This is a genomic window from Clostridium sp. CMCC3677, assembly GCF_023845585.1.
Lineage (GTDB): Bacteria > Bacillota > Clostridia > Clostridiales > Clostridiaceae > Clostridium > Clostridium aquiflavi.
The window spans coordinates 57,672-240,260 of record NZ_JAMQHS010000008.1 but is presented as its reverse complement, the minus strand read 5'-3'; the positions used below and the strand labels follow the sequence as shown (position 1 = coordinate 240,260).

At 27.4% G+C, this 182,589-nt stretch carries 162 protein-coding genes, 1 other RNA gene, 4 pseudogenes, 2 riboswitches and 1 other annotated feature; of the genes and pseudogenes, 19 read left to right on the top strand and 148 right to left on the bottom strand.

Going from position 1 to position 182,589, the window contains the following annotated elements; all coding sequences use genetic code 11:
- Positions 1–70 precede the first annotated feature (70 nt).
- The 14 genes from NG901_RS11915 to deoC all read right to left on the bottom strand — a co-directional run bounded on the left by NG901_RS11915 (position 71) and on the right by deoC (position 15,172).
- Complete coding sequence (locus NG901_RS11915; protein WP_252214874.1) at positions 71–1,006, bottom strand: ribonuclease H1 domain-containing protein; 936 nt, start codon at positions 1,004–1,006, stop codon at positions 71–73.
- A gap of 34 nt (positions 1,007–1,040) precedes the next feature.
- The gene (locus NG901_RS11910; protein ID WP_252214872.1) at positions 1,041–2,003 is read right to left on the bottom strand and encodes a YkvA family protein; all 963 of its coding nucleotides are present in this window, start codon (positions 2,001–2,003) and stop codon (positions 1,041–1,043) included.
- A gap of 491 nt (positions 2,004–2,494) precedes the next feature.
- Entirely contained in the window at positions 2,495–3,325 is an 831-nt protein-coding gene (locus NG901_RS11905; RefSeq protein ID WP_252214870.1) for a MetQ/NlpA family ABC transporter substrate-binding protein, read from the bottom strand.
- A 49-nt stretch (positions 3,326–3,374) separates the two neighbouring features.
- On the bottom strand, positions 3,375–4,013 hold the full coding sequence (locus NG901_RS11900) for a methionine ABC transporter permease (RefSeq protein ID WP_252214867.1): 639 nt from the start codon (positions 4,011–4,013) through the stop codon (positions 3,375–3,377).
- A complete protein-coding gene (locus NG901_RS11895; RefSeq protein ID WP_252214864.1) occupies positions 4,013–4,978 on the bottom strand; it encodes a methionine ABC transporter ATP-binding protein in 966 nt (321 codons plus the stop codon). The genes NG901_RS11900 and NG901_RS11895 overlap by 1 nt, the downstream gene beginning before the upstream one ends.
- Before the next feature lie 193 nt (positions 4,979–5,171).
- A riboswitch (SAM riboswitch) is annotated at positions 5,172–5,280 on the bottom strand.
- 162 nt (positions 5,281–5,442) lie between these two features.
- Entirely contained in the window at positions 5,443–6,672 is a 1,230-nt protein-coding gene (locus NG901_RS11890) for an ATP-binding protein (protein ID WP_252214861.1), read from the bottom strand.
- Positions 6,673–6,771: 99 nt separating this feature from the next.
- Positions 6,772–8,025, bottom strand: a complete 1,254-nt coding sequence (locus NG901_RS11885) for an ATP-binding protein (protein ID WP_252214886.1) — start codon at positions 8,023–8,025, stop codon at positions 6,772–6,774.
- A gap of 31 nt (positions 8,026–8,056) precedes the next feature.
- Positions 8,057–8,179: a hypothetical protein gene (locus NG901_RS17190; RefSeq protein WP_286675201.1), complete on the bottom strand. Its 123-nt coding sequence runs from the start codon at positions 8,177–8,179 to the stop codon at positions 8,057–8,059.
- Between the two features lie 40 nt (positions 8,180–8,219).
- Entirely contained in the window at positions 8,220–8,780 is a 561-nt protein-coding gene (locus NG901_RS11880) for an accessory gene regulator B family protein (protein WP_252214852.1), read from the bottom strand.
- Between the two features lie 254 nt (positions 8,781–9,034).
- Positions 9,035–9,706 carry a YczE/YyaS/YitT family protein gene (locus tag NG901_RS11875; protein WP_252214849.1) on the bottom strand — a complete coding sequence of 224 codons (672 nt, stop codon included), beginning with the start codon at positions 9,704–9,706 and terminating at the stop codon, positions 9,035–9,037.
- Positions 9,707–9,909: 203 nt separating this feature from the next.
- A complete protein-coding gene (locus NG901_RS11870) occupies positions 9,910–10,668 on the bottom strand; it encodes a viral A-type inclusion protein (protein ID WP_252214847.1) in 759 nt (252 codons plus the stop codon).
- Positions 10,669–10,807: 139 nt separating this feature from the next.
- Positions 10,808–12,451, bottom strand: a complete 1,644-nt coding sequence (hcp, locus tag NG901_RS11865; RefSeq protein ID WP_252214843.1) for a hydroxylamine reductase — start codon at positions 12,449–12,451, stop codon at positions 10,808–10,810.
- 393 nt (positions 12,452–12,844) lie between these two features.
- Positions 12,845–14,152, bottom strand: a complete 1,308-nt coding sequence (locus tag NG901_RS11860) for a pyrimidine-nucleoside phosphorylase (RefSeq protein WP_252214840.1) — start codon at positions 14,150–14,152, stop codon at positions 12,845–12,847.
- A 354-nt stretch (positions 14,153–14,506) separates the two neighbouring features.
- The gene (deoC, locus tag NG901_RS11855; protein WP_252214838.1) at positions 14,507–15,172 is read right to left on the bottom strand and encodes a deoxyribose-phosphate aldolase; all 666 of its coding nucleotides are present in this window, start codon (positions 15,170–15,172) and stop codon (positions 14,507–14,509) included.
- Positions 15,173–15,466: 294 nt separating this feature from the next.
- Here deoC and NG901_RS11850 point away from each other — a divergent pair, with 294 nt between their 5' ends.
- On the top strand, positions 15,467–16,246 hold the full coding sequence (locus tag NG901_RS11850) for a DeoR/GlpR family DNA-binding transcription regulator (protein WP_252214835.1): 780 nt from the start codon (positions 15,467–15,469) through the stop codon (positions 16,244–16,246).
- Between the two features lie 155 nt (positions 16,247–16,401).
- On the opposite strand, the gene NG901_RS11845 is transcribed toward NG901_RS11850, so the two are convergent.
- From NG901_RS11845 to NG901_RS11825, 5 genes are all read right to left on the bottom strand, one after another.
- Positions 16,402–17,082, bottom strand: coding sequence for a Crp/Fnr family transcriptional regulator (locus tag NG901_RS11845; protein ID WP_252214832.1), 681 nt, complete (start codon positions 17,080–17,082; stop codon positions 16,402–16,404).
- Between the two features lie 92 nt (positions 17,083–17,174).
- Positions 17,175–18,515: a branched-chain amino acid transport system II carrier protein gene (gene brnQ, locus NG901_RS11840; protein ID WP_252214829.1), complete on the bottom strand. Its 1,341-nt coding sequence runs from the start codon at positions 18,513–18,515 to the stop codon at positions 17,175–17,177.
- A gap of 110 nt (positions 18,516–18,625) precedes the next feature.
- Positions 18,626–18,897, bottom strand: a binding site (T-box leader).
- Positions 18,898–19,050: 153 nt separating this feature from the next.
- Positions 19,051–20,751 (bottom strand): FUSC family protein, encoded by a 1,701-nt coding sequence (locus NG901_RS11835; protein ID WP_252214826.1) that lies wholly within the window; start codon positions 20,749–20,751, stop codon positions 19,051–19,053.
- Positions 20,752–21,207: 456 nt separating this feature from the next.
- Complete coding sequence (locus NG901_RS11830) at positions 21,208–21,363, bottom strand: zinc-ribbon domain-containing protein (RefSeq protein ID WP_003372054.1); 156 nt, start codon at positions 21,361–21,363, stop codon at positions 21,208–21,210.
- A 200-nt stretch (positions 21,364–21,563) separates the two neighbouring features.
- Positions 21,564–22,055: a CarD family transcriptional regulator gene (locus NG901_RS11825; protein WP_252214823.1), complete on the bottom strand. Its 492-nt coding sequence runs from the start codon at positions 22,053–22,055 to the stop codon at positions 21,564–21,566.
- A 556-nt stretch (positions 22,056–22,611) separates the two neighbouring features.
- Between NG901_RS11825 and ilvB the strand changes: the two genes are divergently transcribed.
- Positions 22,612–24,291 carry a biosynthetic-type acetolactate synthase large subunit gene (gene ilvB, locus NG901_RS11820; RefSeq protein WP_252214820.1) on the top strand — a complete coding sequence of 560 codons (1,680 nt, stop codon included), beginning with the start codon at positions 22,612–22,614 and terminating at the stop codon, positions 24,289–24,291.
- On the top strand, positions 24,284–24,577 hold the full coding sequence (gene ilvN / locus NG901_RS11815; protein ID WP_003374451.1) for an acetolactate synthase small subunit: 294 nt from the start codon (positions 24,284–24,286) through the stop codon (positions 24,575–24,577). The genes ilvB and ilvN overlap by 8 nt, the downstream gene beginning before the upstream one ends.
- A gap of 206 nt (positions 24,578–24,783) precedes the next feature.
- On the opposite strand, the gene NG901_RS11810 is transcribed toward ilvN, so the two are convergent.
- Genes NG901_RS11810 through NG901_RS11800 form a run of 3 tightly spaced genes read right to left on the bottom strand, consistent with a single transcriptional unit; the run spans position 24,784 to position 29,289 of the window.
- Positions 24,784–25,752: a Gfo/Idh/MocA family protein gene (locus NG901_RS11810; RefSeq protein WP_252214817.1), complete on the bottom strand. Its 969-nt coding sequence runs from the start codon at positions 25,750–25,752 to the stop codon at positions 24,784–24,786.
- Positions 25,753–25,780: 28 nt separating this feature from the next.
- Complete coding sequence (locus tag NG901_RS11805) at positions 25,781–27,562, bottom strand: ABC transporter ATP-binding protein (RefSeq protein WP_252214815.1); 1,782 nt, start codon at positions 27,560–27,562, stop codon at positions 25,781–25,783.
- On the bottom strand, positions 27,562–29,289 hold the full coding sequence (locus NG901_RS11800) for an ABC transporter ATP-binding protein (RefSeq protein ID WP_252214806.1): 1,728 nt from the start codon (positions 29,287–29,289) through the stop codon (positions 27,562–27,564). Before NG901_RS11800 ends, NG901_RS11805 begins: the two co-directional genes overlap by 1 nt.
- Positions 29,290–29,661: 372 nt before the next feature.
- Between NG901_RS11800 and NG901_RS11795 the strand changes: the two genes are divergently transcribed.
- Positions 29,662–30,489: a MerR family transcriptional regulator gene (locus tag NG901_RS11795; RefSeq protein WP_252214803.1), complete on the top strand. Its 828-nt coding sequence runs from the start codon at positions 29,662–29,664 to the stop codon at positions 30,487–30,489.
- Between the two features lie 190 nt (positions 30,490–30,679).
- On the opposite strand, the gene bioD is transcribed toward NG901_RS11795, so the two are convergent.
- The 15 genes from bioD to NG901_RS11720 all read right to left on the bottom strand — a co-directional run bounded on the left by bioD (position 30,680) and on the right by NG901_RS11720 (position 45,579).
- Positions 30,680–31,363 (bottom strand): dethiobiotin synthase, encoded by a 684-nt coding sequence (gene bioD, locus NG901_RS11790; protein ID WP_252214800.1) that lies wholly within the window; start codon positions 31,361–31,363, stop codon positions 30,680–30,682.
- Positions 31,364–31,365: 2 nt separating this feature from the next.
- On the bottom strand, positions 31,366–32,322 hold the full coding sequence (gene bioB / locus NG901_RS11785; protein ID WP_252214797.1) for a biotin synthase BioB: 957 nt from the start codon (positions 32,320–32,322) through the stop codon (positions 31,366–31,368).
- Positions 32,306–32,875: a biotin transporter BioY gene (locus tag NG901_RS11780; protein WP_252214794.1), complete on the bottom strand. Its 570-nt coding sequence runs from the start codon at positions 32,873–32,875 to the stop codon at positions 32,306–32,308. The genes bioB and NG901_RS11780 overlap by 17 nt, the downstream gene beginning before the upstream one ends.
- 281 nt (positions 32,876–33,156) lie before the next feature.
- Complete coding sequence (locus tag NG901_RS11775; RefSeq protein WP_252214792.1) at positions 33,157–33,831, bottom strand: copper homeostasis protein CutC; 675 nt, start codon at positions 33,829–33,831, stop codon at positions 33,157–33,159.
- 83 nt (positions 33,832–33,914) lie between these two features.
- Positions 33,915–35,342 (bottom strand): N-acetylglucosamine-specific PTS transporter subunit IIBC, encoded by a 1,428-nt coding sequence (nagE, locus tag NG901_RS11770; RefSeq protein WP_252214790.1) that lies wholly within the window; start codon positions 35,340–35,342, stop codon positions 33,915–33,917.
- 135 nt (positions 35,343–35,477) lie between these two features.
- The gene (gene nagB, locus NG901_RS11765) at positions 35,478–36,227 is read right to left on the bottom strand and encodes a glucosamine-6-phosphate deaminase (protein WP_252214788.1); all 750 of its coding nucleotides are present in this window, start codon (positions 36,225–36,227) and stop codon (positions 35,478–35,480) included.
- A 15-nt stretch (positions 36,228–36,242) separates the two neighbouring features.
- On the bottom strand, positions 36,243–37,379 hold the full coding sequence (gene nagA / locus NG901_RS11760; protein ID WP_252214786.1) for an N-acetylglucosamine-6-phosphate deacetylase: 1,137 nt from the start codon (positions 37,377–37,379) through the stop codon (positions 36,243–36,245).
- A gap of 25 nt (positions 37,380–37,404) precedes the next feature.
- A complete protein-coding gene (locus NG901_RS11755) occupies positions 37,405–38,142 on the bottom strand; it encodes a GntR family transcriptional regulator (protein WP_252214785.1) in 738 nt (245 codons plus the stop codon).
- A 189-nt stretch (positions 38,143–38,331) separates the two neighbouring features.
- A complete protein-coding gene (locus tag NG901_RS11750; RefSeq protein ID WP_252214783.1) occupies positions 38,332–39,570 on the bottom strand; it encodes a L,D-transpeptidase family protein in 1,239 nt (412 codons plus the stop codon).
- A gap of 367 nt (positions 39,571–39,937) precedes the next feature.
- Complete coding sequence (locus NG901_RS11745; RefSeq protein WP_252214781.1) at positions 39,938–40,771, bottom strand: deoxyribonuclease IV; 834 nt, start codon at positions 40,769–40,771, stop codon at positions 39,938–39,940.
- 150 nt (positions 40,772–40,921) lie between these two features.
- Positions 40,922–41,824, bottom strand: coding sequence for a 3'-5' exoribonuclease YhaM family protein (locus tag NG901_RS11740; RefSeq protein ID WP_252214779.1), 903 nt, complete (start codon positions 41,822–41,824; stop codon positions 40,922–40,924).
- 340 nt (positions 41,825–42,164) lie between these two features.
- Positions 42,165–42,878, bottom strand: a complete 714-nt coding sequence (locus tag NG901_RS11735; RefSeq protein ID WP_252214777.1) for a DUF554 domain-containing protein — start codon at positions 42,876–42,878, stop codon at positions 42,165–42,167.
- Positions 42,879–43,104: 226 nt separating this feature from the next.
- Positions 43,105–43,755 carry a DUF3793 family protein gene (locus NG901_RS11730; protein ID WP_252214775.1) on the bottom strand — a complete coding sequence of 217 codons (651 nt, stop codon included), beginning with the start codon at positions 43,753–43,755 and terminating at the stop codon, positions 43,105–43,107.
- A 17-nt stretch (positions 43,756–43,772) separates the two neighbouring features.
- Complete coding sequence (locus tag NG901_RS11725; RefSeq protein WP_252214773.1) at positions 43,773–44,198, bottom strand: flavodoxin; 426 nt, start codon at positions 44,196–44,198, stop codon at positions 43,773–43,775.
- A gap of 169 nt (positions 44,199–44,367) precedes the next feature.
- Positions 44,368–45,579: an MFS transporter gene (locus NG901_RS11720; RefSeq protein WP_252214771.1), complete on the bottom strand. Its 1,212-nt coding sequence runs from the start codon at positions 45,577–45,579 to the stop codon at positions 44,368–44,370.
- Positions 45,580–45,695: 116 nt separating this feature from the next.
- Between NG901_RS11720 and NG901_RS11715 the strand changes: the two genes are divergently transcribed.
- Positions 45,696–46,373 carry a Crp/Fnr family transcriptional regulator gene (locus NG901_RS11715; RefSeq protein WP_252214883.1) on the top strand — a complete coding sequence of 226 codons (678 nt, stop codon included), beginning with the start codon at positions 45,696–45,698 and terminating at the stop codon, positions 46,371–46,373.
- A gap of 278 nt (positions 46,374–46,651) precedes the next feature.
- Here NG901_RS11715 and NG901_RS11710 read toward each other — a convergent pair whose 3' ends face one another.
- The 15 genes from NG901_RS11710 to NG901_RS11640 form a co-directional block, all read right to left on the bottom strand.
- Positions 46,652–46,759: a MetS family NSS transporter small subunit gene (locus tag NG901_RS11710; RefSeq protein WP_252214770.1), complete on the bottom strand. Its 108-nt coding sequence runs from the start codon at positions 46,757–46,759 to the stop codon at positions 46,652–46,654.
- Positions 46,760–48,265, bottom strand: a complete 1,506-nt coding sequence (locus NG901_RS11705) for a sodium-dependent transporter (protein WP_252214767.1) — start codon at positions 48,263–48,265, stop codon at positions 46,760–46,762.
- Between the two features lie 841 nt (positions 48,266–49,106).
- Complete coding sequence (locus tag NG901_RS11700; protein ID WP_252214765.1) at positions 49,107–49,592, bottom strand: PTS sugar transporter subunit IIA; 486 nt, start codon at positions 49,590–49,592, stop codon at positions 49,107–49,109.
- A gap of 8 nt (positions 49,593–49,600) precedes the next feature.
- Entirely contained in the window at positions 49,601–50,926 is a 1,326-nt protein-coding gene (locus NG901_RS11695; RefSeq protein WP_252214764.1) for a 6-phospho-alpha-glucosidase, read from the bottom strand.
- Between the two features lie 57 nt (positions 50,927–50,983).
- Complete coding sequence (locus NG901_RS11690; RefSeq protein WP_252214762.1) at positions 50,984–52,573, bottom strand: PTS transporter subunit EIIC; 1,590 nt, start codon at positions 52,571–52,573, stop codon at positions 50,984–50,986.
- Positions 52,574–52,702: 129 nt separating this feature from the next.
- Positions 52,703–53,461: a MurR/RpiR family transcriptional regulator gene (locus NG901_RS11685; RefSeq protein ID WP_252214760.1), complete on the bottom strand. Its 759-nt coding sequence runs from the start codon at positions 53,459–53,461 to the stop codon at positions 52,703–52,705.
- A 455-nt stretch (positions 53,462–53,916) separates the two neighbouring features.
- Positions 53,917–54,516, bottom strand: coding sequence for a nitroreductase family protein (locus NG901_RS11680; RefSeq protein WP_252214758.1), 600 nt, complete (start codon positions 54,514–54,516; stop codon positions 53,917–53,919).
- A 78-nt stretch (positions 54,517–54,594) separates the two neighbouring features.
- On the bottom strand, positions 54,595–55,293 hold the full coding sequence (locus NG901_RS11675; protein ID WP_252214755.1) for a pirin family protein: 699 nt from the start codon (positions 55,291–55,293) through the stop codon (positions 54,595–54,597).
- A 290-nt stretch (positions 55,294–55,583) separates the two neighbouring features.
- Positions 55,584–55,892, bottom strand: coding sequence for a winged helix-turn-helix transcriptional regulator (locus NG901_RS11670; protein WP_252214749.1), 309 nt, complete (start codon positions 55,890–55,892; stop codon positions 55,584–55,586).
- Positions 55,893–56,028: 136 nt separating this feature from the next.
- Positions 56,029–57,240, bottom strand: coding sequence for a flagellin lysine-N-methylase (gene fliB, locus NG901_RS11665; RefSeq protein ID WP_252214747.1), 1,212 nt, complete (start codon positions 57,238–57,240; stop codon positions 56,029–56,031).
- Between the two features lie 128 nt (positions 57,241–57,368).
- The gene (locus NG901_RS11660; protein WP_252214745.1) at positions 57,369–58,796 is read right to left on the bottom strand and encodes a 6-phospho-beta-glucosidase; all 1,428 of its coding nucleotides are present in this window, start codon (positions 58,794–58,796) and stop codon (positions 57,369–57,371) included.
- A gap of 58 nt (positions 58,797–58,854) precedes the next feature.
- Positions 58,855–60,762 carry a beta-glucoside-specific PTS transporter subunit IIABC gene (locus tag NG901_RS11655; protein WP_252214743.1) on the bottom strand — a complete coding sequence of 636 codons (1,908 nt, stop codon included), beginning with the start codon at positions 60,760–60,762 and terminating at the stop codon, positions 58,855–58,857.
- A gap of 131 nt (positions 60,763–60,893) precedes the next feature.
- Complete coding sequence (gene licT / locus NG901_RS11650; protein ID WP_252214741.1) at positions 60,894–61,742, bottom strand: BglG family transcription antiterminator LicT; 849 nt, start codon at positions 61,740–61,742, stop codon at positions 60,894–60,896.
- A 385-nt stretch (positions 61,743–62,127) separates the two neighbouring features.
- The gene (locus tag NG901_RS11645; protein ID WP_252214739.1) at positions 62,128–63,099 is read right to left on the bottom strand and encodes a 2-keto-3-deoxygluconate permease; all 972 of its coding nucleotides are present in this window, start codon (positions 63,097–63,099) and stop codon (positions 62,128–62,130) included.
- 144 nt (positions 63,100–63,243) lie between these two features.
- Positions 63,244–64,416 carry an NAD(P)-dependent malic enzyme gene (locus NG901_RS11640; protein WP_252214737.1) on the bottom strand — a complete coding sequence of 391 codons (1,173 nt, stop codon included), beginning with the start codon at positions 64,414–64,416 and terminating at the stop codon, positions 63,244–63,246.
- 244 nt (positions 64,417–64,660) lie between these two features.
- Between NG901_RS11640 and NG901_RS11635 the strand changes: the two genes are divergently transcribed.
- Together NG901_RS11635 and NG901_RS11630 are read left to right on the top strand one after the other, a co-directional pair.
- Positions 64,661–66,274: an ATP-binding protein gene (locus tag NG901_RS11635; protein ID WP_252214735.1), complete on the top strand. Its 1,614-nt coding sequence runs from the start codon at positions 64,661–64,663 to the stop codon at positions 66,272–66,274.
- Between the two features lie 9 nt (positions 66,275–66,283).
- The gene (locus NG901_RS11630; RefSeq protein ID WP_286673940.1) at positions 66,284–66,970 is read left to right on the top strand and encodes a response regulator; all 687 of its coding nucleotides are present in this window, start codon (positions 66,284–66,286) and stop codon (positions 66,968–66,970) included.
- A 175-nt stretch (positions 66,971–67,145) separates the two neighbouring features.
- On the opposite strand, the gene NG901_RS11625 is transcribed toward NG901_RS11630, so the two are convergent.
- Positions 67,146–67,901, bottom strand: a complete 756-nt coding sequence (locus NG901_RS11625) for a DUF1266 domain-containing protein (protein ID WP_252214730.1) — start codon at positions 67,899–67,901, stop codon at positions 67,146–67,148.
- Positions 67,902–68,046: 145 nt separating this feature from the next.
- On the opposite strand from NG901_RS11625, the pseudogene NG901_RS11620 reads away from it, so the two are divergent.
- Positions 68,047–68,271, top strand: a pseudogene (locus tag NG901_RS11620) (transposase); the annotation flags it as partial.
- Between the two features lie 76 nt (positions 68,272–68,347).
- On the opposite strand, the gene NG901_RS11615 reads toward NG901_RS11620, so the two are convergent.
- The 10 genes from NG901_RS11615 to NG901_RS11570 all read right to left on the bottom strand — a co-directional run bounded on the left by NG901_RS11615 (position 68,348) and on the right by NG901_RS11570 (position 80,052).
- Complete coding sequence (locus tag NG901_RS11615) at positions 68,348–69,001, bottom strand: 3-oxoacid CoA-transferase subunit B (RefSeq protein ID WP_286675204.1); 654 nt, start codon at positions 68,999–69,001, stop codon at positions 68,348–68,350.
- Between the two features lie 12 nt (positions 69,002–69,013).
- The gene (locus tag NG901_RS11610) at positions 69,014–69,730 is read right to left on the bottom strand and encodes a CoA transferase subunit A (RefSeq protein WP_252214726.1); all 717 of its coding nucleotides are present in this window, start codon (positions 69,728–69,730) and stop codon (positions 69,014–69,016) included.
- A gap of 326 nt (positions 69,731–70,056) precedes the next feature.
- Entirely contained in the window at positions 70,057–71,496 is a 1,440-nt protein-coding gene (locus NG901_RS11605; RefSeq protein ID WP_252214724.1) for a 6-phospho-beta-glucosidase, read from the bottom strand.
- Between the two features lie 20 nt (positions 71,497–71,516).
- Positions 71,517–73,379 (bottom strand): beta-glucoside-specific PTS transporter subunit IIABC, encoded by a 1,863-nt coding sequence (locus NG901_RS11600; protein ID WP_252214722.1) that lies wholly within the window; start codon positions 73,377–73,379, stop codon positions 71,517–71,519.
- Between the two features lie 198 nt (positions 73,380–73,577).
- Entirely contained in the window at positions 73,578–74,414 is an 837-nt protein-coding gene (gene licT, locus NG901_RS11595) for a BglG family transcription antiterminator LicT (RefSeq protein WP_252214720.1), read from the bottom strand.
- Between the two features lie 868 nt (positions 74,415–75,282).
- Complete coding sequence (locus tag NG901_RS11590; protein WP_252214718.1) at positions 75,283–76,068, bottom strand: ABC transporter ATP-binding protein; 786 nt, start codon at positions 76,066–76,068, stop codon at positions 75,283–75,285.
- A 10-nt stretch (positions 76,069–76,078) separates the two neighbouring features.
- Positions 76,079–77,101 (bottom strand): FecCD family ABC transporter permease, encoded by a 1,023-nt coding sequence (locus NG901_RS11585; protein ID WP_252214716.1) that lies wholly within the window; start codon positions 77,099–77,101, stop codon positions 76,079–76,081.
- Entirely contained in the window at positions 77,094–78,101 is a 1,008-nt protein-coding gene (locus NG901_RS11580) for a FecCD family ABC transporter permease (RefSeq protein WP_252214713.1), read from the bottom strand. The genes NG901_RS11585 and NG901_RS11580 overlap by 8 nt, the downstream gene beginning before the upstream one ends.
- A 47-nt stretch (positions 78,102–78,148) precedes the next feature.
- Positions 78,149–79,093: an ABC transporter substrate-binding protein gene (locus tag NG901_RS11575; protein ID WP_252214711.1), complete on the bottom strand. Its 945-nt coding sequence runs from the start codon at positions 79,091–79,093 to the stop codon at positions 78,149–78,151.
- A 110-nt stretch (positions 79,094–79,203) separates the two neighbouring features.
- Complete coding sequence (locus NG901_RS11570) at positions 79,204–80,052, bottom strand: helix-turn-helix domain-containing protein (RefSeq protein ID WP_252214709.1); 849 nt, start codon at positions 80,050–80,052, stop codon at positions 79,204–79,206.
- Between the two features lie 65 nt (positions 80,053–80,117).
- Between NG901_RS11570 and NG901_RS11565 the strand changes: the two genes are divergently transcribed.
- Complete coding sequence (locus NG901_RS11565) at positions 80,118–80,852, top strand: alpha/beta hydrolase (RefSeq protein WP_252214707.1); 735 nt, start codon at positions 80,118–80,120, stop codon at positions 80,850–80,852.
- A 463-nt stretch (positions 80,853–81,315) separates the two neighbouring features.
- Positions 81,316–81,483 carry a hypothetical protein gene (locus NG901_RS11560; protein WP_252214705.1) on the top strand — a complete coding sequence of 56 codons (168 nt, stop codon included), beginning with the start codon at positions 81,316–81,318 and terminating at the stop codon, positions 81,481–81,483.
- A gap of 146 nt (positions 81,484–81,629) precedes the next feature.
- Here the strand turns inward: NG901_RS11560 and NG901_RS11555 are convergent.
- The 10 genes and pseudogenes from NG901_RS11555 to dltD all read right to left on the bottom strand — a co-directional run bounded on the left by NG901_RS11555 (position 81,630) and on the right by dltD (position 91,108).
- Positions 81,630–82,066 (bottom strand): annotated as a pseudogene (locus tag NG901_RS11555) (N-acetyltransferase).
- Between the two features lie 126 nt (positions 82,067–82,192).
- Positions 82,193–82,475, bottom strand: a pseudogene (locus tag NG901_RS11550) (CD3324 family protein).
- Positions 82,476–82,903: 428 nt separating this feature from the next.
- The gene (ccsA, locus tag NG901_RS11545) at positions 82,904–84,439 is read right to left on the bottom strand and encodes a cytochrome c biogenesis protein CcsA (RefSeq protein WP_252214703.1); all 1,536 of its coding nucleotides are present in this window, start codon (positions 84,437–84,439) and stop codon (positions 82,904–82,906) included.
- Between the two features lie 6 nt (positions 84,440–84,445).
- Positions 84,446–84,772, bottom strand: a complete 327-nt coding sequence (locus NG901_RS11540; RefSeq protein ID WP_252214701.1) for a cytochrome c3 family protein — start codon at positions 84,770–84,772, stop codon at positions 84,446–84,448.
- A 9-nt stretch (positions 84,773–84,781) separates the two neighbouring features.
- Entirely contained in the window at positions 84,782–85,693 is a 912-nt protein-coding gene (locus NG901_RS11535; protein ID WP_252214700.1) for a hypothetical protein, read from the bottom strand.
- Between the two features lie 480 nt (positions 85,694–86,173).
- Positions 86,174–86,527: a transfer-messenger RNA gene (gene ssrA / locus NG901_RS11530) on the bottom strand.
- 237 nt (positions 86,528–86,764) lie between these two features.
- Positions 86,765–86,992, bottom strand: coding sequence for a D-alanine--poly(phosphoribitol) ligase subunit DltC (dltC, locus tag NG901_RS11525; RefSeq protein ID WP_003374498.1), 228 nt, complete (start codon positions 86,990–86,992; stop codon positions 86,765–86,767).
- A 133-nt stretch (positions 86,993–87,125) separates the two neighbouring features.
- A complete protein-coding gene (gene dltB, locus NG901_RS11520; protein WP_252214698.1) occupies positions 87,126–88,280 on the bottom strand; it encodes a D-alanyl-lipoteichoic acid biosynthesis protein DltB in 1,155 nt (384 codons plus the stop codon).
- A complete protein-coding gene (gene dltA / locus NG901_RS11515; protein ID WP_252214696.1) occupies positions 88,280–89,794 on the bottom strand; it encodes a D-alanine--poly(phosphoribitol) ligase subunit DltA in 1,515 nt (504 codons plus the stop codon). Before dltA ends, dltB begins: the two co-directional genes overlap by 1 nt.
- 126 nt (positions 89,795–89,920) lie before the next feature.
- The gene (gene dltD / locus NG901_RS11510) at positions 89,921–91,108 is read right to left on the bottom strand and encodes a D-alanyl-lipoteichoic acid biosynthesis protein DltD (protein ID WP_252214695.1); all 1,188 of its coding nucleotides are present in this window, start codon (positions 91,106–91,108) and stop codon (positions 89,921–89,923) included.
- Positions 91,109–91,689: 581 nt separating this feature from the next.
- Between dltD and NG901_RS11505 the strand changes: the two genes are divergently transcribed.
- Positions 91,690–92,418, top strand: coding sequence for an ATP-binding protein (locus NG901_RS11505; RefSeq protein WP_252214693.1), 729 nt, complete (start codon positions 91,690–91,692; stop codon positions 92,416–92,418).
- Positions 92,419–92,519: 101 nt separating this feature from the next.
- Here the strand turns inward: NG901_RS11505 and NG901_RS11500 are convergent, their stop codons facing one another.
- Positions 92,520–93,980, bottom strand: a complete 1,461-nt coding sequence (locus NG901_RS11500) for a methyl-accepting chemotaxis protein (protein WP_252214691.1) — start codon at positions 93,978–93,980, stop codon at positions 92,520–92,522.
- Positions 93,981–94,255: 275 nt separating this feature from the next.
- Between NG901_RS11500 and NG901_RS11495 the strand changes: the two genes are divergently transcribed.
- The 3 genes from NG901_RS11495 to NG901_RS11485 are packed head-to-tail and all read left to right on the top strand — an operon-like array spanning position 94,256 to position 96,134.
- A complete protein-coding gene (locus NG901_RS11495; protein WP_252214689.1) occupies positions 94,256–94,624 on the top strand; it encodes a GntR family transcriptional regulator in 369 nt (122 codons plus the stop codon).
- Positions 94,624–95,328 (top strand): ABC transporter ATP-binding protein, encoded by a 705-nt coding sequence (locus tag NG901_RS11490; RefSeq protein ID WP_252214686.1) that lies wholly within the window; start codon positions 94,624–94,626, stop codon positions 95,326–95,328. Before NG901_RS11495 ends, NG901_RS11490 begins: the two co-directional genes overlap by 1 nt.
- On the top strand, positions 95,322–96,134 hold the full coding sequence (locus NG901_RS11485) for an ABC transporter permease (RefSeq protein WP_252214683.1): 813 nt from the start codon (positions 95,322–95,324) through the stop codon (positions 96,132–96,134). Before NG901_RS11490 ends, NG901_RS11485 begins: the two co-directional genes overlap by 7 nt.
- 79 nt (positions 96,135–96,213) lie before the next feature.
- On the opposite strand, the gene NG901_RS11480 is transcribed toward NG901_RS11485, so the two are convergent.
- A complete protein-coding gene (locus tag NG901_RS11480; protein ID WP_252214680.1) occupies positions 96,214–96,513 on the bottom strand; it encodes a DUF3892 domain-containing protein in 300 nt (99 codons plus the stop codon).
- A gap of 309 nt (positions 96,514–96,822) precedes the next feature.
- Here NG901_RS11480 and NG901_RS11475 point away from each other — a divergent pair, with 309 nt between their 5' ends.
- The gene (locus NG901_RS11475; RefSeq protein ID WP_252214677.1) at positions 96,823–97,263 is read left to right on the top strand and encodes a hypothetical protein; all 441 of its coding nucleotides are present in this window, start codon (positions 96,823–96,825) and stop codon (positions 97,261–97,263) included.
- Positions 97,264–97,527: 264 nt separating this feature from the next.
- Here the strand turns inward: NG901_RS11475 and NG901_RS11470 are convergent, their stop codons facing one another.
- The gene (locus NG901_RS11470) at positions 97,528–97,902 is read right to left on the bottom strand and encodes a RidA family protein (protein WP_252214675.1); all 375 of its coding nucleotides are present in this window, start codon (positions 97,900–97,902) and stop codon (positions 97,528–97,530) included.
- A gap of 275 nt (positions 97,903–98,177) precedes the next feature.
- On the opposite strand from NG901_RS11470, the gene NG901_RS11465 reads away from it, so the two are divergent.
- Both NG901_RS11465 and NG901_RS11460 read left to right on the top strand, forming a co-directional pair.
- Positions 98,178–98,720, top strand: coding sequence for a DUF6512 family protein (locus tag NG901_RS11465; RefSeq protein ID WP_252214672.1), 543 nt, complete (start codon positions 98,178–98,180; stop codon positions 98,718–98,720).
- 41 nt (positions 98,721–98,761) lie between these two features.
- A pseudogene (locus NG901_RS11460) lies at positions 98,762–98,914 on the top strand (transcriptional regulator).
- Between the two features lie 40 nt (positions 98,915–98,954).
- Here the strand turns inward: NG901_RS11460 and NG901_RS11455 are convergent.
- The 35 genes from NG901_RS11455 to xdhA all read right to left on the bottom strand — a co-directional run bounded on the left by NG901_RS11455 (position 98,955) and on the right by xdhA (position 137,485).
- Positions 98,955–99,743, bottom strand: a complete 789-nt coding sequence (locus NG901_RS11455; protein WP_252214669.1) for a nucleotidyltransferase domain-containing protein — start codon at positions 99,741–99,743, stop codon at positions 98,955–98,957.
- A 214-nt stretch (positions 99,744–99,957) separates the two neighbouring features.
- On the bottom strand, positions 99,958–100,944 hold the full coding sequence (locus tag NG901_RS11450; protein ID WP_252214666.1) for a ketoacyl-ACP synthase III: 987 nt from the start codon (positions 100,942–100,944) through the stop codon (positions 99,958–99,960).
- Positions 100,945–101,338: 394 nt separating this feature from the next.
- Positions 101,339–102,205, bottom strand: coding sequence for an SDR family oxidoreductase (locus NG901_RS11445; RefSeq protein WP_252214663.1), 867 nt, complete (start codon positions 102,203–102,205; stop codon positions 101,339–101,341).
- 150 nt (positions 102,206–102,355) lie between these two features.
- Positions 102,356–102,871 carry a GNAT family N-acetyltransferase gene (locus tag NG901_RS11440; RefSeq protein ID WP_252214660.1) on the bottom strand — a complete coding sequence of 172 codons (516 nt, stop codon included), beginning with the start codon at positions 102,869–102,871 and terminating at the stop codon, positions 102,356–102,358.
- 213 nt (positions 102,872–103,084) lie between these two features.
- Positions 103,085–103,798: a YoaK family protein gene (locus tag NG901_RS11435; protein WP_252214659.1), complete on the bottom strand. Its 714-nt coding sequence runs from the start codon at positions 103,796–103,798 to the stop codon at positions 103,085–103,087.
- 273 nt (positions 103,799–104,071) lie between these two features.
- Positions 104,072–104,758, bottom strand: a complete 687-nt coding sequence (locus NG901_RS11430; protein ID WP_252214657.1) for a peptidylprolyl isomerase — start codon at positions 104,756–104,758, stop codon at positions 104,072–104,074.
- A 61-nt stretch (positions 104,759–104,819) separates the two neighbouring features.
- The gene (locus NG901_RS11425) at positions 104,820–105,908 is read right to left on the bottom strand and encodes a sensor domain-containing diguanylate cyclase (RefSeq protein WP_252214655.1); all 1,089 of its coding nucleotides are present in this window, start codon (positions 105,906–105,908) and stop codon (positions 104,820–104,822) included.
- A gap of 151 nt (positions 105,909–106,059) precedes the next feature.
- Complete coding sequence (locus NG901_RS11420) at positions 106,060–106,662, bottom strand: HD-GYP domain-containing protein (RefSeq protein WP_252214653.1); 603 nt, start codon at positions 106,660–106,662, stop codon at positions 106,060–106,062.
- Between the two features lie 384 nt (positions 106,663–107,046).
- A complete protein-coding gene (locus NG901_RS11415; RefSeq protein ID WP_252214651.1) occupies positions 107,047–108,756 on the bottom strand; it encodes a methyl-accepting chemotaxis protein in 1,710 nt (569 codons plus the stop codon).
- A 565-nt stretch (positions 108,757–109,321) separates the two neighbouring features.
- Positions 109,322–111,031, bottom strand: coding sequence for a methyl-accepting chemotaxis protein (locus tag NG901_RS11410; RefSeq protein WP_252214649.1), 1,710 nt, complete (start codon positions 111,029–111,031; stop codon positions 109,322–109,324).
- Positions 111,032–111,408: 377 nt separating this feature from the next.
- Positions 111,409–112,800 carry an NADPH-dependent glutamate synthase gene (gene gltA, locus NG901_RS11405; protein WP_252214647.1) on the bottom strand — a complete coding sequence of 464 codons (1,392 nt, stop codon included), beginning with the start codon at positions 112,798–112,800 and terminating at the stop codon, positions 111,409–111,411.
- Between the two features lie 2 nt (positions 112,801–112,802).
- Positions 112,803–113,690: a sulfide/dihydroorotate dehydrogenase-like FAD/NAD-binding protein gene (locus tag NG901_RS11400; protein WP_252214645.1), complete on the bottom strand. Its 888-nt coding sequence runs from the start codon at positions 113,688–113,690 to the stop codon at positions 112,803–112,805.
- A gap of 20 nt (positions 113,691–113,710) precedes the next feature.
- Positions 113,711–114,784, bottom strand: a complete 1,074-nt coding sequence (locus tag NG901_RS11395; protein WP_017826274.1) for a 2,3-butanediol dehydrogenase — start codon at positions 114,782–114,784, stop codon at positions 113,711–113,713.
- 254 nt (positions 114,785–115,038) lie between these two features.
- Complete coding sequence (locus tag NG901_RS11390; protein ID WP_252214642.1) at positions 115,039–116,979, bottom strand: sigma-54-dependent Fis family transcriptional regulator; 1,941 nt, start codon at positions 116,977–116,979, stop codon at positions 115,039–115,041.
- Positions 116,980–117,279: 300 nt separating this feature from the next.
- On the bottom strand, positions 117,280–117,414 hold the full coding sequence (locus tag NG901_RS17185) for a hypothetical protein (RefSeq protein ID WP_012422723.1): 135 nt from the start codon (positions 117,412–117,414) through the stop codon (positions 117,280–117,282).
- A gap of 71 nt (positions 117,415–117,485) precedes the next feature.
- Positions 117,486–117,647, bottom strand: coding sequence for a hypothetical protein (locus NG901_RS11385; protein WP_252214889.1), 162 nt, complete (start codon positions 117,645–117,647; stop codon positions 117,486–117,488).
- A gap of 617 nt (positions 117,648–118,264) precedes the next feature.
- On the bottom strand, positions 118,265–118,585 hold the full coding sequence (locus NG901_RS11380; RefSeq protein WP_252214639.1) for an energy-coupling factor ABC transporter substrate-binding protein: 321 nt from the start codon (positions 118,583–118,585) through the stop codon (positions 118,265–118,267).
- Positions 118,586–118,587: 2 nt separating this feature from the next.
- Complete coding sequence (locus NG901_RS11375) at positions 118,588–119,334, bottom strand: energy-coupling factor ABC transporter permease (RefSeq protein ID WP_252214636.1); 747 nt, start codon at positions 119,332–119,334, stop codon at positions 118,588–118,590.
- 144 nt (positions 119,335–119,478) lie between these two features.
- Positions 119,479–119,663: riboswitch (cobalamin riboswitch) on the bottom strand.
- Positions 119,664–119,774: 111 nt separating this feature from the next.
- Positions 119,775–120,608, bottom strand: coding sequence for an energy-coupling factor ABC transporter ATP-binding protein (locus tag NG901_RS11370; RefSeq protein WP_252214634.1), 834 nt, complete (start codon positions 120,606–120,608; stop codon positions 119,775–119,777).
- An 11-nt stretch (positions 120,609–120,619) separates the two neighbouring features.
- Positions 120,620–121,432: a cobalt ECF transporter T component CbiQ gene (gene cbiQ, locus NG901_RS11365; RefSeq protein ID WP_252214631.1), complete on the bottom strand. Its 813-nt coding sequence runs from the start codon at positions 121,430–121,432 to the stop codon at positions 120,620–120,622.
- 263 nt (positions 121,433–121,695) lie between these two features.
- Positions 121,696–122,748: an XdhC family protein gene (locus NG901_RS11360; protein WP_252214628.1), complete on the bottom strand. Its 1,053-nt coding sequence runs from the start codon at positions 122,746–122,748 to the stop codon at positions 121,696–121,698.
- Positions 122,748–123,347 carry a nucleotidyltransferase family protein gene (locus NG901_RS11355; protein WP_252214625.1) on the bottom strand — a complete coding sequence of 200 codons (600 nt, stop codon included), beginning with the start codon at positions 123,345–123,347 and terminating at the stop codon, positions 122,748–122,750. The genes NG901_RS11360 and NG901_RS11355 overlap by 1 nt, the downstream gene beginning before the upstream one ends.
- 51 nt (positions 123,348–123,398) lie before the next feature.
- Positions 123,399–124,163, bottom strand: a complete 765-nt coding sequence (locus NG901_RS11350) for an acyl-CoA dehydratase activase (RefSeq protein WP_252214622.1) — start codon at positions 124,161–124,163, stop codon at positions 123,399–123,401.
- A 45-nt stretch (positions 124,164–124,208) separates the two neighbouring features.
- Complete coding sequence (locus tag NG901_RS11345; RefSeq protein ID WP_252214620.1) at positions 124,209–125,360, bottom strand: double-cubane-cluster-containing anaerobic reductase; 1,152 nt, start codon at positions 125,358–125,360, stop codon at positions 124,209–124,211.
- Positions 125,361–125,501: 141 nt separating this feature from the next.
- Entirely contained in the window at positions 125,502–126,539 is a 1,038-nt protein-coding gene (gene selD / locus NG901_RS11340) for a selenide, water dikinase SelD (protein ID WP_252214618.1), read from the bottom strand.
- Positions 126,540–126,678: 139 nt separating this feature from the next.
- A complete protein-coding gene (gene yedF, locus NG901_RS11335; RefSeq protein WP_252214616.1) occupies positions 126,679–127,299 on the bottom strand; it encodes a sulfurtransferase-like selenium metabolism protein YedF in 621 nt (206 codons plus the stop codon).
- A gap of 96 nt (positions 127,300–127,395) precedes the next feature.
- Positions 127,396–128,184: a selenium-dependent molybdenum cofactor biosynthesis protein YqeB gene (gene yqeB, locus NG901_RS11330; RefSeq protein ID WP_252214614.1), complete on the bottom strand. Its 789-nt coding sequence runs from the start codon at positions 128,182–128,184 to the stop codon at positions 127,396–127,398.
- A gap of 118 nt (positions 128,185–128,302) precedes the next feature.
- The gene (gene yqeC, locus NG901_RS11325; protein WP_252214612.1) at positions 128,303–129,118 is read right to left on the bottom strand and encodes a selenium cofactor biosynthesis protein YqeC; all 816 of its coding nucleotides are present in this window, start codon (positions 129,116–129,118) and stop codon (positions 128,303–128,305) included.
- Positions 129,119–129,191: 73 nt separating this feature from the next.
- Positions 129,192–129,971: an ABC transporter ATP-binding protein gene (locus NG901_RS11320; RefSeq protein ID WP_252214610.1), complete on the bottom strand. Its 780-nt coding sequence runs from the start codon at positions 129,969–129,971 to the stop codon at positions 129,192–129,194.
- Positions 129,968–130,957: a FecCD family ABC transporter permease gene (locus tag NG901_RS11315; protein ID WP_252214608.1), complete on the bottom strand. Its 990-nt coding sequence runs from the start codon at positions 130,955–130,957 to the stop codon at positions 129,968–129,970. Before NG901_RS11315 ends, NG901_RS11320 begins: the two co-directional genes overlap by 4 nt.
- Positions 130,954–131,985: an ABC transporter substrate-binding protein gene (locus NG901_RS11310; RefSeq protein ID WP_252214607.1), complete on the bottom strand. Its 1,032-nt coding sequence runs from the start codon at positions 131,983–131,985 to the stop codon at positions 130,954–130,956. The genes NG901_RS11315 and NG901_RS11310 overlap by 4 nt, the downstream gene beginning before the upstream one ends.
- Positions 131,986–132,219: 234 nt before the next feature.
- Positions 132,220–133,608 (bottom strand): nucleobase:cation symporter-2 family protein, encoded by a 1,389-nt coding sequence (locus NG901_RS11305; RefSeq protein WP_252214605.1) that lies wholly within the window; start codon positions 133,606–133,608, stop codon positions 132,220–132,222.
- Between the two features lie 220 nt (positions 133,609–133,828).
- Entirely contained in the window at positions 133,829–134,302 is a 474-nt protein-coding gene (gene xdhC / locus NG901_RS11300) for a xanthine dehydrogenase subunit XdhC (RefSeq protein ID WP_252214603.1), read from the bottom strand.
- Positions 134,295–135,176: a xanthine dehydrogenase FAD-binding subunit XdhB gene (gene xdhB, locus NG901_RS11295; protein WP_252214601.1), complete on the bottom strand. Its 882-nt coding sequence runs from the start codon at positions 135,174–135,176 to the stop codon at positions 134,295–134,297. Before xdhB ends, xdhC begins: the two co-directional genes overlap by 8 nt.
- A 17-nt stretch (positions 135,177–135,193) precedes the next feature.
- On the bottom strand, positions 135,194–137,485 hold the full coding sequence (gene xdhA / locus NG901_RS11290; RefSeq protein WP_252214599.1) for a xanthine dehydrogenase molybdenum-binding subunit XdhA: 2,292 nt from the start codon (positions 137,483–137,485) through the stop codon (positions 135,194–135,196).
- 645 nt (positions 137,486–138,130) lie between these two features.
- On the opposite strand from xdhA, the gene NG901_RS11285 reads away from it, so the two are divergent.
- Entirely contained in the window at positions 138,131–138,604 is a 474-nt protein-coding gene (locus NG901_RS11285; protein ID WP_286673938.1) for a nucleoside deaminase, read from the top strand.
- Between the two features lie 165 nt (positions 138,605–138,769).
- On the opposite strand, the gene hydA is transcribed toward NG901_RS11285, so the two are convergent.
- The 23 genes from hydA to NG901_RS11170 form a co-directional block, all read right to left on the bottom strand.
- A complete protein-coding gene (hydA, locus tag NG901_RS11280) occupies positions 138,770–140,161 on the bottom strand; it encodes a dihydropyrimidinase (RefSeq protein WP_252214596.1) in 1,392 nt (463 codons plus the stop codon).
- Positions 140,162–140,306: 145 nt separating this feature from the next.
- Positions 140,307–142,868, bottom strand: coding sequence for a selenium-dependent xanthine dehydrogenase (xdh, locus tag NG901_RS11275; protein WP_252214594.1), 2,562 nt, complete (start codon positions 142,866–142,868; stop codon positions 140,307–140,309).
- 105 nt (positions 142,869–142,973) lie between these two features.
- Positions 142,974–144,371 carry a nucleobase:cation symporter-2 family protein gene (locus NG901_RS11270; RefSeq protein ID WP_252214592.1) on the bottom strand — a complete coding sequence of 466 codons (1,398 nt, stop codon included), beginning with the start codon at positions 144,369–144,371 and terminating at the stop codon, positions 142,974–142,976.
- An 823-nt stretch (positions 144,372–145,194) separates the two neighbouring features.
- Positions 145,195–145,569, bottom strand: coding sequence for a RidA family protein (locus tag NG901_RS11265; protein WP_252214591.1), 375 nt, complete (start codon positions 145,567–145,569; stop codon positions 145,195–145,197).
- A gap of 20 nt (positions 145,570–145,589) precedes the next feature.
- Complete coding sequence (locus NG901_RS11260) at positions 145,590–146,678, bottom strand: 4Fe-4S binding protein (RefSeq protein WP_252214590.1); 1,089 nt, start codon at positions 146,676–146,678, stop codon at positions 145,590–145,592.
- Positions 146,679–146,718: 40 nt separating this feature from the next.
- Positions 146,719–148,050, bottom strand: a complete 1,332-nt coding sequence (gene ssnA, locus NG901_RS11255) for a putative aminohydrolase SsnA (protein WP_252214589.1) — start codon at positions 148,048–148,050, stop codon at positions 146,719–146,721.
- Between the two features lie 26 nt (positions 148,051–148,076).
- Positions 148,077–149,285 (bottom strand): diaminopropionate ammonia-lyase, encoded by a 1,209-nt coding sequence (dpaL, locus tag NG901_RS11250; RefSeq protein WP_252214588.1) that lies wholly within the window; start codon positions 149,283–149,285, stop codon positions 148,077–148,079.
- 36 nt (positions 149,286–149,321) lie between these two features.
- Positions 149,322–150,254, bottom strand: a complete 933-nt coding sequence (gene arcC, locus NG901_RS11245) for a carbamate kinase (protein WP_252214587.1) — start codon at positions 150,252–150,254, stop codon at positions 149,322–149,324.
- A 193-nt stretch (positions 150,255–150,447) separates the two neighbouring features.
- Positions 150,448–151,641 carry a knotted carbamoyltransferase YgeW gene (ygeW, locus tag NG901_RS11240; protein ID WP_252214585.1) on the bottom strand — a complete coding sequence of 398 codons (1,194 nt, stop codon included), beginning with the start codon at positions 151,639–151,641 and terminating at the stop codon, positions 150,448–150,450.
- A 101-nt stretch (positions 151,642–151,742) separates the two neighbouring features.
- Positions 151,743–152,942, bottom strand: a complete 1,200-nt coding sequence (locus NG901_RS11235) for a YgeY family selenium metabolism-linked hydrolase (RefSeq protein ID WP_252214582.1) — start codon at positions 152,940–152,942, stop codon at positions 151,743–151,745.
- Between the two features lie 376 nt (positions 152,943–153,318).
- Entirely contained in the window at positions 153,319–155,061 is a 1,743-nt protein-coding gene (locus NG901_RS11230) for a sigma-54-dependent Fis family transcriptional regulator (protein WP_252214579.1), read from the bottom strand.
- A gap of 366 nt (positions 155,062–155,427) precedes the next feature.
- A complete protein-coding gene (locus NG901_RS11225; protein WP_252214576.1) occupies positions 155,428–157,071 on the bottom strand; it encodes a tetratricopeptide repeat-containing diguanylate cyclase in 1,644 nt (547 codons plus the stop codon).
- Positions 157,072–157,336: 265 nt separating this feature from the next.
- On the bottom strand, positions 157,337–159,373 hold the full coding sequence (locus tag NG901_RS11220) for a penicillin-binding transpeptidase domain-containing protein (protein WP_252214573.1): 2,037 nt from the start codon (positions 159,371–159,373) through the stop codon (positions 157,337–157,339).
- 215 nt (positions 159,374–159,588) lie between these two features.
- Complete coding sequence (locus NG901_RS11215; protein ID WP_252214570.1) at positions 159,589–159,747, bottom strand: cupin domain-containing protein; 159 nt, start codon at positions 159,745–159,747, stop codon at positions 159,589–159,591.
- Between the two features lie 45 nt (positions 159,748–159,792).
- On the bottom strand, positions 159,793–161,535 hold the full coding sequence (locus NG901_RS11210; RefSeq protein WP_252214567.1) for an ABC transporter ATP-binding protein: 1,743 nt from the start codon (positions 161,533–161,535) through the stop codon (positions 159,793–159,795).
- The gene (locus NG901_RS11205) at positions 161,528–163,288 is read right to left on the bottom strand and encodes an ABC transporter ATP-binding protein (protein ID WP_252214563.1); all 1,761 of its coding nucleotides are present in this window, start codon (positions 163,286–163,288) and stop codon (positions 161,528–161,530) included. The genes NG901_RS11210 and NG901_RS11205 overlap by 8 nt, the downstream gene beginning before the upstream one ends.
- A gap of 27 nt (positions 163,289–163,315) precedes the next feature.
- Positions 163,316–163,930: a TetR/AcrR family transcriptional regulator gene (locus tag NG901_RS11200; RefSeq protein WP_252214561.1), complete on the bottom strand. Its 615-nt coding sequence runs from the start codon at positions 163,928–163,930 to the stop codon at positions 163,316–163,318.
- A 295-nt stretch (positions 163,931–164,225) separates the two neighbouring features.
- Positions 164,226–164,540: a nucleotidyltransferase domain-containing protein gene (locus NG901_RS11195; RefSeq protein ID WP_252214558.1), complete on the bottom strand. Its 315-nt coding sequence runs from the start codon at positions 164,538–164,540 to the stop codon at positions 164,226–164,228.
- Between the two features lie 2 nt (positions 164,541–164,542).
- Positions 164,543–164,647 (bottom strand): nucleotidyltransferase substrate binding protein, encoded by a 105-nt coding sequence (locus NG901_RS11190; protein ID WP_252214555.1) that lies wholly within the window; start codon positions 164,645–164,647, stop codon positions 164,543–164,545.
- A gap of 146 nt (positions 164,648–164,793) precedes the next feature.
- Positions 164,794–166,152 carry a 23S rRNA (uracil(1939)-C(5))-methyltransferase RlmD gene (rlmD, locus tag NG901_RS11185; RefSeq protein WP_252214552.1) on the bottom strand — a complete coding sequence of 453 codons (1,359 nt, stop codon included), beginning with the start codon at positions 166,150–166,152 and terminating at the stop codon, positions 164,794–164,796.
- Between the two features lie 16 nt (positions 166,153–166,168).
- On the bottom strand, positions 166,169–166,549 hold the full coding sequence (locus NG901_RS11180) for an RDD family protein (RefSeq protein WP_252214548.1): 381 nt from the start codon (positions 166,547–166,549) through the stop codon (positions 166,169–166,171).
- A gap of 25 nt (positions 166,550–166,574) precedes the next feature.
- Positions 166,575–167,279 carry a hypothetical protein gene (locus NG901_RS11175; protein WP_252214545.1) on the bottom strand — a complete coding sequence of 235 codons (705 nt, stop codon included), beginning with the start codon at positions 167,277–167,279 and terminating at the stop codon, positions 166,575–166,577.
- A 168-nt stretch (positions 167,280–167,447) separates the two neighbouring features.
- Complete coding sequence (locus tag NG901_RS11170; RefSeq protein ID WP_252214542.1) at positions 167,448–168,068, bottom strand: helix-hairpin-helix domain-containing protein; 621 nt, start codon at positions 168,066–168,068, stop codon at positions 167,448–167,450.
- Between the two features lie 227 nt (positions 168,069–168,295).
- Between NG901_RS11170 and NG901_RS11165 the strand changes: the two genes are divergently transcribed.
- Positions 168,296–169,618 (top strand): D-alanyl-D-alanine carboxypeptidase family protein, encoded by a 1,323-nt coding sequence (locus NG901_RS11165; RefSeq protein ID WP_252214539.1) that lies wholly within the window; start codon positions 168,296–168,298, stop codon positions 169,616–169,618.
- 13 nt (positions 169,619–169,631) lie between these two features.
- On the opposite strand, the gene NG901_RS11160 is transcribed toward NG901_RS11165, so the two are convergent.
- The 14 genes from NG901_RS11160 to NG901_RS11095 all read right to left on the bottom strand — a co-directional run bounded on the left by NG901_RS11160 (position 169,632) and on the right by NG901_RS11095 (position 182,470).
- A complete protein-coding gene (locus NG901_RS11160; protein WP_252214536.1) occupies positions 169,632–170,528 on the bottom strand; it encodes an RluA family pseudouridine synthase in 897 nt (298 codons plus the stop codon).
- Positions 170,529–170,551: 23 nt separating this feature from the next.
- The gene (locus tag NG901_RS11155; RefSeq protein ID WP_286675200.1) at positions 170,552–171,847 is read right to left on the bottom strand and encodes an LCP family protein; all 1,296 of its coding nucleotides are present in this window, start codon (positions 171,845–171,847) and stop codon (positions 170,552–170,554) included.
- 71 nt (positions 171,848–171,918) lie between these two features.
- Entirely contained in the window at positions 171,919–172,485 is a 567-nt protein-coding gene (gene yqeK / locus NG901_RS11150) for a bis(5'-nucleosyl)-tetraphosphatase (symmetrical) YqeK (protein WP_252214530.1), read from the bottom strand.
- Positions 172,486–172,489: 4 nt separating this feature from the next.
- On the bottom strand, positions 172,490–173,092 hold the full coding sequence (gene nadD / locus NG901_RS11145) for a nicotinate-nucleotide adenylyltransferase (protein ID WP_252214527.1): 603 nt from the start codon (positions 173,090–173,092) through the stop codon (positions 172,490–172,492).
- A 253-nt stretch (positions 173,093–173,345) separates the two neighbouring features.
- On the bottom strand, positions 173,346–173,642 hold the full coding sequence (gene yhbY / locus NG901_RS11140) for a ribosome assembly RNA-binding protein YhbY (protein ID WP_252214524.1): 297 nt from the start codon (positions 173,640–173,642) through the stop codon (positions 173,346–173,348).
- Between the two features lie 21 nt (positions 173,643–173,663).
- Entirely contained in the window at positions 173,664–174,950 is a 1,287-nt protein-coding gene (gene obgE / locus NG901_RS11135; protein WP_252214522.1) for a GTPase ObgE, read from the bottom strand.
- Positions 174,951–175,287: 337 nt separating this feature from the next.
- Positions 175,288–175,587: a 50S ribosomal protein L27 gene (gene rpmA, locus NG901_RS11130; protein WP_003372402.1), complete on the bottom strand. Its 300-nt coding sequence runs from the start codon at positions 175,585–175,587 to the stop codon at positions 175,288–175,290.
- A gap of 4 nt (positions 175,588–175,591) precedes the next feature.
- On the bottom strand, positions 175,592–175,978 hold the full coding sequence (locus NG901_RS11125) for a ribosomal-processing cysteine protease Prp (RefSeq protein WP_252214520.1): 387 nt from the start codon (positions 175,976–175,978) through the stop codon (positions 175,592–175,594).
- Between the two features lie 4 nt (positions 175,979–175,982).
- Positions 175,983–176,294, bottom strand: coding sequence for a 50S ribosomal protein L21 (gene rplU, locus NG901_RS11120; RefSeq protein ID WP_252214518.1), 312 nt, complete (start codon positions 176,292–176,294; stop codon positions 175,983–175,985).
- Between the two features lie 194 nt (positions 176,295–176,488).
- Positions 176,489–177,937 (bottom strand): Rne/Rng family ribonuclease, encoded by a 1,449-nt coding sequence (locus NG901_RS11115; protein WP_252214516.1) that lies wholly within the window; start codon positions 177,935–177,937, stop codon positions 176,489–176,491.
- Positions 177,938–178,009: 72 nt separating this feature from the next.
- Complete coding sequence (locus NG901_RS11110) at positions 178,010–178,723, bottom strand: TIGR03936 family radical SAM-associated protein (protein WP_252214514.1); 714 nt, start codon at positions 178,721–178,723, stop codon at positions 178,010–178,012.
- Entirely contained in the window at positions 178,707–180,560 is a 1,854-nt protein-coding gene (locus NG901_RS11105; RefSeq protein ID WP_252214511.1) for a TIGR03960 family B12-binding radical SAM protein, read from the bottom strand. Before NG901_RS11105 ends, NG901_RS11110 begins: the two co-directional genes overlap by 17 nt.
- A 208-nt stretch (positions 180,561–180,768) precedes the next feature.
- Complete coding sequence (locus NG901_RS11100) at positions 180,769–181,644, bottom strand: site-2 protease family protein (protein WP_252214508.1); 876 nt, start codon at positions 181,642–181,644, stop codon at positions 180,769–180,771.
- A 28-nt stretch (positions 181,645–181,672) separates the two neighbouring features.
- Entirely contained in the window at positions 181,673–182,470 is a 798-nt protein-coding gene (locus NG901_RS11095; protein ID WP_252214505.1) for a M23 family metallopeptidase, read from the bottom strand.
- Between the last annotated feature and the right edge of the window lie 119 nt (positions 182,471–182,589).

Genomic DNA, 182,589 nt, shown 5'->3' with positions numbered 1-182,589 from the left:
TAGCATTCCTAAGTTCAATTACTCAGTCCACTTTGCTTATGCATATATCAACACTCTACTAAAACATAGCCTATAATTTACATTTATTTTCTAACAAGTATAAAATCATTTCTTCTTTTTGTTTACTTAACAATTTAGAAATTAGTTTTTTCCCTTTAATATTATTAATTTTATATTCATTAAAAATATTCTCAAATCTGTCTTCTATAACATTAACTTCACTTTTGTAATTATTAATACTACTCTTATCATTAATAACTACTACATTTTCAAAATAGTTTGATATTAATCCTTCTATACTTGATTTCAATTCTCTATTTATAACTTTTACCACATTATTTTTAATCCACTTTTCAACAACGTTATCAGACTTTATAGCTAAAGCTTCTTTACATTTTTCATCAGCAAGTTCATTGAAAAAATCTCCAGTATGGCTATCTACTTTAACAAATATAACTTCTATACCACTATTCATTAATTCCTGCATTCTTTTGTAATATTCCTTAGATGATGCTTCTTTTCTTTCCCATGCACCTGTTGCATGATAACAAATTCCTGCATAATCATGAAAAATAACCACCTTATTTTCTCCACAACTTAAAGCATACTCTACCCCTTTTATAGCACCCTTTAATTCACCTGCTATCTGTCTTATATTATTAGTAGGATCACTTTCTCCAATTCCACTATCAATATACTCTACAATATTATCTTTAACTGCAACTACCCCATAAGAATATTGTGATGTGCAAATATTATAGCTACCATCAACATATATATGTAAGCAATCATCAGGGTACTTTCCATCTAACTTACTTATTAAATTGTTTCTATTATTTAAAAATTCTTTTGCTTCAGATATATCTGTAAAACTTTTATATTTAGCATTTTTTACACCTTTAACATATCTTAAGCATTCCGCCCAAGTATCAACTATTTTATCTTCTACTTTTTGATTGTTTTTAAAATCAAAGCCCTCTTTTATAGCATAAACTTTTTTTCCCACTGTTCTATTCCTTTCACAAATTAAACTTTTAATATTATAATGTTGTTAATTCAGTTATTACTAAACATAATTTTTCAACATTTTTAGCACCTGTAAAGTTTATCAAATATTCTAAACCGCTTTTTAGAACTTTAATTATCTCATTATTGCCTTCCCAATTTTCTATAATCACATTCATAGGGACATCATTTATAATATTATTTAGTGCAAAGAATGCTACTCCAATATCATCTATCGCTCCTATAAATGGTATATTGTTTGGTATTATATCCGTTGGTAATGCAATATATGCAATAGCAGATGATAATATTAATTTAGTTTTTATTGAAACTCTATCATCTTTTAATAATCTATATATTAAAGATATAATATCTGGTAAAAGGAATATATATTCTTTAAACTTTTTAGTTTTTTCTGGTAACTTATCTTCTATTATTTCTCTCCCTAAGGAATAATTGTCTTTAATCTTATTAACAATAATCAATTCATCAGAATTTTCTAAATCATTTTCTTCAATTTCTTCTGTGATTTTTTCTTTAATTAAGTTCCCTTTTAAAGAAATATTAATTTCCTCTAAATTAACCCAAAGTTCTTTATCCTTTACAAATACTTCATTTAAAGCAAAGTCAACAAATGGAATATCATATAATATCTTTTTTATATCTATTGATATTTTATCCTTTTCTGTACTTATTCCTTTATCATTGAAATCTTTAATTAATTTTTTCAAAATAAAGCTTCTAAACATTCTAAAAAGACCTAAATTCATTACCTTTAAGTTAGCCAATTTACATATAACTCTTCCATCTATTAATTCAAGTATTTCAACTTTTAAAGAAAATTCTACATTAATTCCCTTTTTAAAATTTCCTTCTACTATGATTCCATTAGATATATTAATTTTATTTATATACAATCCTTCGATCTTTACAAAGTCATTTATAATACTAAGTAAATCCTCACCTAGTAATTTTACTTTAATATTAGATATCTTCATAATATATTCTCCTTTTAAGAATATTCTTTTAAACTTACATATACAATTTTATTTTCATGTATTATTAGAATTATACTATATTTAGACAATAAGTTAAATAATATCTTATTTATCTATATGGTAATAATAATTTATATAAATTATATTTTTCACTTAATATATTTATTAATTTTATTATATTAAACACTATTTCTAAAATAAAAAAGTTAATGTAAATAAAATATTAAATACATTAACCTTCCACTTTCTTATTAAATTTTAATAATTGGCTATGTTTTAGCAGAGTGTTGATATATGCAATAGGCAAAGTGGCATTGTAATTGGACTTTGAGAATAGTTAATGAGTATTGTCTCATTTACTGCTTGTCTCAATTTTATATTAGGAGCAAGCTAAAATGGGACTATACTCATTTTTAGTATTCCTAAGTTCAATTACTCAGTCTACTTTGCTTATGCATATATAAACACTTATTTTAAACATATCCTAATAATTAGAATACTGGTATAACTGCACCATTATATTCTTTTTCTATAAATTCCCTTACTTCTGGTGAAGTGAATGCTGAAGTTAATGCTTTGATTTTTTCTTTTTCTTCATCACCTTTTTTAACAACAATTATATTTGCATAAGGTTTCGCTGCTTCAGAATTCTTATCTTCACTTATTATTGCATCTGATAATGGATCAAATCCTGCTGATATTGCATAGTTTCCATTTATTACAGATGCTTCAGAATCATCTAATACCCTTGGTATGCTTGCTGCTTCTAATTCATTAAACTTTAAGTTTTTATTATTTTCTGTTATATCCTTTGGTGTAATTAATTCACCATCTGATACTTTTATAATTCCTTTTGAAGCTAATAATTTTAATGCTCTTGCTTCATTTGATGGATCATTAGGTATTGCTATTGTAGCTCCATTAGCTAATTCATCTAAACTCTTTATCTTATTTGAATATAGCCCCATTGGTTCTAAATGAATTGCTGCTGTATAAACTAAATTTAATCCTTTTGATTTATTTTGTTCATTTAAATACGGAATATGCTGAAAATAATTAGCATCTAAATCCCCTTCCGCTAATGCTGTATTAGGCTGAACATAATCAGTAAACTCAACTATTTCAAGCTTATATCCTTCCTTTTCAAGTATAGGCTTTGCTATTTCTGCTATTTCCTTGTGTGGTATAGGTGTAACACCTATTTTTATTGTTTTATCATCTTTATTGTAACTCTCTACCCCATTATTTGTACTTCCACATCCTGATAAACTAAATATAAGTACTCCCGCTAATATTGTTGATAATATAGATTTCTTTTTCATATATTTTTCCCCCTTAAATTATTGCTTATTTTATAACTAATCTAAAAATTTAATTTGATAATTTTCCATAAAAATAATTCCCTAAAAATTGGAGAAGCTGTACGAATATAATTAATATTATACAAGTTATTATCATAAAGTCTGTTTCAAATCTTTGATATCCATATCTTATTGCTACATCTCCAAGTCCGCCTGCCCCAAGTGTTCCTGCCATAGCAGAATAACCTACAATACTTATTAAAGCTAATGTTATTCCAGATACAATTGATGGTATCGCTTCTTTTAACATAACTTTAAATATTATTTGAAAATTTGAAGCCCCGAAAGACTTTGCTGCTTCTATTACTCCTTTGTCAACTTCTCTTAATGCAGATTCTATAATTCTTGAAACCAAAGGTGCTGCCGCAATTGTAAGTGGTACTATAGCAGCTAGTGTACCAGTAGATTTACCAACTAATAACTTGGTTAAGGGCATAATTATCACCATTAATATCACAAATGGAAAACTTCTCAATGTATTTACTATAAAGTCTAAAATAGAATACATAAATTTATTTGGTTTTAAGCCATCATCTGAAGTAATAATAAGAAGTATTGCTGGAACAAAACCTAATATAACTGAAAATATTGTAGATGCTAAGACCATTATTAATGTTTGTTTTAAAGCTATTATTATAATTTCTTGCATTATTTAATCACCTCCAGCAAAACTTTCTTATTCTCTAAGTATTCAATTACTTTATCTTTGTCACACTCATTTATATTTATAACGAGTCCTCCTAGAATCATATCTCTAAATTTTTCTAATTTTCCAGATATTATAGAAAAATCTATATTAAGTTCTCTTGCCATCTTTGTTATAACAGCATTCTCTGAAGAGTCATTAGAGAAAAATATTTTTATATTCACTCCAGTTGTTGATAATATGTTTTCATCATCTTCTCCAAGAAACTTCTTTAAAGATGGTTTAGGTTTTAAAAATAATTCCTCACATTTACCTTGAGATTTTATATTTCCGCCTTCAAGCAATGTAACTCTTTCACAAACTTCTTTTACCACTTCCATTTGATGAGTAACAATAACTATTGTTATACCAAGTTCCTGATTTATTTTTAAAAGTAATGATAATATATCTTTAGTAGTCTTAGGATCTAATGCTGAAGTTGCTTCATCACATAATAATACTTTAGGATCTAGTGCTAATGCTCTTGCAATAGCTACTCTTTGTTTTTGCCCTCCACTTAATTCAGGTGGCTTATTCTTTGTTTTTTCTTCCAAACCTACTAATTTAAGAAGTTCCATAACTTTAGTTTGAATGTCATTTTTATCATATCCCCATATTTCTAATGGAAAAGCTACATTATCAAAAACATTTTTTCTTTGCATAAGATTAAAGTTTTGAAAAATCATCCCCAAGTTTCTTCTAAAACTTCTTAAATCCTTGTCTTTTAAATCAGAGACATCATTTCCCATTATTTTTAAAGAACCTTTATTATATGATTCAAGACCATTTATACACCTAAGTAATGTAGATTTTCCTGCCCCACTATGTCCAATTATTCCATAAATCTCTCCTTCTTTTATGTTTATTGAAATATTGCTTAATACGCTTATTTCCCCAAATTTTTTTTCTAAATTCCTAACTTCTATCATTTAGAGCCCCCCTTTACACATTTTATTGCTAAATTAAAATGTATTTTTTGCTTTTTACTTATTGATCATTGTTTGCAAACTAAATTATAAATTAAATTATGCATAAATTTTAACTTTGTTATAAATTTTATAGATAATAACAAAAGCGCCAGAGAATAAATCTCTAGCGCTTAATATACTAAATAAATTTACCCTCTCATCTATCAACTCTATAAGTTGCAGGATTTAGCACCATAAATGATAATTAATCATTTGGTTGCCGGGTTTCATAGGGCCAGTCCCTCCACCACTCTTGATAAGATATAACAAATATTAATTTTTAATTTATGTTTTAAATTATAATTTCCTAATTTTAATTTGTCAATATTATTTTATATTAATTAACAAAAATATTTTATCCCTTCTTAAGTAAACTATTACAGTAAATAAGTGCCTATTGTATTTTTATATAATTAACATTTTCATTAAGCCAATGGTAATGTTATTTCAAATTCACTTGAATAAAACATATTACTTACATAAAGTGTTCCTTCATGTTTTTCTAATAATTCTTCGGCTAAATCTAACTTCTTATTGTCTATTTTAATATCATTATTTAATAATCTAAGCCTTCTTTTTTTAGATAAATTTTTTACATTACACTCTATGTTAATTATTAATTTATCTAGAATATTATAAGTTTGTATTCTTATAAAGCCTCTGTTTCCATCCACACACTCAATTATATTAGTTAAAATTACATATAAATCTTTCTCAGAAATCTCCAACATGTTTCTGTCTGCATTATCCTCTATAATAATACACGTTTCTTCCTCTATAATTGGTTTTAATATCTTTGAAATAAATCTATTTTCATTTCCATTTATTTGTATAGATGATTTTACCTTATTATTATTTTCTATTATATTTTCTAAAGCTTGACCTAGTTTTTCTTCTTTACTCATAAGATACAAACCATATAAATAAGAAATTTCTGCACCTTGATCATGTTTAATTTTTCTTAGATCATTATTTTTCTTTTCTAATTCACTATTTAATTTATTTATTTGTTCACTTTCTTTTCTTATGCTACTAAAATATATAGAGGTTACAATAAAAAATATAAATAAATTTATAATCATTATATTCTTTAATAATGGATTAGCAAAATCTATAATTCCGTTTTTGAATATTATACTATAGTAGACAATAACACTTATAGCCATTGTTAAAGATATAAATATTTTATCTTTAACCATAAATCTATAAAATCTAATTATGTATTTTTTATATTTAAACAATATATACATAAAAATATAATTTAGCATAAATACTATAGAATACATTATTTTAATTAAATATGCTTTTTCTAAATTTAATAATTTTATATATGGATAAAATACTCCAATAATTATTAGCGATAATATTACCATTAATATATAAATGCTATTACATATAATTTGTGCTGTTTTAAAATCATTTCTATATAAAACTCCTACTATAATAATGTATAAAACACTATTATAAACGATACCAATATTATTATTTATATATAAATTATTAATTATTACTGATATAATTAATAACAAAAATATTACTATTCCTAATTCTTTTTTGCTTTTTTGGCAATCTTTTTTTACGCAAGAATTTATAACGTTTAGTATAACTAAAGATTCTAAAAAAAGATTTATCACACTTCCTAACATTATAATCATTATTTTTCCCCTTTGTATGTAATAATTTAAAGTATTTTAGCTAATAATAAAGTGTTGATATTATATCAACACTTTAATTTTAATATGTATTATTTACAATTAATCATTTAAAGGTAACCTGATTTCAAATTTTGTAGAAATATCATTACTTTTTAAATTTATATTTCCACCACATTTCTCTATTAATTCCTTTACAATACTTAAGCCATACCCATGATTATTTTCAGTATTATTTTTTGTAGTAAAGCCTGGTTCAAATATCTTGCATATATTCTCTTCCTCAATTTTAGGTCCATTATTTTCTATAATAATAACTACATAATCTTTTATATCATAAGTTTTTATTATTAGAATTCCAGTCTTACCCATAGCCTTCACCGCATTATTTACTATGTTAGAGATTATTCTATAAAGTTCTATTTCTGTTATTTTTGCATTATTAATGCTGCCTTCATCTTCTATTATTATATTAATATCTTCATATTTTATCTTTTTAACTATATTATTAATTAAAGTATTATTCTCGTTTAATTTAAAATCAGCTTCTACATTATTTTTATTAATTATATCTTTTAGTTTTTCTCCAATTTTATCAATTCTTTTCATACAATAAAGATCATGCATATATGTAATTTCTTTTGCATAACCACCTTGAATTGTTGTAAGCTCAGTATTTTTTTCATATAGATTTTTATTTAACTCTAATATTTTATGTGATTTAATATCTATATTAATGAAATAAAGAATTATTATTCCTAAAAATAACGTAAGTGTCATACTAACCAAATTCCTCAATAATTCTGATTCATTTTTATAAAAAATCAAATAAAAAGCTGCTATAAAATCCATAGAACAATTTATTATAATTAAAGTTGTAATAGATGGTTTCATTAATAAAATTTGATCGTGTATACTTTTTATTTTTTCCTTATATTTTAAAATAAAAATCCCCATTATAAATTGAGGAATGTATATTACGCAAACCATTAAAATATCTCTTTTTTTTAAAGCTATTAAATTTTTTAAAAATCCAAAAAATAAATTTCCAAATATATTAACGTTAAACGCTATAAAAAAATACATTATTGTATATGCGATTAAAGAACTATAAAATTTTTTATTGTACAATAAACATCCAATAACAATTATCTCCAAAAAATGTATGATAAAAATACAAATAGATAAATTTCCAAACATGCAATTTAAAATATACATTACTAAAAATACAATTATAATTGCACTTATCTTTTCAATTGTATTTTTCTTATAATTATCTTCAATACAATAATCTATTACATATATAAAAAGAATAGATTGCAAAATAGAATTTAAAGTATCTACTAAATTTATCACCAAAATACGCGCCTCCTAATTCTTAGAGATTTTATCTCATTTTTTTCATTGATTCAGGCATATCCTCTATTCCAACTGTCAATGTTGAAGCTGGTGTCGCAATTATGAATTTTTCTGTTAATTTCATTAACATTTTTCCTATTAATCTTTTCATTATTATCATCCTCCTAAAATATATAATAATTTAATACCCTTTACTTCTTTTGTCTTTTGTTAAACATTAATATAGATTGAAATAAGATTGTCCATGTTATAAGCTCATAAATATTGCTATATCTATATAGCAATATAGAGCTTATACTCAAGACAATTGAAATAGAAATTCCTAGAATTCTATTTTTATTTATAAGTTCGAGGCGCGTAATTGGCATTTTATCATTTAAAACTGGTGCTGTATTATATATTGAAAATAAACTAATCAATATTAAAATACAGTTGCTTATAAAATTGAGTTTACAATTTAAACTCAATAATATAACACTACTAGTTATAAGCATTGTTGCTATAAAACATCTTACTTGAGTATTTTCATGATATCCTCCTATAAAAGGCTTTGTTATACTCATTATTCCTATTATTATAATACTTTCTTTACAATATCCAATTAATGAAAATATAATTATTATTGACATTAACTTTATAAATTCAAAAAATAAGACTGTTGTTGTATATTGAATTTGTTCACATTGTTCTTCACTATATTCATTATAATTACAAATACCTTGTACAAAATTTCCTATAAAATTTCTAATCATTTCTTTTACATCTCTTATACTTCATATTTTATTACATTATACTATTAATTTACAATTTTTACAATAAAAATCGTGATTTTTAGTATTTACACAAGTTTTTTATTTTTTATTACAAATGCTTTAAATAATTATACGAATATATAAAGTTCAAATTTTACATAATTTCATATTGAATCAAGTAATAGACAAGAAAAAGGTGAATTTATATAAATAAATTCACCTTTTTTGTAAAACAAACTCAAATAAAATTTTAATTATTGAATTTCTACTTCTTCTATATTTTCTTGCTTAACGATATCATTCTTGCTATCAATTAAAGTTTCAACAATCTTTTTACCATATGGAAGACATAATTGAATAAATGGTCCTATCGTTAACATTGCTATTATAGTTCCAAGCCATACTTTACCACCTAATAAATATCCTACTACTAAGTATATTCCATCTAAAGTCATTCTAATCCATCTATACTGAAATTTTGTTTTATCCTGTATAATAAATGGTACTATGTCATTAGGTGCAACTCCTAAGTCACTTGCTGAAAGTATTGAAAAACCTACTGCAATGATAAAGTTTACTAAAACTATCATAAGTGCTTTTACAAACATACTACAATCTTGTATGTTAAATCTTGAAAATATGCTTATAGATAAATCTATAACAGGTCCTACGCCAACAAGACAAATGAAAGTTCCAATGTTTATCTTTTTTCTATCAATTAAAATTATTATTATAGTTAATACAAAAAGTATACACATATTAGCTATTCCTGGTGTGGTGTTAAGCAATATTGATAAGCCTTGGGTAAATACAGTGAATGAATCTGATCCTATATTTGTTACTAGTGATAATCCTACTCCAAATTGTATTATTGCCATTCCTAAAAAAAACAAAATTAATCTCATTAATAATTTTTTTTGGTTCATGTTTTTCATCCTTTTCTTTAATTTTTATTAAATTTATTACTACATATAATTCTCAAACGTTCACATTAATACCATAAATAAAAAATTCTTTAAATAAAAAAGTATTTTTATTTTACATTATCGTATCAAGTTTGTCAAAAACATTCAAAAAAAATCATTTTAATTCATGAAATAAATCTTATTAAATTACTAAATATTTCTTGTTAATGAACTATAATTTTAAAATCTTCAAGATTTATTCTGTATTCGTTTAACATCTCTATAACAGTATTTCTTAATGTATTTTCATTAGATTTTTTATTGGCAATTTTTATATCATTTTGTATAGGTTTTAATTTTTTATTTTCTTTATATTTTTTATTTAATATTTCTGCTGTTTTTACAAGTAAATCATCCCAATCTTCTACTTTGATAATATTATCATGTAATTTAAATGTATTAGGATTTTTTGAAGAGAAGTCTCTATATATTTCCATTCCTTCATCTTTTATAAAAACATCATCTTTCTTTTCTTTTTTATCTTCTATTTTATCCATAGCAGCTTCAATATTAGATGATTTTTTATTATTCACTAAATTTTCTTCTTCTATCCAATTAGAATAATTTTGTATATTCTTAACCATATCATATACTTCTACAGAAATTTTTCTATAAGATTTGCTTAAAGTGAAATTTCTTTCTTCCTTTACTATTTTACTAGATTCATCTTCTATATAATCTATTGTATTTTCTAAAGTATCTATTAAATTAATTAAACTATCTTTTATTTTTAGTGACATATCTGGAAAGTTTTCAATTATATATTTTACAGTATTTTCATTTAATATAGATAAATCATTATTTTGATTATTAATTTCTTCTAATTCACAATTAATACTCTTTTCTTTTTGAATTTCTTCAGCAAACATTTTATTAGTTTGTAATTCTGCATTATTTTTTCTACCAAAGCTAGGTTTTATCATAACTACACTCCCTTAAATATCATTTTAATTTATATTTATTTTTATTTTACCATATTTTACCTTTTATGGGAATGGTAATTTGATAAAAAGAGTAGTTATTATAGAAATATATCTATATAACTACTCTTAATAAATTATATTAGTCTAAAAATATTTTTAAATCATCATCAACATTTGTAATTCCACAAATTCCAAAGTTATCTACTAATACCTTTGCTACATTTTCTGATAAAAACGCCGGTAAAGTTGGTCCTAAATGAATGTTTTTAATTCCTAAATGTAATAATGATAATAATACTATTACTGCCTTTTGTTCATACCATGCTATATTAAAAGCTATAGGTAATTCATTTATATCTTCTAATTCAAATACTTCTTTTAGTTTTAAAGCAATTACAGCTAATGAGTATGAGTCATTACATTGACCTGCATCTAATACTCTAGGAATTCCTCCAATATCACCAAGCTCTAATTTATTATATTTATATTTTGCACATCCTGCTGTTAAGATTACAGTATCTTTTGGAAGAGCTTTTGCAAAATCTGTATAATATTCTCTTGATTTATGTCTTCCATCACACCCTGCCATAACAAAGAACTTCTTTATAGCTCCAGTTTTAACTGCTTCAACAATTTTATCAGCTAATGCTAATACTTGAGCATGTGCAAAACCTCCAACGATTTCTCCATTTTCTATTTCAGTTGGTGCTTCACATTTCTTTGCTTGTTCTATTATAGCTGAAAAATCTTTCTTTCCATTTTCATTTGCTGTAATATGAACACATCCATCAAATCCTGCTGCACCAGTTGTATACATCTTATCTTTATATACATCCTTGTCAGTTGGAGGTACTATGCAATTTGTAGTCATAAGAATTGGACCATTAAAGCTTGTAAATTCTTCTCTTTGCTTCCACCATGCATTTCCATAGTTACCTACTAAATGATCATATTTCTTTAAATGTGGATAATAATGAGCTGGTAACATTTCAGAATGAGTATATACATCTACACCTGTACCTTCTGTTTGAATTAATAATTGTTCTAAATCTTTTAAATCATGGCCTGACACTAATATTCCTGGATTTTTTCCTACTCCAATGTTAACTTTAGTTATTTCAGGATTTCCATAGCTTTCTGTATTAGCTTTATCTAAAAGAGCCATTCCATCTACGCCTACTTTTCCAGTTTCTAAAGTTAAAGCTATATATTCATCTAAACTTACATTATCATTATTCACTGCTGCTAAAGCTTTTTGCATAAACTCAGAAATTTTTTCATCATCATATCCTAATGCATTAGCATGTTTCATATATGCTGATAATCCCTTTAATCCATAAATTATAAGTTCTCTTAAACTTCTTATATCTTCATTCTCAGTAGCTAATACTCCTATCTTAGGTGCCTTTGCTTCCATTTCTTCTTTTGTTTTGCATACAAATGAAGCTGCTTCACTTAGATTTGATTTATCATTTAATTTAAATAATAGTTCTTCTTTTAAATCAATAGTTTCTTTTACTCTTAAATAAAAAATTTCATTATCAAAATTGGCATTTGTTATAGTTGTAAAAAGATTCATTGTTACCATATGATTTATATTGCTTGATACTTTTATTTTTTCTTCTCTAGCTCTAGTTGCTACTTCTGCTAACCCTTTAGTTGTATATATTAATAAATCTTGAAGTTTTGCAAGTTCAGGTGTTTTTCCACACACTCCCTTTATAGTACAGCCTGTACATCCCGCTGCTTCTTGACATTGAAAACAGAACATTTTATTTTCCATAATAAATTCTCCTTTTATCTTTAGCTATGTTTTAGTAGAATATTGATATATGCATATATCAATACATATTTAAAACAGAGCCATATTTTTTATTTGGTATGATTAGATTTTATCTTGAATTATGAAAATGCTCCGTAACAATTGTTACAATTATTTTTATATTTAAATAAAACTCACAAAATTTAACTAGCAAATACTATTCTTTATTTCATCATTAAATTCTACTTTATATTTCTATTTTATATTTCTATTTTATAAAACTGATCAAACAAATAAGAGACTTTAACTATTAAACATAATTAAAGTCTCTTATATTTATTTATATATAGGAGTGGTCGATATTTAAAATATATTTTCTATTATAGTATTAACCAAAAATTAAAACATAACATACTATTTTAATATTTTTTCAATAAGTGGAGAAGCTTCTATATGATTATCACTTATTAAAAATGCTTCATGTAATTCTTCTATCCATTCTTTCTTTAATTCATTGTCATGATGCACATAGCAAATTGTATCTCCTACACTTACCTTATCACCTTTTTTACAATTAAGTATAAGACCAACACCATGATTAATTTCATCTTCTTTAGTAGCTCTGCCAGCACCTAAATGCATAGCTAAAATTCCTAATTGTTCAGAATGAAGAGTTTCAACATATCCATTCTTTTCACATTTTATTTCTGTAATGAATTTAGATTTTGGAAGTAATGTTGTATCTTCTATCATTTTTACATTACCACCTTGGGCTTTAACCATATCTTTAAATTTTTCAAAAGCTCTTCCTGATTCAATACCTTCCTTTAGCATTGCTCTTGCTTCATCTTTATCTTTATCTTTAGCAAGCTTTCCTTGCATTAACATGATTTCTCCTGCTTGCATACAAAGTTCAGTAAAGTCTTTTGGACCAGTTCCTTTTAAAGTTTCAATAGCTTCTATTATTTCTAATGAATTACCTATTGTATTACCTAAAGGTTGGTTCATATCTGTAATCATAGCCATAGTATTTCTTCCAAGACTATTACCTATTGAAATCATAGCCTTAGCTAATTTTGTAGCATCTTCAATAGTATGCATAAATGCCCCTTCTCCATACTTTACATCTAAAAGTATAGTATCAGATCCAGATGCTAATTTTTTAGACATTATAGAAGAAGCTATTAAAGGAATTGCATTTACAGTTCCAGTAACATCTCTTAATGCATATAATTTTTTATCTGCAGGAACTAAATCTCCTGTTTGCCCTATTATGGCTACACCAATATCTTTTACTTGATTTATAAAATCTTCTTCTGTTAAGAAACAATTAAATCCTTCAATAGATTCTAACTTATCTAATGTTCCACCTGTATGTCCAAGACCTCTTCCTGACATCTTAGCTACTTTAAGTCCACAAGCAGCCACCATTGGCCCAAGTGCCATAGATGTTTTATCCCCAACACCACCTGTTGAATGTTTATCCGCTTTAATTCCCTTTATAGAAGTTAAATCTATTACATCTCCACTATGCATCATAGATTTTGCTAAATAAGATGTTTCTCTTTCGTTCATTCCATTTAATACTATAGCCATTAATAAAGAGCTTGTTTGATAATCTGGGATAGATCCATCTACTACACCATCTATCCAAAATTGAATTTCTTCATTAGTCAGTTCTTTTTTTTCTCTTTTCTTATTGATAATATCTACAAAACGCATATTTGCATCCTCCCTTTATTTCAGTTAACAACTCATAATAGATAATTACAAAAATCTGCTTAATTAAATAATTATATTTACTATAACCACTTGGCTATTTTTTGCTTTATTTTCTATTATCAATGGTCAATCTTATATTTTATAATTCTTCTTTGTTCTTTTTTCCCATTCATTTTAGCAAACGTTTTCTAAAATAAGATTATATGTCATTAGTTTATTTGAAAATAATAGTAGACAAGGACAATTAAATATTACATAGTAACCATCTAGTTCTTAAACATCATATATTTATAAAAACATATACTCTATTTTTTATATTAATTGTCCATTGTCAATTTTCAATTATTAATTGAATTAATATCCTTGTGTTTCTTCACCTTTTAAAAGACCTACTGCTCTACTTGTTCCAAGTCTATCACAGCCTTCATTTATAAACATATTAAGATCTTCTACTGTGCTTACTCCACCAGCAGCTTTAATCTTAACATTTGGTCCAATATGTTTTTTGAACAATTTTATATCTTCAAGTGTTGCTCCACCTGTTCCAAAGCCAGTAGATGTCTTTATATAATCAGCTCCTGCTTCTGTTACAGCTTTGCACATAGCTATTTTTTCTTCTTCTGTTAAATAGCAAGTTTCAATTATAACTTTTAATATTTTATCTCCAACAACTTCTTTTAAAGCTCTTATTTCTGCTGTAACTTTATCGTATTCTTTGTTTTTAACATCTGAAATGTTAATTACCATATCTATTTCATTTGCTCCATCAGCTAAAGCTTGTTTTGTTTCTGCTATTTTACCTTCTGTTGAAGAATATCCTAAAGGGAAACCTACTACTGTACATATATTAACCTTGTCCCCATATGTTTCATGTATACGAGATATATAACAAGCTGGAATACATATTGATGCTGTATTATATTCTATTGATTCATCACATATTTTTTTTATATCATCCCAAGTTGCTACTGGCTTTAATAAAGTATGGTCAACATGTTTTAAAATTTCTGAATTATTCATAAATTACATCCTCATTTCTTTGTTTCTTTTAATATAAACTTTTATTCTATAGCTTTATTTTATTCCTCAAATGTTATATTGTCAACATAAAATGTTAAAGTTAGAACATTTTTAACTTTAAGTAATTGATTATATAATTATTATAAGTACTTTCAATGAAATTTATTTATTTTTTTGTATTATTTTTTAAATAATGTTAGAATATAAACAATAAGCGTTTAATTATATAAACTGTTTTTAAGCAGTATTGAAATATAAAATTGTTCACTAAAAAATAGAATAAGGTGATTAATAATGAATAAAAAACTACAGCGTGCTAATAGAATTATAGAAATTTTAAAAGAAAAAAATGGTGCTTCAATTAAAGATTTAGCATCTACTTTAGGAGTTTCTGAAATGACAATTCGACGAGACTTAAATCTTTTAAAATCAAATAATATCGTTAGTAATGTGTATGGGGCAACAATATATAATCCTTTAAATAGTATTGAAAAACTAAATAATAATTATGATATTACAGATGAGACCATAAAAAGGGAAAATGAGAAAATTAAAATTGGTAAAGCTGCTGCAAAGTTAATTCAAGATGATGATATTATCATAATAGATGCTGGTACAACTACAGAAAAATTAGCACAAAATATTAGTGATGATATAAAACTAACAGCATTATTTTATAGTATAAATATTTTAAGTGCTTTGAAAAATAAAAAAAACATTGAATTAATATTTTCAGGTGGATATTTTCACGAAAACACTCAAATGTTTGAAAGTCCTGAGGGAATTTCTCTTATTGAAAATATGAGAGCTACTAAAGTTTTTGTATCTGCTGCTGGAGTTCACGAAAGCTTAGGGGTTACATGTTCTAACAACTATGAAGTGGCAACTAAAAGAGCTATTATAAGTTCATCTGTGGAAAAAATATTATTAGTTGATTCTGATAAATTTGAATCTGTTAAATCTTCTTATTTTTCAGATCTTCAAGAATTTGATATTGTAATTACAGATCAAGGTATTTCTGATAAATGGCGTACTCTCCTTGAAGATCTAGAAATACAAGTGATTATTGCGTAATTATCTTAAAGTTAATTAATAATTTAAAATATAAAAATGAGTTGTTAAAAAAATATAATTCTTTTAATAACTCATTTTAGCATTCCTAAGTTCAATTACTCAGTCCACTTTGCTTATGCATATATCAACACTCTGTTAAAACATAGCCTTATATTTTAATTAAATAATTCTTCTTCTAATTTTTCTAAATCTAATATTTTAATTATATTTTTATCAAATTCTATGTACTCCATATCTCTTAAATTCATAAGTTCTCGTGATAATGATGGCCTAGGTATTCCAAGATTAGAGGCAATTTCCTTTTTGCTTTCCTTTAAAGTTATATATATACTATTTTGTTTTTTAGACAATTCAAGTATGAAATTTATAACCTTATGCTTAATACTTTTAAATGATATATTCTTTATTTTAGCATTAAGCATCAAAATTTTATTACTTAATATAGACATAAAATTTTCTAGTAATTTTTCATTTGCTAAACATAAACTTATAATAGTTTTTCGTTTCATATATAAAACACTACAATCCTCAAATGCAACTATTGTAGATGGATAAGTATTTTTTTTTGAAAAAATAAGTGCTTCTCCAAATACTTGATTATTAGATAACCTCTTTAAAACAATGTATTTTCCACTTAAATATATTTTTTGTATTTCTACCATACCATCTAATATAATTCCCAAACTACTACATTCATCATCTTCTGAAGCAATAATTTCGCCCTTTTTATATGACTTAATAAAATAATTTTTATCAGATATAACACAACTTATTTCTTCTTCACTAAGTCCTCGAAACAAATTATTTTTATTTAATTTATTTATTAAATCTTTCATATAAATTACACCTTTCTAAAAAGAAAAACACACATTATATTAAATGTATGTTTTTCTGAATTTTAATTTATATTATATCATTAATATAATATTTAAACATCTTCTAATAATAAATCTCTTTTATTAAATTTGCTTTTCAATAATTTACATACTAATCCTAAGCCCATTCCACAGATTGCTGGTAGAATCCATCCTAATCCTTCAGAATAAAGTGGCAACTTAGAAAATATATTTATTAAAATATCTATTCTTATTCCAGCTTGGCAAGCAGCATCAACAATACTTACTATTCCTGTAAATAAAAGTGTTAAAGTATACACTATTGAACTTCCTCCAAAAATATCATTTAATATTCCTAGTAATATAAGCATTATAGAAATTGGATAAATTGCATTTAAAACAGGTACTGATATTGCAAGTATTTTACTTAATCCCATATTAGCAAGTATCATACTTGAAAGTGTAAGTATTCTAACCCACATTTTATAATTTACTTTTGAATTTAATGTTGTGAAATATTCACTACAAGATGTTATAAGACCAACACAAGTTGTTAAACATGCTACTGTAAAAATTGCGGCTAATAATATAACTCCTGGTTTTCCAAATAAATATGTCATTACATTAGTAAGTGTTTGTGCACCTGTTTCTGTTGCTCCAAATATTCCAACTGAAGTAGCTCCTAAATGTGCTAACATACAATAAATAACTATTAACATTAACCCTGCAATAAATCCTGATTTTATTGATGTTGAAATTATTCCATTTTCATCATCAACTCCCTTAGACTTTATAGCAAATGCTATTACTATACCAAAATTTAAAGCAGCTATTGTATCCATGGTCATATATCCCTCTAAAAATCCTTTTGCTAAAGGTGATGATAAATATTCTCCACTTGCTAATCCATATCCCCCTAATGGCTTAAATAAACTTCCTATAAATACAATTGAAATAAGAAATAATAGTGTAGGAGTTAAAAATTTACCTACACGATCAACTAATTTTCCTGGTGATAAACATAACCAATATGCAATAGCAAAAAATGCAAAAGTATAAACTAATCGTGATAATGTGATAGAGAATTCCTTTGGTAAAAATGGAGCTACTGCCATTTCAAATGGTAAGCTTCCTGCTCTAGGAATTCCTAGACATGGTCCAATTGATAAATATATTAATATTGTGAATACAATAGCAAAACTTGGATTGACTCTACTTGCCAAATTTTTTAATCCTCCACATTTAGCAACTGCAATTACTCCTAAAATAGGAAACCCAACTGCTGTTATAAAAAATCCCATTAATGCTATCCATGTTTGATTTCCTGCTGATTGACCTAAAAATGGTGGAAATATTAAATTCCCTGCTCCAAAAAACATTGAAAAAAGCATAAAACTTACAAGTACTAAATTTTTCTTTGATAAATTTTTCATTTTAAAATCCCCCTAGATTGTTATTTTTTATTATTAACTCAATGCTTAATGTCACCTTCAATATCCATTTAAATTCCCCCTTTTTACATATAAAAATACCCCGTCCCTAATAAAGGGACGAGGTTAAATCGCGATACCACCCTAATTCTATAAAATGATATATAAAAATATGCAACTCATTTTATAGCACTCCATTACGTACTAAATAATACGCTTTTCTGTTAACGGTGAAACTCCGTTGAAACTTACTCAATTTTCATTAAAATTTCAGCTTCACTTCTCTGAGATGATCTTCAGTTATACATTGTACATTAGCTTTCATCACCCACTAACTTTCTGTAGAACAAAAATATTACTTACTCTTTCTCTTCTTAGAATTTTTATTTTATTAAATCTATATTTAGAATATACCCCTCTACTTATATTGTCAATATTTCACCTATTTATTTATCAAATTATCATTTTTCTCATTTATTTAAAATATTTTTAATAAAATATTTTGAAAATTTTATATTTAATTACTAATATATCAAAATCACTTAAGAACTCTATAACCTACTTGAATCACAAATTCATTATTAGTATTTACAATTCTCCTTATATTTTCATCATTAAAATTTAAATTTCTTATTTCTAATTTTTCACATAGTAAAGTAGAATGTATTATTATATTTCTAACTTTATTAGGATTTTCAGTACCATTTAAAATTGCTATACTATAGTTTATTAACATAGTATTTAATTTATCAATCTTAATTATAAGCTCATCTATTCCCTCTTTTAATCTATATGGAAATATTTTTTTATTTACTATTATAACTATCACTACTCCTATTATTACATAAATTATTCTATAAATAAGAAGAACATTTATATTTTCTGCTAATGATGCTATACATATAGAGGCAATTGAAGCAAATAGTGAGATTTTATAATATTCTTTAAATCCATATAATAAATATAATGATAATATTAAAATTAATATAGTTATCCATTTTAAATTTACTAAATTTATAAATATTCCTGTAAACAATATTCCTATAACATTTCCAATTATTCTTTCTTTAGTTTTATTTAAAGTATATTCATAATATGGTTGAATTACAGACATTATTGTTATAATAGCCCATATTATTTTATAGTACCCTAAAATTTCACCAATAAACAAAACTATTGTTAAGGTTATTGCCATTCTCATTGCAAAATTAAATCTCATACCTTTATGAAACGATTCTCTAAAATTTTCTATATTTTCCTTTTCCCACTCACTATAAATTTTATTTATTTCTTTATTTCCTAATTCCTTTAATTCCTTTATACTAATTTTTAAAGAATTCATTATATTACATATCTCACTTAAAGTTTTAGATTCATTATTATATAAATCTTTAAATAGATTTATTTTATTTTCTAATTCTTCTACAGTTACACTATAATTAGAATAATCTAATATATCATCTATTACATTTATTATATCTTCAATTTCATTCTTTTTAATATCATTATTATTATATTCAGAATATACATTTCTTAAATAAAGATTAAAATATTCCATATTTATGTATATATTAAACTGTATTCTTCCTAAATTAGTTGTTAAATATTTTTTATGTCTTGTGATATAAACTTTATATACTAGTTCTCTCATAATTTTAGAGCACTTTTTTACTATATTTTCTTCAAATTTACCATTAATAATATTCTTAAGCTGACTTTTCATCAATAATAAAGATGAAGTTATACTATTTCCTAATTTAGATTTCTCATTAACTTTTGTTATTATATTGCTACAAACTATAACTAATACACCAAAAATAACTGCTAATATTCTAAGAGGTAATTCTTCTAAAGATATACGTGCGTACTGAGTAAATATATATAACATAATAAACGGTTTGTAAAAAGCCATATCATAAGGTGAAATTATATTATACATTATTAAAAATATAGATATAAAATTTATTATAATCCCCCAATAAATATTTTGCGATGAAATAAATGCTGCTACTACAATTGCTAAATCAATAAGAATTATATTTAAAATTTTACTGATAATTTTAACCTGTAGATTTTGTCTACTTAAAACTGTTGATGTTAAAGCTATTGGAAATGCTAGCATTATATTTTTTATTCCAAACAATAATCCAACACCGAACATAGTTATTACAGCTACAGTACCATGCTTTAACATTGAATAAACATTAATATGATATTTATTTATTATTTTATCAATCATAAATAGTAACCCTGTATATTTATGGTTAGTTTCTTATATTTCAACATAAGATTTTTTAATAAATTATACTTATTGTTTTCTTGGTAAATATCCATAAGTGTTTATCTCCTATATAAATAAATTTAATATTACTTATAATTTGTTTATAATTCTTTAAATTATTCATGAAATAAAACATCTGTATTCAGTTATTATCAATTTTCTAAATATTAAATTTTATACAATAAAAATAGACCCATACTCTTAAATAATTTCTTATTTAGAGATAGATCTATTTTATTTCATACTTTACTTATGCATATATCAACACACATTTAAGATTTTTATAATTTCCTAAATAAGAACAAATTGGCTGTGAACCCTTCACTCTTCAAAAATTCTATAATTTCCTATACATAAAAAAAGGAGTGCTTTTAGTAAATTACTTTACTAAAAGCACTCCTATATTAAACAAAACTATCTTCTGTTGTTTTGTTGTTTTCTAGCTCTTCTACAGTCAATACATCTTGTAGGTTCGTTAGTGAATCCTTTTTCTTTGTAGAATTCTTGTTCTCCTACTGTGAAAACAAATTCCTTACCACAATCTCTACATACTAAAGTCTTATCTTCCATTTTAAAATTCCTCCTTGTTAATTAAAAGATTAATATATTGATTAATATCATTCTCTAAAAGGAGAAATTTATACATCTATATTAAAAACCTTTTTATCTTTATCGATATTTTTATAATTTACTTATATATATTACCGATATTCTTATAATAACACTTTTTTGATAAATAGCAAGCCTTTTTTATCTTATAAATGTTATTATTAAAAATTAATTGCTAAATTTAATAAATTACTAGCATCATCATTAGATAAATTCTTAGATTGACTTATTTCTTCAACTAGTGTTTTCACTGTTTTGCGTAAAGTATCCTTTTCGCTTGAATTTAAAGAATGTTGTTCTTTTACTTTAGTAAGATTACACACAACTTCTAAATAATCCGTTAATGTTCCTGATTTTATTTTTTGATTATTAATGGATGCTCTTTCTTTAAAATCAGATTTATTTAACTCTTCTACGTTATTTGTAAATTCTTTTACATTTTCTAGAGCATTATCTAAAGTTTCCGAATCACTTACTAATCTTATGTTTAAATCATTTACTCTATTAATTGGTAATGTTAATGTCATATTATTATTAAATATATGTATTTTATAATAATTCTGAACTTCCCCTTTAAATAACATTTCACCTATTAATTCAATTATACCTACCCCTTGGCTAGGGTATACAATTTTATCTCCTATATTAAACAAAAAATAACCTCCTTTGGTTTTACTATTATAGTATACCACATTTAGTTACTTTTATAAAACTTTTATTTTATCATAAAACCTAATCAGTATCAACATAAAATTTCCATTAATTTATTATTTAATGATTCATAATGAATTTAAACGTACACATATAAATTATCGGCTTAAATATTTAATATATAATTCTATTTCATTTAAATTTTTGCAATAATTTTATTGATAATTTGAAAAAATCACTTGATAAAATATAACATTTAATCATATAATTATATAAAATATTATATAATTAACAATTTAAACATATAAATAAGTAGATATGATAAAAATCATAGTTTCTTTTAATTTTTATCATACCTATATAACTAGCCTTTAAGTTTTTAGCCTAAACATTTAAACCAGTACCTACTGTTATAATGACAATATTATATAGAATATCTTATATTAAATAATACAAATTTCAGATGGTGTCTCGATGAGTTTCTCTTCGTCCTATTTTATTTGGATAAAGAGTTTTTTATATCTCTATAGGATAATTTTTCAAAGAGGAGTGATTTATATGAAATACAATTGTGCGGAAATAGTTGTTAAATTATTAGAAAATGAAGGAATAAAATATATTGCTGGCATTCCTGGTGGATTTAATCTTCCAATATATGATGCTTTATATAAAAGTAATATAACTCATATCTTAGCTAGGCATGAACAAGGTGCTGCTTTTATAGCTCAAGGTATTTCAAGAAGTACAGGTAAACCTGGTGTATGTTTTGCAACATCTGGTCCTGGTGCTACAAATTTGCTTACTGCTATTGCTGATGCTAAATTAGATTCTATTCCACTAATTGCAATAACTGGACAGGTACCTCTTTCCGCTATTGGTACAGATGCTTTTCAAGAAGTTGATGCCTATGGGCTAACTATTCCTATTACTAAGCATAATTTTTTAGTTAGAAATTCTAAAGACCTTTTTACTATCATACCAGAAGCTTTTAAAATATCAATGGAAGGGCGTCCCGGTCCTGTACTAATAGATATTCCAAAAAACATTCAAATTGAAATTATAGAAGTAGATGAAAACATCTTTAAACAAAATAAAGAAGGTGCTTCTATTAAAAAATCCCCCAAAAGTTATAAACTTGAATGTATTGCTGAATTAATTAATACAGCCAAAAAGCCTATTATTTATGCTGGAGGAGGTATCATTAGTGCTAATGCCTCTAATGATCTATATACATTAGCTAAAAAGAGTAATATTCCTGTCACATTAAGTTTAATGGGATTAGGTGCATTTCCAGTTAATGATGATTTAAACTTAGGAATGCTTGGAATGCATGGAGCTCCTTACACAAATTATCTACTTAACGAAGCAGATTTAATATTAGCATTCGGGGTTAGATTTGATGATAGAGCTACTGGAGATATAAATAAATTTTGTCCTAAAGCTACAATAATCCATATAGATATTGATCCTGCAGAAATTAATAAAGTTAAAATTAGCAGCTTATCGATGAATGAACATATTAAATATTTCCTAGAAGATATTTTACCTCTTGTTAATAAAAAAGAAAGAACATCGTGGATAGAACGAGTTAAGTGCTTTAAAAAAGATTATCCACTTCCTCAATTTGATAATCTTCTACATCCAACTAATATAATTTCTTTTGTTGGTAATAATGTTTCTGACGATACGATAATAGTTACTGATGTAGGTGAACATCAAATGTGGACAGCTCAAAGATATCCTTTTAAGTATCCTAGAACCTTCTTGACTTCTGGCGGCTTAGGAACAATGGGATTTGGACTTCCTACAGCAATTGGTGCTGCATTAGCAAATAAAGAAAGACAAATTATTTGCTTTTCTGGTGATGGATCAATTTTAATGAATATTCAAGAACTTTCAACACTTAAGGATCTAGATTTAAATATAAAAATAATAATATTAAATAATCATCATTTAGGATTAGTTCGCCAACAACAAGAATTATTTTATGATAAACACTTTATTGCATCAAAGTTTATATCAAATCCTGATTTTAAAATAATCGCTAATGGTTTTGGAATAAATAGTTGTAATTTGTCACAAGAAAATGATTCATTAGATAAATTAAAAGAAATATTATCAAAACCTGGTCCTTATTTAATTAATATACCAATTAATGAGACTGAAAATGTATTACCTATGGTTTATCCTGGTGATGCAAATATAAAAATGATTGGTGGTGAAAAATTATATGATTAATACTGATTTTTATCTCGTTGAATTGCTTGTAAGAAATCATCCTGGAGTGATGAGTCATATAACAGGACTGTTTGCTAGAAGAGCTTTTAATTTAGAAGGGATACTTTGTACCCAAATTGGAGATGGAAGTACAAGTAAAATGTTCTTACTTGTAAAAAACGACTTTGCATTAGAACAAATTATAAAACAATTAGAAAAACTTTATGATGTTCTTGAAGTATCGCTTCACCAAGATTATGATTATTCAATTTTTCAAAATCTAGATAAAGTATTAAAAATAAAGTAGTTATTTCTAATACTTTGGAAATATTATAACTATTTGATATTTTAGTAGAAAGTGGGGATGTACTAATTTAAAATTATAATTTAAAAAGTATATTTAAAAATTTCAAAATAAATTTATTTATTACCTCTCCCACTTTCCTCTTTTAATCTTTATTTCTATTTTTATATAAAAATTAAAATTTTATAATATTTCTAATCTATATATTATTATTCAAATGAATATTTTAATCCCCATTGATTTCTAACTTCATCCATTATATTCATAACGTCAATTGATAGATTTAATGTATTGCATTTACCCTTATTTAATATATATTTATTCATATCTTCAACTTCATATATCAATGCTTTATTACTCTCTCCTGCTTCTATAATCTCAACCTCTCCATCTGGATAAGTTATTGTTGCTTTATCTCCTCTTGGGAAATTCTCAACAGTTATATAACCCTTTTCACAAGCTACAACACCTCTTTTAGGTTGTTTTGCTCTCATTGTTAATGAAATTACAGCCATTTCATCATTTGAATTTTTAAGTATTATTCCAGATTGTTCATCTACTCCAGTTTCAAATTTTTTAGCTGTTGTTAAAATTTCATTTGGCTGACTTGAAAGAAAATATCTAGTAAATGATAATGCATACGTTCCAATATCTAATAAAGCCCCACCTGCTAAGTCTGGACTAAAAAATCTGTTATTAATGTCATATTCTTTTAAACTTCCAAAAGAAACTTGAATCATCTTTACTTTTCCTAATTTTTCACTGCTTATAAGTCCACTTAACTTTTTATATAATGGCATATGATATATAGTCATAGCTTCAGCAACAATTAGATTTTTTTTATTTGCTAAATCAGCTATTTCTTTTAATTGCTCACCATTAACTGTTATTGCCTTTTCACAAAATACATTTTTATTATTCTTAAGACTTTTTATTATATATTCATAATGATTACAATGTGGTGTAGATATATAAACCACATCAATATTTTCATCATTTAACATCTCTTCATAGTTTCCATATATCTTCTTAACATTATACTTACATGCAAATTCCTTTGCCTTTTCTATATTTCTTGATCCTACACCATAAATACTTCCATTCACCTCTTCTATAGCCTGTGCAAAATCATTTGCTATGGTTCCTGGTCCTAATATAGCCCAATTTATATTTTTCATAATTTCACCTCTAATTTACATTATATATTTAAATTGTATCTTTATTAGAAAATTGGCTATTATATAATTTCTCATAAAATCCACCTTTTTTCATTAATTCCTCATGGTTTCCTTGTTCAATAATATTACCATCATTTATTACTAAAATTAAATCTGCATTACGAATGGTTGAAAGTCTGTGTGCAATAACAAAACTTGTTCTACCCTTCATTATATTTCTCATTGCTTTTTGAAGCATTAACTCAATTCTTGTGTCTACTGAACTAGTAGCCTCATCTAATATTAAGATTGCCGGATCAGATATTATTGCTCTAGCTATAGTTAACAGCTGCTTTTCTCCTTGAGATATATTAGACCCCTCTTCATTAATAAACATATCATAACCATCTGGTAAAGTTTTAATAAAGTGATGTACATTGGCTATCTTAGCAGCTTCTATAATTTCATCTTTAGTTGCCTCAAATCTACCATACTCTATATTTTCATAAATACTTCCGTTAAATAACCAAGTATCTTGAAGAACCATTCCAAAAATAGATCTTAAGTCCTCACGTTTCATATCTCTAGTATCTACACCATCTATTTTTATAGATCCGCCTTGAATTTCATAAAATCTCATTAATAAATTAATTAATGTAGTTTTTCCAGCTCCTGTTGGACCTACTATAGCAACCATTTGGCCACTTTTTATTTCTGCATTTAAGTCAGTAATTAAAGGTTTATCATCAAAGTATCCAAACTTAACATGTTCAAAAGAAACATTTCCTTTAGGATCACTTATCTTTTTGAAATTTTTCTTATCAGGAATTTGCTCTTCTTCATCTAATATTTCAAATACACGCTCTATAGCTGCAAATGCTGCTTGAATTGCAGAAGATAATTGTGTTACTTGTGAAAGTGGTTGATTTATTTGCCATATATAACGTATAAATGCTTGTAGATTACCTACAGTTAATGTTCCAGCTACAGAATAAAATGCTCCTAAAACTCCTATGACAGCAATTCCAAGGTAAGTTATTAATGAAATAAACGGAGACATAGTACTTGATATAAATTGCGCCTTAAATCCTGTTTTATAAAGTTCTTCATTTATATCTGAAAATTCTTTAATAGCATCTTCTTGTTTTCCATATAACTTTATTTCGTTAAATCCAGTATACATTTCTTGAACATTACCATTTAATTTTCCTAATGCATTTTGTTGATGATAAAATAGTTGTTGCGATTTTGATACTACTATCTTTGAAACTAAATAACTTGCAGGAATAATTAATATTGCAAGTAATGCTAATTTAATATTAATTGTAAACATCATTATCACTGCTAATGTTAATGATAATATAGCATTAATTACTTGACTAAAACTTTGTTGAAGAGCATTAGATATTGTATCTATATCATTAGTAATTCTACTTAATACATCCCCTTGACTATTTTTATCAAAATAGCTTATTGGTAATTTTCTTATTTTATTTTGAACTGCATTTCTTAAATCTCTCATTGTATTTTGTATAGAATTAGTTAATAAAAAGCTAGCTGCATAAGTTGATAAAGCACTAAATACATAAACTATTCCTAATATTATAAGTACCTTTATAATATAACTAAAATTTACTGCTGCACCGTCAATTCCTTTAACTATATTAATTGAATCACTTGTAAGTTGTGTTATTATAAGCCCTTCTACAACAGGAGCAATAGCTGTAAATACTGCAGCTATTATTATTAATAAAATTGCTCCTATAAATGATTTTTTATATTGTTTTACAAAAGGGAATATCTTATTTACTGTATATTTAAATTTTTTCATTATGCTAATTCCTCCTTTGTAAGCTGAGATGAGGCAATTTCATTATATATATTGCAATTACTCAACAGTTCTTTGTGTTTACCCATTCCAACAATTTTTCCCTCATTTAAAACTATAATTTTATCTGCATCCATTATTGAACTTACTCTCTGTGCTACTATTAAAACTACTGATTCTTTTGTTTCTTCTTTTAATTTTTCTCTAAGTAATGAATCTGTTTTAAAATCTAACGCTGAAAAACTGTCATCAAAAACATATATTTCTGGTTTTCTAACTATAGCTCTTGCTATAGACAATCTTTGTTTTTGTCCACCAGATACATTTGCTCCACCTTCAGTTATCATTTCATCAAACATCTTAGGTTTATGTGAAATAAAATCATAAGCTTGTGATACTTTAGCTGAATATTCAACTTCACCGGTACTTGCATTTTTCTTACCAAATTTAATATTATTAGATATACTGCCTGTAAATAATAATGTTTTTTGTGGTATAAATCCAATCTTTTTACGAAGATAATTCAAATCATAATCTCTAACATCAATACCATCTATCTTTATATTACCTTCCGTAACATCATAAAATCTTGGAATCAAATTAATTAAAGTAGATTTTCCACTACCAGTACTCCCTATAAAAGCTACTGTTTCACCTTTTTTAGCACTAAAAGATATATCCTTTAATACGGCTTCTTCTCCACCTGGATAAGTAAATGTAACATCATTAAATTCTATTAGGCCTCTAATTTCTGTACTCTTAATACCATTTTTAGGATTTTCTATTATTGGCTCTTCTTTTAGTATTTCTTCAATTCTATTTGCAGATACTTGTGCCTTTGGATACATAATAAATATCATTGAAAATAACATCATTGAAAACATAGCATGAAATAAATATTCTATAAATGCTACTAGTTGTCCGACTTGAAGTGTTCCTATATTTATCATATTACTTGATAACCAAAAGATAGTGATTATAGCTACATTAAGTAATAAGAAAAATGCCGGTTGCGATACAGCCATTAGCTTGAATAAATTTTTTGATATTTTAGCATATTCATTATTAGTTTCATAAAATCTTTCTCTCTCATGATCATCATTTCCAAAGGCTCTAATAACTCTTATACCAGTTAAATTTTCTCTAGATATTCTATTTAACTTGTCTAATTTATTTTGTTGCTTTTCTGATATAGGATGAGATAATTTTGCAATTATAACAACTCCAACTATTATAAATGGTAATGATATTAATAATACTGATGATAGTTTTAAATTAGTCTTTAATATCATCACCAAACTTACTCCAAACATAACAGGAGTAAGTAACGCCATTCTAAGCAATGTATTAGTAAATTGCATAACTTGATACGCATCATTTGTAGTTCTTGTAATCATGGAAGAAACCCCAAATTTATTGTACTCACTATGTGAAAATCCCTGTACTTTTTTAAATATGTCATTTCTCATATCTCTAGTTATACTTGTAGATATCTTTGCTGAGCAGTATCCAAGCATTATTGTTCCTATCACTCCTAAAATAGAAATTAAAACAATAACTAATCCCATATTTTTTATGTACTGTACATCACTATTAGTTATTCCATTATCAATAATTTTAGCCATAACAGTTGGAATTCCTAATTCAACTAAAGCAAATCCAAAAACGGATATTACATTTAAAATTATTAGAAATTTATAATTTTTTAAATATTTTAAAATTAATTTCATTATATAATTTTCTCCCATCTATTTTTATTGATTATAGTGTTTCAAAAATATTAAAACTATTATTGCATCTTAAATTATTCTTAATTAGTTTGTACTAACTCTTCCTTATATTTAATTAAACATTTATATTGTTAGTTAGTTTTATTTTAATTTATTTATACTAAAATATGAGAACTATTTTAAAATATCATTAACTTTAATATATAATATTTGAGTTCAAGTTATTAATATTAATTTTACAACTACTATATTATTTTATATATTTCTTAATTTTACCATATAAAATTTACATTATTGAAAAATCTTTATAGAAATATTATTATATAATAATAAAGTATACAGTAACCGTATAGTCAATAGGAGAATTAAAAAATGAGTGAAAAATTAAAAAAATATTTTAACACTGGAGAATTTGCAAAACTATGTAATATTAAAAAGCAAACCCTTTTTCACTATGATGATATAGGCATTTTTTCGCCTGAGATAAAAGATAAAAATGGCTATAGATATTATTCACATCATCAATTTGAAATCTTTAATGTTATTATGATTTTAAAAGGAATTAATATGCCATTAAAAGATATTAAATCTTATCTTGATAATAGAACACCTGATTCATTAATAAATCTATTTAAAAATAAAATGTTAGAAATAGATAATGAAATTGAAAATTTAAATAGAATAAAAAAACTTATGCAAACTAAAATTGATGTGACACAAAAAGCATGTGAAATTAACCCATTAAAGATAAGCTTAGAATTTAAAGAAGAGGAGCATTTAATTATTAGTAAATCTATAGAGAACGTAAGTTGTAAAGAATACTTAAGATCAGTATCCGAACATATGAAATATTGTACTTCTAATAAATTGAATACTAGTTATTCCCTTGGTGCTATGATTAATAGTAAAAATATATTACAAGGAGTAAAAGAAAACTATTCTTATCTTTATACAAAAATAGACTTACAGACAAATTGCCCTTCATCTTTTATTAAACCAAAAGGAATATATGCAGTAGCATATCATAAAGGTAATTATGAAAACATTGATTCTACATATAAGAAAATACTATCATTCTTAGATAGATTTAATCTTAATATTGGTGGTTATGCTTATGAAGAATTTATTTTAGATGAGGCCTCTGTAAAAGGCTATAATAATTATTTAACCGAAATTTCAGTTGAAGTTAATACTAAATAGAGCTCTAAGTTATATCAAAGTATTGATATATGAATAATCAAAGCTGGCGAAAATTCTAAAAGCCAACTACAATGCCACTTAGCCTATTGCATATATCAATACATATTTAAAACAGAATCAAAACTTTAATCTATATATAATTATTGATTTGTATAAATAAGCATGATTCTATAATATACTTAATTTAACTCTATATACATCCATAAAAATTTTTAATATCTTTCAAAGAAATATCTATATCATTTGAAGAATTCTTACACGTATAAATGGGTAACTTAGTCATTTCTTCTAGAATTCTTTTATTTTCTATGTGAATAATATTAGATTTATCATAATTATTTAATATTATTGAATTTACAGTAAGATTATGTTTTTTTATATATTCCAAGGTCAAAATAGTGCCATTTATACTACCTAAACCTGAAGCCGATACTAATATAATAGGAATTTTAAATTTTTTTATAATATCTGTTAACATTATTTTCTTTTTACCATCATAAATCGGACAAACTATTCCCCCACTACCTTCCACTGTAATATAATCAACCTTATTACATTTACAATTAAAATCATAAATTATTTTGTTCATGCTAATTTCTACATTATTAAGTTTAGCTGCCAAATGTGGAGATACAGCTTGTTCAAAAATATAACTTACACATTCATTAGGATTACCCTTAATATTTGCTACATCATAAACATACTTAGCATCTCCAGCTATAATATTGTTGTTTATAATTTCTGCACCGCTAAGTGCCGCCTTATAATAACCACAATTAATTTTTGCTTCTCTTAATTTTTTTATAATTAAAGCAGCTATATAAGTCTTTCCTATATCAGTGTTAGTAGCTGTTATGAAAACTCCTTTTGCCATAGCTATACCTGAAATCCTAACTCTTTTATGATTTTTATATCATCAGAAGTTTTTATTCCACATGTTGTTAACATATCTCCTGAAATTGCCGCATTCACTCCACATTTCATAAGTCTTTCCCCCTTATCGTTAAGCAACGCTCTACCTCCTGCAATACGAATTTGCCTTGTTGGCAGAATAAATCTAAATAATGCAAATGTTTTAATTATTTCATCATAAGATAAAATCTCTTGATTTTCTAGAGCTGTTCCCCTTATTGGATTTAAAATGTTAATCGGAATACTACTTACATCAAGTTCTTTTAATGTAAATGCCATATCAATCCTATCTTCCATAGTTTCTCCAAGGCCTATAATCCCACCACTACAAACTTCAAGACCAGCCTTTAATGCGTTTTTTATAGTAATTATTTTTTCTTCAAAAGTATGTGTAGTACAAATATTTTTAAAAAAACTTTTGGATGTCTCTATATTATTGTGATAGCGAATTACTCCAGATTCTTTTAACTTTAATAATTCCTCATAATTTAATAATCCATGAGATGCACAAATATTAATAGAACACTTTTCTTTTAACTTAACATATGTATCACATATTTTATTAATATTATTTTCACTTAATTTTTTTCCTGAAGTTACAACTGAAAAGCGGTGAACTCCACTATTATAATTAGATATTGCACTTTTTATTATTGATTCACTATCTAAAATATCATATTCCTCAATATTAGTTTTAAAATATGCAGATTGAGCACAATATTTACAGTTTTCTCCACACCTTCCGCTCTTTCCATTTATAATTGTGCATAAGTTAAAATTGTTTCCACATAATTTTTTTCTTATTTCATCTGCTGAATACGCTAATTCATATGTATTTTCTTCTGAAAGTATTAAAGCTTCTTCTTTAGAAATTAATTCTCCATTTAAAACTTTTTCTTTATATTTATTTACTATATTCAATGTACCTACCCCTTAAAATTGGATTTATCTTACTTGCTAATGTAGCTCCCATTATACATAATACAATATCACCTGGTATATCTAACGGAAAGCATGATAATATGATAATACTTAATGATGTTGGTGTTTTTAAATATAAATTTAAAATTATAAATTTATATAATATGCCAATAAAATAGGTTGTTAAAAAGCCTGTTAAAGCTGAAATTAAATATTTCTTAAAACTCTTTGCTTGTATCTTTTTTACTACACATCCAACTAAAAATGATGCTGCAATAAATCCTATCAAATATCCAAAGCTTGGCCTAAAAACATATTGAATTCCTCCTCCAGCTGCAAACACTGGAACTCCTAATAAACCTAACATTACATATGTTCCCACAGACGTTGCCCCTAACTTAGGTCCTAAAATCATTCCAGATAAAATAACAAAAAGAAATTGCAATGTAAAATAGTCCATAAACGGTACAGGAATTTGAATAAATGCTCCTGCTATAATTAATGTTGTAAATAATGCACAATAACTCATATTCCTAATTTTTGATTTTTTCATAACTATAATTCTCCTATTTTCATAAATATGTGAATAATTATAGTTGTATATCACTATATTGTCAACCTATCTTCTTTTTATAGTTTACAATATAAAATATTATTTAAATATTTTATAAATATCCATCAAGTAGCATAAAATAATAACGAAATATTCTATAATGAGTACTTTAAAATAATATGATATTTAAATAAGCCCATTTAAAAACCTTAATATATAAAAAGAACTAGAACAAATACTTTATTAGTTGTTCTAGTTCTTTTCAATAATATAACTTCAAATTATTTTTTTAAGATTTTTACTAAACATTTTAATTTTTCTTCACTAATCTCTTCAAATGGACTATTATTAATTCTTACAGAAGTTCCAAAATGAAAATCTGTAAATTCTGTATTTTCCTTAAGCATTTCTATATTATTAAAGTTTAATCCTCCACCTAAAAGTATATTAATATGCTCTGAATTTCCTATCATCTCTTTTATTATAGGTATATTATTCACTATATTACCATTTCCACCAGAAGTCAGTACATTCGTTATCTCTTTATATCTTTTAAGTATTTTTATACTTTCTATTGGATTTGTTTCATCTATAGCTTTATGAAATGTCACATCTATTCCATTACAATTTTTAAGAATTCTTCTAAGTTGCACTTCTGATATATTTTTATCTCTATCTAACATTCCGAGCACAACACCATTAGCACCTAATTTTTTTACTATATCAATATCCCTTAACATTATATCTACTTCTTCATCACTATAAATAAACCCCTTTGCGTGATGTCGTATCATTACATTTACAGGTATTTTAACATTTTTTATTACACTTTCTATAATTCCAAAGCTTGGAGTAAGTCCACCTTCTGTTAAAGCACTTACAAGTTCTATTCTATCAGCTCCACAATCTTCTATAATTTTTGCATCATTCACTGTCATTCCTATTATCTCTAACATTATATATCACCTCAAGTAATTTAAAGGAGTCGTGTATCTTACGACTCCTTATTATATATTTTAAATTATATTTTTAATTTTAATTAAACTCTCATTATGTTTTTAATTCCATCTGCAACAAATTCTACATTAGTTCCTACTATAACTTGAGCACTATTTTTATCTAATCTAACGACACCTCTAGCACCAATAGATTTTAATTTTTTCTCATCAATTAAACTTGAATCTTTTACTTCTAATCTTAAACGAGTTGCGCAATTATCAACTTTTAATATATTTTCTTTTCCACCTAAATATTCTATATATCTTCCATAAACGTTTTCATCAGATGTATTTAAATTTATATTTTCTGTAAATTCACCATCCTCTTCTTCTCTACCTGGAGTTGGTAAATTTAATTTCTTTATTAACACAAAGAATATTAAGAAATAAAGAATCCCTATTCCAAGTCCTATTGGTATTATTAATATTGGATTGGTTGCTAAATTAAAGTTTAATGCATAGTCAATGAATCCTGCTGAAAATGTAAATCCATGTAATACTCCCATAAAATCTACTATAAAACAAGATAAAGCAGTTAATAAAGCATGTGCCACTAATAAAACTGGTGATAAGAATATAAATAAGAATTCTAATGGTTCAGTAACACCTGTTAAGAAAGCTGTAAGCGCTAATGATACTAACATTCCTGATACTGCTTTTCTTTTTTCTTTTTTAGCTGCAAAGTAGATTGCAAGTCCTATTGCTGGCATACCAAACATCATTACTGGGAAAAATCCTGCCATAAAATGTCCTGCAGTAGGATCTCCTTGGAAAAATCTATTTAAATCTCCTGAAACACCATTATAATCTCCTAATTGGAACCAGAAAAATGAATTTAAAACATGATGAAGCCCCATAGGTATTAGTAAACGATTAAAGAAACCAAATAATGCTACACCAACTGCACCTAAAGCTGATATTCCAACCGATGCATTTCCTAATCCATTTTGAATTGATGGCCAAATCATTCCAAGAGGTATTGCTACTACAAATGCAATTAATCCTGACATGATTGGAACAAGCCTTCTTCCTCCAAAAAATGCTAAGAACTCTGGTAGCTTTACAGTTCTAAACTTATTATAGGATAATCCTCCTATAACTCCTGCAAGTATACCTCCCAAAAATGATATTTTTAAAGTTGCAGCAACTTCTGGTGCATAATTCATACTCCAATATTGCTTAGTTACATTAGTTAATGTTAAATAAGTAATAACTCCAGCTAATCCTGATGCACCATTTTGGTCATCAGATAATCCTACAGCAACACCCACTGCAAATAACAACGGTAAATTATCAAATAATGCACTTCCTGCTGAAGCAAAGAAAGGTAATATTGTTTTAAAAAATGGTATGAAACTTAACGCATTAATTACATCTGGTTGACCGATTCTAAGCATTAATCCACCAATTGGTAGACATGCTATTGGAAGCATAAGTGATTTCCCAATACGTTGTAAAAATTTAATCATAAGTTGTTCCTCCTTATAAAAATAAGTTTTATCTAAATATCTCCCAATAATTTTAGTATCATTATTAATTCTACTAATTACTCAGTTACCATATTGGAATTATATTTTTAGTACTATATTGTGCTAATAAATTTTTTAAACTATATTATAATCCACTGGATTTAACAAGTTTGCTGCTTCTTTATCTAATATAATCACCACATCATCATGAAATTGAAGTATTGAAGCTGGAACTTCTGGAGTCACTTTTCCATAAACAGTATCATATATAGCCTTTGCTTTATTTCCTCCAGTAGCTAAAAGCATAATTTTTTTACTTTCAAATATTGAGCCTATTCCCATTGTTATTGCCTTACTAGGTACCTCATCTAAACTATTAAAAAATCTTGCATTTGCAATTCTAGTAGATTCTTCTAATTCAACTACATAAGTTTTCTTTTCAAAACTTACTGTTGGTTCATTAAATCCTATATGAGCATTATTTCCTATGCCTAATACTTGTATATCTATTCCACCAGTATTCTTTATTAAATCATCATATTCTATACATTCTTTTTCAATATCAATAGCCATTCCATTAGGTATATGAATATTTTCTCTTTTAACATTTATATAATTGAATAAATTTTCATCCATAAAATAATGATAACTTTGATTATTATCTATAGGTAAATTTTGATATTCATCTAAATTAAATGTTTTTACCTCTGAAAAATCTATCATTTTATTTTCATACATTTCAATTAATTTTCTATACATTCCTATTGGAGTGCTTCCTGTTGCAAGACCTAATATTGAATTAGACTTTAAAGTTATTTGGCTCATTATTATTTGAGCTGCTTTTTCACTTAACTTATCATAATTTTCACAAACTAATATTTTCATAAACTTATCCCACCTCTAATTTAATTTATTAAAAATAATCCTTCCTTCCGATATGGAAAGATGGCAATTCATCTCATCATCAAAAATACATATATCTGCATCTTTTCCTATCTCCAAACTTCCTTTTTTATCATCTATACCTATAGATTTAGCTGGATTTAACGAAGCCATATTTATAACTTCATTAAGCTCCAAATTAGTATTTTCAAAGAAATTGTAAACTGCCTTATTTAAAGTTAAAATACTACCTGCTAAAGTTCCATTAATTAACCTAGCTGCACCACCTTTAACATATACGTCTTGTCCACCAAGGTCGTATTTACCATCTTTCATACATCCTGCTCTCATACTATCAGTTATAAGAATTACTTTTTCTTTTCCTTTATTATTTAATATAAATTGAAATAAATTCTTATCTACATGTATCTTATCTGCTATTATTTCACAATAAGTATTGCTCATAAGAGCAGCACCAACTACCCCTGGTTCTCTGTGATTTAACGGAGTCATAGCATTAAATAAATGAGTTATATTAGAAGCTCCTAAATTTACTGCTTCCATGGTTTGTTTGTATGAAGCATTACTATGGCAAATTGATAAAATAATCTTAGTATTTTCTTTAACTTTCTTTGTAAATTCATAATCATCATCTAGTTCAGGTGAATATGAAACTAATTTTATAACATCAGTGTAGTTTTTTATAAATTGAAAATTTGGTTTTAATATATATTTAGCATCTTGTGCTCCTTTATAAATTGGATTTATAAAAGGCCCTTCCATATGAGCTCCAATGACTTTTGCCCCAGCAGTACCATTTGCCATACATTCTTTTATTGTATTTAAAGAATTATAAATGTGTTCCTTACTCATCGTCATTGTTGTTGGTAAAAATGAAGTAACACCATTTTTACAAATTCCATTACTTATCGCTTCTATTGCTTCTATTGAATTATCCATGGTATCAAAATTACAACTACCATGTACATGTATATCTATAAGACCCGGCGTCACTATTTTTTGCTTTGCATCAATTAGTTCACAATTTTCTGGTATTTCATCACACATACTAATTATTTTTTTATCAAATAAAAGAACCTTATTTTCTAAAACTCCATTCTTAGTTACAATTATTCCGTTTATTATTGCTTTCATATTCAACCCTTCCTATCAAATTTTTTTAGTTTTCATGTAATACTATTTCATATTCATGCTTATCTGTTATGAATATTGAACTCGTATATTCCATTATTTCTTCTTTATCTGTATATACTAATCTATCTATTTTAAGTGCTAATGTATCACTCTCTTGATTTAATAAATTAGATGTAAATTCATCTATAATTATTGGACTTATTACTTGCTCTGCTCTCTTTGTTTTGTGATGATATCTTTCTCTATATAATGTATATAAAGAATTTTCTTTTATTAAATCCTCATTCAAATCTTCACACATATCTTTTAATATATAAACAATTTCTAATGCGAAAGGATCATCATCTATATATCTTATTCTTTCAATTTTATATATTAATGTGTCCTTATCTTTAACATTTAGTTTCTCTCTTATACTTTTATTTTGAAAGTCTAAGTGAAAATTTAATAATTTACTTTTTACTGTAAACCCTTTTTCATTCATTACTTCCGTAAATCCTTGTAACTTTTGGAATTTATGTTTTTTCTTTTTATAAGCAACAAACGTTCCTTTTCCTTGTTTCCTATCTAATAATCCTTCAGATACAAGATTTAATATTGCCTTGTTAACTGTCATTCTGCTAACATTTTGAATCTTACAAATTTCTCTTTCTGGCATTAAATAATTGCCTTCTTTTAATTCACCACTTTCTATCATCTCTCTAATTATCAAAGATAATTGAGTATGTAATGGTATGTTTAAATTTTTGTCTACTATTTTCAATCTTATCTCCCCCATCTTGGTATATTATATTGGTATATACCAATTGGTCTATACCAATATAATATACTATATCGTTTTCAATGTCAATTATTTTTTTTATAAAGATTATATTTTAATAGAATGTTTATATATGTAAACAAAAAAAAGCCTAATGTAGTTTTATTCTACATTAGACTTTTTATCCTATATTTAATAATAACAAATAATTGTAGTTTTAGGTGTTATATTATCATAAATAGATTTTGCTGTACTATACGGTAAGTTTATGCATCCATGTGAACCACCATTTTTATAAATTTCTCCACCAAATTCCGATCTCCAATTCGCATCATGAAGTCCTATTCCACCGTTAAACGGCATCCAGAAGCTTACTGGAGCAGCATATCCTGGACCTCTTAGTACTGTATCTTTTTGTTTATAATATAATTTATAAATTCCACTTGGTGTTGCATAACCTGCACTCATATTTCCTGTAACTATAGAACTGTCAGTAACCAAATATCCATTTTTATAAAACCATAAATGTTGATTAGTCATATCTATTTCAACAAAAGTATCTGATAAATTATCAAAATATCCCGCTACTGATGTTTGATAATATGATGGATAAGTAGTTAGAGTTTGTCCACTTTTTATAAGACTTATTAATCTTTTAGTTTCTTCATCTACATTAATTGCCCATCCATGGTTATTTCCAGAATATCCTCCACCAACTTTTATTGAAGTTCCTAATGAATTTCTATAAGAACTAGCTAGTTCTTCTACGAAACTTCTAACTTTAGATTCATTTAATACTATTGATAAATTAGAATCTATTGAAATCCAATCTATTATTTTATATTTATCTACAGCTTGTACCATTCCACCATAACTATAAGTTATATTAGTTGATAAATACTTGTTAATAGTATCTGCTGCATAAATTACCTCGGGTGAACTAGATGTATATTGTGGATGCTCATAACAGTCCAATGTTTCTAAATTCAATTCAATCTCTTGGTTCTTTATAGCCATAACTACATTAGTATATAATTTTTCTTTATTTAATTTACTTCCTATAACTTCCGATGTAATTATATAAGAATAATTTCTATATTCTAATTTTGAACTTTTGGGTTCAGTTACATTAGTTGGATTTAAACAAGATAATTTATCTATACATTGTCTCAATAATTGTTCATCGTAAGAAATTGATATTGGATCTGTAGAATTGAATTTTAAATTTATATCTTTTCCTTTAATTTCTTCAGTAGTTCCACCTCTTTTTATTAATTTTAATACATATTCATCACTTGATGTAGAACTTAAAGTTTTTGCATAAACATTTGTAGTATTAATAAATATTATACTTAATGCTAAAACCATACTCAAAAAAGTGGCTAAGCATTTACTTATGAACTTATTATAATTATTAATTTCTTTCTCCATAAAAATAATCCCCCTAAAATTTTTATATTAGATTAAACAAAGCTACAACTTATTTAAAAATTATAATTTTATATTTATTATTATACATTTTTTTCCATTTGTAAAGTGCTATGTTAATAGTTATTAAAAAAAAGTTAACATTATCACATTACATAAAATAATTCTTCTAAATAAAACTTCTTCTTTACATATTATATCCAATTATAACATATAAATATAAAAATCATCAATAATATACATTGTACATCTCTTATTTAAGATGCAATTATTATTAAATTATAATAAGCTATATATATTTGATTCAGATGAAATTTATCCTAGCTTAATAATAAAGAAAAAAGGATTCTTAATAGAACCCTTCTAAAAATTATTCTTTATATACACTTTTTAATAACTCTATTTCATTCTTATATCCATCAAGTTCATTCGGTGTCTCAAGGAAAAATGGTAAATTACATAATTGGGGATGATTAATAATATTTGTTACAGCTTTTAATCCTATATACCCATTTCCTATAGTTTCATGTCTATCTTTATGACTTTCAAATGGATTTTTACTGTCATTTAAATGAATTGCATATAATTTGTCTAATCCTATTATATTATCAAATTTATCTAAAACTTTATCTAAATCATTTACTATATCATATCCTGCATCATGAATATGACATGTATCAAGGCATACCCCTATATGTTCTTTTAATTCAACGCGTTTTATAATTTCAGCTATTTCTTCAAAATTTCTGCCTACTTCAGTTCCCTTTCCTGACATAGTTTCTAAAAGAACTTTAGTTGTTTGATCCTTTTTTAAAATAGAATTTAAAGCACTTGAAATATACTCTATACCAACTTCTGTTCCTTGCTTAACATGACTGCCTGGATGAAAATTATATAAATTATTAGGCAGATACTCCATTCTTTTTAAGTCATCTGCCATTATTTCTATTGCAAATTCTCTATTTCTTTCATCAGCTGAACATGCATTTAATGTATATGGTGCATGAGCTAATATCTTACAAAAATTATTTTCCTTTGCTAATTCTAAAAATTCTTTAACATCATTTTCATCTATATCTTTTGCCTTGCTTCCCCTTGGATTACGAGTAAAAAACTGAAATGTATTTGCTCCAATTTTTAAAGCATTTTCACCCATATTTTTAAAGCCCTTTGATGAAGATAAATGACATCCTATATTTAACATATTATATCCTCCATATTTAACTAGCAGTTTATTTATTATTTATTTTATTATATTATACTGCTAATAAATTATTATTGCTACATAATAATTATTCTCCCTTAGTGTATCATCTAAAGTTTCATTTATTATTTCATAAACTTTATTATATATCTATAAATAAAGCTTCGTCTCAATTCTTCTATCATATTCTGACCATGTTCCACTTTTAGTCTTATCTTTTAATTGATTAATTTTATTCATTGTAGCATCTATAGAATCAGCATAATTTACTATAAAGGATTCTTCCATCTTCATATCTCTAGGAGATCCATATTCAAGTTTACCATGATGTTGAGTAATGCATCCTTTTATTCTACTTATAAAATCATCACTATAAGAAAAAGAATTTTCACGAGCAGCCTGATCTATCATTTGAACACCAATTACAATATGTCCCTCCATCTCACCTTGTAGTGTATATCTAAAAGGACCCTCATAGTAAAGTTCATATATCTTTCCAATATCATGAAGTTTGGCAGAAAGTACTGCTATTTCAGGTCTTCTACAATCATATCTTTCGCATAGCATAGCAGTTAAATACATAACATTTAACGTATGCTCAGCAAGTCCCCCTATGTAATTATGATGCATAGATACACCGCCAATTCCACGTTTAAACTTATTTAAGAACTTTTCATCTTTAAAAAAATAATCATTTAATGCTTTTCCTTCTCTAGATATTATATATTTATTTGTGTATTCTTCAATTTCATTCATTATATCTTCAATTGGTCTCTTCACTGTTGGAAGATAGTCTTCTAAATTGTACTCTGAAATAAATTCATATTTTCTAATATCTAAATTTACGCCCTTTGTTCCATGTACTTTTAGCACCATACCTTCCTTAATATCTTGTTTTTTACTAGCTATATTTGATTTGCTTTCTCCTGTCTTATCTGCAAGTATACATACTGTCTTATTAGGATCTTTAAAAATTATCCTCATAACCATTAAATTTATTTCTATAGTTTCTTCATCTTTTAAATCGCATAAAAACTTATCTTTATCACTCATAAAATCCTCCATTTTAAATTTATTTATAAAAATATTATGTGTAAAAATATACAAATTATAATTATTTCCTGTAAATTAAATAATTAATATATTGTACCACAATTATATTGAAAATTTATAAATAATAATAAGTATTCCTCAAAACACCTTTTAATTTGTTTTTAATATTATGCAATTTTTATAGTTAATCTATAGTTTTATCTGAAAATGAATTGACTCTAGTCATGAATCTCAATTTACCTTTATTGAATAAACACATTCACCTTTTTTCTTCTGAAGCTTGTACATTTAGCCTTCCGTATCTCCCATAAATCACTAAAAAATATGTTGATAAAAATATTTAAAATATGTTTTCTAACATTAACTGAAACAAAAATGATATAGGAAATACAATTACCAATGCTGGAAGTAAATTAACTACTTTTATTTTTTTAATTTCTGCAATAGATAAACCAATTATAAAAGTCAATATTCCTCCAATAGCTGTAAAATCTCCTAACATATTAGCATTTATTAATGGCATAATAAACTTTGCAAGATAGAAGAATGCACCTAAAATTAAAAATTGAGGAACAACAATTAAATTCATTGCATATCCAAGAATGCATGCAAAAATAGCTCCAGCAAAAATATCCATAATAGCCTTTGATAATAATATTGTAATGTCCCCAGTCATAGCTTCATTCATTGCACCAAAAATGTTTGTTCCACTTAAGCAAAAAGTTGCAGCTACAATTACATAAAAATTCATATATGCTTCTTGATCTCCCTCTATTTCAAAGTGAAACTTATAAATAACCTTCTTAAATATGTTCTTTACTTTTGTATCTAAATCCATTAATTCTCCCATTAGTGTTCCCAAAATCAATGATAATATCACTGCTGGTAAAGACTTCAATTTAATAAATGATACCACTCCAATTACAATTGCCGAAATCCCAAAAATAATTGTAAGTGGATAATTAATACGATGAGGAATTTTATGCTTAAATCTTGCTCCAAGAACTCCCCCTATTAAAACTGCTAAAGAATCTAAAAAAATACCAATAGGCATAATAAATACCTTCTTTCTACTAATTTTCTTTTGCAAAAGATATGAAATGTTAACATATTACATTTTAAAAGTCAACATTAAAAAATTGAAATATTATCTTTACAGAACAAAATCGCAAGGCGACTTTAAAGCGTCGATTTTTTTAGCCATGCACCCTTTCCAAATGCAATGTAGGAATAATTTGGGCATAAAAAAAACGTGGCTTCATGCCACGCTTTATTATTATTTAATCAAATATTATTTTATGATTTTTTTGGAAGTTATCTTTTAATGTAAGGGATAAATTATTTGCTCTATTTCCTTCTATTATATTAGTTACTGTGAACTCTTTTACTTTATCAAACAATGTAAAAATTGTTTTTGCCTTATGTTCACTATTATATACTTTCCAATATCCACAAGTTAAGCATTTTTTATTTGAGCATTCCATAAAATCTTTAACATCATCTAAAGGATATCCTAAAAATATTCCTAATTCATGAGGACAGTTATATACTTCATATCTATCTTTTAATGTGTTCAATGCATCTTCTACTGATAGCTCCCTATCATATCCTACACAATTAAGAAATTTCAAATTATCCTTCTTATTGATATATTTTTCTAATAAATCTTTATCATAAATTAATACTATTAAAGACTTATCACTATCTCTTAATGAGATATATCCTAAATTTAATTTTCTCAAATAATCTTTTCCATATATATTCCACAAATAAAATATATCTTTATTATCATATTTACTTAAATTCAGTGTAATGGATGGTTTCAATCTAGCACTTATTAATGCAACATTATAAGATATAAAAGTTTCAATATATTCTTTTCCCTCCATACCATTTAATAAGTTATAAAAAGTACTAATTTTTTCTCCCATCATTACTCCTCCATTAATTAATTACTTAATTTAGCTATTTCTCTTCCATATTCAATACATTGTTCTTCACTTTCACCTTCAGGTGTATAATTTACAATTAATGGTTCTAAAGCCACATTAACTCCTGAATCTGTCATTTTTTCTTCCCAGCTTCTCATCCATTGTCCATCACCCCATCCATAAGATCCAAACAATATAACTTTTTTATTTTTTAAGTCTTCTTGTACACTCTCTAAAAATGGTTCAAATTCTCCAGATTCAAGTTCTTCATCTCCCATAGATGGACATCCTAGTACTACTATATTTTCATCTTTTAAACTATCAATTTTTGCACTAGAAATATTTATCATTTCAGTCTTAGTACCAGACTCCTCTATACCTTTCGCTACTAAATTTGCCATAGCTTCTGTATTACCTGTACCACTCCAATAAATTATCTTCATAAATCCTCCTCTTGGTTCTCCTGTTGAGAACAATTATCAATTTCATTATATTATTATAATATTCTACTTAAATAATGTTGTCAATAGGATTTTTACTAAAAATAAAAAAGATCCTAGCAATTTATTTTAAAATTACCAAGACCTTTAAAAAATAATTATAGATTACTTTTTATATTTTATTTAACACTAATTTTCTACTTTTCATTAAATGAACTGCGAATATTACAAATCCTATCATTAAAGTAAATCCAGCATATGCATAAATATTTCTATAACCATATCCCATAACTACTTTTCCCCAAATTATTGAACCAACTCCATATCCACCATCTAATAGTGCATAATAAATAGCATTAGCCATTCCTTTTTTATTTTCACTTACTGAATCTAAAATCATCAGATTGATTATTGGTAATAATGATCCCATCATAACCCCGCATAAAAATCCAAATATTATTAGTTGTGGCATTGTCTTAACTATTGACATCCCAAATATAGATGCAGAAAAAATTATTAATCCATATAATAAAACTGTATTTGTTCCAAATTTACTTACTATTTGATTTATAAATAACCTTGATGCTAATATACCTAAAGCATTTATTGTAAAAAATAATCCAATATTACTAAAGCCTAATTCTATTCCATACAAAGCTGTAAATGCTAAAATAGTACTTTCTGCAACTGCTGCTAAAAATAATATTATTGCAGGTATAATCATATTTTTTTCATTACTTTTTTCTTCAATATTAACTTGATTAACATTATTAACTTGATTAACATTTTGTTGTAATGAATTTTTTTCAACATTTTCATTGTATGATAGTTTTAAAGATATCAAAATTGTTATAATTGCTACAAAAGTTGTTGTGATAAATAATAATTTGAAATTTTCATATTCTTTACCAACTAACGCTAATGCAATTGATGGCCCTACTGCTGTAGTTATAGTTATTCCTACTCCAGAATATCCTATTCCTTCAAGCATTCTTGATTTTGGTGTAACATCGGTAACAATTGTTGCTATAGCAGTAGAAGATATTCCAAATCCAAATCCCTGAAATATCCTTAAAAGTATAATCATTTGTATATTATTTATAGCTAAATATGCTATTGTTGATAATGCAGTTATTGCTACACCTAATATCAAGATTTTTCTTCTTCCAACCTTATCTAAAAGTTTTCCTGCAAGCAATCTGATAAATAATGCAGCTAATGTAAATGCACCAGTCATTATTCCTGCATAAGTATCAACATGTGTAATTTGTTTTGTATAAATTGATATTGTTGATAGTAATAAATTACAAGCTAGGTTTACCCCTATTGTAATAAACAATGCTAATATAAAATGACTTGTCCATAGTTTTTCTTTTTTATCCATTACGTTATCCCCATCCTATATTGGTTTTTCCTTACAATATTTTAACTAGATACTTGAAAATAGATTGTAGTCTATACTACAATCTATATAGTAAATTTTTTATGAATGGTGATTATATGGATAATAAATTTAAAACCTTACCCAGTTCTACTATAAGTATAACTTCTGAATTTTATAAAGTATTTGAAGAAGCAGGTACACTAAAGAAATATCGCAAAGACGAAATTATTTATTTTCAAGATGATATAGCTGAAAATTTTTATTTAATTAAATCTGGAAGAGTTAGAGTTTTTCTAATCTCCCCTCAAGGCACAGAACTTACAATTGAAATTTTAAGAAAAGGAAATCTTTTTGGTGAATCATCTTATTTTAGCTATGGTGCTAGATTAACATCAGGTAGTGCTGCTACTGATGTTGAATTAATCGCTGTTAGCTTAGAAAATTTATATCCTTATTTAACTAAATACCCTGAACTAATGATTCAAATGTTCCACCTTATGTCTTTATCAATTCAAAATTTATCAATACAAGTTAATAGTATGGCATTTTTAGAAGCCGATAAAAAAACTGCTGAATTATTAGTACGTTTAGGAGTACATTTTAAGAAAAATAAATATGATGATTTCTATATAATAGATTATTCACATGAGGAAATAGCTCAATTAATTGGTTGTTGCAGAGTTACTGTAACCAAAATATTAAATAAATTTCAAAAGGATGGCTTAGTATCCTTAGGGTATAAAGAAGTGAAAATTATAGATGAAAAAAGATTAAAGTCATTTGCTTTTTCTTAACGTTCTATTTTAAATATACGTTTATATATGCAATAGGTACAGTAGCTACTCCACGCTTTTTTAGTTAAAATTAGAGAGATGAGAATTGAAAGTTTTGTTTGAAAGTCTTAAAAATTTTCCTATAATATATTTTCATAAATTCAATTACCAAATTTTTTGTTGACTTTTAATTTTTCACTCTCAATTCTCAACTAATATTTACTTAACCCTAAATTTTATTAACTTTTTAAGCTTCAATATAAGCTGCCATGTATCACTTATTAATATTAAATATTGAATTAATACGTTGTACTTTCCTTTTTTCTAGTTATTAGTAATGTAATTATTAATCCTCCCCAAAGTATTGTTGCTCCCAATATTAAAAATAGTATAGCTTGGCTTGTCATCTACATAACCTCCTTACTATTTATATTTTTTAATTCATATTTCCAAGGTTTCTTACTAATTAATATTCCACCTATAATTCCTATTACTATAATTGACCATCCATATAATAATAATGATATTGAATCATATCCTCCATAAGGAGTTGTTATCTCTGTTATAATACTTTTAACTAGTGTTAATGATAATAATATAGGTGTAACATATTTTATTATCACATCCCACCATATTCCTATATTAAAGTAAGAAATAGAATTTGTGTAATCTCTTATAACCTTAGGTTTAACTATCCATCCAATTACAACAGATTCTAATAATCCAACTGTTACTATTCCATAATTGTTTATAAAGTTATCCATAATATCTAATAGATATAACCCACCATTAGTTGCAAAAACTGTGCTTATTAAAAATCCCATTACGCACATAACACTAACAACTTTTTTACGTTTCAACTGAAATTTATCAATTATAGCTGCTGCTATTGCCTCAACCAATGAAACTGATGAGGTAAGTCCTGCAAATACTAAACATATAAAAAATAAAACTCCTAATATATTTCCCCATATTCCCATAAGTGAAAATACTTTAGGAAATGCTATAAATGCTAGTCCAATCCCACTTGTTACCACGTCTTCAATTCTTACACCTTGGCTTGTCGCCATTACTCCAAGAATTGAAAATACTCCAATAGAACATAAAAATTCAAATCCACAATTTGCAAATGCAGTCATAAACGCACTATTATTTATGTCTGTTTTTTGTGGAAGATAACTTGAATATGTCATCATAATTCCTGTGGCTATACTTAAAGAGAAAAATACTTGTCCATATGCTGAAATCCAAATTTGAGGATCTTTTATTTTATCCCAATCTGGTGTAAATAATTTATTTAATCCAACAACAGCTCCATCTAATGTAACACCTCTTATAACTATTATTATCATTATTACTAATAAACAAGGTAATAATATCTTGCTGGCCTTTTCAATTCCTGATTTTACTCCTTTATAACATATATACCAATTTACAATCCAAATTAATGCTATTCCAATTAATACAGGCCAAATTATTCCACCTAATTCTAAAGGAGACTCAGATAATTTTAAAAAATAATTATAAAAATATGAGTTTGAATCCTCGCCCCAACCCTTTCTAAAACTAAGAGTTACGTATTTAATAGCCCAACTTAATACCATTGAATAATAGCATAATATAATTGATGAACTAATTATTGGCCACCATCCAATCCATTCAAATCTTTTATTAATTTTTGATAATGAAAGTGGTGTAGAACCTCTAAATTTATGACCTACTCCATACTCTAATATTAAAAGAGGAATTCCTGCAGTAAATATAGCAAAGAAATAAGGTATTAAAAATGCGCCTCCCCCACTTGAATACACTACATATGGAAATCTCCATATATTCCCCAAGCCTATTGCTGAACCAATTGCAGCTAGTATAAAACCTATCTTAGATCCCCATTGTTCTCGATTTTCTTCCATGTATAAATCCTCCTAAGTTAATTTTAAATATTTATAAAATAAAAAAGTCCCATAGTTATCTATGGAACTTTTTAACCTAGGATACAAAAAGTTCCATATTAATCTATGAGACTTATTTTTATCTATAAAAACACAAAATAGCCTCATATAAAATCTATGAGGCATTCTTATCTATAAAATATAAATTAGCCATCATAGACACAGTTGCTTAAAATGAGCAATTGTATCTATGACAGTAATAAATTTATCAAATCATAAACACAATTGCTAAAGTAATTCGGCTAATAATAAGAGTACTCTATTAAATTGTAATTCTATTGTAAATTGTGATTTTCTTATTTGCATAATATTTCCTCTCCTTTGTAATTTTAATCATATTAACATTATATTTTGCTTTTTGTCAATATTCTTATTAAGAATAACTCCAATAAATACTATGATTTAATAATAAATTATTAAAAAATCAATGTTTATTATTATATTTTTTTATAAATTAACTATATTTTTTAATAAAATTAATTAGATGTTAAATTTGTTAAATATTTAAAAAGTTTAAAATATGTTCTATAAATTTACATTTTAAATGTAATTTTTAGATTTAAAAAATAAAAAAATATATGAATATCCATGCTGTCATTGTTAAAATAAAACTTTTATTATTATCCTATGAATATTAAAAATAAAATCCACGACATTTCTGTCGTGGATTCGTCAATATAGATTAAGCTTTATTCTCTTAGTTTACTTCTTAATAGGAATCCAAATCTCACATTTATAATCTTTTCACAAAATATAATATCTTGTGCTGTCATTGTAAGTCTTCTTCTGCGTACATATTCAGCTAATTATACTCTAATAAAATTCCTTCTTTAGCTTTCATGCTCATGCCAATATTTAGGTTTACAATCTTATGGTTATTAGCTTCTGAAATTACAAGGATAGTAATATCATCTAATCCTTTTTCTTTAATAAAGTTTCTATCAAAGCTTAAAAGAAGCTCACCTTTTTTTACTGTTTTTCCTTCCTCACAGTATAATTTAAAGCCTTTTCCATTTAAAGCTATAGTATCAATCCCTACATGGATAAGAAATTCTACACCATCTTTTGTTCTAATACCAACTGCATGCTTACTTTCTTTCATGACTGCAGCAATAGTTCCATCACATGGCGAGTATATTTCACCTTCACTTGGTTTAATTGCAATTCCTTCCCCCATCATCTTTTGTGAGAATACTTCATCATTAACATCGCTTAAATCAACACTTATGCCATCAGCAAAAGCATAAAACATTTTGTTCTTGTTTTTATTAAATAAATTCTTAAACATATACACCTCTACTTTAATTCCGGCCAATAGCCTTTATTAGCTTCTATAAGATCATCTAATAACAATTTAGCAATTCCAGCACTTGGTAAAGTTTTAGACAAAGTAAGCGCTTGCCACAATTTTTGATAGCTATTTTCAATCCAAGCTTCAACTACTAACTTTTCTACTGATACCTGTTGTTCCATTAATCCCTTTTGGAATTGTGGAATTTCTCCTTGTGCTAAAGGTTCTAGTCCATCACTTCCAACTATGCATGGAACTTCAACCATAGCAGTTGGATCAAAATTAGAAATAGCACCTTTATTCTCTACTATACATAGCATTCTTTCATGGGTATTATAAGCAATTGCTCTAGCTAGATCTACTATAAAAGTAGCATGAGCATCTATATGGAATTGTCCACCTTTTGCTGTTCCAGCTTTTATAATAGCTCGTGCTGCATTAAATACATCCTTTTCTCTTCCATCCATTACTTCGTTTGCTCTAGAATATTCAGCATTAGAGTGCTCTACAACATAATCAGGATATAGATAATACTTCAAATAAGTATTAGGTAAAAATCTTGGATCTACTGCTAATAAATCTTTTGCTTTTTTATGAGTTTCTTGCCAGCTTGGATCTGTATGTTGTGTCTCTACTTCTTTTACTGTTAAGTATCCATTTTCTGCGACATATGCTTTAATTCTATCTGTCAAATCATTTCCTTGTTTATCCTTAACGCTAGTCCACCATCCAAAGTGATTTAATCCAAAGTATTTAACTTCTAAATCACTTGGTTCTAAATCCACAATTCCTGCCATACGACGAAGAGTTCCTACTGGCATATCACAAATATTTAGTACCTTTGAATTTGGCTTTAATCTACGGCAAGCCTCAGCAACAATTGATGCTGGGTTAGAATAGTTTAACATCCAACAATCTGGTGAATACCTTTCCATTAAATCTATTAATTCCAGCATGCCTCCTATGCTTCTCATTCCATAGGCAATTCCTCCTGGTCCGCAAGTTTCTTGCCCAAGTACTCCGTATTTCAAAGGAATTTTTTCGTCCTTTTCACGCATCTCATATTTTCCTACACGTATATGAGCCATACAGAAATCAACATCTGTAAATGCTTCTTTTGGATCTGTTGTATAAGAAAACTCAATATCTGCTGCATTTTCTTTTAATAAAATATCTAAAGCTTCACCAATAACGCTTTGACGTTCACCGTCATTATCATATAATTTTAATTTTCTAATTGGAAAACGGTGTAGATTATCTAATAGCATCATAACTATTCCTGGAGTGAATGTGCTTCCGCCTCCTGCAATAACAATAGAATGTTTTTTCATATATATTCCCTCTTTCCTTTAATTAATATTATTCTTCTACTATTTCTGTAAATTATGTTATTCTCCTACGATTCCTAATGCTTCATCTACTATAGATCTAATTCTAGTAACATGTAGTCCGTAAATTACTTGAACATTTTCTCCTTTTTTAACTACTCCTGTAGCTCCTGTTCCTTTTAATGTAACTTCATCAACCTTTGATGTATCTTCAAGGATTAATCTTAATCTTGTAAAGCAGTTATCTACTTTTTTAATATTTTCTTTTCCACCTAATGCTTCTATTATTACAATAGCTTCATTTCCTGAAGCTTTATCTCCAACACCTTGTTCTCCTGATACCTTGCCCTTATAATCTTGTTTAGTGTAAAGTTTAACTTCTTCAATACTGTCTTCTCTTCCAGTGGTCTTTAAGTTAAGTTTAACTATTAAGAATCTAAATATTATGTAGTAAACTGCAAATTGTGCAATACCTACTAAAATAAACATTGGCCAACCTGTTTTTTCTATACCAAGTGGTAAGTTATATAGTAAGAAATCTATAAATCCATTAGGTGCTATTGCTCGTACACCTAATATATTTAAGGCTACCATTCCAAGTCCACTTAATACTGCATGTACTCCAAATAGTATTGGTGCTGTAAATAAGAATGAAAATTCAATAGGTTCTGTTACACCTGCTATTATTGATGTTATTGCTGCTGGTATAAGTATTGCTTTAGCTTTCTTTTTTTTATCAGCATCTGCTGTATGATACAGTGCTAAGCATGCTCCTATTAAACCAAACATTTTTGATAATCCTCTAGCATCCCATATAACTGTACTTGATAAAACTTTAATTGAAGGGTCTGCAATTTGTGCAAAGTAAATATTTCTTGAGCCTTCTAACACTTTACCTGCTATAGTTTCTATTCCTCCAAGCTGACTATATAAGAATGGAGTGTAAACTAAATGATGTAAGCCTGTTGGAATTAGAAGTCTTTCTAACATTCCATATATAAATATTCCGAAGTTACCGCTTTTTTGTATATAATATCCTAAACTTGATATTCCCCATTGTACTGATGGCCAAACATAAGAAAGTATAACTGCTAATATAACTACTATTGGAATCAGTATTAAGAATACTAATCTTGATCCACCATATATTTGAAGGGCCCCATTAAACTCTTTTTTGCAATACTTATTATGAACATAAGCTACAACTATACCTAAAATTATTCCTAAAAAAACTCCCATGTCTAAAACTTGAGTTCCAAGTACAACTGCTTGACCTGAGCCTCTTAACTGATCAGCTGGGACTAGTTTTCCTGATAAATTAAGAAATATGTTCATGGCATTATTAAATATTAGATAAACTAAAACTGATGTAAAACCCGATTCTGCTTTTTTCTCTTTTGCAAGTCCTACTGCTAACCCAACACAGAATATTATTCCAAGATTTGATAGTATAGGTACTAAAGAACCGGATAGTATTTTACCAAATCCAAATATTATGCTATTTTTGAGAAATGGCGCATATTCTGCTAATTTGGCATTTGTAAAGATATTTCCAAAAGCTATTAATATACCTACAATGGGAAGTATTAATACTGGAATAAACATAGCTTTTGAAAACCTTTGCATGGCATTCATGATTTTATCCTTCATAATTTCCACCTCTTATTAAATTATTATGTTCTTCATAGACTCATTATATATACGTTTTCATTTATTTGAAATAGATTTTAAGCATTAAGAAACCTGTTAGCATAAAAGATAACAGGTTTCTCAAAATGACTATTTATTTTCTTTTTTTGTTTCTTTATAATATCTGTAAATTAAGTACTCCATAAACATTAGCATATTAGCAAAAAATGAGTTAGGCAGTACATTGCTATCATCTAATTTATGCATATCAAATATTTTAAAAGAAATATCAGAAAGAGCTGAAATACTGTTTTCAACTTCTTTTGTAAATGAAACAATTAATTTATTCTTATTTTTTGCTACTTGAACCTTATCTAATACTTCTTTAGTTTCCCCAGATTTTGATATTACTATTAGTGTTTCCATATCTTCTAGATTATTTTCAAAGCTACCTTTAGAATCTATCAATATGCTCTTTATCCCTATGCCTAGCAGTTTTTTATTAAAGTATTCTCCAGCTATTTCAGAATAGCCTCTTGCATAAATAAAAATATACTTCCTCGTTCCACTTGATAATATTTCTATAAATCTTTTTACTGATTCCTCATCTATATACTTCAATAAAAAGTTAATATCCGTACCTATTAATGATTCTGATTTTTCTATAATTCTAGTATTACCACTATCTATTAGGGGAGTTATATTATAAATCATATCAATAAATCCCGTAAAACCTAATTTTTTTGAAAGCCTCATGATTGTAGATGTGGATGTATAATTTTCAGCTGCAACTCCCCTAACCCCAATATCCATCACACTATCAATATTATTAATTATATATTCAAGTACCTGCTCTTCTATAGGTGTAATTTTTTTATTATTAACTATCTTAGTTAAGTCAACTTTCATCGTTCAATCATCCTCTCAATAATAAAAGAATTTCCAATTTATTTTGCGGTATTTAATAAATTGTTATGTCTGTCCGCTTTAAAACTCTTATCTCACCTAAAGGAGAAAATGATTCACATAAAATCAAAGATTTTGATTCTCTATTTTTCTATTGGATGAGAGATAACCGTGGCATGACCCTAGATGAGATAGCTATTCTAGAGTATAAGCTTAACTAATCTTCAGTGTGAAATAAAAAATTCCCTCTGAAGCTAAGTTTGACTTTATACTATATTATATATAAGAATTGAAGTAAGTTAAAGATTTATATTTACATTAAGTAAATATAAATCTTTAACTCCTAGAAATGGAATATATTCAGATATACAAAATCCTTTATTCATAAAAGCCAGTATGTTATTACACACTGGCTTTTATCTATAAAGTATTAATCTTAGTATCTATTTAAGAACAGTTTACTTAAATATCTTGACACGTTCTTCTAACGGTTGGTACTCCTTTTCTTTTGGCTCTGCTGTTGGTTTTCCAAATGGCATTTGCCCAATAAGCTTCCAGTTATCAGATATGTTCCATTCTTTCTTTACATCATTTTCAATAATTTCATTATAATGTTGTAATGATACTCCAAATCCTTCAATTTCTAATGCAGTCCAAATAACAAATTGATGCATTCCATTTGTTTGTTGAGCCCAGATTGGGAAATTATCTTTATAAAGAGCAAATTTTTGTTGCAAATCTTCTACTATACTATTATCGTCGTAGAACAATACTGTACCATATCCATTTTTAAATGAATTTATTTTATCTTCAGTAGTACTAAATTGATCAACTGGTACAACTTTTCTCAAAGCTTCTTTTGTAATATCCCATAATTTATCATGGTGAGTTCCTAATACTAACACGACTCTTGTACTTTGTGAATTAAATGCTGATGGAGTATGTTTCACAGCATGGTCTATAATCTCTTTAATTCTATCGTCTGAAACCACAGTCTCCTTGCTAATTCCATAAAATGAACGTCTATCTGCTACTGCAGTAAAAAAATCTTTTGACATTAATAACTCCTCCTAATTCATATAAAATCTTATTTTTTATTATTTTTAATATAATTATTATATACATACTTAATATTATTATTCTTTTTTCATTTCTAAAATCAAAATATGGGAAGTTTCTTTTCCTTGGATTAAAATATCTTCCTCAATTATTTTCATTCCATCTCTATCATTTAACTCAATATCATTTATTATAGAAGTTCCCTCTATCTGAACTAGATACGCCTGTCTTCCCTCATTAACTGTGAAATTAATCTCTTTTTCTTTTCCAAGTTCTAAAGAATAAACATTCATATCTTGATTTATTTTTATTGGTGCATTTCCATCTTTTCTTGAAACCATATGAAGCCATTTGTTTTGTCTAACATTCCAATTAAACCTATAGTCTCCATAGTCAGGATTATATCCTTGTTTATCTGGCAAGATCCATATCTGTAACAATCTCAATGTATCTTCTCTAAAGTTAAACTCACTATGATATACCCCTGTTCCCGCACTCATGTATTGAACATGACCACGAGTTATTGTGTTTTTATTACCCATGCTATCTTCATGCGTAAGTTCACCATTAATTACATATGTTATTATTTCCATATCTTTATGAGGGTGAGTGTCAAATCCAGTGTCAGGTTTAATTAAATCATCATTTATAACTCTTAAAGCTCCAAATCTCATATTATATGGATTGTAATATTCTGCAAAAGAAAAATGGAATTTAGATCTTAGCCATCCAAGATTACTATTACCCATATCATTACTTTTTATCTTACTTAACATTCTATATCCCTCCTCCTGATTATTATTTTAGATTTTAACTTAAAACATTACTAAACTATTCTATAATAATTTTACTATCTTACAAAAAATTATTATAGAATTTTATTCAAGTTAGTTACATTTAGTAACTAACTTGAATTGATTATCACACATTCATTATAATTAGTCAAGACCTTTTTTATAATAAATATTCAGACATGCTTTTAAACTTTCATTTTTATTTAGACAAAAATAAAAAGAACCCCTTAAAATTAAAAGGAGATTCTTTATAAGTTTTTACATTATGTTAATTACATCCATTTTTCGGCCCATTTTTGAATTTCGTCCATAACAACTTGCAGTTGATACCCTTTTTCTGTTAGTTCATACTCTATACGTACTGGAGTTTCTGGATAAACTTTTCTAATAATAAGTCCTTCTTTCTCCAGTTCTTTAAATCTTTCTGTAAGCATACGAGCGCTCATATTAGGAATTGCTTCCGCTATATCCGAAAATCGATTTTGTCCATTCAATAATGTTCTTATAATCAATCCGGTCCATCTCTTTCCTAATAATTCAAAAGCATTTTCAAACCTTGGGCACATGTGATATTTTTCCATATCTAATCACCACCTGCTATTATTCTATCATACTTAATTAATAAAAATAAATAGTATAATATTATACCAACACAATGGTTTTGATAGGATTGGAAATACATAGAGAATTTCACTTTTATCATTGGCTTATTTAAAATTACAAAAGCATTTTTGCAAATTCCATATTATCAAAATTGTTTTCTTTAATATATTCTAAAATCTCGCTTCTATAGTTCTTATCGTGCTCTACTGCCTTTATGAATACTTGAATAAACTCTATCATATGTTCTACAGAATCTTTTTCATTATATATGTATTTTCCAACTAGATAGAACCTAATTAATGAATATCTAAATAAAAGCATAATATATCCTTCAAACATAAAATCGCTTTCTGAAAAAGGGAATAAATTATTATATATAAAATTAACCATATAATTTTCGAATATGTGGCTGTTAGTTTCTATATACTTCTCTGTATATTTTTCAAATGCATTTATATATTCCTCTGCATTTTTAATTACATCCTCATTATCTTTAATATTATATCCCTTTAAAAGTTCTTTCGTATAGTTTTTAAATTTATCACTATCAGTTTCATTTACTATATCTAAAGAATCAACTACATTTTTAAAAAATGAAACTTGAAGTGCATAATTCATACGCTCTCTTTTATAAGACTTAGATTCAGATTCTATATCATATTTATTTATAAACTCCTTTATTTTGTCACTTTCTATATCTTCTAGCTCATTTAAAAAATCACCAAGAACATATAATCTACAGCTGATATTTAAATTTCTATTTTGCATTACTTTTATTGAAAAATCTCGTATCTCTTTGAAATACTCTATAGGTGTATCTTTAAATTCATATGATGTAGTATCAAGTACACCTGACATAGTATACTTACCTAAACTCTTTTCACTTTCCTTAAATTCTATTTTCTCTTTACTTCCAAAAATAATTCTTGCTGCCTCCGGACATGCTGCATCAAGGCATATTTCATAATGATCATCTACTTTATTTAATACTCTAGGAAATTGAGTACAAACACTAGAAAGATAATCCTCACCAAATTTCCCTTGAATCAAACAATAATTCTCATCATCTAGAAACGGACATCTTTTTATTTTGTTTAATTTAATTCTTCCATAATCTAAATCTTTATTGGTACAATATTTATTGTTATGAACATTTTTTTGGAACATCTTGTTCATTGTTTCATCTTTAACTTTGTGATATTTTTTAAATGTTTCTTTATCAATATCTATATCCCATCCAATGCAACAGTTATCTTCACATTTTCCTCCAATACACTGAAACTTATCTATATATGATGGATATATCATTTTTACACTCTTTTTCATGTTTATCTTCCTTACATTTTAATATTTTATCTAAGGCTAATTATATCATCAACATTATATATAATTTAAATTATTTTTACCTATAACATATTTAAAATCTATCAATTTAAATTAAATTATTCTATAATCTAATATAAATTTTCACCATTTGATTGTATTACTTTTTTATACCAATAGAAACTTTTTTTCTTACTTCTCTTTAAAGTTCCATTTCCTTTATTATCTCTATCTACATATATAAAACCATAACGTTTTTCCATTTCTCCTGAACCAGCACTTACTAAATCTATAGGCCCCCAAGATGTATACCCAATTAAATCTACTCCGTCAGTATTTACTGCATCTCTCATTGCTTTAATATGTTCTCTCAAATAATCTATTCTATAATCATCTTCTACAGATCCATTTTCATCTACTATATCTCTTGCACCTAGCCCATTTTCTACAATAAATAAAGGCTTTTCATACCTATCATATATATGATTTAACGTAATTCTTAATCCTATTGGATCTATAGGCCATCCCCATTCACTATATTTAAGATATGGATTTTTAGCTGATACAAATAAATTACCTTCTGCTGTATCATCTTTATTATCATCAGTTCTTACGCAACGACTATTATAGTATGAGAATGAAACAAAATCCACTGTATATTTTTCCAATAATACTTTATCAGAATCTTCCATTATAGGCATAATACCTTTACGTTCCAGTTCTTTAATTGCATAATTAGGATATTTACCTTTTGCTTGCACATCTACAAAAAAATAATTCTCACGATCAACCTTTATAGCCTCTAAAACATCTTTAGGATTGCAACTATACGGATATACACTTCCAGCTGCGAACATACATCCAACTAAATTATTTTTATCTATTTCATGTGCAATCTTTGTTGCAATAGCACTAGCCACCAGTTGATGATGAGCAGCTTGATATTTTATCTTTTCTTCATTTTCTCCTTCTTCAAAACAAATTCCTGCACTCATAAAAGGAGCATGTAAAATCATGTTTATTTCATTAAAAGTAAGCCAATATTTAACTAAACCTTTGTATCTTCTAAAAATAACATTACATAATTTTTCATAAAAACTTATCATTTTACGATTACGCCAAGAACCATACTTTTCTATTAAATGCATAGGACAATCAAAGTGTATAATTGTAACTAATGGTTCTATACCGTATTTATGGCATTCTTTAAATATATCTTCGTAAAATTGAAGTCCTTTTTCATTTGGAATATCTTCATCTCCATTTGGAAATATTCTGCTCCAAGCAATACTCATTCTATACACTTTAAACCCCATTTGTGCAAATAATTTTATATCTTCCTTAAAATTATGATACATATCAATTGCTATCTTAGCTGGATAATAATGCTCTTCATCAAAGTTGTACATTTTTAATTTACCCTTAATAACTAATGATCTGTCTTTACCTATAGGACATAAATCAACATTAGCTAATCCTCTACCATCTTCATTATATCCACCTTCACATTGATTGGCAGCAGTGGCTCCACCCCATAAAAAATCATCTCTAAATTTCATATTTTTTCTCCTCCTAGTTAAATAAAGCATTAACTTACGCTAATGCCTTATCCAATAATTAAAATATAACAGTTATTAAATTACTTCCTCTTTCTATATTTTTATTTTCAGTCTCTACCACTTCTAAATACTCTGACATATTAGTAACAACTATAGGTGTAACTACACTATACCCAGCCTCTTTTATTAAATCTATATCAAAATCCACTAAAGGTTGTCCTTTAGTAATCTTATCCCCTTGCTTAACATGGGCCTTAAACCCTTTACCTTCTAGTTGCACAGTATCTAATCCTATATGAATAAGAATTTCTACACCACTTTCAGCAGTAATCCCTATAGCATGTAAACTCGGAAATAAAGTTGTAACTTCTCCATCTATTGGAGCTACTACCTTTCCCTCACTAGGAATAATTGCAATTCCATGACCTAATACTCCTGATGAAAAGGCTTCATCTTCTATATTGTTTAATTTAACAGCCTCTCCTTTTAATGGACTACCTATTACTACTTTTCCTAACTTATTAGATTTAACTTCTGTAGTTTTTTCTTCCTTTACTGTTTCCGTTTTATCTTTATATAGAATCATTGTTAATATGAACCCTACAACCATTGAAATAACAATACCTATTAAAGCTACTATTAAATTTCCCATAGATCCATCTGGTTCAATCATAGCTGGTAATTCAAATATTCCCATTCCGCCTGCCATAAATTTTCTCAAATTAAAGAATCCATAAAATGCTCCTCCAATACCACCAGAAACACAACTAATTATAAAAGGTTTCTTTAATGGTAATAAAATACTATATATAGCAGGCTCAGTTACCCCAAATATTCCTGATATAAAGTTTGGAAGTGCCATTTCCTTAAGCTTTTTATCCTTTGTCTTAAAGAATATTGCTAATACAACTGCTGATGTTGCAAATGTACATGCAAAGAAAGGCATCATAACATTATCATATCCTAATGTCATAATATTATTTATATATACTGGAATAAATCCCCAATGCATTCCAAAAATAACTAGTATTTGCCAAGTAAATCCTACTATTGCTCCTGCTAATAATGGATTAAAATCTCTTACTGAAAATACAAACTCAGAAATAATTTTAGATCCGAAAGTTGCTATTGGTCCAATAACTATAAATACAATTGGTAATGCCACTAATAAAGTTAACATTGGTACAAAGAAAAATTTAACTAAGTCCGGTATAAATTTACTAAAGAATTTTTCACATTTTGCTGCAAAATATACTGCCAGTATGATTGGAATAACTGTTCCTGTATAATCTATTGAAATTATTGGTATACCAAAGAAATCAATATAAATTGGCGAAGAAAATATTGTTCCATTAAATAAAGTATATAATGGCTCTATTCCTGCTGATAGAGCACTTGACTGCATACTTGGATAACACATAGTTGCTCCAATAACTAATCCAAGCATTGGCTTTAAACCAAATTTCTTAGCTGAAGTATATCCTAGAAATAAAGGAAGAAAGGTAAACAATGCATCTCCAATCGCATTTATTGTTAAATATCCACCACAAGTGTTCGTATATAATCCTATTGCTACAAATAATGCGTTTAATCCCTTTATCATACCACAAGCTGCCATAATACCTAATATAGGCTGAAAGATTCCTGATACAATATCAATTCCCTTATCAAGTAAACTGCCTGATTTTTTTTCCTCCAAACCTTTATCAAAGTTATCAATATCTATTAATTCACATACCTCTGAATATACATCTGGAACATGATTTCCTATAACTACTTGATATTGTCCAGCACTTTTCATAACTGTAACAATACCATCCATATTTTTTAATACATCATCATTTGCTACATTATCATCTTTTAATTTAAAACGTAATCTAGTAATGCAATGTGTTAAACCAATAATATTTTCTTTTCCACCAACATTTTTTACAATCTCTTTTGCTAATTGATTATATTTTTTCATCTTTTTATTCCTCCATCTTTCTTTTAAAATTATTAATTGAAATTTGAAGGTTTAGCCAACTTAATGTTACTATCCAACTTAAAAGCTAATTTGTACAAATACCACATCCTTTCAAACTATATAATAAATATCTATATTTTTAATTTTAAATCTTGTATTACCTTTGCAATATGTATAGTTAAATATATCATTTCATCAACTGTTAAATTATAGTTATATTTTTTATGAATAAAAGTTCTAATTTTAATGATACATTCAAATTCCTTAGAATATTTTTTCTTTATTATGCTTAAAAGTTCTTCATCTGTATCTCCATTATATGTATTATCTGAAAATAAACGTTGGGCAAAAAACTTTAAATGTGTAATAAATCTATAATAAAATACTGATTCCTCTTTAAATTGAACTCCAAAATGAATTCTCACTATGGTAAGTATTTCATTTATTAACTTTGTAATCCCTTGAACCATAGGCTGTTCTTCATTTAACTGTGCACTTACAATATGAAAAGCAATAAATCCTGCTTCATCATCTGGAAGTTTGACTTTTGTCTTTTCTCTTATAATATCTAATGCTTTCATTCCAATTTCAAATTCATCTATGTAAAAACGTTTTATCTCCCAAAGAAGAGCATTTCTCACTATAATCCCATTTTTAGTTCTTTGAATTGCAGTATATATATGATCACTTAATGAAATATAAATTCTTTCATTCAATTTTTTATTTAACTTATCTTGAGCATATTCAATAATTTCATCACATAACTTCATATATTGTATTGGTATGCTATTAAGTAACTCTTCAAACTTATTTGAGATTTCTTTATTAGATATTCTAAATACCTTATTTATCTTCTCTTCATCAATAGCATCGCCTTTGGACTTTTGATATCCTATTCCTTTTCCCATAACAATTATTTCTTCACCATTAGAATCTACTGTAATTACAACATTATTATTCAAAAGTCTATTAATAACCATAGCTTTTCCTCCCTTTCAAGGATGTTTTGCTTAATTTAGTTATATAAATTAAATTTTATCTAAAAATGAAAAAGCCCATTCATTATAATGCAAAAGAGAATATAATCCTCCCCTGCATATTAATGAATAGGCTTAGCTTGCACTTAAACAATTACTACCCTGTTCCTCTTAATATATTGTCATCTTAACATATATTTTTCTATTTGTCAACGTTTCCATCAATGAAAGAACTCAAAATCATTTTCATGAATTAAAATTTCATTCCTAATTATGGAATATATTAAATAGGCTTATTAAGTGCATTTAAAATTCACCATTTGCATTACTTTACTTATTTATTACCGCAATAAACTTTATCGCAAGTAAAAACACACTATGAAATTTATCATTCTGTCACTTGTTGTTTTTTAATAATCACATTCTTATTATCAAATCTCTTAACCATATAAGAAACAACTATTGGACATATCATTGCTGATACTACGCATGAAGCTGCAACTTGTGCTGTAGCTGCTGTGGCAACAACAGCAAGTGTTGGATCTAATGCAACAACAGCTGCTGGTGTAGCTACTGCATTTCCTGCTGTTGATCCTGTTGCTAATCCTATTAATGGTTTTTCCTTAAACATTCTTAATAATATATAACCACCGATTCCTGTAAATGAAGCTATTATACCTAATAATATTCCTGGACCTCCTGCAGTAATTATTGTTGATAAATTCATTCCTGCTCCTAAAGGAAATGAAAAAAATGGTATAAGTAATAACTTACTACTTCCAAGAAATTTTCTCATATCTGGATCAAGGTTTCCTAAAATCATTCCTATTAATATTGGAAGCAATGTTGCAACAAGAGACATAAGAGGAATTTGTGCAAGACCTGATGCACCTAAAGCAACTAATGTAAAAAATGGACCATCTTTCAATGATAATAATGCATAAGCGCCCACATCAGTTTCATCTCCATATTGTGATGCAAGAGACGCATATAACCCACCATTACAATTTGTTAATGCTGAAAGAACTGCTAGTGGTGATAAACCCAATACCCCAGCTGGTCCAAATATTTTTCCTACTGCTATACCAATGCCTGCTCCAACTATAAATTTTCCAAGTATCAACAAAGCACCTTTTTTTAACGCCTTTGGTGCCAATTTAAAATTAATTTGTGAACCTATAAAAAACATAAAACATGCTAATATTGTTGAGGATGCTTTTGAATCAAATAATGCTGTAGTAAAACCTCCAATTTTTAAAACTTGTGGACAAAATGTATTAACTAATACCCCTAAAAAAAGTGGAACGATCATCATACCGCCTGGAATTTTATCTAGTGTTTTCTTTATTGGAACTTGCATAATCAAACCTCCTAAATTCTCCTTTTATTTAACTTTTCACATAAGTTTATTTAAGATTTATTAAAACTTTTTCTATGTTTTAATGAATCAGTCTTTATACCAATTAAACTTTTAAATTTTAAGCTATAATCTAAAATAATATTTTTATAGCTTAGAAACCCCTATTTCTCTTGCTTTTTTTGCTACAGCATTTGAAACTTCCTTAACTACTCTAGTATCAAATGCATCTGGAATAATATATTCCTCGTTTAACTCTTCATCTTTTATTATGCCTGCAATAGCTTTAACTGCCGCTATCTTCATTTCTTCTGTTATATCTGTAGCTCTAGCATCAAGAGCTCCTTTAAATATTCCTGGGAATACTAATAAATTATTTATTTGATTTGGAAAATCTGAACGTCCTGTTGCAATTACCCTTACATTTCCTTTCTTAGCTTCATCAGGCATTATTTCTGGAATAGGGTTAGCCATAGCAAATACAATAGAATCTTTAGCCATTGTAGAAACCATTTCTGCACTTAAAATATTAGGTGCTGATACTCCTATGAATACATCTTTATCCTTAATAATTTCTTTTAAGTCTCCTCTTTGTTTTTGTTTATTTGTAACTTCTGCCATCTCTTTTTGAGCTTTATTCATCCATTCTTCACCTAGAGCAAGTGCACCCTTTAAATCAACTAATACTACATCTCCTACTCCAAGCTGTAATAATAACTTACATATAGATATTCCTGCTGATCCTGCTCCATTTATAACAACTTTAACCTCTGATATTTTTTTACCTACAACCTTTAATGCATTTAATACTCCTGCTGAAACTACAATTGCTGTTCCATGCTGATCATCATGAAATACAGGTATGTCTAATTCTTCTTTTAATCTTTTCTCTATTTCAAAACATCTTGGAGCTGATATATCCTCTAAATTAATTCCTCCAAATGTTGGAGCTATACGCTTAACTGTTTCCACAATTTCATCTGGATCTTTTGTATCTAAGCATATTGGAAATGCATCTATGCCTGCAAATTCCTTAAATAAAATAGCCTTTCCCTCCATAACAGGCATTGCCGCTTCCGGTCCAATATCTCCAAGACCTAATACTGCTGTTCCATCAGATACTACTGCAACTAAATTTCCCTTTGCTGTATATCTGTACACATCTTCTTTGTTATCTCTGATTTTTCTACAAGGTTCAGCTACTCCTGGTGTATAGGCAACACTTAAATCCTCTTTTGTCTTTATTGTTACTTTTGATTTAACTGAAACCTTTCCTTTATTTATTTCATGCATTTCTAAAGCCATTTTGCTATAATCCATATTAAAAACCCCTCTTTACCTATAATTTTATACATCCTCTTTTTCTGTATACGTTTACTTTAACTCCAATTGTATAAAATTTAAATATTTAGTAACTATAAAACCTTTTGTAAGTAAAAAAAATCAAAACTTCTGAATTTTAATATATAATTGAATTATCAAATAGTAATTATATCTATTTTATGAATTATGTGTATTAATACTATGTTATGGAATAAAAAAAGAGATAAGGAGTATATATATTATGTTTAAAAAAAGATTAAAGTCTATGTCAGTAATGAACAAAATACTTATGTCCTATTTCATATTAATTTTTATAATTCTGACATTTACAGTAAGCTATAATGCATTTAAGGATATAAATGATTTAAATACAGAAATTGATGAAAATATTTCTCACTATGCACAGTTTCTTTCTGATGATAAACAAATAAAAAAGCTTGCATTATCTAATATGCCAGATGAACATATTAATGATTATTTAGATACATTAACTACTTTAATTCCTAAAATAGATTTTATTGTAATAACAAATAAAGATGATATTCGCTTATATCATCCTGATCATACTCTAATAGGAAAACCCTTCTTAGGTAGAGATGAATATCCAATTCTTGAAGGATCTAACAATTATATAACTGAAACCATAGGAAGTCATTCAAAGCAAAGACGTGCTTTTTCTTCAATAAAGGATTACAGTAATAATATTATAGGCTTTGTTATGGTAAGCTCATATTCTGCTTCCATAAGTGATATACGATCTAAAATAATATTTCACTCCTTATTTTTATTTATAATATCAGCTATAATAGGTTTGATTCTTTCATTTGTCATATCAAAAAGTATTAAAAAGACTCTACTTGGATATGAACCTGTAACATTTACAGAAATGTATTTACACAAAAAAGAAGTACTTGATTCCCTTGATGAAGGTATAATAGCTGTAAATCATACTGGAAAATGTATATTATACAATAATGCCGCTATCAATATGCTCAGAATCCAAGAAAATAATACTTCTATTGATGAATTGATAGATAAATTTATAAGCTCTAATTTAATTAATAATACTGTTATGAGTAATTATGAATATAATAAAGAAATTAATATAAATGATACGACTATACTTACAAGTAGAATACCTATTTATAATAAGCAAAATCTCATTGGTTCAGTTTCAATATTCAGAGATAAAACTGAAGTAAAAAAATTAGCAGAAGAACTTACAGGTGTAAATCATATTATAAAGGCTTTACGTGCAAATATACATGAACAGATGAACAAGCTTCACATAATATTAGGTCTTCTTCAAATTGGAGATACAGATAAAGCTATTGATTACATAAGCTGCATTACTGAAGATCATAAAAAAAACTATAGCTTTATAATCTCTCAAATTAAAAATCGTACTTTAGCAGCTTTAATAATAGGAAAAGTAAACAGAGCAAAGGAATTAAACATAGATTTTAAGCTTCAGTCTACAAGCTTCCTTGATAGTCACAATAAATTTGTCTCAACAAATAACTTAGTTACTATAATTGGTAATCTTTTAGAAAATTCTTTTGATGCATTAAACAATAAGTATTCTATAAGAGAAGTAACTCTTTATATACATAGCGATGACAAATGTCTTACTATTATTGTAGATGATACAGGTACTGGAATTTCACAAGACGATATAAAACATATATTTAAAAGAGGATTTTCAAGAAAAGGAAATGATCGTGGAATTGGTTTAAATCTTGTATATAATATTGTTGAAAGTTGTAATGGAACTATCGATGTTGAATCTGAATTAGATGTTGGTACTTCAATTACAATAATGATAAATAAAAAAAGAAATTATATGAAAGGTTAGGATTTTATTATGTTAAAAGCAATAATTGTTGAGGATGATCTAATGGTAACAGAAATTAATAAAAATTATATTCTAAAAACTAAAAAAATAATTGTTTGTGCTACATTTACTAATGGGGCTGATGCATTAAAATATCTAGAGTCTAATAGCGTAGATCTAGTTATTTTAGATTTGTACATGCCTAATATTTCTGGTATGAAACTTTTAGAAATAATAAGAAATAATAACTATAGCACAGATGTAATCATGGTAACAGCTGCTAATGACATTGCTAATATTGATAAAGCTTTAAAGCTTGGCATTCTTGATTATTTGATCAAACCTTTCAAATATGAACGCTTTCAAAGTGCCATAAATAAATTTATTATGAAATACGAAATGATAACTAAGCAAAAAAAACTTAATCAGTCTTCCATTGATGAACTTATAAGTTCAAACTCAAAACCTTTTAAAACAAATGATGATAACCTGTCAAAAGGACTTCAAAAGGAAACATTAAACTTAATAAGAGACTATATGATTTCAAATAAATTTCGCTATTTGACAAGTGAGGAAATATCCTCTGCAATTAATTTATCTAAGGTTACTATAAGACGTTATATGAATTATCTAATAGAATGTAAAGAAATCTCTAGCGATGTAGATTATAAAACAGGTGGACGTCCTTCTATTCGATATAAAGCTTTAAAGTATTAATGAAACTTAAAGAGGAATTCTATAATGAATTTATGGCTCTAAAATAAAAAATAACCTCTTTTGTAATAATTCATTATCTTGATTATTAGCAACAAGAAGTTATTTTCATATTAAATTTATCATAAAAATATGTTTATCACACTAGCATTTATAGTATTTTTACTAAAAATAAAATTTATAATTCTAGCAATTTTACATTTTTTCTTTCATTTTTTCTTGGCATTATAAAATCTTTTGCATCTAGATCTGTATCCCATGGGATATTATAAATACTATCTTTACTTTGTTTAGTTAAATTATAGCTTTGAGCTCTGCTTTTTGGCGATGATTGTGCTGGCCCATTCCAAAAAGCTAATCCACAAAAATAACTGTTCATCATATGATCCCATGATGTGTAATTTGCCTGTAATACTTTGCACGCATCAACACTTACTTTTATTGCTTCTTGATATGATATATATCCTGATAGGAATCCCCATCCTGCAAGATTACATATTCTGCATATATCCCAGGCTAATATTCCCTGATTTTCATATTCTGAACATAATGTATCAAACAGCTCTTTCTGTTTCTTTTTTATACGATTTGACTCAGGATTTTCCTTATATATTTTCATAAGTTCCATACATTCTTCATTATGACCTTCATTAAAAAGCCATGCAATTGTAGATTCTAAATCATCTCTATTTTTTATATTCCAACCACTTTTTAATAGTTTTTTCATATGTTTTTTAGCCCATAAACATACATACATCCCACCTATATCAACTCCATTGCAATCTGCATTTGCATATGTATTATAACCAGCAGCCCCTATAAATTTCATTGTAGGAGTTGTCATTTCTTTATATATATCCAATCCTTTATCTCTACCGAAAAACACTATATATAAAATATAAAGTATTATTCCAATAATTATTATTCCATCCATTTTACCCCTCCATTTTTGTAACATCAGCATGTTATTCAATAATTTATCATTTAATGCAGTTATTAGATTATCATACTATGTTTACTAAATCAAATTTAGTTTACAAATTAATCAATAAATATATTTCTTATCACTTTCAAATGCAACTCAAAGTATGTCTAGGGTTGGTCGTTGCATAGATAATGGTCCGATGGAAGGATTTTGGGGTACACTTAAATCTGAAATGTATTACCTAAGAAAATTCGATACATATGAAGAACTTGAACAAGCTATTGATGAATATATAGATTTTTATAATACAAAAAGATTACAGAAAAAGTTAAAAAGTATGACTCCAATAGAATATCGAAGTCATACTTTAGTAGCATAATTTTTTATTATTTACCCTGTCTACTTGACAGGGGTCAGTTCAGATTTAAAAATTCTTCATCTTGTATATAATCATATTATATTTCCATTTCATTAACATCATCAGCTATTAGTAAATCAGCATCAGTGATCTTTACTACTTCATCAACAGTTACACCTGGTGCCACTTCCATTAATACTAATCCTTTATCTGTAACCTTCATAACCCCTTTATCAGTAATTATAAGATCAACGCACTTTTTAGCTGATAAAGGCAATGTGCATTTCTTTAGCACCTTTGGATTACCTTTTTTATCATTATGACTTAAAGCAGCTATTACATATTTTGCTCCTACTAAAAGGTCCATTGCGCCACCCATACCTGGCGCAAAAATCCCTGGTATCTTCCAATTTGCAATATTTCCTTCTTCATCGACCTCTAAAGCGCCTAGTGCAGTTATATCAACATGTCCACCTCTTATTATTGCAAAAGATAGATCCATTTCAAATGTTGATGCTCCTGGCAATAAAGTAATTGGAGCTCCACCAGAATTGGCTAAGTCAGGATCAGCTTCACCTATGCTTGGAGTTGCACCAAACTTCAATGCACCATTTTCACATTGTAGTATTATTTCCATTCCTTCTGGCAAATAGTTTGCAGCCATATTAGGTATACCAAATCCTAAATTAGCAACCATTCCTTCTTTAAACTCTTTTGCGATTCTTCTTGCAATTATCTCTTTACCATTCATCATTTCTCACCCCTATTTCATTTTATTAGTTTTTGTCCATAAATCTTCAAAATATTTTGTTCTCTCTTCAAAAGAGTCGCCTTGAACTATTATATCTACCAATATTCCTGGTGTTCCAACACTATCAGGTGAAATTTCACCCACTTCTACAATTTCATCTACTTCAGCTATAACTAAATCAGCTGCAAGTGCCATACTTGTATTTGTTCCTTTAGTTGTCCCTCTATATACAATATTCCCAAGTTTATCAGCTTTATACCCCTTGATTATTGCAACATCTGCCTTTATTGCTGGAAATACTAAATATTCTTTGCCATCTATAGTAAGTTTATCTCTTCCCTTTTCAATTTCAGTTCCAAGACCAGTTGGAGTTATAACTGCACCAAGTCCAGCCCCCCCAGCTCTTATACATTCTACTATAGTTCCCATAGGTATAAATTCCACTTCTAATGTACCTGCATTGTATTGTTCTTGTATTTCAGGACAAGTTCCAATATGTGAACCTATAAACTTTTTTATTTGTTTATTTGCTACAAGCTTGCCAATATCATGAGTTTGTCCTGGATGAGCTGATACAGCTTCAATAAGTGTAAGATATTTAACATTTGTCTCTGCTAATGCATCTATCATCTTTAACGGAGCACCTATTCCTAAAAAACCTGCTGTCATAATTTTCATTCCATCTTTAATATTTTCTACTGCTTCTTGTATTGTCTTAATCTTTGTCATTTCTCTATACACCTCCAAAGTTTTATAATCTAACATGGACTACTTGTTTTGAAACTAATCTTCTTATCTTAGAAATTCAATTCTTAGATTATTATTATTCTTATCTAATAATTTTTATTCCAACCTTATCCAAATGTCAGAAGTATACTAGTTAACATTGCACGTTCTTCTTACTATAAATGGCTTAACCATAAGGATACTGAATTAGAAAAAGTTAAAAAGTATGACTCCAATAAAATATTGAAGTCATACTTTAGTAGCATAATTTTTTATTATTTACCCTATCTACTTGACAGGGGGCAGTTCACTATATATTATATTTAAATCTAAATTTTCAAATCTTCCCCATTGCTTTCTATAACTTTTTTATACCAATAGAAAGATTTTTTCTTATATCTCTTTAAAGAACCATTTCCTTCGTTATCTTTGTCTACATATATAAATCCATATCTTTTTTTCATTTCCCCTGTGGTAAATGAAACTGGATCAATACATCCCCATGTTGTATAACCAATTACATCAACTCCATCAATTTCAATTGCTTTCTTCATTTCCTTAATATGACTTGATAGATATTCAATTCTATATTTATCATCTACAGTTCCGTCTTCTCTTAATATGTCTATAGTTCCAAATCCATTTTCTACAATAAATATTGGAATATCGTATTTATCATATAATTGGTTTAGATAATAGCGAAGTCCAACTGGATCTATAGTCCACCCCCAATCTGATGTCTTTAAATACGGATTTTCTACAACATCTGCTTTACCTGCTGAATCATTCCCTGTACGCTTCATGTTCTTATCTGAAGTTACTGTAGTTGTTAAATAGTAGCTGCAGCCAATGAAATCAACTGTGCCTTCTTTCAAAATTTTCTCATCTTCTTCAGTTATCTTTATTTGATAATTGTTTCTTTCCCATAGTTTTAGAATATGTTTAGGATATTTTCCTCTAACATGAACATCTGTAAACATTAGCTGCTCTCTATTAGCCTCTTCAGCTTTCATAATATCATCTGGATTACATGAATATGGATAGCTAGGCATAGCTGCAACCATACACCCTATCATAAAATCGGGATTAATTTCATGACCAATTTTTACTACTTTAGCACTTGCAACGAATTCATTATGACTAACTCTAAACATAACTTCTTCCTTATTTTCAACTTCTTCGTATATTATTCCGGAATTTGTGAAAGCATATATAGGATTACTAGTTATTGTCTGATTATTAATTTCATTAAAAGTCATCCAATATTTAACCTTATTTTTATAACGAATCATAACTGTCTCACAAAAATTAACATAAAAATCAATTAACTTACGATTACGCCAGCCGCCATATTTTTTCACTAAATTATAAGGCATTTCAAAGTGGCTTAAAGTAATTACCGGTTGTATATTATATTTTAGTAATTCGTCGAATAAATTATCATAGAACTTAAGACCTTCTTCATTAGGTATATCTTCATCTCCATTTGGAAAAATTCTAGTCCACGCTATGCTCGTTCTAAAACATTTAAAGTTCATCTCTGCAAAAAGTTTAATATCTTCCTTATAGTTTTCATAAAAATTAATTGCTTGATGATTTGGATAATTCTTACCTTCAATAACACCATCTGTAATCTCTCTTGCAACTGTATGTGTTCCAGCTGTCATTACATCTGCTATACTTACTCCTTTTCCACCTTTATTCCAGCCGCCCTCAACTTGGTGTGCTGCAACTGCTCCTCCCCATAGAAAGTTTTCATTTAAAGACATATTTATACCATCCTTTCCTATTAGTGAATTACTTTTATTACAGATTCACCTTTTTTCACTTCTGCATATTCTTCTATAATTACATCTACAAGTTCACTTGTATTAGCAACTATAATAGGAGTAACAGTGCTATAACCTGCTTCTTCAATTTTTTCTTTATCGAATGAAGTTAATAGGTCTCCAATCCTAACTCTATCTCCGTTTTTAACATGGTTCTCATAATATTTTCCATCTAATGCCACTGTATTAAGACCTATATGAATTAATAATTCGACCCCTCGTTCAGAAGTAATCCCTATAGCATGTTTAGTAGGAAAAATAGCTGATACAACTCCATTTACTGGAGAAACAACTTCCCCCTTTGCTGGAATAATAGCTAAACCTTCTCCAACAGCTCCTGATGAAAACACTTCATCTTCTACCTCTGATAATTTAATTTGTTTTCCATCAAGTGGTGAAAAAATTTCTTCTACATTACTTTTTGTATGAACATTAGCTTTAGAATCATTGCTTTTAAACTCATTAGCTTCTTTCTCCATTTCTTGAAATTCCTCTGGTTTCAATCCAAAGAAATATGCAAGAACTGCTCCTACTCCTAAGGCTGTTCCTATTCCTAATAAATATCCGAAGAATGGTGTGTAAACTGGCATTGAGAATACATTGTGAAACACATAAGCATTCATAGTTACTCCAAAAGCTCCACAAATACCACCACCTATTGCTCCTGAAATTGCTAATATAGGTATTGTTTTTTTATACCTTAAAATAATTCCATAAACGATAGGTTCAGTTACACCTGCTAATAATCCTGTAATGGCTGTTGAGCCAGATAAAGCTTTTAACTTTGAGTGTTTTTTTGATTTTAAAAATAATCCAATGGCAATACCAATTTGAGCAAATACTGCTGCAACTGCAGCTCCTTCTATAGGATCTCCTCCAAGTACTGATAGGTTTTGTATAGTTATTGGTGTGAATCCCCAATGAAGACCAAATATAACCATAAAAGGCATCCCGCCGCCTAAAATAATTCCAGCTAAAATGTGATTTACATTGATTAACCACATTACAAAATTTGATATAATATCACCAACATTTGTTCCTAATGGTCCAAATAATATCACTGTTAATGGAACCATAATTAATAAGGAAATTGCCGGTACTAAGAATAATTGTAAATCTTTTAAAATGATCTTTTTTAAGAATTTATCAACAAAGTAGTAAATAAAAATAGCTATAAATATTGGAAATACTGTTGCCGCATAAGAAACTGGAATTACTTGAATTCCTAAAAATGTAACTGCACCTTCTGATCCGATTAAGGCTGTAAAAGTTGGTTCTAATAGAGCAGCCCCAATAACACCTCCAACGTATGGATTTCCTCCTATTTTAATAGCTAAAGTAATCCCTAAGAAAATTGGCAAGAAATAAAACACAGCATTTCCGGCCGCAGATAAAATTGCGTAAGTAGTACTGGCATCAGACATCCATCCCATATTAGTTAATATTGTAAGTAAAGTTTTAATCATACCTGATCCAGCTAAAGCAGGAATTAATGGTGAAAAGCCTCCTGAGATAACTTCAAAAACCTTTGATATTATTGATGTCTTCTCTCCTTTTTCTTGTTTAATTTCGCTGGTTAATCCTAATTTTTTAGTAATAGTTTCAAAATAATCTGTTACTTTATTACCAATAACAACTTGATATTGTCCTCCACTATTTACTACTGACAAAACATCGCTCATTTTTTCTAATTCAGATTTATCAGCCTTTGATGTATCTTTAAGCTTAAACCTAAGTCTAGTTGCACAATGAACTAAACTTATTACATTATCCTTTCCACCAACATTTTTAATTATTTGCTCTGATTCTCTTTCATGCTTCATAGTATATTCCTCCTTCAAGTAATTTTTTTATAAAAAAAGACCTAAGCTAATATAATCAGTAAAAAATTGATAATTATTTTTACTAATTATATTAACTTAGGTCACGCCTGCCAAACAGTAACGATCCTTTTTTATTTATTTTCAAATTATTTTCCTATTATAATTATATTAACCTACATAACTGTATATTATTATTTTCTATTTGCTTTTATGACTCAATCTATTTAGATGCAATGTCAAATATAACAATTCATTTTCAGTGATTTTCCAACCATACGTAGATTCTAGAAACTTTTTTATTTTTACTGAACAATTATAATCATCAGCATACTTTAACTTTATAATAGCTAATAATGAAGTATCTCCATCTACACTTTCACCAGTAAGCTGTCTTTTTACAAAATACCTTAAATGTGTGACAAATCTTGTATAATCAAAGGAATATTCATTTATTTCAATTCCATAGTTATACTTAACTATATCTAAAACATTATCTATTATCTTAGTTAATAAAAGTGTCTCCTCCATATTTTTAGTTTCTAAGTGAGCATTGGCAAAATGTAATGTTATAAAGGCTACTTCTGAATTTGGAATGTTCTTACCTGTTTTTTCTTTTAAATAATCTAATGCTTTTTGGCTAAATTTGTACTCGTCAGGATATATCTGTTTAATCTCCCATTGAAGTGGATTACTAAAAACTAATCCTTCATCGAGTCTTTTAATCATATAACTTATATGATCAGATAAAGTAATTAAAATAGTATCATTTAATTTATAACTCAAGAACTCTTTACCCATTTGTATAATCTCACTAGCAAGTTCAATATGGCTAAGAGGTATTCTATTAACTAATGTGTCAAAGTTATTTAATGATTCGTCATTAGTAAATATGAATTTTTTCTCTATTTTATTTTCTTCAATTAAATCCATTGGGTACTTTTGGTAGCCAATCCCTTTTCCCATTACAATCTGTTCTTCATCGAAATCATTTACAACCAGTACAACATTATTATTAAATACCTTCTTTACTTTCATAATAAACCTCCATAAAAATATACAAAAAAGACCTAAAACTGTAGTAATAATAAGTTATATACTCTCCATACAGCTTTTAGGTCACGCCTGATATATTTCTAAATCAGTAACGATCCTTATTCAAATATAATTATCATATTTAGAATATAACATGAAAATGATTTCTTTGTCAATCATATTATATAATTTTTAATTAAAATTTTTATGAATTTCCCATTACATCAAACTTTTTATATACTAAATAAAACAATTAATAGCACTATAATGAAAAATGTTAGAATTAATAAAAACCATGGAGTGCTCAATACAAGCATTCCATGGACACCAACCATACTAAAAACATCAGTTGTATAAAAAATTGTCCCTTTACACAAGATGTTGGCTTGAAATAAAGTTTGATTCAAACGGTACTGCAAACATTGATTTTATAATAGAAGAAACCCATGCATTTTGAACAAAGATTGAGCAAATTATCTTACTAGTTTTTCTTCCCCTAAAATATTACTCTTTTCTTTACTATAATTTCAAATTTAATCATAGAAAAAGACCAGTTAATCAAGCCCTTTAAAATCCACCATATTCTACATAAAACTATATGTTAAATTTTTTAATTTTACCTTATGTCTCACAATGGTTTTCTCCATTTGACAATCTATAATACTTTTTCTATTTATAAATTAAATTTTTTAATATTTCTTAATTCTACCTTTAAAAATCACATTAAATTTAATGAATGAAGATCCCTTATTTATCCACAACAAATTCCAAAAGTTTTCAAAAATAAAATCGGCATGAGTTAAATTAATTAATCAAACTCATGCCTAATAATTATAGATAACATTAATTAAGATACCTTATCTATATTTCATTATAATAATTCATAATTCAAGCATAAAGGAACATTATAATTTTTATTTCTTATGAGTTCTGCATCTATATTATAAATATTTTTTAATACTTCCTTATTCATTATTGAACTTGGTTCATCTTTATAAAGTATCTTCCCATCTTTCATTGCAACAATGAAATCAGAATACTTTGCTGCATGGTTAATATCATGTAAAACCATAACTATTGTACACTTATGTCTTTCATTTAAGTTTCTTACAATACTAAGTACTTCAAGCTGGTGAGACATATCTAAAAAAGTAGTTGGCTCATCTAATAATAATATGTCTGTTTCTTGTGCTAAGGCCATTGCTAACCAAACTCTTTGCCTTTGTCCTCCAGATAAATCTGATAATTCTCTTTCTCTAAAGTCAATAGTATTAGTTACCTTTAATGCCCATTCAATCTTTTCCTTATCTTTGCTAGATAATTTATTTATATTAGATCTATGGGGATATCTTCCGTAAGAAACTAGCTCTTCTACCTTTAATTCTGAAGGAGCTATAGGATTTTGTGATAATATAGCAAGCTTTTCTGCTATTTCCCTACTCTTCATATCATCCATATCTTTATTTAGAAGAAATACTTCACCTTTTTCCTTTTTAAGTATTCTTCCTATGCTTTTTAATAAGGTTGATTTACCACATCCATTTGGGCCAATAATACTTGTTACTTTTCCCGCTTCAATGCTTAAATCTAACTCTTCAATTATTATCTTTTTATCATATCCTATTTTTAAATCTTTTATATTAATAGCATTCTTCATATCTTACCTCTTATGACTTAAATAATAAATATACAAAATAAGGAATACCAATGATAGATACTACTATTCCTACAGCTAACTCTGAAGGAGCAAAAACAGTCTTAGCAATAAAGTCTGATATTACTAAAAGAAAGGCTCCAATTAAAGCTGTTACAGGCATAAGTTTTCTATGTTTTATTCCTACTAGTTGCCTTGCTATATGGGGTGCCATTAATCCAATAAAACCAATATTCCCAGCAACACATACGCAAGAACTAATTAACCCAACACAAGCAAATAGTAATTTTCTTTTTTCTTTTTCTAAGTTTATACCTAAGCTAATTATACTACCTTCTTCTAATTGAAAATAATCTAGTAAATGAACCTTTCTATACAGATATAATCCTAAAAATATTATCCAAGGAAGCATCATATAAATAAAAGTCCAGTTTGCATTATATATAGATCCTGTTTGCCAAACAGCAGCAAATTCAAAATCAGAAGCATTCATTTTCATTGAAAAAAGCATAGAAATAGCTGAAAAACCACTATTTATAGCTATACCAGTTAAGATAAGCCTTTGCATATCCATCTTGTTATTATTCTTTGAGAATAATAATATTAACATTGCTGCTGCTATACCGCCTATAAAACCAAAGATAGGCATAGCAAATATACTTAAAAAATTGCTTCCATCTGATACTGATGAATTAAAATGTACAAAAAACATGTATATAATAACAGCAGCCCCTGCTCCAGAATTTATTCCTAGTATCCCTGGATCAGCTAATTCATTTTTAGTAATTCCCTGTAGGAAAAGCCCTGCTATTGATAAACCTACTCCAACTAAAATAGCTATTATTATTCTTGGAAGTCTAAATTCAAATACTACTAATCTAAACTTCTCATTATCATTTAAATTAAATAATGTTTGAAATACTTCTCCAATACTAATATCAAACATACCATTAGTTAAATGTAAATAAAATGCTACTACAATTAGCAATAATAATGCTATTACTATAAAAGAATATTTAAGTTCTCTCTTATGCATTTTTTGCCCCTCCTTTAGTTTTTATCATATATAAAAAGAAAGGTACTCCAATAATAGCAGTTACTGTTCCAATAGGTGTTTCAAAAGGATATTCTATGTATCTACTTATTAAATCACATAAACTTAAGAAGAAAGCTCCTCCAATTAAAGAATAAGGAATTATATATTTATAATCATGTCCAACTAAAATTCTAATTATATTAGGTATTACTAGTCCAACAAAAGCAATCTTTCCAACTAATGCAACTGAAGTAGCTGTAAGTAAAACCACTGCACCCATAGATAAGAACTTTACTATATTTGTTTTTTGCCCTAAACTAATTGCTATATCTTCTCCTAATGAGCTTATTGTTATATCCTTAGCCACCATAATTGCTATTAAAACTCCAACAATTCCTATTGGTATAATTATTTTTAATAAATCAATATTTACAGCATGGACTTTTGTATTATACCAAGCTGAAATAGTTTGAGATGCTTGAAAGTACATTGCAATTGCTGATCCTAAGCTACTTAGAAAGCTACCTACTATGGTTCCTATAATGGCAAGTCTAACTGGTGATAATCCATTTTTTATAGATGAACCTATTCCTAAAACTAATAAGGATCCAACTATAGATCCAACTATAGAAACTAAAATTAAACTTCCATTTGAAAGTTCAGGATAGAAAACCATAGCTATAGTAATAAAAAAAGCTGATCCATCATTTACACCCATTAATGAAGGTGATGCCAAATAATTCCTTGTTATACCTTGCATAATTGCACCAGCTAAAGCTAAAAATCCTCCAACAACTAATACAGCTATTGCTCTAGGTAATCTATTATTCATTATTATTAAATGATCTACGTTATTTATATCAAATTTAAATATAGCATTATAAACAACTTCTCTTGGTATAGTTTTAGTTCCTAAAGTAACAGATAAAATAGTTACAGTGATTATTCCTACTATACATATCATAAATATTATTAAAAACTTTTTATTAAACTTCTTCATATTTGTCCCCTTAAAAATTGAGCTGTCACAAAGACAGCTCACTCTTTTTATTTTAATAAATTATCTACAACTGCATCTAAGAATCTAACCTTTGACCAAGCTGTTCCCCCTTGTGCTAAAGGATCAACTGTGTTAACAAATACTTTGTTGTTTTTAGAAGCTTCTATACTCTTAAATATAGGATTCTCTAGTAATTGATTTAAAGCTTCAGGTGAATCAGTATTCTCAGAATTATCAAATTGTAAGAATATAGCATCTGGATTTATTTCTGCTAAAGTCTCTATAGTAAGTTCTGCTTGTGCCTTTGAATTTGTAATTATTCCAGGAACCTTTATTCCTAAATCAGTATATAAAACTGGATTTAAATATACATCTGCCGGATATACATACATTAATCCACGTCTAATTCTAATAACTAAAATATCTTTATCTTTATATTCACTTGAAAGTTCTTCTTTGGTCTTTGAAGCTTTTTCTTCATAATCTGAAATTAATTTATTAGCTACATCTGTCTTGCCCATTATCTCTCCTAGAGCCAACAGATTATCTTTCCAGTTAGCTGATATATGTGAATACGGTAATGTTACTGCAATCTTATTTAATTTATTCATTACCTCTTCTCCAAATTTCGAACTTCCTATAATAACATTAGGATTTAAGCCTAATATAACTTCTGAGTTAGGATTCATCTTGTCTCCCACTAAAGTTGCACTTTTAAAGTTTTCTTCTAAATATTTAGGTACTTTACCAGCAACCTCTAGCACTCCTTTTGCTTCAACTCCTAGAGTTGCTGCATCTTCCATCCCTTCTAAACTTGCAAGTACTATATTCTCAGCCTTTTTGTCAAAAGAATACTCTTGTCCTAAATAATTTATTGTAAATGGCTTGTCTTTATTTTCTACACCATTCTTTTCTGAAACATCATTCTTAGTACAAGCTGTTAAACCTGCAAATAAAACTACTGTTAAAAATAAAGTTAAGTATTTTTTCATATTGCCCCTCCATTAGTATTGATAATCATTTTCAATTTATGATTATTTTATCAGAATTTTTCAGAAGGTAAAATAGACTTTCGGGAGAAATTTTTGTACTTTTGCCACTTCTACCTTTTTACTCTTAAACTTTTAACTAAATTACTATTAACTTCTCTGTATTTTCTAGGGCACATACCTACATTTTTTTTAAATGTTTTACTAAAATAGAAACAATCATTATATCCAGTCATATCAGCTATTTCAAAAATTGTATAGCTAGAAAACTTCAATAACCTTTTAGCTTCCTTGAGTCTATATTCTGTTAAATATTTTATTGGTGATAATCCTGTTACTTCTTGAAAAACATCACTAAATCTTCTTCTATCCATATTTAATATTTCAGCTATTTCACTAACTGACATGGGCTCACTAAAATTCTTATTTATGTACTCAATTCCCTTATTAACTAATTTTAATTTGTCATTATATTGTACTGCTCTTACATTTTCAACTAAAGAATTAATTAAATTTATAAATTCAACTTTACATGAAAACTTTGTGAAACTATCAGGACTTAATGATTTATCGCGGATGTTTTCACAGTATTTTAATAATGGCAGTCTATCCTCTATTTCTAAATAAAAGGATCCCTCTTCTATACTTTCAAATTTCTTTACAGTAGAAATATTTTTATAATGAACTACATAATACTCTATTCCTACATCTTCTGTTTCAACTTCTATATCCATTCTTGAGCCACAATGTAAAATGGTATTATTATTTAAAATATATTTTTGCTTATTTACTGAGAAAGAACACTCTCCTCTTATAGGTATTACTATTCCACATAAATCTTTAGCAGTTTTTCTATTAAGATCTTTTTCATTAGGTGGCAATTTAGTTTTAAAAATATCAACAAATTCAATAGAGCTTTCAGAAAAATATTCAATTAACCAATTAATACTTTTTTTCATCATTGTTGACCTTTCCTTTCTATTATTTTATACTAATTACTAAATATTAACACAAAGGAGCATCTTATATGGATAATTTTAAGATAAAATCAAACTATACTAATAGCTTTTATGATATTAAATTCTACATTCCAGAAGAATCAAATGCAAATGATTTACCACTAATAGTAGTACTAGATGGTGGATATTATTTTGAAATAGTTAAGTCTTGCATAAAACAACAAGGTCAATTATTTGTTAAAACTGGTGTTAAACCTGCTATAGTTGTAGGAATATGTCATCAAGAATTTGAGAAAAAAGAAAAGAGATTTTTAGATTTTACAGCTCCAGCTGAAAAATACTTTGTAGATGAAAAAAGGAAATTTATGATACCTGATAATCTTGGTGGTAGCGAAGATTTTAATTCTTTTATAGAAAAAGAACTTCTACCAATAATCCAAGCTAATTTAAACTTCCATAAAAATGATATGACTATAATCGGACATTCTTTAAGTGGTTATTATGTATTATGGAACTTATTAAAAGGTTCAAATATCTATAAAAATATAATTTCTTTTAGCCCATCAGTATGGTGGAATGATTATGAAATTTTAAACTTCAAAAACCTTGAACATAGTGATAAAAATGTATTTATAGGATTAGGGAAAAAAGAAGGTTACATGGTTGATGGAGCTGAAAAAATATATAATAAAATAAAAAGCTTTAATGATAACTGTAGTCTCTATATTGCGCCAGAAGAAAACCATGGTTCTGTAGTTATAACTAGTATTAGTAGAGCTCTTAGATATATTTTCTCAATTTAACAAAAAATATTGTACATTTTAAAACCCCAAAAATCTTCTTATTTCTTTTCAATTAAATACCTTTCTAAATACTTAATACTATTTCTATTTTAAATTTACATGATATATTTTAACTTCTAATCGTAGGTATCACTATATAAAATAAAAGAGAATAATTATTATTCTCTTTTATTCATTTTTCAAGTCATTCTTAATCCGGTATGCCTTAAATAACTATAATCAAATCGTAATTTATAATCTATTTCCCAAAATAGTAAAAGATTAATTTGCTTGTGATACAGTTCTCCTTAACTACTTCAAATGAAGTTCTTCCATTTTATTCTTATGTATATATTCTACATAAATATGGTATAATTCTAAAGTACAATATTGCAAATACGTAGTAGGATGGCTACGGGGGTTTTGAACATTTTATCCCCCTTGGACTATTGGTGAATATATCATCATAGTTAGGGGGGTGGTATTGGATATGCTAGAATTAACTATAAAAAGCTTTGTTACTATTTATATTATTGAATTAGTTTTAAAACATAATCTTTTTATTTCTAAGTTAATTATCAAGATTAAATTTCTTGGTATTCATATAGAAATTAATGGCAAAGAGAAAAAGCACCCATCCGACAAAGAATAGTGCTTAACTCTTAATTAAATATTTATTTAATTCATTCAATAGCCCTAAAACAAAATAAATGTTCTAAGGAAGCTTAGTGTTGGTAGCACTAAGCTTTTCTTATTTATATTATATCAAATTTTCATTAAAAATAAACATATATTTTTTTAATTCTTCTTGTAAATTTTTTCCATTATATACTCATTATAGCCTGAGTCATCATTCAATTGTTCTTTTATTATCTTAAATCCTCTATTTATATAAAATTCTACTGCTTTTTATTATCTTTATATACTGCTAAATTTAACTTTTTATATTTATCCATTGCATAATTTATTAACTTTTTTCCTATACCAGCTCCTTGATAATCCACGTCTACAAATAATGCTCCAATAAATTCATTATTTATTACACTTATAAAACCTTTGATTCCTTCTATATCTTCATATAAAAAAGTATTAGCCATAGGAATGTAAATATTTCTTACATCAGTATAACTCTTTTCCCAATATTCTTTAGATATAAAGTCATGTGCTTTAATAGTACTTTTTAACCATATATCCATTACTTTATCAATATCTTTATTTTCTAAGCTTCTTATCATATCAATTCATTACTCCTTATATCCTATATCTTTAATATTATTATTTACTATTAATCTATACCAAGTACATGTATCATTCTGCATTATACTTATACTAAAAAGTGCCTTAAGTAATTAACTTATTAATCACACTAAGACACTTAATTTATTATAATAAATAATAATCCTTCTGATACTATGTTCTGTAAGATAATAACTTTCAGATATTTCTTTTACAGTTATCCCGTTATTGTACTTATTAATTATTTCTCTATTTCTATTGTTCAACTCTTTTCTAAATCCACTTTCTTCTCCCCCAAATTTTTTATTATTGCTTTTTCTTGGTATATATATATTTGCCATCAATATACTCTTGTAATATCTCTATAATATATGACGGTAAAATATCTTTTGCATTTTCATATTTCATAATTTTTGCTCCTATCTACTTTTATTGGTACATAGTCGAGCAAAATCTAATCTGGCTATATAAGCCGCATTTAAGATAAATACGGCTCCAAACAAATTTTATTATGGACTTTGCTCGGAGCCTCATACATTTTCAAAATGTATAAATTCTCTCATTATATTTCACCTCCATATATAATTTTCTGTATATTTTAATATACTCAATTAATTTTTGCAGTTTTTATAAAAACCTCATTTACTTAGATACAGTTCATTATACATAATTCTAAATCTAAACAAATGAGATGATTAATTTGATATTCTACCTTTAAAAACATAATTTATATACCAATTATAACATCTAACCTAAAAAACTGTTTTTTATATATTTTTCAGCTTAGGCATACTTTTGCACCAAGAATGTAAAAACACCACATTACTGTGATGTTCTTATTTTATCCTATCCTTAAAGAAACATATTTTCCCTAACATAGAAATCATTATTAAAATTCCACCTATCCAAAATAAAAATATTAATGGCTTGGTTGTATATTTTGCACCTTCTGTTATTATTACATCTTCTAAAAAATTATGAATTATTATAGCCTCTACAGTTTCTTGATTTGTTACCTTTTCTTCTAAAAACATTCCCATTTCACCAAATATAGATGATGTAATACTACCTAATATCATTAATATAAATTCAATATGCGCTATATTTGCTAATTTATTTTTGATCTTATTAAAATAAATTATTTTTAAAAGTAATGGAAACATTAGTATCCAAAGGATAATCAGCCATTGAACTTCTCCAAACTTTGTAATCCAGCTTATTGTTATAAGTAAAATTGTATTTATTATTGATATAATAGCTAAATTCCCCTTAAATAAATCCTTCATATAAATGAAAAATAAAATTGAAGAAATTATTGCAAAAGCTAATGATAATAAATTATAAAAATCAACTTCAACATTATAAGATGAATAAATAGGTAAAGTAGTACCTATTAAAATAAGTGCAGAAAATAAATATGTAATACTACAAAATACCGATAATACTTTTTTTAAAGTACCGTTATTCTTTACTATATCTTTGTTTTGTTTACTTTTTATAGCAATTATAAATAATAATACACATAAAAAGCTAATTAAAATCAATATTGGCTTTGACATGGTGGAAATATTATATGAATGTACTGATTTCCCTTCTAATATTCCGCTTCTTGCCAAAAATGTTCCAAAAACAGCCAGAGTAAAAGGCAACATAGTTACATAAGGCTTTACTTTTTCCTTATGAATAATAGCCACTAAAATTAACCATGGAACTAATGCAGCATTCTCAATTGAATCCCATGCCCAATATCCTCCCCAACCTAATGCTTTATAAGCCCATATACTTCCTGTAAATATTCCAACTCCTAAAAAAAGCAATGAAATATAAGCCCATTTTTTCTCTACCCTATGTGAAAAACTTTCACAAAACAATATAGCCATAGCTGAATATCCTATAAACACCAATGGTGGATGTATAACCATCCAAGGATTTTGTAATGCTATATTGAGTCCTTTTCCCTCACTAGGAATTACTTTTTCAATTGCAAATGGGTTACTTATATAAACAAAGATAATAAGTGCTGTAGTGATAATCATATAAATATTAAAAGATTTGTTATTTCCTTTTATAGTAATCCCTAGCCAAATAGAACTAACTGCCCATAATAAAAAGGAACCACTTTGCCCTGCCCATAAAGCTGAAATCTTATACAGAGGTTTTAAATCTGTCGATATATGTTCTACTACATAACTATATCTAAAGTTACAAGTATACTGATAATATAGAATTAAAATTAATGAGGCTGTTAAACTTATGGCAGTAATTATTAAAATTATATCTCTTATCTTTTTATTATGTATTAGTATATTAATAGGTAGTATTAATATACTACCTATTACAGCTATAAGAATAAGTAAATTTCCTAAATTCATTTTTTTCTACTCTCCCTCATATTTATGTATTTTATTATTTCCCTTATTCTCATGACAAGCCGTGCATTTTTTAATAAAATCAGGTTTACCATAAATCTTTTTTGGTATCTCATTATCTTGAGGAAGTGATGATATCCATTCAGCATGTGGACTATTATGACAAGTTGCACATTTTACTTTTCCATTCATACCTTCTGGTCCATTTTGTAGATAAGCCTCCCTGTATAGTTGATTATCTTTTATACTATAAAGTTCTCCATGACAATTACTACATTTTGGTTCATCAAGCCAAGCTTTTCTTCCATCCTTCAAAGACTGAGCTACATTTTCCATGTTTCCATGTCATTTACTATCACTGCAAGTAATACCTGCTTTATACATAGCTCCTCTATTACACTGTGTTTCAACCCCTGGATGACAATTGTAGCATGTATTTTGCAAATCTGACATACCCATAATTGATGCATGAAAATCATGTACTGCCAGAGAAAGACTTGGAACACCTTGAGTCCCTGATGCACCTAACGTATTATCTGAATGGCACTCATTACATTTATGTCTTTTATTATTATTTAAATCAGAATAAAGACTTGTTTTCTCTTTCCTATCATGAGCCTTTAATATGTTTACATAAGTATCTACCTTTCCATGACAATTACTACAACTCATTTCATCTGATACTGAAACTACAATACTATCCTCTTGTGCTAATACCTTTTTGGTAGCCTCATCAATTACTGTAACAGTCATGGTTTGATATGGATTTCTTACCTTACTTCCATCGTTAAAAGGTGTTACTGGAATGTATTCAGCTTCATAATAATTTTTATCCTTTGACAATTTACAAACTCCACTTAAATAATTCCCAGCAATTCCTTCATTAAGTTTTAAATCATAGCCATAATCTTTAGCATACTTCCAAAAATTACTTTTATCAACTGATGTAGTATTGTTATTCATTTTGTATTCTACTATTATTCCACTATCTATAAGTTTAGCCTTATCTACTCCCTTCTCAAAGACTTGGACCTTAACGGTATTAGCTGGTGGTAATATCATAAAAGCAGAATAATCATCTTGTATACAATGCATTCCAGAGTCATTATATGCTAATATCAAATATTCTTTTTCTGCTACTTTAAATAAAGCTTTAGATTTCATTGCTTTACTATTAATTAAAATTGCTAAGATGGAAACTGCTAATATAACACAACTTTTTAATGCTTTTTTCAATGTTTTATTTCCCATCTTCATTATATTTCCTCCTCGTATAATATTAATCTCTATTTATTATTACCTTATTCATTTAAGATATGAACAAAATCATATATTACTGAAATATATCTTTCAATCAATTCTTCTATTTTATTAAGGATTTTCTCTTAAACTATTCAATATTTCAAAAAAAGAAAAGACTACGTTGAATATCTCTATCACCATAATCCCCAATAAACTTCTTAGACTCAGTAATAAAAACTAATCTAATTTCATAAATAATTTTTCAAAGTCCTCTAAAGATGGTATTGTAACTGCTTTTCTAAATAATCTTTTTAAGATAGGACACTATATCATATCTTTACTCTAAGAAACTTTTAGATAAAAAAACATATTTCTACCAATTACACCGTATTGTAAACGGATGAAATCAACTATTTATTAACTAGTGGTGAATGACCTTCCCCACTATAAATCCTCAAACGCTAAAAAACCACGACATCTAGTCGTGGTTTTGAATGGTGGAGGCGAGGGGTATCGAACCCCTGTCCGAAAGTAGATGCATCTGACTTTCTACGAGTGTAGTCTATATATTAAAATTCGCTCATATGAACGCCTATAGACAGGCAACATACTTGCTAGCTTCATAAATACCCCTTTAGCTCAAAGCTTTGCTAAACTTCGTTTCCCACTTTAATGACACCAGTGATCCGAAGCGTGGGCACCCCGGGCTGATGAACAGCGCTAAATTAGGCTGCTAATGCAAAATTGTCTTCTGCGTTTATCTTTTTGCATACTTGATTAACGAGGTGACATGCTGCCTCGACTCGCTTATCAAACTCCTCTTACCCCCGTCGAAGCCAAAGCGCCCCCATGTTAGTAACGAAGTTTGAAACTTTTATATTCAATTTTCGTCTGTTCCTAAATTATATATTATAAAAAAAGCAATGTCAAATATCATATTACTACAAAAATCCCAGAAAATAGATTTTATATTGGGAACAAGCTAAAATGGGACTATAATCATTTTAGCATTCCTAAGTTCAATTACTCAGTCCACTTTGCTTATGTATATATCAATACTTTACTAAAGAGAACTTTTTAATTTGTTTATCTACTTTCTAAGAACTCAGTTAACTTATTTACAGTTGACATATCTTCTCTTTCTAAGTCTGTAGGTTGTAATTTTATTCCTAGCTTTTCTTCTATTTGAAGTAACATTTCAATTATTGCTAAAGAATCTAACAATCCTGCTTCAAAAAGATCTAAATCTAAATCTTCTGCAATTTCATCATTTCCAGTAACTTCAATAAACATTTCTAATACTTTATCTTTCATAATTAATACACTTCCCTTTTATATTTAGTACAACAAATGCTACATAATTCCTTAAGCTTCATATTAAAATGTCAGCATTACTTTAAAACATAACCATTAATTTAATTTTAAATTCATTGTAATAGTATTTTCTTTATTTAAATAAATATCCAGAAAATATTAACATACCAAAACATACTATATGAAATGTTATTAATCTCTCAGTCATTTGAAACCACTTTTCTTTTTTATGCTTTTTATAATAAGTTGATTTTCTTTGATATATATCAGTTAAAACTAATGCTGTTCCTTGATATAATCCATAAATTATATAATATATAGTTAAACCATGCCATAACCCCATTATAAACATTGTTATTATTTGTGCTACATGAGACGCTATAAATCTATTTTTAAATCTTTTGTTTCTCATTGAACTTAACACAAATCTTGAAAAAATATAATCACCAAACCACCTAGATAAAGATATATGCCATCTAGTCCAAAATTCTTTCATATCTTTACTTATAAAAGGTTTATTAAAGTTTTTCGGAGTTTTAATTCCATATATATAACTAGTTCCAACTGCAAACAAACTATAACCTGCAAAATCAAAGAATAAATATAGAGTATATGCGTACATATAATTCAAACTATTTAATACTGTTATATTTGTAGATATTTTAAAAAGCCAATATGTATCTATTAAATACGCTAAAATAAATTTATAACCTATAGCTATAATTATTTTCTTGAATCCTGGTGTTAAATATTCATTTATATATGTTTCTTTTTCTATTTTAGTATTTAAATTATCCTCAAATCTTTTCCATCTATCAATAGGTCCTGAACTTAGTGTTGGAAAAAATATTATAAAGTATATAAATGTAGTAAAATTTATTTCTGTAATTCTTCCATCATAAATTTCAATTATTATTTGGATAGCTTTAAAATTCAAGTATGATAATCCAATAAATCCAATTAATGATGAATATTTAGTAACTCCTGCTAATTTTGTTATAATAACAGGAATCATTGATAAAAATAATATTAACCAATAAATATATTTATTATCTGTTTTCTTTCTTATAAATAAATACATATAAATTAAAAATGTTTCTATTAATAAAAATATTAGAAATAAAGATAATCCTATACTTTTAGTCATTATTAATAAAATCATAAGAAATGAAACAATTATTCCATAATACTTTGGTTTAACTCCATTTAAAGCTAATATTATCGCTGGAATAAATGTTAATAATAATAAATATAAATAAAAATAATCTCCATATTGCGTTAACTTCATTATAATTCCTCCGCTAATTTCTTCCTATCAATTTTTCCGTTTATATTAGTAGGAAATTCTTTAACTATTTTTATATTTCTAGGAACCATATATGAAGGTATTAATTCACTTAATTCTTTTTTTATCATTATTCCATTTTTTAATCCACTTAATCCATTATCTTTCTTTAATTCAATGAAAGCAGTTAAATATGCTATCTTTCCATCCTTATTTACTGGAACAACGGATGCATTCTTTACATTACTCACTTTTACTAAATTATTTTCTATATCTTCTATCTCAATCCTATATCCATTAAGTTTTATTTGAAAATCTTTCCTACCACAATAATATAACTTACCATGAACATAGTATCCTAAATCACCAGTTCTGTAAGCTCTGCATCGTTTTCCATCATACTCATCATAGTAAAATGATTTTTTTGTAATTTCTTCATTGTTAAAATATCCTTTACTTACACTAGGACCGACTATTATAATTTCTCCTTTTTCTCCATCTTTTAAACTATTACCATTTTCATCAATAATTTTAACAATTGAATTTTTCATAGGATACCCGATAGGTAAACTTCCGTCTTGTTCTAGTACTTCTTTATTCATATCATTTATACTAATTGCTACTGTTGCTTCTGTAGGACCATATCCATTTATAATTCTTGTATTTGGAAACCTATTTAAAAGCGCTTCACATAATGGCTTTGGAAGTACCTCTCCTACAAATACCATTGCTTTTAATTTGGGCAACATATTAGAATTAAAATTTGTTTCAGTTATGCACATTCCAGCAAATGAAGGAGTAGATACCCATATATTAATATCTGACTTCTTAATATTGTTAAACATCTGCTTTAAATTTGAAAGAGTATTCTTTGAAAATCCATGTAGTATTTTTCCATAACATAATGCTGGATAAATTGAAGCCACTGATAAATCAAAGGAATATGCTGCTTGATTCATAAATATTTCTTCATTTTCATCTAAATTCAAATAATCTGCTATCCATTCAACAAAATTATCTAAATTGTTACTGCTTATTTGTACTCCCTTTGGCTTTCCTGTACTACCAGAAGTAAATAATATATAAGCATTTTCATCTTCTTTTACCCAATTTTCTGCTTTTACTTCTAAACCGCTATATTCATTAACTATTTCTTTAATTTCTTTTTCTTTTAAAACTAATATATTATCGAAAATATTTCCTTCACTAAAATCTATAATTATTTTAGAATTAACTTCACTAATAATTGCTTCTACTCTTTCTTGTGGATAGCTTATATCTATTGGTACATATGCTCTTCCTGATTTTAATGCTGCTATCATAACTGCCATCATTAAATTTTCCTTATTACCATAAATAATGATTGGAGTTCTATCATTATTAAATTCTTCTAATAAAAAACTTGCTACACTTTCAGATATATAATCTAACTCTTTGTATGTCATAAATTCACCATCACAAGTTAATGCAACTCTATTACTTTTTGAAAATTTCTTTATTCCTTCTAATATTTTCATTTTAACTACACCTTTCTTTAAAATTGATTATATATAAATGGAATTTCATTAAATGGTTCAAATGCTAATATTAAAATAGCAAAAATAAATATTATTGAACTTATTAAAGCAAATTTTAGTGCTTCATTATTCTTTAAAATGTTTATAAAGTTCTTCATCTACTTTAAGCCATCCTTTCCATCCTAAATGCATTACATCACACATAAAATAAGGTGTATATTCTTCATCTTTTAAATTCAAAACGTCAAAGCCTCTACCTTCAGCCATTCGTTGTACTTTATCATAAAAATTATCTCTTTCTTCTTTTTTAATTCCAATATGGTCATACCATAATCCATTAGTAGGCATTAAAATTATATATGGTCTTATTCCTAATTCATTGCAAGTGTCTAAATATAACTCATAATCTTCAAATTCTTTTGACTTCATTAAATCAACATTCTTATTTGCATCTTTTTGTGAATCTACGTTATTTTTTAAATTGTTATTATAGTAATAGTCATAAACCATAAATTCATTATTAGTTACTTTAGATTTGCCTTCTTCTTCTGCTCTTTTATATTCTTCATTCCAATCAACTGCTCCACTTTTAATTGCTTTTCTTTGAGGTAAAGTTCTTAATTTTTTATATAATAATCCCTTATCTTTCAGTTTAACCATTTCTTTTCTTACTATAAAATAAGGTTTAAATGCTATATTAGCTATTTTATAAAAAAAACTATCATTAATATATATTTTAGAATATAGTCTTTCCGGTCCAAATTGAGTATTTCCGGTTAATAAACTACATATCCTTTTTGCATATTGATTTTTATTATTTTTACTTATTTTATCGTTGCTTAAAAACTCATAAAATTGTACTGGTGAAAAATTTGCTTGAAAACCTCCTGAATCTATTCCATTTTCATCTAAGAACCATTGAAGTGATAGTATTAGTGCAACTTTCTTTCCTTCCATATCTACTTGTTGTTGACTTCCTAAAATAGATATTTGATGTAAATGTTGAGAATAAGATCTTCCATTTGTAACAATTGTATCTAATCCTTTAACTGGGAAAAATATTGTAGGTAATTGTGAAACTGGAGAAGCTAACTCTGATGACCCTTGTAATACTAGTTCGTTATTTTGGGTAACGTATTCGTTAAATACCACTCCCTTGTCTTTGTATATACTTCCATATTCTTTGTCTATGCTGCTTAATTCCTTCTTGCTTAACATGTCATCTAATTCTTTATTTAAAAAACTATTTAAAGAAATAACTGTTATTAATACTATAGCAATTGGAAGTATTACGTATATAAATTTTTTTCTCACTTTGCTCCTCCTTTTTATAATTGTATCTAAAAATCTATATATATTATTGAGTAAATTTGCAATTATAAGTTTACATAATACAATTAGTATTTTATATAAATAATCATATTAATATTTTGTATAGTATTACCTATTTTTAATTAATTATTACATTAATAATTTAAAATTATTTTATAAAATGGCTATGTTTTAAGTGAATGTTGATATTTTAGTATAAGGGCGAACTGGCATTGGAATTTGCTTTTTAGAACTCTTAAGTGAGAATCTAAATTTTATATTTAGCTTTTCGAACTTACTCAGCGAAGTCGAGTTTCCTTTTAATATTTACAATTAATTGCTTGTCAACAATCTTTGATTGGGAGCATGCATTAATTGGACTAAGCTTTATTTTAGTGTTCTTAAAGTAAATTCCTCTGTCCATGAGCTTTATACTAAAATATCAACACTGTTTTAAAACATAGCCTATAAAATTCACTTTAAATGTGTTACATTTGAAACAGATTTAAAATTCTCTATATACTATAATCAATATTACGAAATACGTAGTTTAATAAATATTCATTGTTATGGGGGTTATTTTTATGATAAGAAAAATTATTAAAATTGATGAAAATAAATGTACTGGTTGTGGACTTTGTGTTGATGCTTGCCATGAAGATGCTATTGGATTAATTAATGGTAAAGCTAAACTTTTACGTGATGATTACTGTGATGGGTTAGGTGATTGTTTACCTTCTTGTCCTACAAATGCTATTTCTTTTGAAGAAAGAGAAGCTCTAGACTACGATGAAGAAGCAGTCAAATTAAATATGGAAAATAAAAAAACATCTATACCTAAAACTTTAAATTTAAATAATAATGTAAATATACCTAAAGGTTGTCCTGGTTCTAATGCCAAAGTTATAAAACATAATGATTTAACTAATGAAAAAACAAATATTGTATCTTCTCAATTAAATCAATGGCCAGTTCAAATAAAACTTGTTTCACCTAAAGCAGAATATTTAAAGGATGCTAATCTTTTAATTGCAGCAGATTGTACTGCATATGCTTATGGAGACTTTCACAATAAATTTATGAAAAATAGAATTACTTTAATAGGTTGTCCGAAATTAGATAATGTTGATTATTCTGAAAAACTAATAGAAATATTAAATTATAATGAAATAAATAGTATTACTATTGTTCGTATGGAAGTACCTTGTTGTGCTGGAATAGTTAATGCCATAAAAAAAGCACTTATGGAAAGTGGAAAAGTAATACCTTGGCAAATTGTAACCATTTCTACTTCTGGAGAAATTTTAGAATAATATCTATGAAAATAAATACGGAGCAATTAATAAAACATTAATTGCTCCGTCCAATTTGTTTATACATATATTAACATTTTACTAAAACATATCCTTGTTATTTAATCATTTGAAAATAAACTCGTTAGTTCTGTTGCTTCATTGTATATGTTTTCAACACTTTCTTGTATGCTGTTAATTTGTTCTTCCTGTTCTTCTTGTAGTGTTGTTACTTCTTCTGTATTAGCTACATATTGTTCAGTAATAGCTGTTGTACTTTCAACATTTGATTGTACATTGTCTACTAATGAATTTATTTTTTCCACTAATCCATATTCTTTATATATGTCATCTTTGATATTTTCAAACATTTTTTGCATATCTTTAAAACTAATCAAAGTAGATTCTATAATATCTTTACCTTTTTCTGCTTCTTCATCACCTTTTTTAACAGATTTAACTACCATTTCTATCTTACTTTGTATACCTAAAATAGATTCTTCTATTTCATTAGTTGTTTCTTTAGTTTTTTCAGATAAACTTCGTACTTCTTCTGCAACAACAGCAAATCCCTTACCAGCTTCCCCCGCTCTTACCGCTTCTATAGATGCATTAAGTGCTAAAAGATTAGTTTGTTCTGAAATTTCTTTTATTCCTTTAAGTACATTTATAACTTGTTTCATATTATCACTGAATTCTATTACTGTTAAATTAGCTTCACTCATTATATTTCTAATGCTATTAATATGATCACTTGCTATATTAATACTTGAAAAGTTCTCATCTGTCTTTATACTAAGATTCTTAGAGCTGTCCTCAATTTCATTTGATAATTTTAATGTTGAATTTATTTCTTCTTTAATATACTGAACAGAATTTGTAATGTCAGACATACTAGTCACTTGAACTTCTATACCTTGAATTATTTCTTCCATTGCTCTTGTTACACTTTGTGATTGATCTCTTGTACTCTTAGTACTTTCATTTAATGTATTTATTTGACTAATTATATTATTAGTAGTATTGCCTATTTTTAAAATGGCACATTTTATTTCATTTTCAGACTGAATTGAATTCTCTAATGCTTCTTTGGACCATTTAACCATAAAATATAATGTTACTTCTGATATTATTACTGCAGTAAATTGAGTTACAAATATATCTATACCTTGTCCTCTTCCTAATAAATTAAACCCTATGATAAACTGAATAAATAATATAATTACATTTAATATTATTGAATAGCCTATTATTATTTTATGATCAAAGTATAATGAACTCATTACTAAAGTGGATAAAAATAATATTATAGCAAAACCTGTTCCACCTGCTAAAATTACAAAAACTAATTCTGCTATCATTATAACAAGCGGAATTCCTATTCCACATATCAAAGAATTACTTACAAATTTTTTTATGCATATTACACATACAGTTACAAATATACAAAATATTAATGTAGTTGTCCCTCTAACTAACCCATGTAAAATATATGACTGTACTATTAATGTTAAACATAAAATTAATAATAATTTAATGTTTAACAAATTTGCTCTTTCTAATTCATTTGTTCCTATTTTCATAATTCACCCTCCCCTAACCTACTTTATAAAATATAATAACATATTTATACATGCTCTTCTATTAAAACATATTTATTCTTATTTAATTTATAATCTGTGTTTATATATGCATAATTAAATATCACCGAGTAATTAAACTTAAGAATATTGAAAATGTTAATATTCTATTATTTTAGTTTTTATCCTATTAATTCCAAACATAGTATTGACAAAATTAGTATATAGCTGTATTATTGTATTATGTTATTAATACAATAATACAAGGAGTTGAAAATATGGGTTGGGAACTCAAAGATGATAGGCCAATATATTTACAGTTAATAGATCAACTGCAATTAAGAATTATTTCTGGTATATATAAAATTGGTGATAAATTACCCTCAGTAAGAGAACTTGCTAGTGAAGCATCTGTTAATCCTAATACAATGCAAAAAGCTCTTACTGAGCTTGAACGAAAAAAATTAGTATTTACACAAAGAACAAGTGGTAGATTTATTACGGAGGATATAGACTTGATTAATAAAATTAGAAATGATCTAGCTAAAAAAGAAATTGAAAGCTTTCTTAATAATATGAAAAATATAGGCTATACCGAAAATGAAATACTGAATATTATGGATGAATTTATGAAGGAGATGAAATAATGAATAATACACCTATATTAGAATGTAAAAATTTACTTAAAAATTATGGTGGAAAACAAGCCTTAAAAGGAATTGATTTAACAATTAATCGTGGTAGAATTGTTGGCCTTTTAGGACCAAATGGTAGCGGTAAAAGTACATTAATAAAACTTGCTAATTCCCTATTAACACCTACAAGCGGTGAAATATTAATTAATGGAAATAAACCTGGAGTTGAAACAAAAAAAATAGTTTCTTATTTACCAGAAAGAACTTATTTAAATGATTGGATGAAAGTATCTGACATCATAAATTTATTTAAGGATTTTTATAAAGATTTCAATTCTGATAAAGCTTATGATATGTTAAAAAATTTAAATATTAATCCTAATGACAAATTAAAAACTATGTCTAAGGGTACAAAAGAAAAAGTACAACTTATTTTAGTAATGAGTAGAGATGCTGAACTTTACTTTTTAGATGAACCAATAGCCGGTGTTGACCCTGCTGCTAGAGATTATATCTTAAACACTATTATTAATAATTATAATGAAAATGCAACTGTAATTATATCTACACATTTAATATCAGATATTGAACAAGTATTAGATGATGTTGTATTTATATCTTATGGTGAAATATACTTGACAAAAAGTGTTGATGAAATTAGAGAAGAACATGGAAAAAGTGTTGATGCTTTATTTAGGGAGGTATTTAAATGTTAGGAAAATTAATGAAATATGAGACAAAAGCAACCGGAAGAGTATTGCTTCCGCTTTATGCTGCACTTTTAATATTTGCACTAATTAATAAAATTTTTATGAATAATGACTTTTCTGTAATTGATAGAAATACTTTAGGTGGAATTCCAGCTTTCCTTAGTATATTTGCTTATGTTGCAACTATGATAGCGGTATTTGTAGTAACATTTTTTGTAATAATACAAAGGTTTTATAAAAATATTCTTGGTGATGAAGGCTATTTAATGCATACATTGCCTGTAGCACCTTGGCAAAATATATGTAGTAAACTTTTAGTTGCAATAATTTGGAGTATAGTAAGTGGTATTGTTGCAATGCTTTCAGTATTAATACTAACATTTAACTCTAATGCACTTAATCCAGATTTATTTAGAGACATCTGTAATGCATTTTCATTACTATATGCTCAATACGGAATTAGTGGATATATGGTTGGTTTAGAATTTATAATAGCTGCACTTTCACAACTAAGTATGGGAATTTTAATGATATATGCTTCTATTTCAATTGGTCACTTATTTAATAAGAGAAAAATACTTTCTTCATTTGGAGCTTTTATAGTTTTAAACATTATAATGAATACTATTATTTCTACTATCGCAATTATTTTCGCAGATAAATATTCTGGTTCAATGATTTCTTGGAATATTTCTTCATTAAATCAAGTTCATGAATTTTTTATTGGAGGAATATTATTTCATTTATTCTTCTTCATATGTTATTTTTTAATAACTAATTACATCATAAAAAATAAATTAAATTTAGAATAATTGCATTATATAAAAAATAGTTGAGATTTTAATCTCAACTATTTTTATTTACTATTAAATTTATTTATATCTCTATTTTTTACTCACTAATTGTTGGTAGTGAGCTTAAATTATTTGATTCATTTTGATCTGGTAAACTCCTAAGATATTCTTCTCCTTTTCTGGAAACACTAACTGATACACCAGCTATTTTCCCATCTTTGGCCATTTTCACTCCTTCTTCTTTAGATATTCTTTGACCATTTGAAAGTTCATATCCTGTTATTTCCCCTGAACTTTTTATTACAGCTGATATTAATTGTGCATTACTGTTAGGTGTAGTAACTTCTTTAGTAATATTAGTTGGTACTCCCCCTAACATTCCTTCATTACTATTCATAAAATCACACCTCCTATAATATTATGATGTTATTTTATCCTAATAATATATTTTAATTCATAAGAAAAATTTTTAATTTTTTTATTACTATATTTAGTAAATACTTTTAATTTAAGTTTATTATTACTACTCTTATGGAAAGACTTTTTATTAATATATGACATTTTCATATTATTATCAAACTACAATTAGTAATTAAGAAACATAAAATATTTATTAATTACTATATCTTATATAATTTAAGTACCGTTTTAACTTTAATAATAATACTATACAGTAACAGCAATAAATATTTGAGGTGAATATAGTATGAATCCATTATTAAGTATGATATTTAGTGCATTATTTCCTAATAGTCCACTAGCTGGTATGATGAATGCTATGGGTGGTAATCCTATGATGGGAAACAATCCCATGATGGGTGGAAATCAAATGATGGGAAACAATCCTATGATGAATGGTAATCCTATGATGAATATGTTTGGCGGTGGAAATAACAACCAAGCTCAAGGAATGGGTGGTAACCCACTTTTAAACATGCTTATGGGCGGAATGAATCCTAATATGATGAATAATTCTAATATGAACAATAATCCTATTATGAATATGCTTATGGGAAATCAAAATAATGGTGGTAATCCATTTAATGGTATGAATAATATGAATAACATGAATAATATGAATAGAAATAATATGAACAACATGAATAGAAATATGAATAATAATAACAATTCCAAGCATAAAAGATAATGGAACACCAAAATGAGCCTTAAAACATTAAGGCTCATTTTGATTAATACATAAATTTAATATTATCATATTACTTTTTACAAAATATAATTTATTATAATACTATACTCAGTATTCTTGGATTCATTTCAACTCTTATTATAGAAATCAAAATTCCTTTTATAAAGTTTAGAAAAAAAAGTTTAAATATGAATTAAATTCTTTCTTTAAATTAATCAAAGACTATACCTTAAGTTTATTTCTTAACAGGTATAGTCTTTTTTATTATTTAGCCGCTATTACTTCCACTTCACATAATACATTTTTAGGTAATTCTTTTACTGCAACACAAGAACGTGCAGGGTTGCTAATAAAGTATTTTGCATAAACTTCATTAAACTTAGAAAAATCACTCATATTAGCAAGAAAACAAGTTGTTTTTATAACGTTAGAAAAATCAAGATGATTATCTTCTAATATAGCACTAATGTTTTTCATAACTTGAGTAGCTTGATCTTCAATATATTTTCCAATAACTTCTCCACTTGATGGATCTAACGGAATTTGTCCTGATGTAAATAATAAATTCCCAAAACTTACAGCTTGAGAATACGGACCTATTGCTGCCGGCGCTTTATCTGTCTTCGTAACTTTTAACATTTTAAATTCCCCCAATAATAATTGTATTCTTTTATAATTTTTAAAAACATATTACATATTGCTTTAATAGATATTTTAATACATACCAAACTTAAAATCTACTAACATTTTTCAATATTTTTCTAAAAATTCATCACAAAATTTTCATTTTCTTGTTTCAATAACAAAATATATTCCTTCATTTAAAATAATTTTTAACACAACTCATAATTAAGTACATTATTGCTATATATTATAGTAATGATAAAACAATTTATACTTAGGAGGGACTCATAATGTTTCAGATGTATTTTTATTATAAATTATATTTCCTATTGTCAATTCCCTTTATAGTACTACTTGCAACATTATTTCATTACACATATAAATTAAGTAATAATTCTTTATTAGTTGGTTTATTTACTCCTGTTAATGAAAGCATCTGGGAACACTTAAAACTTGCTGTATATCCTACAATAATTTGGTATATTATATCCTATATTATTTTCAATGATATAATATTAGATTGGGAAAAATGGTTTTGTTCTTGCACAATTTCAATGATAATTTCTTCAATTACAATAATTATTTTTTATTATACTTATACTGGTGCCCTAGGAATTCACTCTTTAGTTTTAGATATCTTCTCATTAGTCCTAGGCGTATCTATCGGACAATACATTGGATTTAAGGCTTATGCTAATTATGATCTAAGTAATAATTATCTATATTCTAGTCTTTTCTTTATTACTATATTTTTATTTACTCTATTTACATTTATTCAACCTAAAATACCTCTTTTTATTGATTCAACTACTGGAGAATATGGAATTCACTAATATAATTTGTAAAATATTTAATTTATTTCTTCATCATTACTATGAGCGAAGCAAACAAACCATTAAGTGCTGGTGACGTTGAAAAGCTTTCTGGATAAGATCGTAAAGATATTGATAAAGCTTTTAAAGAATTAAAAAAAGAAGAATTAATAGTTTCACCAGTTCGTTGCAAATTGGAACCTGCTAATAAATAAAAAATATATCCCTAGGAATTTATCCTAAGGATATATTTTTTTATTTGGCATTTAAAACTAATTCTTTTATATTATCTACAATATTGTTTACCACTGACATGATCTCTTCTTTATTTCTATTTCCTGATAGAAGTTTATCTAAATTTTCTTCGAAATTTTTAGGTAAGTCTTTACAAGAACTTAAGCATATTGAAATTAATCTTTTTTCTCCTGGATGTTGTAATTCATTAACTGCAAAAATTATATCAAAATAACTAGCTAGAAATTCTGTAATTCTATGATTAATACTAACTATGTCTCCTCTAATTATTGCTTTTTCTATTTGCATAGAAAATGAAGGAATATATCCATCTAATAGTTTTAAATTCTTCTCTATAATATTTTTTCTTAATTCTTTAGGATATTTAATATTATATTTATCTTTTAATTTTTGTAGCTTATTATTTCTATCATATAAAACTACACATTGGTTTACATTTGACCACATACAAGTTGTATATCCATTATATGCATTACCATCTAAAACTACTGATTTTAATTCTTTATCAAAGTCATCCATACTACGATAAATAATTTCAATAATTTTTCCATCATTTAAATAACAATCATCTTCTGCTTCCCAATAAGTATTATTTAATTCTATATACTTGCAATATTTGTCTAATATATTTTTTCTAATTTCCTTAGATAAGTCCGAATTTAAATAAACATATAGATCATAATCTGAATTGCTATCATTTAATTTAGTAGCTCTTGATCCTCCAAGTGCAATACTTTCTACTTCATGTCTTTTACTAAAGTCTTCAATTAAACTTTTAATTTTCTCCATGTTGCTCCCCCCATATATACTCATATAAATATACTATATTATTAATAAAATCTATTTTATGCTTATTTATATTCTTAATTTTAGATAATTATTTTAATATCTGAATCTCTTTTAAATATGCGTTGATATATGCAATAGGTCAAAGTGGCATTGTAATTGGACTTTGAGAATCGTTAAGTGAGAGTCAAAAATCAACACTTTGCTAAAACAGACCCTAATACTTAAACAAAACAGAACAAGCTGTTCTAGTAGCTGCAATAGACCAGAATACTACATAATCGCCTCTTTTAATTTTTCCACTCTTTATTCCATCATTAAACGCCATAAGAGGTGAACTTGTCCCTGTATATCCAAACTTATCGCCTACAAAAATAACTTTTTCTGGATCTAATCTTAAACCATCTATGCATCCATTTATTATAGGAAGTGCAAATTGTGAAAGACAAAAGGCACTTATATCTGATACCTCTAAATTATTATCTTTTAATAATTTATTAATAGAATTTATTGCTATATGAACTACATCATCATCACATTCTGTCCATCCAAATTTCATATCATCATAAGATGTGGTATCCTTATAATATGAAGATGAACCACATTCTGGATACATTACAGAACTATATTTTCTACTGTCAGTAAAATAATCAGAATCAATAAATCCACAATCTTCATCAGTTTTTTCTAAAATCATTGCACATCCTGCATCTGCAAACATTGGATAACACAATTCATCATTTCTTTTCATATGAATTGAAGCATAGTCTGCACCTATTATTAATGCTCTTTTAAGTTTATTATTTTGAAGTAATTGTCTTGATGCTGTATCAAGTGTTACTAACATACCAAGGCAATTTACATTTAAATCCATCACTATAGTATCACTTTTTCCTTTTATGGCATTATGTACTATTAATGCTTGAGTTGGACATATATATTCTGGAAATTGACTTGAAAATATAATTAAATCTATATCTTCTCCTGTAAGATTTGCACTTTCTAATGCTTTTAATGAAGCCTTAATTCCCATGCTAAGTGTTGTATCAGTATCATTATCTACTATTCTTCTTTCTTTTCTTCCGAAAGCTTCTAATAATCTATTTATATCTTTTCCTTGTTCTTTAAAATGATTTATATAAAATTCATTCTTTACAATATTTTCTGGATATTCTGTTTCTATAGCTCTTATCTTTATATTCATGTTCATTTCTCCTATAATCATTTTTTTAATAATAATAATTTATATAAAAAATTTTAATTATTAAATATTATTTACTTATGATAAATACTTCTCTGTAAAATATTACCATCATATATTATATGATAATCTACATTTCGCCTTGTGTCAACCATATTTACTTAAATTATACTATTTTTGAATTTTATTCTATATTTTCTTTGTTTTTTGATATTTTTTACCAAATAATTTAATTTTTTATAAAACTAAAAAGATGATTTCTATATAATTTAGAAATCATCTTTGATACTATAACTTAATTAATCTTCTATTCTATGTTTATTTAAAAATCCCTCTAAATTCTTTGGGATTTTCCGTGGCAACAAAATGAGTTGAATTTGAAACAATATTATTTATATTATGAATTAACTATTTCTCCACCATTGATGTGTATTGTTTGCCCTGTAATATATGATGCACATTCACAAGCTAAAAAAATATATGCTCCAGCACATTCTACAGGTTGACCCGCTCTTCCCATAGGGGTGTCTGATCCAAAAGTCGATACCTTATTTGCATCAAAACTAGAGGGTATAAGTGGGGTCCAAATAGGACCTGGAGCAACAGCATTTACTCTTATTCCAGTTTTACGTTTTGCAAGTGAAAGTGCTAATGATCTTGTAAATGCAGTTATAGCACCCTTTGTCATAGAGTAATCTATTAAAGTTTCATTTCCTTTAAAAGCCACAACTGAAGCTGTATTTATTATACAACTTCCTTGTCTCAAATGTTTTAATGCAGCTCTTGTCATATAAAATGTTCCATATGCATTAACTTTAAAAGTTCTGTCAAATTGTTCATCAGATATATTTTTTATATCTTGGCACTCATATTGAACTGCTGCATTATTTACTAATATATCTAATTTTCCATACTCATCAATAGTTCTTTTAACTACATCATTACAAAAGTCTGCTTTTCCAATATCACCATTTATAATAATGCATTTTCTGCCTACATTTTCTATAAGTTTTTTAGTCTCTTCTGCATCTCTGTTTTCATTATAATAAACAATTACTATATCTGCGCCCTGTTTAGCATAAGCTACTGCTACTGCTCTTCCTATTCCACTATCTCCACCTGTAATTATTGCAACTTTATTATTTAATAAGTCACCTTTTTTATTATATTGTTGATCATAATATATTGGAATTGGGTTCATTTCATATTCAAATCCTGGATGCTTAGTTTGATGTTGTGCTGGAAATAAATTAGGGAAATTCATATTGACTCCTCCTTAGTTATCTATTTAATATTAAATAGTATTTCCTAACACATAAAAAATATTTATTTCATCTTATATCTAAGGCTATGTTTTAAAACAGTGTTGATATTGTAGTATAAAGCTCATGGACAAAATATAATTTTTCTGACTTTAACTGCTAAATTGACTAATATAATTATTAAATGTTATTAAGTATTTTGTTTCCTTTTCTAATAATTCATTTTCAATAAACCCTACTTTTTTAAATACTTTGCTTGATCTATAATTTTCTTTATGAATTTTAGCTACCACTTTTTTAACTCTGTATTTTAAGAATGCCTCACTTAAAGCTTTTTTTACTGCTATTGTGCCTATTCCCTGACCCCATTTTTTCTTATCTCCAATAGCAACAACTATTTCTGCACTGTTATTATTACCTTTAGTAACAATTTTTAAATAACCAATAGATTTATTTTTATGTTCTATCATATAAAATGGACCATTATTATTAAAATACTGAGTCATTACAGGTAATGTTGAGTTTTTAGCCAAATTATCTAAGCTATTGGTTATTCCATCTTTTTCGTTTAGAAATTTAGATACCTCTTCATCCTTCAACCATTTTGCAATATCAAAAACATCTTCTCTATAAACCTCATGTTGGAGATTTATATCTGAATATAACATTATACTATCCCTCCAAATAATTCTAATAATCTTAATCGATTGTACCAATTATATAATCAAATAGTAAAATGTTGTAATTTTTGTAATATGTTATTATATGAGAATATCCTATTTTTTCTCGATTTAAATAAGTTTTTTCCCAATTTATTGGTAGCTGTAATTAAATTCAATTTAATTACTTTTAATAGCATTTAATTGAATTTAATTACATTTTTAAGATTGCTCTTTAATTCTTCTTTCATCTATACTAAATAATACAATAGCACATATTAATACAACTACTGAGATCCAAACGGATTTAACTCCAATTTTTAAAGTTGACACTCCGCCTAAACATGCCCCTATTAAAAATGAGATTATAATTATACAATAACGAATTGATTTTATAGTATAAGTACTATCCTTTTTTCTAAAAGCCATATATGCAGCTTGCGAAGCACTTCTCAAATTTCCAGTACACATAGTTGTACTATATGGAGAATCAACTAATTTTCGAAATGAAGATATTTGAACTGATGAAACAAATGATATAGTTGTAGTTACAAATATATCTGGAATTGTAGTTGGTATAAATCCTACACTAAAAAGCACTAACATCTCAATTATTAAAATAGTACGATGACTATCTACCACTCTAATACAGGATTCAAATTCTTTTATTGTTTCTGCAACAATAACTCCTATTATAAATGCTAAAATAGGTAAAAATGCCATGATAGCTCCTTTTAAGTTTCCTTTTGTTACTTCTACTCCTACTAAAACAATATTACCTGTTTCTGCATTTGCAAAAACTCCACCTCTACAAACAAAAGTATAAGCATCAAGGAATCCCCCAACAATGGCTAAAAGCATTCCTAAATGTACTGATTCAGAAGTTCTAACATTTTTGTTTTTACACATATTAATATTCATATCTTTAGTACACAATTTTAAATTTCCCCCTTTTGTACAACAGAACAAAATCGCTAAGGCGACTTTGGAGCCGTCGATTTTTTTAGCCATGCGCCCTTTCCAAACGCAGTGCAGGAATAATGGTGCGGCATATGATTATTTTTTATTCTTTAGGGGTACTCATAATACCTTTAAAACACATTATTTTAAAAGTTATCCACAAATTTTTTAATAATATAAATTCCTAAAGAATAAAAAATATATCATCAAAGCTTAAATAGCAATGATGATATATTTATAAAGATAGTTCTACTTTTTATTTGGTTCTTTATATTCTACACCTTTAGTATCAACAGTAATTGATTCAATAATCACATCATCTTCAGGAATATCTTTTGATTTAGTCTTAACATTTCCTATTTTTTCAAGAACATCCAAACCTGATATCACCTCACCAAAAGCAGCATATTCCCCATCAAGATGTGGTGCATCTGCAGTCATTATAAAAAACTGACTTCCTGCACTATTAGGATTTTGGGTTCTTGCCATAGATAGTACACCTTTTGTATGTTTTAATCCATTTGGAATACCATTTGAGCTAAACTCTCCTTCAATTGAGTAACCCGGACCCCCAGTTCCATCTCCATTAGGATCTCCACCTTGAATCATAAAGTCTTTAATTATTCGATGGAATTTAAGGTTATTGTAAAAACCTTTATTAGCTAAATTTATAAAATTATTTACTGTATTAGGAGCAGTTTCTGGATATAACACAGCGTCAATAACTCCATAATCTTTAACTTTTATAGTTGCTAATGGTAAATTTTCAATTCCCTCTGGCGAATTAATGTGAACCTCTTCTGCTGTAGAATTTGATTCTGAAGTCTGTTTTGTATCATTATCTTTAAGGTTTCCACAACCAACTCCGCCTAAAGAACTAATAAAAACTAATAATAAAATCAACTTGGTATACTTCTTTATACTTTTTATACTCATCAAATTTCGCCACCCTACAATTAAAATTTAATACTATAAGTATAACATAATTTATTTATTTTTATATACTTATACTAATACCATCGTTATAAATTGTAACTTGATTTTTTCCATTTTCTTTTGATTTATACAATGCTCTATCAGCTTTTTCAATTAATTCTTTTAAATTTGTCCCATCATAAGGATAAGATACAATTCCTATACTTGCTGAAACATTAACTTTTTGCCCATTTTTCCCCATATAAGTTTCTTCTAATATTATAGATAACTTCTTTATCTTTTCCTTTATCATTAAAATAGATGAATTCTCTTCAAATACACAAAACTCATCTCCTCCAAATCTAGCATTGATATTAATTTCTTTATCAAAGATACTATTAATTTTTTTTGCAACATCTCTCAAAACTTCATCTCCACTTATATGACCTAAACAATCATTTACTAATTTAAAATTATCAATATCTATAAAAACTAATATACTTTCATTATTTTCATTATTCTTTATTCTTTCATCTACTTTATTAAAAAACGTTAACTTATTATATAAATCAGTAAGTTGATCACGTTCTGACTTTACTTTAAGTATATTTCGTTCTCTCACTTCATCATCAATATCTGTAATTCTACCAATTATGCGAACAATCTTATTATTTCTATAAATATAACTTAGTATTAATTCACACCATAAATAATATCCATCACTTTTTCTTATTCTTATCTTCTTTATTATTGATTGTTTTTCCATATTTTCAATATTAGGTATAATATTTCTTATTATAGATATGTCTTCTGTATAAATCTTAGAATCTTTTAACTTGTTTATATCTAGTTCTCTTGATGTTAATTTCCATCCAAATTTTTCTTTGAACTTTGGTGAAGTTATTACCTTTCCATTAATTAAATCAAAATCAAATATAATATCATTTAACTGCTCTATTACAATTAAATATTTTTCTCTTTCTAATTCTAATTCTTTCATAAACTTTCGTTGTTCTTTAATATTAACTAAAAAACAATACAATGCATCTAATAATGAAATAGACATAAAAATTAAAATAATAATCAATATTTTCTTATGATTATTTATAAAATCTTGTAAATAATATATCACTCCATTCATATCATTTTTTAATAAATAAATACTTTTCATTCTCTATCATCCTCTAGCATTAATTAAGTTTACAATTTATTTTTATCATAATACTTTATTAAAATAAAAAATTATAATAATATCTTAAATAGTTATTAGTAATTTTTTATTTTTACTTATGTAGAAAATTTTTATCCCAATAATTTCAAAATTATCTTTTTATACTTTTATTAAGAGAATCCCAATTGTTTAATACACATTTTGCAATTTTTTCATCATACATTATTCCAATATTTTTTTCTATTTCTAATTTACAGGCACTTAATTTCAAACTATTTCTATACGCTCTTTTGCTTAACATAGCATCAATAGAATCGCATATTGAAATAATTCTAGCTCCTAATGGAATCTGATTTTCTTTTAACCCCTTTGGATATCCATTACCATCAACACGTTCATGATGATATAATATAATTTCACTTATCTTTGCTAATTTTTTTGAACTGCTTAAAATTTTTGCACCGATGGCTGGATGTTGTTTTATTACATTCCATTCTTCTTCGCTTAATTTACTTTTTTTATTTAATATATTATCTGGAATTCCAATTTTACCTATATCATGAACATGCCCAGCAATATGTATTATTTCTCTATCTTCAGTACTTAAATTTAGAAATTTACAAACTTCACATGCCATGTCACCAACTCTCATTGAATGCTTCGCAGTATAACTATCTTTTGCATCCAGTGCAAACACAATGCTTTCGATAAGATCATGACAAATTAATTCATGATTATTAAATATACATTCCATTCTTAAACTCCTCTATAAAATATTTTTAATTATATAAAAAATCAAATATTATCATGTAATATAAAATTTAATTACCTAAATTCTTTATAGTAATAATATACCACTAAGGGGCTTACTTGACAATGATTATCATTTGTATTATCATATTTGTAAATAAGTTGTTCAACTTTTACTTATTATAAATATATTGTTCTATTTTGCTATACAAAAATAAAGATAGACATTATTTTGAATATATAACATCTATCTCTATCATTAATTTAGATTATATTTTTAAATCAGTTTTTGTTTTAAATATGTGTTTATATATGCTATAGGCAAAGTGGCATTGTAATTAGATTTTATTAACACACTACTAAAACATAACCTTAAATTAAATATATTCTAAATCTTAAATTTAGAAATTTCTTTTTTTAATTTTTGAGCACTTTCTTGTGATTTTAATGCATTTTCTAAAACATTATTAGACTTATCATTGACTTGTAAAATACTACTTGCAATATCTGTAGTACCTCCAGCCCCTTCATTTGCTGCTTGTGAAACTCCATCTATTGTTTTAAGCACTTCGTGTAAAGATGCTAAAAGTTCCTCTGAGTTTGAACTAAAATCAGTTACAAGATTGTCAACAAACTCGGCATCCTTGCTATATTTATCTGCTACATCTAGCATGTTTTTATAGTCACCATTAACTTCTACAGCCATAAATTTTAATAATTTATCTGAACTACTAGAAAGATTTCCAACTGCATTTGTTACTTTTCCTGTTATATTTTTAATTTCTATTACGGTGTCTTTTGATTGCTCTGCAAGTTTTCTTATTTCTTCAGCAACAACTGAAAATCCTTTTCCCGCTTCTCCTGCTCTTGCAGCTTCTATAGCAGCATTAAGCGCAAGAAGATTAGTTTGTGATGTTATTTGCATTATTGATTCAGAAAGTACATTTATCTCTTCAACAACTTTTGATTCTTGTATTGCTTCTTCTAATTCTACTTTTGTACTTTTAAATAACTCAGTTGATTTTTTCTCTGAAGCTTGTACATTCATTTTAGTATCTACTGCTCTATTACTTATCTCTCCTGCTTTAATAGCCCCTTCTTGAGATTTTTGCGAAATAGACTTAACCACTTCTTCTATCTCTTGTGATGTTGCTAACATTTCCTCTGATGAAGCTGCTGTTTCTTCCATATTTGCAGCAAGTTCTTCTGTAGTTGCTGATACTTCCTCTATGTCTGAATTTAAATTTGTAACATTATCTTTAATAAGTTCTACAACATCTTCTATATTATTAGAACTTTCATTAACAGTTCTAATAATCGCTCTTAAATTTTGTATAAATTTATTTAAACTTATTGAAAGATCTTTTATTTCATCTTCTGAATTTATTTCTATTTCTTGCGTTAAATCTCCGCCTCTTTCTGCTAATGAATCTAACTCTGATTTTAAAACATTTAATGGCTTTCTTATAGCATTAATAATAATAGTTCCAAATATTATACTTAATACACTTAATACTGCTATTATTATTATATTTATTTTAATAGACTCATTATATTCTTTATCCCCTTTTAAACTAGCATTTTCAGTCATTTTTTTATTAAGATCTGCTAATTTTATTAAAGAAGATGATGCTTTATTAAAAGCTTCTCTTAAATCCTGATTCATTATATTCATTGCTTCTTGTGTTTTTAATTCTTTACTTAAAGCAATAACTTGATTATGTAATCCTAAGTATTTGTTCCATTCTTCTTTAACAATATTAAATAATTCTTTATCTTCTTCTCCATATATAGTTTTTGAATAAATGTCTAATTTTTTCTGTATTTCTTTCTCTTTTTCTTCCATAGCTTTTTCTTTTTCTTCCATAATTTCTGGAGTTGTTGCAACTATATGACTATACTCAAGTAATCGAAAATCTGATGTCATTGTATTTAATTCTTCTGAACATATCATTGCTGGGATAAAATCTTGTGCTATGATTGTTGATTGTTTATTTACATTATTTAAAGTTTTTATTGAATAAATACCCATAAATATAATTGTAATTACAAAAATAGCTACAAGAAAAATCAATTTGTTTTTTATTGTTTTTAACATATCTTTAGCTCCTTACTGTTTATAAATAAAATTTTAATACCTTATATGTATTTTCGTCTATATTTTTTCAAAATTAAACAAAATTGTATTTTTAATATAATTTAATTTTACAAAATTGTATTTTTTTATTTTATATTACAAATAATATTATATATTACTTGTTAAAATTTTAAAACGAATTTTGATTATTTAGTCGCTTTTTGTAGTTTTTCATCTCTTATATTGTTTATCTGTTAATATTTAAAGCATTTTATATAAATAATAATTATCAAATGATATATTTTATAGAATTATCTAATCTCTAAAATAGTTATTATAAATTAAATTCAAATATTCAAAATAGTAAATATCCACTATCCAAGCATTGTACTTAACAAATAATTGTGGAATAAACTTATCTAAAAACATTTAAGAATAAAAACAAAGGCAGACATCATATAATTGAACTGCCCCCTTTATAATAGACAGTTAAAATAATAAAACCGTCTATTATAAAGAGAGCATATCAAACATTTAATGTCTACCCTTATAATTATTTAATCTATATTCTAAAATTAAGTATATTCTAAACCTTAAATTTAGAAATTTCTTCTTTTAGTTTTTGAGCATTTTCTTGTGATCTTAATGCATTCTCTAAAACATCATTAGATTTATCGTTAACCTGTAATATACTACTTGCAATATCCGTAGTACCACCTGCTCCCTCACCAGCTGCTTGTGCTACTCCATCTATAGTTCTAATTACATCTTGTAGTGATGCTAAAAGTTCCTCTGAACTTGAACTAAAATCTGCTACAAGATTATCAACAAAGTCAGCATCTTTACTGTACTTATCTGCTACATCCAACATATTCTTATAATCACTATCTACTTCTACAGACATAAATTTTAATAATTTGTTTGAACTGTTTGAAAGATTTTTAACTGCATCTGTTACTTTTCCTGTTATATTTTTAATTTCTATTACTGTGTCTTTTGATTGCTCTGCAAGTTTTCTTATTTCTTCTGCAACAACTGAAAATCCTTTTCCTGCTTCTCCAGCTCTTGCAGCTTCTATAGCAGCATTAAGTGCTAGAAGATTAGTTTGTGATGTTATTTGCATTATTGACTCAGAAAGTACATTTATTTGTTCAACAACTTTTGATGATTGTATAGCTTCTTCTAATTCTACTTTTGTATTTGCAAATATTTCATTTGTTTTTTCTTGAGAAGCTTGTACATATATCTTAGTATCCTCTGCTCTTTTATTTATCTCTCCCGCTTTAATTGCTCCCTCTTGAGACTTTTGTGCAATAGAGTTTACTGCTTGTTCTATTTCATGTGATGTTGCTAACATTTCTTCAGCTGAAGCTGCTGTTTCTTCCATGTTTGCAGCAAGTTGTTCTGTTGTTGCTGAAACTTCTTCTATGTCTGAATTTAAATTTGTAACATTACCTTTTATAATATCTACAACATTTTCTATATCATCCGAACTTTCATTAACAGTTCTAATAATTTCTCTTAAATTTTGTATGAATTTATTTAAACTCTTGGCTAAATCACTTATTTCATCCTCAGAATTAATTTTTATTTCTTGAGTTAAATCCCCTCCTCTTTCTGATAGAGAATCTAATTCAACTTTTAAAATATTTAATGGTCTTCTTATAGACTTAATAATAAGTGCTCCAAAAATTACACTTGCTATACTTAATATTACTATTATAATAATATTTATTTTCACAGTAGCACTATATTGTTTGTCACCATTTAAACTTTCTTGTTCAGACATTTTTACATTAAGATCAGCTAATTTCACTAAAGAAGAAGATGCTTTATCAAAAGCTTCTTTTGATTCATTATTCATTATATTCATTACTTCTTCTGTTTTTAATTCTCTACTTAAAGTAATTACTTGTTTATTTAATTCTAAGTATTTATTCCACTCTTCTTTAATACTATTAAATAATACTTGATCATCTTCTGTTCCTATAGTTTCTGAGTAAAGATCTAATTTTTTTTGTATTTCTGCATTCTTTTGTTCCATAGCTTTTTCTTTTTCTTGCATCGTTTCTGGACTTGTTGCAATAATATGATCATATTCAAGAAGCCTAAAATCTGATGTCATAGTATTTAATTCTTCTGAATATATAATTGCTGGAACCCATTCTTGTGCAATAACTGTTGATTTTTGATTTACAACATCTAAAGTCCTTACTGAATAAATACCCATAGATATAATAGTAATTACAAAAATAGTTACAAGAAAAATCAGTTTATTTTTTATTGTTTTTAACATTCCCCTATCCCCTTACTATAAGTAAAATTTAAGTATTTTTAATATGCTTCTATTATGTTTTTAAATAATATTTTAATATAATTCAATTTTAAAATATGGTTTTATAAAAATAGTTTTTGTATTTTATATTTATAGCTACATTATATATGATTCATTTCATTTTTTAAATAGTTTTTACTAAATTGGTCGTTTTTTGTAGAATTTTATTTTTATAGCTAAAATTTTATTATTATTTAATATTTACTCAATTATATTTATTTTTAAATAATTATCATATTATACAATACTATATAAAAATAGTTATAAAAAAAGTCCTTTACTCATTTTATTAAGTAAAGGACTTTTTATAAGTGTGTGCTTAGTTCAATATATCTAAATTATTTAGTTAAGTATTCATCAATTGCCTTAGCTGCTTTTTTTCCTGCTCCCATAGCAAGAATTACTGTTGCAGCACCAGTTACTGCATCTCCTCCAGCATAAACACCTTCTTTTGATGTTAATCCAGTTTCATCTTCAGCAATTATACATCTTCTCTTATTTATTTCTAATCCTTTAGTTGTTGAAGATATTAATGGATTTGGTGATGTTCCAAGTGACATTATTACAGTATCTACATCAATAATAAATTCTGATCCTGCAATTTCAACTGGACTTCTTCTTCCAGATTCATCCGGCTCTCCAAGTTCCATCTTAATGCATTTCATTCCTTTAACCCATCCATTTTCATCTACTAATATTTCTTTTGGATTAGTTAAAACATCAAAGATTACACCTTCCTCTTTAGCATGATGTACTTCTTCAACTCTTGCTGGAAGTTCTGATTCACCTCTTCTGTATACTATATGACTTTCTGCTCCAAGTCTTAATGCAGTTCTTGCTGCATCCATAGCAACATTTCCGCCACCAACTATAGCAACTTTTTTACCAGCTCTAACAGGTGTATCATATCCATCAACTGCTGCTTTCATTAAATTTACTCTTGTTAAGAACTCATTTGCAGAACATACTCCATTTGCATTTTCTCCTTCTATTCCCATGAATTTAGGAAGTCCTGCTCCTGAACCTATAAATACTGCTTTGAAACCTTCTTCTTCAAAAAGTTCATCAATTGTTATTGTTCTACCTACAATAACATTAGTTTCAATCTTAACGCCAAGTTTTCTTATATTATCAACTTCATTTTTAACTACTTTTTCTTTTGGAAGTCTGAATTCTGGTATACCATATTCTAAAACCCCACCCGCTTTATGAAGTGCTTCAAATATAGTAACATCATATCCTTTTTTAGCTAAATCTCCTGCGCAAGTTAGTCCTGATGGGCCACTTCCTATAACAGCTACTTTTATTCCATTTTTAGATGCTGTTTCACTTAAATCTACGTTATTAGAACTTGCCCAATCAGCTGTAAATCTTTCAAGCTTACCAATTGATACTGAATCACCTTTTATTCCCAAAACACATTTTCCTTCACATTGGCTTTCTTGAGGACATACTCTACCACATACTGCTGGTAGTGCACTATACTTTGAAACTTCTTTTGCTGATTCTTCAAAGTTACCTTCTTTAACATGTGAAATAAATCCTGGAATATTAATAGATACTGGACAGCCTTCTACACATTTAGGATTTTTACAATTTAAACATCTTGAAGCTTCTTTAATCGCTTCTTCTTCATTGTATCCTAAACAAACTTCTTCAAAATTTGTTGCTCTAACTTTTGGATTTTGTTCTCTTACAGGTACTCTTACCATTCTCTCTTTCATATCCATTATTACTTATCACCTCTGCAACCACAGCCACCATGACTATGAGTATTACCTTCTTCTAATGCTAGTTTAGCTTTACCTTCTTCTGTTTTATACATAGCTTGTCTTCTCATTGATTCATCGTAATTTATTAAGTGGCCATCAAATTCTGGTCCATCAACACAAGCAAATTTAATTTCACCACCAACAGTTACTCTACAAGCTCCGCACATTCCTGTTCCGTCTACCATTATAGGATTTAAGCTTACTGTAGTTGGTATATCTAATTTCTTAGTTAAATCTGCCATAAATTTCATCATTATCATAGGTCCTATAACAACTGCATGGTCATACTTGTTTCCTTCATTAACTAGACCTTGTAAACAATCAGTAACTCTTCCATTAAATCCATAGCTTCCATCATCAGTTGCTACATAAAGAGTTCCAGCTACTGCTTTCATTTCTTCTTCTAATATTAATAAATTTTTTGTTCTAGATCCAACAATAACATCTACATCTATTCCATTATCATGCATCCATTTAACTTGAGGATAAACAGGTGCAGCACCTACTCCCCCAGCAATGAATATTAGCTTTTTCTTTTTTAAGCTTTCTAAATCTTCATGAATAAATTCACTTGGCTGTCCTAATGGTCCAACAAAGTCTGCTACATAAGAACCAACTTCATATTGAGCTAGTTCTTGTGTGCTTTTACCAACTGTTTGAAATACTATACTTACAGTTCCTTCTTCTCTATTATAACCTGCAATAGTTAAAGGTACTCTTTCACCTTTTTCATCATTCTTAATAATAATAAATTGACCTGGCTGTGCTGATTTTGCTACTCTTGGAGCTTCTATATCCATTAAAAATATATTATTTGTAAGCTCTCTTTTACTAACTATCTTGTACATTTATGTTCCCCCTGATTCTTTTATAAAAGACCTTTATCTGGTGTTACTAATATCTTAACGTGTTTCTTCTTTTCTGGACCTGTTAATGCTCCAAATCCTTCTTCTACTATGTCATCTAAGTGTATTCTCTTAGTTACATATCCTTCAGCTTTTATTCTACCATCATTCATTTGAGCCATAGTTGCTGGGAATTCATGTCTATATGCTAATGTCCCAACTATCTTCTTTTCTGTAAATACTAAAGCATTAGGATTAAATGTAACTCCATTTTCCCATATGCTTGTTATAACCATAGTTCCTTCAAATTTTAAACTATTAATACCTGTGTCAAAACCTATTTGAGCTCCTGTAGTTTCAAATGCTACATCTACTCCTAATCCATTTGTAAGCTTTTTAACTTCTTCTGCTATATCAACTTCATTAGGATCTAATACAACATCAGCTCCTGCTCTTTTAGCGTATTCTTGTCTTATGGATTTTCTTTGTAATACTACTACTAATTTTGCACCTGCTGCTTTTAAACATTCTATAGTTGCTAATCCTATTGGACCAGAACCTAATACTAACGCTGTATCTCCAATTTTAAAGTTTCCTACTCTAATTGAATGTAGTGCTACTGCCATTGGTTCAACTAAGGCTGCTTGTTCGTAAGACATTTCATCTGGTATCTTATGTATGAATTCTTCTGGAAAAACTGTATATTCTGCAAGTCCTCCACCACTTCCACAAAGTCCATGGAATCCTAAAGATGAACATAAATTATATTTTCCTTCTAAACATGCTGGACATTTTCCACATGCAACTATAGGTTCAACAATTACTCTATCTCCAACCTTAAACTTTGTTACATTTTCACCAACTTCTACAATATCACCTGAAAATTCATGACCTAAAACTACTGGTGCAGTTGTTCCACTTAATGGATGAGGCTGTCCTACTGGAATAAATATAGGTCCTCCTAAATATTCATGTAAGTCTGATCCACATATCCCACACCATTTTACTTTTATTTTCACACCATTGCTTGTAACCTTTGGCTCTTCAATTTCTTCTACTCTAACATCTTTCTTTGCATACCATAATGCTGCTTTCATATTAAAATTCCTCCCTAAATATCTAAATATATTGTTAATTAATTAACATACATATTTACATAGCAATATCCATGCCAAATTCTTAACATAATTATTAAATTATAAAGTTATTTATTGAAAACCTCTGTATTTACAACTATATAGCTTATTTATAAAATATTAAAATTAACTTTAATTATATCTATATATAAAAATAAATGTATCAATATGATACATTTATTTTTATCATTTTGATACACTTACTCTTTTCATTCTCATTTTGATACACTTATGTCATACTTTTTAATCTTTCTATATAATGTAGCTCTTCCTATATTCAGTAACTTTGATGCCATTTGAATATTTCCATTGCATTTTTTTATAGCATCCTTTATAGCATTCCTCTCTAAGTAATCAAGAGGTAGTATTTTTATATCTTCTTCTGTAAATTTTTCCTCTTCTAAGTTCTTATTTGCCTCTACATAATTCATATTATTTATACTTATAAGTTCATCATCACTTAGATAATAGTCTCTCTCTACTACATTTCTGAGTTCTCTTATGTTTCCTGGCCAATTATACTTTTTTAATTCATCTACATAGTAATCATTTATTTTTGTAATCTTATCTTTATTTTTTAAATTTAGTTTTTCTATAAAATAATTTATAAGTACATTTATATCATCTATTCTATCTCTTAAAGGAATAGTTTTTATCTCCATTACACTTAATCTATAATATAAATCTTCTCTAAAATTTTGTTTATTTATTTCATTTTTTAATATTCTATTTGTAGCACCAATAACTCTCACATTTAGTTGCTTTTCATAATTTCCTCCAACCCTTATAATCTTTCCATTATCTAAAACTCTAAGAAGCTTACTCTGAGTATCTAACGGAAGTTCCCCTATTTCATCTAAAAATATTGTTCCTCCATCTGCCAATTCAAATTTTCCTGGGTGTCCCTCTTTTGAAGCTCCTGTAAAAGCACCTTTTTCATATCCAAATAATTCACTTTCAACTAATTCTCTCGGAATTGATGCACAGTTTACAGCAACAAATGGTCCTTTATCTCGCTCACTATAATTATGTATTGATTGTGCTATTAATTCTTTTCCAGTTCCACTTTCTCCTTGAATTAATATATTACAATCACTTACAGCAGCTTTTTTTGCAAAAGCTATCATCTTTTTCATATCTTTATTTGTTGTCATAATATCATCAAATTTATATTGAGCTTTGTATCCTACAAATTTATTTACTAATTTATGTACCCTTTTAACTTCTATAAAAGTTATTACCATCCCATTATTCTTACCACTTATATTTAATGGCACTACATTTATAACACACTTAACTACGCTATCATTAATATGAAAATCCCATTCTATATTATTTAAAGATTTATTCTGTTCCTTAAGTAATTTATGAAAATGTACCCCATTTAAAAATTTATCAATGTTCATTTTCATAGCTTCTTCTAATGATATATTTAATATATCTAATGCTCTTCCATTTACCCTTTTCACTTTCATATTTTCATTAATAACTATCATACCTTCAGATATAGAATCAAAAGTTACATTTAATAATTTATATGAAATAGTTAAAGCCATTTGTTTTTGAATTGACTGAGCTGCAGCTGTTACTATTCCCATAGTATGAGAATGAGCATTATAATAATTTCCAGACATATTTATACACCCTATTAAATTTCCGTCTTCATCATGAATTGGTGATGCTGAACAAGTCCATGAATGTTGATTTATTCCATAATGTTCTGCACCTATTGTTTGAACTGGCTTATTAAGATATAGTGCTGTTCCTATAGCATTAGTTCCAACTATATTTTCTGTCCATAATTCTCCTTTTAAAAAGTTTAATTCATTAACCCTCTCCATTATATCTTGATCGCCTATTATCTCTAATAAATAGCCATCTTTATCTGACAAAAATAAAGCAAAACCCGATCCAGAAACCATACTATAAATACTTTCCATAATAGGTCGAGCTACTGAAATAAGTTCAATATTACTTTTTATTAATTTATCTATCTCTGGATGTTTAACATTTCCCTTACCATTGTTAGGATCAACACCATATTTCCTACACCTTATCCATGATTCCGCTATTTCACTTCTAACTTTACTATCTACTTCTCCAGTATCAATAAATTTTTTCCATGCATTATTAATAAAGTTCATGTAATTTTCCATATATATATTTCTCCAATACTCATATAACTATTTTTAAAATAACATTACATGCTATTATTATACTTAATTTATTTATGAACTACTACTTAAGAAAGCAATATAATATTTTTTGGGACTTCATCCACAAAAACAAAAAGACTTTATTAAAATTTTCAATTACTTCTTTGCAGAAAGTATTCCTTTTTTCATGGAGTGACATTTAGAATAGTTATTTTAGTTGTTATAAAATATCTTAATTTAATTAAAAAAGAGTTAGACAAATTTTTGCTAACTCTTTTGTTATATAATATTGAATTATTTCTAAGAATTCTTATCAATATAAATCTTAAGTGCTTTAATCCCTAAAAATAATGCATAAACTTCCATTACCCATAAAATTAACTTTGGAATTATACCAAATGCTATAGCTCCACTCATAATACTCATATTCTCCATAAATATCCCCCTAATAAGTAATCTTATTAAATGTTAAGATATTTTTTGATAATAACTTAACATAATATTTTTTATAATTTCTTTAAAACATCATCAATTTTTTTATCTAAATTTTCAACTTTATTTACAAAATTACTTACCTTTTTAACCCCCTTAAATATCCCTACTACAATTAATGCTATTAATAAAATATTTATAATTGTAAATAAAATAACCATATAATTTGTCTCCAATATTATCACTCCTCTTTAATGTTTATTATAACATTTATGTAAATATAATGTATTTATATGAATAATATTTACTATTAAGTAACTCTATACTTTATTTACAAGAACAAAATCGCTAAGGCGACTTTGGAACCGTCGATTTTTTTAGCCATGCGCCCTTTCCAAACGCAGTGCAGGAATAATGGTGCGGCATATGATTATTTTTTATTCTTTAGGGGTACTCATAATACCTTTAAAACACATTATTTTAAAAGTTATCCACAAATTTTTTAATAATATAAATTCCTAAAGAATAAAAAAATAGTAGATAATTCTAATAAAAAAATTACCTACTACTATTAATTAATGCTCTATTAAATTTATTGGCTCTGTTTTAAATGCGTGTTGATATATGCAATAGGTAAAGTGACATTATAATTGGACTTTGAGAATTCTTAATGAGTATTGTCATATTTACTGCTTGTCACAATTTTATATTGGGAGCAAGCTAAAATGGGACTATACTCATTTTAGCATTCCTAAGTTCAATTACTCAGTCCACTTTGCTTATTCATATATCAACACTCTGCTAAAACATAGCCAATTTATTAAATGATTATTTTATTGAATTTAATTACATATTAACATTCTTTATGACTACCTGTTTGCCATTTCTTTCTCTCTACAAATCTACCCATAAAAAATGCAAAAATTCCGACACCTATACCTGTTTGAACACAGAAAAGAAGGCTTTCTATTTCGCCTGGTAATTCTCCATCAATCCATGTTTCCATAACAGGTGTAAACCAAGGTTCATATTCTCCATGTATTTCTTCTATCATTTCACTTCCAGCATCATCAGATCCACCAAATTCAGCACCTTTTAATGCAAATAGAGGAACTATAGTAATAATTAATGCAATAATTAATAATATTATTACTGTTTTTTTATTTTTACTCATTATTATTTTCCCTCCTTCATAAATCCAATTGATGTTAATTCAGATTTTGCATATGTTTCTAATCCAATAATAACAATAACTGTTAATATACCTTCAACAATTGCAAGTGGTATTTGAGTTGGTGCAAAAACACCTAAAAATTTTATTGCAGAAGCACCTATTCCACCATCTGGCGATGGATAAGCAATAGCAAGTTGTAAGCTAGTAATACAATAAGTAAATAAATCTCCTAAAGATGCTGCTAAGAAAATACCTAACTTTTTATTTACTTTTAACTTTTTGCATATAATATATATTATGTACGATAATATCGGTCCTGCAATTGACATAGAAAAAGTGTTTGCTCCAAGTGTAGTAAGTCCACCATGTGCTAATAAAATTGCTTGAAATATTAATACTATAATTCCTAAAATCCCAACAGCAAATGGTCCAAATAAAATAGCACCAAGACCTGTTCCAGTCATATGAGAGCAACTTCCTGTAACTGATGGAATCTTTAAAGATGATATTACAAATATAAATGCGCCTGACATTGCTAAAATAACTAATGATTTCCTATCTTCTCTTAAAGTTTTTTTAATAGAAAAAAATCCTGCTATTAAAAATGGTAAACTTATAATTCCCCATGATACACAATACTTAACTGGTAAATACCCCTCCATAATATGCATCGCATTTACTGCTGGAGTTATTCCAAATAGCAAAGCAAATATAATAGCGATTTTCTTAATGTTTTTTTGTTCTTTCATTTTATTTCTCCTTTCAAATAAAAAAAGATACCACATTCAATGATTCCCACTCATCAAACTAGCATCATAAATAATCTCTTTAAATAACATTATTAAATAACATTAAAAGAGACTTGTCCATATATAGTCATCTCTCGTAACTATATATATCCGATAAAAAAGGCAGGTCTTCTGACTTAAGAATTATCTCTATATTTTGTCTTCCCAGTTTCCCAGTGACATAATAAAATATAAATCTTCCAATACAGCGGCGGGACCGTAAGAGAATTTCACTCTTTTCCCTATTATCCTGCGGAGAAAACCACAGGCACCTTTTTATAATAATATGGTAATATTTTCATATTACTTTTATAAACAATTTTAATTCTATAGTAAAAGTATTCACATTGTCAACTTAATCTGGTTTAATATCCTATAATTCACATAATTTCAATATAACATTATAACATTTTAATAAATTCAACTATATCCTTAGGATAAATGGAATTATTTCTAATTAAGCCTTTATCTACTAAAATTTCATATACGTCTAGCATAGTAGGACGCTTTAAATTTGCACATTTTATTATTTTATCATCCTTAAATATTTGTAATGGTGTTCCATCTGCTATAATTTCTCCATTAGCAAAAACAATAACACGTTCTGCCCAACGATAAGCGAAGTCTATATCATGAGTAGATATTAAAAGTGTTTTTTTCTCTTCTGATAATTTTTTTAAAACTTCTTCAAGCATAATTGAATTTAAAGGATCTAATGATGCAGTAGGTTCATCAAAAATTATAATTTCTGATTTCATTGCAATAATATCTGCAATACTAACTCTCTTTTTCTCACCACCACTTAAATAATGTGGAGGACGATTCTTAAAATCTGTTAAATTCATATATGATAATGCTTCTTCAACTCTTTCTTTAACTTCTTCTTTAGATAATTTTAAATTCATAGGACCAAAAGAAACTTCTGCCAAAACAGTTGAAGCAATTATCTGATTATCTGCATCTTGAAATACAATACCCACATTTTTTCTCAATTCATTAAGTTCTTTTTTAGATATTTTTTTCCCTCTATAAATAATATCACCACTTTTAGGTGTTAAAACTCCATTAATATTTAAAAAAAACGTAGATTTACCTGCTCCATTTGATCCAAGAATGGCTACTTTTTCACCTTCATAAATATCAATATTTACATTTGATAATACAGCTTTCTCATTGTTATATTTATAATTTAAATTTCTCACCTGTAAAATCGCATCATTTGAACTTTCATTCATACTCTCTACTCCTATCTAGTTATTAACCACAATATTATTAAACATATCATATAAATTATCGCTAATACTATTTGACTTATTTCTATATTTTTATCTTCTTCTAAAAAATTCATCTCACCATTATAACATCTAGACTCCATTGAATCATAATAAGCATTTGCCTTTTTTAAAGAAACAATCAAAAGATTTCCTGCTGTACTACCAAAAGAATAACAAGATGTTTTAAAATCAACATATCCTAACCTAGATTGTGCTGAATTTTTCATTTTGCATTGTACATCTAGTAAAATAAATATAAATCTATATACCATATTCATTAATTCAATGATAAGTTTTGGTATATGAAGTTTACGTAAAACAGAAATTATTTCACTAGCTGATGTAGATAAAGTCATCATATACATAGCACTTATTGCTCCAAATGCCTTCATCATAATTTTCAATGTTTTTATTATACTTTCATTTGATGAATATAAATAAAACCAGTGAAAATTCAAATTATATTGTCCTAGTGGTCGTGTTGATATTCCTATAGCAATTGCAATACTACCAAGAATCATAAAAACCATTGGTATAGTAAGTAGATGCAAATATTCCCGAAAATGAATTCCACCTTTGTATATAGTAATAAAAGCCATAGTAAATACAATAGTTAAAGATACATAAAAATTATCTGCAATAATGCAAAATAATAATGTAATAAATGCAAATAATACCTTGAACATAGAATTCCAATGACCTATTTGAGATTGGTATGCATAAAAGTCAATTGAATATATTCCTTCTGAGTGATTATGCGATTTTTCTTTTAATTTAATTTTCATTTTTTCATTCCTATCTCTTAAATTTATTTATTTTCCATTAATATATCCTCCTTTTCATATTTCACATCATAACTATGAAAATTATAATTATTTAGTAATATCATTGTCAAGCAATACCATCATCTCTTTATCATGAAATATAATAATACTTTCTATTACATAACTTACAAGTAATAATTTGTTTTTTAATAAAATAAAACTCTAACTTAAAAGAATTTTAATCCTTAGCTAGAGTTTTTATTTTTGTATTTAATTATTTAGTACTATTTGTTATTATAATTTATAAATTCAAAAAATACTTTTATATGTCCACCGCAAGCCATACCAAGTTTTGCAGAAGCAGAATTTGATAAATCATATTCTTCTAAAATAGATTCTTTTTCTTCAAATAACTTTAATGCCCTTTTATAAACTGAATATTCAACACTTCCACCGCCAACAGTGCCAATAAATTCACCATTTTTCTTTATAAGCATTTTTGTTCCAGGATCTCTAGGCCCTGATCCATGCTTCTCAATTATTGTAGTTAAAATCATTGGTTCATTTGTATTTAATATAGTATTAGAAATATCATCTGGTATAGTACTTATTATTTTTTCATTTTTTATTTGTATTATTTCTGATAAAATACTTACCGCTACTTCTGCTGGTGTTTTTGCTCCTATGCTAAGTCCTATTGGAGTATGCACTTTATCAATGTCTTCTTTTTTATATCCTTTTTCTAATAAACTACTTATTACAAATTGTACTTTTCCTTTGCTTCCAATCATTCCAACATAGTAAAAGTCATTTTTAAGTATTATTTCTAAACACTCTCTATCACATTTATGCCCTCTTGTAACTATAGCAAAATAACTATTTTTATTAAATTCGACTTCTTCAAATGCTTCATTAAAATCTTTACATATAACATTACTTGCCATAGGAAATCTTCCTTTATTCGCAAATTCTTCTCTATTGTCGATTACAGTAACATTAAACTCTAATAAATTTGCCATTTCACATAAAGGTAAGGCAACATGTCCACCACCACAAACAATTAAATTAGGTTTTCCTATAATATACTCTATAAACAATTTTATATCATTATCAAGGTCTAAAACATATGTGCCTTTATTAAAATCTATTTCACTTAAAATTTCATCCCAGAAATTTTTAAGATTATCATTTTCTATAGCCATAAATTTCTTGCTTTTAAATAGTTTTTGTCCTGCTATATTTTTACCATCATATGATCCCTGTATAACAGTTACTATAAATACTTCTTTGTTTAAATTTAACTTTTCAAAAAGATCTTTATAAAATTTTTTCTTCATCACTCTTTTACCTCATATATATTATTGTAGGATATATTAATTAATTCTTCTCTAGTATCTATATCCTTAATTTCTATCTCATTAATAATGGAAATTTTTTCTAAATCATCAAGGTGTTTTTTCATAACTGCTTTTCCTCCAACATCACCTTTTAAATTAAGCAATTCATCAATATATTTTTTTGAAAATATAGTTGGATTACCTAAGTTTCCATTAAACTCAACACATGCCATTCCTTTTTTACTTTCCATGAATCTAAATATCAAATTTTCTATAGTTTGTGCTTTTATAAATGGTTGGTCACAAACCATAAACATATATGCATCTGCTTCAACATCTTTTTTCATTGCAAGCTCAATAGAATGAGATATTCCAAGTTCACTATTTTTATTCATAACAATTTCAATGTTTTTGTTTAACAAAGCTAATTTAATTTCCTCATATTGAGTAACTAAAACTATTTTATGAAAATTTATTTTTAAAACCTCATCTATTACATTCATATACATTGGTTTATTATTAACAATAGTTAATAGCTTATTGCTTCTAAACCTGGTACTATCCCCTGATGCTAATAATATTAAATTTATTTTCATCATATTAATTTTTAACTACACATCTTAATAAATATTTTGTGTAAATTCTCCTTATTATTTTTTATTTAATTTTTTATATCCAATAGTTGCTGCACCAATTGCCCCTGCAAACTGACTTAATTCATTAATTGATACTTTTTGTTTAAGATAACTTTCAAGTGTTGCTCTAAAAACTTCTGAGGATGCGAGTCCACCACTAAAAAATATCTCATCTTTTAAATTCAATTTTTGAGCAAAATTAGCTGTTCGTCTACAAATTGAATGAATAATTCCAAGGGCAATATCACCTCTATGAACATCCTTTGCAAGAAGACTAATAATTTCACTCTCTGCAAAAACAGTACACATACTAGTTATATTTACAGGCTTTCTATCTTTTACAAACTCATCAATATCAGTTATATCTTCCTCTAAAATTCTCATCATAACTTCAACAAATCTACCAGTTCCAGCAGCACATTTATCATTCATTAGAAAATCTACAACATTTAATGATTCATCTAATGAAATAGCCTTAGAATCCTGTCCTCCTATATCTATAACGCCTTTAATACTAGGATTTAGAAATGCTGCCCCTTTTGCATGACAAGTTATTTCTGTAATAGTTTTATTAGCTTCTTTTAATAAATCTCTACCATAACCTGTCGTTATTGTATATTTTACGTTATTAGAGTACAGTTCATTATAGATTTTAGAAATACTTTCCCTCGGTTTTGCTGCTGTTTTTACAAGCATTGTTCTAATAATTGTTTTACCATCAAACAATACACCTTTAGTAGTTGTTGATCCTGAATCAATTCCTAAAGTATATTTACTCATAATTTATTTCCTCATATCTTCTTAACATTTGTATATTGCTAAAACCTAAAGCATCTCTATAAATGCAGTCATTCTAGTATTTAATTGACCAATATCATTAAGAGAAAAGTCAGTTTCAACACTCATATATGGCTTACTTTTTTCATCATTTACAAATCTTTTAACTGATAAAGTCTCAACATTATATGTGTGGCAAGCTGTTAATATCACATCAACTACAGCATCTACTTTATATTCATCAATCATTTTATTAAGAAGTTTAATTCTATTTGGATTAGGAGTCATACAAGAACATCCAATAGATAAATATTTACGTGCAAGAGCATCATAAACATCTGGATTTTCTTCATCTACTAATTCATCAACGGCTTTTGCAACACTACAATTTTCAAAAGCAACTACATAAGCTCCATTATCTTCAATTGCTTTAATAACCTTTTCGGTTGCACCACCAATAGGACATCCTGTTATTAATATACGAGGTTTAGATTCATATTTCTTTTCAGCTTCATATTCAGAATTAATCTTTTCAATTACCTCATTAATTTGCTCTGGAATTTTTTCTTTATCAAAGCTAAATGTTGTTCCATTTATAACTTTAAACAGGTCTTGTCCTAATATTGCGACTGGTTCTCTTTTTCCTAATTCATAAAATTTCTTTAATGCTTTACGTTCATTATTTTTTATTTTTATAGCTCTTTTTATATCATCTTCTGTTATTTCTACATTAAACATTTCTTCTAAAGATGACTTTAATCTAATAATCTCATTTTTCCATAATTCTAATCCATCTTCACGTTGAGAATTTGGAAGCTCCATAACATGTACTGGTTTAAATTCTGAAAGATATTCATACATTTTCTTTTTTCCATCGCAAGTTGTTTCTCCAACAATTAAATCTGAAAAGAAAAAGAAAGGACATTTATCAGTCTTAGCAAAACCATAACTAGATTTTATTAAAGGACATAAATTACGTGGAAGATCTTGCTCTGCAGCAGCAATAGTTTCATCAGATGTTGAACATACTGAAACAGTAGCTGCCCCCATAGCTAATCCTAATTCCTGTGGAAAGTAAGTACAAAATGCTCCAATTAAAGGTATATTTTTATCTTTAATTTCTTTAGCCTTAATAAATGCATTTCTTCTTCCTTCTGCAAACTCTTCAAATATTTCTGGTAAATTTTTCTGTAATTCCATAATACCCTCCATTTATTTATAATGTTTTTTAATATTTTGATATTTTAAAAATTAGATTATAATCATTTTAGGATTTCCAAGTTAAATTACTCACTCTATTTTTGTTTATGCATATAACAATACACTACAAACATATCCAAATTATTTAATAATTATAGGCTTTTCACTCTTATCCAGTACTTGACCTATTATCCTAGCATATGGAGTGAAATTTTCCATTCTTGACAAAAATTCTTTTGCATGTTTTTCTGGAAGTGAAAGTAATAACCCTCCTGATGTTTGTGGATCTATCAATACATCTTGTAACTCTTGTGATATATTAGCCCCTACTGCAAACTTATCTTTTAAATAATCAAGGTTATTGTACATACCCTCAGGTATAATTCCCATTTTTGCATAATCTAATGCTCCATCTATAATTGGTACAGATTTACTAAAAAGCTCTATCGTCTTTTTACTTCCACTCGCCATTTCATAACTATGACCAACAAGTCCAAATCCTGTAACATCAGTACATGAATGAATCTCTAATCCTAAAGTACATTCCTTAGCATACTTATTTAATGTAGACATTATTGATGTAACTTCTTTAATTTTCTTTTCATCTATTAATTCTGCCTTTGCCGCAGTATTCATAATTCCAATTCCTAAAGGTTTAGTAAGTACAAGTACATCTCCAGTTTTAGCATTGCTATTTGAAAGTATTTCTTCTGGACGTGCAAATCCACTTACACAAAGTCCATATTTAGGTGTTGGATCAGCTATAGTGTGCCCGCCTGCAATTACTGCTCCAGCTTCTTTTACCTTATCGTAACCTCCTGCAAGTATCTCACGCATAATTGATATATCTAAACAAGAAGGAAAACAAATTAAATTCATTGCTATTGAAGGATTTCCACCCATAGCATAAACATCACTAAGGGCATTAGCTGCTGCAACTTGTCCAAAAGTATATGGATCATCTACCATTGGCGGAAAAAAATCTACTGTTTTTATCACTACCGTATCATCATTAATTTTGTATACACAAGCATCATCACTTGTATCAAATCCTACAATTAAATTTTCATCTTCAAACTTAGGTAAACTACTTAATACACTATGAAGAACTCCCGGTCCTATCTTAGCTGCACACCCTGAATTTTTAGTTAAACTCGTAAGTTTTATATCATTTGACATATAGTCTCTCCCCCTTACTTATTACTTCAAAGTATTTTTCTGATTTTGGATCATGTTTTAATGTAATGTTAATACATTAAAGTACTCAATCTACTCTACTTATGTATATATCAACACACTTCTAAAAACTTTCCTAATGCTATAAAGTAATAACTTTTGATGATGCTTTCATATAATTAGATATTTCATACATGTTACTTACTTTTCCAACTTTCAATTCTTCTTCTAATCCATAGAAGTTAAGGCATGTACCACAAACTAATATTTCAACACCTTTTTTTTCTAAATCTTTTAGATGCTCTACAACTTGTTCATTTAATGCTGGTATTTTTACTCCTTCATTCATAAATAAAATTGATTTTGGTAAATCATCAGATTCTGTCATTGTATAAAAATACATCTTCATAAGAGACTTTCCAAGCTCTTCACTTCCAGAACCTATAATTTCTTTTCCAATAAATATTGACCATTTACTTAATTTATCCCTTTTAATTTCTTCTATTATTTCATTACATTCTTCACAGATTTCTGATTCATTATTATCTGCTTCACCCTTAAAAAAATGTACTTTAAATATTCCATTAACTTCTTGGGATTTTATTTCAAAGCTCATACTATTTCCTAATTTCTTTAGATTCTCATTAGCTATGTTATTATCAACTTCAACTACAAAATTAACATTTCCATTATCAATTTCCTTCTTAGCCATTATTACAGGTATTGGACAATTCTTTCCCTTTGCATCAACTATTTTATTCATAATAATCCTCCTAAATATACTCTTCTAAATTTGCTTTTTAGTATTCTTAAAGTAAATTTCTAAGTCTGCTTTATGTATGCAAATATCAACATTCTACTAAAACTTAAAATTACTCAAATGCAGAATTGCTTCTAAAACACCTCCGCCTATTGATCTAGCTTTATCTGAAATTGTAAAACAATGATTTTTTTCACATCTTGGATCAATATCTCCACTTTTCATTCCTTTAAAAACATTAACATCTTTTTGAAGCATTCCACGTACTATACCATCCAATTTTGCAAAAACTGGAGTTTCATTAACATATGCTACAATATCACCTTTTTTCACATAATCTCCTATCTTTGATATAGGTGTTATTTTTCCATCAGTTGTAGCTCTTATTATTCTCTCTTTACTAAAACCACCTACTTCACCTGGAACTCCTGTATTAGGTATAGCACTTCCCTTATATATCGCTTTGCCTAAATAATGACCTCTTTTTGTTTCAATAACACAATGACAATCAATTCCTGCTGTAAATCCTGGACCTAAAGCGATTACAATATTTGCATCATCAATCTTTGTACCTAAATTTTTCTTAGCTATAATAGCATCAATTATTATTTCAGGCTCAATTTCATCTATTATCTTTGCTTTTTCATCAACTAAAACTGCTACTCTTCCTTCTTCAACAATCTTATTTATGTCTTCTTTATTTGAAGCAAGCACTGCTGTTATCCCTTCAACCTCTACTTTTTCATCATAAACAACTTGCGAAAAGGCTACTGTTCTTCTTACTGTAGTTGGCTGTGAAATTTCTGTCATAACTATATCAAATCCACATTTTTTTAACCTAGTGGCAACTCCAGTTGCCAAGTCTCCAGCACCCTTTATTACTATCATAGTTCCATACTCCTTTTAATATTTATAAACTATATACCTTAAATTTTTATGAACTGATTTAATTACTCAGTCCACTTTTTCTTATGCATATATCACATTCCGTTAAAACTTTATACTTTTAAATATCACCTTTAAAAGTTGTGAATATTAATTCATTAATTCCTAGCTTTAAAAATTCATTAAAAATATTCTTAGCTATATTTAATTTTTCTTCATCGTCCACTTTATTTACAATCACTTTATAATCACACTTAACATTTTTCTTTTGACCTTTTTCACTTGATAAAATCTTAGCTATACCTTCTTCATTGATTTTATGTTCTTCATCTACATTTAAAAACTCTGTAACTAATTCTTTTCTATGACATATTTCTTTAATACTTTGACCTACTGCATCAATACCACATACCCCTATAACTAAATTACTTTCTTCTAGTATTACCGGTTCATGATTTGCTGGCATTTTTAATGGCAATCTTTTTGCTCCATCTGCTTCTATCAATAAAAAATCACAATATTCTATTAGGTTTTTAGTAGATTCAATTGAAAAGCCTTGTATTTTTTCTCTACCTTTATTTTTATCACATATAGTATTTTCTTTACGAGTTAGATTTCTATATTTATCCTCATCAGACTTCTTAATACATTTTTGTCCTACAGTAATCATCTTTTCAGTATTTAATAAATTTAAAATGTCATTCTCTTTATCTGTTAAAACAAAATTTTTTTCAGGCATCTGCATATGAGTTGTAGTCGTTATAATGACCTTCTTACCTAATTTAATTAATTCAGATCCTAATTCATATATTGAACTTGTCTTACCACCACCGCCAACAAATGAAATTATCATTTTTTTATTAATATCTATATTTAAGGCTTGTATTAGCGATGTTACATTATCTATTTTCATATTCTTGCATTTAAAAATTTTCATATTATGTTAACTTATCTCCTTTATGCAGTTTTAAAATGTTAAACTTTATTATGTTAACTTACTATATTCCATACTAACAAACTATAACTGGACCAAATTTTGTATAAGCAATTTCAAGTTTTTTATTGTAGATTCTTTCCATCAAACTCACAAATTTTTTCTCATACCCATTAACTTTACAATCTATAACATCAACTATTTCATTAGAACTTAATATAACTATCTTATCTGCATATCTTAGTGCTAAATTAATGTCATGTACTGTAATTAAATTAATTAGATTATTTTTTCTTATCAAATCACTGATAAATTTAAAAAATTCATGCTGTTTTACATAATCTAAAAAAGTATTTGGTTCATCCAAAAGTATGATATTAGAATTTTGAATAAATATTCTTGCTAAATAAACTAGCCTTCTTTCTCCACCACTTATTTCACTTATATACTTATCTTTTAAATATTCTATATTTAATTTTTTTAAAATATCTTTAACTAATTCATGATGCTCTTTACTTGGCATATCAAACATTCCAAGGTATGGTGTAATCCCCATAAGAATTACATCTTGTACACTATAATTCTGGCTTGTATGCAAATTTTGAGGAATGTAAGATATTAATTTTCCTCTCTCTTTATTCGAAAGTTTTAATATATCCTTATTATCATAAATTACTTCACCAGTAGTTCTTTTCATAAGTCCAATCATAGACTTTAATAAGGTAGTTTTTCCAGCTCCATTTAATCCTAAAAGTATTGTAACTTCACCTTTATTAAGTGCTAAATTGATATCTTTTAGTACTGTTTTATTTGAATATTTAACAGTTAAATTATTTATTTCTAAATCGTTTTTCATCTAATAGTATTTTCCTTTCGATTAAGAATATAAACTAAAAATGGTGCACCAACTAACGAAGTTAATATACTAACTGGAATTTCTACTGAAGTTAAACTCCTTGCAATAGTATCTGCTATTATAAGGATTGTTGCTCCAACTACCATAGTTAATCCCATAACCTCTGATATATCATCTTTAGCATAAAACTTTACTATATGAGGTGCTAGTAAACCTATCCAGCTTATAATACCTGCTACTGAAACTACAGTTGATACTAAAAGAGTTGCTGAAAATATAGCAATTATTCTAATAACCTTAACATTTACTCCTAATAGTTTTGCTTGGTCATCTCCCATAGTAAGTACTTTTAATTTCCATCTTAATAAAAATAATATTATTGCTGATATAGTTGTTAATATAAATACATAAATCACACTTTTCCATGTGCTATTATAAAACCCACCCATTAACCAAAAGTCTATTGATGGCAATTCTTTATATGGATCTGCTAAATACTTTATTATCATTAAAAATGATGATGATATTGCACCAGTTACAATTCCCGCTATAATAAGAGCTAATATTCTATTACTTCTCATTTGCCTAGATAACAGCAATGAGAAAATAACTGCCCCTATTCCAAAAACAAATGCCATTACTTGAATTATTATTGGCGAAAAAGGTAAAAATACTATGGCAATTGCTGCACCTAGCGAAGCTCCTGAACTTACGCCAAGTACATCAGCAGATACTATAGGATTTTGAAAAATACTTTGATAAACAATTCCGGATAGTGCTAATGCAGCTCCACTTATTGAAACTAATACTACCCTTGAAAATCTTATGTTCCATATTAAATTAAATTCTAATGAATGAGATTGTCCATGTAACATGGTGTTTATTATATCTATTGGTTTAATATGGTATCTACCTATTAATAGAGAGATAATTATTAACAACAATAAAACAATACTGCTTATCACTTTGGAATATTTTAAATTCATATTCCAATATCCTTATTATCTACTTCTAAATTAAAGAATTTTTTATAAAAATCTTTTGCTGTCTTTTCAAATTCTTCTGTTGAATATTTATCTGGATTAATATTATTTGTCATCCAAAGAATACCTAGAATTGATGATGGAGTTGGATAATCCCAAGGTTCTATTACTGATGGAATAACAAAGACTTTCTTATTTTTTATTGCATTCACGTCTTTTAATCTTTCATCATTAAGAACATCTTCTACATTATATTTTGCGTATTGAACTATATAAATTATATCTGGATTATAAGCTAACAATTGTTCAGCTGATATATTTACCCAATGACCATCTTCAAGAGATGAAGTTACATTATTTCCACCAGAAGCTTCTATCATATAATTTTGGTACATTTTTGATGTACATGTTCTTAAAACATTTGCACTTCCTGATAAATAAACCTTAGGTCTATTAGTATTATTCTCATTTATTTTCTTTATTTTTTCTAAATTATCTTCGTAATATTTTACTATTTCATTTGCTCTATCTTCTGTATTAGTAGATTTGCCCAAAAGCTTTACACAATTTAAAAATGAATCTAATGACTCTGGTTCTACAGCTATAACTGGAATATTAAGTTCTTCAAACTTTGGAATCATTTCTTTAGTTCTAGTTGGAATTATAACTAAATCTGGATTTATCTTTGCACATTCTTCTACATTTACACTTTTAGCTGAACTAACTTGTGGCTTATCTAAAAATTCTGGTGCAATCCTCCTATAAAGTTCTCTAACCTTAGGGTTCATTTCAACACCTGCAAGTTTATCTTTAAGGCCTAAAGCTAACAAAAGTGAGGTTGTAATAGGATAACTTGAAACTATCTTATTTACGTCACTTTTTATCTCTACTTTTCTTCCTAATTGATCTTCAACAGTAATAGTTTTATCCACATTACTTGTTACTTCTTTACTTTTTCCACATCCAATAAAAAAAGTTGTTATTAATATAAATGCTAGTATTACTGATGAAACTTTTTTTAATTTTCTCATATGGTACCCCTTCCTTATTTGTATTTTAATTACATTATTACATATTTATTCTTATGTTCCCAGTATAAATTTTGCAATTATGTATAAAATATGATTTATTTTTCAATATATTTTATTTTTAATCAAACCTAATATAAATAAAAATACTAGGTTTGATATAAACTTTTATTTTTTGTAATTTGATATTTATTAATTTTCTATATTTACTATAATCTAAATGTAAATTTATTATAGTTAACTTTTTATTTTACACTCCTGTCTATCTTTTAATTTAATATGATTATCATCATCACAATTATCACTAAAATTACTTTCAGCCTCACCATAGTTTAACCATGCATTTAAAACTATCGCAACTATTGAACCTGAAACTATTCCACTTCCAAAGATTGATTGTACAAATTGAGGTGTTTGAGATAATAAAGTTGGTACAGCAGTTATTCCTAATCCAACTGCTAAAGAAGTCGCTACTATCAAAACATTAGAATTTTTTTCCAAATCTATATCAAGTAACATTTTAATACCAGCAACAGCAACAGTACCAAACATTATTGTAGTAGCACCACCAATTACAGGTTGAGGAATTATAGTTGCTAAAGCTGCAAATTTAGGTATAAGTCCTAATGCCATAAGTATGATACCTGAAGCAACTACTACAAATCTGCTAAATACTTTACTTAATGAAAGTAAACCAAGATTTTGATTAAATGTTGTATAAGGAAATGAATTAAATATGCCACCTAAAATAGTTGCAATACCTTCTGCTCTTAGACCTTTTACAATATCTTTCTCATTTAATTTCTTATCACAAAGCTTAGAAACACCTAAAAATGTACCTGTTGACTCAATCATAACAACCACCATAACTAATGTCATCATGAATACTGCACCAGCATTAAATTTAGGAATACCAAAAGTAAATGGTTTAACAAAGCTTATCCATTTAGCTTCTGAAACAACTGAGAAGTCTACCATTCCCATAAATGCTCCTACAATTGTTCCGAGAATAATACCATTTAATACAGCAATAGATTGAAAGAAACCTTTTAAATATTTATTAGATATAAGAATAACTAACATTACAAAGATAGAAAGAAGTATATTACGTACACTACCAAAATCAGTTGCATTAGCACCGCCACCGCAACTAGTAATTCCAACATTAATCAAAGATAATCCAATAATTGTTACAACTGAACCAGTAACTACAGTAGGAAAAAATTTTAATAGTTTTCCATATAAAGGAGCTATTAGTATTACAACTATAGCTCCAACTATTATTGATCCATAAGCATAATCCATACCAAGACTTTTACCAATAATAATTAAAGGACCTACTGCTGCAAATGTACAACCTAATATTACTGGTAACTTAATACCTGCAAAATTACCAATACCTATAGCTTGAAGTAAAGTTGCTATACCACAAGTAAACAGATCTGCAGCTACTAAGAGTGATAGTTGTTCCGGACTTAAGCCTACAGCAGCTCCAATTATTAGTGGAACTGCAACAGCTCCTGCATACATAGCTAGAACATGTTGTAAGCCAAAAGTTGCTAATTGACCAATAGGTAACATTTCATTTACTTTATCAACTGTTTTGGTGTTATTTTCTGATGACATTAAAAATACCTCCTATAAACTTATTTATATACATTTAAGTAATATATTTTTTAGAATATATACTCATCTATAAGTAATCTAAGCAAACCGTAGTAATCTTCCTTAGTGTCAATATTCCAAATAACAAATTCATCTTTCACCAAAAACCTTTATATTGTCCTTACTGCTTTTATCTCTTGCATATTTAATTTTCAATCTATATTAAAAACTTTCATCTTAATTATTTTTGTAAAGATTTCTTAGTTGCATTAAATATTTTTTGATATCCTGTACAACGGCATAAATGCCCTGAAATCTCTCTTTTTATTTCAGCATCAGTATATTTTTTTCCACTATTAACAAGAGCTGTAGACGTTAACACTAGTCCTGGTGTGCAAAATCCGCATTGGACAGCACCTTCATCAATAAAAGCTTGTTGAACTTTTGATAATTTGCCATCCTTTTTAACACCTTCAATTGTTACGATACTCTTTCCATTTGCCCAAACTGCCATATATATACAAGAATCAGTAGGCACTCCATCTATTAATACAGTGCAAGCCCCACACTCGCCAACATGACATCCACACTTTACACCTGTACAATGTATTTTATTTCTTAAAACGTCAAGTAAAGATTCTCTTATATCAACTTCTAATGCATAAGATTTATCATTTACTATCATTGATATTTTTTTCATTTTTGCATTACTCATTTTCTTTTTCTCCCTCTATTTCTATAGTCTTTTTTATTCCTCTTTTAGTTAACTCTTTAATTAGATGCTCTCTAAAATCCTTAGATGCACGCCATGAATTTCTTGATTTTGATGAGTTTACTGCAAGCTTAGCAATCTTTTCAATATTTTCTTCAGTTATTTCAAGTCCTTTAGCATAAGTTTCAGCTTCACTACATCTTATTGGAGTTGGAGCTGATACTCCTAATGCAATCCTTAAATCTTTAAACTTGTCATTTTCAATTAAAGATACAACTGCTACACTGACCATAGCTATATCCATAGCTTTTCTATTACTAAACTTTATATAATGACCTATTAAGTTCTCATAATCCTCTTTTTTTATTATTAAATGAGTTAATATTTCATCAACTTTTATATCTACTTTACCTGGTCCTTTATAAAATTCCTGTATAGGAATAATTCTTTCGCTATTTTTACTTTTTAATTTTAATTTAGCATTCAGTGAAAATAATGCTGGTGCACTGTCTGCTGAAACAGCACCATTACAAACGTTTCCACCAATGGTAGCCATATTTCTAACTTGCGGTCCTCCCATGGAAACCGCACCTTCAGCCAGAACTTTTATGTGTTTTTGTACAATATCATCTCTAAATATCTTTGAGAATGACGCCATTGCACCAATTTCTATTGATCCATCTTCTAACATTCTAATTTCATCAATACCTTTTATTCTCCTAAGGCTCAATAATTCTGCATCTTTCATTCTATGATGATGCAATTTTATTAAAACATCTGTACCTCCTGCTATTATCTTAAGTTCTTTATTTTTATCTAATAATTCCAATGCATCTTCTAAATTTTCTGGCTCTAATATCTCCTTAATATCAAACATTTTAAGTCCTCCTTAAATTACACTAATCCAACTTCCTTAAATTTTTCAAAAACAGATTGTGGATTCATCGGTATTTTATTAAATGACACTCCTGTAGCATCTAAAACAGCATTACGAATTGCTGGTGCTGGTGAAACTGTTGTGTTTTCTCCAATAGACTTTTGTCCAAATCCACCTGCTGGTTCATATCTTTGAATAAAAGCTGAACCAATAGTCGGAGTATCCATTATTGTTTGTAATTTATAATCTAAAAGGTTATTATTTAATGGCTTACCAGTCTTCTTATCGAATAACATTTGTTCTGATAAGGCATATCCAAGTCCCATACTTACTCCACCATGAACTTGTCCCTCAGCTAACATAGGATTCATAATCATACCAGAATCATGAATATTATATATTTCCAAAACTTCTATTTTACCTGTTTTAATATCAACTTCTACTGCTGCAAATGTAGCACCATAAGCTATTGCATTAACTCTAACATTAACTGATGTATCACTAGTTATAGGACAACATTTAATCCTATCATAATATGATTCCATAGCAATTTCCTCAAGTGAACATATTACTCTACCCAATCTTTTTTCAACAATTTGGCAATCTACAATATCTAATTCACTAGCTTCTAAACCACATTTACTACTTGCAAATGCTAATACTTTATCTCTAACTTCTAATGCACATTTTTTAACTGCAGCTCCACTTACAAATGTTTGTCTTGATGCATATGAACCAGTATCAAAAGGAGTTATATCTGTATCTTGATTTGAAATTACATGTACCATATCTATTTTTAATCCAAGAATTTCTGCTACCATTTGTCCAAAAACTGTATCACTACCTTGTCCTATTTCAGTTGCTCCTATTTGCAATTGAACTGATCCATCTTGATTCATTACTATTCTTGCTCCAGCAGGTTCTAATGCTACTGGATGAGTGCCTGTGAAATAACTAAAGCAAGCCATGCCTACGCCTCTTCTTTTATCTCCACTTTGATTCTTATATTCTTTCTTTTTCTCATCCCATTTAATTAGTTCTTTTCCTTTTTCAATACATTCTGGTAATGCAAATGCACGAACTACATTTTTACTAAGAGGTTCAACATAACCTTCAGTAATAAAATTTTTAATTCTAAATTCTATAGGATCCATATTAAGAGCTCTACAAATATCTTCTATATGACTTTCTAGTGCATAGCACATTTGAGGTGCTCCATATCCCCTCATTGCACCTGCTGCAGGTAAATTTGTATAAACTGTTGTAGGGCTATATTTTATTGAATTAAAATCATATACGCCTCTAAATTTTCCTCCAGCACTCAAAGCAACAGAATGACCGTGAGATGCATAAGCCCCATTATTTATAAGGTTTTTTATATCTAATGATATTAATTTTCCATCTTTTGATACTGCTGTTTTAAATTTAATTTTCATAGAATGTCTTGTCCTTGTATCAATAAAACATTCTTCTCTATCTAATGTATATCTTACTGGTCTTCCATCTACAGCAAGAGACATAGCGGCCGTTAATGGTTCAATAACTACATCTTGCTTATTTCCAAACCCTCCACCAACATAAGGTTTAATAACTTTTATCTTACCCCATTGGATTCCTAATGATTGTCCAACAATTCTTCTTACAATATGAGGAATTTGAGTTGAAGAAACTATTACTATACGATCTTCACCATCTACGTAAGCATAAGTACTATGATTTTCCATATGGCAATGTTGAACTATACTTGTTTCAAAATTTCCTTCAAATATTCTATCTGCCTTTTTTAAGTCTTCTTCTACATTTCCAATTTCTGATCCAAAAGAACTTAAAATATTATTAGGTCTTTCTTCATGAATTATTGGCGCATTTTCTTTTAAAGCATCTTCACTATCTACTATTGGTTCAAGAACTTCATAATCAACCTCTATAAGTTCTAAAGCTTTTGCTGCCACTATTTCATCTACAGCTATAACAGCTGCAATGGCATCTCCAACAAATCTAGCTTTATTAGTAAGAATTAATCTATCCTCTATATCTCTATGACTTGGATCTAATGACCATGGATGACCAGCCGTAGCAAATTTAATTTTGGGTAAATCTTCATGTGTAATAACTGCTTCTACCCCTTCTAATTTCTTTGCCTTACTAGTATATATATTTTTAACTATGGCATGAGCATAAGGACTTCTTAAAACTTTTCCTACAAGCATATCGCTTATAAAAAAGTCATCTACATACTTTGCTTTACCAGTAACTTTAGCCATAGCATCAAATCTAATTATGCTATTTCCGACTATATTATTTGTCATATTACACCTCCATAAAATTTACATAGCATAGAATTATATTTTATTGCTATATTTTAACATAGCTTCAAATAAAATGTACTTGTTTATTGGAATATTTCAATATCATAATATATTTTTTGTAATACTCCTTTTAATACTAGTATGTAGCATATCTCATGCCAAAATTAAATTTATAGTTTTTTCGTGCTTTTGTACTAAATTTCTATTATTTATTAATTAATTTAAATATATTTTTTTTGATATAATAAAAAATTTTTAGCAAATATAAGTAATTGTTTACACTATTATTTTTAATTTTAATTTTTATCATATATATTATTATCATTTTGGTAATTTTAAATTATTAAATTACATATTATTAGCTGTAAACTCTTTGTTATCATTATCAAAACGATAAATTAATTTATCGTTTTGATAATACTAATTTTATAAACTTATTTTAATTAACAAATTAGGAACTTCGTATTTCATTTTAAAACACCATAAATACACAAGTTTCAAATAATAGAGTGTTAAATTAAAATTTAATTTTAAAATATCAAAAGCTACTTTATGGCATAAAATTTGCTATTAATGTTAATTAATTCTAGTTTACATCTAAAGAGAGTTTTAATAAAACTCAATCATATTATGGAGGATGTTCAAATGCAAAAAAAAGATATAATGGATTTATGTGTGAAAAAGTGTAAAGAAGGCATGTTGAATTTAGAAGGTGGACCTTTTGGTGCTGCAATTGTAAAAGATGGAGAGATAATAGCTCTTGCCAATAATACAGTTATTAGTACCAATGATCCCACAGCTCATGGAGAAATGAATGCAATAAGACAAGCCTGTAGCAAACTATCTACATTTGATTTAACTGGGTGTGAATTATATACAACATCTGAGCCATGTCCAATGTGTATGTCAGCAATAATATGGGCTAACATATCAAAAGTTTATTATGGTTGCACTGTTAAAGATGCGGCTGATATAGGATTTAGAGATGAGCATATATTAAACTTCCTAAAGGCTGACTGCACTGATAAAAAAGTTTTAGATTTAGAACAAATCGATAAATCAAATTGCATGGCTGCATTTAAAATGTGGATAAATAATCAAAATAAAACAAGCTATTAATACCTCTTAAATAAATTAATTAAATAAAGCCATAAAAAATAAATACCTATTTAGAATAAGAGGTTGTCTCAAATATATTTTGAGACAACCTCTTATTTTAGCTATCAGTGATTTTATACTATATATTGAATTATTTCTTCTAATTAGTGATACTTAGTCATAGTTTTAGATATTATTTAAATCTACCTTTGATCTTTTAATAAATTTACCATATCCCTTTTCCCCGATAAATTTATTATATTTAACTATTATTTTACCACGTGAAATAGTTATTACTGGATAGCCTTTTACCTTTATCCCTTCATATGCAGAATAATCTACATTAGAATGTAAATTAGAGTTTGTTAATGTAACTTCCTTTTCTGGATCAATTATTACTATATCTCCATCTGAACCTGCCTGTATAGTCCCTTTTTTAGGATATAATCCAAACATTTTAGCTGGATTTGTACAGCATAACTCTACAAATTTATTTAAGCTAATTCTCCCTTTCATAACTCCTTCTGAAAACATAAGTGGAATTCTTTCTTCTATTCCCGGAGCCCCATTAGGACATTTAGTAAAATCATCTTTTCCCTTTTGCTTATCTTTACTAAGAGAAAATGGACAATGATCTGTTGCTATTGTTTGTATATATCCGTCATTAATTCCTTTCCATAACTTTTCTATATCATCTTTAGATCTTAATGGAGGACTAATTGTATATTTTAATGCTTCCTCGTTTGGAAGTTCATATTTACTTTCATCTAATAGTAAGTATTGAGGACATGTTTCTGCATATACTTTTTCTCCTCTTTCTCTTGCCATTTTTATATAATCTAGTCCTAATCCTGATGATAAATGAACTATATAAAGTGGTGCATCTTCTACTATCGATGCCATATTTATCATTCTATTAATAGCTTCTGCTTCACTTTCAGCTGGTCTAGTTAAAGGGTGATACTTAACACTCTTAAGTCCATTACTAACGTACCTCTCTCTTAAAAGTTTTATACTTCCATGATTTTCACAATGAATAGTTGCAATACCTTGCAATTCTTTTAACCTATTTAATACTCTAAGTACACCTTCATCATCAATCATATAATCATAAGTTAAATAAAGTTTAAAGCTAGGTACTCCTTCTTCCTCGACTATTTTTTCCATCTCATTAATAATATTATCATTTACATGTTGAATAACACCATGAAAACTATAATCTATTACTGCATTCCCTTTTGCATACCCATGATAAACATCGATTTGATGTTTCAAATTACATCCTTTAGGACCAAATCCCATATGGTCTACAATAGTTGTTGTTCCTCCACATGCAGCCGCTACTGTCCCTGTATAAAAATCATCATTTGCAACAGCAATTCCTACATCTAAATTTAAATGAGTATGAACATCTACTCCACCTGGAATAACATATTTACCTTTAGCATCAATTATTTCATCTGCTTTTTTTATAATGTTAATACCAATTTCCTTTATAATACCATCTTCTATATAAATATCTCCTTCATAAATATCACTAGCAGTTATTATTGTTCCATTTTTTATTAATAAGGACATATTATCACCTCACTTAATTTTTCTCTCTATATCAATTATATTTCTTTGCTTTCACTAAATATACAGTGTAAATTACAATGCTTATTATCATACCTAAAACATATGAGTTATCATAAAAAATTTTAAGTGGTGAAACTCATCTTTATTATTTTTTTGCTTTCTTATAAAAAGTATTTTTTAGTGGTAGTTCTGTTCTAAATATTCCATCTAATTTATAATAAGCTCCTTGTGCTGCTGGTGCTGTTGGAATACAGGTAATTTCCCCAACCCCCTTTGCTCCAAAAGATAACTCTTGTGTATTTTTTTCTATTATAATAGGAGTAATTTCTGGCACTTGGGTTGCTCTTAAAAGTCCTAATGTTCCAAATTTAACTTTAGGAACTGAATTTTCTATTATATAATCCTCTGTTAATCCATAGCCCAATCCCATTACAACTCCGCCTTCAATTTGTCCTTCTACATTCTTAGGATTTATTGCCTTTCCTACGTCATGAGCTGCAACTACTTTTTTAAGTTTCCCTTGTTCATCAATAACAACAACTTGAGTTGCATATCCATAAGCAACATGGCTTACTGGATTTTCTTTAGGACTACCCATTTTATCTGTAACCCCTAAATATTCTCCAAAAAATTCTATTCCTTCTAATTCTTTTAATGTTTTTCCTTTTAATGCTTCCTTTAATTTTAATGCTGCAATTCTTGTAGCTTCTCCTGTAAATACTGTTTGTCTTGAAGCTGTTGATGTTCCTGAATCCGGAGTTATTTTTGTATCAGGAGTTTCATAAACTATTTGTGAAGCTGGAATTCCTAACACTTCACCAACAACTTGTACTACTACCGTTCCTACACCTTGACCCATACAAGCTGCTGAAGTCCTTATATGAACTTTTCCATCTATTACTCCTACTTTACATCTTCCTGTATCGGGTAATCCAACACCAATACCTGCATTTTTAAATGCACATGCTATTCCAGCATATTTATTGCTGTAATAAAAATCTTTAACAGCTTCTAAAGTTTCAACTAAAGCTGTACCCTCATCAGCAATTTGACCATTTGGAAGAACCTGACCTGGTCTTATTGCATTTAACATTCTCATTTCAAATGGATCTATGCCTACCATTTCTGCTAACTGATTTAAGTTACATTCAGTTGCAAATGCTGATTGAGTTACTCCAAACCCTCTAAATGCTCCTCCTGGAGTATTATTTGTATAAACAGCAATTCCATCTACAACCATATTTTGATAATTGTATGGACCTGCTGCATGAGTACATGCTCTTTGAAGAACTGGTCCTCCAAGAGAAGCATATGCTCCTGTATCTGCTATTATTTCTGCTTTCATTGCAGTTAATTTTCCATTTTCATCACATGCTGTTGTAAATTCCATTTCCATAGCATGTCTTTTGGTATCAACTATTATACTTTCTTGTCTTGTAAGACACATTTTTACTGGTTTTTTAGTAATATATGCAAGTAGTGCAGTATGATGTTGACAGCTCATATCTTCCTTACCACCAAATCCTCCACCTACATATTTTGAAATAATCCTTAACTTATCTTCTCCTAAATTTAATAATGAACCTATTTCCCTAAAATCATCATATATACTTTGAGTTCCTGTATAAACTATTAATCCATCTTCTCCATCTGGAACTGCAACTGATGCCTCTGGTTCTAAAAAGGCATGTTCAGTAAATGGAACCTTAAATTTATTTGTAACAACATATTTAGAATTCTTTATAGCCTCATCAGCATTTCCCCTTACTAAATGTTCATGAACTAGAATATTTCCACCTTCATGTATTTTAGGAGCGTTAGATTTCATTGCTTCTTCTGGAGATGATATCGGTTTTAATTCTTTAAAATCCACTTGTATATGTTTTAATGCTTCTCTTGCAATTTCCTCAGTTTCTGCTGCAACTAAAGCTATTGCATCTCCAAGATATCTTGTTTCTTCTCCAACCTTTATTAAAGCTGGAGTGTCTTTTTTAAGGTGTCCTAAACACCTTTTTCCTGGAATATCTTCTGCTGTTACAATTTTAATTACCCCTTCAATTTTTTCTGCTTCAGATATATCTATACTCTTTACTAATGCCCTAGGATATTTACTTCTTAAAGCTACACCATAAAGCATTCCTTCAATTTTTATATCATCTGTATATTCTCCTATTCCCAAAGCTTTATCTTTAGCATCAACTCTTGCCATAGGTTCTCCTACTAAACCTTTACATTGAACTTTTGGAACCTCTTTATTTTCTCTAAATATTTCAGCAGCCATCATAATAGCTTTTTCTATTTTTACATATCCTGTACATCTGCATATATTTCCAATTAAAGCCTTCTTAACTTCTTCCATTGTTGGCTCTAAATTTCTATTAAATAAAGCCTTTGCACTAATAACCATTCCGGGTATACAGAATCCACATTGTACTGCACCAGCCTCAGTAAATGCATAGGCAAATACTTCTCTTTCTCTATCTGTGAATCCCTCTATCGTTGTTATTGTCTTACCATTTACCTTTTCTGTAGTAAGAACACATGCTTTAATAGCCTTTCCATCAACTATAACCATACATGTTCCACATGCACCCTCTGAACATCCATTTTTTACAGATGTTATGTTACAATCATCTCTCAAATATTTTAAAAGCTTTTTATTTTCATCAACACTTTTTTCCTGTCCATTAAGAATGAATTTAAACAATCTTATCACTCCTCATAATTCAAATTTTAAATATTACCCATTTTACTTTTTATCTTATAATTTATAACTAACTTCCACTTTAAATTGCTATTTTTATATTTAGTTTTACTGATGTATTTCTACTGGTTCGTTACCTATATATACATCCTTAATTTTATTAACTACTGTTTCTTCTTTATTCTCATTTCCTATTACATTAAAAAATATATTTAATAAAATTGCAGATATACTTCCTGTAGTTATCCCACTATGAAAAATTGTTTGCACCCATGTTGGAAAATTATCATAAAACGTTAAATTAGCTAATGGTATCATTGAAAGTCCTATACTAACAGCAACTATTACTGAATTTTTATTTCCATCGAAATTCACTTTTGATAGTGTTTTTATTCCTCCAACTAGAACCATTCCAAACATTGCAAATCCCACACCACCTAGTACTGGCTTCGGTATAGCACCCATCGTTGCAGCAAATTTTGGTGTAAAGCTTAATATTAAAAGAATTATTCCTGCATAAATGCCTATAAATCTAGATTTTATATTTGTTAATCCAACAAGACCTGTATTCTGAGCAAATGGTGTAATTGGAAAAGTATTAAATATACCTGCCAAAAATGTTGAAATACCATCTCCTGCTAAACCTTTCCTTATATTTTCTTCAGTAACTTCCTTGTCTGTTATTTCATGTATTGCTATCATGTTTCCAACTGATTCAGTCATTAAAACAAGCATTATTAGAATCATAGAAATTATTGCTGATATATTAAATGTAGGCATTCCAAATTTTAAAGGTACATTTAAACTAAACCAAGCTGCATCTTTAACTTTACTAAAATCATCCATTCCGAAGACCATAGCTAATAAAGTTCCTATTACTATAGAAAAAAGTATTGCTGCACTATTCCAAATTCCTTTTATATATTTAAATAACAATAGAGTTATAACTAGAACTGCTAATGCTAATCCCACCTCTTGCGTAGTTGCTGGTTTGGCTATTCCTCCAGTTATCCATTTTATGCCTACTGGCATTATAGAAATACCTATTACTAACACAACTGTTCCTGTAACTACCTTTGGAAAAAATTTTATTAATTTACCAAACACAGGTGATATAATAAAACAAAATAATCCTGCTATAATTACTGATCCAAAAACAGTTGTCATTGCCAGATGCTTATCACCATGAGCTCCTGCAATAATTGCAAGAATTCCAGATACTGCCGCAAAGCTTGTACCTTCTATAACCGGTATTTTAGCTCCTGCAATATTTTTTAGACCACACCCTTGAATCAGAGTACCTATTCCAGCCATAAATAACCCTGCATTTATAAGAAAAACTATCTCTAAATCATTTAAACCTGCTGCTTCTCCAATCATAAGTGGAACAGCTACTGCACCCGCACACATTGACATTACATGTTGAAGTGAAAATATCCATGCCTTTGAAAAAGGTATTTTTTTATCAACTGCAGGTATTAAATTAGCCCCATCCTTTTCTCTCATACTTTCAAATCCCTTCAATTAATTCTATTAAAGTTAATCTCATTATATTTTTCTATATTTAATAAATATCTCATAATCCACTTTTTCGCCTATGATAACGTTATCTTATGTAATATCTAAATTTACACCATTATAAAAAAAATCTAAAATCTCTCACTATAATTAACTGTTTTTATATTTTCACCTTACTACTATCTGTATTTTTAACTGTAATATAAGAACTACCTTAAATTTTACTTATTTTTGATGTTCATTTTATTACTAGTAAGTAGCATATTTCATGCCAAAGTTAGATTTGATTTTTTCGCGTTTTTACACTAATTTTCTATTATTTATTAATTAATTTAACCGTATTTTTTCTTATCTAATGAAAAATTTTGAAAATTTAAGTAATTGTTTATATATTCATTGAAAATTTAAATTTTCAACATATATATTTTTATCATTTTGGTAATTTAAAATGATCAAATTGCATATTATTCTATAAGATATCTATTAAAATTATCAAAAAGATAACATTTTTATCACTTTGATAATTTTAGCTTTATAAGTGAATTTATGTATTAAGAAATGTAAAAAGGTATGTTAAATTTAGAATGTTTAATAATTAAGGCACATGAAAGATAATAAGTCATTAGTAAAAGGACTTATTATCTTTCATGTGCCTAATAATTTTTAGTATCTTTATTATTCATCAAGTATTTTGTTAATTAATGTGCTTTTTCCGCACTGTATTTTTCCTGTAATTAATATATTTTTATACATAGTTAAATTCCTATTATAATTAATATGATGAGGTAGATATTCCACCTCATCATATTAATTATAATGTAGCAATTACTTCTATTTCTACTGGAGCGTCCATAGGTAATTTAGCAATTTGCACACAACTTCTTGCGGGGAAATTTTGTGTAAAAAATTTTGCGTATACTTCATTTACAGCTGAAAAATCATTTAGATCTTTTACAAAAACTGTAGTTTTAATTACATTGTCAAGATTTGTTCCTGCGTCTTCCAAAATAGCTTTACAATTTTCTATACTTTGCTTAGTTGCCTTTTTTATTTCTGTTTCTAATACCTTTGTCTTTGGATTTATAGGTAATTGACCAGATGTATATACTAACTTATCTATAATTACTCCTTGTGAATATGGTCCAATTGCTTCTGGTGCATTTGGTGTATTAATTATTTTCTTCATAATAAATTCTCCTTTTACTTTTAATTATATTGCATTGATAATGCATTTTTAGGACATCTAGTTACACATAATCCACATCCAAAACATTTCTTACTATCAATGATTAGCTTATTTGAAACTTCTATTGCATCATATACACAACTTGTTTTACAAATCCCACATTTTATACAAACATCTTCTTTTACAGTAGGTGCTATTGACTCTGTTCTGAAGTTTCTTTCCTCACATTTTTTATGAGCAAGTCCTATTATCTCATTTACATCTTTATATCCATGACTATCTAAAAAGTCGTTTAATTCCTTAGCAATTTTTCCATAAATACTTGGTCCTTTTAAAATAGCTTCTGTGCATACTTGTACAGATTGTGCTCCTGCCATTAACATTTCAGCAGCATCTCTTCCACAAGTAATTCCTCCTACTCCTATTATTGGTATCTTTATTACCTTAGAAGCATCATAAATATTTCTAATAGCTACTGGTTTTACTGATGAACCTGATAACCATCCATATCCTGTTTGACTTCCCATAATTGGATATCCTGTTTCCACATCAATTGCCATACAAGGTCCTACTGAATTTATCATTACAAGTCCATCTGCACCTGCATCTTCTAATGCTTTAGCTATTTTTTGAATATCTGTATGAGGACTCATTTTCATAAATACAGGACAGTCAAGTGCTGCTTTTGCTGCTTTCATTGCATCAACTATTGGAGCAATATCAGTTCCAACATAATGAGTTGATAGCTCAACAGCATCTGCATATGGTTTTACTAAAGGTGCAACTTTTTTTATTTGATCTGCAGTATATCCCATACTAATTATCATTGGTACTCCAGCTTCTTTTGCTCTTTTATATTCTTTTTCTATCCATTGCTCTTTTGGAAGTTCTGACCAAAGTTCTGTATTTAAAAAACCTGCATTGGTTTTTGCCATACAAGGTCTTGGAACATCTGCTGGCTTTTCAGATATTGTTTTTGTAACTAATCCACCAGCACCTCCCTTTACTGCTAAAATACATAATTCTCCATCCTTTGCACCAGGTCCCGCTGCTGTGAATATTGGGTTATCAAACTCCATTCCGAGTATATTAACTTTTAAATTTGCCATAATACTGTTCCCCCTATAAAACCTCATATAGATTAATCTACTATTTTAATTTTTCCCATAATTTTCGTGCTACTTTTCTTGATTTTTTTAATGTTTCTTTTTCATCTAATGTCATAATTTTTCTATTTTGCATTATAACTTTTCCATTAATTATTGTTGTATCCACACATCTTCCACTCATACCAAACATTATATGACCATTTAAATTATTTTCATTCATAGGTGTCAATGGATTATAATCAACAATTATTAAATCAGCATATGCTCCTTCTTTTAATATTCCAAGTGGTTTTTTAAAATACTTAGATGCTATATTTCTATTGTTTTCAAATAGCATTTTATTAGTTTCTACAAACCCTACATTAGAATCACTTAAATTGTGTTTATGAATTATATTTTCAACCTTCATTGATTCAAACATATCTGATGTATATCCATCAGTGCCAAGACCAACTACTACTTCATTTTTCATCATTTCTATTACCGGGGCACACCCAACAGCATTTCCCATATTTGATTCTGGATTATTAACTACATTAGTATTAGTTTCTTTTAAAATATCAATTTCCCTTTTATTTATGTGAATGCAATGAGCACATATTGTTTTTTCTCCCAATATTCCAAAATCATTTAATCTCTCTATTACTCTCTTGCTGCTGCTTTTTAAACAATGATTTAAATCATCGATTCCTTCTGCTGCATGAATATGATATCCTATATCAAGGCCTTCCAAACTATTAACACATTTTTTTAAACTATCATCACTAAGAGTAAATGAAGCGTGCATTCCAAACATGCCTTTTACCATATCATCTTCTCTTTCATTTGATGCCTTAATAAAGTTAACGTTTTCTTCTATACCTTCATTTAGAATTTTCTCTCCATCTCTATCGGAAACTTCATAAGCATAAACCCCTCTAATACCTAAATGAGTAGCTGCATCTGCTATAGTAAATAAACTTCTACTTGCTGACATAGGACTAGCATGATGATCAAATACAGTTGTAACACCATCTTTAACACACTCAATTAAAGTTGTATAAGCACTATATTTAACATCTTCTAATGTTAACTTCTTATCTATTTTCCACCAAACATTTTCAAGAATATCAACAAGACTTTTTGATAGCGGATTATTTAATGTTAGTCCCCTTGCAAATGCGCTATATATATGATGATGAGTATTTATTAATCCTGGCATTATAACTTTTTCCTCTGCATCTATAAACTCATAATATTTATATTTTGCTTTTAGCTCATCTGTATTACCAACTTCTAGTATCATATTGTCTTTTATTGCAATACAACCATCTTCTAAATAGGGTTCTTTATTATCTTGAGTTATTACCCTTCCATTCCCAACTAATAGCATTGTGCCACCCTCTTTAACTTAATTTTTTATTTATTATATTGGCCTCTCCAAACTATCTCTTTATACTTATCTGGATCTGTATCTCCCTCTGTACTAAATAATAATACTTTTGAATTTTCATCTAATTCTAATGATTCTTTTAAATCTTTATATTTATCATTTTTCATTATTTCATAAAGTAATCCTGAAGTAACAGCACCTGATTCACCTGAAATAACCTTTTTATCTCCTCTTAATGAATTACCAAGTATTCTCATACCATTTGCTGCAACATAATCTGGTGATGAAACAAATGTGTCAGAGTACTCTTTTAAAACTTTCCAACCAATTGTATTTGCTTCTCCACAAGCTAATCCAGCCATTATTGTTTGCATTTCTCCGCCTACAGCTATTAAATTTCCATCATTAGCTTTTGCTGATTTGTATAAGCAATCTGCTAAGTTTGATTCTACTATTACTGTTTTAGGACAGTTCCCCTTAAATACAGAAGCAAAGAATCCTTGTATTGCACCTGCTAAAGAACCTACACCAGCTTGTATAAATATATGAGTTGGTCTTTCAACTCCATATTCAGTTAATTGATTTAATGCTTCAAGTCCCATAGTTCCATATCCTTGCATTATCCAAGCTGGAATTTCTTCGTAGCCTTCCCATGCAGTATCTTGTATAACTACTCCATTATTTTCATCTGCATATTTAGCTGCAAGTCTTACTGCATCATCATAATTCATATCAGTTATAGAAGCTTCTGCTCCTTCTTTTCTTATATTTTCTAATCTTGTTTTTGATGATCCTTTTGGCATATAAACTACTGATTTTTGTTTTAACTTATTGGCAGTCCAAGCTACTCCTCTTCCATGATTTCCATCTGTAGCTGTTACAAATGTAATTTCTCCAAGTTCTTCTCTAAGCTCTGGTGAAATTAACTTTTCATAAGGTAATTCAGATATATCTCTATTTAATTTTTGTGCCATGTATTTTGCCATGGCAAAAGAACCACCTAACACTTTAAATGCATTTAATCCAAATCTATATGATTCGTCTTTTATATAAATACCACCTAATCCTATATCCTTACTTAAATTTTCTAAACTAACTAATGGTGTTTCCTTATATTGAGGAAAACTTTTATGAAAATCTCTAGCTTTACTTATCTCATCTTTATTTAAGAAATCTAGTAAATTTTCATTATTAGTTTTAGGTAGTTGATTTTTTTTCCACTCTATATTTTCCATTATTTACCCCTCCAGTTAATGTTTATTTAAAGCCTACTAATACTTTATTCTAGTACCAGTCTTTCCAGTTATACCATCCTTTGCTTTTTCAAGAAGAGTAATCAAAGAATATCTACCTTCTTTTGATGAGGCAAACTCTATTCCAGCTTCTACCTTTGGTTTCATTGAACCTGGTGCAAAATGACCTTCTTCTAAATACTTTTTCATATCAGTTACATTAACATCAGCTAACCATTGTTCATTTTCTTTACCAAAATTTATAGCAACTTTTTCAACAGCAGTTAAAATAATTAAACAGTCTGCATCAAGCTCTTTGGCAAGTGTACAGCTTGCAAAATCTTTATCAATTACAGCTCCTACACCTTTTAAGTGATTTCCTTCTTTTATAACAGGAATTCCACCTCCACCACAAGCAATTACAACTTGGCCATCTTTAATTAAACTCTTTATTGTTCCTATTTCCACAATACTAACTGGTTTTGGCGATGCTACTATTCTTCTATAACCTCTACCAGAATCCTCGATGACATTATCTCCATTTTTAATAGCAATATCAGCTTCTTCCTTTGTCATGAAACTTCCTATTGGCTTAGTTGGATTTTTAAAAGCCTTATCCTTTGATTCTACTTCAACTTGTGTAATAATAGTTGAGACATTCTTATTTATATTTCTATTTAATAATTCTTCTTTAATTTGATTTTGCAAATCATATCCTATATATCCTTGACTCATAGCAACACAAACTGACATAGGACAAATAGAATATTTAGGATCTAATTTATGAAGTTCACTCATAGCTACATTTATCATTCCAACTTGTGGACCATTTCCATGAGAAATAACAACTTCATTTCCATCTTCAATTAAATCAACGATTGCTTTGGCAGTAGTTTTTATAGCAGTCATCTGTTCTTTTAAAGTGTTACCTAATGCATTTCCGCCTAATGCAATTACAATCTTCTTTTTCATATTTCTCACCTCAACATCTATGTTTTAAAGCAAAGTGGCTATGCCACCTTTTTAGTTGAGAGTGGAAAGATGAGAGTTGATAGTTTTGGTTGAAAGTATAAAAACTTTCTAAAATAATATATTTTAAAATTCCATGCTGGAATTTTTCCTTCACTCTCCACTTTCCACTCTCAATTCTCAACTAAATATAATTCTATTCAAAATGACGTGGTTTATCTTTTTCAACTAATTTAGCTAAAGTTTCTTGAGGATTTTTAACCTTACTTAGGAAAATCATAGCAGCTATAATATATGGCTTAAAGCTTGCTTCTTTATATAATGATTTTCTATATCTATCAAATACACTAGCATCAACTTCACCAACTTCACAGCTTACGCCTGTAATATCTGCTGGTAAACAATGCATGTAGATAGCCTTGCCATCTTTAGTAAGCTTCATTAATTCCTCAGTACATTGCCAATCAATATGATCTGCATTTTGTTTTAATAATTCTTTTTCTAGTTCATCAATACCAGCTTGATCTCCTTTTGCATATAAATCTGTTCTTTTTTCCATTGCAATATAAGGGGCCCAGCTCTTTGGATATACTATATCAGCATCTTTAAATGCTTCTTCCATAGAATTTGTTTTTGTAAATGATCCACCTGATTCTTTTGCATTTTTCTTTGCAACTTCTTCAACTTCCCCCATAACTTCATAACCTTCTGGGTGAGCTAATACTACATCCATTCCAAATCTAGTTAATAATCCAATAATACCTTGTGGAACTGAAAGTGGCTTACCATATGATGGTGAATAAGCCCAAGTCATAGCAACTTTTTTACCTTTTAAATTTTCAACACCACCAAGTTCGTTTATTAAATGAAGTGTATCTGCCATTGCTTGTGTTGGATGGTCTATATCACATTGTAAGTTAACAAGTGTTGGTCTTTGTTCTAATGTTCCATTTTCATTACCTTCTTTAACATATTCTGAAACATTTTGCATATAAGTATGACCTTTTCCTATAAACATATCATCACGAATACCAATAACATCTGCCATAAATGAAATCATGTTAGCAGTTTCTTTTACTGTTTCTCCATGTGCCACTTGTGATTTACCTTCATCTAAATCTTGTACTTCAAGACCTAAAAGATTACATGCAGATGCAAAACTAAATCTTGTTCTTGTTGAATTATCCCTAAATAATGAAATTCCAAGTCCACTATCAAATATCTTTGGAGATACATTATTTTCTCTTAACTTTCTTAAAGCTTCTGCTACTGTAAAAACAGCTTCAAGCTCATCATTAGACTTCTCCCAAGTTAGCATGAAATCATTCTCATGCATATTCTCAAAATTTAATTTATTTAATTTATCAATATATTTATCCATTATACTCATTGTAAATCCTCCAATATTTCTTCTTTATTTTTTATTAAAACTTGTGTTTCTAATAGTGTTGATATTGTAGTATAATATCAGCATTTACTTAAAACATAGCTTTATTTATCTTTACAATAGATTGTTGGTACTGCAGCATATACAGCAGCACATCTTACTAAATCAGCTTTCCAAGTCTTTTCATTTGGAGCATGTGCTTCTTCTTCTTTACCTGGTCCAAATCCTATACATGGAATTCCATATCTACCCATTATTGATACTCCATTAGTTGAGAATGTCCATTTATCAACTAGTGGTTTTCCATACATGCCTTCATAAGCTTCAACCATTGCTTTAGTTGCTGGTGCATCTTCTGGTATTACCCAAGTTGGGAAATAACAATCTGTTGGATATACAAGATTTGTCCAACTTGGTCTTTCATATTTATACATAGTTACTTTTGCATTATATTTTTTAGCAAATGGAAGATTTCTTACTTCTTCTAATGCTGATTCAAAAGTTTCTCCATCAGTTAATCTACGATCTAAAGAAATTGCACACATATCTGCTACTGCACAACGAGATGGTGAATTATAGAACACTTCTGAAACGGTTACAGTTCCTTTGCCTAAGAATTCATCATAGTGTAAATTATCATTTAATACTCTAACCTCTTGTAATATATCCGCCATTTTATAAATTGCGTTATCTCCACGTTCTGGAGCAGAACCATGACAAGATACGCCCTTAACTTCAACTCTTATTTCCATACGACCACGTTGACCTCTATAAATATTTCCATTAGTTGGTTCAGTTATTACAACAAATTCTGGTTTTACCTTATCTTCATTGTGGATATATTGCCAACATAATCCATCACAATCTTCTTCTTGTACTGTACCAGTTACTAACACTGTGTACTTATCAGATAAAAGATCTAGATCTTTCATTATTTTAGCTCCATAAGTTGCAGAAACTATTCCTCCTAATTGGTCAGACGCTCCACGTCCACCTATTTCTTCATCTGTTTCATATCCTTTATAAGGATCAAATGTCCAGTTGCTCATCTCACCTATTCCAACTGTATCAATATGTGCATCATAGGCAATTAAAGTTTTACCAGTTCCCATATATCCTAAAACATTTCCCATTTTATCGATTTCAACTTTATTAAAACCAAGTTTTTTCATTTCTTGTGATATTCTTTTTATCACTAGCTCTTCATTAGCACTTTCTCCTGGGATAGCAATTAAATCCCTTAAAAACTTTGTCATGTCTGCTTCATAAGCCTTTGCTCTTACCTTAATGTTTTTAAAATCCATAGTTATTCCCCCGCCTTTTTATGAAAATATTATTTTATATCATTGGTTTGATGATTTTATTTATATATCACCACTAACTATTACTTTAGCAATTACCTTGCCAAAACTGAGAAGTATTTTTTTCATTTTTTATGAAAAATCCCCCCTATACCTTGCTTAACAGCATTATTTTAATCACTTATTTTATTTTTAAAGTAAGTAATTATCATTTTGATAATTATTTTTATCAAAATAATAAGGAACATAAAAAAATAACAGACCAATATACCTATATATTGTATCTGTTAAATTCTGTAATATGCCTGATTTTAAGCTTATTTTAGTTAGCTAAAGTTAACATAATAAAATATAATTTATCATAATGATAATTTGTATTTTATTCTTCTATTTTTCTATAAAGAGTAGCTATTCCTATACCTAATTTTTTTGCCACTTTCATTTTACTTTTCGTTGAATTTCCATACTTTGCTAAAGCTTTTTTAATATATATCTTTTCTATTTCCTTTAATGTCATTATGTCATCATCTATACATATTTCATCATTTCTATTTTTAAGTTCCTCATTATAACTTTGTACAAATGATGTTGGCAACATAGATTTTTCAAGTATCCCATTTTCACCTGATAAGCTAACCATAAATTCTACTATATTTTCTAATTCTCTTATATTTCCTGGCCAACTATAATCCTTAAATATTTTAATTAATTCCCTGTCTATAGTATGTATATACTTATTACATCTTGCATTATACTTTTCTACTAACATTTTAGTTATTAATACAACATCATCTTCCCTATCCCTTAAGCTTGGAACTTCAATAGGAATTATATTTAATCTATAATATAAATCTGCTCTAAATTTACCTTCATCAACTAGTTTTTTTAAGTTCTTATTTGTAGCTGCTATTACTCTTATATTTAAATTTATCAACTTATTTGAACCTATTTTTACAATGGTTTTTTCTTGTAATACTCTTAAAATTTTTACTTGAAGATATAACGGCATATCACCTATTTCATCTAAAAAAATCACCCCATTATTAGCAAGTTCAAATTTTCCTATTCTTCCCCCAGAACTTGCTCCTGAAAATGCACCTTTAACATATCCAAAAAGTTCACTTTCTAATAAATTTTCTGGAATAGCTCCACAGTTTATAGCTATAAATGGCATATTTTTTCTATTACCTTCGGAATGTACTGCTCTAGCTACTAACTCTTTTCCTGTGCCACTTTCTCCTGTAATTAAGATTGTAGCATCAGTATATGAGACTTTTTTTATTTTCTTTTTAAGTTCTACTATATTATCTGCTTGTCCAATTATTGAATCACAGTTAATACTATTATTTTTTAACTCTTCTTCAATAGTAATTAGTTCTTTAAAAATAATTATTTTGTTACAATCTTTATTATTGATATAGTTTTCTACTACCTTTCCTATAATTTTAAATTTTTCATTCTCAATATTGAAATTATAAATACCTCCTTTTGGAGTATATTCATCTGTTTCTTCTATAGTAACTTTTTTACCTACAATACTTGGCTTAACTTTTAATAACTTTAATGCATTATTATTGGCTGTTATAATTTCATTTTTTATATCTACAGTTATAATTCCATCATCTATAGAATTTACTATTTCTTTGAAAAATTTAATACTGTTCTCATTTTCGAATATTTGATTTTGTTCTATTACTTTAATTGAAATAAATTCAGCTATTTGTTCTAAAAACTTAATCATAATAGCTAAATTGCTTTTCAATTTATCCTTTTGACCTTCATTAGAACATACTAAACCTATTACTCCAAATGTAGTTTCTTCATATTTAATAGGTACACATATTTCCATAAATTCATTGCAGTTTCCTCTTTTTTTACATTCATCACATAATTTATCTTTTCCTGGATTTTCTATAACTAATGTTTTTCCTGTATCTAAAGCCTTCTTATATACATAACCTTGATCTTTTATGTTTTCTCCAATTCTTTTTTCATATATTCCTGTTGCAGCAACTCTTACTAATTTATCATCAACTATCTCCACATCTATTGTTAACAAATTTGATAATAATATAGAATATTTATTTATTATTTCTTTTATATTAACTAAAGTTATTTTCATTTTATAACCCACCTATATCTATTAATATTTATTTAAATTTTCTTACTTTTCTTTCAATTTTACCACCTTACCATTATACCATATAGTTACTTCACTTCTAAGTATAACCATATATTTTCCTGCATTTATTATAGTATTCATTTTATTCTAGTATATTGATAGAATAAAGTTGTTGTATAATGCTTTGTTAATATAATTTTATGTGCAATAAAAAGAGCTAATGGATTTGAAATATTATTCCTTAAGTCCATTAGCTCATTATCACTATTCCTATATTTTGTTATTTATTAATACTCATTACGTATGTCTCATGTATTTTTAAGGTTAACTTCAAAGCTTTTGCTATTAATGTAGTTATAACTAAAATTACCTTTTATTTTTAACTACAACACAGTTCCTTCCCATTCTTTTTGCCTCATATAAGTTCTTATCTACAAGAGGCATGATATCTTCTGACTTTTCTGTTGCTGCACCACCAATACTTAATGTAATCTCAACTTTACCATCAGCACATTTCATATGATCCGTTACAATATGAATTGATTCAGCAAGTGAAATCATTTGTTCTAAAGTTTTCTTCTTACTAATAATACAAAATTCATCACCGCCATATCTAAAAAGTGTTGAATTACTATCTAATAATTCCATTATTATTTCAGCAATTTCTTTTATTACTTTATCTCCAATTTCATGTCCATTACCATCATTTATCTGTTTAAAATAATCAATATCATACATAAGTATTCCAAAGGATACATTTTCCCTTTGAATTTTTCTATATACCTTATTAAAATATCTACGATTATATGACTTAGATAATTCATCTATGACACTGGATTTTTCATTGTATCTAACCATACATACTAAAATTATTATTATTATTACAACAATACACGATGCAGTAATAATTATCTTATATAAATCATTCATTTTATATTTCTGAATTAAAAGTGTAATATTAGTTTCATTTGAATTATACATATGAGCTCCAGTTTGAATATTTCTTAATTGATATTCTTGAGGATACAATCTGATTAGTTTTAATGTGTAATTAGAAATAGTTTTTTCTATTTCTATAGGTAAATCAAACCTATTTTCTTCATCAATCATAGTAGTAATATCAATAAGAAAATTTAATAATATACTATTTTGATTGTATATTAATGCATATGTAAATATCTCATCCATATAATGAGTAAGACCATCATAGTCTTGGGTTAAAAGTCCTACTTTTGCTTGCATTTCTAGATAAGGAAATAGTATTCCTGATACCCATAGTATTCTTGATGGATATGTTTCATAACTGTGTATATATTCTCTAATTTCATTTAAATTCTTCTTACATTCATCATATTTTTTTTCATTTAATAAAATTCTAGCTAAAACTATTTTTCGCCTTTGTTCCATAGATTCATATTCTATTTTATTTTCGCTATCATGCTCTAAAGCTTTATTATAATATTCCATTGCTAATTCCGAACGATTAGTTCTTGCATAGATCATAGCTAATGTTGTATAACAATATTCATAAAAAAACTCTTCCATTTCACATCTGCTTGCATAATTTAATGCTCTATCTAAGCAAGATTCAGCTATATCATATGTATAAAAGTCAATGTATATCTGTGAAATATCAGCATAAGACCACGCTGCAATATCCCACTGTTTTGATAACCCTGATTCTATTTGTGTTTTTACAAAATTATCTATAGCATCATCTAAATTTTCCCAATCAAATAAATCTAATATATATAATTTAGTTAAATTGAGATGGAATTTAGCTATGTTTCTTCTATCTAAATTAGGATTTTTACTTATAAACTCCTGCATATCTAAAATTTCTTTTTTATTATCATTATCATCTACAACAAAAGATTCTATCAATTGATTTAAGTCATCTGAATTTTTGTTCTGTTCATGTTTATTAAAAAAGTACAATGTCCCTACTATGTTTATTCCTACTATTATTGCTACTATAATAATTATATATTGTTTTTTTAATTGTTTCATATATTTACCTTATTCTTTTACTCTATTTTTAAGTTTAATTTTCACTTTTTAAATTAACAGTAATAAATATTTTACTAAATAAGAAACGGTACCATTAGAAGCTGGAAGTCAATTGGCTACCAGCTTTTTTCTACAAAGTTTAGTAAATCATTATCTACAAACTAAAAAAATCATACTACATTTTTATATGCAGTATGACTATTATTAGTATAACATAAAATTTGGTTTTTCACGATAAATATGGATTTAATGAAAACTTTCCTGTTTATTTCACTTCTTGTATTATTTTTTTTACTATTGGAATTACATAACCACTTCCACCTTTGCCTTTTACATCTTCTACAAATGTAGTTACTAAAATGTTATTATCTTTATTTGTTGTGGTTGCTACTACCCATCCTATCTCAGTACCTGTTTTATCATCTTGAGCTAACTTTATCTCAGCAGTACCTGTTTTAGCTGCAATATTAATTCCTTGTTCCGCCAGTGCATGTGCAGTCCCGCTCAATTTACTTACTACACTTTCTAAATCATTTAATATAATTCTAGCGGTTTCATTTGCAATAACATTATCTTTCCAAATGCTTTTCTCAGGACTTTCTTTATATTCTAAATAAGGTTTTAAAATATCTCCCTCATTAGTAAACATTGTATACATCATAGAAAGTTGTAATGGATTCATTAAAATATCACCTTGTCCATATCCACTATCAGCAAGTAATATTTCATTGTTAATTCCATCTTTCGATGAAAATTGAGAAACTGAAACACCATATTCAAATGGAATTTTTTCACCTATTCCAAATTCCTTTAGCTTTTTCTCAAAATTTTCTGCACCTATATCTAATGCAACTCTTGCAAAATATATATTATCAGAAAATATTAATGCATTCTCTAAATTAGCAGGTAATTCATAAGCATGAACCCTTGTTACCTTATATCCACCCCATGAGTCATCTTTTTGCCACTTTAGTCCTACTATTCCTTTATCCTCATTAGGATCAAGTACTTTTTCTTCTATGCCTATAGCTGCTGTAATAGGTTTAAATGCTGATCCTGGAGTTATATTACTTTGAAATCTATTGTATAATGGCTTACTTTCATTAGTATTTAGATCATTCCATTTCTCAGTTGACAGCCCAAGAACAAAATCATTTGGATTATATGCTGGTGTACTTACAAGAGCTAAAACCTCACCGGTATTAGGATTTATACTTACTGTAGCTCCTTTGTTATCTTCTAAAGCGTCATACGCGATTTCTTGAATATTACTGTCTATAGTTAATTTTATATCCTCTCCATTTTTAATTTCCCTATTATAAATTACTTTAATCTCATTTGAATTTTTATCAACTATATTTATTTTTATTCCATCAATGCCTCTTAATCTATCCTCATATATTGCTTCTAGCCCAGCCTTCCCTATTACTGATGAATCAGAATAATTCTTATCACTATTTTTTTCTAAATCTTCTGCTGTAACATTTTGAATATATCCAATTAAATGTGCTGCTTTAGCTTCTAATGGATAAATCCTTGAAGGCTTGTCTTTTATGACTACACCTGGAATTTTTGATGCTTTATTAACTATATCATTACTATAAGAAACAACTTTAATTGGTACAAACATATTTGGTTTAACATATGACTGACTTAATTGTTTCTCTATGTACTCACTAGATATTTCTAACGTCTTTGCTATCTCATTTATGGCTTCTTTTTGATTTTCTCCAAGCTTTTCAATAACAATTCCTATTTCAGCTACATCATCATCAGTGGCAAGTCTAATATTATTTCTATCTAAAATATCGCCTCGTCTAGACTCTGTTATTTGAACTTTAACTTTGTAGTCATTATTAAGTTCAGGAAAAATTAAATTTGAAGACCAATTTACTTTAATCTCATCATGAACTCTATTTATATCCATTGTATTATTAAAATTTAGATTTCCTGCAATAGTGTTCATATTACATTGAAATGTTGCTAAGATATCACTACCATCTACTTTCACTTTTGTACTATCTATTGTTATATTTTTGGCTCCTATTCCTTCATAAATATTTTTATTTCTTTCTATGAATTCATCTTTAGATATTTCATTTTTACTTTCATCAGATAACTTATCATACATTAAATCATACTTTTTCTCATTTAATAATTGAAAATATTCCTGTACTAAGTTTTCACTTTGTTTTACATTTATACTATTTGCTTTCATAGATGCAAATATAAATGCTGCTACTACTAGAATTCCTATAATTGTTAATGAAAAAATAAATAGTCTTTTTATTTTTTTCTCCAATAAAAACTCCCCTTTTATATTTAGTATGTTAAATAAAATCCAAACAAAATTACGTATTAAATTAATAACATTATATAATAAAGCTATTAATTAGAAAATATAAAAAAGCTTAAACATTCTCTAATATGTTTAAGCTCTATACAATCAGTAAAAAAAATGATGCTATGTTAATTGTTAATATAAAAAAGAACCTTGATTTCTCAAGATTCTTATAACTAACCCTTTACTACTATTAACATCATTTTAAATTTTTCAGTTGCTTCTAATGCATGAGGAATGTTAGCAGGCATAACTATAAAGTTTCCTTCTGTAACAATTACCGGCTCATTCTCTCCAATTGTTATAGTAACTTCACCTATTGCATATACCAACACACATTTAAAACAGAGCTTTTTATTAAATAATTTATTGTTTTCTGTTTATAAATTAGTCTTCAATTTCCATCCAACAGATTGTTCACGCCTGTTTATAAAGTCAGCATAAATACCTTTTTGTTTAATTAATTTGTTATGCTTACCTTTTTGAACAATTTTTCCTTTATCTAAAACAATGATTTGATCTGCATTTCTTACAGTTTTTAATCTATGTGCTATCATAATTATTGTTTTATCCTTAGTAAGTTCTTCAATAGCAGCTTGAAGTCTATATTCATTCTCTGGATCTACATTAGCAGTAGCTTCATCAAAAATTACAATAGGTGCATTTTTTAACATAGCTCTAGCAATAGATATTCTTTGTTTTTCACCCCCTGAAAGTGAAGCTCCGCCTTCCCCTATTAATGTATTGTATCCTTCCGGAAGTTCTGATATAAATTCATCACAGCAAGCTCTTTTAGCTGCATATACTACTTCTTCATGTGTTGCATTAGGTTTTCCAAACTTAATATTATTTTCAATGGTATCTTCAAAAAGATATACATTTTGGAATACCATACTTATATTAACCATTAAACTGTCTAGAGAATAATCTCTGACATTATTTCCACCAATAGAAACTGTCCCACTATTTACATCCCAGAATCTAGCTATTAAGTTACATAAAGTAGTTTTTCCTGAACCTGATGGTCCTATAATAGCAGTCATAGTTTTTTCATTTATCTTTAAATTTACATTTTCAAGTACAAGATGCTTATCATAAGCAAAACTTACATTATTAAATTCAATATCATAGTTTTTAGGTTTAATATATCTTCTTCCTTCATACATTACAGGTACATTTTCTATTTCTTTTGCTCTATCAATAGATGTTTCTGTCAAATGAAGAATAGCGGTACCATGACCTGCTGATTCTAATTGTGAAAATATAATAAAAGATACTATTAACATCATAAAACAATTAACTAACGTCATTGAATTATTTAAGTAGAAAATAATTGATAATAATATTATTAACATACTAAATAATTTTAATAAAAGTTGTTGTAAAGGCAAATATGGTATTATTGCTTTTTCTAACCCTAGATTCTTTTTACAGCTTTCTTCTATCGATTTATCTACCTTCTTATCTAATTTCTTATCTAAATTAAAAGCTTTTACTACACTCATTCCATGAATTGTTTCTAATACACACTCAACTAAATACTCCTGTGCCTTTTGACGTTTAGGTGAATGAATCCTAGTTTTCTTTTCCAATAAAGATGTACTTAAAAGAAAAACTATAATTCCTCCTACTACAATAAGTCCTATTCTCCAATCAAATAAAAAAACAAATAAAGCAAATACTATTGCATTTATAAATCCACCTAAAGTTTGTACTAAAACTCTTGGTGCACAACTTTCAACATCTGTTAAAACAGTAGTAGCTACACCAGTAATATTTCCTAAACTATTTTTATTAAAATACCCCATTGGTACAACTTTTAATTTATTACCAATATGAATTCTTTCATTTGCTACCATAAAATATCCTGCATGAGTTCTTTGTAATATTGAAAAATAACTTGTAATTATCTGTCCTACAACACTTAGTAACATAAATCCAAAAGCTAGCCACGCATTAATATATTGATTATCATTATCAACTAATGCCTTTAAAATAAAATAAAGTGCATTAATTTGTAGTGCTCCAAAAATCGCAAAAAAGAAAGAAACTATATTAGATTTTTTAATTTGAGATTTTTCATTTCCTGCAAATTGCCATATCTTTTTAAAAACATTAATCATCTATGCCACCATCCTTTACACCAATATGTGCTTGCCACATATTTTGATACAATTTAGAAGTTTTAAGTAATTCTTCATGTGTAGCCTTTCCACAAATATTCCCGTTTTCCATCACTATAATTTGATCTGAATCTGTAATTGTAGATAAGCGGTGAGCTATTACAATTAAAGTTTTTCCAACTACAAGTTTTGAAACTGATTTTTGTATTAACGCTTCATTTTCTGGATCTGTATAAGCAGTAGCTTCATCTAAAATAACAATAGGTGCATCTTTAAGCATAGCACGAGCAATTGCAATTCTCTGTCTCTCTCCTCCTGAAAGATGTCCACCAGAACCTCCAACTAAAGTGTCATACCCATTTTCTAATCCACGTATAAATTCATCACAACCTGCATTTTTTGCAGCTTTTTCAATTTCATAGTCTGTAGCCGTTGGGCGTCCCATTCTTATATTTTCCCTAATCGTATCATTAAATAAATAATTATCTTGTGCTACATAAGCAATTTTATCTGCTAATTGAGACTGTGGTATGCTTTTTATATTAAAACCACCAATACTTACTTCTCCTTCAGAAACATCCCAAAATCCAGCAATAAGCTTAGCAATAGTTGATTTTCCACTGCCAGATGGTCCTACAAGAGCTGTTACTGTTCCCGGCTTTATAACAATATTGATATTCTTTACTGCTGCATCTTTACTATCTTCATGATAACAAAAAGTTACATTCTTTAATTTTATTGTTGAATCATTAAGATTAACTGGTAAACTTGGACGAATTAATTCCTCTCCTGACAAAATTGATTCCACTTGATTTATAACTGTACCTACTGTAGCAAGATTATCTATAAAATTAGTAGCTGCAATAAGTGGACCTGCTATGCTCAAAGATAAAATAATAATAGTTATAAAATCTACAGAAGAAAGACTTCCATTATTATAAAAAATAAATCCTATTGGTAATACTGTTAAAAGAGTAGCTGGACATATTGTGGTATATGCTGACATCTCTAACTGACAGCTTTTCATCCAATTATAAAAATATGAAGCATTATTCTTTACTGCATTAGTATACTTTTCATAAGAATTTGCACTTTGATTAAAAGCTTTAATAACTTCAATACCATTTACATATTCTACTACAGCATTATTCATTTTTTTAGCTGTTTCTACTGACTCTGCATATTTAACTGGATAAGTTTTCATCATACTCATCATACACAGTATCCCAATTGGTAACGTAATTAATGAAACAAGAGCCATACGCCAATCTAAAATAAAAAGATAAATAACTATTAAGAGTGGAACAAGTATATTTGAAGTCATTTCTGGCAATAAATGTGCTAAGGTAGTTTCTAATCCCTCAACTCTATCAACAATAATACTTTTAAATTCTCCTGAAGGAGTATCTAATAAATTTCCCATAGGCATTCTAGATAACTTTGATATAAGCTGTTTTCTAATTTTCATTAAAGTAATAAAAGTAGCTCTATGTGAAATACTAGTTGATATACTTGAAAAAATAATCTTTCCTATATAACCTAGCGTTGCAATTCCACACCACTTTAAATAAAACGATAATTCTTTTCCTCCATTAAGCAATTCTATAATCATTTGTATTACAGCAAAATATGGTACAAATCCACTTGCAACACCAATAACAGCAAATATGATAGACTCAACATATTTTGTTTGCTCCGATCCTGCAAATTTTTTAAGAGAACTAAATGTAGTATCCTTCTGCTTTTTTTTCATAAAATCTATACCTCCATTTTTTATTTACTACTTAAAAATATCCTTCCAACCAACTTCAAAAAATCTTTTTAACTGGTTTACATATTTATGTGCACTCTCTCTTGTCATCTTATGTACAACTATTTCGAATATACCAGTATAAAAGGAGCTACTTAACATATGCATAAGTTCTGGTGTTATTCTTTCAGATGAAAGTGCGTCACTTCCTATAGCTTTAATAAATTTTATAGTATATTCCATCTCTATTTCTACTAAATCATGGACAAACATTGAGTATCCTGTTCCTTCTGAGCAACTAATCAATAACGTAAATATATCAAAATTATCATATATATAATCCACAAAATCTTCTATTTTATCTTTAGAATAATTAAATACTTCCTCTTTCTGGATATCATTTGGAAGTTTATGAAAATTTTCTTGTGATAACCAGAACCACTGTTTCAAATATTCAACTACTGGTACAACAATAGCATTAAATAAACCTTTCTTATCTGAAAATCTAGTATATATTGATCCAGTGCTTGTCTTTGCATTTTGAGCAATAGTACGTAAAGAAGCATCTTTAAAACCTTTTTCTAAAAACTCGACTTTAGCACATTCAAGTACTTTTTCATATACACCTTCAATCTGTTTAGCCATATATATCCTCCTAAGCCTATATATTCATAACACTGTTTTAAATATACCTAAATTGATAATAATTGTCAATATCATTTTAAAATTTCATTCCTTATTTTGAATATAATTACTAAATAACAAAGCCTTATTTAATATGTAATAATACGTAAAAAACCCACAAGCAAAGCCTGTGAGCCATAAAATCAAATCCTTATTATACTTTAGTCAAACCTTTTTTATAAAAAGCAAAGATTTATTCTTTCGTTACATTTATATGCCTTCTAATTACTTCTAATATAAAAATAAGGATATAGATTTATTCTACATCCTTTTTATAAATCACTTTTCCAACTCTATTAATATGATCTATTAAATCATCATGATTTAAATGAGTATAATCTAATATATCAAAAAAGTATGGCATTGGACTTTCATCTTCTAATAATGAATGAAGTTGTGATAATGTATCAAATGTAATTTTTTCTCCTATAATAGCTAAGTCTACATCAGATCCTGGTTTATAATTTCCCTTTGCTCTAGATCCAAATATAATGGCTTCTTCTATTTCCTGAAAATTACTTATCTTTTCTATTATATATTTTAAATCAAATTCTTTTAATCCAAACTCCATAGTTATTCCTCTAATCTTTTTAATAATTCTTTGATTTCAGGATAATATTGTTTTTTTATTAATTCTTCTGCTTGCTCTGCCACAGACTCATCATAAGTATGCGCCATTAAATTTCTCTTTTATAAAAGTAGGTATTGTAAGATTATCTTACAATACCTAAAACAATTTTCATTACAATGAACATCTTTCTCCCACAAGCTACAAAATGCGGGCTTTCTCGTTAAGTTAAGATGTCTAGGCAAGTTCCAATTCACTAAGCGTTCAATGACAACTTCACAACTGTCTCTGCGTGAGGTGTGTTTGGGAACATATCTTTCACTTGTGTTTGGATTATTTTATAACCTCTTTCAATTAATACTTTAAGGTCTGTTACTAAAGTCTTTGGATTACATGAAACATATATTATTTCTGGTGCATTAAATTTAATTACGTAATCTAAAGCTTTAGGATGGACTCCACTTCTTGGCGGATCTAATATTATTATATCTGGCTTATCTTTTACTGTTTTTATTATTTCCGCTACATCTCCTGCCAAGAATTCGCAGTTATTTAATCCATTTAATTTAGCATTTTCTTTTGCTGCCTCAACAGCTTCTTCTATAAGTTCTATTCCTACAACTTTTTTAGCGTTAGGAGCAACTATTTGACCTATTGTTCCTGTTCCACAGTAAAGATCAAATACAACTTTATTTTCTGAACTTCCCATAAAGTCTCTAACTAATGAATAAAGGCTTTCTGCACCTTTTGTGTTAGTTTGAAAGAATGAGAATGGTGAAATTTTAAAATTAAGTCCTAATAATTTTTCTTGTATATAATCTCTTCCATATAATACATTTACCTTTTCTGGTATTACTGCATCTGAGAATGAATTATTTTCAGTGTGAAGTATTGATACTAATGTACCCTTATAATCTTGAGATTTTAATAATTCAACATATTCACTTAAATCAAAATCTATTTGAGTAGTTGTAACAAGATTTACTAATATTTCACCTGTATTTTGAGCTTTTCTTATTACAAGATGTCTTAAATATCCTTCTCTTTTCATAACTCTATAATATGGTAAGTCTTGTTTTCCGAAATAATCTGCAGTTAATCTTATTATTCTTCTATAGTCTTCATCAACTATCTTACAATGATCAACTGTCATTATTCCAAAAGATTTACCTCTCATATGCATTCCAATTGAAAGATCTCCGCCTTTTTCTTCATCACCAAATGTGAATTCCATCTTATTTCTATATTCCCATTGCTCTGAACTTCCAAGTACCCCTAAAAACTCTCCAGTAGTTACATCAGCTTCTTTAAATAAATCTTTTATTTCATCTTCTAAAACTTGTAACTGCTTTTCATAAGATAATGTTTGAGATGAGCATCCTCCACAAAATCCAAAATGAGGACATATTGCATCTATTTCATAATCTGCTCTTTCCTCTACACCTGTTAATTTTAATTCAGCGTATTCTTTTCTGTTCTTTTTAACCCTACCAGTTACTACTTGACCTGGATATGTATTTTTAACATATACTGGCTTATCTTCTAAATATCCTATTCCTGTCGATGGGAATTGTGTTTTTTCAATTTTAACTTTTACTTCGCTTCCTCTTTTCATAAACGTTCTCCTATAATTACTTTATATTAATAATTCTTTTTCCTATGCTTTTGCTTGATTTAGTTTTTTCCATTAACGGCATATATAATACATTTACTATAAAATAGAACATAATTAAAATTCCTAATGGCATAGATACCTTATATCCTATAAATTTTATTATAAAATCAAATATAATTAATGATACTCCTGAAAGTGCCATTGTAACTAATTGGTCTATAACACTGGCAAATATTTTTTTTAATAATGATGGTTTTTCTTTATTATCATTACTATTATTTTCATTTGTCTCTCCCATTAATAATTCTTTTGTTTCATTGTTAGTTTCTTCTTTTGCTTTTGTGTCGTTCAATATAGCATCTTCTTTTTCATTAATATTATTTTCTTCTTTACTCAAGGTATTTTCCCCCTTATTAATTATATTAATTATTATTTTCTAAAGTTGGATTTGGATCTTTAAAATTATAAGTTTTTGTGCTTAATTTATATACTATATAATTTTTATTAAATCTTATTTCTTCCTTTAATCCATCTATTGAATTTTCTATAATGCCTTCTCCCTTTTCACTCTTTAACCCGTCTATTATCTGTTTATTTATTTCTGAATAATTTCTACTACTTTGTCCTGTAAATGCAGCTATGTATTTATTGAAAGATGTATTTCCTAAATCAAAGTTTCCTGATTTTATTGCTTCTGCACTGTCAAAGTTTAAACTTAATTTTAATTCTATTTCCCCTGATGATAAATCTTCTCCAAATACCTTCATTCCAAAGTACATGCTTTCTATTTTATTAGGATCTGGTTTTTCATTATCGAAATATATTGAATTAACACTTATAGTGTTTCCATCATTTTCTTTTACTACATCTTCCTTAGAGTATTTCATTCCAAGTTCTTCTGTTACTTTTTCCATTTTAGATAAATAATCTTTAAAATATCCTTTTGTTTTTTCTAAACTATAATCTTCTGCCCACGATCCTTGTAAATTTTCATCTGAATTTTTTGCTTCAGTTACAGCTTTAGCATTATTATTGTCTTCTGCTTTATTACTATCTATACCAATACATCCAATTAATGATGTTGTAATTATTAAACTCATTAGTATAGCACAAATTCTTTTGGACATTAAAAATCCCCCTAGTTTTTATTTTTAATTATATTTATATAAATTTATATTATATTCTTAGATTAATACTACTTATTAGAATACCACAATACAATAAATTATTGTATCATTATTATATTTCAAATATGTGTCAATAGCAAAAATATTATTTAATCTATGTTTTAAGCGTTAAACTTCTATTTGATCTTTTAGTTTTTCAAAACTTTTTTCACCAATTCCATCAATATTTTTAATATCTTCTACTGAATTAAATGCTCCTATATTTTCTCTATATTCTATTATTCTTTTTGCTTTTGCTTCACCTATTCCATTAATATTTTTTAATTCTTCAAGTTGTGCACAATTTATATTTATTTTTCCACTGTTATTAGATGTACTCATATTACTTTGTGAATAACTTATGTTGTCTTTTACTTCATTTTTATTATGTATATATATTAATTCATGATTTTTAAGTTTTTGAGCTCTATTTATATTAGATATATCTGCCTCTTCTGTTAATCCACCAGCTATTTCAATAACATCTTTAACTATGCTCTCATCATTCAATTCATATACATCAGGGCTTTTTACTTCACCTTTTATTTCAACTACTATATTTTTATCTTTTAACTTTTCTATTTTTTCATCTTCATGACTATTTTGATTTTCTTCTTCAACAAAAATTGAAGTATTATCGTTTTTTACTAATTTGTTTTTTCCACTTTTAATATATGTAAATAAACATGCTATGAGTATTATAACTAAAATTGCTATTATTCCAATTTTTTTATTAGCTTTATTAATCAATTTGAAAACCTCCTTTAGTTCTTAATATTTCTTAAACTAATATTTACATTTTAGTATAATAATAAGTTTGTTCTTAAATTTATCAACAGAATTTCATCCATTTATTTTAATTATATACATTAAAATACAATTTTATTATCAAAATTCATATTTTTATAGCATAATATATTTTTCTTTGGTAAAATAAAACTGTTGTAATAAAAAATTTTAATATTATGGAGAATGTTATGAAATCACATTTTAAAACACTTATTTTTTTCCTATTTATATTTCTTGTTTCATCCGTTAATGTAATGGCGATGCCAGCGCCTCCTGAAATAAATGCAGAAGGTTCTGTTTTAATGGATGCATCAACTGGAGAAATATTATTTAGTAAAAATCCCGATAAAGTTTTGGAGCCGGCCTCAACTACTAAGGTAATGACTGCTATATTAACTTTGGAAAATTGTGATTTAAATGAAGAGGTTGTAGTTACTGAAGATTTTACAAAGGTTGATGGTACAACTATAGGCCTTTTAAAAGGTGATATTGTTACTGTAAAAGATTTATTACTTGGGCTTCTATTAGAATCTGGGAATGATGCAGCTAACGCTTTAGCTTGCCATGTTTCTTCTTCTATTGATAAGTTTGCAGTGCTTATGAATAAAAAAGCTACTGAAATTGGAGCCGTTAATACCCATTTTAAAAATCCAAGTGGATTACCTGATCCAGAGCATTTAACTACTGCTCATGATTTAGCTCTAATTATGAATGAAGCTATTAAACATGATAAATTTTTAGAACTATGTAAAGTTATGACATATGAAATACCAATAAAAAATGATTCATCTAGAACAATATGGATTAATAATAAAAATCATATGATAAATAAGAATTCAATGTATTATTATCAATATACCATTGCAGGTAAAAATGGCTATACAACTAAATCAAACCATACATATGCAATAGCTGCTGAAAATAATGGACATATTTTAGTAGCATCATATCTTAATGCTCTAGATAAAAATAAAAACTTTGAAGATATGAAAACTGTGTTTAATTATGGATTTAATAATTTTTATTTTTCTAACCTCTATAAAAAAGGACAAGAAATTGATTCTATTAAGTTACATAATGATATAACAGTTCCTCTTATTGCTTCAAAAGATGTAAATTGCGTTGTTCCAAATGAAGATAAAGACAAACTTAATACTTATATTAAATTTGAAGATAAAAATTTAAATAGATCATCTTTTAATGAAGGCGATGTTATATTAAAAGGTACTGTATATTTAAATGATGAAGAGTTATGTACATTAGATTTATGTGCAGGTATTTCTAGAGATTATTCTATAAAAGAAGAAGTTAATTCTTTTATAGATAAAAATCAAAAAAACTTGATTATAGGAGCTAGTGTTTCTGGAGTTGCCTTACTTATTGTGTTAACATTAGCAATAGAATATAAAAAGAAAAAAAATAGAAAAAAAAGATTGTTAGAAATTACAACATCTATACCTAAAATTCAAGATGATCAATTGAAGAAAAGAAGAAGAAGAAGACAGGATTAAATCCTATCTTCTTCTATTTTATTTTTTCTAATAATTCTTTCATATCATCTGGTAATTCAGCTCTTAATGAAAGTTCTTTTAAAGACCTTGGTGAATCAAAATTCAATCCATAAGCATGAAGTGCTTGACGCTTTATTAAGTTTTCTTCTGCTCCAACTCCATATAGCTCATCCCCATATATAGGATGACCTAAATGACTTAAATGAACTCTTATTTGATGTGTTCTACCTGTTTCTAGAAGACATTCAACTAGATCTCCACCTTCAAAGCTTTCTATTACTTTATAATGTGTTATACTTCTTTGTCCTCTCTCATCAACAACTCTCATACTTCCATATTCTATACCTTCTGGTTTATAAATAGGCAAGTCTATTGTTCCTTCTTTTTCTTCTAAGTTACCATGAACAATTGCTAAATATCTTTTTTGTAATTTTTCTTTCATATCTTTTGATAATCTACTATGAGAAAATTGATTTTTAGCAATTATAATAAGTCCTGATGTATTCATATCTAGTCTAGAAACTAATCTTACTATACAGTTTTGATTTGTTTCTTGGAAATAGTATAATATTCCATTTGCTAATGTGCCACTTTGAAAATTTTTAGTTGGATGAACTATGATAAAGGGTTGTTTGTTAATAACTAAAACATCTTCATCTTCATATACTATGTCTAAATCTATTTTTTCTGGATTTATATTTTGACTTTCATTTCTATTTAAATCAATCTTTATAACATCACCATTTTTAATCATATAATTCATTCTAACCACAGAATTGTTAACATATATCCTTTGATCTTTTGATGCACTTCTTATTAATCTAGTTGATAAATCTAACTTTTCTTTTAAATACTCTCTTATCTTTATCTTACCATCAATATTACTAACTTTATCTTGTAAAATGCTCATCTATTAAAAGTCTCCCTTGATTTTTATTCAAATTTTTTAAAATCTTTACCTAATATTATAACTACATCATAATCTTTGTATTCTGGTTTGTCTGATTTTTTTTCAATTTTATTTATTCCAATACTAGACTTAACTTTACTTGCTATATTCTCATTATTAGTTAAAATTGAACTATCATTTCTCTCTGGAATATTTCCAACATCAACCCTTGTGTATCCAATCTTTGTTAGCTCATCTCTTAAGGTTGCTGCTAATCCAGTTATTTTAGTTCCATTGAATACTTTTATTGTAATATCTGACTTAGAAATATCTTCTGATCCTTTTCCTGTTGATGATAAAGATGTTATTATATCTTTGTTTAAATTTTTATCAAATACAAGGAATGATTCTCCATTTATATCTTTAGGTATACCTTGAGCTATTTTCATATCCATTTTTTCTGAATTAATTCTAATAAACTTTAAACCATATGATATAACTTTAAATGGAGGCATATTAGTATCTATATTATCTCCTAAAGCTTTTATTATACTTGGAATTTTAAAAATAATCATAGGACTTGTACATTTATCTATAACCTTTGATATAAATTTTTGTTGATTTTCTATTCTGTCTAAATCTCCATTTGCAAATCCTGAACCATCATTGTTTTTTCTCCACCTGAAAAATTCCTCTGCTTTTTTACCATCTAATTTAACTACTTCACCTTTTTTAAAATTAATATGAAGATTTTGTCCTTCATCATCATATATCATATTTCTTTCTATCTGCATTTTGACGCCTCCAATAGCATCAATAAATTGTCTAAATGCATTATAATCAATTTTAGCAATATAATTTATGCTTATATTAAGCAATTTTTCTACCTCTGATTTTACTCTTTTTTCTCCACCTATTGCATAAGCTGCATTTATCTTTGAACTTTTGCCATTAACATCTATCAAAGTGTCTCTTGGAATTGAAACAACTTGTAAATTTTTATTCTCAGGATTATAATTCAAAACCATAATTGTATCTGTTCGTTTTATTGCATTATTATTAGGCTGACTAGGATCTCCTATATCCATTCCTAATAATAAAACATTAATAGGCTTATTCATTGATACCTTACTAGGTTCAATCATATCATTCTTGTTTATCTTTCCTAAAAATAAAAATCCAGATCCTATAACTACTATAGTAAATGTTATTACTAATGCTAATATTAATAATACACTTTCTTCTAGTAAATTCTTAATCTTAATATTTTCAAGCTTGTTTTTATTTGATTTATTCGATCTTTTGGATCTTTTTGATCTTTTCACTCTTTTTTTCCCCATGCTTTTCTTCTCACCCCTAATGCAAGTCATTAACCTTAATTACTTAGTCTACTTTATTTATGCATATATAACTATTCTTTTAATAAAAAATAATTTCTTGCTTTTATTGTATTTAAATCAATGATTAAATTTCTATTTAATAAGTCCTTCATACTTTCAGTTAAACCTAATAAAACCCCATCATCTAAATTTTCAAAAGTAGTTTGTCTTATTTTTTCTACTCCTGAAAAATCCCTACCTGGTTCTATCATATCAGCAATATATATTATCTTAGTTAAAATAGACATATTTTCTTTTCCTGTAGTATGCCATCGTACTGCATCTAATATTTCCTCATTATCAATTTTTAACTTATTTCTAGCTTCTATTGGTGCAATTATACTATGCCACAAATTAGAATTTTCTTTTTCTGTGTTTGTTAATTCAATATTATTTTCTTCTATTATTAATTTCATTTTTTCCAAGGATAAATTTTTAGCTACATCATGAGCAAGAGCTGCTATTTCAGCTTTTTCTATTGAAACCCCATTAATTTTAGCTAATTTTTTTGAAGTTTCAACAACTCCTAATGTGTGCTTATATCTATTTTGTTTTAAATTATCTTTAAGATATAACTTCATTTCTTCTATACTTATCAAAATATTATTCCTCCTTATATAAGCTGTTTTCTTCTATTAATTTTATGATAGGTTGAGGAACAAAGAAATCTACTCTTTCTTTATCTTTAATTCTTTTCCTTATATCTGTTGAAGATATTTCTAATCTTTTTAGTGTTAATACAATTATATTTACACTGTACTTTTTTTCTATATATTCTTTTTGTTTAATTAACTTTTTATTACTAAAACCACCTCTAGAAAATACCACTAAATTGCTTAAAGATAATATTTTATCCGCACTTTCCCATGTTTCTATATCCATTAAACAATCTGCTCCAGTAATGAAAAATAATTCTACATCATTGTCCTTAAAATGTTCTAACGTTTCATATGTATAGCTGAATCCTTTTTTTTCTATCTCATAATTTGAAATAGAAAATCCTGAAAAATCTTCTATTGCTTTCTTTACCATATCATATCTTAGCAGTGCATCCGTTACTTTCTTACCTTCTTTATGAGGTGGATTACCTGCTGGCATAAAAATCACATTATTTAAATTTAATTGCTTTTTAGCTTCATAAGCTATATATAAATGTCCATAATGAATAGGATCAAATGTCCCTCCTATTATACCATATCGTTTCATTAAATATTTCCTCCCAGAATTTATTTACAATACATCAAGCTTTATATTTTATTATTTTTCAATTAGAAAAATATATTACACTGATAATATAATAAATTAATTAATTTTGTAAATTCTTCTATATTATTATATCATGAACATAATCTAAATTATAAATTCACAAGAAACCTAAACTAAAAAAGTTGTCTAATCTTAAAAATTATTATACAAAAAAATAAAACCCTTATAACAAAGGGTTTTATTTTTTATCTAATTATTTAGTTGGTATTTCTATTTTAGGTTTATTTTTAGATTTCTTATATAGTACCATCTTATTTCCTATTGCTTGAACGCCTTCGCATCTTAAAGCCTTGCATATTAAATCTGAAGTTTCTCTAGTGTCTAAACCACTATTTTCTAAAACTTTTATTTTAATAAGTTCTCTTTTTTCTAAAGCTTGAGCAACTTGAGTTAAAAAGTTTTCTTCTATCCCATTTTTGCCTACTTGAAATATCGGAGATATATTACTACCTAATCCTCTTAAGTAAGCTCTTTGTTTTCCAGTTAACATTCATTTTCCTCCAAAATTATATTATAATAAGTATTCAAATTCGAAATCATTTAATCTAACAACATCTCCGTCTTCTATACCCATTTCTCTTAATTCATTCATTACGCCTTTATTTTTTAATACTTTATGGAAATATCTTAATGAATCTGCATCATGTATATTTACAGCACTTAATAACCTATCTACAAAAGTTCCAGAAATAACATAAGTATTGTATTCTTCATCTTTTTCAACATCTATAGCATATGTAAATCTCTTTTCTTCTGGTATATACATTTCATCTTCTGATATTTCTAATTCCTTAACAGGAATTTCTTTAAGCATTCTTGCTGCTTCTTTTATTACTTCATCAACACCATCTCTTGTAGCTGCTGACATCTTATAAACTTTAGCAAATCCAAGTTCTTTAACTTTTCTTTCAAACTCTTCAAAAACTTCATCATCATAAAGTAAATCTGATTTATTTGCTACTACGATTTGTGGTCTATCCCATAATTTAACTGAATATTTTTTTAGTTCCTCGTTGATCTTAACGAAATCTTCAAAAGGTTCTCTTCCTTCTATTCCAGAAATATCAACTATATGAACTAATAATCTTGTTCTTTCTATGTGCTTTAAGAATTGTATTCCTAATCCTACACCTTCTGCAGCACCTTCTATTATACCTGGGATATCCGCCATAACAAATGGTTCTATACCATCTATTGCTACAACACCTAAGTTAGGCTTTAAAGTAGTAAAATGATAATTTGCTATCTTTGGAGTAGCTTTAGTTGTCATTGATAATAAAGTTGATTTACCTACATTAGGGAATCCTAATAATCCAACATCAGCTAATAATTTTAATTCTAAAACTATTGATAATTCTTCACCTGGCATTCCTGGTTCAGCATAATGTGGTGCTTGCCTAGTTGCAGTAGCAAATTTAGTATTACCTTTACCGCCTCTTCCGCCTCTTACAAGTACAAATTCTTGACCCTTTTTAGATAAGTCTACTATTACTTTATTACTTTCTTCTTCTCTTATTATTGTTCCCATTGGAACTTTTATAATAAGATCTTGACCAGCTCTACCATAACATTTAGATGTTCCGCCATTCTCACCATCTTCTGCAATAAATTTCTTTTTATATTTGAAATCTAATAAAGTAGTTATTCCAGTGTCAACTTGAAGTATTATGTCTCCACCATCTCCACCATCTCCACCATTTGGACCTCCAAGTGGTACATACTTTTCTCTTCTAAATGAAATGGCTCCATCTCCGCCTTTTCCTGACTTTATGAATACTTTGGCTTTATCTATAAACATGCTATCACCCTTCTTAATTAAATTCTTTTCCTAAATAGAATATCTTTAAACTCAATTATGATTAAATTCTTATTTTACTAATTATTATGTCTTCAAAAATCACACTTTATTATAACACATTAAAAATCCCTTATAATTAATTTAACTAATTATATAATAATTTAATCATAAATAATCTAAAATGATGTTTAATTACCAAAGTTCTATTAATATTTTTCAACTCAATAAAACTATTAATTTATTTTAATGTTATTTTTTTAAAGTAATATCAATATTATATTAATAATTCAATATAACTTAAAAAGCACCCTGTTGGGTGCTTTATTTCAAAAAATAATTATTCAGCTATTGCTTCAACGTCTACTGGGTAAACACTAGCTTTTTTCTTATCTTTACCCACTCTTTCGAATTTAACAACTCCGTCGATTTTTGCGAATAAAGTATCATCTTTACCTCTACCAACGTTGTTTCCTGGGTGAATCTTAGTTCCTCTTTGTCTTACTATAATATTTCCAGCAAGAACAAATTCTCCATCTGTAGATTTAACTCCTAATCTCTTAGATTCAGAGTCTCTACCATTCTTAGAACTACCCACTCCTTTTTTATGAGCGAATAATTGAAGGTTCATAATTAACATAAGGCTACACCTCCTCTTTCAATAAAGTTATATATTCTTTACGTTTCTTACTTCCAAACATTTCATCTAAACTTAAAATTAAACTTTCTAAGCTTTTTTCAAAAGTTTGTAGTAAAACCTGTGCTTGTTCTATCTCTTTTTCGTTAAAATCATTAAGATCTAACTTTAAATATCCATCACTTATTTCATAAGTAGAATTAAGTTTTAATACTTCGTCCAAACCTATAATAACGCTTTGTGATAAGACTGAAACAGAATTACATATCATATCAAATGTCTCGCCAACTAAAGAAACATCATTTCTAAAGTCTCTATCTCCACATAAGGCATGATTGTTTATTACAAATCCAATAATACTACTGTCTTTATAATTAATTCCTACTTTAATCATGATATTAAGCTTCTATCTTTTCGATTACTAACTTAGTATAAGGTTGTCTATGACCATTTTTTCTTCTATAGTCTTTTTTAGCCTTATATTTGAAAACTATAACCTTCTTTTGCTTTCCTTGAGCTAAAACCTTAGCTGTAACTTTAGCACCTTCAACTACTGGTGCACCAACTTTGATACCTTCATCGTTAGCTACTGCTAAAACCTCTGTTAATTCAACTGTAGAATCCACTTCAGCGTTAAGTTTTTCAACGTATATTACGTCTCCTTCTTGAACTCTGTATTGTTTTCCTCCTGTTGCTAATACTGCGTACATTAAAACACCTCCTCATTTAACGGTCTCGCCACTTTTGGTACAAAGATTTAACTTTGTTCATTAAAACCTTACGTGTGCGGTCTACAAAAGCCATTTTATCACATTATTAATTTTTTGTAAATTAAAATTTGCTATTTTGTAGTGTAAATTTATTATATTTTTTGTTTTTTGCTCATTATAATATATTTTTCATCTTATATAGTGTCAAATTGTGTTATTTTGTATTTCTCTAAATTAACTTTTTGACTTTGAAAAATTAAAGGTTCTATCTTAAACCCTTCCATATTTTCAATATAATTTAAATAAATCTCTTTATCAAGACAATCTATTTCTTTTAGAAAATTAAATAGATCACCTTTTATTCTCTCTTTATAAACATTGTCAATTTCAATATAAAAAGAACTTATTGTATTATCTTCTTTTATTCTTAAAATTTCATTTTTTATAAGGTCTTGAATATAAAACAATTTCAAAATTCTTCCATGTCCATTACAAGTCATACAATCTTCTTCCATATACTCATAAATACTTTTCCCTTGTCTTCTTCTTGATATTTGAACTAAGTCTAATTCTGTAAATTTAAATATCTTAGTATTGCCCTTGTCTGATGAAAAACTTTCTTCTAAGGCTCTCATAACAATATTTTTTTGAGATTTATCTCTCATATCTATAAAATCTATAACAATTATTCCACTTAGGTTTCTAACTTTTACTTGATTTCCAATTTCTTTTGCTGCTTCTAAATTAGTTTCTAAAATAGTTTTATCAAAACTTCTTCCTTTTATGTTTTTTCCACTATTAACATCAATAACATACATTGCTTCTGTTTTATCAATAACTATATAACCACCACATGGAAGATTGACTTTATTATGTCTTAACTTTAAAAGCTCTTTTTCAAGTCCATAAAAATCAAAGATATTTCTCATACCAGAATACAATTCTAATACTACATTACTTTCATCTTTACTAAAATCTTTGATCTTTTCAAAATCTTCTTTATTATCTGCATATATTTTCACAGGATTCTGTCCAATTGTATTTCTTAAAATTCTAAATAAGCTCAAATCTTCGCCATAAATTTTCTTAACTTGGGTAGAATACTTTAAACTTTTATTTATATTAAGAAATTCATTATACAGTCTATTAATTTCATTTTTTAAAGTTTCACTGTCTGCATATATTGCTTCTGTTCTAATTGTTATTCCTACATCATTTAACTCTTGTAAATTTTCTAAGATTTCTTTTTTCTTTTCTTCATCAACTATTCTCTTTGAAAAATGAATTCCTTTGTCATAACAATTTAATACTGCATATTTACCAGGTATACTAACTTTAGTAGTAAGCTTAGCACCTTTATCATTTATTGGCTCTTTTACAACTTCAACAAGTATATCTTCACCTTTTTTTATGCCAGTACTTTTTAGCTCTTCACTATAATATAAATATCCTTCTTTGTTTAATCCTAAGTCTACAAAAATTGAATTAATAGCAGGAAGTATTTTTTTTACTCTTGCCTTATATATTTCTCCTATTATCGGTTCATTTTTATTCTCTTCTACTATACTCTCTACTAACTTTTCATTTTCTCTTATACCAATTCTTAATAAAGATTCTTTTCTTTCAATAAAAATCTCTTTCAATACACTCACATCCTAAATGAATTAGCTTTATTATTAAATATCAACACTGTTTTAAAACATAGTCTATAATTACTATTTATTAAATTCTAATGCTTTATATAATGGTAATAATCTTTCACCTTTTAAGAAATACATTTCTTCTCTTTTTATATCTACAAAAGATTCTGTTTTAACATTAGAAGTTCTTTCTTGTATATATTTAACTACCAATTCAGGTGCTAAATGCTCTCTACTACCTGAATTAATAACCATATTTATAACTAGATAATCATCCTTTATCCAAAATTTAAATTCTCTAATCATTGTTTTTATATCTACTTCTTTTTCACCTTTTTTGCTCTTTTTTATTGTCTTCCACTGGTTTTTATTTAAAAGTTCATTAACTTCATTTTCAAGATTTTCTGTATTTTCATAAGGAACTTTTGCTGTATATCTCGCTGCATCAATTAATGCCATCCCCTGAGGAACTTTCTTTTCCCCCTCTACATATGGAATTTTAGTTGCCTCTTTAAATTTTATTCCACTTGAAGATACTGAATTTAATCTATCTATAATTTCTTTTTCATTCATTTCCTCTGCAAATACTAGATCCATGTATTCTCCATCAGAATACACGCCAACAGCTAGTGGTTGAGCTATGGACATAGTCATATGTGGATTAAACCCTTTTGAATACTCCATTGGAAGCTCAGCTCTTCTAATATTTTTTTGTATAGTCCTCATTAAATCTAGATGAGAAATAAATTTTACATTTGCTTCTTTAGTATATTTAATTAAGTATCGCACCTTCGAAACATTCCCCTTCCTTAAAGTTCACATTAACACCACATCCTGTACATCCTTTTCTACAGTTTTGTGTTAATTCTTCTCTTTTAGCTTTTTCATTTTCTATTTCTAAATATTTTCTATTTACTCCGATATTAATGAAGTCCCAAGGTAATATTTCTGAATATTCTCTTTCTCTATATACATAGAATTCTCCATCTACATTACATTCTTCTAGTGATTCCATCCATGCATCATATTTAAAATACTCTGACCATCCATCAAATTTAGCACCTTTTTCAAAAGCTTTTATTAAAACATCACATAATCTTCTGTCGCCTCTAGCAAATAATGATTCCATAAATGATGTTTTTTGCTCATGATAATTATAATTTATAGCTCTAGTTTTTATTGAATCTTTTACAGCATTTATCTTTTTATTTACAATTTCCATTCTTTCCATAGCACTCCATTGGAATGGTGTAAATGGCTTAGGTACCAATATTGAAGTACTCACTGTAACTCTAAGTCCTTTATTTCTAACACCTTTAGGAATTTCATAATATTTTGCAACTATTTTTTCAGCTAATTCTCCAATAGCAGCACAATCCTCTATATTCTCATATGGTAATCCAATCATAAAGTAAAGCTTTAATTTACTCCACCCTGATTGAAATGCACTCTTGGCTGCGTCTAATATTCTTTCTTCAGTTAACCCCTTATTTATTATATCTCTCATTCTTTGAGATCCTGCTTCTGGCGCAAAAGTTAAACCTGTTTTTCTAACTTTTTGAATTTCCTTTATTAAATCAACTGAAAAAGCATCCACTCTTATTGATGGCAGCGCTATTCCAACCTTATTTGGCTCATGTTCTTCCATTAAATCTTTTATTAATTTTTCTATTTCAGAATAATCACAAGTACTTAATGAAGATAATGAAATTTCTTGATATCCTGTATTTTTAACTAATTCTCTAGCTTGCTTTACTAAGTCTTCTCTTTTCTTTTCTCTAACTGGCCTATAAATCATTCCTGCTTGGCAGAATCTACATCCATTAGTACATCCTCTAAATGTTTCTAATACTACTCTATCATGCACTACTTCTGTATAAGGAACTATGATGTTCTCTGGAAAATCAACATCTGTATAATTATTTATAATTCTCTTTGTAACAACTTTTGGAACATCATCATATTTAGGTTTAAATTCTTTTATTGTTCCATCTTCCTTATAAGTAACATCATATAATGAAGGTACATAAATACCTTGAATTTTTGATATTTCTCTTAAGAATTCCTTTTTCTTACCCTTACCCTTGTATTTTTTATATACTTCTAAAACGTCATCCATCATTTCTTCGCCTTCACCAATTTCAAAGAAATCTACTATGTCATATAAAGGTTCTGGATTATACGCACAAGGACCACCAGCCATAACTATTGGCTCATCTTCGCCTCTTTTTGATGCTCTAATAGTTATTCCTGACATATCAAGCATATTTAATATATTTGTATAACTCATTTCATATTGTAATGTGAATCCTAATATATCAAATTCACCTAATGAATCTTGAGTTTCTAACGTAAACAATGGAATATTATTTTTTCTTAATTGTTCTTCCATATCTGGCCATGGTGCAAATGTTCTTTCGCAATATGTATCATTTCTTTTATTTATTGTATGATAAAGTATTCTACTTCCTAAATGAGACATTCCAACCTCATAAACATCTGGAAAACAAAATGCAAATCTTATGTCAACTTCTTTTGGTTCTTTAATAACTTGGTTTAATTCTCCACCAGTATATCTACACGGCTTTTCAACCTTAAATAAAATATCATCTGAAATTTTGTTCATTCTAAAAAATTTCCTCCTTAAAAATCATAAAATATGATTGTTCTTTCTATTTCATTCGGACGTTATATTTTTAAACTTTTGTAATCTTCTACATTAAAATAAGAAGTATAACAAGTATACTTCTTATTTTTTGATAACCCTATTCTAACACAATTATAGTATATTTGAAACAGCGTTATTATTGCCAATACTTCATACAATACCTAAATTACATTTTATTATTTTCATATAAATTTTTAATGTTCTTTTTCACATACTCTTCTAAAGTTATATTTCCATACTCCTTTAAAGCTCTTAACAATTCATCTTCATGAATTATTTTAAGTAATTGCATATCATCATCAATAACATAAAATGTATTAAATTTATTTTTATCTACTAATGTTAGTACATTGACTAAGCCCTTTTTATAATATACCGAGATACTTTTATTTTCTATATAATCATACTTTTCTAATTTTCTTGATTTTTTAATCATATCACTCATAATTATATACATTGTCTTCTCTTTCTCTCTAATTGTAGCATATGTCATCAGTATAGCAGCTAAAAATAGACTTATATTTATTTTATGTAAAAATATCATTATAATAAATAATATAAAAAATATGCTAGAAACAATAAAACTAAAAATTCCTGTGATTTTTTTAGATTCCTTATATAAAAACTTTTTTGATAGCAATATTTCATATATTCTTGAACCATCCAATGGATATGCTGGTAAAAGATTAAATATTCCCAAACTCAAGTTAATATCTATACTTCTTTTTATAAAATTAGAATCTACATATTCCTGAATAAAAAATAAAAATACAACCATAAAAATATTAAATGCAGGACCAGATAAATATAAAATAAGCTTTTTCTTTTCTGATAATTCATCAACATCACTTAGTTCTGCATATGTTCCTGATAAATTTAATTTCATATTATAAAATTTACAACCAAACTTCTTAGCAACCAATATATGAATACATTCATGTGCTATAATCCAAAAAAAACTTATAAATAGTGTACTCTTAAAATCTAAGATAGCAAATATTATTAAAATTTCTATAATAAAAATACTATACCATTTTTTCATGTTCAACTCCTACGTCATTGATATTGCATTATACATTTTTCAAATTAGAAAAATCTAAATATTCAGTTGGATCTTGTTCCTTTCCCATATAAATAAACTTAAATATTACTCCTGTTTTTTCAGTATTAGATATTTTATTGCAATCTCCTAAATACTCTCCTTTTTTTATTTCATCCCCTTCTTTAATATCAGAATTTTTAATCATTCCATAGTATGTTTGAATTCCATTACCATGATTTATTAGTATATTTTGTCCTCCATCATCAGTTGCAGCTTTAACAACAGTTCCATCCATACTACAAATAACTTGTTCTCCTTCTTTACCTTCAAGGAAAACCCCTTTAATATCACCTTGCAATTTCATGTACGAAGCCAAAACTGGCAAGCAATAATTATCTTTTATTTTGGCTTTAATGCTAGTCTTTTCAACTTTATTTGTTTTTTCTTTAAGTAAATTCATACAATCTACAGCTTTATCCTTTAAATCAGTACTCTTTATTTTATTAATAACACTAATAACATAAGAATAATTAATATCTTTGCTAAAGTCTTGAGTTAGATATTGTTTTGATAATGTATATATGTCTCTAGTTTTTTGTATTGGCGTAATTTTCAAAGAAAATATTATAGCAAATAATATTACAGAAAATACACATTGAAATAATAACTTGTTAATAAATCTAGGTTTCTTTTTTAAATTTGTATAATCATTAGCATAACTTAATCTTTTATTATAAGGATTAATTGATTTTCTAGTATTGATACCTCTTTTTTGATTCAATATATTCTTGTAGTATCTTTCATATTGACTTCTATAGTTACTCATATTTCCCTCCATTATTAATGATTTAAATTTTATATTAGAGAAATAACTAGAATTAAAGATTATTAATTCTAGTTATTTCTTTAATACTAGGTATAATATAATGCCTTATTAAATTATAT

Excerpts from the sequence above, each read along its gene's own strand:
- NG901_RS11910 (WP_252214872.1), bottom strand. The coding sequence starts at position 2,003 with ATGAAGATATCTAATATTAAAGTAAAATTACTAGGTGAGGATTTACTT.
- NG901_RS11905 (WP_252214870.1), bottom strand. The coding sequence starts at position 3,325 with ATGAAAAAGAAATCTATATTATCAACAATATTAGCGGGAGTACTTATA.
- NG901_RS11900 (WP_252214867.1), bottom strand. The coding sequence starts at position 4,013 with ATGCAAGAAATTATAATAATAGCTTTAAAACAAACATTAATAATGGTC.
- NG901_RS11895 (WP_252214864.1), bottom strand. The coding sequence starts at position 4,978 with ATGATAGAAGTTAGGAATTTAGAAAAAAAATTTGGGGAAATAAGCGTA.
- NG901_RS11890 (WP_252214861.1), bottom strand. The coding sequence starts at position 6,672 with ATGATTATAATGTTAGGAAGTGTGATAAATCTTTTTTTAGAATCTTTA.
- NG901_RS17190 (WP_286675201.1), bottom strand. The coding sequence starts at position 8,179 with ATGAAAAGATTAATAGGAAAAATGTTAATGAAATTAACAGAAAAATTC.
- NG901_RS11880 (WP_252214852.1), bottom strand. The coding sequence starts at position 8,780 with ATGATTAGAAATTTTATAGGAAATTTTGTACAAGGTATTTGTAATTAT.
- NG901_RS11875 (WP_252214849.1), bottom strand. The coding sequence starts at position 9,706 with ATGAACCAAAAAAAATTATTAATGAGATTAATTTTGTTTTTTTTAGGA.
- NG901_RS11870 (WP_252214847.1), bottom strand. The coding sequence starts at position 10,668 with ATGATAAAACCTAGCTTTGGTAGAAAAAATAATGCAGAATTACAAACT.
- hcp (WP_252214843.1), bottom strand. The coding sequence starts at position 12,451 with ATGGAAAATAAAATGTTCTGTTTTCAATGTCAAGAAGCAGCGGGATGT.
- NG901_RS11860 (WP_252214840.1), bottom strand. The coding sequence starts at position 14,152 with ATGCGTTTTGTAGATATTATCAATAAGAAAAGAGAAAAAAAAGAACTG.
- deoC (WP_252214838.1), bottom strand. The coding sequence starts at position 15,172 with ATGAATAATTCAGAAATTTTAAAACATGTTGACCATACTTTATTAAAG.
- NG901_RS11850 (WP_252214835.1), top strand. The coding sequence starts at position 15,467 with ATGAATAAAAAACTACAGCGTGCTAATAGAATTATAGAAATTTTAAAA.
- NG901_RS11845 (WP_252214832.1), bottom strand. The coding sequence starts at position 17,082 with ATGAAAGATTTAATAAATAAATTAAATAAAAATAATTTGTTTCGAGGA.
- brnQ (WP_252214829.1), bottom strand. The coding sequence starts at position 18,515 with ATGAAAAATTTATCAAAGAAAAATTTAGTACTTGTAAGTTTTATGCTT.
- NG901_RS11835 (WP_252214826.1), bottom strand. The coding sequence starts at position 20,751 with ATGATTGATAAAATAATAAATAAATATCATATTAATGTTTATTCAATG.
- NG901_RS11830 (WP_003372054.1), bottom strand. The coding sequence starts at position 21,363 with ATGGAAGATAAGACTTTAGTATGTAGAGATTGTGGTAAGGAATTTGTT.
- ilvB (WP_252214820.1), top strand. The coding sequence starts at position 22,612 with ATGAAATACAATTGTGCGGAAATAGTTGTTAAATTATTAGAAAATGAA.
- ilvN (WP_003374451.1), top strand. The coding sequence starts at position 24,284 with ATGATTAATACTGATTTTTATCTCGTTGAATTGCTTGTAAGAAATCAT.
- NG901_RS11810 (WP_252214817.1), bottom strand. The coding sequence starts at position 25,752 with ATGAAAAATATAAATTGGGCTATATTAGGACCAGGAACCATAGCAAAT.
- NG901_RS11805 (WP_252214815.1), bottom strand. The coding sequence starts at position 27,562 with ATGAAAAAATTTAAATATACAGTAAATAAGATATTCCCTTTTGTAAAA.
- NG901_RS11800 (WP_252214806.1), bottom strand. The coding sequence starts at position 29,289 with ATGAAATTAATTTTAAAATATTTAAAAAATTATAAATTTCTAATAATT.
- NG901_RS11795 (WP_252214803.1), top strand. The coding sequence starts at position 29,662 with ATGAGTGAAAAATTAAAAAAATATTTTAACACTGGAGAATTTGCAAAA.
- bioD (WP_252214800.1), bottom strand. The coding sequence starts at position 31,363 with ATGGCAAAAGGAGTTTTCATAACAGCTACTAACACTGATATAGGAAAG.
- NG901_RS11780 (WP_252214794.1), bottom strand. The coding sequence starts at position 32,875 with ATGAAAAAATCAAAAATTAGGAATATGAGTTATTGTGCATTATTTACA.
- NG901_RS11775 (WP_252214792.1), bottom strand. The coding sequence starts at position 33,831 with ATGTTAGAGATAATAGGAATGACAGTGAATGATGCAAAAATTATAGAA.
- nagE (WP_252214790.1), bottom strand. The coding sequence starts at position 35,342 with ATGATTAAATTTTTACAACGTATTGGGAAATCACTTATGCTTCCAATA.
- nagB (WP_252214788.1), bottom strand. The coding sequence starts at position 36,227 with ATGAAAATATTAGTTTGTGAAAATTATGATAAGTTAAGTGAAAAAGCA.
- nagA (WP_252214786.1), bottom strand. The coding sequence starts at position 37,379 with ATGAAAGCAATAATAAACGGAATAATTGTAACTAAGAATGGAGTTTTA.
- NG901_RS11750 (WP_252214783.1), bottom strand. The coding sequence starts at position 39,570 with ATGGAGAAAGAAATTAATAATTATAATAAGTTCATAAGTAAATGCTTA.
- NG901_RS11745 (WP_252214781.1), bottom strand. The coding sequence starts at position 40,771 with ATGTTAAATATAGGATGTCATTTATCTTCATCAAAGGGCTTTAAAAAT.
- NG901_RS11740 (WP_252214779.1), bottom strand. The coding sequence starts at position 41,824 with ATGAGTGATAAAGATAAGTTTTTATGCGATTTAAAAGATGAAGAAACT.
- NG901_RS11735 (WP_252214777.1), bottom strand. The coding sequence starts at position 42,878 with ATGCCTATTGGTATTTTTTTAGATTCTTTAGCAGTTTTAATAGGGGGA.
- NG901_RS11730 (WP_252214775.1), bottom strand. The coding sequence starts at position 43,755 with ATGGGAGAAAAAATTAGTACTTTTTATAACTTATTAAATGGTATGGAG.
- NG901_RS11725 (WP_252214773.1), bottom strand. The coding sequence starts at position 44,198 with ATGAAGATAATTTATTGGAGTGGTACAGGTAATACAGAAGCTATGGCA.
- NG901_RS11720 (WP_252214771.1), bottom strand. The coding sequence starts at position 45,579 with ATGGATAAAAAAGAAAAACTATGGACAAGTCATTTTATATTAGCATTG.
- NG901_RS11715 (WP_252214883.1), top strand. The coding sequence starts at position 45,696 with ATGGATAATAAATTTAAAACCTTACCCAGTTCTACTATAAGTATAACT.
- NG901_RS11710 (WP_252214770.1), bottom strand. The coding sequence starts at position 46,759 with ATGACAAGCCAAGCTATACTATTTTTAATATTGGGAGCAACAATACTT.
- NG901_RS11705 (WP_252214767.1), bottom strand. The coding sequence starts at position 48,265 with ATGGAAGAAAATCGAGAACAATGGGGATCTAAGATAGGTTTTATACTA.
- NG901_RS11700 (WP_252214765.1), bottom strand. The coding sequence starts at position 49,592 with ATGTTTAAGAATTTATTTAATAAAAACAAGAACAAAATGTTTTATGCT.
- NG901_RS11695 (WP_252214764.1), bottom strand. The coding sequence starts at position 50,926 with ATGAAAAAACATTCTATTGTTATTGCAGGAGGCGGAAGCACATTCACT.
- NG901_RS11690 (WP_252214762.1), bottom strand. The coding sequence starts at position 52,573 with ATGAAGGATAAAATCATGAATGCCATGCAAAGGTTTTCAAAAGCTATG.
- NG901_RS11685 (WP_252214760.1), bottom strand. The coding sequence starts at position 53,461 with ATGAAAGTTGACTTAACTAAGATAGTTAATAATAAAAAAATTACACCT.
- NG901_RS11680 (WP_252214758.1), bottom strand. The coding sequence starts at position 54,516 with ATGTCAAAAGATTTTTTTACTGCAGTAGCAGATAGACGTTCATTTTAT.
- NG901_RS11675 (WP_252214755.1), bottom strand. The coding sequence starts at position 55,293 with ATGTTAAGTAAGATAAAAAGTAATGATATGGGTAATAGTAATCTTGGA.
- NG901_RS11670 (WP_252214749.1), bottom strand. The coding sequence starts at position 55,892 with ATGGAAAAATATCACATGTGCCCAAGGTTTGAAAATGCTTTTGAATTA.
- fliB (WP_252214747.1), bottom strand. The coding sequence starts at position 57,240 with ATGAAAAAGAGTGTAAAAATGATATATCCATCATATATAGATAAGTTT.
- NG901_RS11660 (WP_252214745.1), bottom strand. The coding sequence starts at position 58,796 with ATGAAATTTAGAGATGATTTTTTATGGGGTGGAGCCACTGCTGCCAAT.
- NG901_RS11655 (WP_252214743.1), bottom strand. The coding sequence starts at position 60,762 with ATGAAAAAATATAATCAATTAGCAAAAGAGATTGTAAAAAATGTTGGT.
- licT (WP_252214741.1), bottom strand. The coding sequence starts at position 61,742 with ATGGTTATTAATAGACTTTTGAATAATAATGTTGTAATTACAGTAGAT.
- NG901_RS11645 (WP_252214739.1), bottom strand. The coding sequence starts at position 63,099 with ATGCAAGTTCCAATAAAGAAAACACTAGATAAAATTCCAGGCGGTATG.
- NG901_RS11640 (WP_252214737.1), bottom strand. The coding sequence starts at position 64,416 with ATGGATTATAGCAAAATGGCTTTAGAAATGCATGAAATAAATAAAGGA.
- NG901_RS11635 (WP_252214735.1), top strand. The coding sequence starts at position 64,661 with ATGTTTAAAAAAAGATTAAAGTCTATGTCAGTAATGAACAAAATACTT.
- NG901_RS11630 (WP_286673940.1), top strand. The coding sequence starts at position 66,284 with ATGTTAAAAGCAATAATTGTTGAGGATGATCTAATGGTAACAGAAATT.
- NG901_RS11625 (WP_252214730.1), bottom strand. The coding sequence starts at position 67,901 with ATGGATGGAATAATAATTATTGGAATAATACTTTATATTTTATATATA.
- NG901_RS11615 (WP_286675204.1), bottom strand. The coding sequence starts at position 69,001 with ATGAATGGTAAAGAGATAATTGCAAGAAGAATCGCAAAAGAGTTTAAA.
- NG901_RS11610 (WP_252214726.1), bottom strand. The coding sequence starts at position 69,730 with ATGACAAAGATTAAGACAATACAAGAAGCAGTAGAAAATATTAAAGAT.
- NG901_RS11605 (WP_252214724.1), bottom strand. The coding sequence starts at position 71,496 with ATGTCTTTAAATGAAAACTTTCTATGGGGAGGAGCAGTTGCAGCACAC.
- NG901_RS11600 (WP_252214722.1), bottom strand. The coding sequence starts at position 73,379 with ATGAAGCATGAAAGAGAATCAGAGCAAATAATTAAAAATGTTGGTGGA.
- licT (WP_252214720.1), bottom strand. The coding sequence starts at position 74,414 with ATGAAAGTAAAGAAGGTATTTAATAATAATGTTGTACTGGTTGTAAAT.
- NG901_RS11590 (WP_252214718.1), bottom strand. The coding sequence starts at position 76,068 with ATGAAGAATGCTATTAATATAAAAGATTTAAAAATAGGATATGATAAA.
- NG901_RS11585 (WP_252214716.1), bottom strand. The coding sequence starts at position 77,101 with ATGCATAAGAGAGAACTTAAATATTCTTTTATAGTAATAGCATTATTA.
- NG901_RS11580 (WP_252214713.1), bottom strand. The coding sequence starts at position 78,101 with ATGAAGAAGTTTAATAAAAAGTTTTTAATAATATTTATGATATGTATA.
- NG901_RS11575 (WP_252214711.1), bottom strand. The coding sequence starts at position 79,093 with ATGAAAAAATACTTAACTTTATTTTTAACAGTAGTTTTATTTGCAGGT.
- NG901_RS11570 (WP_252214709.1), bottom strand. The coding sequence starts at position 80,052 with ATGATGAAAAAAAGTATTAATTGGTTAATTGAATATTTTTCTGAAAGC.
- NG901_RS11565 (WP_252214707.1), top strand. The coding sequence starts at position 80,118 with ATGGATAATTTTAAGATAAAATCAAACTATACTAATAGCTTTTATGAT.
- ccsA (WP_252214703.1), bottom strand. The coding sequence starts at position 84,439 with ATGAATTTAGGAAATTTACTTATTCTTATAGCTGTAATAGGTAGTATA.
- NG901_RS11540 (WP_252214701.1), bottom strand. The coding sequence starts at position 84,772 with ATGGAAAATGTAGCTCAGTCTTTGAAGGATGGAAGAAAAGCTTGGCTT.
- NG901_RS11535 (WP_252214700.1), bottom strand. The coding sequence starts at position 85,693 with ATGAAGATGGGAAATAAAACATTGAAAAAAGCATTAAAAAGTTGTGTT.
- dltC (WP_003374498.1), bottom strand. The coding sequence starts at position 86,992 with ATGAAAGATAAAGTATTAGAAATGTTTATTGAAGTTACTGGAAATGAT.
- dltB (WP_252214698.1), bottom strand. The coding sequence starts at position 88,280 with ATGAAGTTAACGCAATATGGAGATTATTTTTATTTATATTTATTATTA.
- dltA (WP_252214696.1), bottom strand. The coding sequence starts at position 89,794 with ATGAAAATATTAGAAGGAATAAAGAAATTTTCAAAAAGTAATAGAGTT.
- NG901_RS11505 (WP_252214693.1), top strand. The coding sequence starts at position 91,690 with ATGATAAGAAAAATTATTAAAATTGATGAAAATAAATGTACTGGTTGT.
- NG901_RS11500 (WP_252214691.1), bottom strand. The coding sequence starts at position 93,980 with ATGAAAATAGGAACAAATGAATTAGAAAGAGCAAATTTGTTAAACATT.
- NG901_RS11495 (WP_252214689.1), top strand. The coding sequence starts at position 94,256 with ATGGGTTGGGAACTCAAAGATGATAGGCCAATATATTTACAGTTAATA.
- NG901_RS11490 (WP_252214686.1), top strand. The coding sequence starts at position 94,624 with ATGAATAATACACCTATATTAGAATGTAAAAATTTACTTAAAAATTAT.
- NG901_RS11485 (WP_252214683.1), top strand. The coding sequence starts at position 95,322 with ATGTTAGGAAAATTAATGAAATATGAGACAAAAGCAACCGGAAGAGTA.
- NG901_RS11480 (WP_252214680.1), bottom strand. The coding sequence starts at position 96,513 with ATGAATAGTAATGAAGGAATGTTAGGGGGAGTACCAACTAATATTACT.
- NG901_RS11475 (WP_252214677.1), top strand. The coding sequence starts at position 96,823 with ATGAATCCATTATTAAGTATGATATTTAGTGCATTATTTCCTAATAGT.
- NG901_RS11470 (WP_252214675.1), bottom strand. The coding sequence starts at position 97,902 with ATGTTAAAAGTTACGAAGACAGATAAAGCGCCGGCAGCAATAGGTCCG.
- NG901_RS11465 (WP_252214672.1), top strand. The coding sequence starts at position 98,178 with ATGTTTCAGATGTATTTTTATTATAAATTATATTTCCTATTGTCAATT.
- NG901_RS11455 (WP_252214669.1), bottom strand. The coding sequence starts at position 99,743 with ATGGAGAAAATTAAAAGTTTAATTGAAGACTTTAGTAAAAGACATGAA.
- NG901_RS11450 (WP_252214666.1), bottom strand. The coding sequence starts at position 100,944 with ATGAATATAAAGATAAGAGCTATAGAAACAGAATATCCAGAAAATATT.
- NG901_RS11445 (WP_252214663.1), bottom strand. The coding sequence starts at position 102,205 with ATGAATTTCCCTAATTTATTTCCAGCACAACATCAAACTAAGCATCCA.
- NG901_RS11440 (WP_252214660.1), bottom strand. The coding sequence starts at position 102,871 with ATGTTATATTCAGATATAAATCTCCAACATGAGGTTTATAGAGAAGAT.
- NG901_RS11430 (WP_252214657.1), bottom strand. The coding sequence starts at position 104,758 with ATGAGTATAAAAAGTATAAAGAAGTATACCAAGTTGATTTTATTATTA.
- NG901_RS11425 (WP_252214655.1), bottom strand. The coding sequence starts at position 105,908 with ATGAAAAGTATTTATTTATTAAAAAATGATATGAATGGAGTGATATAT.
- NG901_RS11420 (WP_252214653.1), bottom strand. The coding sequence starts at position 106,662 with ATGGAATGTATATTTAATAATCATGAATTAATTTGTCATGATCTTATC.
- NG901_RS11415 (WP_252214651.1), bottom strand. The coding sequence starts at position 108,756 with ATGTTAAAAACAATAAAAAACAAATTGATTTTTCTTGTAGCTATTTTT.
- NG901_RS11410 (WP_252214649.1), bottom strand. The coding sequence starts at position 111,031 with ATGTTAAAAACAATAAAAAATAAACTGATTTTTCTTGTAACTATTTTT.
- gltA (WP_252214647.1), bottom strand. The coding sequence starts at position 112,800 with ATGGATATGAAAGAGAGAATGGTAAGAGTACCTGTAAGAGAACAAAAT.
- NG901_RS11400 (WP_252214645.1), bottom strand. The coding sequence starts at position 113,690 with ATGTACAAGATAGTTAGTAAAAGAGAGCTTACAAATAATATATTTTTA.
- NG901_RS11395 (WP_017826274.1), bottom strand. The coding sequence starts at position 114,784 with ATGAAAGCAGCATTATGGTATGCAAAGAAAGATGTTAGAGTAGAAGAA.
- NG901_RS11390 (WP_252214642.1), bottom strand. The coding sequence starts at position 116,979 with ATGGAAAATTACATGAACTTTATTAATAATGCATGGAAAAAATTTATT.
- NG901_RS17185 (WP_012422723.1), bottom strand. The coding sequence starts at position 117,414 with ATGGAGAATATGAGTATTATGAGTGGAGCTATAGCATTTGGTATAATT.
- NG901_RS11380 (WP_252214639.1), bottom strand. The coding sequence starts at position 118,585 with ATGAGTAAAAATAAAAAAACAGTAATAATATTATTAATTATTGCATTA.
- NG901_RS11375 (WP_252214636.1), bottom strand. The coding sequence starts at position 119,334 with ATGAAAGAACAAAAAAACATTAAGAAAATCGCTATTATATTTGCTTTG.
- NG901_RS11370 (WP_252214634.1), bottom strand. The coding sequence starts at position 120,608 with ATGAATGAAAGTTCAAATGATGCGATTTTACAGGTGAGAAATTTAAAT.
- cbiQ (WP_252214631.1), bottom strand. The coding sequence starts at position 121,432 with ATGAAAATTAAATTAAAAGAAAAATCGCATAATCACTCAGAAGGAATA.
- NG901_RS11360 (WP_252214628.1), bottom strand. The coding sequence starts at position 122,748 with ATGAAGAAAAAATTTTATAAAGATCTTTTTGAAAAGTTAAATTTAAAC.
- NG901_RS11355 (WP_252214625.1), bottom strand. The coding sequence starts at position 123,347 with ATGATGAAAATAAATTTAATATTATTAGCATCAGGGGATAGTACCAGG.
- NG901_RS11350 (WP_252214622.1), bottom strand. The coding sequence starts at position 124,163 with ATGAGTAAATATACTTTAGGAATTGATTCAGGATCAACAACTACTAAA.
- NG901_RS11345 (WP_252214620.1), bottom strand. The coding sequence starts at position 125,360 with ATGGAATTACAGAAAAATTTACCAGAAATATTTGAAGAGTTTGCAGAA.
- selD (WP_252214618.1), bottom strand. The coding sequence starts at position 126,539 with ATGTCAAATGATATAAAACTTACGAGTTTAACTAAAAATTCAGGGTGT.
- yedF (WP_252214616.1), bottom strand. The coding sequence starts at position 127,299 with ATGAATAAAATAGTTGATGCAAAGGGAAAGAATTGTCCAATACCTGTA.
- yqeB (WP_252214614.1), bottom strand. The coding sequence starts at position 128,184 with ATGATAGTAATAAAGGGTGCTGGAGACTTGGCAACTGGAGTTGCCACT.
- yqeC (WP_252214612.1), bottom strand. The coding sequence starts at position 129,118 with ATGAAAATTTTTAAATGCAAGAATATGAAAATAGATAATGTAACATCG.
- NG901_RS11320 (WP_252214610.1), bottom strand. The coding sequence starts at position 129,971 with ATGAAAAACGATTTAGAAATAAATAATTTAACTGTTAAATATTCAAAT.
- NG901_RS11315 (WP_252214608.1), bottom strand. The coding sequence starts at position 130,957 with ATGAATTTAAAATATTCCAAAGTGATAAGCAGTATTGTTTTATTGTTG.
- NG901_RS11310 (WP_252214607.1), bottom strand. The coding sequence starts at position 131,985 with ATGAGAAAATTAAAAAAAGTTTCATCAGTAATACTAGCATTTATATTA.
- NG901_RS11305 (WP_252214605.1), bottom strand. The coding sequence starts at position 133,608 with ATGTCATCAGAAAATAACACCAAAACAGTTGATAAAGTAAATGAAATG.
- xdhC (WP_252214603.1), bottom strand. The coding sequence starts at position 134,302 with ATGAGTAATGCAAAAATGAAAAAAATATCAATGATAGTAAATGATAAA.
- xdhB (WP_252214601.1), bottom strand. The coding sequence starts at position 135,176 with ATGTTTGATATTAAGGAGATATTAGAGCCAGAAAATTTAGAAGATGCA.
- xdhA (WP_252214599.1), bottom strand. The coding sequence starts at position 137,485 with ATGACAAATAATATAGTCGGAAATAGCATAATTAGATTTGATGCTATG.
- NG901_RS11285 (WP_286673938.1), top strand. The coding sequence starts at position 138,131 with ATGCAAAAAAAAGATATAATGGATTTATGTGTGAAAAAGTGTAAAGAA.
- hydA (WP_252214596.1), bottom strand. The coding sequence starts at position 140,161 with ATGTCCTTATTAATAAAAAATGGAACAATAATAACTGCTAGTGATATT.
- NG901_RS11270 (WP_252214592.1), bottom strand. The coding sequence starts at position 144,371 with ATGAGAGAAAAGGATGGGGCTAATTTAATACCTGCAGTTGATAAAAAA.
- NG901_RS11265 (WP_252214591.1), bottom strand. The coding sequence starts at position 145,569 with ATGAAGAAAATAATTAATACACCAAATGCACCAGAAGCAATTGGACCA.
- NG901_RS11260 (WP_252214590.1), bottom strand. The coding sequence starts at position 146,678 with ATGGCAAATTTAAAAGTTAATATACTCGGAATGGAGTTTGATAACCCA.
- ssnA (WP_252214589.1), bottom strand. The coding sequence starts at position 148,050 with ATGCTATTAGTTGGGAATGGAAGGGTAATAACTCAAGATAATAAAGAA.
- dpaL (WP_252214588.1), bottom strand. The coding sequence starts at position 149,285 with ATGGAAAATATAGAGTGGAAAAAAAATCAACTACCTAAAACTAATAAT.
- arcC (WP_252214587.1), bottom strand. The coding sequence starts at position 150,254 with ATGAAAAAGAAGATTGTAATTGCATTAGGCGGAAATGCATTAGGTAAC.
- ygeW (WP_252214585.1), bottom strand. The coding sequence starts at position 151,641 with ATGAGTATAATGGATAAATATATTGATAAATTAAATAAATTAAATTTT.
- NG901_RS11235 (WP_252214582.1), bottom strand. The coding sequence starts at position 152,942 with ATGGATTTTAAAAACATTAAGGTAAGAGCAAAGGCTTATGAAGCAGAC.
- NG901_RS11230 (WP_252214579.1), bottom strand. The coding sequence starts at position 155,061 with ATGAAAATAACTTTAGTTAATATAAAAGAAATAATAAATAAATATTCT.
- NG901_RS11225 (WP_252214576.1), bottom strand. The coding sequence starts at position 157,071 with ATGAAACAATTAAAAAAACAATATATAATTATTATAGTAGCAATAATA.
- NG901_RS11210 (WP_252214567.1), bottom strand. The coding sequence starts at position 161,535 with ATGATTAATGTTTTTAAAAAGATATGGCAATTTGCAGGAAATGAAAAA.
- NG901_RS11205 (WP_252214563.1), bottom strand. The coding sequence starts at position 163,288 with ATGAAAAAAAAGCAGAAGGATACTACATTTAGTTCTCTTAAAAAATTT.
- NG901_RS11200 (WP_252214561.1), bottom strand. The coding sequence starts at position 163,930 with ATGGCTAAACAGATTGAAGGTGTATATGAAAAAGTACTTGAATGTGCT.
- NG901_RS11195 (WP_252214558.1), bottom strand. The coding sequence starts at position 164,540 with ATGGAGTTTGGATTAAAAGAATTTGATTTAAAATATATAATAGAAAAG.
- NG901_RS11190 (WP_252214555.1), bottom strand. The coding sequence starts at position 164,647 with ATGGCGCATACTTATGATGAGTCTGTGGCAGAGCAAGCAGAAGAATTA.
- rlmD (WP_252214552.1), bottom strand. The coding sequence starts at position 166,152 with ATGAAAAGAGGAAGCGAAGTAAAAGTTAAAATTGAAAAAACACAATTC.
- NG901_RS11175 (WP_252214545.1), bottom strand. The coding sequence starts at position 167,279 with ATGTCCAAAAGAATTTGTGCTATACTAATGAGTTTAATAATTACAACA.
- NG901_RS11165 (WP_252214539.1), top strand. The coding sequence starts at position 168,296 with ATGAAATCACATTTTAAAACACTTATTTTTTTCCTATTTATATTTCTT.
- NG901_RS11160 (WP_252214536.1), bottom strand. The coding sequence starts at position 170,528 with ATGAGCATTTTACAAGATAAAGTTAGTAATATTGATGGTAAGATAAAG.
- NG901_RS11155 (WP_286675200.1), bottom strand. The coding sequence starts at position 171,847 with ATGGGGAAAAAAAGAGTGAAAAGATCAAAAAGATCCAAAAGATCGAAT.
- nadD (WP_252214527.1), bottom strand. The coding sequence starts at position 173,092 with ATGAAACGATATGGTATAATAGGAGGGACATTTGATCCTATTCATTAT.
- yhbY (WP_252214524.1), bottom strand. The coding sequence starts at position 173,642 with ATGTTAACTGGAAAACAAAGAGCTTACTTAAGAGGATTAGGTAGTAAT.
- obgE (WP_252214522.1), bottom strand. The coding sequence starts at position 174,950 with ATGTTTATAGATAAAGCCAAAGTATTCATAAAGTCAGGAAAAGGCGGA.
- rpmA (WP_003372402.1), bottom strand. The coding sequence starts at position 175,587 with ATGTTAATTATGAACCTTCAATTATTCGCTCATAAAAAAGGAGTGGGT.
- NG901_RS11125 (WP_252214520.1), bottom strand. The coding sequence starts at position 175,978 with ATGATTAAAGTAGGAATTAATTATAAAGACAGTAGTATTATTGGATTT.
- rplU (WP_252214518.1), bottom strand. The coding sequence starts at position 176,294 with ATGTACGCAGTATTAGCAACAGGAGGAAAACAATACAGAGTTCAAGAA.
- NG901_RS11105 (WP_252214511.1), bottom strand. The coding sequence starts at position 180,560 with ATGAACAAAATTTCAGATGATATTTTATTTAAGGTTGAAAAGCCGTGT.
- NG901_RS11100 (WP_252214508.1), bottom strand. The coding sequence starts at position 181,644 with ATGAAAAAATGGTATAGTATTTTTATTATAGAAATTTTAATAATATTT.
- NG901_RS11095 (WP_252214505.1), bottom strand. The coding sequence starts at position 182,470 with ATGAGTAACTATAGAAGTCAATATGAAAGATACTACAAGAATATATTG.